The sequence below is a fragment of the Pseudomonas sp. LBUM1660 genome (genome assembly GCF_059695935.1).
In genome coordinates this window covers 1835395-2066080 of sequence record NZ_CP166795.1, presented here as the reverse complement: position 1 = coordinate 2066080, position 230686 = coordinate 1835395, and the positions used below count along the sequence as shown (strand labels likewise).

The window sequence follows — 230686 nt, the reverse complement described above, 5'->3', positions numbered from 1 at the left end:
GAACGGTAGTCATCACCTTGCAGCAGCGGCGCGTCGACACGGCCATCGCTGTTGGTGATCGCGCTGGCGACCAATTCCAGCTGCGAACCTTCAACGCGGTACAGCTCGACCTTGATCGAGCTGCCCGGGCAACCGTGTGCAGCGTCCAAAACGTGTGTAGTCAAACGTCCCATTGATTCTGCGCGCCTGGCCGCAATGAGCAGTCAGACCTCGCGCCTCCCGAAGTCAGTTGAAAAGGAGACCGCACCGATTCGGAGCACGAAACGCTGCGGCGAGCGACTGATTAAGACACTTTTCAAAAAAATTGTACACAATAAAAACGACATTTTTAGCGCTATCCTCGTCAGTCGGAGATTTGCAGCAGATCTGCCGTTGAACCATGAGAGCAATGAACCTTCCATCCATTAGCTGACCAATTGGGCAGGTTTCTTGCACTATCACTTGAAGATGACTGCTGATGAAAAATGCGAAAAATCAGGCTTACAAAGCGAGCATAAAGTTGTATACAATCAGCCCATCGCTGTGACGCCAGCCTGTCATCTCACCGCTAGGCCGCCACACAACCTGTCAACGAACAAGAAGGAAGACTGCAGTGAGCGCTGACTACCCACGCGACCTGATCGGTTACGGCAGTAACCCTCCTCACCCCCACTGGCCGGGCAATGCCCGCATCGCCCTGTCGTTCGTGCTCAATTACGAGGAAGGTGGCGAGCGCAATGTCCTGCACGGCGATAAAGAATCCGAAGCCTTCCTCTCGGAAATGGTCTCGGCGCAACCGCTGCAAGGCGCGCGCAACATGAGCATGGAATCCCTTTACGAGTATGGCAGCCGCGCCGGCGTTTGGCGGGTGCTGAAGCTGTTCAAGGAATTCGACATTCCGCTGACCATCTTCGCCGTGGCCATGGCTGCCCAGCGTCACCCGGACGTGATCCGCGCGATGGTCGATGCCGGCCACGAGATCTGCAGTCACGGCTACCGCTGGATCGACTACCAGTACATGGACGAAGCGCAGGAACGCGAGCACATGCTCGAAGCAATCCGCATCCTCACCGAAATCACCGGCGAACGCCCACTGGGCTGGTACACCGGCCGCACCGGTCCGAACACCCGTCGCCTGGTGATGGAAGAAGGCGGTTTCCTCTACGACTGCGACACCTACGACGACGACCTGCCCTACTGGGAACCCAACAACCCGACCGGCAAGCCGCACCTGGTGATCCCGTACACGCTGGACACCAACGACATGCGCTTCACCCAGGTCCAGGGTTTCAACAAGGGCGACGATTTCTTTGAATACCTCAAAGACGCGTTCGACGTGCTGTACGCCGAAGGCGCCGAAGCACCGAAGATGCTGTCGATCGGCCTGCACTGTCGCCTGATCGGCCGTCCGGCGCGCCTGGCCTCGCTCAAGCGCTTTATCGAATACGCTAAAAGTCATGAACAGGTGTGGTTCAGCCGTCGCGTCGACATCGCTCGCCACTGGCACGAAACACACCCGTACCAAGGGGCTGCCAAATGAGCACCTTTCAAACGCTGAAACCATCGACCCTGAGCCGCGACGCGTTTGTTGCCGCTTTCGCCGACATCTACGAACATTCGCCATGGGTGGCCGAGAAGGCTTTCGACCTGGGCCAGGACACCTCGATTGACCAGATCGAAACCCTGCACCAGCGCATGAGCGACATCCTGTTGAGCGCCGATCACGCCAGTCAACTGGCCTTGATCAACGCTCACCCGGACCTGGCCGGCAAAGCCGCCGTCCAAGGCCAACTGACCGAAGCCAGCACGAATGAACAGGCTGGCGCCGGTATTCACCAATGCACGGCCGAAGAGTTTTCTCGCTTCACCGAGCTGAACGACGCCTACAAAGCCAAGTTCAAGTTTCCCTTCATCATGGCGGTAAAAGGCAGCAACCGGCATCAGATCCTCGCGGCGTTCGAAACGCGCATTCACAATTCGGCGGGTACCGAATTCAAATGCGCGCTGGCGGAGATCAACAAGATAGCGTTGTTCCGATTACTGACTCTCTAGCAAGCTTGGCCCGAGAGACCTCTAGAACGCTTGCGTTTCCCAGGGCCCTGCAAGCATCCCAAGCCAACTAATTAAAGGCAGACAAGAAGAATGAAAGCTTACGCCGTACCTTTCGAGAAGTTCGTCAACCTGGCCGATGCCCGCCTGGGCACTAAAATCATCTCGGTCACCGATGACTGGTTCGCTGATGCCAACCGCCTGTTCCAGCCAACCCCGGCTGTGTGGAAGGAGGGCGTGTTCGATGACAACGGCAAGTGGATGGACGGCTGGGAGTCGCGCCGCAAGCGCTTCGAAGGCTACGACAGCGCGGTGATCCGCCTGGGCGTACCGGGCTCGATCAAAGGCGTAGACATCGACACTTCATTCTTCACCGGTAACTTCCCGCCGTCGGCTTCACTAGAAGCGTGCTTCCTGGTCTCGGGCGAGCCGGACGATAACACCCAGTGGACCGAAGTGCTGTCCGCCGTCGAGCTGCAGGGCAACAGCCACCACTACCACGAAATCAGCAACGACCAGGCCTTCAGCCACCTGCGCTTTAACATCTACCCGGATGGCGGCGTAGCGCGTCTGCGTGTCTACGGCGTGCCGCACCGCGACTGGTCGGCCGTTGGCGACAACGAGCAGGTCGACCTGGCCGCCGCCCTCAACGGTGGCCGCGCCCTCGCCTGCTCCGACGAACACTTCGGCCGCATGAGCAACATCCTCAACCCGGGCCGTGGCATCAACATGGGCGACGGCTGGGAAACCGCCCGTCGTCGCACGCCGGGTAACGACTGGGTCATCGTCGCGCTGGGGCATGCCGGCGAAATCGAGAAAGTCATCGTCGACACCCTGCACTTCAAGGGCAACTACCCGGACACGTGCTCGATCCAGGGCGCATTCGTGAAGGGCGGCACCGACAGCCAGATCGAAACCCAGTCGCTGTTCTGGCGTGAACTGCTGCCGGCGCAGAAACTGGAAATGCACGCCGAACACACCTTCGCCGAGCAGATCAAGGCCCTGGGCCCGATCACCCACATCCGCCTGAACGTGTTTCCGGACGGTGGTGTGAGCCGCCTGCGTGTTCTCGGCAAGGTTGCTAAATAAGCGTTGAACCCTGTGGCGAGGGAGCTTGCTCCCGCTGGGCTGCGAAGCGGCCCCAAAAGCTGGGGAGCGCTGCGCACTCCAGCGGGAGCAAGCTCCCTCGCCACAAAAGCAGAACCAACAACACAGAATTCGGATAAAAACAGCATGCGCACACTGACGATTGAACCGCTGACCAAAGAAGCCTTCGCCCCTTTCGGTGACGTGATCGAAACCGACGGCAGCGATCACTTCATGATCAACAACGGTTCGACCATGCGCTTTCACAAACTGGCGACGGTGCAAACCGCCACGCCAGAGGACAACGCGATCATCAGCATTTTCCGCGCCGACGCGCAGGACATGCCGCTGACAGTCAGCATGCTGGAGCGCCACCCGCTGGGCAGCCAGGCGTTCATTCCGCTGCTCGGCAACCCCTTTCTGATCGTGGTCGCGCCACTTGGCGATGAACCTGTATCAGGCTTGGTCCGCGCCTTCGTCACCAACGGCAGGCAGGGCATTAATTACCATCGCGGCGTTTGGCACCATCCGGTGCTGACGATCGAAAAGCGGGATGACTTCCTGGTGGTTGATCGCAGTGGCACAGGCAATAACTGCGATGAGCATTTTTTCAAAGAGGATGAGCGTTTGATCCTTGCCCCCCACCAATAAGAGAAGGTCTGATCACTCGATAACAGAGTGACAGGCGAGAGGTAAAGACTGTGGAAGCACATCTGTTCGAATGGCTGAACCTGAGCGTGCGCTGGGTTCACATGATTACTGGCGTGGCCTGGATCGGTGCGTCGTTCTATTTCGTCTGGCTGGAAAACAACCTCAATCGGGTCAACCCGAAAAGTGGTCTGGCGGGCGATCTGTGGGCGATCCACGGCGGCGGTATCTACCACCTGGAAAAATACAAACTGGCCCCACCGACCATGCCGGACAACCTGCACTGGTTCAAATGGGAAGCCTACTTCACCTGGCTGTCGGGGATCGCGCTGCTGTGCGTGGTGTTCTACTCCAACCCGACGCTGTACCTGCTGGCACCGGGCAGCAGCCTGACCGGCCCTGAAGGGGTCGCACTGGGCATTGCCTCGTTGTTCGTCGGCTGGTTCGTCTACTCCTTCCTCTGCGACTCGGCCCTGGGCAAGCGCCCTGCCCTGCTAGGCTTCATCCTGTTCGTGCTGATCATTGGCGCCGCTTACGGCTTCAGCAAAGTGTTCAGTGGTCGTGGTGCGTACCTGCACGTCGGCGCGATCATCGGCACCATCATGGTCGGCAACGTGTTCCGCATCATCATGCCGGCGCAGCGCGCACTGGTGGCAGCGATTGCCGAAAACCGCACGCCGGACCCGGCACTGCCGGCCAAAGGCTTGCTGCGCTCGCGGCACAACAACTACTTCACCTTGCCGGTGCTGTTCATCATGATCAGCAACCACTTCCCGAGCACCTACGGCAGCCAATACAACTGGCTGATCCTGGCCGGGATCGCGGTGCTGGCGGTGTTGGTGCGTCACTACTTCAACACCCGTCATGACAGTCACAAGTTCGCCTGGACGTTGCCTGTCGCGGCCGTTGGCATGATCTGCCTGGCTTACGTCACCGGCCCGGCGCAAATGCCGAGCGCACCTGAAGTCGCCAAGGCGCCTGGCACCATCGAGTACCAGCCGATGCCGGAAACCGCCGTCGGTGGTGGTGCCAAACCTGCCGCTGCGAAGCCTGCTGAAGCGCCGGTCCAGGCGTCCAATGCCGGCCCGAGTTTCGACAAGGTGCACAGCGTTATCCAGGAGCGTTGCTCGGTGTGCCATTCGGCCAAACCAACCAGCCCATTGTTCAGTGCGGCACCGGCCGGCGTGATGTTCGACACCCCCGAGCAGATCCGCCAGAACGCCGCGCGCATCCAGGCTCAGGCCGTCACCAGCCAGATCATGCCACTGGGCAACATCACCCAGATGACCCAGCAGGAACGTGACCTGATCGGTGCGTGGATTGTTCAGGGAGCCCCGACCAACTAACCGGTGAAAAGCTTCGCCGGCAAGGCGGATCGCCGCCCGCTCGCTCCTACAAGGCTCACGCTGAACTGTAGGAGCGAGGCTTGCCCGCGAATGGCCGCGCCGCGGTCAACCCTGATGCACAAAATCACAAGAATAAAAAAGATCCGAGGTGTTGCATGTCCGAGCTATCCGAAGCGCGCATCCCCGACGCACCCGCTATTCAGCGTTTGCCCCTTTTGCAATTGATCCTGGTCGGCCTGCAACACGTTCTGCTGATGTACGGCGGCGCCATCGCGGTGCCGCTGATCATCGGGCAAGCTGCCGGCCTGAGTCGTGAGGAAATCGCCTTCCTGATCAACGCCGACCTGCTGGTGGCCGGGATCGCGACTATCGTGCAATCGCTGGGCATCGGCCCGATGGGCATCCGCATGCCGGTGATGATGGGCGCCAGTTTCGCCGCCGTCGGCAGCATGGTCGCCATGGCCGGCATGCCCGGGATCGGCCTGCAAGGGATCTTCGGTGCAACCATCGCCGCCGGTTTCTTCGGCATGATCATCGCGCCGTTCATGTCCAAGGTCGTGCGCTTTTTCCCGCCGCTGGTGACCGGCACGGTCATCACCTCGATCGGTTTGTCGCTGTTCCCCGTGGCCGTCAATTGGGCGGGCGGCGGTGCCGGCGCCACTCAATTCGGTTCACCGATTTACCTGGCCATTGCAGCGCTGGTGTTGGCCACCATTCTGCTGGTCCACCGCTTCATGCGCGGGTTCTGGGTCAATATTTCGGTGCTGATCGGCATGTGCCTGGGCTACGTGATCTGCGGGCTGATCGGGATGGTCGACCTTAGCGGCATGGCGGATGCGCCCTGGGTGCAGATCGTCACCCCGCTGCATTTCGGCATGCCCAAATTTGAACTCGCACCGATCCTGTCCATGTGCCTGGTGGTGGTGATCATCTTCGTCGAGTCCACCGGGATGTTCCTCGCGCTCGGCAAAATCACCGGCCAGGAAGTCTGCCCACGGATGCTGCGCCGCGGCTTGCTGTGTGATGCGGGCGCCTCGTTCTTCGCCGGTTTCTTCAACACCTTCACCCACTCTTCGTTCGCACAGAACATCGGCCTGGTGCAGATGACCGGCGTGCGTTGCCGTTCGGTGACCATCGTTGCCGGTGGTCTGCTGGTGGTGCTGAGCCTGCTGCCGAAAGCGGCGTTCCTGGTGGCGTCGATTCCGCCGGCGGTACTGGGCGGCGCAGCGATTGCGATGTTCGGCATGGTGGCCGCCACCGGGATCAAGATTCTTCAGGAAGCCGACATCGGTGACCGTCGCAACCAGTTGCTGGTGGCGGTGAGCATCGGCATGGGGCTGATCCCGGTGGTGCGTCCGGAATTCTTCGCCCACCTTCCGATGTGGATGAGCCCGATCACCCACAGCGGCATTGCAATGGCGACGTTGAGTGCGCTGTCGCTGAACCTGCTGTTCAACATTCTTGGCGGCCGCGAACGCGCGGCGATCAACGACTGCCACGCTCACCCGCACTAACCCAATAACGCCCCCAAACCTGTGGGAGCGAGCTTGCTCGCGATAGCGGTATCACATTCAACATCAATGTTGATTGAACCGACGCCATCGCGAGCAGGCTCGCTCCCACAGTGGAAACTCCTGCGCCTTGAAAAATAAAAACAAGAGGGAGCAACAGATGATTCGGACTCAAACAAACCTGCTGTTGGGCAGCAGTCTCCTGGCTGCAAGTCAGGCCATGGCCGGTGATTTGCTGCTATGGCAGACCAACAGCCTGAGCTATTTGTACGGCAAGGATTTCGCGGTCAACCCGTCGATCCAGCAGACGATAACCTTTGAGCATGCCGACCGCTGGAAGTACGGCGACAACTTTCTGTTCGTCGACAGCACTTACTACAACGGTGAGAAAGACCGGAACAAAGGCGTTCACGCCTATTACGGCGAGTTCAGTCCGCGCCTCTCCTTCGGCAAAATCCTCGACCGCCGTTTCGAATTTGGCCCGATCAAGGACGTGTTGCTGGCCATGACCTACGAAAATGGCGAAGACGACACCGAGGCCTATCTGATCGGCCCCGGTTTCGACCTCGCGGTTCCCGGCTTCAACTTTTTCACCTTGAACTTCTACTATCGCCAGACCGAAGGCTCGCGTCCCGGCGACGATGTCTGGCAGATCACGCCGGCCTGGTCTTACACCCTGCCATTGGGCAACTCGAACCTGTTGATCGACGGCTACATCGACTGGGTCGTGGATAATGACCAGAACTCACAGGGCACCTACCACGCCAACCTGCACGTCAACCCGCAGATCAAGTACGACCTGGGCAAGGCCCTGAGCTGGCGGGAGAAACAGGTGTACGTCGGCGTCGAGTACAGCTACTGGAAAGACAAGTACGGCATCGAAAACAACGGCAACTTCGATACCAATGAAAACACCACCAGCCTGCTGGTGAAGGTGCACTTTTAAGATGGCCCGCAACCGTGCTCCAAACCTGTCGTCGGTGCGCTGTTGCGGGGCACTTGAGACCTGGCCAAGGAGTCAGTATTCTCCGCGGCCGCCTAAATCCGCTTTAAAAAAAAGCCCGGATTTAATTCCTGACCAGAAAGCCAACTTATCCCGGCTCTGCACGGTACCAAGGCACTCCAAAACCCCTCTCAATCGACTGCTCTTGAGCAGCCGAGCGGGAGTTTTTTGGCTTTTCGAAAGCCTTGGCTCAGCTCTTGCTAACAGCACTAAAGCTGACCGACTGGATAATTTTTTACCGCTACAGAAAAAGGCGCCACACCAGAGCGTCGACCTTAGAAAAAAAACGTGGAACCACCTACTTTTTGGGAGCAACCGAATGAAACGCACGTGCACCAGCTTGATGCTCGCGGGATCGTTACTGGCCGGGGGCCAGGCCATGGCCGGCGACTTGCTGCAATGGCAGAACAACAGCCTGACCTACCTCTATGGCAAGGACTTCCAGGTCAACCCGCGCATTCAGCAGACGGTGACCTTCGAACACGCCGACGGCTGGAAATACGGCGACAACTTCTTCTTCATCGACAAGATCTTCTACAACGGCAAGGAAGACGCCTTCGCGGGCAAGAACACCCACTACGGTGAGTTCAGCCCACGCTTGTCGTTCAACAAGATCTTCGACCAGAAATTGACGTTTGGCCCGATCAAAGATGTGCTGCTGGCCATGACTTACGAGTTCGGTGAAGACGATACCGAGTCCTACCTGATCGGCCCTGGTTTCGATCTGGCGATCCCAGGCTTCGACTACTTCCAGCTGAACTTCTACAACCGTCATACCGAAGGCGACCGCCCAGGTGACAATATCTGGCAGGTCACTCCGGTCTGGTCCTACACCATCCCGGTGGGCGACTCGAACATCCTGATCGACGGTTTCATGGACTGGGTGGTCGACAACGACGTCAACAAGAAAGGCGAATACCACGCCAACCTGCACTTCAATCCACAGGTCAAATACGACCTGGGCAAGGCGCTGAACCTTGGCGAAAAGCAGTTGTACGTCGGTGTCGAGTATGACTACTGGAAAAACAAGTACGGCATCGAAGACAGCCAGGGTTTCAAGACTGATCAGAGCGTGACCAGCTTCCTGGTCAAGGTTCACTTCTGATCCGGCGGCGTCTGTGAGGACGCCTTCGCGGGCAAGCCTCGCTCCTACAGGGCTCTGTGTCGTTCACATAATCGGCGAACGACACAAAACCCTGTAGGGGCGAGGCTGGCCCGCGAAGGCCGCACCGCCAATCTCAAGCTGGAACAACAGGCTCCGCCAACCCAAGAAACCGGCACAACTCCCCGCGCTTGGCCAACGCATCCCGCCGCCCCAAATCAATCAATTCGCTGCAATACCCCGCCTCGAACAGCAGATAACTCAGCACCCCCGCCCCACTCGTCTTGGTCGCCCCCGGCCCACGCAGAAACAGGCGCAACGCCGCCGGCAATTCCTGCCGATGCCGCGCCGCAATCTCATCGATTGGCTGACTCGGCGAAATCACCAGCACGTCCACTGGCGCCACGCCCAACGCGCGTGTCGGCGTGCCATTGGGCAACAAGTGACTGAACTGATTCAGACGCTGCAGCAACTCGATGTCACTTTCCAGGCTGTCAATGAACGTGCTGTTGAGCATGTGCCCGCCGATCTGCGCAAGGGTCGGCTGCTGACCGGTGTAGGCGCGCTGCAGCGGCTGCTCCGGGTCGACGCCGCGCGGGTTGCCGCTGACGCCCACTACCAGCACGCGGCTGGCGCCCAGGTGCAGGGCCGGGCTGATCGGTGCTGATTGGCGAACCGCGCCATCGCCGAAATACTCTTCGCCGATTTTCACCGGTGCGAACAACAAGGGAATCGCTGAACTGGCCAGCAGGTGATCGACGGTCAATTGCGTGGGCACGCCGATCCGCCGATGGCGCAACCAGGCATCGATGGTGCCGCCGCCCTGGTAGAACGTGACGGCCTGCCCGGACTCGTAACCGAATGCCGTGACCGCCACCGCCTGCAACTGCTTCTGGGCGATGGCCTCGGCGATGCCGTTCATGTGCAGTCTGTCGTCGAGCAAGCCGCGCAGCGGCGAACTGTTGAGCAAAGCCACCGGCACCTGAGCGCCAATCCCGAGCAGACTGTGACTGACAAAGCGGCTGGCCTGGTGGATCACGCCCGGCCAGTCGCTGCGCAGCACCAGATGACTGCGAAAGCCCTGCCAGAACGCAGTCAGACGCTCGATCGCGCCACGAAAGTCCATCGCCCCACTGGCCAGGCTGACAGCGTTGATTGCCCCGGCCGAGGTGCCGACGATCACGGGAAACGGATTCGCCGCGCCCACCGGCAGCAACTCGGCAATCGCCGCCAGTACGCCCACCTGATACGCCGCCCGAGCCCCGCCGCCGGAAAGAATCAACCCTGTAACCGGTTCAGCAGGACTCATCGCAACGCTCCGTGGTGCAAAGAAGGGATCAGGGGCTCAGCCGCGTTTTTTGTACAACTTCGGCTCGCCCGGTGGACGGCTCTTGAACCGCCGATGAGCCCAGAGGTATTGCTCGGGGCGCTCACGCAGGGCGCCTTCGACCCACTGATTGATACGGATGCAATCAGCCTCTTCGGATTCACCGGGGAAACCCTCGAGCGGCGCATGGATCATCAACCGATAGCCGCTGCCGTCCGCCAGACGCTCCTGAGTGAACGGCACCACCAGCGCCTTGCCCAGCCGGGCAAACTTGCTGGTGGCCGTGACGGTCGCGGCCTGAATGCCGAACAGCGGCACAAAGATGCTTTGCTTGGCGCCGTAGTCCTGATCCGGTGCGTACCAGATCGCCCGACCGGCCCGCAGCAATTTGAGCATGCCGCGCACGTCGTCACGCTCCACGGCCAGCGAGTCGACGTTGTGCCGCTCGCGCCCCAGGCGCTGGATGTAGTCGAACAAAGGATTCTTGTGCTCGCGGTACATGCCGTCGATGGTGTGCTGCTGCCCCAACAGCGCCGCGCCGATTTCCAGCGTGGTGAAATGCACTGCCATCAGGATCACGCCCTTGCCTTCGCGCTGGGCCTTTTTCAGATGCTCCAGGCCTTCGACATGGGCCAGCTTCGCCAGACGCTGACGCGACCACCACCAGCTCATGGCCATTTCAAAGAAGGCGATGCCGGTGGAGGCGAAGTTTTCCTTGAGCAAGCGCTTGCGTTCGTCGGCGGATTTTTCAGGGAAACACAGCTCCAGATTGCGTTTGGCAATGCGCCGTCGGTCGCCGGCCAGCCGATACATCAAGGCACCCAGCAGGCGGCCGATAAACAGCAACGCCGGATACGGCAACTGAACAATCAGCCACAACAGCCCCAAGCCACACCACAGCGGCCAGAAACGCGGCATAAGAAATGTTTTTCGAAAACGCGGGCGATCCATTAAAGGTTCCGGAAAGACAATGGCCGCGCATTCTACATCGTTCGACCCGGCTTGCGGCTTGCGGGCGTTCTCGTTATAAGTCTCGGCACTTTTAGTGACAAGCCGTTGTATGCCGACCATGAGCCAAACCGAACCGCAAGACCAGGATCCCGTGTTCCAGTTGAAGGGCAGCATGCTCGCCATAACCGTGCTGGAACTGGCCCGCAACGACCTCGAGAACCTCGATCGGCAACTGGCCGCCAAGGTCGCCCAGGCGCCTAACTTTTTCAGCAATGCGCCGCTGGTGCTGGCCCTGGACAAACTCCCGGCGAGCGAAGGCGCGGTCGATCTGCCGGGACTGATGCGCGTGTGCCGCCAGCATGGCCTGCGCACTCTGGCAATCCGTGCCAGCCGCATCGAAGACATCGCCGCCGCCATCGCCGTCGATTTGCCGGTGCTGCCGCCGTCCGGCGCCCGTGAGCGCCCCCTCGACCCGCTCGAAGGCCAGGTGAAGAAAAAGCCGGAAAAACCGCCCGAGCCAACCATCAAACCGACGAAAATCATCACGTCGCCAGTACGCGGAGGCCAGCAAATTTATGCCCAGGGCTGCGATCTGGTGGTGATCTCCTCGGTCAGCCCGGGTGCGGAACTTCTCGCCGATGGGAACATCCATGTATACGGCCCGATGCGCGGTCGCGTGCTGGCCGGGGTCAAAGGCGACACGAAAGCCAGGATTTTCTGTCAGCAAATGAGCGCTGAACTGGTCTCCATCGCCGGCCACTACAAGGTTTCCGAGGATTTGCGTCGCGACCCTTTATGGGGCGCGGGCGTGCAAGTCAGCCTGTCAGGCGACGTGTTGAACATCATTCGGCTTTAACGGATACTGCCGCATTTTCCAAGCATCTCTAAAACGTAGCGAAAACGGCTCAAACGAAGTAGGAAAAAGGCCAAACACAGTGTTTACCGCTGTTCTGGACCGGATTCCAGCCAAGGCTGTCCGACTGCAGTAGTTTTTCAAGAGATGTTTTTCAGGGGCTAAAAGTCCTTTTTCCTTAGGGGTGAAACACCTTGGCCAAGATTCTAGTGGTTACATCCGGCAAGGGTGGTGTGGGTAAGACCACCACCAGCGCCGCTATCGGTACCGGCCTCGCACTGCGTGGCCACAAAACAGTTATCGTCGACTTCGACGTCGGTTTGCGTAACCTTGACCTGATCATGGGTTGCGAACGCCGCGTGGTGTATGACTTCGTCAACGTGGTCAACGGCGAAGCCAACCTGCAACAAGCACTGATCAAAGACAAACGCCTGGAAAACCTCTACGTCCTGGCCGCCAGTCAGACCCGCGACAAAGACGCGCTGACCGTGGAAGGCGTGGAAAAAGTCCTGATGGCGCTGAAAGAAGACTTCGAATACGTGGTCTGCGACTCCCCTGCCGGCATCGAGAAAGGCGCGCACCTGGCCATGTACTTCGCTGATGAAGCGATTATCGTGACCAACCCGGAAGTGTCCTCGGTACGTGACTCGGACCGCATGCTGGGCCTGCTGGCCAGCAAATCCCGTCGTGCCGAGAACGGCGAAGAGCCGATCAAGGAACACCTGCTGCTGACCCGCTACAACCCTCAACGCGTCAGCGATGGCGAAATGCTCGGCGTCGAAGACGTCAAGGAAATCCTGGCGGTCGCCCTGTTGGGTGTCATTCCGGAATCCCAAGCGGTACTCAAGGCTTCCAACTCGGGCGTGCCCGTGATTCTCGACGACCAGAGTGACGCCGGTCAGGCGTACAGCGATGCGGTCGACCGTCTGCTGGGCAAAACCGTGGAACATCGTTTTCTCGATGTGACGAAGAAGGGCTTCTTCGAGCGCCTGTTTGGAGGTAGATAATGAATCTTTTTGACTTCTTTCGTGCCAGCAAAAAGGTCAGCACCGCGTCGGTAGCGAAAGAGCGTCTACAGATCATCGTGGCGCATGAACGCGGCCAGCGCAGTACGCCGGACTACTTGCCAGCCTTGCAGAAGGAACTGGTGGAAGTGATCCGCAAGTACGTCAATATCGGGTCCGACGACGTGCACGTCGCGCTGGAAAACCAGGGCAGCTGCTCGATTCTGGAACTCAATATCACCCTGCCGGATCGCTAGTCGATCCAGCGGGAGCCACGGCGGCTCAGGCTTTTACGCACTCCGTAGGAGCGAAGCTTGCTCGCGAACACAGGCAACTCGGTGTATCTGATAGACCGAGGTGACGCATTCGCGAGCAAGCTTCGCTCCTACAGAGTGCGGGGCCTGAGTCGCCGTTGGCGTTTGTTACGAGGCTGTTTTAATGCCGTTGTCCAACATCCGCATCATCCATCAGGACTCCGCCGTACTGGTGGTGGATAAACCGACCCTGCTGCTCTCTGTCCCCGGCCGGGCCGATGACAACAAGGACTGCCTGATCACACGCCTGCAAGAAAACGGCTACCCGGAAGCGCGAATCGTCCATCGCCTGGACTGGGAAACGTCCGGCATCATTCTGTTGGCCCGTGACCCGGACACTCATCGCGAGTTGTCTCGGCAATTTCACGACCGCGAAACCGAAAAAGCCTACACCGCCCTGTGCTGGGGACAACCGGAACTGGACAGCGGCAGCATCGACCTGCCCTTGCGCTACGATCCGCCGACCAAGCCACGCCATGTGGTGGACCACGAGTTCGGCAAACACGCCCTGACCTTCTGGCGAGTACTGGAACGTTGTGGCGACTGGTGCCGCGTCGAACTGACGCCGATCACCGGCCGGTCCCATCAGTTGCGCGTGCACATGCTTTCCATCGGCCACCCGCTGCTGGGCGACGGTCTCTACGCCCACGAACAGGCGCTGGCTGCCTGGCCACGCCTGTGCCTGCACGCCAGCATGCTCAGCTTCACCCATCCTCAGACGGGCGAACGCTTGCGTTTCGAATGCCCGGCGCCGTTTTAAGCACTGCCGACACTCAGTCGCCCGTTTTGAAAGGATACCCATCTGGATGCGTTGTACCGATTCCCAGGCAACACCCGTCAAGAAAACCCGACACCAACTGCTCTACCTGGTCTACGGGAACCAGGAGGTTTACCGGCGCGAAGCCAAGTTCAGTATTTTGACCGCGCTGTCACATGCGAAGAACGGTAAGCTCCCGAGCATCCGAATCCTCACGGATCGCCCTCAGGACTACGCCGGCTGGCCGGTCGAAACGGTCACGCTGACCCAGGAAACCCTGACCCTGTGGCAAGGCGAAAACGGCTATCACCATCGTCGCAAGGCCTGCGCGATTGCCGCCGGTCTAAAGTTTGCGGAAAAAACCCTGTTCGTCGACACCGACACGCTGTTCACCAGCGACCCGAACCTGGTCTTCAAACAGATCCAGCCGCAGCACTATGTGATGGATCGCTTCGAGTACAACTGGCAGGACGTGTGTGAACGCCCCGAGTATGTGAAGCTCGGCGGTTGCCTGCACGCTCACGGCGTCACTGCCGACAACGGTTTCAAGCTGTACAACAGCGGATTGTGCGGCGTCACCGACCGCGACAGCGCCCTGTTCGAGGAGTCGATCAAGCTCATCGATGAATGGACCCGGGACGGCTTCGACATCCACACCATCGAACAGATCGCCCTGTCGTTCGCGATGCGCGACAAACCGATTCAGGAGGCGAAAAAATACATCTATCACTACTTCGCGGAAAAACGCTTTTTCCATGCGATGCAGGCGTATTTCTTCTCTCAGCACGGCGAGAGGTTCAGCCAGGAGCTGGTCGAACTGTGCCGGGACGTGCCACGGGTCAAACCCTTCCCATCGGCCTGGCAGCGGCTGAAAATCAAATGGAAGCTGCGCAACCAGAGCGGCGCACTGCGCAAGGTTGGTCGCGATCTGCTCTACGGCAGCGCAGCGCCTGATCACCCGTACTACAAGGCATGCCGACACGAATGGTGGGAATGTGCCTCGCGGGAGATCCTTCGTTGGGACCCGACTCGTCAGAAACAGCTGCTGGAGACTCACCAGAACGGCTGGCCCCAACAACTGCCCAAGCCTGAAAAGCCTAAAGATGAGCGGATTATCATGCAGTACCTGAAAAAGCGGGTAGCGGCTGCCAACTGACGTGACCGGTTCACGTCATGCCCAAAGGCCCCGGCCAATACGTTAAACTCCCGCCCACTGCTGTCTGGAGCTTCTTATGCGCGAAGAGTTGAACCAAGGCCTGATCGACTTCCTCAAGGCCTCCCCTACCCCGTTCCATGCCACTGCCAGCCTTGTTCAGCGTCTGGAAGCGGCGGGTTTTGTGCGCCTTGACGAGCGCGAGCCCTGGACCACCGAAGCCAACGGTCGTTACTACGTCACTCGTAACGACTCGTCGATCGTCGCCATCAAGATGGGACGCCATTCGCCGCTGCATGGCGGCATTCGCCTGGTTGGCGCCCATACCGACAGCCCGTGCCTACGGGTCAAACCCCAGCCGGAACTGCAGCGTCAGGGCTTCTGGCAGCTGGGCGTCGAAGTTTACGGCGGTGCATTGTTGGCCCCGTGGTTCGACCGCGACTTGTCCCTGGCCGGGCGCGTGACGTTCCGCCGCGACGGCAAGGTCGAGAGCCAGTTGATCGACTTCAAGGCGCCGATCGCCACCATCCCGAACCTGGCCATTCACCTCAATCGTGAAGCCAATATGGGTTGGGCCATCAATGCCCAGACCGAACTGCCACCGATCCTCGCGCAATTTGCCGGTGATGAGCGCGTGGACTTCCGCGCCGTGCTCACCAATCAGCTGGCGCTGGAACATGGCCTGAATGCGGACGTGGTGCTCGACTACGAGCTGAGCTTCTACGACACGCAGAGCGCCGCCATTATCGGTCTGCATGGCGACTTCATCGCGGGCGCGCGCCTGGACAACTTGCTGTCGTGCTATGCCGGCCTGCAAGCCTTGCTGACCGCTGAAACCGACGAAACCTGCGTGCTGGTGTGCAACGACCACGAAGAAGTCGGTTCCTGCTCGGCGTGCGGCGCCGATGGTCCGATGCTTGAGCAAACCTTGCGTCGCCTGCTGCCTGAAGGCGACGAATTCGTGCGCACCATTCAGAAGTCCTTGCTGGTCTCGGCCGACAACGCCCACGGCGTGCACCCCAACTATGCGGAAAAGCACGACGCCAACCACGGCCCGAAACTCAACGCCGGCCCGGTAATCAAGGTCAACAGCAACCAGCGCTACGCCACCAACAGCGAAACCGCCGGGTTCTTCCGCCATCTGTGCATGGCCGAAGAAGTGCCGGTGCAAAGCTTCGTGGTGCGCAGCGACATGGGCTGCGGCTCGACCATCGGCCCGATTACCGCCAGCCATCTGGGCGTGCGCACCGTGGACATCGGCCTGCCGACGTTCGCCATGCACTCGATCCGTGAACTGTGCGGCAGCCACGACCTGGCCCACCTGGTCAAAGTGTTGAGCGCGTTCTACGCCTGCCAGGAATTGCCGTAATTACGCGCCAATGAATGGCCGGAATGCTATCTGTGGCGAGGGAGCTTGCTCCCGCTGGGCTGCGCAGCAGTCGCAAAACCAGTGAATGCGGTCTGCCTGAAGGATCGCGATTGCTCGGTTTGGGGCTGCTTCGCAGCCCAGCGGGAGCAAGCTCCCTCGCCACAAGGATCGCGCCGCATCCCTGAATCAGATGTGACTCACATCACCACCGGTCGCCCAAAAGCCACCTAGACTTCAAATATCCTCTCCGACAAGGCAGTCACCCATGATCTCGATGTCTTCATTCCACGCCATGCTGATCCCCATTCTTGCCGGGATGATCATGCTGGCCATCGGCTTCAACTTCCGCGACAAAAACGCCGGTGTGTTCGCCATGTGGATCGGCATGCTGACGATCCTCGCCACCGTGGTTTTCAAGATCCTCGCCAAACTCAACGAATAAATCCTCCCCCTGGCTCGCATTGATTTTGACGGGCTCGTACACTCGGCCGATCTGTTCATCCCGAGGTTGACCGCCTAGTGTTCGCTCGTCTTTTCGCTCTGCCGTGTTTTTTCCTTGTCTGTCTGATGACGCTGCTGCCGATGGCGCCTGCCCAGGCGGTCGGTTTGCCGGGCTTGCTCAACAGTTCGGCCAAGGCCCAGCCAGAAGCGCAAGAGCCGCTGGGCCAATCGCTGGATGAAGTCATCAAGTCGCTGGAGAATGATCAGCAGCGGACCAAACTGCTGGCGGACCTGAAGAAGCTGCGCGACGTCACCAAAAAGGCTCAGCCGGCCGCCGAAGAAGGCGTACTCGGCCTGATCGGCGGCACACTGGCCACCTTCGAAAAACAGTTTTCCGGGGCCGACAGTCCCCTTACGCGCTGGTCCGAAGAGTTTGACCTGGCCAAAGACGAACTGACGGCACTGATGCTGCCAGCCAACGAGTGGCTGCCGATCATCTTTGCCTTCGCCATGATTCTGATGGTCTGGAGCCTGCTGGCCGCAGCGCTGATCTGGGTCAGTCACCGAGTGCGCATGCGCTTCGGCCTGACCGAAGAACTGCCGCAACACCCCAAGGCCCTCGACATGTTGCGCTTCGCCCTGCGCAAACTCGGGCCGTGGCTGATTGCCTTGGTCATGACGGTCTACATGAGCTACGCCCTGCCCTCGTCACTGGGCAAAAGCCTGGCCATGGTGCTGGCCTACGCGCTGGTGGTGGGCACGTGTTTCTCGGCGATCTGCGTGATCGCGTTTTCCGTGCTCGACGGCCCGCATCGCCACCGGGCTTTGTACATCCTGCGACATCAAGCCTTTCGGCCGTTGTGGCTGATCGGCAGTTTCGCCGCGTTCGGTGAAGCGTTGAGCGATCCGCGCCTGGTCGCCGGCCTCGGCAGCCACCTGGCCCACACCGCCGCGACCATAGCCAACGTGCTGGCCGCGCTGTCCACTGGGTTGTTCATCCTGCGCTTCCGCCGGCCGATCGCGCACCTGATCCGTAACCAGCCGTTGTCCCGACGCCTGACGCGCCGCGCGCTCAGCGACACCATCGATATTCTCGGCACCTTCTGGTACGTGCCCGCATTGGTGTTGGTGGCCATCTCGCTGTTCGCCACCTTCGTCTCGGCCGGCGACACCAGCACCGCACTGCGCCAGGCGCTGATCTGCACCGTGCTGCTGGTGTTGTGCATGGTCATCAACGGCCTGGTTCGCCGTCATTCGCTGAAACCGCAACGGGGTGTGAAGCGTCATGCGCTGTATTCGGAACGCCTGAAAAGTTTCTTCTACACCCTCGCCCATCTCCTGGTCTGGCTGGTCTTCATCGAACTGGGCCTGCGGGTCTGGGGCATGTCGTTGATTGCCTTCACAGAAGGCGAAGGCCATGAAGTCAGCGTCAAACTGTTCAGCCTCGCCGGTACGCTGATTTTTGCCTGGCTGATCTGGATCCTCAGCGACACCGCCGTGCACCACGCCCTCACCCGCTCGCGCAAAGGCCTGGCCAACGCCCGCGCACAGACGATGATGCCGCTGATTCGCAACGTGCTGTTCGTGGCGATCTTCATCATTGCGTTGATCGTCGCGCTGGCGAACATGGGAATGAACGTCACGCCACTGCTGGCCGGTGCCGGCGTGATCGGCCTGGCCATCGGTTTCGGTGCGCAGTCGCTGGTTGCGGACTTGATCACCGGCCTGTTCATCATCATCGAAGACTCCCTGGCCATCGACGACTACGTGGACGTCGGCGGCCACCTCGGTACCGTCGAAGGCCTGACCATTCGTACCGTTCGCCTGCGGGACATCGACGGCATCGTGCACACCATTCCGTTCAGCGAAATCAAAAGCATCAAGAACTACTCCCGGGAATTCGGCTACGCGATCTTCCGGGTGGCGGTGCCCGCCAGCATGGACATCGACGAGGCGATCAAACTGATGCGCGAAGTTGGCCAGAAAATGCGCACCGACCCGCTGCAACGGCGCAATATCTGGTCGCCGCTGGAGATTCAGGGGGTCGAGAGTTTCGAGTCGGGTAATGCGATTCTTCGGGCGCGGTTCAAGACGGCTCCGATCAAACAGTGGGAGGTTTCACGGGCGTTCAATCTGTCGCTGAAGCGGCATCTGGATGAAGCGGGGATGGACCTGGCGACGCCGCGGATGAGTGTGCAGGTGATTACAGCCGGAGGTGGGCCGCAGAAGGATGTGTCTGCTACTTGATTCATAGGGTGGCTGTCAGGGCCCCTTCGCGAGCAAGCCCGCTCCCACATTTGAAATCCATTCCAATGTGGGAGCGGGCTTGCTCGCGAAGGGGTCGACGCGATACTCCAGTTAAACCACGCTGACTAAACCACATCAACGCCCACATGAATCGCATCATGCCGCCAAAACTCCAGGTCACAATCGATCAGCCGCTCATGCTGATCGTAGTTGACCCGGGCGATCCGCAATCCCGGGCTCCCCACCGACACCCGTAACGCTGCCGCCGCATCCACCGACAACGCGGTCGGCACGATCTCGAACCGCACCCGCCCGTAATGCAAGTCGTAATGCCTGGCGTACAGCTCGGTGATCGACTGATTCAGATCGAAATCCAGAATCCCCGGAAAGTACTGCGGATTCAGGTAGTGCTCCACGTACAGCACCAGCCGCTCATCAATGCGCCGCGCCCGGCAGATCTGAATCACGCTGGACAACGCCGGCAACTGCAACCACGCGCACACCGCGGCCGAGGCCGGTTGCAACCGCGCCGAAATCACCTCGGTCGACGGCACCCGCCCCTGCGCACTGACCATCGCGTGAAAGTGACTGCGTTGCATCAGGTTGTAAGCAAGGCGCGGTGGCGAGACAAACCAGCCACGGCGCTCCTCCCGATAAATCTGCCCTTGGGCTTCCAGTTGCAACAAGGCTTCACGCACGGTGATACGCGTGGTACCGAACAACTCACTGAGCTTGCGCTCGGCCGGCAGTTTGCTCCCGGGCGCCAACAGGCCATGGTCGAGCTGTTCTTGCAGAACCTGCCCGATGGCTGTCACCGCTTTGGTTGTCTCGATGCGCATCAACGTTACCTATCTGGACTAGACCAGCACTGTTTCGGGGCAGAACCGTGATTCAAACCGGCTCCATCAACTCCCTGCAAGCCTAGGCACTGCTTGTGACTGGCAGATGACAAAGCCGCCGAACGGTTGCACCAGACGCCTGCAAAATCACGGCCAAGTCCTTTCGTATCAGCCCTTTAGCCATGGTCTACGCTTACTCGGAAGCCTGAGCATCACCGCGTAAAAAATAGAGGCCTACCGATCGTCGACATCAAAATGTCATCAGCGGCGCCTAAATTGGCTCAGGTATTGCTGACCTAGACCAACACAACCGCAATCGCAGCGTTGAAAACGCCCAAAGGAGCTTCGGATGAAAAAGCTTTTCCTGGCATCACTGTTAGGCTCGACCATTGCCATGTGCAGCGCCGCCATGGCCGCTGATGATTTGAAAACCCTGGAAGCCGCTGCGAAAGCGGAAGGCGCGGTCAATAGCGTCGGCATGCCCGATGACTGGGCCAACTGGAAAGGCACCTGGGCAGACCTGGCCACAAAATATGGCTTGAAACACATCGACACCGACATGAGCTCGGCGCAGGAAATCGCCAAGTTTGCCGCCGAGAAAGACAATGCCAGCGCCGACATCGGCGACGTTGGTGCAGCCTTCGGCCCGATCGCGGTCAAACAAGGCGTGGTGCAACCCTACAAGCCAAGCACCTGGGACCAGGTCCCGGACTGGGCCAAAGACAAGGACGGCAACTGGGCGCTGGCGTACACCGGCACCATCGCGTTCATCATCAACAAGAAGCTGTTGCACGGCTCCGAAGCTCCGACCAAGTGGGCGGATCTGAAAACCGGTAAATACAAGGTGTCCATCGGTGACGTGAGCACCGCCGCCCAGGCCGCCAACGGTGTACTGGCTGCGGCACTGGCCAACGGTGGCGACGAGAAGAACCTGCAGCCAGCGCTGTTGCTGTTCGCAGATATCGCCAAGCAGGGCCGCCTGTCCATGGCCAACCCGACCATCGCCACGATGGAAAAGGGTGAAATCGAAGTCGGCGTGGTCTGGGACTTCAACGGCCTGAGCTACAAAGCCAAGATGGCGAACCCGGACGATTACGTGGTGCTGATCCCCTCCGACGGCTCGGTGATTTCCGGTTACACCACCATCATCAACAAATACGCGAAGAACCCGAACGCCGCCAAGCTGACCCGCGAATACATCTTCAGCGATGCCGGTCAGATCAACCTGGCGAAAGGCAATGCCCGTCCAATCCGCGCCGATCACATCAAGCTGCCGGCCGACGTCCAGGCCAAGCTGCTGCCTAACGAGCAGTACAAAAAGGTCACGCCGATCAAAGACGCGGATGCGTGGGAAAAGACTTCCAAGGCCCTGCCTCAGAAGTGGAACGAAGAAGTCCTCGTCGAGATGAAGTAATGCTGTAGCACAAACACTGGAGAACCAATGTGGGAGCGGGCTTGCTCGCGAAGGCGGTTTCACATTCAACACATGTGTTGACTGACAGGCCGCCTTCGCGAGCAAGCCCGCTCCCACACTGGACCGTGTGAAGTTTAAGTTTTTCGAATATCTGTTTCACGGAGTCCCGCCCCTATGAAGCACAACGTCATCCTTGTCGTGCTCGACGGCCTCAACTATGAAGTCGCGCGCCACGCCTTGGGGCACCTGCAGGCTTACGTCGGCGCAGGACGCGCGGCACTCTACAAACTGGAGTGCGAACTGCCGGCCCTGTCCCGACCGCTTTACGAATGTATCCTCACCGGCGTCCCGCCCATCGAAAGCGGCATCGTCCACAACAACGTTTCGCGCCTGTCCAACCAGCGCAGCATTTATCACTACGCCACGGATGCTGGCCTGACGACTGCAGCCGCGGCCTATCACTGGGTCAGCGAGTTGTATAACCGCTCGCCGTTCGTGGCCGCCCGGGATCGTCACACCGACAGCCCCGACCTGCCGATCCAGCACGGTCACTTCTACTGGAACGATCACTACCCGGATTCGCACCTGTTCGCCGACGCCGAAAACCTGCGTCTACGCCATGCGCCCAACTTTTTGTTGATCCACCCCATGAACATCGACGACGCCGGGCACAAGCACGGCCTCGACACCCCGCAATACCGCAACAGCGCCCGCTCGGTGGACATTATTCTGGCCGACTACCTGCAAACCTGGCTTGACGCCGGTTATCAGGTGCTGGTGACCGCTGACCACGGCATGAACAACGACCGCTCGCACAACGGCCTGCTGCCGGAAGAACGCGAAGTACCGCTGTTTGTTCTGGGCGATGCCTTCAGCTTCAACACCAGCGCCGCGCCAAAACAGACGGACATCTGCGGCACGGTCTGCGAACTGCTGGGCGTGGCCCACGACAAACCTGTCTGCCGGGAGCTGCTCAAGTGAACGCCATGAACCGTGGTAAATGGCTGGCCGCCTTGTGCCTGGTACCTTTCGCTTTGTTTTTTATCGTGTTCGAGATCGCGCCGCTGGTCTGGGTAATGATCAACAGCCTGCAATCGGAAGAGTTCGGTTGGGGCCTGGCCAACTTCAGCAAAATCTTCAATTCGAAATTCTATTTGCAGGCGATCCAGTACAGCCTCGAGATCAGTTTCTGGTCCAGCGTATTCGGCATCATCATCGCGGTGCTCGGCGCCTATTCCCTGCGCCGGGTTGACTCGAAAATGCGCAACTTCGTCAACGCCTTCGCCAACATGACCAGCAACTTCGCCGGCGTGCCGCTGGCCTTCGCGTTCATCATTTTGCTGGGGTTCAACGGCAGCTTCACCATCATGCTCAAGCAGGCTGGGATCATTCAGGACTTCAACCTGTATTCGAAAACCGGGCTGATCATTCTCTACACCTACTTCCAGATTCCATTGGGCGTGCTGCTGCTCTACCCGGCTTTCGACGCCTTGCGCGAAGACTGGCGTGAGTCGGCCGAGTTGCTTGGCGCCAGCGGCTGGCAATTCTGGCGCCACATCGGTTTGCCGGTGCTGACCCCTGCGTTGTTGGGCACTTTCGTGATCTTGCTGGCCAACGCTCTTGGCGCCTACGCCACGGTCTACGCGCTGACCACCGGCAACTTCAACGTGCTGCCGATCCGCATCGCGGCGATGGTGTCCGGCGACATTTCCCTGGATCCGAACCTGGCCAGCGCCCTGGCCGTGGTGCTCGTGGCGTTGATGACCCTGGTGACCATCGTGCATCAGCTGCTGTTGAAGAGGAGCTACCATGTCTCGCGCTGAACTGGGCCCCGTCGGTGTCTATCACCGGGTGGTGGTGTACGTGCTGTTTGCCATTCTGTTGTTGCCGCTGGCCGGGACGTTGATTTACTCGATCGCCAGCAGCTGGTCGGCGACCATTCTGCCCAGCGGCTTTACCTTCAAGTGGTACATCCAGCTGTGGAGCGATCCGCGCTTCCTGCATGCCTTCGGGCAGTCGCTGCTGGTCTGCGTCGGCGCGTTGATTCTGTCGGTGGTGCTGATTCTGCCGCTGCTGTTCGTGGTGCATTACCACTTCCCCAAACTCGATGCGCTGATGAACATCCTGATCCTGCTGCCCTTCGCGGTGCCGCCGGTGGTGTCCTCGGTGGGGCTGTTGCAGCTCTACGGTTCCGGGCCGTTTGCGATGGTCGGTACACCGTGGATTCTGATCGGCTGCTACTTCACCATCGCGCTGCCGTTCATGTACCGGGCGATCACCAATAACCTGCAAGCGATCAACCTGCGCGACCTGATGGACGCCGCGCAACTGCTCGGCGCCAGCACCTGGCAAGCCGCGTTCCTGGTGGTACTGCCGAACCTTCGCAAGGGTTTGATGGTGGCGTTACTGCTGTCATTCTCGTTCCTGTTCGGTGAATTCGTGTTCGCCAACATCCTGGTCGGCACCCGCTACGAAACCCTGCAGGTCTACCTCAACAACATGCGTAACAGCAGCGGCCACTTCACCAGTGCGCTGGTGATCTCCTATTTCTTCTTTGTGCTGGTTCTGACCTGGGCGGCCAATATCTTGAACAAGGACAAAAGCGAATGAGCTATGTCAGCGTCCAACACCTTCAGAAAAACTACGCGGGCACCACGGTGTTCAGCGACATCAACTGCGAAATCCAGAAAGGTGAATTCGTCACCCTCCTTGGCCCGTCCGGTTGCGGCAAGTCCACTCTTTTGCGTTGCATCGCCGGCCTGACGTCGGTGGATGGCGGCAAGATTCTGCTGGAGGGCGTCGATCTGGTTCCGATGAGCCCACAAAAACGCGGAATCGGCATGGTGTTCCAGAGTTATGCACTGTTCCCCAACATGACCGTGGAGCAGAACATCGCCTTTGGTTTGCGCATGCAAAAGGTCAATACCGACGACAGCCAGAAGCGTGTCGCCGAAGTGTTGAAACTGGTTGAGCTCAATGACTTCGCCGCCCGTTATCCGCATCAACTGTCAGGCGGCCAATGCCAGCGCGTAGCCCTCGCCCGCTCACTGGTCACCCGTCCACGGCTGCTGTTGCTGGACGAACCGCTGTCAGCCCTCGACGCGCGGATTCGCAAGCACTTGCGCGAACAGATCCGTCAGATCCAGCGCGAACTCGGCTTGACCACGATTTTCGTCACACACGATCAGGAAGAAGCGCTGACCATGTCTGACCGGATTTTCCTGATGAATCAGGGAAAGATCGTACAGAGCGGCGACGCCGAAACCCTCTACACCGCGCCCGTGGATGTGTTTGCCGCCGGCTTCATCGGCAACTACAACTTGCTGGACGCCGACAACGCCTCGAAACTGCTGCAACGGCCGATCAACCATCGCATCGCGATTCGCCCGGAAGCCATCGAGCTGAGCCTCAATGGCGAGCTTGACGCACAAGTGCGCAGCCACAGCTTGCTGGGCAACGTGATTCGTTATCGGATCGAAGCCCGGGGCGTGGAATTGGTGGTGGATGTCCTGAACCGCTCGGCGGCAGATCTGCACCCCGATGGTCAGCGCCTGGCACTTTCCATCGATCCGACTGCCCTGTGTGAGGTAGCCTGATGCCTTTGTTGATGTCGAAGAGAGAACTGCACTGATGGCCCTGGCAATTTTTGATCTGGACGAAACCCTGATCCACGGCGACTGCGCCACCCTCTGGAGCGAGCAAATGGGCCGCCTGGGCTGGGTCGATCCCGAGTCGTTCATGCGTCAGAACAACGAATTGATGGACGCTTACAGCCACGGCAAGCTGCGGATGGAGGACTACATGACCTTCAGCCTGGAGCCGATGATCGGCCGCACACCGGAAGAGGTCGACCATTTGGTCGGGCCCTGGGTGGAAGATTTCATCGAGCCGATCATTTTCAGTGACGCCACCAAAGCCATCGCCGCCCATCGCAAGGCCGGCGACCGGATTCTGGTGATCTCGGCGTCGGGCACACATTTGGTCAGGCCGATTGCCGACCGTTTGGGCATCGACGAGATTCTCGGCATCGAACTGGAAGTGGCGCACGGCGTTTACAGCGGCCACACCGTCGGCACCCTGACCTACCGCGAAGGCAAGATCACCCGGCTGCTGGAGTGGCTGGATGCGGAAGAGGAAAACCTGGAAGGCGCGAGTTTCTATTCCGACTCGCGTAACGATTTACCGCTGCTATTGAAGGTGGATTTCCCACACGTGGTAAACCCGGATCCGGTCCTGCTCGAGCACGCCGAAAAAGCCGGCTGGCCAATCCATATCTGGAAGTAACCGATCCCCCTGTAGGAGCGAGGCTCGCCCGCGAAGAACGATAACGCGGTCTCACTGGTAAACCGCGTCGCCTCATTCGCGGGCAAGTCGGATCGCCGCCCGCTCGCTCCTACAGATTCAGTGTGTCCTTCAGGTCAGACTTGGGTCGATGATCAGGACCAACTTCCCCGCCACCTTATTACTCGCCAACTCCGCAAACGCCGCTTCGGCGTCCTTGATCGGGTAGGTCTTCGCCAACTGCGGACTCAACCGCCCCTCAGCAAACAACGGCCACACATGCTGGCTCAAATCACTGAGCAAATCTGCTTTGAACTGCTCATCGCGACTGCGCAAGGTCGAGCCCAGCAGTTGCACGCGCTTGGCCAGAACCTGCGCCAGATCCAGGTTTGCCTCACGCCCCCCCATCAAACCGATCAGCACCCAGCGACCATCCAAAGCCAGCATTTTCAGATTCAGCGCAGCGTAGTTGCCACCGACCGGATCGAGAATCACGTCGAACGGCCCCAGATCCCGCAAACTGTCGAGGACGCCCGAGCGCACCACACCGCCCTGCGCACCCAACGCTTCGCAATAAGCCAGACGCTCGGCGGAGCCGACGCTGACCCAGCACGGGTTGCCAAAGGCCTTGCACAGCTGAATGGCCGCTGAACCGATTCCACTTGCTCCGGCGTGCAGTAGAACTTTCTCACCTGGTTTGAGCGCAGCCAGTTGAAACAAATTCAGCCAAACGGTCGCGTACACTTCCGGCAGCGCTGCCGCCTCAGCCAGGGACAAACCTTCGGGAACCGGCAACACATGCCGTCCGTCGACAACTACCTCCTCGGCCATCCCACCCCCGGCCAGCAAGGCGCAGACTCGATCGCCGACCTGCCAGGACGAGCCCGGGCCGACCTCGCTGATCACCCCTGAACACTCAAGACCCAGTACCTGACTGGCTCCCGGCGGTGGCGGATAAAGCCCTGCTTTCTGTAACAAATCGGCGCGATTGAGGCCTGCTGCCGCCACTCGAATCCGAACTTGTCCTACATCGCATGTAGGACTGGGCTCTTCAACCCACTCCACTTGACCTTCCACGCCTTGCAATGCTTTCACAGTGCCTCCATAGTGAGTCTGGACTGAGCCCGTAGCTGTAGCGCCGGGCTTTCTTGCATTATGTGACCGGCCCTTTGTGGAACCGGCGACTTCAAAGACGGCCTAATATGCGTGATCAATTGTCCCCGCGTCGAATCAGCATGAAGCATTTTTTCCCCAGCACCGCCCTAGCCCTATTCATTGGTATCGGCCTGTTGCCGATGTCGAGCAATACATTCGCAGCCAATAGCTGGGACAAGCTTCAGCCTGATCGTGACGAAGTGATCGCCAGCCTGAACGTCGTCGAACTGCTCAAGCGCCATCACTACAGCAAGCCGCCGCTCGATGACGCGCGCTCCGTGATCATCTATGACAGCTACCTCAAGCTGCTGGATCCGTCGCGCAGCTACTTCATGGCCAGCGACATTGCCGAATTCGACAAGTGGAAGACCCAGTTCGACGATTTCCTCAAAAGCGGCGACCTCAACGCCGGGTTCACCATCTACAAGCGCTACCTGGACCGCGTCAAAGCACGTCTGGACTTCGCCCTTGCCGAGTTGAACAAAGGCGTCGACAAAATCGACTTCAACACCAAGGAATCCTTGCTGATCGATCGCAAGGACGCCCCTTGGCTCAAGTCCACCGCCGAACTCGATGACCTGTGGCGCAAACGCGTCAAGGACGAAGTCCTGCGGCAGAAAATCGCGGGCAAGGACTCCAAGCAGATTCAGGAAACCCTGACCAAGCGCTACAAAAACCAGTTGGCGCGCCTGGACCAGACTCGTGCGGAAGACATCTTCCAGGCGTACATCAACACCTTCGCCATGTCCTACGACCCGCACACCAACTATCTGTCGCCGGATAACGCGGAAAACTTCGACATCAACATGAGCCTGTCCCTCGAGGGCATCGGCGCCGTGTTGCAGAGCGATAACGATCAGGTAAAAGTCGTGCGCCTGGTGCCTGCCGGCCCGGCCGACAAGACCAAACAGGTTGCACCGGCCGACAAGATCATCGGCGTTGCCCAAGGCAACAAAGAGATGGTCGACGTGGTTGGCTGGCGTCTGGACGAAGTGGTCAAGCTGATCCGTGGTCCGAAAGGCACCGTGGTGCGCCTGGAAGTGATTCCGGCCAGCAATGCGCCGAACGATCAGACCAGCAAAATCGTGCCGATCACCCGTGAAGCGGTGAAGCTTGAAGACCAGGCGGTGAAGAAGTCGGTCCTCAACCTGAAACAGGACGGCAAGGACTACAAGCTCGGCGTCATCGAGATCCCGGCTTTCTACCTCGACTTCAAGGCGTTCCGTGCTGGCGATCCGGATTACAAGAGCACCACTCGCGACGTCAAGAAACTGCTGACCGAGTTGCAGAAAGAGAAAGTCGACGGCGTGGTCATCGACTTGCGCAACAACGGCGGCGGCTCCCTGCAGGAAGCCACCGAGCTGACCAGTCTGTTCATCGACAAAGGTCCGACCGTACTGGTGCGTAACGCCGACGGCCGGGTCGATGTACTTGAAGATGAAAACCCGGGCGCGTTCTACAAAGGCCCGATGGCGTTGCTGGTTAACCGCTTGTCCGCCTCGGCTTCGGAGATTTTTGCCGGTGCCATGCAGGACTACCACCGCGCGCTGATCATCGGCGGACAGACCTTCGGTAAAGGCACCGTGCAGACCATTCAGCCGCTGAACCATGGCGAACTGAAACTGACACTGGCCAAGTTCTACCGGGTTTCCGGCCAGAGCACCCAGCATCAGGGCGTACTGCCGGACATCGATTACCCGTCGATCATCGACACCAAGGAAATCGGCGAAAGCGCCCTGCCGGAAGCCATGCCGTGGGACACCATCCGCGCGGCCATCAAGCCGGCGGTCGACCCGTTCAAGCCGTACATTGCGCAGCTCAAGTCCGAGCATGACGTGCGCTCGGCCAAGGATGCGGAGTTCGTGTTCATCCGCGACAAGCTGGCCTTGGCCCAGAAGCTGATGGCGGAAAAAACCGTCAGCCTCAACGAAACCGATCGTCGTGCGCAACACGCCGATATCGAAGCCAAGCAACTGGTGATGGAAAACATCCGTCGCAAGGCCAAGGGCGAAGAGCCGCTCAAAGAGCTGAAGAAAGAAGACGAAGACGCGATCGCGGCCGAGCCGGACAAGACCAAGCCAGAAGACGATGCCTACTTGAGCGAGACCGGGCGGATTCTGCTGGATTACTTGAAACTCAACACCGCGGTAGCCAAGCACTAAAAATGGTGGCAATTTAATGCTGACGCTCTCCGGAGCGTCATCATACAGTCATCATTCTGTCGTGAAATAAAGGACTGGGAGCTCTTGGCTCCCAGTCCTTTTTTTATCGCCAGAGATTGCCATGACCACGACAGAACAGCTGAGTGCCTTGAGTTCCATACTGGCTCAAAGCGGCTTGCACAGCCTGTTCCAGCCGTTCATTTCCCTCTCTGAGCGACGCATTGTCGGCTACGAAGCCCTCACCCGCGGCCCATCAAACAGCCCGCTGCACTCCCCCATCGCGTTGTTCGCGGTCGCCCGCCAGGCCGGTCGCTTGAGCGAGCTGGAAATCGCCTGCCGTGAAAGTGCCTGCCGACGCTTCAATGAACAACAACTGCCGGGCAAACTGTTTCTTAACGTCTCTCCGGAATCCTTGCTGGAAGCCGCTCATCAACCGGGACGGACCCTGCAATTGCTGCAGGACTTCGGCATACCGCCGAGCCAGGTGGTGATCGAACTCACCGAACAGACCCCAACCGACGATTTCCAGTTACTGCAAAACGCCCTGCATCACTACCGGGCGATGGGATTTTCCATTGCGCTGGATGATCTGGGCGCGGGCTACTCGAGTTTGCGCTTGTGGTCCGAGCTGCGTCCGGACTACGTGAAGATCGACCGGCATTTCATCGACGGCATTCATCAGGATGCGCTCAAGCGTGAGTTCGTCGGCTCGATCCTGCAAATCGCCAAAGCCTCGCGGGCGCAAGTGATCGCCGAAGGGATCGAACTGCCGGAAGAGCTCGCGGTGCTGACGGAGATGGGCGTCGATCTGGTGCAAGGCTACTTGCTGTGTCGGCCTCAAGAGCATCCACCTCGCGAGGCGCGATCCTTGATGCCCAAACACGACAGCACCGCCGTGGCGCTCAATGATGAAGGCAGCGACCTCAGCGCCTTGCTCAACGACCAACCGGCCGTGGCACGGGACACACCGACGGCCACAGTGCTGGAAGCCTTCCGCCGCCAGGCCAACCTGAACTCACTGGCGGTGCTCGACGAGCAAGGCCATCCTTGCGGCATCGTCCATCGGCATTCGCTCTCAGACGCGTTGCTCAAGCCCTTTGCTACCGACCTGTTTGCACGCAAGCCCATCAGCCGCTTGATGAACGACGACTTCCTCGCCGTGGAGATGAGCCAGTCGCTGCAACAAGTCAGTCGCTTGATCACCAGCCGCGCGCGGCAGCGCATCGAGGAGGACTTCATCATCACCCTCAACGGTGGCTATCTGGGCCTGGGCCGGGTGATCGATGTACTCAAGCTGATTACCGAACTGAAAATCCAGCAGGCCCGCTACGCCAACCCGCTGACCCTGTTGCCGGGCAACGTACCCATCCAGCAATGCCTGACGCGGCTGCTGCAACAGGAGCGGGAATCGGTGATCTGTTACGTCGACATCGACAGTTTCAAACCCTTCAACGACATCTATGGCTATGGCCGTGGGGACGAAGTCCTGCTGTGTCTGGCGCAATGCCTGAACGATCGCGTCGATCCGTCCCGCGACTTCGTCGGTCATATCGGCGGCGACGACTTCCTGCTGGTGCTCGGCCCGGAAGACTGGCGCAAACGGTTGAATCAGTTGCTGGACGACTTCCAGAGCCAGTGCCGGCGCTTCTACCGCAGCGAACACTTGGAAGCCGGCTGCTTTATCGCGCCGAATCGCCAGGGCGTGCGGCAGGAGTTTCCACTGTTGTCATTGTCGATCGGCGTGGTGCATTTGCATCCACAGGCCTGTGGACAACTCGATGCGAGCCAGTTGGCGGAGATGGCTTCGCAGGCCAAGCATCATGCGAAGAACGTGGCGGGGTATAGCGTGCATGTGATTGACAGTTTGGCGGTGCCGGTGGTCGAAGAAACCTTGATTGCCGGGCATCGCTAATCCTGCTTTTGTGGCGAGGGAGCTTGCTCCCTCGCCACAAATCAGCGCAAGACGCTACTCCGGCGACATTGCGCCCAACCGCCGCCCAACCACATCCAGCACATCACAGCCATCACGCAACGGAATGGCGCAGAGCAACGCGAAGTCGCTGAGAATCATCGAATCGCACTCAATCGAACCGCGCATGGACAGGTTCTCCAGTACTTGGGTTACAGCTCGGATTCGGTAGCGGGCGGCGTCGGTCAGAATATCGAGCGGCGCGTGGGTGTCGACGAACAAGGTCGGCATGTCGCTGCAGTTGCTGGTCAGCGCCATGAAGCGGTTGTCGGGATGAGGCGTTAGAGGGGTGTAAGGCGGATCTGGCGTAAGCGTTTTCATTGTTTTACTTCCTAACGTATGGATTGGAGCCGCCAGAAATCACTTCCACGCAATAGGTGGCGGCTGAACGCGGGTGTGGAAGACCGAGACGTTAGGCACTCGGCGCACTCGAAAGCGCCCCGCGCACAGCCACCATAAAACACAGGCGAAAAAACGCCGAACTGGTGGCGCTTGACGCGCCTAACGATAGAAGGGCTTCCACGCCCTGTCACTGAATTTGCAGTGACAGCCAGAAGACTATCGATGAGACACGTCGCGCACCAGTTCATGAAAGCCGCCACAACTCGAAGGAAATCTCCGATGGATTTACACAGCAATAAACGCGCAGGACTTTGCGCGGGATCAATCAGGAAAGAAGTCAGGAACGGACGATGTTGGTGTAGGGCAATTCTCTAATGCGCCGTCACTAATAAACGAAACGTCAGAAACGCAAACGTGGCGAGAGGTTTCCCTCACGCCACGTCCCGTAAACCCTCGCTCTTTCAGCCGCGCGGTGATTGCACCAAAAACTCCGCAATCAGCGACGCAACCTGCTCCTGAATCATCTCCCGCGCCCTCCCACCCTCACCATCCCCACAAATAATCCCATCCCCCGGCACTTCTTCCTCAAGAAGCGCCACCGCCCCAGGTTTGCACACCGCCATAAAACTAAAGTGGCTAGCGTCTTTAATCTCGACATAGCGCGTCGACGCTTGGGGCAGGCGTTTAGCCAAGTCAGCAGACTCCAACTTAGCCGGAAGATCCTCAGACGGCACACCCGCAGCGATCACCAGCGTCGGTACCGGCAGCGCCGCCAGGCTTTCATCAGTCATCCCGCGTGACAGTCCCAGGTCCAATGAAACAACGGCGGTGACGCGTTTATCGCTTAAATCGGCAGCCAGTCTGCCCTTCGATTCCGGGGTGCTTGCCGGGTTCATCTGTCGGTAGACGTTGCAACTGGCCAACTTCGTGTGGGTTTTGCAGTCTTGGGCGAAACGGTCGGGGACGAAACGGGCGCCAGCGGTTTCCATGACGGTCCAGCCGCCGAGGGAATGACCCACGGCGGCGATTTGATGCTTGGCGACCGCGCCAAAGTGTTCTGGCTGGGCCATGACCGCGTCGATGGCCCGGCTGAGGTCCGCGGGCCGCAGCCACAACTGCGCCGCGGCTTGAGGGCTGCGGTCTTTGCTGGTACTGCCGGGGTGGTTGACCGCTGCCACGATGTAACCCTTGTGGGCCAGTGCGCTGGCCAGCCACATCTGGTTGCTCCAATTGCCCCCGTAACCGTGGGAGAGCACCACCAATGGATGCTCGCCGGCAGCCGGTGGTGCGTCGGGTACGGCGAGGGCGCCGACAAACACGGCGTTGTCGCGGATCAACTGCGGTTTGGCAGTGGATGCGCTGGGGTACCAGACGACCATCTCCAGCGGGCGGTCGTTTTTCGCGTCTGGCAGCGTCGAGGACTGGAAGCCGATGGGGTTATCGTCAGCGAATACACTCGTGGTCAGGCAGACCAGAAACAGGGCGCCGAAAGCTGTTTTCAATGTTTTATCTTCCTTGATTAGATTCAACTCATTAACACCTGACATCCGCAGTCAGGCGCATCAATTACTGCGCAGTATCGCCACTCTCCAACCCTTTCAACTTGATCTCCGCCAACGGATGCCCGGCCTGCGCTGCTATCCGCCAGAACCGCGCCGCTTCGACTGGATCCGGCGCCTTGCTCGGCGTCCCCGCCAAACTGATTACGCCCACCTGATACGCCGCTTTGCCATCCCCCGCCAACGCCGCCAGGCGCAGCAATCGCACACCCTCCTCGCGTGCCCCAAGGCCGACGCCGCGAAAGGTCAGGATGTGGCCATAGAAGCTTTGCGCGCCGACATCACCCAGGTTGGCCATGCGCGCGAACTGGCCTTCGAGCCAGCTCCAGCCGCGCGGCTGGCGCACAAACCACGACCAATGAAACAACCGGCGGGCCAGCCAGTAACTGGCGCGCGCCTTGAGCTTCAAGAACACTCAGGCCTCCGCCGACTCTGGGTATTCGTATTCAAACACGCGCACCACTTCCGAGGCGTGCCACGAGGCGGCAGCAACACCATCGGACGGCCCGGAGAAACGCCCCAGACGCTCGACGCATTCGAAAAAACCGGTGCGTGGCAGACGGCTGGCGCCCTGGCTGATCACCAACGAGCTGCGCAGCGGCTGCTCGGCCTTGGCGTCCAGCGCGGCCAAATGCTCAAGGGCAGCGGTCAGGGTTAGCATGGCCGGCGTGGGCAACTGCAAACGTTCCAGCAAGGCTCGATAAGTCAGCAGGTGGCGCTGACGGCGGGCCTGATCCAGCTCACCCAACAACCCGTCCCAATGTTGACGACTGATGCGTACGCTCACGATTCATCCCTCCACCCTGGCACCGTCAGTTCCCAGGCCAGGCTGCGGCGAATCGCAGCGTCGGGCAGACGCTCGCCACTTTCGATCAAGGCCAGATAAGACGGGCTGATGCCTACCGTGCGGGCGAGCGCCTCAATGGCGATGCCCTTCCCTTCGCGCAAACTGCGTAGTTGATCCAGACCCGGAAGAATCTGGTCTGGTGATGGTGCGTGACGCACCGGCGTGTCGGGCGCCGGTTGTTCGTTGATGCCTGCTGCTTTCAGTAGAGCCTGATACTGAGCCCACGGCAAAACCGCGTATTCGGGCTCGCCTTCGCGTGTGATTATCTGAATATCCATGACTTCCCCGTAGGACAACGACACTTAGCGAGTCGGCACTTTTCCCTAGAAGTGTAATCCTAACAGCGGCCACGGTCGCGGGGGGTAGGAATATAAGGACGATCCTCAATCGAATCAGGTTTTTTTCGGGCCCTGAAGCTGAAGTTGCTCGGGGGTATCGGGGAGACGTTCGACCACCGCAAGCTTCTCCGGCAACTGGCGATTGCGCCAGGCACGGAAGGCATTGAGTTCGTCGTCGAGGACTTTCATCAACCAGGCCAGCACGGCAATGTCATCGAGCATGCCGAATACCGGGATGAAGTCCGGAATCGCGTCAACCGGGCTGAGGAAGTACATCAGGCCGGCCACCACCGAGAGCAGCGCCTTCGGGCTGATGGCGCGGTATTCGCCACGCCAGTAGGCCAGGCACAACGCCTGCAACAGGCGCAGATCATCTTTGAGTTTGCCCAATCGGTTGCCCTGGCTGGCCCCTTTGCTGGCGACGGCGAACAGCAGGGTTGGCAAACGTCCACGGGCAAGCAGGCGTCCGGCGAGTGGCAGGAAGCGTGCGAAATTCCAGGGTGTTTTCATCATTCCTCCCGCTGAAATGTTATCCACACAAATTGTGGATAACCTTGTGAACAGAGCTATATTTCACCGCTGAAAGCCCCGTTTCATAAGGGCTCAACTCAGATCGGGCGTTTTTTACTCACATAAAAAAACCCAAGATTTCATTGACTTGGCGCGCTGGCGCGGCTAGCACGGCGTCCTCAATGGCTATGACTGCACCGTACAGCATCCGTTCGCTTTGTTTACCCTCGCTGAACGCCAGATGCAACAACGCCCCGCATAAAGCGAGGCGTTGTTTTTAAAGCAGACGCTGATTACTTGGCGGCGTCTTCTTTTGCTGGATCCTTGATCGCCAGCAGTTCCAGGTCGAATACCAGCACCGAGTTGGCTGGAATCGCCGGGCTTGGGCTTTGGGCGCCGTAGGCCAGCTCGCTAGGAATGTACAGTTTGTACTTCTCGCCAACGTGCATCAGTTGCAGGCCTTCGACCCAACCCGGAATCACGCCGCTAACCGGCAGATCGATCGGGCTGCCACGGTCGACGGAACTATCAAAGGTAGTGCCGTCGGTCAGCTTGCCGGTGTAGTGAACAGTCACTACGTCGGTCGGCTTTGGCTGTGCGCCATCAGCTTTCTTGACCACTTCGTATTGCAGGCCCGAAGCAGTGGTGGTGACACCGGCTTTCTTGGCGTTGTCTTCGAGGAATTTCTTGCCGGCGGTTGCCGACTCTTCGCTCATTTTGGCCATACGCTCTTCAGCACGCTTCTGCAGTGCTGCGAAGGCTTCGACCAGCTCGTCATCCTTCAGCTTCTGTTCTTTCTTGCCGACGGCATCTTCGATGCCTTGGGCTACGGCTTTGGAGTCCAGGTCATCCATGCCTTCCTGAGCCAGGCTCTTGCCCATGTTCAGGCCAATCCCGTAGGAAGCTTTTTGCGCCGGGGTTTTCAGCTCTACGCTGGTCTGCGAGTCACAACCCGCAAGTACCAGGCTAACCAGGGCCACCGCCGCCGCCAACCGATGCTGTTTCATGCTATTTCCTTGTTCATGCGCCTAAAGGGCAATCGAGTAAAGCCGCGAGCTTATCAGGCGGCCACGACCAATGGCTACCGGCATGAGAGCAGGAAACTTCTGATAAGTTCAGGTGTTTTAACGCATTTCGGGATTGTAATGATGAAGCTTCTGTCATCTTGAGCCCACTGAGACGGATACCGGATCCCACAGCATCTGGCGTAATGGCCACTTGCCGCACCTCAATCACTGAGGCATAAGAGAGCTAAAAATCGACAGGGATGTTTATTTTGCGCCTCTTATTCCGCCTGCTGGTGTTGTTCGCTGTGCTGCTGGGGCTGGGCCTGGCCGTGGTTCTTTATTACGTCGCCAACCCGAAGCTGCCGACCTGGTCACCCGCGCAACAGGTGCATTACCTGGAACAGTGGAGCGCCGCCGACCGCCAGACTTACTACTTCACCCCCCAGGGTACGCAGGTCAAAGGTTTGCGCTACGACTGGTTCAACGCCCTCGAACTGCCCTTCTCGCAACAACGCTTCGCCGCGCCCGAGTACCTCGCGCGCTTTGGTTTTTTGATCGATCCCGAGCAGAAGCCCACGCCGAACAACCCCGGCAACTTGCCCGTGGGTTTTGCTCGCCATCAAAACCCCGGCAGCCAGGACGAATACCTCGACATCACCTGCGCCGCCTGCCACACCGGAGAATTGCGTTTCAACGGCCAGGCCGTGCGCATTGACGGAGGTTCGGCGCAGCATGTCCTGCCTTCCAGTGTTCCTACACTACGGGGCGGCAGTTTCGGGCAAGCATTGGTGGCAAGCCTGGCCTCGACGTACTACAACCCCTGGAAATTCGAACGTTTCGCACGCAACGTGCTAGGCGAGGACTACGACACCCGGCGCCAACAGTTGCGCCAAGACTTCAAAGCCTCCCTCAATACGTTCGTGAAAGTGGCCTGGAACGATACCCATCGCGGGCTCTATCCGACCGAGGAAGGCCCCGGCCGCACCGACGCTTTCGGGCGCATTGCCAATGCCAGCTTCGGCGATGCGATTTCACCTGATAACTACCGCGTGGCGGATGCGCCGGTGGACTACCCGCAGCTGTGGGACATGTGGACCTTTGACTGGGTGCAATGGAACGGTTCGGCGCAGCAACCGATGGCCCGCAACATCGGCGAAGCGCTGGGCGTCGGTGCCACCCTGAATTTCTTCGGCGCCAATGGCCAACCGCTCAAAGGTGACGAGCGCTATCCTTCGAGTGTCCGCTTGCGCGACTTGCACCAGATCGAACAAACCCTGCAACGGCTCAAACCACCGGCCTGGCCAGAAGCGCTGCTGGGCGCAATCGACCGGCCCCTGGCCGTCAAAGGCCGCGAATTGTTCAACGAAAACTGCGCCGGCTGCCACGTGCCTCGATCGGTCCAGACCAACGGACGCTGGGTACAACATCTGAAAATGTTGCCGGTGGACTACATCGGCACAGACCCTGGCGCGGCCAATAACATTGCCGACCATCGCTTCGACCTCAGCGCCTTGCAATGGGACCCGGCGGAGCTGGCGAAACTGGATGTGCAGTTGCAACCGCCGCCCACCGAGACGCTGGACATGAGCAAACTCTCGTCAGCCAAAGGCCTGGCCTACGTCACCGCGTTCGTAGGAAACCGCGCTTACCGCGAAGCGAAAATCCCCGAGGCCGAGCGCCCGGCCATGGATGGCTTCGGCCTGCCGATTGGCGTGCGTGAATTGCGCGCCTACAAGGCCCGCCCATTGGCCGGCGTCTGGGCGACAGCGCCATTTCTGCATAACGGTTCGGTGCCGAGTATTTATCAACTGCTCTCGCCCCAGGATGAACGGGCAACTGCCTTCTACAAAGGCACGTTCGAGTATGACCCCAGGCACTTGGGCTATCGCACCGAGGCCTTCACCAATGGCTTCAAGTTCGACACGCGCATCACCGGTAATCACAACAGCGGCCACGAATTCCGTGCTGGCAAGCGTGGTAACGGCGTGATCGGTCGGCTGCTGCAACCGCAGGAGCGCTGGGCGCTGCTGGAGTATCTGAAAGTGTTAGGCGGCCCGTTGGAGGCACAATTGCCATGAGCAGACTCTGGATGTGGTTTGGCGCCTTCCTCGGCAAAACCCTGTTGTGGCTACTGGGCCTGGGAGTGCTCGGCTGGGCGCTGGCCACGGCGTGGTTTGCCTGGCAGCACCGGGGACCGGTTTCAGCTGAAGAACTGATCCCGAACGGCGAAGCGGCGATGACTCAGGACATCATTCAGACGGCCGTGCGCATCGTCGACCAGCACCGGGAAAGCACCCGCTACCTGCGCGACGCACATGCCAAGGCGCACGGTTGCGTGAAGGCCGAGGTTCAGGTGCTGCCGAATCTGACGGATGAGCTGCGTCAGGGCGTGTTCAGCGAACCCGGCAAAACCTGGCAAGCGACCATGCGATTGTCCAACGGCAATGCCTATCCACAGTTCGACAGTATCCGCGATGCCCGGGGCATGGCAATCAAGCTGCTCGATGTGCCTGGCAAGCAACTGCTCGCCGATCAACAAAGCCGTGGTGAACAGGACTTCGTGATGTTCAGCCATCCGAATTTCTTCGTCAGCGATGTCGCCGAATACCGTCAGAATGTGGGCGCTCAGGCCGATGGCAAGAAGCTGATGGCGTTTTTCCCCGGCTGGGATCCCCGCACGTGGCAGGTTCGCCATCTGTTTATTGCCTTGGCGACACTCTCCCCGGCCCCGGAAAGTCCGACGCAGACGACGTACTTTTCGGTCTCGCCCTACAAGTTTGGTAACGCCAATGCGAAGTTTCGGGTGACGCCGGACCCTGACAGTTGCCCGGCCTACACGTTGCCGGCGCAGAACCAGAAGCTGCCGAATTTTTTGCGCAATGCGCTGAATCAGCAATTGTCGACGGATCGGGTGCCCGTGTGCTTCGTCTTGCAGATTCAACGGCAGGACGCGGACCAATACATGCCGATCGAAGACACGAGTATCGAGTGGAAGGAAAAGGACGCGCCGTTCGAAACCGTGGCGCGGATCAAACTGCCCGCCCAGGACTTCGACACGCCGGCGCTGAATGTGCAATGCGACAACCAGTCGTTCAATCCATGGTTCGGGCTTGAGGCCCATCGGCCGATGGGTGGCATCAACCGCCTGCGCAAGGCGGTATATGAAGCGGTCAGCGATTACCGCCACAGTCGTAACGCCGAGCAATAAAGCCAAATCCAAGACAGCAAAAAGCCCGCATTAAGCGGGCTTTCTGTGTGGTGACCTGGCGTTCAGCGTTCCAGGTTACCGAATATGGCGCAGCGGACGGGACTCGAACCCGCGACCCCCGGCGTGACAGGCCGGTATTCTAACCGACTGAACTACCGCTGCGCGTAGCGTTGAAAGTAAGTGGTGGGTGATGACGGGATCGAACCGCCGACATTCTGCTTGTAAGGCAGACGCTCTCCCAGCTGAGCTAATCACCCTTTACCTTCGTTGCGGGGCGCATTGTGCCACAGATTTTCGTAAAGTGTTGATTTAATTGATATTTATTCAAAAAAATCTGAAAACCGGTGAAACGACACATTCCGCAGGAACAACAGACAGAAAAAAACCCGCGTTAGCGGGCTTTTCCGTGGTGACCTGGCGTTCAGCATTCCAGGTGACCGAATATGGCGCAGCGGACGGGACTCGAACCCGCGACCCCCGGCGTGACAGGCCGGTATTCTAACCGACTGAACTACCGCTGCGCGTAACACTAAAGCGAATGGTGGGTGATGACGGGATCGAACCGCCGACATTCTGCTTGTAAGGCAGACGCTCTCCCAGCTGAGCTAATCACCCTTCACTTTCGGTGTGGCGCGCATTCTACGGAGCGACCCAACCTCTGGCAAGCACTTTTTTAAATAATTTTTGCAGGCCTTCCAAAGGCTTAGAGAAGGGTTGGCCTATGGCTTCGCTAAGAGAATAATGCCCCCCTTTGTATAAAGGAGAGACTCGCCCCATGTGGTTCAAAAACCTGCTTATCTATCGCCTGACCCAAGATCTGCCTTTTGATGCCGAGGCGTTGGAAACTGCACTGGCCACCAAACTGGCGCGTTCATGTGCAAGCCAGGAGTTGACCACCTACGGTTTCGTCGCGCCCTTCGGCAAAGGCGAAGATGCCCCCCTGGTGCACGTCAGCGGCGATTTCCTGCTGATCTCCGCCCGTAAAGAAGAACGCATCTTGCCGGGCAGCGTCGTGCGTGACGCCGTGAAGGAAAAGGTCGAGGAGATCGAAGCCGAACAAATGCGCAAGGTCTACAAAAAGGAACGCGACCAGATCAAGGATGAAATCATCCAGGCGTTCCTGCCGCGTGCCTTTATCCGTCGTTCGTCGACCTTCGCCGCCATCGCGCCGAAACAGGGCCTGATCCTGGTCAACTCGGCCAGCCCGAAACGCGCCGAAGACCTGCTGTCCACCCTGCGTGAAGTGATCGGCACACTGCCGGTACGCCCGCTGACCGTTAAAATGTCACCGACCGCGACAATGACTGAATGGGTCACCACCCAGAAAGCCGCGGACGACTTCTTTGTGCTGGACGAGTGCGAACTGCGCGACACCCACGAAGACGGCGGAATCGTGCGTTGCAAGCGTCAGGACCTGACCAGCGAAGAAATCCAGCTGCACCTGAGCACCGGCAAAGTGGTGACTCAGCTGTCGCTGGCCTGGCAAGACAAACTGTCTTTCGTCCTCGACGACAAGATGGTGGTCAAGCGCCTGAAGTTCGAAGACCTGCTGCAAGACCAGGCGGAGCAGGACGGTGGCGAAGAAGCCCTCGGCCAGCTGGACGCCAGCTTCACCTTGATGATGCTGACCTTCGGCGACTTCCTGCCGGCGCTGATTGAAGCGTTGGGCGGTGAAGAGCTTCCGCAAGGGATCTAAAGGCTGGTGATGACTACTGTGGGAGCGAGCCTGCTCGCGATGAGGGCGTGACATTCAACATTGAGTTGACTGACACCCCGCCATCGCGAGCAGGCTAACTCCCACATTTGGTTTGTGGTGGTACTTAAAATAAGGATCAGGCCATGCGCGCCCTCGCTGCATTGAGCCGTTTTGTCGGCAACACCTTCGCTTACTGGGTACTGATTTTCGCGGTCGTGGCGTTTCTGCAGCCGACGTGGTTCATCGGTCTGAAAGGCGCCATCGTGCCGCTGCTGGGCCTGGTGATGTTCGGCATGGGCCTGACCCTCAAACTCGAAGACTTCGCCGAAGTCGCTCGCCATCCTTGGCGCGTAGCGCTGGGCGTGGTTGCACATTTCGTGATCATGCCCGGCGTGGCGTGGTTGCTCTGCCAGGCGTTTCAACTGCCACCGGAAATTGCCGTCGGCGTGATCCTGGTCGGCTGTTGCCCAAGCGGCACCTCGTCGAACGTAATGACCTGGCTGGCACGCGGTGACCTGGCGCTGTCGGTGGCCATCGCCGCCGTCACCACCCTCCTCGCTCCGCTGCTGACGCCGGCGCTGATCTGGCTACTGGCTTCGGCGTGGCTGCCCGTGTCCTTCATGGAGCTGTTCTGGTCGATCCTGCAAGTGGTGCTGTTGCCGATCGTGTTGGGTGTGGTTGCCCAACGCGTGCTCGGCAGCCGGGTGCGTCATGCGGTGGAAGTATTGCCGCTGATTTCGGTGGTGAGCATCGTGATCATCGTCACCGCCGTGGTGGCCGCCAGCCAGGCGAAGATTGCCGAGTCGGGCCTGCTGATCATGGCCGTGGTGATGTTGCACAACAGCTTCGGTTATCTGCTGGGTTACTTCACCGGGCGCCTGTTCAAGTTGCCGCTGGCCCAACGCAAATCCCTGGCGCTGGAAGTCGGCATGCAGAACTCCGGCTTGGGTGCTGCGTTGGCCAGTGCGCACTTCTCGCCACTGGCGGCGGTTCCCAGCGCATTGTTCAGTGTCTGGCACAACATTTCGGGGGCGTTGCTCTCGACGTATTTCCGTCGCATGAGCGAAAAACAAGACCGGAAAACCGCGGCTCAGCAAGCAGCCGAGTAATCCGCAAACTTGATCCCCGGGTTAATGATGGGCACTCTATGGTGCAACGCGAGGACGACCTCGCGGCTCGATCGAGTCATTAATCCGGGGACGACCCCGTCAATCGATGGAGGTCTCTAATGTCCTGGATCATTCTGTTTTTCGCCGGCCTGTTCGAAGTTGGCTGGGCCGTCGGCCTGAAATACACCGACGGTTTCAGCCGCCCGCTCCCGACCGCATTGACCGTTGCCGCCATGGCCATCAGCCTTGGCTTGCTGGGCCTTGCCATGAAGGAATTGCCGCTGGGCACGGCCTATGCGATCTGGACCGGTGTGGGTGCCGTGGGCACGGTCATCGCGGGGATCATTCTGTTTGGTGAATCCATGGCGCTGTTCAGGCTGGCCAGCGTGGCGCTGATCATTGCCGGGTTGGTTGGGCTCAAGATTAGCGCCTGACCTTTAGATCGCCTTCGCGGGCAAGCCTCGCTCCTACGGGGTTTGTGGCATATCCATCATTCGGGATGCGCCACGAACCCTGTAGGAGCGAGGCTTGCCCGCGAAGAGGCCCTCACAGTCACCGCCTATCTAACGGTCCCACGCAGATCCCCAACCATCGCCTGCAACTTCGCTGGCTCCGCCGCCTCAACCGCCACCGCCGGACCAGCCACCAAGGTCACCCGCGACCACAACCGACGAAACAATCCCTTGCCCGGATCGCGGCTGAAGAAACTCCCCCACAACCCTTGTAACGCCAGCGGAATCACCGGCACCGGCGTCTCTTCGAGAATGCGCACCAGCCCGCCCTTGAACTCACTCATCTCCCCGTCAGCGGTCAACTTGCCTTCCGGGAAGATGCACACCAGCTCACCGTCCTTCAGATACTGAGCAATACGCGTGAAGGCTTTTTCGTAGATTTGAATGTCTTCCTGGCGCCCCGCAATCGGAATCGTCCCCGCCGTGCGGAAGATGAAGTTCAGCACCGGCAGGCTGTAGATCTTGTAGTACATGACAAAGCGAATCGGCCGACGCACTGCACCGCCAATCAACAACGCATCCACAAACGAAACATGGTTGCAGACCAGTAATGCCGCGCCTTCATCCGGGATCAAATCGAGATTGCGGTGCTCCACGCGGTACATGGAATGGCTGAGCAGCCAGATCATGAAACGCATGGTGAACTCAGGAACGATGCTGAAGATGTAGGCATTGACGCCGATGTTCAGCAGCGACACCACCAGAAACAGCTGCGGGATCGACAGCTCGACCATGCTCAGCAGCACGATCGAGACAATCGCCGACACCACCATGAACAGTGCGTTGAGAATGTTGTTGGCGGCAATCACCCGCGCGCGCTCGTTCTCGGGGGTGCGCGACTGAATCAGCGCATACAGCGGCACAATGTAGAAACCGCCGAAAATCCCCAGGCCAAGAATGTCGATCAACACCAGCCAGGTGTGGCCAAACCCAAGGATTTCGATCCAGCCATGGCCGTCAACGCTGTCTGGAATACCGCCGGAATGCCACCACAGCAGCAAGCCAAACACCGTCAGGCCAAACGAGCCGAACGGCACTAGGCCGATCTCGACTTTGCGTCCGGAGAGTTTCTCGCAGAGCATTGAGCCCAGCGCGATACCCACGGAGAACACCGTCAGAATCAGCGTCACCACGGTCTCGTCGCCGTGCATCCACTCCTTGGCATAGGCCGGGATCTGCGTCAGATAAATTGCCCCGACAAACCAGAACCATGAGTTGCCGACGATGGAACGCGACACCGCGGGCGTTTGCCCCAGGCCCAGTTTCAAAGTGGCCCAGGATTGGCTGAAGATGTTCCAGTTCAGGCGCATTTGCGGCGATGAGGCCGCCGCCCGGGGAATGCTGCGACTGGCCAGATAGCCGAGCACCGCGACAGCGATGATCGCGGTGGACACGATGGGCGCGTAATGACTGGACGACATCATGATCCCGGCGCCGATGGTGCCGGCGAGAATCGCCAGAAACGTGCCCATTTCCACCAGCCCGTTGCCCCCCACCAGCTCTTCTTCACGCAGGGCCTGGGGCAGGATCGAGTATTTCACTGGCCCGAACAGCGCCGAGTGCGTGCCCATGGCGAACAACGCCACCAGCATCAGCGACAGGTGATCGAACAGGAAACCCACCGCGCCGACCGCCATGATGGCGATTTCCCCGAGTTTGATCAGACGAATCAGCGCGTCCTTGGCGAACTTTTCCCCGAACTGACCGGCCAGCGCCGAGAACAGAAAGAACGGCAGGATGAACAGCAACGCGCACAGGTTGACCCAGATCGAACGGTCACCCTCGATGGTCAGCTTGTACAGAATGGCGAGGATCAACGACTGCTTGAAGATGTTGTCGTTGAACGCCCCGAGGGACTGCGTAATAAAGAATGGCAGGAAGCGCCGGGTGCGAAGCAAGGTGAACTGTGAGGGGTGGCTCATCTTCCATGTGTCCCTGAGATTGGGTAGAGAGTGGCTTGGCGATTTGTTATTGGAATGTCGAACGTCGATCCAGGCCACACATTACCTAATCTTTGCCGGTTATTTCTTTAATCCTGCAATGCACGGCGAGACAAACAACTCGCCCCGCCACGCGCCCTGCACTGTGCGTTTGGAGACGATCAGCCACATCACCGCCAGCATCGCCACCAGCACACAACCAAAGACACTGAAAAACGTCAGGTTCAAGGTGCTGCCCAGTTTCAACGTCGTCAGAGAATAGACGCCCAGCGGGAAGGTGAAGCCCCACCAGCCCAGGTTGAACGGAATACCGTCGCGCAGATAACGCACGGTGATCAGCACCGCCATCAGCATCCACCAGAAGCCGAAGCCCCACAGCGTGATCCCGGCCACCAGGCCCAACCCGGCCGCAATTTCACCGATGCCCGGCAGGCCGTTGGCCGCGAAGATGGCCGGCGCGTCGGCGCCCAGCAGCAACATGCCAAGCGCCCCGGTGCCGATCGGCCCCAGCGCCAGCCAGCTGGAGGCGGCCATGTTTTCGTGAGGCAATTTATGCAGCGCCATGCGCAGCAACAGAATCGTCAGAATGCTGAACGCCACCGGTAGGGAAAAGGCCCAAAGCACGTAGCTGGTCGTCAGCACCACCAGTTGCGAATGGGCATCGGCCAAGTGCGGCGCCAGCAGACCACCGCTGGCGGCGGCCACTTCTGCCGCGACCACAGGCAACAGCCAGACTGCTGTCATCTGGTCGATGCTGTGCTCCTGGCGGGTGAACATCATGTAGGGAATCAGCACGCCGCAGGCCAAAGACATCGCCACATCGAGCCACCACAGCACTTCGGCGACATGAATCACGCCGTCGCCCCAGCGCGGCAAGCCGAACACCAGGAAACCATTGATGATGGTCGCCAACCCCATGGGGATGGTGCCGAAAAACATTGATACCGTGGAGTGGCCGAAGATCCGTCGAGCCTCATCGAAGAACAGCACCCAGCGCGCCGTGTAGGCGGCGGTGAATAATACGAACAGGCAGATATTGAGCAGCCAGAGACCTTCGGCCACCGCGTGCAGACCGGGTATGGCGACGGGCAATTGTGCCAGCGCCAATGCCAGTACGCCCGTGCCCATGGTCGCGGCGAACCAGTTGGGCGTGAATTGGCGAATGGCCTCAAGCGGATGTTGCAAATGGCTGAACGGTTTGAAACCGGGGGTGGTGTTGGGGCATGTCATGGCGAATTCCTCTCCTCTTGTGAGGTGGAATTCAGGGTAGACCCGAATCGAATATCTATATAACGGGTAATATCTCTAACTGTTATCTGTTTTGTAGATATAGCGTCAGACGCTGCCTTCGGTCTCGATCACCAGGATCCTCGCCGCACCTTGTGGATGGGCAACGTGTTCGGTGCCCACCGAGGCGTAGAAAATGTCGCCGATGTCGAGCAGCGTGTCCTTTTCAACACCGTCTTCGCGATAGCGCATCTGCACCTGGCCATCGAGCACGACGAACACTTCCTGACCTTCGTTGACGTGCCATTTATACGGCTGATCGGTCCAGTGCAAACGGGTGGTGATGCCGTTCATGCTGGCGATATCCAAGGCGCCCCAGGCACGGTCGGCGGTGAAGGATTTGCTGCGGATGATCTTCATGGGGCGTTCCGTCGAAAGAAGTGGCGGTGCCAAGGCTAGCGGTCATCGAACATCGGCGCCACAGACTTTGACAGGCTGTTGACGCATCAACGCCAACAACGCAACGACGGCCAGGACAATCAGCACCGCGCCATAACCATCGGTCGTGGTCACCAACCCAAAGGCTCGCGTCAGATTCCCCGCCAGCAACGACGGCAGGCAGAAGGCCAGATAGCTGAGCACATAAAACGCCGACATCAACCCGGCCCGTTCGTGAGGCAAAGCCAGCGGCACGACGCTGCGCAACGAGCCGAGGAAACTGGCACCGAACCCGCATCCGGCGACCAGCGTCCCGATGAAAAACAACGGCAGGCTGGCGCTGTGTACCGCCAGTAAAATCAGCGCCACACCGACGGGCAGAATGCTCGCGCCGACCCGCAAGACTTTGTCGGCCGGGCGACTGCGCAAGGTGTAGATCATCAACGCGCCGGTGACGGTCAGCACGGCAACTGTCGCACCGCCAATCAGATTGGAAGTCGATCCGGTGGCCGTCCGCACAAGGGATGGAGCGAGGGACGCGTAAAAACCACCGAGCGCCCAAGCTGCAGTGTTGATCGGGAGCACCAGCCACAACGCACGCCGTGCCTGGATGGGCACATGCAGAGTCGGAAGCAGCGAAGCCAGCGCCCCCCGCTGTGGGCTGACACTTTCCGGCAGACGCCAGACGTACAGCGCCTGCAACCCGAACATCGCGAGCAGCACCCAGAAGGTCAATTGCAGTGGCAGCGGCGCAAACTCGGCCAACAAGCCGCAACCCATGGCGCCGGCCGCCATGCCGAGCAGCGGTGCGACGCTGTTGACCAGCGGACCTTGCTGGCGATCGGTGTCGAGCAGCGCGGCACCCAATACAGCCGTGGCCATCCCGGTAGCAAAGCCCTGAAGCACCCGGGCGCTGATCAGCCAGGCGACGCTGTCAGCATTGATAAACAGCAGCATGGCCAGCATGTTCAGCACCACAGCGGTGAAGATCACCGGCTTGCGCCCCAGGTAATCCGAGAGCGAACCGACGGTGAGCAGCGCGGCGAGCAAGCTGATGGCGTAGACGCCAAATATCAGGGTCAGGGTCGCTGCCGAGAATCGCAGGTGTTCCTGATACAAGTGGTACAGGGGCGTTGGCGCAGTGGAAGCGGCAAGAAAACTCAGTAAAGTGATCGCCAGGAACCACAGGCTGGAACGGTTTGATATCGAGCTGGACATGCGCACACTCCGCAAAAGCTAATTTGTTGCTTTTGCGGAGTGTGCTACTGGTCCACGCTTAAAGCAAATTCTTTGTGTTAAGGTCCGCCATATGGCTATTAAAGAAGGTTTACGCCCGGGCGGTCGAAGCGCCCGGGTGCAAGAGTCGATTCATTCGGCTGTCCGCCAACTCCTTGAAGAGCAGGACCGCGCCACCGTGACCGTCCCACAAATCGCTGCGCGCGCGGGAGTGACGCCGTCGACGATTTATCGGCGTTGGGGTGATTTGTCGGTGTTGCTGGCCGACGTGGCCCTCGCCCGCCTGCGCCCGGAAAGCGAACCGGCCGACACCGGCAGCTTGCGCGGTGATGTGCGGGCCTGGGCGGAGCAGTATCTGGACGAGATGAATTCCGAGCCCGGGCGAAACATGCTGCGCGACGTGCAATGCAGCACCACACCGGTCTATTGCACCACGATCATCGGCGGGCAGTTGCAGACGATTCTGGACCGTTACCCGGATCAGCCGAAACCGAGTGTTGACCGACTGATCAACCTGGTGGCGGCACCGACGGTGTTTCGCATCCTGTTTTCGGCGGCGGCGCTGGAGGTTGAGGAATTGCATCAGTTGATCGAGCTTGCGTTAAATCAGTGAGGCCGCCTTCGCGGGCAAGTCGGGTCGCGAAGAGGCCAGCACAAACACTAAAAATCCAACTGACAAACACCCTGCGACACCCCACCACGCCACGACCTTGGTCGACACTGACTAACCCCGGCCATCGTGCGAGACTGTCTGACCGGGCGGGAGTCCCGGGTGTCTTTTGTCGGGAGTTCCCATGTCGCTGTCCAGCGGGCTGATCGCCGCCGTCGCCCTGGCCTATATGGCCATCATGTTCGCCATCGCCTTTTACGGCGACCGTCGCAGCACACCGTTGCCGCCGCGAGTGCGCGCGTGGGTGTACAGCCTGTCGCTGGCGGTCTATTGCACTAGCTGGACCTTCTTTGGCGCCGTCGGCCAGGCCGCCGAGCAACTCTGGTCATTCCTGCCAATCTACCTCGGGCCGATCCTGCTGCTGGTCTGCGCGCCGTGGGTCCTGCAAAAAATGGTGATGATCAGCAAACAGGAGAACATCACCTCCATTGCCGACTTCATTGCCGCCCGCTATGGCAAATCCCAATCGCTGGCGGTGGTAGTGGCGCTGATTTGCCTGGTTGGCGTGTTGCCCTACATCGCGCTGCAACTCAAGGGAATCGTGCTCGGGGTGAACCTGCTGATCGGCGCCGGTGCCGACGCCATGGGCACCCGCGCCCAGGACACGGCGCTGATCGTGTCGCTGGTATTGGCGCTGTTCACCATTGTCTTTGGCACCCGCAACCTCGACGCCACGGAACACCACCGTGGCATGGTGCTGGCGATTGCCTTTGAATCGCTGGTCAAGCTGTTCGCGTTTCTCGCGGTCGGGGCGTTCGTGACTTACGGCCTGTACGACGGATTCGACGACCTGTTTGACCAGGCCATGCTCGCCCCGCGCCTGGAGGCGTACTGGAAGGAAACCATCAATTGGCCGTCGATGGTGGTGCAGACCGGCGTGGCCATGATGGCGATCATCTGCCTGCCCCGGCAGTTCCACGTGACGGTGGTGGAAAACATCGACCCTCAGGATTTGCGCCTGGCGAAATGGGTGTTCCCTGCCTACCTGGCGCTGGCAGCGCTGTTTGTCGTACCCATCGCCCTCGCCGGTCAGATGCTGTTGCCCAGCTCGGTACTGCCGGACTCTTTCGTCATCAGCCTGCCGCTGGCCCAAGCCCACCCGGCCTTGGCATTACTGGCCTTTATCGGTGGCGCCTCGGCGGCGACCGGCATGGTGATCGTCGCCAGCGTGGCGCTGTCGACCATGGTCTCCAACGACATGTTGCTGCCGTGGCTGCTGCGCCGGAACAACGCCGAGCGACCGTTCGAAGTGTTCCGCCAGTGGATGCTTTCTGTGCGCCGGGTCAGCATCGTGGTGATTCTGTTGCTGGCTTACGTCAGTTATCGCCTGCTCGGCTCGACCGCGAGTCTGGCGACCATCGGCCAGATCGCCTTCGCCGCCGTGACCCAACTGGCCCCGGCCATGCTCGGCGCGCTGTACTGGAAACAGGCCAATCGCCGGGGCGTGTTCGCCGGTCTCGCCGCCGGGACATTCCTCTGGTTCTACACCCTCATTCTGCCGATCGCGGCCCACAGCCTCGGTTTGTCCTTGAGCAGTTTCCCGGGGCTGGCCTGGCTGCACAGCAACCCGCTGAACCTGCCGCTCACCCCGCTGACCCAAGGCGTGGTGCTGTCGCTGGCGGCCAACTTCACGCTGTTCGCCTGGGTGTCTGTGCTGTCACGCACGAGGGTGTCGGAGCACTGGCAGGCCGGGCGTTTCATCGGTCAGGAAATCAGCGCGCGCCCCAGCGCCCGCTCGATGCTCGCGGTGCAGATCGACGACTTGCTGCAACTGGCCGCACGCTTCGTCGGTGAAGAACGGGCGCGGCAGAGCTTCATCCGTTTTGCCTACCGCCAAGGCAAAGGTTTCAACCCGAACCAGAACGCCGACGGTGAATGGATCGCCCACACCGAACGTTTGCTGGCCGGCGTACTCGGTGCTTCCTCGACGCGCGCGGTGGTCAAAGCCGCCATCGAAGGTCGGGAAATGCAACTGGAGGATGTCGTGCGGATCGCCGACGAAGCCTCGGAAGTGCTGCAGTTCAACCGCGCCCTGTTGCAAGGCGCTATCGAAAACATCACCCAAGGCATCAGCGTGGTCGACCAGTCGCTGAAACTGGTGGCCTGGAACCGGCGTTATCTGGAACTGTTCAATTACCCGGACGGGCTGATCAGGCTTGGCCGCCCGATTGCCGACATCATTCGCTACAACGCCGAGCGCGGACTGTGCGGCCCCGGTGAAGCCGAAGTGCACGTCGCCCGCCGCCTGCACTGGATGCGTCAGGGCCGCGCCCACACCTCTGAAAGACTGTTCCCCAACGGACGTGTGATCGAACTGATCGGCAACCCGATGCCCGGCGGCGGTTTCGTCATGAGTTTCACTGACATCACCGCGTTCCGCGAGGCCGAGCAGGCGCTGACCGAAGCCAACGAAGGCCTGGAGCAGCGGGTCACCGCGCGGACCCACGAACTGTCCCAACTCAACGTGGCCTTGACCGAAGCCAAGGGCACCGCCGAATCGGCCAACCAGTCGAAAACCCGCTTTCTGGCGGCGGTCAGCCATGACTTGATGCAACCGCTGAATGCCGCACGCCTGTTCTCCGCCGCCCTCTCCCATCAAGACGATGGCCTGTCCAGCGAGGCGCAGAAACTGGTGCATCACCTCGACAGCTCGTTGCGCTCGGCCGAGGACCTGATCAGCGATCTGCTGGATATTTCCCGCTTGGAGAACGGCAAGATCAACCCGGACCCCAAGCCCTTCGTGCTCAACGAGTTGTTCGATGCACTCGGTGCCGAGTTCAAGGCACTGGCCCAGGAACAAGGGCTGAAATTCCGTGTTCGGGGCAGCACTTTACGAATCGACAGCGACATCAAACTGCTGCGGCGGATCCTGCAAAATTTCCTGACCAACGCGTTCCGCTACGCCAAGGGGCCCGTGCTCCTCGGCGTCCGGCGCCGCAACGGGGAGTTGTGCCTGGAGGTCTGGGACCGTGGGCCGGGAATCCCTGAAGACAAGCAACAGGTGATTTTCGAAGAATTCAAACGCCTCGACAGCCACCAGACTCGCGCGGAGAAAGGCCTGGGACTGGGGCTGGCGATTGCCGACGGGTTGTGTCGCGTTCTGGGTCACACCTTGCGCGTAAGGTCCTGGCCGGGGCGCGGCAGTGTGTTCAGCGTCAGCGTGCCGCTGGCACAGGCACAGGCACAAGCCGTCGCGCCGACCCAAGTCAGCGAGCTCAATGGCCACGTGCTGAGCGGCGCGCAGGTGCTGTGTATCGATAACGAAGACAGCATCCTGATCGGCATGAACAGCCTGCTGACACGCTGGGGTTGCCAGGTCTGGACCGCACGCAACCGTGACGAATGCGCGGCGCTGCTGAAGGACGGTGTACGTCCGCAATTGGCGCTGGTGGATTACCACCTGGACCATGGCGAGACCGGGACCGAGTTGATGGCGTGGTTGCGCACCCAACTGGGTGAGCCAGTGCCGGGAGTGGTGATCAGTGCCGATGGCCGGCCGGAGACAGTGGCCCAGGTGCATGCGGCGGGCCTGGAGTACTTGGCCAAACCGGTGAAACCGGCGGCGTTGCGGGCGTTGTTGAGTCGGCATTTGCCGTTGTAGCGCAGGAGGGTTCAACACACATCAATGTGGCGAGGGGGCTTGCCCCTGTTGGGCTGCGCAGCGGCCCCCGAACCCTTACCGCGATTCCTTCAGGTAATAACGCGCGGCCTGATTGACGACTGCTGCGCAGCCGAACGGGGGCAAGCCCCCTCGCCACAAAGAACAGGTGCTGCCTTGTTTACTCAGGCAACTCGGCCAATCCATCGACATCGGTCATCGCCCGCTCCAACAGATCAGCCGGCAAGCTCTTGCTGGCTCGCGCACCCAGCAACTTCAACTGCTCACTGCGACTGACCAGGTTGCCGCGACCTTCTGTCAGCTTGTTGCGCGCAGAGCTGTAGGCCTTGTCCAGTTGCTGCAAGCGATTGCCGACTTCATCCAGGTCCTGGATGAACAACACGAACTTGTCGTACAGCCATCCGGCGCGCTCGGCGATTTCCCGGGCGTTCTGGCTCTGGCGCTCTTGCTTCCACAGGCTGTCGATGACCCGCAGGGTCGCCAGCAACGTGGTCGGGCTGACGATGACGATGTTGCGGTCGAAGGCTTCCTGGAACAGCGTCGGCTCAGCCTGCAACGCAGCGGAGAACGCCGCTTCGATCGGCACGAAGAGCAAGACGAAATCCAGACTGTGCAAGCCGTCGAGTCGCTTGTAATCCTTGCCTGACAGGCCTTTGACATGATTGCGCAGCGACAGCACGTGCTGCTTGATGGCGATCTGGCCGATGGCATCGTCTTCGGCCGATACGTATTGCTGATAGGCCGTCAGGCTGACTTTGGAGTCGACCACCACCTGCTTGTCGCCCGGCAGATAAATGATCACGTCCGGCTGGAAACGCTCACCGTCCGGCCCCTTGAGATTGACCTGAGTCTGGTACTCACGGCCCTTCTCCAGCCCGGCGTGTTCAAGCACGCGCTCAAGAATCAACTCACCCCAGTTGCCCTGGGTTTTCTGCCCTTTCAACGCACGGGTGAGGTTGGTGGCTTCGTCGCTTAGGCGCAGGTTCAGTTGCTGCAGGCGCTCCAGCTCTTTGGCCAGGGAAAACCGCTCTCGGGCTTCGGCCTGATAGCTTTCCTCAACGCGCTTTTCGAAAGACTGAATGCGTTCTTTCAAAGGATCGAGCAACTGGCCCAGGCGCTGCTGGCTGGTTTCGGCGAAACGCTGCTCGCGCTCGTCGAAGATCTTGCCCGCCAGTTCGGCGAATTGCGCTCGCAGCTCGTCTCGTGAGCCTTGCAGGTCGTCTAGGCGCTTTTGATGGCTGTCCTGCTGCTCACGCAGCTCGGCGGTGAGCGAGGCCGCCCGGGCGTCCAGGCGCCGCAGCTCGGCATCTTTGCCGGCGCGTTCGATGTTCCAGGCGTGAGCCGCATCGCGGGCATCGTCGCGCTCTATCTGTAGCAGTTCGATTTCACGGCGCATCGCAGCCAGCTCTGCCTGCTTGGCGGCGTTGGCCTGGCCCAGATCACCGATTTCATCGCGGCAGGCTTCGAGCTGAGCGTTCAAGCCGTCCTGCGCCAGTAGCGACATGGCCAGACGCTCTTCCAGCAACGCCGCCTCAGCTTGGCCCGCGCTCGCCCGGCGCTGGATTTGCCAGGCCAATACCAGCAAGGGCAGTGCGGCGCCCGCCAGACCCAGCAAAATGCTGGTCAAGTCCATAGCCATAGCGACTCCTGCCGATGAAATAAAGCTTGAAGGGTAACCAAGGCGTCAGGACTTGGACAGCTCAGTCTTCGACCAGGCCCAGTTCCTGTTGAGCGCGCCGGTCCCCTGCGCGCGCGGCCTGGCGCAACAGGTCCTGGCCAATCCGGCGATCGCGGGCATTGCCGCATTCACGGCACATCAACTGGCCGAGACGACTTTGCGCGGCCACCACACCTTCGCGGGCAGGCTGTTTGAGCAAGCGTCCGGCGAGATGTTTGATGTTGGTGTTTTCACCCAGGCGCGGGCTATCGAGCAACCACTCCGCCACTCGCATCGAAAAGCGTTTGGGAGGGGTAACACTGGGAGGTGTTGAGGTGGCAGAAACTGATACGGAGCGAAACTTCATAAAGCACTGTGGGGCAGATCGGAAGGCGCGCCACTCTACTCTTTTTTTCTTACAGGTAAAGTCTAAAAAAACCCGGCACGCCCGTCCTAGAGCAAGCGCTCGGGACAATCCACAGAAGCTGTGGATAACTCAGTGGACAACCGCCCTTGAACTCGCGCAAAGCCCTGTGGAATGGGGCTCGCAGTCAAACTGACGATTTTTTCACCAGTAAAAAAAAGCGATGTTTTTCATTGACTTAAATTTTCAGTACAGGCACCCACTGTGGTCGGGGCGCGGATGACAGTCCGGTTACAGTCTGCGCAACTTATGTGCACAAGTACCTTCGCGGCAGTTATATCGATGCTCTTTTTCGGAGCGTTTTGTGCAGGGTTCCTGGGGATAACCTTGGTAAAGCCTTGTCCCAGGCTTATGCCGGAGCGGCGACCAACGGTCGGAAATTGTCCCCTGACGCAGCATGTTGGCGGGGCACGGAAATTATTTTACCTTCAAGCTTCCCTTCGCCTACTCAATCCGTTAGTATCCGCGGCGTTAGTACCAAGCTGAAAGTCAATTCTGGTCGAACAAATCCTCCCGGTCAGCCTTCCCAACGGAAGCCTCCACCGAACAAGCGGGATCGACCACCTCGATGGTTTCCAGGTAAACCTTGCGCCAACACAGCCTTTGAAACGAAAGCAAAGGGTGTTGCGAAGCTCACTTACTCTGACCGAACCAGCCTGCAAATTGATCAGGATCTTCACCCCGGGCCCAGAACCTTTGCCCTTGATGTGTTGCCTGCCCTCCTAAGTACCTACCTGCCAGCCCAAGCGCGCCAATTATTAGCGCTTCAAACTGGCTGCTTTGTTCCAGTCGGGTTCTTCGTTCGACCAATGGTGGTCGTCGTCACTGGAACGTTTAAATTTTGCACGGTTCTTATCCGTGTCGCTTGTAGGAACACCATTTAATGACTACTCAAATCCACACTCAGGATGCAATCCGCACCCTAACCAACGCTTTTGCACCAATGAACTGCCTGATCATGGCCGCTCGCAAAGGCTGCTTCAGCTTCACCCTGGTCAACGAACACGGCATCGCTCGTCACAGCGAACGCCTGTACCCCGATCAATACTCCAGCGCAGAACCGCTGCAGGCAGTGATCGAGCGTACCCGTCAGGCACTGGTTGCCTGATACGCCAGAAAGACTGAAAACCTCAAAAGCCCTGCTCAAAAAGCGGGGCTTTTTATTGCCCGATATTTCTCAACAGCCAGCCTGCGGCTAAGCACTAAACGATATAACGGTTATAACTCGCAGCCGGAAATATTTTAAAAACAGGCCTTTACAGCGCGAATATGACACTACACTTCAACTCAAGCGGCTTGATCCGCTTTCCGGCGAGCCTGAGTCGATTCACCTGCTGCCAACGCTCCCTTCAGGTTTCGCCGCCCATTTCATGTTTCGAGGGCTTTATGGGTATCGCTGCCAGCGAACTGTGCCGTTATGTGATCCGTCCGACATTGATTTACCTCGGGCGCCATAGCGCAACTGCCGAATCCCTTCTCCTGGGCATCGCCGCCAGCCAGTCAGCCCTTGGTTCCGCCCTGCACGACCGCCGTGGAAACGGCCTGTACCGAATCGCCGAACCCCGCCACCAGGCTCTCTGGGATCACTACCTGGCGCTGGACCCCGAGCGCGCGAGTCTCGTCCGCGGCCTCGCCAGCCAGCATGCCTTTCTCAGCGGACCGCACCTGGAATTGACCGTCAACCTGCGTTACGCCACTGCCATCGCCTGGCTGCTGGTAGAAGAACAGAACACTCCCCTCCCCGCCGCGGATGACTTGTTGGGAATGGCGCGAATCTGGCGCCAGACTTTTCAGCCTCAAGGACGCCTGCGCGATTTCACCTACGCTTGGCAAACCTGTGTATCACCACTGAATCAGGTCGCCTGCTGACCCACCGGTTTCCAAAGATCCTGCAACGGGTCGCGAATCTGGTCGGATTGTCCTACAAAACCGCTCTAACTCAAGCCATACAGCCTATAGCGCTGGGACGAAAATGTTGGTAATTTTCGCCCCGGTGATCACCAGGAGTTCTAATAATGAAAAAAGTAATGCTCAAAACCACCATTAGCCTCGCCGTTGCCATGGCATCCACCCAGATCTTCGCAAGTGGCTTTGCCCTCAACGAACAAAGCATCAGCGGGATGGGGACAGGTTTTGCCGGGCGATCTTCTTCTGCCGACGACGCATCCACCATTGCTGGCAACCCTGCCGGCATGTCTCGCATCAAGCGCGAACAAGTGACCGGCGGTTTAGCATTCATCGACGCGCACACTGACATCAGTGACGCCAGCTCCCGTCCGAATGGCGGTACCAACAAAGGTGACATGGTCCCTTTCATGGGCGTGCCGATGGGCTACTACGTCAAGCCAATCGACGACCACTGGGCATTCGGTATCGGTGTGTACGCTCCGTTCGGCCTGGTGACCGATTACGAGAACGGCTTCGCCGGCCGTTACTTCGGCAGCAAGAGCGAAGTCAAGATCGTCACCCTGCAACCGACTGTCAGCTACGCCTTCAACGACAAGGTCTCCATCGGTTTCGGCCCGACCATCAACCGTATCGACGGCACCCTGGAATCGAATCTGTCGATTACCCAGGCCGCACCGGACGGCAAGGTCAAGATCGAAGGTGACGACACCGCACTGGGCTACAACATCGGCGTCCTGGTGCAAGCCACCGACAGCACTCGCGTCGGCCTGACCTACCACTCGAAAGTGAAGTACAAGCTCGAGGGTGACACTAAGGTCAACTACAACGTGCTCGCCGCTGTGGGCCAGAATCCAAGCCAGAAGTACGACGCCTCGCTGGACCTGACCACGCCTGAATCGGTGGATTTCTCGGTCACTCACCAGTTGGACGACCAGTGGACGCTGTACGCAGGCAGCACCTGGACTCGCTGGAGCCGCCTGAAAGAAATCACCGTCGATAACAAGGGGGTTCCGGCCATCCTGAACGGTCAGTTCGGCACCATCACCGAAGAACAGAACTGGCACGACACCTGGGCTCACGCCATCGGTGCGTCCTACCAGCTGAACAAGCAATGGGTGCTGCGTACCGGCTTGTCCATTGACCAGGCACCGACCAACAACGTCGACCGCTCCCCACGCATCCCGACGGGCGATCGCAAGATTTTCAGCGTGGGCGCCGGCTGGAGCCCGACCGACGACCTGACCATCGACGTAGCGTACTCGTACCTGCGCGAAGAGTCGGTCAAGGTCAACAACAGCAACGACCGTGGCCAGAACTACAGCGCCAAGTATGAAAACTATGCGAACGGTTTCGGTGTAGGCGCGACCTACCGCTTCTGATGATTCACGGCGTGCCTGAAACGCTCGCCACCTGAATCAAAAAAGCCCCGCTCTCTTGCACAGAGGCGGGGCTTTTTCATGGGCGTCAATCAGGGTTGCGAGGCCAGGGCTTTTTCCACCGCGGCGATGAACTCGGGATCGTCGGGCTTGGTCAGGCTGGAGAAATTGGCGATCACCTTACCTTTGCGATCGACCACGTATTTGTAGAAATTCCACTTCGGCGCGCTGGTCTGTTTGGCGAGGACCTTGAACAGGTGAGTCGCGTCTTCACCGCGTACTTTCTGCGGCTCAGTCATGGTGAACGTCACGCCATAGTTCACGTAGCAGACCTTGGCGGTCTCAGCGCCGTCCTTGGACTCCTGCTTGAAGTCATTGGACGGAACGCCGATCACCTCCAGCCCCTGATCCTTGTAACGCTGATTCAGCGCCTCAAGGCTTTTGAACTGTGGGGCAAAACCACAGAAGCTTGCGGTATTGACCACCACCAGCGGTTTACCCTCAAACCGCTGGCACAGGTCGATGGATTCCTTGGCGCGCAGCTTGGGCAACGAGCCCTGCAACAGCTCCGGGCACTCGGCTGCTTGTGCCAATCCGGTAAACGCCACCAGCAACGCGGGGACTGCAATCCAGCGCATCAGCATGTCGGTGCATCCTTGATTAATGGTCACAAACGAAGTTACTCGCCCTCGCCTGTTCCTAGCAAGCGCCCATGCCCAACTGCATCAGCGCCAACCCGCCCTGATGCCATCCCCACCAGGCCAGGGCCAGCAGCAAGGCGCCGACAGCGACTACCGCCATTCGCGGCCAGAGACGGTTCATATCGCACTCAACCGGGTTTGCAGGCGCGCTACCGGCTGCTCACGCAACGGCCAGTTGAGGGCGGCGGCCAACAAGCTCAAGAGAATCGCCACTTGCCAGATCAAGTCATAGCTCCCGGTTCGGTCATACACCACGCCACCCAACCAGCCGCCGAGGAACGAACCGAGTTGGTGGAAGAGGAAAACAATCCCACCGAGCATGGACAGGTTTCGCACGCCGAACAAGGTCGCCACTGTGCCGTTGGTCAATGGCACGGTCGACAACCACAGGAAGCCCATGGCCATGCCGAACAGGTACGCAGTGGTCGTGGTGACCGGCGCCCACAGAAACAGGGTAATCACCACCGCCCGCAACAGGTACAAACCGGTGAGCAAGCGCGGTTTGGACATGCGACCGCCGAGCCAACCTGCGGTGTACGTGCCGAAAATATTGAACAGCCCGATCAGCGCCAGCACCGTGGTGCCCACCGTGGCCGGAAGATGCTGATCCACCAGATACGCCGGCAAATGCACACCGATGAACACCACCTGGAAACCGCAGACAAAAAAACCCAACGCCAACAGCCAGAACCCCGAATGGGAGCAGGCCTCACGCAGCGCTTCGGAGAGGGTTTGCTCATGACCGAGCACGGGCAGCGGCTTGTCCTTGAGCATGCTCACCAGCGGGATGATCAGCGCCACCAGCAAACCCAGGACCAGCAATGCCGCGGACCAGCCGAGCCAGCCGATCAACCCCAGCGTACCGGGCAACATGGCGAACTGACCAAACGAGCCGGCGGCGCTGGCGATGCCCATGCCCATGCTGCGTTTCTCCGGCGGCACGGCGCGACCGACCACGCCGAGGATCACCGAGAACGATGTGCCCGACAGGCCGATGCCAATCAACAGGCCCGCACTCAGGGACAAGGTCACCGCCGAGTCGGACAAGCCCATGAACACCAGGCCCACTGCGTACAGAACACCACCGACCAGCACCACTTTCGCCGCGCCAAAGCGGTCGGCCAACGCGCCGGTGAACGGCTGCGCCAGGCCCCAGATCAGGTTCTGCAAGGCAATGGCAAAGGCAAAGGCAAACGTCTCACGCCCCCAGCCAAACTCGGCACTCATCGGTGCCAGAAACAGGCCGAAGCCGTGTCGCACGCCCAAAGACAATGCCAGGATCAGTGCACTCCCCACCAACACCCAACCGCATGTACGCCACATCGAGGTCATTCTTATTCTCCGGTAGCGGGTATATACCCGCTTAAGGTCGGAAAAACCGGCATCACGCCAGTTCGTCCAGCAGTCGCAACAAGGTTTCGCGTTTTTCGGCGCCCAGACGGTCGATCAGCCGCTGCTGCGCCGCTTCCCAGGCAGGCAAGGCCGCTGTCAGGCGATCTGCGCCCGCCTGGGTCAGCCGGACGATGCGGTTACGCATGTCCTCCCCCTCGACCAGCGCCACCAGACCTTCGCCCTCAAGCACTCGAAGATTGCGCCCCAGGGTGCTGCGGTCCAGGCCCATGGCTTCGGCCAGGGTGGAGATACTCGGTTCATTCAGACGCTGCAGATTGCATAGCAAAGAATACTGGGCAACGTTGATCCCGAAGCCGTCGAGAGCGCCGTCGTAATGCCTGCTGACGCCACGGGCGGCGCGACGCAGGTTGATGCATAAACATTGAGAGTCGAGCATGGTGCGTGTATATACCCGCGAGTGTGTTAAATCAAGTTACAGATGGGTTTGTTTAGCAAAATCAAAGGGGTCTGGCAGAGCGCATTCACGGGCCTGCTAGCGAAAAGGCCGGTACATCTTGCCCACAACCATCAAACCAGCGCCAATCCTACCAGCACCACCATCTCCAGCAATTCCAGCATGGCCCCGGCCGTATCCCCCGTCGTCCCGCCCAATCGCCGCAGCATCAGCTGTCGTAACCAGACAAACATAACCCCCGCCAGCACAAGCGCCCAAACCCCACTGAGACCTGCGATCAAAACACAGGCCAACGCACTGACCGCCAACACCCGCTTACCCGCCAAACGCGGCAGATGATCGGCCAACGCCTGCCCCAACCCGCCGGCACGCACATACGGTGTGGTCAGGAACAAACCCAGCAAGGCGCTGCGGCCAATCAGTGGAACGATGATCAGCAACATACTGTGCGGCTGCTCGATCAACGCCAGCAACGCGGCGAATTTGAGCAATAACACCAACACCAGCGTCACCACCGCAATCGGCCCGCTGCGCGGGTCCTTCATAATGGTCAGCGTGCGCTCGCGGTCGCCGAAACCACCGAGCCAGGCATCAGCGCTATCGGCCAGACCATCCAGATGCAACGCGCCGCTGAGCAATACCCAAACGGTCAGCAGCAGCGCGGCGTGAAGCAATAGCGGCGTGCCCAGCAACAGCCAGTTCAGTGCCCATAAAAGGACACCAAACAGCAGCCCGACCAGCGGATAAAACAGCAGCGACCGACCCAGTTCCTCAGGTGTGGGCATACCGGGCAGACGTATCGGCAAACTGCTGAGAAATTGCAGGGCGATCCAGAAGGGCAACATGGTCAGATCGCTTCCTTGAGGAGGACGCCTGACTCGACGCTCAACGAAAACAGCGAGCCATGGCCGACCTCGACATTCAGCAACTGCTCACGGGGCAAGCCACGTGCCTGAGCCAGCAACAAACGCATGACGCCACCATGACTGATCAGCAAGATCCGTTCACCCGCATACGCGGCGTGCAGACGCTCTATCGACGCCAGCACCCGCATCGAAAATGCTTCAACCGGCTCACCTTCCGGCGGCGTAAAGGCATACGGATCGGCCCAGAACAGCCCCAACCCCTCGGCGTCAGTCTCCATCAGCGCCGCCGCGCTCTGCCCTTCCCAGGCACCGAAGTGCAGTTCTTGCAGATCCTTGTCGAGGTGCACAGGCAGCCCCAGTTGTGCACCGAGTTCGTCAGCAAACCGCGCACAACGTTGCAACGGTGAACTGATCAACCGATCCCAGGGCCCTTGCTCGACCACCGCCGCGCGCATCTGCGCCCAGCCCTTGTCGGTCAGCGTATCGTCGAGGCTGCCGCGCAAACCGCCGCCGAGTTCGGTTTCCCCGTGGCGCAGAAGATCCAGTCGCAACGTCATTCCGGACGATCCGCCACCGCCGCTTCGGCGAAGGTTGCCATCTGCCCGTGAAGATCGCAGGCCAGACGCAGCAACGGCACGGCCAACGCGGCGCCACTGCCCTCGCCCAGACGCAGCCCCAGATCCAGCAGCGGCTCGGCATTGAGGGTTTCCAGCACATGACGATGACCCGGCTCGGCACCGCGATGGCCGAACAACAGCCACTCACGGCAGTCAGGGTTCAAGCGCACCGCCACCAACGCGGCGACGCTGCAGATAAAGCCGTCCACCAGCACCGCAACGCCTTCCTGGGCGCACGCCAGATACGCGCCGACCAGCGCCGCAATCTCAAAACCGCCGAGGTTGAACAGGGTTTGCAACGCATCACCCCGCTGAGCACCGTGTAATGCCAGGGCACGTTCGATGACCCGGGCTTTGTGGCTGACCCCCGCCGCGTTCAAACCGGTGCCCGGCCCGGCCAGATGCACCACCGGGCAGTCGAGTAAGGCACAGGCCAGCGCGCTGGCCGCCGTGGTGTTGCCGATGCCCATCTCGCCGCCGATAAACAACTGCGCACCTTTGGCGACCGCACGTTGCACGCTGTCGCGGCCAGCCTGCAAGGCGAGTTCACCCTGGGCAGCCGTCATGGCCGGGCCTTCGACGAAATTGGCGGTGCCTGCGCTGATGTTGAGGTGTCGCACCCCCGGCAGGTTCAGCGTCGGCGTCACCGTGCCGAGGTCGACCACTTCAAGGGAAGCCCCGAGCTGGCGCGCCAACACACTGATTGCCGCGCCACCGCTGACAAAGTTATGCAGCATCTGCCCGGTGACTTCCTGAGGGAACGCCGACACGCCTTCTGCAACCACACCATGGTCGCCGGCAAAAATGGCGATCCACAGCTGATCAAGACTTGGCTTGACCTGCCCTTGCAGCCCCGCCAATTGCACGGCCACCGATTCCAGTCGGCCGAGGGAGCCGGCGGGTTTGGTCAATTGCTGTTGACGTGCCTGCGCCTGTTCGACGGCTTGCGCGTCGATCGATTTGCACGGGTTCAGCCACCAGGATTGAGTCATAAAGCAGTTCCTTTCAAAGTCAGGGGCAGGCCGGCGACAGTCAGGACGACACGTTGGCAGCGCTCGGCCAGGGCTTGATGCAGCCAACCGGCTTCATCGACATAGCGGCGAGTCAATTCGCCCAGCGGCACGACACCCATTCCGGTTTCGTTGCTGACAAAAATGATTTCACCCGGCAATGACGCCAGGCAGTCCAGCAAGGCTTCGCGTTCTGCATTCAGACGTTCGGCATCGTCGAGCATCAGCAAATTGGTCATCCACAGGGTCAGGCAATCCACCAGCAGACAACGCTCGGCGCGGGCGCTTTCGCGCAATACGCGGGCGAGTTCGATCGGTTCTTCGATCAACGCCCATTCGGCCGGACGACGGGCCCGATGGTGGGCGACCCGTTCGTTCATTTCACCGTCCAGCGGTTGGCTGGTGGCGATGTAAGTCACCTGGAGTTGACTGTCTAACGCAAGTTTTTCAGCCAGTCGGCTTTTGCCGGAGCGGGCGCCGCCGAGGATCAGTTGCAGCATGGTTCATTCCTTAAATATGCGGTGTAGCTGCTGGCCTCTTCGCGGGCAAGCCTCGCTCCTACGGATCTGAGCCGCTCTTGACCTTGTAGGAGCGAGGCTTGCCCGCGAAGGCGTCCCCTCAAAAACCGCAGAGTTCACGCAGCAATCGGGTATCCAAATGCTTTTCCACCAGATCCGCCAACCGCTCGATATCCCGCTCGCGCAACCCGTGGTAATCCACTTCCTGCACATCCTGCAAACCCGCCCAGCGCAGCAGCGCACTGCACGCTGCCGGGGATTCAAACAGGCCGTGCAGGTAGGTGCCGAAAATCTGCCCGTCAGCACTTTGCGCGCCATCGCAGCGACCATCGTCTAACTGCACTGCGGCGTTTTCCAGCGCTGGCCCGGTGGTCACCCCGGCATGGATTTCATAGCCACTGACCTGCGCATCCTCCAGCCCCAGACGACCGCGCACATTGCGCAATTGCTTCTCTTCTTCGAGCTGTGTTTCGAACGCCAGCAGGCCCAGACCGGGACTGGAACCCGGCGCGCCTTCGAGGCCCAGCGGATCGTGCACCTGCTCACCGAGCATTTGCAGACCGCCGCAAATCCCCAGCAATTTGCCGCCATAGCGCAGATGACGACTGATGGCCGTGTCCCAGCCATTGGCCCGCAGGTACGCAAGATCACTGCGCACACTTTTCGAGCCGGGAAGAATGATCAGATCAGCCGGCGGGATCGCCTGGCCGGGGCCGATGAATTGCAGGTCCACTTGCGGATGCAGGCGCAGCGGATCGAAATCGGTGTGGTTGCTGATGCGCGGCAGTACCGGCACCACCACGTTGAGCACGCGCTCAGCCTTGTCGGTCTGGCGCTGATCGATGCCGTCCTCGGCTTCCAGGTGCAAATCCATGACATAGGGCAGCACGCCGATCACCGGTTTGCCGGTGCGCGCTTCGAGCCAATCGAGGCCGGGTTGCAACAAGGCGATGTCGCCGCGAAAACGGTTGATGATGAAGCCTTTGACCCGCGCCTGCTCGGTCGGCGACAGCAGTTCCAGCGTGCCCACCAGATGCGCAAAAACCCCGCCGCGATTGATGTCGGCGATTAACACCACCGGACAATCCACCGCCTCGGCAAAGCCCATGTTGGCGATGTCGCCGGCACGCAGATTGATCTCGGCCGGCGAGCCTGCACCTTCAACCATCACCACCGGATACGCCGCACTCAATCGTTCATGGGAAGCCAGCACGGCTTGCATGGCGATGGTTTTGTAGTCGTGATAGGCGACCGCGTTCATCGTCGTGACCGCGCGACCATGGATGATGACCTGGGCGCCGGTGTCGCTGTTGGGTTTGAGCAGCACCGGATTCATGTCGGTGTGCGGCTCAAGGTTGGCCGCCTGGGCCTGCACCGCTTGGGCGCGGCCGATCTCGCCACCGTCAGAGGTCACGGCACTGTTAAGCGCCATGTTCTGCGGTTTGAACGGCACGACGCGCACGCCCTGACGCGTGACCCAGCGACACAACGCCGTCACCAGCGTGCTTTTACCGGCGTCGGATGTGGTGCCTTGCACCATCAACGTAGTCATCGGGTGTCCTTGACGAAAGATTGAAGCGCCAGTTCGAGGCGCTGCCAATCGGCTTCAACCGCCGGCAAGCCGAAACGCACGCTGCTGTTGTGGGCGAACAACCGCAGCAGGATGCCGCGCCTCGCCATGAACTCGTGAAGCGCTTCGGCATGCTCGGTGATCAGCCATTGGAACAAGGCGCAGCCACCCTGCGGCGGGAAGCCATGCTGACCGAGCAAAAGCGCCAGGCGTGCGCTGGCCTCCTCGCTGCGCACGCGCTGCCTTGCGTGGCCTTCGGTGTCCAGCAAACAGGCTTGGCCCAACACGCGTGTCGGTCCACTGACAGCCCAGGGCCCCACCTGCTCGGCGAGCAGTTTGAGCAGCCTGCGCTCTGCCAGCACAAAGCCCAATCGCACACCGGCCAGGCCAAAAAACTTGCCGAAGGAACGCAGCACGATCAGGCCGACCTGATGGGCAAACGGCGCGAGGCTCAGCGTCGGCGTGTTGTCCATGAACGCTTCGTCCACCACCAGCCAGCCACCGCGCGAGGCCAGTCGGGCGTGCCAGTCGAGCAGGCGACTCGGGGGCAGGCTCAGGCCCGTCGGGTTGTTCGGGTTGACCACCACCAGCACGTCGAGGCTGTCGATATAGAAGTCGACTTCCTGCTCCAGCACCTCGCGCACGATGTAACCATTGCTGCGCCATGCGTGCGCGTGTTCGGCGTAACACGGCGACAGCACGCCGACCTTACCGGCCCGACGCAAACGCGGCAGCAACTGGATGGCCATTTGCGAACCGGCCACCGGCAGCACCTGTCCGGTGCCGTAATAATCGCAAGCGGCCTGCTCCAGACCGTCATCGGTTTCCGGCAAGCGCGCCCAGGCGCGCGACGGAATGTCCGGGATCGGGAATGGCCACGGCGCGAGGCCGCTGGACAGGTCCAGCCAGTCAGCTTCGGCAATGCCGTATTCGAGCGCTGCCTTGCGCAAGCGACCACCGTGCTCAAGCATAGAATTCAGCTCCCACGCAGAGAATCAGCAGCCATAACCATACCCCGCGCTGAACCAATTGCCAGCCACGGTCGATGGAATCGGCATCCGCCGGCACGCCTTCGCCCAGTTGCGGACGCTGATGCAGTTCACCGTGATAGATCGCCGCCCCGCCCAATTCGACGCCGAGCGCACCGGCACCGGCCGCCATCACGGGCCCGGCGTTGGGGCTGTCCCAGGTCGGGCCCTGGGTGCGCCAGCATTTCAAGGCCAGCCGGGTTTTGCCCAGCAGCGCGTAGGTCAACGCCACCAGGCGTGCAGGAATATAGTTGAGGACATCGTCGATCTTCGCCGCCGCCCAACCGAAACGTTCGAAGCGTTCGTTGCGGTAACCCCACATGGCATCGAGGGTGTTACTCAAGCGATAGAGCACCACGCCGGGCGCGCCGGCCACGGCAAACCAGAACAGCGCAGCGAATACCGCGTCACTGCCGTTCTCCAGAACAGATTCAGTGGCGGCGCGGGCGACTTCGGTTTTATCCAGTTCGCTGGTCTGACGGCTGACCAAATAACCCACGCGCTTGCGGGCTTCGTCCAAATCATCACTGCGCAAAGCCTTGGCCACCGGTTCGACGTGCTCACCGAGGCTACGCATGCCGAGGGCGCAATAGAGCGCGAGAATCTCGACAATCCAGCCCACATACGGCGCCCAGGAAAACGCCGTGGCCAGCAACGTCAGCGGCACGACCGCGATCACCCACGCGGTGACGCCATGGCTGCGCCAGCCACGCCCCTCACCGTTGAAACGTTGCTCGATGCGGTCGGCAAAACGGCCGAACGCCACCAGCGGATGCCAGCGTTTGGGCTCACCCAGCAGCGCGTCCAGCGCAACCGCGGCGACACTCAATAACGCCACACTCATTGACTCACTCCCCAATAATTTTCATACAGCAACTCACTGAGCGGACGCGCCTGCGCCCACCCTTCGAGTACCAGCATCGGCGCCGGATAGAATTCCTTGACCGGGCCGAGGCAAAGAACCGCCAACGGCTTGGCCCCGGGTGGCAAACCCAGCAGGTCCGCCAGCGCTTGCGGCTCGAACAGCGACACCCAGCCCATGCCCAGACCTTCAGCGCGGGAGGCCAGCCAGAGGTTCTGGATCGCGCAGGACAACGAGGCCATGTCCATTTCCGGCAAGGTGCGACGACCGAAGATGTGGCGCTCGCGATCGTCCATCAGCGCGGCGACCAGCACCTCGGCGCAGTCGTTGATGCCTTCGACCTTGAGCTTCATGAATTCGTCGGTGCGCTCGCCGAGTGCTTCGGCGGTGCGGATGCGTTCTTCTTCCACCAGCTGCTGGATCTTGCTGCGCAGGGCCTGGTCGCTGATGCGGATGAAGCGCCAGGGCTGCATCAGGCCGACGCTCGGCGCTTGGTGGGCGGCTTCGAGCAGGCGTCGTAGCAACTCAGGCTCGACAGTGCCGCCGCTGAAGTGGCGCATGTCGCGACGTTCGGCGATGGCCCGGTAGACCGCTTCGCGTTCGGCTTCGGAGAATGCGTTGTCGGTCATGGCCTGCTCGCGAAGACTGCATCAAAGTCCGGCGCAAAAAGAGCGGCAACCGCCGAAGGATTGGACGGAAAATAAAAATGCACATAAGAGGCCGTCATCCGCCCCGCACGATAAACCGCCTCCGCCCCCCGTCCGCCGTTCGGACTGAGTCCACGGGCAATCGGCTCAAGTTCGGTGCTGGTCAACGAATGGTGATAGGTGTGGCCACGCAACGCACCTTCCGGCAACTCAACCGCTTGCAAAGCCAACGCGGCCAGACGCTTTTGCATCACCGCATCACCTTTGAGCAAGCCAACCAATTCAGCGCGAGTACCTTCGACATCGGTCAGCGAATCGAGCAGGTACAACATCCCGCCACACTCGGCCAGCAACGGTTTGCCAGCGGCATGATGGGCGCGGATCGCGTCGAGCATCGAGGTGTTCTGTGACAGCGCCACATGGTGCAGTTCCGGATAACCGCCCGGCAGATAAAGGCTGTCCGCCTCTGGCAAATCAGCATCGCGGATCGGCGAGAAGAACAGCAACTCGGCGCCCATGGCCCGCAGCAAATCGAGGCTCGCGCCGTAGGTGAAGGCGAACGCTTCATCACGGGCCACGGCAATTCGGATGCCTTTAAGCAAAGGCTCGGCGGCGATCACATCGGGCCCGGCGAATTCCACCGCGGGCGGCAGCGCCACATCGCAACTGCTGGCCAGCGATTCGGCCGCCGCATCAAGGCGCACGTCGAGATCGTTCAACTCGCTGGCCTGAACCAGACCGAGATGCCGACTCGGCAATTCGATCCCGGTTTCCCGCGACAAGGCGCCGTACCAGCGCAAGCCTTCAGTCAGGCTGCCTTCGAGCAATTGCGCATGACGCAGCGTGCCCACGCGGTTGGCCAATACACCGGCAAACGGCAAGTCCGGCTGATACTTCGCCAGCCCCAGCGCCAGCGCACCGAAGGTCTGCGCCATCGCCGTGCCGTCAATCACCCCGAGCACCGGCACACCGAAATGCCGCGCCAGGTCGGCGCTGGACGGCGTGCCGTCGAACAGCCCCATGACGCCTTCAATGAGGATCAGGTCGGCGTCCCCGGCCGCCTCCCACAACAGCCGACGGCTTTCCTGCTCGCCGACCATCCACATGTCCAGTTGATACACCGGCGCACCGCTGGCGCGCTCGAGAATCATCGGATCGAGAAAGTCCGGGCCGCATTTGAACACGCGCACCTTGCGCCCCTGATTGCGGTGCAAACGGGCCAGCGCGGCGGTGACAGTGGTCTTGCCCTGACCGGAGGCCGGCGCGGCAATCAATACCGCCGGGCATTGACGATGGCTACTCATAAAGTGCAGCTCACAACTCGACGCCTTTTTGCGCTTTGATCCCGGCCTGGAACGCGTGCTTGATCACGCCCATTTCGGTGACCGTGTCGGCCAGTTCGATCATCTCTGGCTTGGCGCCGCGACCGGTGACCACCACGTGTTGCATCGGTGGACGCGCCTGCAAGTCGGTGAGCACCTGATCGAGGTCGAGGTAACCGTGCTTGAGGGCAATATTCAACTCATCCAGCACCACCAGACCAATCGACGGGTCACGCAACAACTCACGCGACACAGCCCACGCGGCTTCAGCGGCGGCGATGTCACGCTGGCGGTCCTGGGTTTCCCAGGTGAAGCCCTCGCCCATCACATGAAAACGCACCTGCTCCGGGAAGCGGCGGAAGAACAGCTCTTCGCCGGTGCTGTTACGGCCCTTGATGAACTGCACCACGCCGCACTGCATGCCGTGGCCCATGGACCGGGCGAGCATGCCGAAGGCCGAGCTGCTCTTGCCTTTGCCGTTGCCGGTCAGCACCAGCAGCAGGCCGCACTCATTCGGCGAGTTGGCGATGCGTTCGTCGATCACGGCTTTTTTGCGCTGCATGCGCGCCAAGTGGCGTTCGTCACGATCAGGGGAATCAGTCATGGGGAGCTCTCCGTTGAGGCTGGATAACGGCGGGCAGGCACAAGAATAGACGGCAAGAAGCCTGGCATCGCCCACCGTGATGCCGTTGAATGAATCAGGCCGGTCTCCGGGCTCATGAGCGGCTCGCGCCGGACTGCGCGCCTTCCCATGTCGACAGTCGACACAGTGGCTCAAGACGCAGTCTTTACTCATTTACCGTTGCGGGGGCAGCGCCGGGATCGTGACGTTTCGTCGCTTGGTGATAGTCACTCACCGGCTTCCCTGTTTCACTCTGTCGGCCACCGCCACAGAGCACCTGAAACAAGCCGCGAAGGTTAGAGGGTTGGGGGTGGAGCGTCAATTGAAGACAAAGCGCGAGCGCTCGATATACTGCTGCCCATCAATTACGTGACGTCAATCTTGCACCACACCGTCAGCAGTGATATCAAAGCGCCATAAAACCCAACAACACAATTACAAGGGTGAGCAACATGCAAGGCATGATCATCAGCAATCCGAAGCTGGAATTCCTGCGACCGGTGCTGGAACGCTGGTTTGACTGTATCGACCGCTTTAACGCTGTGCGCGGCGATAACGACACACCTTATTGGTACGACGAAAAAGCCAACCTCGGCCTGCTCTCTGCAGCAGCCTGGATGGCGGAAATGGTCACACTGCAACAAACACCGACGCGCAAACAGAATGAAGAAGGGGAACGCAACGGCCGCGCCGATCTGTATATCGCCACCCCCGAACAACGCGCCTACCTTCAGACTACTCAACGCTGGCCGCGGGTCAATAGCCTGAACCTGACTCAAGCGCTGCAGGACATCACCAGCAACGCCAAGCGCATCAGCTACGCCAGCGACCTGAGACTCGGCTGCCTGTTCGTTGCGCCTCAAAAGGCACAGCAGAGCGCGACACCGGAAGAACTCCAGGACATGGTCGACGACCTGCAAAAGGAACACAGCTGCGCCGTGGCCTGGTATTTCCCATACGCCTACCGCAAGTTGCGCAACGAAGCGGGCAACTATCACCCCGGCATCGCCGTGCTGCTCAAGGAAGCCCGCGGCTGACTGGTTGAACCATCGCGTGCTTAAGCTTCTCTATGATTAAGACAATGCACTCATAGGGAAGTCCAGCATGCACAAGCCCCAGCTCGTTCTCGTCATCGCGCTCGCCGGAGGGCTCGCCGCTTGTGGTGAAACCTCCAGCCTGCAAGTCTCCGACGGCACCGGCCCGTCACCCAAACTGCCCGAACCGAACAAGACCCTGATCCCGACGGTGAACATCGCCCCGGCGATCGGCTGGCCGGATGGCGCGAAACCCACCGCTGCGGCGGGCACTCAAGTGGCGGCATTTGCCGAAGGGCTCGATCACCCGCGCTGGCTCTACGTGCTGCCCAACGGCGATGTGCTGGTAGCCGAAACCAACGCGCCACCGAAACCCGATGACGGCAAAGGCGTTAAAGGCTGGGTCATGAAGAAAGTCATGGGCCGTGCCGGCGCCGCCGTTCCCAGCCCGAATCGCATCACGCTGCTGCGGGACAAGGACCACGACGGCATCGCCGAAACCCGCACGGTGTTCCTGGAAAACCTCAATTCGCCCTTCGGCATGACCCTGGTCGGCAATGACCTGTACGTCGCCGACACCGACCGCTTGCTGCGCTTTCACTATGAAAATGGCGACACCGCGATCAAGTCGCAGCCGATCAAGGTGGTCGACCTGCCGGGTGGCACGCTGAATCACCACTGGACCAAAAACGTCATCGCCAGCAAGGACGGCAGCAAGCTGTACGTCACAGTCGGCTCCAACAGCAATGTCGGAGAAAACGGCCTTGATCAGGAGGAAGGTCGCGCGGCGATCTGGGAAGTGGATCGCGCCACCGGCAATCACCGGATCTTCGCTTCGGGGATTCGTAATCCAAACGGCATGGCCTGGGAACCTCAGACCGGCGCCCTGTGGACGGCGGTCAATGAGCGGGACGAAATCGGTAGCGATCTGGTGCCGGACTACATCACTTCAGTGAAGGACGGCGGGTTCTACGGCTGGCCCTTCAGCTACTATGGCCAGCACGTCGATATTCGCGTCGAGCCGCAGAACCCTGACTTGGTGGCCAAGGCCATTGCGCCGGATTATGCGGTCGGCCCACATACCGCATCGCTGGGCCTGTCGTTTGCCGAGGGCAACACACTTCCAGCGCAATTCAAGGAAGGCGCCTTCATCGGCCAGCACGGCTCATGGAACCGCAAGCCGCACAGTGGTTATAAAGTGATTTTTGTTCCGTTCGCCGGAGGCAAACCGACCGGGCAGCCGGTGGATGTGCTGACAGGCTTCCTCAACGAGGATGAGAAAGCCATGGGCCGGCCTGTGGGCGTGGTGATTGATCAGCAGGGCGGCTTGCTGGTGGCCGATGATGTGGGGAACAAGGTGTGGCGCGTTTCGACCGCTAAATAGCAGCCCTGTAGGAGCGAGGCTTGCCCGCGAAGGCTGCAGGTCAGGCAACACTAATGCTGGATCTGCCAACGCCTTCGCGGACAAGCTTCGCTCCTACAAGAATCCGCGTTTAGCGTTTACGACAGAGCGTGAGCCCATCGCCCAACGGCAACAACGACAGATCCACACGCGAGTCATCCTTCAAGGCACGATTGAGCGCCTGGATGGCTCGGGTGTCTGCGCTCTCGGCGTTCTCCTCAAGCACCCGCCCACTCCACAGCGTGTTATCGAACACCGCCAGTCCGCCGACGCGCTGCAGACGCAGGGCATGCTCCAGATAGTGGGGATAGTTGGACTTGTCGGCATCAATGAAGATCAGGTCGAACGCCTCCGGCTGATCCAACAGGGCGAGTGTTTCCAGCGCAGGTGCCAGACGCAGGTCAATTCGCTCGGCCAGCCCCGCCTCCTGCCAATAACCGCGTGCGATAGCGTTGTAGTCGCCGGGGATATCACAGCAGATCAGCGAACCGCCCTCCGGCAACGCAGCGGCCATGCACAAAGCGCTGTAACCAGTAAACGTACCGACTTCCAGCAAGCGCTTGGCGCCAATGAGTTTGACCAGTAACGCGAGGAACTGCCCCTGCTCCGGCGCCACCTGCCAGCGCGCCATGGGCAGCGCCTGGGTTTCGTCACGCAAGCGCTTGAGCAGCGGCGTTTCCCTCAGGGAAACGTCGAGTAGGTATTGGTACAGGGCATCATCGAGATTGAGGGTGCGAGCGGTCATGACAACCTCTTCGAACAGGACGCTACGGGTTACGCGCCAGGTGTTCAGGCTGCAGAACGCGCTTGGCGCTCAGATAAGCCTTCTGCCAGTAAGCCTTTGACAGGCTGTCCAGCTTCACCGTGCCGCCGGTGGCCGGCGCATGAACGAAGCGACCTTCGCCGACGTAGATCCCGGCATGACTGACCTGGGAGCCGCCATTGGTGGCGAAGAAGATCAAGTCACCGGTTTGCAGGCCTTCCTTGCCGACGCTGGCCGCCTGCATGCTGATCATTTCGCGGGTGGTACGCGGCAGGGAAATACCGGTGACGTCACGGTAGACGTAACCGATCAGGCCGCTGCAATCGAAGCCCGAATCCGGCGTATTACCGCCCCAACGATACGGCGTGCCCACCAGGCCAAGCGCGCGGAACAGCACGTCTTCTGCCTCGGCGGAAAAGGGTTGTGGATTACCGAAAACAATGGGAGCGCGAACCACCGGCGCAGGCGGCGGTGTGCGACTGGCGCAGGCGCTGAGCAGCGCTGCGAATAACATGATTGCGAGGCGGGCCGACATCGTCATAAGCAGAACATCCTGATCTGGCTGCGGCTTTTTCTATCGGGAAGACAGAAAAGAAAACCGCCTGCGCAGGACGCAGGCGGTTTGCCATCAATAATAGATCTGGATTCTAGCGGCTATGGGCCAAACTTCAAGTAAGACTTTAAGTTCGCCTTACAAACTGTCCGCCTACTTCCTTGCGAAGAGGCTTTTGTCGCCACTGGCGTGGCGACGGGCTGAAGATTTACTTGCGTGCGGTGACCACGGTCGGGGCCATCGCGAGGGCGCGCTTGGCTTCGATGAAGGTCTTGCTCCAGTAACTGTCGCCCAGGCTATCGACCCGGACACCACCGCTTTTGCGGCTGCTGGAGTGGATGAACTGGTTGTCACCCAGGTAGATCCCGGCGTGACTGACACGACCGCGACGACCATTGGTGGCGAAGAACAGCAGATCACCCGGCTTCAGCGCGCTGCGCGCTACCAACGGAGCGTCGACGTTGATCATTTCGCGAGTGGAGCGCGGCAGGTTCATGCCGGCTTCTTCACGAAACAGATAACCGATGAAACCGCTGCAATCGAAGCCGGCCTCGGAGGTGCCGCCGAAACGGTAACGGGTACCGATCAGGGACATGCCACGCTCGAGGATGCTGTCGGCCAGAACCGGAAGCTGGTACGACTTGCCATCGGCGAAGTCTGCCAGTTCTTTATCGGTGGCCAGCTCTTCCTGGAAAAGAACGGAAGAAGACTGTGCAGTAACTGAATTCTTGACCTGCTGTTGTTGCTCTTGCTGAGTCACTGGGGAGTGGGCAGCGCAACCGAACAACAGGGTAACGAGTGCGAGAGGCACGAGGGGTGCGAAGCGCTTTAGCATGGGCACGACCGTGGCTGATAGTTGTAAAGAAGCCGAGACTATGCCCGCTATCATCCTCATTTGCAAATTCAATCGAACTTTATGTGACTTATCGGTTTCTCGTTTACATCTAAGCGCTTAAGCCCCATTTAGACACTCGCGCAGCCTGCAACCCTGTAGGAAAGCGGATTTTCTGGCGCCTGAAATATGCCGAACCCCCCGCCAGGCTTAGGTTTTACCAGCCTAGAGTTTCTTTCAGGAACGGGATCGTCAGCTTGCGCTGAGCTTGAAGGGAGGCCTGATCGAGACGTTCAAGCAGCTCGAAAAGCGCGCTCATGCTGCGGGTACCGCGAGTCAAAATAAAATGCCCGACTTCATCGGTCAGGTGCAAGCCACGACGGGATGCGCGTAGTTGCAAGGCGCGCAATTTGTCTTCGTCAGAGAGCGGACGCATCTGGAAGATCAGTGCCAGGGTCAGGCGCGATTTCAGGTCAGCCAGTTTCACCGGCAATTCGCGCGGCGAGGTTGATGCGGCAATCAGCAGACGCCGACCGCTGTCGCGCAGACGATTGAACAGATGGAACAGTGCCTCTTCCCAATCCGCCCGGCCGGCTACCGCCTGCAAATCATCAAGGCAGACCAGTTCGTATTGTTCGAGGTTGTCGAGAATCGAGATGCCGCGATCCAGCAGCTCGGCCAGCGGCAGATACACCGCCGGCTCACCCAGTTGCTCAAAGCGCAGGCAGGCTGCCTGCAACAAGTGCGTGCGCCCTACCCCGTCCTTGCCCCAGAGATAGATCAGGCTTTCGGTCCAGCCGGCGTCGGCTTCGCATAGCCGCTCGACATAGCCGAGTGCAGCGGCATTGGCGCCTGGGTAGTAATTGATAAAGGTGGCGTCATCACGCAGACGCACACCTAGGGGCAGCTGAATCGGTTTCATGCTGACTGAACAGTTCCAAAGGAACCGTTAGTGGCCTCTGTGTAAAGTTTGCGAAGTTTATACCCGTGAGGCGGGTCGCACAATGCGACAGACCACAAGCAAAATCAAAGGTTTGCGTTAACGCCCTGGTTTCATGACAGTTTCTTTGGCGGCGCATGTGACAGCAACGCGAGGGATACGGGCCAACCTGGCATGAAACCAGGCCGCCCGCCATGAGACTTCAACTACCCTTAACGTTCAGGCTCGTCGACACGCCCGTAGATATCCGAATCTTTATATAAATCATGCACATGGCGCACCAGCACCATGATCACCGCCGCCACTGGCAACGCCAGCAACACGCCGGTAAAGCCAAACATTTCGCCTCCCGCCAGAATGGCGAAGATCACTGCCACCGGGTGCAGACCGATACGATCACCCACTAGCAACGGCGTCAGCACCATCCCTTCCAGTGCCTGCCCGACCATGAACACCGCGACGATACCGACCATGGGATACAGATCGCCGCCGAACTGGAACAGGCCGGCGATCAACGCCGCACCGATCCCGATGACAAACCCCATGTACGGCACAATGGCCGCCAGACCTGCGATCAGACCGATCAACAACCCCAGCTCCAGACCCACCAGCATCAAGCCCGCGGCATAGATCACGCCCAGCGCCAGCATCACCAGCAACTGCCCGCGCACGAATGCCCCCAGCACTTCATGGCATTCACCCGCGAGGGTCATGACGCGTTCTTCACGATCACGGGGCAGCAGGCTGCGGATCTTGGCCATCATCAGGTCCCAGTCCCGCAGCAGGTAGAAACTCACAACGGGGATCAGCACCAGATTCGCCAACCAGCCAATCAGCGCGAGCCCGGAAGCCGTCGCCTGACTCAGCACCACCCCGACAATGTCGGTGGTCTGGCCCATGTGTTCGCTGATCGCTGCCTTGAGCTTGTCGAACTTCCAGAAGTTATCCGACAGTCCGAATTTCGATTGCGCCCACGGCAGTGCGGTGTGCTGCAGCCAGTCGAGCATCTGCGGTGCCAGTTCATACAAGCGAAACAACTGCTTGGCGAGCATCGGCACCAGCACCAACAGCAATGCGGTGAAGATCAAGGTAAACAGCGCAAACACCGCCACCACGCCCCAGGTGCGTGACAGACCAGCCCTTTCCAGCCGATCCACCAGCGGATCGAACAGATAGGCCAGCAGCAACGCGACCAGAAAGGGCGTCAGGATCGGATGCAACAACCAGACAAACACGCAGAGCAGAACCACTCCACCCAACCAGAACCAACGCCGCGTATCGGCCATGTACCACTCCATATGCATCTATATAAAGAAAGAAAACCTTACCAACGGAATCTCAGCTGCGGCACCGGTGCCGGGGTTGGCGCAACCACAGGCGCCGCCCCCTCAGGCACCGGTTGCACAGGCGCTGCCGGAGCGGGTACCTCACCGGCCGGAACCTCCTGCAACTTCGCCAGGGACAACTGCGCCTTCAACTGCTCGGCGCTGCCATTGACTCGATAAAGAATGCGCTCACCCTCGACACTTTGCAGACGAGCACCAAACGGCTCCAGCAAACGCCCCAGCGCAGCATAGCGCTCCAGATTCATCCCTTGGACTTCCAACAGTTGTTGGCCCGAAGCCCCCGGCTTGACGACAAACCGCGGCGCCAGACGCTCACTGACTGCCAGCATTACCGCATCCGCCACAGCGGCCTGATCCGCGCCCTGCACGCTACCCGCCTCCTTCTTGTCGCCCAGCCACAAATTCCACTTGGCCTGCCACTGGCCGCCCTCTTCACGGGCATGCACCGCGAGCAAGGCGTCAGCGTTGTAACGGTCCGACGCACCGCGCAATGGCGCTGCATCAGTACCCTCAAGATTCGGCGCTGTAGCGACCAGTTGCTCACTCAGGTCCGCCAATGGGAGACGCAACGGCAGACCACGGTGTTGTGCCGCGCGACGCAACGGCGCGGCGCTGGCCTGACCATCACCCACCAGGCTCGAACCCTCGACGGAATCGTTCAACCACCAACTCAGGATCGACGGCCGATTCGCCCCCCACAGAGACAACCCGGCGCGGCGCAAGGCTTGTTCAGTGGTGGCCGGGTCGAAATCGACTTTCAGCACTTCCGGCGGGCCGGCGTCGAAACCGTATTGACTGATAATTTGCTGCGGGTCTTTGCGCAGCGCCGCCAACCCCGGGCTTTGCGCAGCCTTGGGGTCGCCGGTCAGGCGCAGCACCAGCGTGTCCAGCGCGCGCTGGGTCGCCTGATCGCGCTCCTCAGTCGACTGACTGCTGACAGGCTCGCGCACCTGATACAGGCCTTTGACGGTTTCGGCATGACTCGCCAGGCTGACCAGTGACAAACAGCCTGCAAATAAAAATCTGGAAAAAAAACGCATGGAAGATTCCTGACGACAAGAGCGGCTGGAACAGACCGCATGAAGATGATCGAGCAAGGCTGTGACCACATCCCTGCGCAAAACATTCACCACGGTCTAACGAAGTTTTCGCACTGTCATAACGATAGACGGTTAATCGCGATACCTTATACAGCCATCGAGGCGGCGACCAACACGGGCAATAACGGTTTTTTTCAGCCGATATGCCCCTGCCGTCGGCGTGAGGATGGCCGCTGCCCTTCAAGCCTGATAAAATCGCGCGCCTTCGCAGACCGGCAACAGCCGGGCACCCTGAAATTCGTGCAAGGCGCTCGCCTTCGTTTATTTCGGCGGTCCCACTGGACTCGGTCGTTACCCCTGAATCCCCCCTAAAGGCCTGGATCATGAGCAAGCAACCCTCCCTGAGCTACAAGGACGCCGGTGTAGACATCGACGCCGGTGAAGCATTGGTCGAACGCATCAAGAGCGTCGCCAAGCGCACTGCGCGCCCGGAAGTCATGGGCGGCCTGGGCGGTTTCGGCGCCCTCTGCGAAATCCCGGCCGGCTACAAGCAGCCCGTACTGGTTTCCGGCACGGACGGCGTGGGCACCAAGCTGCGCCTGGCTTTGAACCTGAACAAGCACGACAGCATCGGCATCGACCTGGTGGCCATGTGCGTGAACGACCTGGTGGTTTGCGGCGCCGAGCCGCTGTTCTTCCTCGACTACTACGCCACCGGCAAACTGAACGTCGAAACCGCGACCCAGGTCGTGACCGGCATCGGCGCTGGCTGTGAACTGTCCGGCTGCTCCCTGGTCGGCGGCGAAACCGCTGAAATGCCGGGCATGTACGAAGGAGAAGACTACGACCTGGCCGGCTTCTGCGTCGGCGTCGTGGAAAAATCCGAAATCATCGACGGTTCCAAAGTTGCTGCCGGCGATGCCCTGCTCGCCCTGCCGTCTTCCGGCCCGCACTCCAACGGCTACTCGCTGATCCGCAAGATCATCGAAGTGTCCGGTGCCGATATCGAAAACATCCAGCTCGACGGCAAACCGCTGACCGACCTGCTGATGGCCCCGACCCGTATCTACGTGAAGCCGCTGCTCAAGCTGATCAAGGACACCGGCGCGGTCAAAGCCATGGCCCACATCACCGGTGGCGGCCTGCTGGACAACATCCCGCGCGTGCTGCCAAAAGGCGCCCAAGCCGTGGTTGACGTCGCGAGCTGGACCCGTCCTGCCGTGTTCGACTGGCTGCAAGAGAAAGGCAACGTTGACGAAAACGAAATGCACCGCGTGCTGAACTGCGGCGTGGGCATGGTCATCTGCGTTGCTCAAGAGCACGTTGAAACCGCCCTGAACGTCCTGCGCGAAGCCGGCGAGCAGCCTTGGGTCATCGGTCAGATCGCCACCGCTGCCGAAGGCGCGGCTCAGGTTGAACTGAAGAACCTCAAGGCTCATTGATGTCCCAGACCTGTGATGTGGTGGTGCTGTTGTCCGGCACCGGCAGTAACTTGCAGGCCTTGATCGACAGCACGCGGACCGGCGACAGCCCGGCCCGCATCGCTGCGGTGATTTCCAACCGCAGCGATGCTTACGGCCTGCAACGCGCCAGGGATGCGGGTATCGACACCCGCTCCCTGGATCACAAGGCTTTCGAAGGCCGCGAAGCCTTCGATGCCGCACTGATCGAACTGATCGACGCCTTCAACCCCAAACTCGTAGTACTGGCCGGTTTCATGCGCATTCTCAGCGCTGACTTCGTGCGCCATTACGCGGGTCGCCTGCTCAACATCCACCCCTCGCTGCTACCCAAATACAAAGGGTTACACACTCATCAGCGCGCGCTGGAAGCCGGCGACACGGAACATGGCTGCTCCGTGCACTTCGTCACCGAGGAACTCGATGGCGGACCACTGGTCGTACAGGCAGTAATACCGGTAGAGTTGCACGATTCGCCGCAGAGTCTGGCGCAGCGGGTCCATGTTCAGGAACACCTGATCTACCCGATGGCTGTACGCTGGTTTGCCGAAGGCCGTTTATCGCTCGGTGAACAAGGTGCTTTACTGGATGGAAAGTTACTCGCGGCCAGCGGCCACTTGATTCGAAACTAGGAGATTTTATGCGTCGCGCCCTGCTCTTCGCTTGCGCTCTGTTTGCCCTGCCTTTTGCGCAGGCTGCAGAACTTCAACCGTTCTCCGCCAGCTACACCGCCGACTGGAAGCAGCTGCCCATGAGTGGCACGGCTGAACGCAGCCTGACCCAAGGTGCCAACGGTGTCTGGAAGCTCAGCTTCAAGGCCTCGATGATGATCGCCAGCCTGACTGAAGAAAGCACCCTGACCCTGGACAAGGACACGTTGCTGCCCCAGTCCTACCACTTCGAACGCGGTGGTCTGGGTAAAGCCAAGAAAGCCGACCTGGATTTCGACTGGACCAACAAAATGGTCACCGGCACCGATCGCGGTGATGCGGTCAAGATCCCGCTCAATCGCGGCATGGTCGACAAATCCACGTATCAACTGGCCCTGCAGCACGACGTAGCCGCTGGCAAGAAAAGCATGAGCTATCAGGTCGTTGACGACGGCGAAGTCGATACGTATGACTTCCGCGTGCTGGGTTCGGAGAAAGTCGACACCAAGGCCGGCCAGATCGATGCGATCAAGGTCGAGCGCGTGCGCGACCCGACGCAAAGCAAGCGCATCACCGTCCTGTGGTTCGCCAAGGATTGGGATTACCTGCTGGTTCGCCTGCAACAGGTCGAAACCGACGGCAAGGAGTACAACATCATGCTCCTCGACGGTACGGTCAACGGCAAGACTGTCAAAGGCAGCTGATCCAGCTCGACACAAGAATCCGGAATCCGACAAGGATTCCGGATTTTTTTATGCCTGCTGAACGTCAAATCCGCGCCAGCGCCTGGGCCAGGTCGGCGCGCAGGTCTTCGACATCCTCGACGCCCACGGACAAACGCACCAGCGCATCGCCGATCCCGAGTTCCGCGCGGGTGTCTGCCGGAATGGTGGCATGCGTCATGATTGCCGGGTGCTCGATCAGGCTTTCCACCCCGCCCAGGCTCTCGGCCAGGGCAAAGATCTGCACATTTTCGAGGAAGCGTCTGGCCCCAGCCAGATCGCTATTCAGATCGAGGGAAATCATCCCGCCGAATCCACGCATCTGCTGTCGTGCCAATTCGTGCTGCGGGTGCGACGGTAAGCCCGGATAGTAAACGCGCGCCACCTGCGGCTGACGCTCCAGCCATTGCGCCAGCTCCAGCGCGTTGCTGCAATGGCGCTCCATGCGCAGCGCCAGCGTCTTCACCCCGCGCAAGGTGAGGAACGCGTCAAACGGCCCGGCGATAGCGCCCACCGCGTTTTGCAAAAAGCCCAGGCGCTCGGCCAGTTCGGCGTTCTGCCCAACCACCGCGATGCCGCCGATCACGTCGGAGTGGCCGTTCAGGTACTTGGTCGTCGAATGCACCACGATATCGAAACCCAACTCCAGCGGGCGTTGAATCCACGGACTGGCGAAGGTGTTGTCGGCGACACAGAGGATGTCGCGCTCGCGGCAGATGCGCGCAATGGCGGCGAGATCAGAAAGGCGCAGCAAGGGATTGCTCGGCGTCTCGACACAAACCATCCGCGTGTCGTCCTGCAATGCCGCTTCGAAGGCCGTCAGGTCGGTCAGGTCGACGTAACTGAAGCGATGCCCGGCACTGCGCTGACGGACTTTGTCGAACAGCCGGAACGTCCCGCCGTACAAGTCGTTGCCGGAGACGATGTGCGCGTTTGCATCGAGCAGTTCCAGCACCGTGGAAATCGCCGCCAGCCCGGAGGCGAAGGCGAACGCCCGGGTCCCGCCCTCGAGGTCGGCCACGCAACGCTCCAGCGCGAAACGCGTCGGGTTGTGCGAGCGCCCATAGTCGAAGCCCTTGTGCACGCCGGGGCTTTGCTGCAAGTACGTGGAGTTGGCGTAGATCGGCGGCATCAGCGCCCCGGTGGAAGGATCCGGTGTTTGGCCGGCATGGATTACACGGGTGCCGAAGGCGCGTGACGAGCCGGATTCATCGTGCTGACTCATGTAAGGGATCTCCGCAGGTGATTGAGCAGGTCGACTCGCGTAATCAAGCCATGGAAGGCCGAGGCGTCGGCGATGATCGCCACCAGCCCGCGATCAAGCTCCGCCTGCAGTTCGGCCAGACTGGCGCTCGCCGGCAGGGTTTGCAACTTGTCAGTCATGGCGCTGGCCACGGGCATGCGCAAGTGCGAAGCGTCTGCCTGAACGCCCAGTAGAATATCGGACTCATCGATCACACCGACCAGTCGCTTCCCATCCGCCAGCACCGGCAGTTGCGATACATCCGCCAGGCGCATGCGCTGGAAGGCAGTGAGCAGCGTGTCGTCGGGCCCGACGCTGATCACCCGGCCATCCTCGAAACGCCGCGCGATCAGGTCACGCAGATCACCGTAACGCTTGTATTGCAGCAGGCCCTGATCGTTCATCCACTGGTCGTTGTAGACCTTCGACAGGTAGCGGGTGCCGGTGTCGCAGACGAAGCTGACCACGCGCTTCGGCTCGGTTTGCTCACGGCAGTAACGCAGGGCCGCCGCCAGTAAGGTGCCGGTCGAGGAACCGCCGAGAATGCCTTCGGCGCGCAGTAGTTGGCGGGCATGATCGAAACTTTCCTCGTCGCTGATCGAATAGGCGTGGCGCACGCTGGAGAGGTCGGCAATCGAAGGAATGAAATCCTCACCGATGCCCTCCACCGCCCATGAACCAGCCTTGCCGAGGGTGCCGCTGCGGCTGTACTCGGCCATCACCGAGCCGACCGGATCGGCCAGCACCATTTCGAGGTTCGGTTGCACGCGCTGGAAGAAACGGGTCAACCCGGTCAGCGTGCCGGCCGAACCGACGCCGACGACGATGGCATCCAGATCATGCTGGGTCTGTGCCCAGATCTCCGGCGCGGTGCTGCATTCGTGGGCCAGCGGATTGGCCGGGTTGTTGAATTGATCGGCGAAGAAGGCATCGGGAATCTCCTGCGCCAGCCGCGCCGCGACGTCCTGATAGTAATCGGGATGGCCTTTGCCGACGTCGGAGCGGGTGATGTGCACCTCGGCCCCCATGGCCTTGAGGTGCAAGACCTTCTCGGTGGACATTTTGTCCGGCACCACCAGCACCACTCGATAGCCTTTGGCACGGCCGACCAGGGCCAGGCCGAGGCCGGTGTTGCCAGCGGTGGCTTCGACGATGGTGCCACCGGGTTGCAGACGGCCATCGCGCTCGGCGGCGTCGATCATCGCCAGACCGATGCGATCCTTGATCGAACCGCCCGGGTTCTGTGATTCAAGTTTGAGAAACAGCGTACACGGGCCGGTATCGAAGCGGCTGACGCGCACCAGCGGCGTATTGCCGATCAGCTCAAGCACGGCAGGGCGGGAGTCGTTTGGCATGTCGTAACCTCGCTGCGAGAATCCGCACTGGATGGACAGCGACTTGCGGCGAGTCATCGCGCCAGTCGCCAGTAATGCCTCGCATGGAACATAGGCAGGGATTGCGCTATCCGCAACCGTGCGCAGCCAACCGGTAACCTGGCTATCGAAACGCAACGCTCCCTCTGCGTTTTTTTTCGTCTGATGATTTTTAACGGAGCGTCAGACCGAGAACCGTGCCACCAGGTTGTTCAGGTCGACCGCCAACCGGGACAACTCCTGACTCGCGGCACTGGTCTGATTCGCGCCTGCCGATGTCTGCAAGGCCAGATCGCGAATGTTCATCAGGTTGCGATCCACCTCGCGCGCCACCGCGGCCTGTTCTTCCGAAGCGCTGGCAATCACCGTGTTGCGCTCATTGATCAAGGTGAACGCCGAGGTGATTTCTTCCAGCGCCGTACCGGCAGCTTTCGCCACTTCCAGCGTCGAGCGCGCTCGCGTGTTGCTCTGCTGCATTGAGCTGACAGCAGCATCCGTACCTTGCTGGATGCCCGTGATCATCTGCTCAATATCTCGGGTCGATTGCTGAGTTCGATACGCCAGCGCCCGCACCTCGTCGGCCACCACGGCAAATCCTCGCCCGGCATCCCCGGCCCGTGCCGCTTCGATCGCGGCATTGAGGGCCAGCAAGTTGGTCTGCTCGGCAATTGAGCGAATCACGTCCAGCACCTTGCTGATGCCATGAACCTTCTGTGCCAGATCCTCGACCTGGGAAGCGTTAGCAGTGACATCGTCGGCCAGGGATTCAATGGACACCACGGTTTGATGCACCTGCTCGCGGCCAAGCTGGGCGATCCGGTCTGACTCTCGAGATGCTTCGGACGTAGCCACCGCATTGCTCGCGACCTCTTCTACTGCGACGGTCATCTGGTTGACGGCCGTCGCGGCTTGTTCGATTTCCAGGCTCTGCTGGTGCAGACCACGGGTCGCATCCTCGGTAACGCAACTGAGTTCTTCCGAAGCCGAGGCCAGTTGACTGGACGAATCGGAGATGTGCCGAATGGTTTCCCGCAGATTCTGCTGCATGCTTTTGAGCGCATGCAGCAGACGCGCCGGCTCATCCTTGCCGGTAATGTGGATATCACCGGTCAGATCACCGCTCGCGACGACTTCAGCCACTTTCAGTGACTGGGATAGCGGCATCACAATGCTGTGGGTCAGCAGCAGTGCGAGGCCAATCGTGATCAGCACCGTTACGGCGACCATCACGGCTACCCAGAATCTGGAACTGCTGAACACCAGACGCCCCGCCTCGGTGGCCATGTTGGCGTTGAGCTTGTTGAGCTCCACCAGTGACTTGAGCGTAACGGCGATCTCATCGGCCAGTGGACTCATTTCCCCGTTGAGAATCGCCGCTGCGTCTTCCACCCTTCCATGAGCGGAAAGAGTCATCACCTGATTCTGAAATTGCAGGTATTTCTGTTCGCTTGCCTTGAAGCGGTCGAACAGCACACGCTCCTCAGGCAGCACGATCAATCTGTCGTAACGCTGCTGCGCTTCGTCGAGGACGCCTTTGAGTTCGTCGAGTTTGCCAACGTTCTGAGTCAATGCCTGTGGATCGCGGTTGATCAACAGGCGCATGGTCAACGCCCGCAGCCGCAACATGTCCTGACTCATTTCACCAACTGCCATCACACTGGGAAGCCAGTTTTCATCGACCTGATCGGACTGCGCACGCATGTTTGCCATTTGCAGCAGGGCAAACGCCCCCACCCCAAATACCATCAGTGCCAACAGGCCAAAACCCAGGCCTGCGCGCGGTGCGATGTTGAGACTTCGAATACTCATTACACGGGTTCCTTCCGATAACGCTGCATCAATCCTGCAGCTGGTTGCTTTAGAAGATATCGTTCCTGCGAAAATTTGCGTAAGACGAAAAGGTGATATCAAAACGCCTCAACCGTTTCGGCATCAGGGCGGTATCGATTCAGCACACGAGAACGGGCGGTCACAAAAGTGGAACCCGTAACAGGACGAATGCTCTATAACTTAGTCTTTTCCTGCTGCCTGCGAGGTTTCCCATGACCGTTACCGTCAATACCGTTTCCGCTGAAGGTTTTCGCCACAGCGTCCAGATCGACGACCACGAGCTCTTTGCCGATGTGCCGACCACATCTGGCGGCGAAGGCACCGCCCCTGAGCCACACGACTACTTCGACGCGGCCCTGGGCGCCTGCAAGGCCCTGACACTGAAGATGTACGCGAAGAAGAAAGACATTCCGCTGACCGGCGTGACGGTCGAAGTCAAACGTGACAACAGCGAAGAGCAGAAAGGCAAATATGCCCTGCACGTCAAACTGACCCTCAAGGGTGTGCTCACCGATGCCCAGCGTGATGAGTTGCATCGCGTAGCGGATCGCTGCCCGGTGCACAAACTGATGACCAGCACGCAAGTGAGCATCGAAACCCATCTGTCCGAGGGTGCCTTCAGCCAATAGCGGCAAGGGCTGCGCAAGCGGGTTATGCTCCACGCGTCACCCGCTCAGCCTGGAATGCACCATGAACACGCCACTCGTGATCCGCCCTCGCGCCGAAGATGTAGAAGGCCAGCCGATTTTGCGCCCGCTGCCGTCGGCCAAATGCCGCAGCGTCGGGCCTTTCGTATTTTTTGACCACATGCTCGAAACCCGCTATCCACCGGGTAAAGGCATGAACATCCGTCAGCACCCGCATATTGGCCTGTCCACCCTCACCTACTTGTTCGAAGGAAAAATCCAGCACAAGGACAGCCTCGGTTCCGACCAGGTGGTCGACGCCGGCGATGTCAGCTGGATGACGGCGGGCAGCGCGATTGCCCATGTCGAGCGCACGCCTGAGGCGTTGAAAGACAGTGGCTTCACAATGCACGGTTTGCAGGTTTGGCTCGCCTCTCCCAAGGCGCATGAACAGGGGCCGGGCCACTACAGCCATCACCCGGCAGCGACGTTGCCGGTCAGCGATAACCTTGGCGTGAAGATCCGGATGATTGCCGGGGCAGGCTTTTGCCTGGAATCGCCGGTGCCGGTGCTTTCTCCGACGTTGTACGCGGAGTTAAACCTGCAAACGGCGACCACCTTGCTGATCCCGACCGAGCATGAAGAGCGGGCGCTGTATGTGCTGAGTGGCGAAGCACAGCTTGATGGCGAACTGCTGGAGCCGCATGCGCTGGTGGTGCTGCCTGCCGAAGAGGAAATGACATTGTTCGCCGAGAGCGACTGTCATGCGGTGCTGTTTGGTGGGGCGCCGCTGGACGGGCCGCGGCGAATCAACTGGAATTTCGTGGCGAGCGATCCGGCGGCGATCGATGAAGCGCGGCGACGCTGGGCGGCCGGGGATTGGCCGACGGTGCCGGGGGAAGTTGAGCGGATCGAACTGCCTTAGGATCTTCGGCATCAGTTACATCGCCATCGCGAGCAGGCTCGCTCCCACAGGGGAATGCATTTCCAATGTGGGAGCGAGCCTGCTCGCGATGAGGCCAGCCCTGACACCAACAATGTCAGGGAACGACATCAGCCGCTAAACACTTCATCCAGCAGATTGTGCATCGAAGTAAACGCCCGCCCCGCCGTCTTCGCGTCATACATCATCTTGCCCGGCACGTTCGCATGCGGATCAGTAAACGAATGCACCGCGCCGCCGTAGCTCAGCAGTTGCCAATCCACGCCCGCCGCATTCATTTCCTCTTCAAACGCCGGCAATTGCTCTTTCGGCACCAGCGGGTCTGATGCACCGTGCAACACCAGCACCGAGCCCTTGATGTTTTTCGCATCGTTGACGTTCGGCGTATCGAGGGTGCCATGGAACGAAACCGCTGCTTTTACCGGCGCGCCCGTGCGGGCCAGTTCCAGTGCGCAGCAACCGCCAAAACAGAAACCAAAAGTCGCCAGCTTCGCCGTATCAACCACCGCCTCGCCCTGCCCTTGCAGCTGCTCGAACGCCGCCTGCATGCGCTTGCGCAGCAAGGCGCGATCGTTCTTCAGCGGCATCATGGCTGCACCCGCCTCGTCGCCATTCTGCGGACGCACCGACTGGCCGTACAGGTCCGCAATCAGCACCACATAACCCTTGGCCGCCACCGACTTGGCGATTTCCTCGGCACCGACGCTGACGCCCATCCAGTTCGGCGCCATCAACAGACCGGGGCGCGGGCCTTTGTGGTCGGCATCGAACGCCAGACGGCTTTCATATGACTGGCCATCAATCTGATAAGCGACGGAACGAACAGTGATTTGACTCATGACGAACTCCCAGTAAAAGACACCAGAATGAAAAAACCCGCCGAAGCGGGTTTTTGTACAACTTCAGTTAAACCGACAGTTCAACCAACAGCTTGTTGAGGCGGCGCACATAAGCGGCCGGGTCTTTCAAGCTGTCGCCGGCCGCCAGGGCCGCCTGATCGAAGAGAATGTGCGACAGGTCGCCGAAACGCTCGTCACTCTGCTCAGCGTCGAGTTTCTCGATCAGCGGGTGAGCCGGGTTGAATTCGAAGATCGGCTTCGAATCCGGAACCTTCTGCCCGCTGGCTTCGAGGATCTGGCGCATCTGCATGCCCAGGTCCTGCTCGCCGATGGCCAGAATCGCCGGGGAATCGGTCAGACGGTGGGAAACCCGTACTTCAGCAACAGAGTCGCCTAGTGCGGTTTTCAGACGATCAACCAGGCCTTCTTTGGACTTGGCGACTTCTTCCGCAGCTTTCTTGTCCTCTTCCGAGTCCAGGTTGCCCAGGTCCAGGTCACCACGCGCCACGTCGACAAAGCTCTTGCCGTCGAAGTCGCTGAGGTAGCTCATCAGCCACTCGTCGATGCGGTCGGTCAGCAGCAGCACTTCGATGCCTTTCTTGCGGAAGACTTCCAGGTGCGGGCTGTTCTTGACTTGCGCGTAGGTTTCGCCGGTCAGGTAGTAGATCTTGTCCTGACCTTCCTTGGCGCGAGCCAGGTACTCGGCCAGACCCACAACCTGCTCGCCTTCTTCGCCCTGAGTGGAGGCGAAACGCAGCAAGCCAGCGATTTTCTCTTTGTTGGCGAAGTCTTCTGCCGGGCCTTCTTTCATGACCTGACCAAAGTTCTTCCAGAAGCCTTTGTATTGCTCAGGTTCGTTCTTCGCCAGTTTTTCCAGCATGTCCAGGACGCGCTTGGTCAGGGCCGACTTCATGGAGTCGATGATCGGGTCTTTCTGCAGGATTTCCCGCGACACGTTCAGCGACAGGTCGTTGGAATCGACTACGCCCTTGATGAAACGCAGGTACAGCGGCAGGAACGACTCGGCCTGGTCCATGACGAATACGCGCTGTACGTACAACTTCAGGCCTTTCGGCGCTTCACGCTGGTACAGATCGAACGGAGCACGGGTCGGCACGTACAGCAGCGAGCTGTATTCGAGCTTGCCTTCGACCTTGTTGTGGCTCCAGCTCAGCGGATTTTCGAAGTCATGAGCGATGTGTTTGTAGAACTCCTGATATTCCTCGTCCTTGATCTCGGTGCGAGGACGGGTCCACAGGGCGCTGGCGCGGTTGACGGTTTCCCATTCAACGGCCGGCTTCTCTTCACCTTCAGCGGCGGCCACTTCTTTCGGCAACTCGATCGGCAAAGCGATGTGGTCGGAGTACTTCTTGATGACGTTGCGCAGGCGCCAGCCATCGGCGAATTCGTCTTCACCGGACTTCAAGTGCAGAACGATACGGGTGCCGCGCTCGGCTTTCTCGACGGTGGCCACTTCAAAGTCGCCTTCACCCTTGGACGACCAGTGCACGCCTTCGCTGGCGGCAGCACCGGCACGACGGCTGAACACGTCAACTTTATCGGCAACGATGAACGCCGAGTAGAAACCGACACCAAACTGACCGATCAGGTGCGAGTCTTTCTTCTGATCGCCAGACAGATGCTTCATGAAGTCGGCAGTGCCGGATTTGGCGATCGTGCCCAAATGGGTGATCGCGTCTTCACGGCTCATGCCGATGCCGTTGTCTTCGAGGGTGACGGTTTTGGCGTCCTTGTCGAAGCTCACACGGATTTTCAGTTCGGCGCCACCTTCCAGCAGTTCAGGCTTGGACAGGGCTTCGAAACGTAATTTGTCGACAGCGTCAGAGGCGTTCGAGATCAATTCGCGAAGGAAAATTTCCTTGTTGGAATACAGCGAATGGATCATGAGGTGCAGCAGTTGCTTCACCTCGGTCTGGAAGCCCAGGGTTTCCTTTTGAGTTTCCACACTCATGGTCATCAAACTCCAATCAGATGGCAGTGGCCGCGACCTGAAGGGTCGGCGGCGGGTTGTCATCAGAGTTTGGGGCTGAGTTCAGGATTTCAAGGGCTCTTCAATTTTGAAATGACCGCGGGCCGTGGCAATCGGTTCGGCTTCGGTGGTTTGCCAGGCGGTAATCGCTACGTTTGCGACACGCCGGCCCTGGCGACAGACCTGACATTTGGCCCAGGTGTCGCGAAACTGCCCGGCTCGCAGGTAGTCGAGGGAGAAGTCGATGATCTTCGGCACACCCGGCGAACCGGTGAAAATCAGCAGGTGCAGCGCTGCGGACAGCTCCATGAACCCGGCGATCACCCCACCATGGATGGCCGGCAGTAAAGGGTTACCAATGTTGTCCTTATTGGCCGGCAGGCGGAACAGCAACTCATCCCCGACACGGGAACACTCGACGCCGATCAGTTTGGCGTAAGGGAGCAGGTGCAGCAGCGAGGCGTAGTCTCCCTGCTCGTGGGCCTGCTGAAGTTGTTCTTTGAAAGTGTCAGTCATTTCGCACCTCCGGCGATCGCACCGCCAAAACCCTTGGCGCCTTTGACGGCTTTGCCCATGCGCATGAATGTGCCGACGACATGGGCGATGGGTTGCTCGGGATCGTCCTGGTAGGCAAAGCCTCGGGCGAAGATTACGTCGGTGGTCACCCGGTAGCATTGGGCGAAACCGTAGACATCCTTGTGAGGCGCGGCGGCGTGCATGTAGTCGATGCGTAAATCGAGGGTCGGACAGACTTCAAACTCGGGCAGGACGCAGAGCGTCGACATGCCGCACGCGGTGTCCATCAACGAGGTCAAAGCCCCGCCATGGATCACACCGGTCTGCGGGTTGCCGACGATTTGCGGACTGTATGGCAGGATGACTGTCAGGCCTTCGCTGCTGGCGCTGTGAACGCGCAAACCCAGTACCTGACAATGCCTGAGCGCCGACAGAAATCGCGTCGCGCGCTCAAAAACGGGGTTTTCGGTCATGTGAAAAATACTCTTCTTAATATTCGGCGATCGTATTCAGCGTATTCGTAAAAGTTCCCGTGGGAATAATCTTATATATCTGAACGAATTGAGGAACTTAACCCTAGTGGCTGTGCTCGAAAGGCCAGTAGATATTTTCCATAAGGAGATACACCCCATGCGTAAGACTTTAGCTATTGCCTTGATGTTGACCGCTTCCCTCGGTCTCGCTGCTTGCGATAAAAAATCCGAGGACAAAGCTCAAGATGCTAACCAACATGCTGAGCAAGCTCAGCAAGACATGAACAAAGCTCAGGATAAAGTGAACGACGCTGCGAAAGAAAACGCCGAAGCCGCCAAAGCTCAGGCTGAATCGGATGCAGCGGCAGCAAAAGAAGCACCTAAAAACTAAATCAGTTTTTAGCGTGATAAAGAAAACCCGCCAAGTGCGGGTTTTCTTTTGTCTGTGATTTACCCCGCTAGAGCAAAATAGTTCTAAAAGTCGGACTAATCATCAGCAGCAACGAACACACTAGTCCGATGAACCACACCAGACTCCGCTGCCAGGCAAGATCAGCCCAATAGCACAGTAAATAAATGACTCGGGTAATCACAAAGATGATTGCCAGCGAATCGATCAGCCACCCCGCCGTTTGCGTGGTGTGCGCCATCAACACCCCCACCGCAAACAATATGAAGGCCTCGAAGCAGTTTTGATGCGCTGCCACGGCACGGGCGCCGAAGCCTGTGAGTTGCGCTTGTTGCTGACGCGGCAAGTGATTGTTGTAACCGCCCTGCTCTTTCATGGCCTTGGCCACTGGCATGCGGGCCACGTAGATCAGCAAGGCGCTGATGAACACGCACCAGAACGGAATACTCATCAAGCGGCCTCTTTATTGGCTTCGGGCAATGGCGCCTCTGTAGGGGTATAGACCATCACATCGAGAACGTCGGAATGAAACTCCCGGCGATACAACACCAGCACCACGCCGGCACTCATCAACATGAACAGCCATGGGCTGACGAACCAGGCCAGCATGGTCATGCCGAAGTAGTAAGCGCGCAGGCCAAAGTTGAACTGGTTTGCCGCCATGGAGATCACCCGGGCGGCTCGCGCAGCGAAGGCTTTGCGCTCTTGTTCGGACACGTGACGTTCGCCAATCATTGGCGCCGACCCGATCAAAATGGCGGCGAAGTTGTACTGGCGCATGCACCAACTGAAGGTGAAAAACGCATAGACAAACACCAGCGCCAAGCAGAGCAACTTGATCTCCGACATACCCTGCGATGCCTGTTGCACCATCGGAATATCCGCCAGCAACGACACGGCCCGCTCAGAGGCGCCGAGTACAGTGAGAATGCCGGCCAGGATAATCAGCGTGCTGGAAGCGAAGAACGAGGCGTTGCGCTCCAGGTTGCCAATCACGCTGGCGTCGGCGATGCGGTTATCGCGCAACAGCATGCGGCGCATCCAGTCTTCACGGTACAAGTGCAGCACACTGGCCAGGCACGCGGTGTCGCGGCCTTTCCACGAAGCATAACGGGTGTAACCGCCCCAGCAGATGACAAACCAGAGCGCGGCGAGGATGTGGATGATGTTGGCGTGGATGAACGACATGCAGGTCCTTGTGATGTGAGATCGGTACACCGAAACCCTGTGGGATTTGCAGTGCTTCGACGTTAGCTGACAAAAAAAGACACCGCATCTCGCGCATAAAAAATGCCCCGTATCGATTGATACGGGGCATTTCTGTTTTCTGCTTGATTGGCCCGCTTGTGGCGGGCCATGAAGCAGCTTAAGCCAGCGCTTCCTCGCGCTTGCCCAGCAGACGGTCGCAAACCACCGCAACCACCAAGGTCATCACCGACGGCACCAGCCAGGCCAGGCCCTGCTCGCTCAGCGGCAGATGGGACAGCTGTGTTGGCATCCAGTCCGCCAGACCTGCGCCCTTGAGCGCATCGATCATGCCGAAAATGAACGAGACCAACATCACCGGGCCGACGATGCGGCCCTGTTCATGCCAGAAGTCTTTGCAGAAGCTCAGCGCTACCAGGGCGATGCACGGCGGGTAGATCGCTGTCAGCACCGGGATCGAGAACGCAATCAGCTTGGTGAGGCCCAGGTTGGACACAAACAGGGAGAACACGGCCAGGATAATGACCAATGTCTTGTAGGACAGTGGCAGCACACGGCTGAAGTACTCAGCGCAAGCGCAGGTCAGGCCGACTGCTGTCACCAGACAGGCCAGAGAGATCAGCACCGCCAGGAAACCGCTGCCCAACGAACCGAAGGTGTGTTGAACATAGGCGTGCAACACCGCCGCACCGTTGGCTGCACCGGCCGCCACTTCATGGCTGCCCGAACCAAGACGGAACAGGCTGACGTACACCAGCGCCAGGCCCACGCCGGCAATCAGCCCGGCAATGATCGCGTAACGGGTGATCAACGCCGGCGACTCGACGCCACGGGAGCGGATCGCGTTGACGATGACGATGCCGAATACCAGCGCGCCCAGGGTATCCATGGTCAGGTAACCGTTGATGAACCCTTGGGAGAACGGCGCCGCGACATACTCAGGCGTGGCCACACCAATATCGCCGGCCGGCAACGCGAACGCGGCGATGCCGAGTGCGGCCAGGGCGATGATCTTCAGCGGCGCGAGGAAACGTCCCACGGTATCCAGCAAACGGCCTGGATACAGCGAAATGAAGAACACCAGCAGGAAGTACACCGAACTGTAGAGGAACAGCGCCAGCGGGCTCTCGCCGGTCAGCGGCGCAAGACCCACTTCGAACGATACGGTCGCGGTGCGCGGCGTGGCGAACAGCGGGCCAACAGCGAGGTAGCACGCAGCGGCCAGCAAGCCACCGGCGATTTTGCCGATCGGGCTGCTCAACGCATCCATCGCCCCACCGACCTTGGCCAGGGCAACTACGGTAATCACTGGCAAACCGACCGCGGTGATCAGAAAGCCCAGCGCCGCCATCCAGACATTAGGCCCGGACTGCAAACCGACGATAGGCGGGAAGATGATGTTGCCGGCCCCGACGAACAGGGCAAACGTCATAAAACCAAGTGCCAGGATGTCCTGACCTTTCAAAACTTTCATTAAGGAAATACCACACTACTGAATCGGAATTTAGAGAGGGATTTCCCTGAGGGGTGAGGGAAATGCTGTCGGTCCGTATAGGACTGACCCGTTTAGCGCGACGCTTCCTTGTGGGACGCAAACGCAAAAATGGCGGCTAGCCTAGGGTCTGTTCCCGTTTCCATCTAAGTCATTGATATATAAGAGCAAGCTCGTATCGTTGTAGCTCTCACACAAAACCAATACGAGCTTGCAATGCCCCGATTACTGCTCAGTGATGAGCACTGGTCGAAGCTGCGGGAAATTCTGCTGCACAAGGCCATCTACAACAAGCGCGATCTACGGATGACCGTCGAAGGCATGCTGTATCGCATGCGCACAGGATGTCCCTGGAGAGACTTGCCCGAGGCCTTTGGAAGCTGGAGCAAAGTCTACAAGCGTTTCAATGCCTGGTCCGCGTCAGGTAAGTGGCTCAAGGTTTTTCAGGCGCTGGTAGCTGAACCGGACATGGAATGGGTTTTCATCGATGGCAGCTATGCCAAGGCCCACCAGCACAGTGCCGGTGCTGCCAGTGGCAAGGATGAGGCAATAGGGAAAAGTCGAGCAGGCAACACCAGCAAGATCCACTTGGCTGTAGATGCCTACGGGCTACCCGTCGTATTTGAAATCACGGGTGGCCAGATCAACGACTGCACACAGGCGCCTGCGTTGATTGCCAAGGTTCCCACTGCCGAAACAATCATTGCGGACAAAGGCTATGACAGTGAGGCCATACGTGAACAGGTTGAACAACAGGGCGCCAAAGCCGTGATTCCGAGAAAACGCAACTCGGTGAAAGGCAATGCGGATCTGGATAAAGAGCTTTACCGCAACCGGCACCTGGTAGAAAACGCCTTTGCCCGGCTGAAGCACTATCGAGCGGTCGCATCGCGATTCGACAAACTCAAGAGAAATTACGAAAGCGTGGTGGCTATGGCTTGTGCCTTCCTCTGGCTACCCATGTGAAACGGGAACAGCCCCTAACGAATTTGCCCGACAAACGCACTGTTAAGGGGCGATCTATCCGATACGCGACATTTCCGTGTCGCGTTTACATATCAAATGTTCACAACTAAACCCTGTGGCGAGGGAGCTTGCTCCCGCTCGGCTGCGCAGCAGTCGCCAAATGGGGGCCGCTTCGCAGCCCAGCGGGAGCAAGCTCCCTCGCCGCAGAAGCCTGCGAATTTCTCAAACCCCGGAAACGACAAAGGCCACCCGAAGGTGGCCTTTGTTTGGTAGAGCGTCAGCTAAGCGCGAGGCTTACTTGACAGCCCAACCGGTCAGCTCGGACAAAGCCTTGCCGATGTCTGCCAGCGAACGCACGGTTTTAACGCCTGCGTCTTCCAGGGCAGCAAACTTCTCGTCTGCAGTGCCTTTGCCGCCAGAGATGATTGCGCCAGCATGGCCCATGCGCTTGCCTGCAGGGGCAGTCACACCAGCGATGTAGGAAACAACCGGCTTGGTCACGTGTGCCTTGATGTAGGCAGCCGCTTCTTCTTCAGCCGAACCGCCGATCTCACCGATCATAACGATCGCTTCGGTCTTCGGGTCTTCCTGGAACAGCTTCAGGATGTCGATGAAGTTCGAACCCGGGATCGGGTCACCACCGATGCCGACGCAAGTCGACTGACCGAAACCGGCGTCAGTCGTCTGCTTGACAGCTTCGTAGGTCAGGGTGCCGGAACGGGAAACGATACCGACCTTGCCTGGCAAGTGAATGTGACCTGGCATGATGCCGATCTTGCATTCGCCTGGAGTGATCACGCCTGGGCAGTTAGGACCGATCAGGACTACGCCCAGCTCGTCGCACTTAACTTTAGCGTCCAGCATATCCAGGGTAGGAATGCCTTCAGTGATGCAAACGATCAGCTTGATGCCGCCGAAAGCAGCTTCCAGGATCGAATCTTTGCAGAAAGGAGCCGGAACGTAGATCACGCTGGCGGTGGCGCCAGTGGCAGCTACAGCATCTTTCACGGTGTTGAACACTGGCAGACCCAGGTGCTCGGTGCCGCCTTTGCCTGGAGTTACGCCGCCAACCATCTTGGTGCCGTATTCGATGGCTTGCTGGGTGTGGAAACTACCTTGCGAACCGGTAATACCCTGGCAGATAACTTTGGTGTCTTTATTGATCAGGACGCTCATTATTTGCCCTCCGCAGCTTTGACAACTTGTTGAGCAGCGTCGGTCAGGCTGGTTGCAGCGATGATGTTCAAACCGCTTTCTGCCAGTACTTTAGCGCCCAGCTCAGCGTTGTTGCCTTCAAGGCGAACAACAACCGGGATTTTCACGCCGACTTCTTTCACAGCGCCGATGATGCCTTCGGCAATCATGTCGCAGCGAACGATGCCGCCGAAGATGTTGACCAATACTGCAGCGACGTTAGTGTCGGACAGGATGATCTTGAACGCTTCGGTAACGCGTTCTTTGGTAGCACCGCCGCCCACGTCGAGGAAGTTGGCTGGTTTGCCGCCATGCAGGTTGACGATGTCCATGGTACCCATGGCCAGGCCAGCACCGTTGACCATGCAACCGATGTTGCCTTCCAGCGCTACGTAGTTCAGTTCGAACTTGGCAGCGTGCGCTTCGCGCGGATCGTCTTGCGACGGATCGTGGAAAGTCTTCAGCTTAGGCTGACGGTACATGGCGTTGGCGTCGATGTTGATCTTGGCGTCGAGGCAATGCAGATCGCCGTCAGCCTTGATCACCAGCGGGTTCACTTCCAGCAGAGCCAGGTCGTGATCCTTGAACAGCTTGGCCAGACCTACGAAGATCTTGGCGAACTGAGCAACTTGCTTGCCTTCCAGACCCAACTGGAATGCCAACTCGCGACCCTGGAATGGCTGAGCGCCAACCAGTGGATCGATAGTGGCTTTCAGAATTTTTTCTGGAGTGTCGTGAGCGATCTTCTCGATGTCCACGCCACCTTCGGTGGAAGCCATGAACACGATGCGACGGCTCGAACGGTCAACGACAGCGCCCAGGTACAGCTCTTTAGCGATATCAGTGCACGATTCAACCAGGATCTTGGTGACTGGCTGGCCATTGGCGTCAGTCTGGTAAGTCACCAGACGCTTGCCCAGCCACTGCTGTGCGAAGGCCTTGGCGTCTTCTTTGCTGCGAACCAGCTTTACGCCGCCCGCTTTACCGCGACCACCAGCGTGGACCTGGGCTTTGACAACCCACTCGGTGCCGCCGATTTTGTCGCAAGCTTCTGCTGCTGCTTCCGGGGTGTCTACAGCGAAACCCTGGGATACTGGCAGGCCGTACTCAGCGAACAGCTGCTTACCCTGATACTCGTGAAGATTCATGCTTATTACCGTCTTCGTTAGGTACTGCGCATTCGGTGCTGCACTTGTTCAAGTGCCGCACCACCTGTGACTGCTGCTTGCGTAGCCTTTCCGGACAACCGGTGCAGCTACGCAAGACTGCGTCCAGCGGATATTCCGCGGTGAGTCTTGCATGCAAGGCTCACGACGGGCCATACCGCCGTGGTTTCTTATTGTCTTAACGCTTCTTGCGGTTGGCGATGTGGATGGCGCCGCCATTCACAGCCAAAGCTGCTTCGTGCAAGGCTTCAGACAGGGTCGGATGGGAGAAAACCATCATGCCCAGGTCTTCAGCGCTGGTGCCGAATTCCATGCCGATCGCGCCCTGCTGAACCAGTTCTGCAGCGCTCGGACCAATCACGTGGACGCCCAATACGCGGTCAGTCTTGGCATCAGCAATGACTTTCACGAAACCGCCGGTGTCGTTGGCTGCCATGGCACGGCCACTGGCTGCGAACGGGAAGGTGCCAACGTTAACTTCAACGCCTTCGGCCTTCAAGACCTGCTCGGTTTTGCCGACCCACGCGATTTCCGGGTGAGTATAAATAACAGACGGGATCAGGTCATAGTTGATTTGGGCTTTGTGGCCCTTGATGCGCTCAACCACCATGATGCCTTCTTCGGACGCCTTGTGCGCCAGCATCATGCCGCGAACCACGTCACCGATTGCGTAAACGCCCGGTACGCTGGTGGCGCACTGGTCGTCAACGAATACGAAACCGCGCTCGTCGATGTTCACACCGCTGTCGGCAGCCAACAGTTCGGTGGTCACTGGACGGCGACCAACGGCAACGATCAGCTTGTCGAAGGTGATGTTCTGTTCGCCGTTGGCATCGGTGTAGTTCACGACAACTTCGTTGCCGTTCACTTTGGAACCGGTGACGCGAGCACCCAGCTTGATGTCCAGACCTTGTTTGGTCAGGGTCTTGAAGGCTTCTTTGGAAACGGCGTCGTCAGCGGCTGGCAGGAACTTCTCCAGCGCTTCCAGGACAACCACTTCCGAGCCCAGACGCGACCAGACCGAACCCAGTTCCAGACCGATCACGCCAGCACCGATCACGCCCAGACGTTTTGGAACCGATTGGAATTCCAGCGCGCCGGTCGAATCAACGATCACGTTCTGGTCAACCGGAGCGGGTGGAATGTCGATCGGACGCGAGCCCGAAGCCAGAATCACGTTCTCGGCTTCGATGATTTCGACGGTGCCGTCTGGCTTGGTCAGTTCGACTTTCTTGCCGGCCAGCAGTTTGCCGTGGCCTTGCAGGGAAGTGACGCCGTTCGCCTTGAACAGAGTGGCTACGCCAGAGGTCAGGCCTTTGACGATGTTGGCTTTACGGCCAACCATTGCCGCCACGTTCATGGTCACGCCAGCGTGATTGATACCGTGGATCGCGAAGCCTTCTTTGGCTTCCTTGTATTTCCAGGAGCTGTCCAGCAGCGCCTTGGATGGAATGCAGCCGACGTTCAGGCAAGTACCGCCGAGGGCCAGTTTGCCTTCCTTGTCGGTGTATTTCTCGATGCAGGCAGTGGAGAGGCCCAGTTGCGCTGCTTTAATGGCAGCCACGTAACCGCCAGGGCCCGCGCCAATCACTACCACGTCGAATTTCTGAGTCATGTGTCATTCCTTCTCGAATCAAACCGGACAATCCCTTTTGGGGACTGTCGTGGGACGAAGCTGGTCATTACAGGAGGGCCGCCATTACCGAACGACCCGTGCAACGAAATCAGATATCCAGCAGCAAACGAGCCGGGTCTTCCAGCAGGTTCTTGATGGTAACCAGGAAGGTCACAGCTTCTTTGCCATCGATCAGACGGTGATCGTAGGACAGAGCGAGGTACATCATCGGACGGATAACAACCTGACCGTTGATCGCCATAGGACGCTGCAGAATGTTGTGCATGCCCAAGATGGCCGCTTGCGGCGGGTTGACGATCGGAGTCGACATCATCGAACCGAAGGTACCACCGTTGGTGATGGTGAACGTACCGCCGGTCATTTCGTCCATCGACAGTTTACCGTCGCGAGCCTTCTTGCCGAAGGTGGCGATGCCGCCTTCGATTTCAGCCAGGCTCATCAGTTCGGCGTTACGCAGAACCGGTACAACCAGGCCGCGGTCGCTGGAAACAGCCACACCGACGTCGGCATAACCGTGGTAAACGATGTCGGCACCGTCGATCGACGCGTTGACGGCCGGGAAGCGTTTCAGCGCTTCGGTGGCAGCCTTGACGAAGAACGACATGAAGCCCAGGCGCACGCCGTTGTGGGACTTCTCGAACAAGTCCTTGTACTTCGAACGCAGGGCCATGACTTCAGTCATGTCGACTTCGTTGAACGTGGTCAGCATCGCCATGTTCGACTGGGCTTCTACCAGGCGCTTGGCCACGGTAGCGCGAACGCGGGTCATCGGAACGCGCTTCTCGATGCGGTCGCCAGCGGCGAACACAGGAGCAGCGGCAGCCGGAGCGGCAGCCTTGGCAGGCGCGGCAGCCGGAGCGGCTTTCTTGGCAGCAACGGCTGCAACCACGTCTTCCTTGGTCACACGACCGCCTTTGCCAGTGCCGGCAACGGAAGCGATGTTGATACCGTTTTCTTCAGCCAGCTTGCGAGCAGCCGGTGCAGCAACAGGATCGTCTTCGCCTTCAGCGGCTGGCGCAGCAGCTTGTGCAGCAGCCGGAGCAGCGGCAGCAGCTGGAGCGGCAGCAGCGCCGCCCGCTTCGATGGAGCCCAGCACTTCGTCGGACAGAACGGTGTCGCCTTCGTTCTTGACGATAGCGCCCAGCACGCCGTCAGCGGTAGCCAACACTTCCAGCACAACCTTGTCGGTTTCGATGTCGACGATCAGGTCGTCACGCTTTACAGCGTCGCCCGGTTTTTTGTGCCAGGTGGCAACGGTGCCATCGGCAACCGATTCCGGAAAAGTGGGGGCTTTGATTTCGATAGCCATTATCTGTGGGTCCTTAAATTCGGTTTCAGGTGCGCGAAGGCGTTAAACAGTAAAGGCGTCTTGCAACAGTTTTTCCTGCTGCTCAGCGTGCATCGATGCATAACCACAAGCCGGTGCAGCAGAAGCATCACGACCGGCGTACTCGAGAACGAGTGCCTTGTTGTGATTGCCTACGATGCGGCGCATGTGGTGTTGGCTGCAGTACCAGGCACCCTGGTTCATCGGCTCTTCCTGACACCAAACGATATGTTTGAGGTTGGTGTACGGAGCCAGGACTTCATTCAAGTCGTCCTCAGGGAATGGGTACAGCTGCTCGATACGCACGATGGCGATGTCATCACGACCTTCGGCACGGCGTTTTTCCAGCAGGTCGTAGTAGACCTTGCCGCTACACAGAACAATGCGCTCGACCTTTTTCGGGTCTTGAACATCGATTTCCGGGATAACGGTCTGGAACGAACCTTCGGCCAGATCTTCCAGGGTCGATATGGCCAGTTTGTGACGCAGCAGCGACTTCGGAGTCAGAACGATCAATGGCTTGCGCAGCGGGCGAATCACCTGACGACGCAGCAAGTGGTAGATCTGGGCCGGCGTAGTCGGTACGGCTACCTGAATGTTGTGCTCGGCGCACAGCTGCAGGTAACGCTCCAGACGCGCCGAAGAGTGCTCCGGACCCTGACCTTCATAACCGTGCGGCAGCAGCATGGTCAGACCGCATAGACGGCCCCACTTGTGCTCGCCACTGGTGATGAACTGGTCGATAACCACCTGGGCACCGTTGGCGAAGTCGCCGAACTGAGCTTCCCAGATCACCAGCGCCTCAGGCGTGGTGGTCGAGTAACCGTATTCGAACGCCAGCACGGCTTCTTCGGACAGGAACGAATCGTACAGGTCGAAACGTGGCTGGCCCTTGTACAGGTTTTGCAGCGGGATGTAGGTCCCCGCGTCTTTCTGGTTGTGCAAGACAGCGTGACGGTGCGAGAACGTACCGCGACCGATGTCCTGACCCGTCATGCGAATCGGGTGACCTTCAAACGCCAGGGTCGCGTACGCCATGGTTTCGGCGTAACCCCAGTTGATCGGCAGGCCGCCGGCTTGCATTTTCTGACGGTCTTCGTAGATTTTCGAGACCTGGCGCTGAACCACGAAGCCTTCCGGGATTTCCAGCAGCTTGGCGGACAGTTCCTGCAAGGTTTTCAGATCGAAGCGTGTGTCGTGACGCGCAGTCCAGGCGTGGCCCAGATACGGACGCCAGTCCACGAACAACTCTTTGTTCGGCTCTTTGACCAGGCTTTTTACAACATGCAGGCCGTTGTCCAGCGCGTTGCGGTATTCGTCGACTTTCGCCTGAACACGCTCTGCGTCGAGTACACCGCCCTGGGTCAGACGATCGGCATACAGCTCACGGGTGGTGCGCTGTTTGGTGATCTGCTGGTACATGATCGGCTGGGTGCCGCTTGGCTCGTCGGCCTCGTTGTGGCCGCGACGACGGTAGCAGACCAGGTCGATCACCACGTCACGCTTGAACTGCATGCGGTAGTCGATGGCCAGCTGGGTCACGAACAACACGGCTTCCGGATCATCGCCATTCACATGGAGGATCGGCGCCTGGATCATTTTCGCAACGTCGGTCGCGTACTCGGTGGAGCGCGAGTCCAGCGGGTTGCTGATGGTGAAACCAACCTGGTTGTTGATCACGATGTGCACGGTGCCGCCGGTCTTGAAACCGCGGGTCTGCGACATCTGGAAGGTTTCCATCACCACGCCCTGACCGGCGAATGCCGCGTCACCGTGGATGGAGATCGGCAGAACCTTCTCGCCGGTAGGGTCGTTACGACGATCCTGACGGGCGCGAACCGAACCCTCGACCACTGGAGATACGATTTCCAGGTGGGACGGGTTGAAGGCCATGGCGAGGTGAACTTCACCGCCGGTGGTCATTACGTTGGACGAGAAGCCCTGGTGATATTTGACGTCACCGGAACCCAGCTCGACCTTCTTCTTGCCTTCGAACTCGTCGAACAGCTCGCGCGGGTTCTTGCCGAAGGTGTTGACCAGCACGTTCAGACGGCCACGGTGGGCCATGCCGATAACGATTTCCTTGGTGCCATAGGAACCGGAACGCTGGATCAACTCGTCGAGCATCGGAATCAGGCTCTCGCCGCCTTCCAGGCCGAAACGCTTGGTACCCGGGTATTTGGTGCCCAGGTATTTTTCCAGGCCTTCGCCCGCGGTGACGCGCTCGAGCAGGTGGCTCTTGATGTCGGCGGAGTACGTCGGACGACCACGCACGCTTTCCAGACGCTGCTGGAACCACTGGCGCTGCTCGGAATCGGTGATATGCGTAAATTCAGCGCCGATGGTGCGGCAATATGTCTGCTGCAACGCTTCGTGAATTTCGCGTAGGCTCGCCTCCTCTTTGCCGATGAACAGGTCGCCGGCACGGAAGGTCGTATCAAGATCGGCATTGGTCAAGCCGTAATGATTGATCGACAGGTCTGCAGGTGCAGGACGCTGCCACAGCCCCAGCGGGTCAAGCTGGGCTGCCTGGTGGCCACGCATACGGTAGGCCTGGATCAATCGCAGCACTTCAACTTGCTTCTTCTCGTGCTCACTGCTCACGCTGCCGGCGGAAACCGGTTGGGCGCGGCGCTGGTTCTTTGCCAGCAAGACGAAATGATCGCGAATTGTGGAGTGCGATACATCGGTGGCAGTGTTGCCGTCAGCAGGCAACTTCTGGAAGTAGGTGCGCCACTCTTCTGGCACAGCGTTAGGGTCGTGCAGGTAGAGCTCATAGAGCTCTTCCACATAGGCAGCGTTACTACCGGATAGGTAGGCGCTGTTCCACATGCGCTGCATCACGCTTTCTTGCATGCTTGGTCACCCTCGGTTAGGGGAACACCACCGGCGTAGACACCGAGCAAACTTGCAGAAGTCCGAATGCAGCGACCAAAACAAGCCACTTAGGATCACGCTGATAGTCCGGGTACCAGCCCGGATGCCCCTGCTTGTCTCATTTCTTCAAAATAAGAGCCGCAGCTTTATGGGCTGCTGCCCAGGTTAAAACTACGGCGCCGGTTGAAGCCTGCGCCGTAGCATCTACGGGTACAACGGTCCTGCGATTACAGCCTGTATCACACGCCGCTTTGCAGCAGCATGTTACGCACGTGACCGATGGCCTTAGTCGGGTTCAGGCCTTTCGGACAGACGTTGACGCAGTTCATGATCCCGCGGCAGCGGAATACGCTGAACGGGTCATCCAGCGAAGCCAGACGCTCGGCAGTCTTGGTGTCGCGGCTGTCTGCCAGGAAGCGGTACGCTTGCAGCAGAGCAGCTGGACCCAGGAACTTGTCCGGGTTCCACCAGAAGGACGGGCAAGAGGTCGAGCAGCAAGCGCACAGGATGCACTCGTACAGACCGTCGAGCTTTTCACGCTCTTCCGGGGTCTGCAGACGTTCGATGGCCGGAGCCGGCGTGTCGTTCTGCAGGAATGGCTTAACCTTTTCGTATTGCTTGTAGAAGATGCTCATATCGACGACCAGGTCACGGATAACCGGCAAACCTGGCAGAGGACGAACGATCAGCTTGTTACCTTTTACGACAGCGGACAGCGGCGTGACGCACGCCAGACCGTTTTTGCCGTTGATGTTCATGCCGTCGGAACCGCAAACACCTTCACGGCAAGAGCGACGATAGGAGAAACCCTCGTCCTGCTCTTTGATCAGGGCCAGCACGTCCAGCACCATCAAGTCTTTACCGTTGGTATTGACCTGGAATTCCTGCATGAACGGCGCGGCGTCCTGATCAGGGTTGTAGCGATAAACACTGACTTGCAACATGGCGGCCACCCTTAATAAGTCCGAATCATTGGTTCAAAGGTCGGGACTGTTTTTGGCGAGAAGTTCACGGCACGCTTGGCGACGCGCTTCTCACCCGGGAAATACAGGGTGTGGCACAGCCAGTTAACGTCATCGCGCTCTTCGAAGTCTTCACGGGCGTGCGCACCGCGGGACTCTTTACGGATCTCTGCGGCGATGGCGGTAGCTTCGGCCACTTCCAGCAGGTTCTGCAGCTCCAGGGCTTCGATACGGGCGGTGTTGAACGCCTGGCTCTTGTCATTGATCTTGACGTTGGCGATACGGCTACGCAGATCAGCCAGCTGGGCAATACCCTTCTGCATGTATTCACCGGTACGGAATACACCGAAGTAGTTCTGCATGCAGCTTTGCAGTTCTTTACGCAGAGTGGCGACGTCTTCGCCTTCGGTACGCGAGTTCAGGCCATCGAGACGAGCCAGGGCTGCGTCGATGTCGGACTGGCGAGGACGGGCGTAATCAACGCCTTCTTTCAGGGTCTGCTCCAGGAACAGACCGGCCGCACGGCCGAACACCACCAGGTCGAGCAGCGAGTTGCCGCCCAGACGGTTGGCACCGTGAACCGATACGCAAGCCACTTCGCCCACTGCGAACAGACCAGGAATGATCTGGTCAACGCCTTCGGCGTCCTGGGTGATTGCCTGGCCATGAATGTTGGTGGCAACGCCGCCCATCATATAGTGGCAGGTTGGAACGACCGGAATCGGCGCCACGGCTGGATCGACGTGGGCGAAGGTCTTGGACAGTTCCATGATGCCTGGCAGACGGCTGTGCAGAACTTCTTCACCGAGGTGATCGAGTTTCAGCATTACGTGGTCGCCATCCGGACCGCAACCGTTGCCGGCGATGATTTCTTTAACCATCGAACGGGCAACAACGTCACGACCTGCAAGGTCTTTGGCGTTCGGAGCATAACGCTCCATAAAACGCTCGCCGTGCTTGTTGATCAGGTAACCGCCTTCACCGCGGCAACCTTCAGTAACCAGTACACCGGCGCCGGCGATGCCGGTCGGGTGGAACTGCCACATTTCAATGTCTTGTACCGGCACGCCAGCACGCAGAGCCATGCCGACGCCGTCACCGGTGTTGATCAGCGCATTGGTGGTGGACGAGTAGATACGGCCTGCACCGCCGGTCGCCAATACGGTGGCGTTAGCGCGGACGTAGGAAGTTTCGCCGGTTTCGATGCAGATGACGATCATGCCGACAAAGGCACCGTCTTCGTTCTTCACCAGATCGACGCCGTAGTATTCGTTGAGGAATACGGTGCCGGCCTTCAGGTTGGCCTGGTACAGGGTGTGCAGCAGCGCGTGACCGGTACGGTCGGCAGCGGCGCATGTACGTGCAGCCTGCCCACCTTTACCGAAGTCTTTCGACTGACCGCCGAACGGACGCTGATAGATGCGGCCCTGTTCGGTGCGGGAGAACGGCAAGCCCATGTGCTCGAGTTCGAAAACTGCTTCCGGGCCTACGGAACACATGTATTCGATAGCGTCCTGGTCACCGATGTAGTCGGAACCCTTGACGGTATCGTACATGTGCCAGCGCCAGTCATCGTTCGGATCTGCCGAGGCGATGGCGCAGGTGATGCCACCCTGGGCGGATACAGTGTGCGAACGAGTCGGGAAAACCTTGGTAACTACGGCAGTCTTGTGACCACCTTGTGCCAGTTGCAGCGCAGCGCGCATGCCAGCACCGCCGCCGCCAATAATAATGGCGTCGAACGAAAGCGTATTAACTGTAGTAGACATGAATCAGATACCCCAAAGAATCTGCACACCCCAGACGAAGTAGGCGAACATCGCAACGCCGCATACTGCCTGGAAGAGGAAACGTATTGCAGTCGCGGACTTGCCGAACGCCATTGGCGTCAGGTAGTCGGTCGCGATGGTCCACATGCCGACCCAGGCGTGAGCGCCGAGGGCAACGAGGGCCAGGAGACTGAAAATACGCATCCAGTTGCTTGCGAACAGTTCATGCCATTGGGCGTAGCCGATGCCAGGGTTGGCGACGACGTATCCGATCAGGAAAATGAAGTAAGCCGCGAGAACGACCGCAGACACACGTTGTGCCATCCAGTCATAGAGGCCCGAACGGGACAGGTTCGTGACGTTAGTTACCATATCCAAACTCCTGCCAGAACGATCACCACCACGGAAACGGCGATAACGATTTTCGAGCCCAGTTTGCCGCCTTCAAGCGACTCGCCGATGCCCATGTCCATGATCAAATGGCGCACACCGGCAACCAGGTGATACAGCAAGGCGGACAGGATGCCCCAAATCACTAGCTTGGCTAGCGGACTGGTCAGACACGCTTTCACCTGACCGAAGCCTTCTTCCGAGTCGAGCGACTTGTCCAATGCATAAAGCATGATGGCCAGGCTGACAAAGAGGATGATTCCGGAGATTCGGTGAAGAATGGACGTGTAAGCAGTGACTGGGAGTTTGATGGTCCTTAGGTCTAGGTTTACAGGTCGTTGGCTATTCACGGCTTTTTTTCACACTGAAGAGCCCCTAACAATCAGGGCAAAGTTGTTGGGGAGTGCACTGGTCAGGTACCCACCACCCAGGGAGTGCGACCCCCAATAAAGCAGGCCCAAAAGCCCCTGGCGGTCGGAGGCCGAGTATAGACAGTTAGGCTACTAATGACAACGCGTTCACCTTCCCCTAATAGCGCATTGCACAAGTTGGATAAAAGGCGTAAATGGCAGTCAATTTCGAGGAAAAAGTCCGGTTAAAGCCTTCTGGAGCAAGACTTTAGGCAAATTGACATTCGAATTTATCTCACTATAGTGGTGCGGGCCCTGCGTGGGGGGTCTGTCTGATGATTTCAAGCATAAATAGGAGGCCACATGGCTGACAAAAAAGCGCAGTTGATCATCGAGGGCGCAGCCCCCGTCGAGCTGCCCATTTTAACCGGCACCGTTGGTCCCGATGTTATCGATGTTCGGGGCCTGACGGCCACGGGCCGTTTCACCTTTGACCCTGGTTTCATGTCGACAGCTTCCTGCGAGTCGAAGATCACCTATATCGACGGCGACAACGGCATTCTGCTGCACCGCGGTTACCCGATCGAACAGCTGGCTGAAAAATCGGACTACCTGGAAACCTGCTATCTGCTGCTCAACGGCGAATTGCCGACCGCAGAACAGAAGGCCCAGTTCGTCAGCACCGTGAAGAACCACACCATGGTTCACGAGCAGCTGAAGACCTTCTTCAACGGCTTCCGTCGCGACGCTCACCCAATGGCCGTCATGTGCGGCGTAGTCGGCGCCCTCTCGGCCTTCTACCACGACTCCCTCGACATCAATAACCCACAGCATCGCGAAATTTCCGCGATCCGCCTGGTTGCCAAGATGCCGACCCTGGCAGCGATGGTTTACAAGTACTCCATGGGCCAACCCATGATGTACCCGCGCAACGACCTGACGTACGCGGAAAACTTCCTGCACATGATGTTCAACACCCCGTGCGAGATCAAACCGATCAGCCCGGTGCTCGCCAAGGCCATGGACAAGATCTTCATCCTCCATGCCGACCACGAGCAGAACGCATCGACTTCCACCGTACGCCTGGCCGGCTCTTCGGGTGCCAACCCGTTCGCCTGTATCGCCGCCGGCATCGCTGCACTGTGGGGCCCTGCCCACGGCGGCGCGAACGAAGCTGTTCTGACCATGCTGGATGAAATTGGCGATGTGTCGAACATCGACAAGTACATCGCCAAGGCCAAGGACAAGAACGATCCGTTCAAACTGATGGGCTTCGGTCACCGGGTTTACAAAAACCGCGACCCACGCGCTACCGTCATGAAGCAGACTTGCGACGAAGTACTGAAGGAACTGGGGATCAAGCACGACAAGCAACTCGAACTGGCCATGCGCCTGGAAGAGATCGCGCTGACCGACCCGTACTTCATCGAACGCTCGCTGTACCCGAACGTCGACTTCTACTCGGGGATCATCCTCAAGGCGATCGGCATTCCAACCAGCATGTTCACCGTGATCTTCGCTTTGGCGCGGACCGTCGGCTGGATCTCCCACTGGAAAGAAATGCTCTCCAGCCCGTACAAGATTGGCCGTCCGCGCCAGCTGTACACCGGCTACGAGTCGCGTGACATTACCAAGCTGGAAGACCGCAAATAAGACCTGTCTTGCGATAACGTCTTAAAGTTGTACCGGGAACGGCCTCTATTTACATAGAGGCCGTTTTTGTTTGTGCGGTCTCAGATGTCTCAGCGGCCTGAGGGCCGACTGGTTTTTTGGTTGGGTACATATCCATTTCTGCGGTAACGGCGACTTATGGTTTCGCTCTTACAGCGAGCCCCTTTTTCAAACGCCGGAGTGCCGGCCCAGCAAAAAGGAACCAAAAGGCTTCGCCCCGGCGTTCGGCCTGCCGAAGGGGCGAGAGGTCAAGATCAAGATCAAGATCAACGTCAAAAGCCAAAGCCAAAGCCAAAGCCAAAGCCAAAGCCAAAGAAACCTACCACCTGTAGGAGCGAGCCTGCTCGCGATGGCGGTGTGCCAGACAAAGCAATGTTGATTGAACCACCCCATCGCGAGCAGGCTCACTCCCACATAAAGCAAATCAGCGTACGGCTTTTGCTTTTCACCACTCATCAGGCCGAGCGTTAGCTCGCCTGCAGCTTTTGATTTTGATCTGCCCGCCCCTTCGGGAGGCTGAGTGGAGGTGTTATCTGGGGGGGAGGCGCGTAGCGCCGTGCGGCGAAGCCGCACACATCGAGAGGAGGTCGAAGCGAAGCCGACCGGAGGCGATGCCCCCAGATGAATGCCGGAGCGAAGGAACGCCGAGCCCAGGCGAGGGGCCGGACGTTGGGGCGAAGCGTTTTGGTTCCTTTTGGGCGTTTGCAAAAGGGACTCGCTGTAAGAGCGAAACCGCCAGCAGCCGTTACCGCAGAAATGGATATGTACACCTGAGAGAGACAGGTCGGCTACCAGGCCGCCTTCGCGAGCAAGCCCGCTCCCACAGGGTCAGCGCAACACCCAACAAAAAAAAATGCCCCGATCTCTCGACCGGGGCATTTTTCGTTTAACGCAACTTACACAGACAAACTCGAAGCCTTAGTGAGAAACCGCCCCACTCGCCCCCAAACCAGTCTGCGAACGAACAAACTGCGGGAAAAACAGCGCTCGCTCATTAACGCCAGCCGCGGACTTGTCAGTGATCGAGAAGAACCAGATCCCGATAAACGCAATGGCCATGGAGAACAGCGCCGGGTACTCATACGGGAAGATAGCCTTCTCGTGATGCAGGATCTGCACCCAAATGGTTGGCCCAAGCACCATCAAACCAACGGCACTGATTAGCCCCAACCAGCCGCCAATCATCGCACCACGTGTGGTCAGCTTCTTCCAGTACATGGAAAGCAGCAGCACCGGGAAGTTACAGCTCGCCGCGATGGAGAACGCCAGGCCCACCATGAACGCGATGTTCTGGCTTTCGAACAGAATGCCCAGGCCGATCGCCAGCACCGCCAAAGCGATGGTGGTGATTTTCGAGACACGGATCTCGTCCTTCTCGTTGGCCTTGCCTTTCTTGATCACGCTGGCATACAGGTCGTGAGACACCGCCGAAGCACCAGCCAGGGTCAAACCGGCAACCACTGCCAGAATGGTCGCGAACGCTACCGCCGAAATGAATCCCAGGAAAATACTGCCACCCACCGCGTTGGCCAGGTGCACCGCCGCCATGTTGTTGCCGCCCAACAGCGCGCCAGCCGCATCTTTAAAGGCCGGGTTGGTGCTGACCAGCAGGATCGCGCCAAAGCCGATGATGAAGGTCAGGATATAGAAGTAGCCAATGAAGCCGGTTGCATACAGCACGCTCTTGCGAGCTTCTTTTGCGTCACTCACGGTGAAGAAGCGCATCAGGATGTGCGGCAGGCCAGCGGTACCGAACATCAGTGCCAGCCCCAGGGAGAACGCGGAGACCGGATCTTTCACCAGACCACCCGGGCTCATGATCGCTTCGCCTTTGGCGTGAACCTTGATCGCCTCGGAGAACAGCGTGTTGAAGTCAAAGTTGACGTGCTTCATCACCATCAGCGCCATAAACGAGGCACCGGACAGCAACAGCACTGCCTTGATGATCTGCACCCAAGTAGTCGCCAGCATGCCGCCGAACAGCACGTACATGCACATCAGGACGCCGACCAGGATCACTGCCACGTGGTAATCCAGACCGAACAGCAACTGGATCAGCTTGCCGGCCCCGACCATTTGCGCGATCAGGTAGAACGCCACCACCACCAGCGAACCGCAAGCGGACAGCGAGCGAATCTGGGTTTGCCCAAGGCGGTAGGACGCCACATCGGCAAAGGTGTACTTGCCCAGGTTACGCAGGCGCTCGGCGATCAGGAACAGAATGATCGGCCAGCCCACCAGGAAGCCGATCGAGTAGATCAGGCCATCGTAGCCGGAAGTGAACACCAGGGCGGAAATACCCAGGAAGGACGCCGCGGACATGTAGTCACCGGCAATCGCCAGACCATTCTGGAAACCAGTGATCTTGCCGCCGGCCGCATAGTAGTCGGCCGCCGAGTTATTTTTCTTGGAGGCCCAGTAGGTGATATACAAAGTCGCGCCGACGAACGCCACGAACATCAGAATCGCGGCGACGTTCAGCGGTTGTTTCTGAACCGCGCCGGTCAGGGCTTCAGCCGCCCAGGCACCCGGTGCGAATGCTGCAACGCTCAATAGAGCCAATAGACGCCGGATCATTGCTGAGCCTCCTTGAGAATCAGATTGTTCAGGTCGTCGAATTCGCCATTGGCGCGTCGCACATAGATTGCAGTCAGGATAAAGGCCGAGAGAATCAGCCCGACACCAATCGGTATCCCCCAGGTAATCGAAGACTCGGGGCTGATTTTCGCCCCCAGAATATGCGGCCCGTAAGCAATCAAAAGGATGAATCCGGAGTAAAGCCCAAGCATGATCGCCGAAAGAATCCAGGCGAACCTTTCTCGCTTACTAACCAGCTCCTTGAAGCGCGGGCTGTTTTGAATCGAGAGGTAAATGCTGTCGTTCATTGTTTTTATCCTCGCAGCACAGATGAAGTTGGAACGTTATCCACTCTATGCGGCTGCGGGGCAGGTTCCAGACGACCTTAGTATTAGAACGACATGACAGAATCGCCATTTTCTGGTGTGACGCAACTTTTGTAGGAGCCAGGCTTGCCGGCGAAGGCGTCCTCACGATCGCTTTCGCCGGCAAGCCTGGCTCCTACAAAAAAACAAAAGGCCCCTTGGCAATATGCCAAGGGGCCTTGATAGTGGCTGACTAGAGCCGTCAGCTCAAATCACTTGATCCAGTCTGCAACGCGCTCAGGGTGTTTGGCCACCCAATCTTTCGCCGCGGCTTCAGGCTTGGCGCCGTCTTGAATCGCCAACATGACTTCGCCGATTTCGTCTTTCGAGGCCCACTGGAAGTTCTTCAGGAACTTGGCAACTTCCGGTGCCTTGGTCGCCAGTTCTTTGCTGCCAATGCTGTTCACGGTTTCAGCCGCGCCATAAACGCCTTTCGGGTCGTCCAGGAAGCGCAGTTTCCACTTGGCGAACATCCAGTGCGGCACCCAACCGGTGACGGCAATGGATTCGTTTTTCTTCTCGGCACGGGTCAGCTCGGCGATCATGCCGGCGCCGGAACTGGCCTTGAGTTGATACCCGGTCAGATCGTAATCCTTGATCGCCTGCTCGGTTTTAAGCATCACGCCCGAACCGGCGTCAATGCCGACGATGCGTTTTTTGAAGCTGTCGTCCGTTTTCAGATCGTCAATGGTTTTGGCCTTGACGTATTCCGGCACGATCAAGCCGATTTTTGCATCTTTGAAGTTCGGACCGTAATCGACGACTTGATCCTTGTTCTTGGTCCAGTATTCGCCGTGAGTCACCGGCAGCCAGGCGGACAACATGGCGTCGAGTTTGCCGGTGGCCACACCCTGCCACATGATCCCGGTGGCGACGGCTTGCAGTTTCACGTCATAACCCAGCTTTTGCTTGATCACTTCGGCGGCCACATGTGTGGTCGCGACGCTATCGGACCAACCGTCAACGTAACCGATGCTCAGGGTTTTGCTCTCGGCATTGGCAAATGTGGAGCCAATCGCAAGCACCAGAGCGGCACCTGCGCCTAAAAGTCGTCGCATCTTCATCGTTACTTCCCCGAAAGTGCTGCGCTCGACGGGTGCCGAGTCGCGTCAACGTATTGTTATGGTGCACAGCGCCCCCATCACGCCCACCGCAAACTCGTTCGAACATCAGCGTGATTTTCTAAGAGAGCACTGATGCCTCGATAATCAACCTGACGACAACCGCGACCTGTGCTGTCAGCGACCTCAAGGCATCGAGAAACGACATCAGAACGCCATTAATCACGACCGCCTCGAATGCGCCGGCCAATCCGCCCGAACTTTGCATGTCAAAATTATGCAAGCCCCCTAGGGCGGGGCAAATGAAGGTAACATGCGCGGCTTTGCTCCCAGACGGCCTGACCATGCCCGCGACATCCCGCTTTCCTTTTCCGGCTTATCTTTTCGCTTGCTTGCTGGGGCTGTTTGCCCTCGGCGGCTTCTGGTACGGCCTCGGCAAACCGGTGATCCTGCCGGACGTGGCCAGCGCGACGCACAAGCTGCAATGCGCCTCCTATACCCCGTTCGACAAGGACCAGTCGCCGTTCGACGTGCCGTTCAAGTTGCGCCCCGAGCGCATGGACGCCGACCTCGCGCTGCTGGCCAAAAGCTTCGAGTGCATCCGCACCTATTCCATGACTGGCCTCGAGGCGTTGCCCGATCTGGCGCGCAAGCATGGTCTGAAACTGATGATCGGCGCCTGGGTCAACAGCAACCCGGTGGACACCGAGAAAGAAGTCGACCTGCTGATCGCCTCGGCCAACGCCAACGCAGACGTGGTGTCCTCGGTGATCGTCGGCAACGAAACCCTGCTGCGCAAGGAAGTCACGGGTACACAGCTGGCGAAGCTGATCAATAAGGTCAAAAGCCAGGTCAAGCAGCCGGTCACTTACGCCGATGTCTGGGAGTTTTGGCTCAAGCACCCGGAAATCGCCCCGGCGGTGGATTTCCTGACCATCCATTTGCTGCCGTACTGGGAAGATGATCCCTCGAATATCGACGCCGCGCTGCAGCATGTGGCCGAAGTGCGTCAGGTGTTCGGCAACAAATTCGCGCCCAAGGACGTGGTGATTGGCGAAACCGGTTGGCCGAGCGAAGGCCGTCAGCGCGAAACCGCCCTGCCGAGCCGGGTTAACGAAGCCAAGTTCATTCGCGGTTTTGTCATCATGGCCGAGCAGCAAGGCTGGCATTACAACCTTATCGAAGCCTTCGACCAGCCGTGGAAACGCGCCAGCGAAGGTGCGGTCGGTGGTTACTGGGGGCTGTTCGATGCCGATCGCCAGGACAAAGGCGTGCTGGCCGGTCCCGTGTCGAACGTGCCGTACTGGTCGCAGTGGCTGGCCGTTGGCGGCTTGATCTTTGTCGGCACGCTGATCCTTGGCGGGCGTGTACGCACCACTCGTGCTGCCTTGGTGCTGCCGCTGCTCGGCGCACTGGCGGCTTGCTCGATTGGCGCTTGGGGCGATCTGGCGCGTGTCACGACGCGCTTCGCCAGTGAATGGTTGTGGGTGGCGTTGCTGACGGGGTTGAATCTGCTGGTGCTGGCGCATGCCGCATTGACGCTGAGCGCTCGCACCGGTTGGCGTGAGCGTGCATTCAGTGCACTGGAGCGTCGAGCGGGCTGGCTGGTCGCCGCGGCAGGGTTTGCGGCGGCGGTGATGATGCTGGAGCTGGTGTTCGATCCGCGCTATCGCAGTTTCCCGAGTGTCGCCTTCATACTGCCGGCACTGGTTTACCTGTGCCGCCCGGTGAGCGTGCCGCGCCGTGAAATCGCCCTGCTGGCCTTCATCATCGGCGCCGGCATTGCACCGCAGCTGTTCCGTGAAGGGTTGCAAAACCAGCAAGCCTGGGGTTGGGCGCTTGTGAGTGTTTTGATGGTTGCCGCATTGTGGCGCAGTTTGCGGGTTCGCAAGGCCTGATCTTCAGCGCCGCTGCCGGCCTCATCGCGGGCAAGCCACGCTCCCACAGGGTTCTTCAGCGTATACAGATTTTGTGTACGACGAGGATCCTGTGGGAGCGTGGCTTGCCCGCGAAGACGGACTGTCAGGCGCTACGAGACGCCCGAACCAGACGCAACCCCGCAATCACCACCGCAAAAACGGCCAACGTCGTGTTGTACAACGCCAGCGCCGGAAACCCGAACACCAGCGCCAGCACCGCCAGCCACCACCCGCCCCGGCCCTGCACGACAAAACCGATAATCGCGGCGCCCAAAGCAGCGTAGCCCAATACCTTGAAGTGAATCATCCAGCCCAGGTTCGAACGGACCTGGCATTCCCAACGGCTTGCCTCGTCCACGCAGATGCCAACCCACTGCGCATCCTCCATGAAGCCATAACGCGCGCCATAACTGGCAACGAGCCATAACGGCAGCAAAACGAGTAACAAAATCACGGGCAGACGGCGGGACATGAAGCACTCCAATAAACGAAAACGGCGGCCAGCTTAATCCCCCGACAGCGTCAAGCAAACGCGCGCAACAGATAATTGCTCACCAAATAGCTGCAAAGTGTATCGTCCAACTACTATTGATCCGAAATTCGCCCTGATTGGTGCCGCAGCATGGCACTTTGGCGCAAACCCCGTGGTCATAGCCTGCGAACTTCATTCGGCACCTTCCTCTAAGGGATCTAGTCATGCTCCGTTCCTTGCGCTTCGCCGCCCTGTTTGGCGGCCTTATTTTGAGTGCGTCCGCGCTGGCGGTCGATATCGACGCCGCCAGTTATGGCTACCCCTTGACCAACCCTTTCGAGGCGACCATCGCCACAACTCCGCCGGAACTGCGTCCGGAGTTGCCACTGGATGACGACATCAATCAACAGACACGCAGCGTGACTCTGCGCCCGGAGCGTGAATTCCAGTTGCCGGACAACTTCTGGCCGGTAAAGAAGCTGACCTACCGCATCGCCACGCAAGACAAGGCCGCGCCGCTGATCTTCCTGATCGCCGGCACCGGCGCGCGTTATGACAGCAGCCTCAATGAATACCTGAAAAAGCTCTACTACAAGGCCGGCTATCACGTGGTGCAACTGTCGTCGCCCACCAGTTTCGACTTTATGAGCGCGGCTTCACGCTTTGCCACACCCGGTATCACCAAGGAAGACGCCGAAGACATGTACCGGGTGATGCAGGCCGTGCGGGCGCAAAATCCGAAAGTGCCCGTCACCGATTACTACCTGACCGGCTACAGCCTGGGCGCACTGGATGCGGCATTTGTCGCGCACCTGGACGAAACCCGCCGCAGCTTCAACTTCAAGAAAGTCTTGCTGCTCAACCCGCCGGTCAACCTCTACACCTCGATCTCCAACCTGGACAAGCTGGTCCAGACCGAGGTCAAGGGCATCAACAACAGCACCACTTTCTATGAACTGGTGCTGAACAAGCTGACCCGCTACTTCCAGCAAAAAGGCTACATCGACCTCAACGATGCGCTGCTCTACGACTTCCAGCAGTCCAAACAACACCTGACCAACGAACAAATGGCCATGCTGATCGGCACCTCGTTCCGCTTTTCGGCGGCCGACATTGCCTTCACTTCGGACCTGATCAACCGTCGCGGCCTGATCACGCCCCCGAAATACCCGATCACAGAAGGCACCACCCTCACGCCATTCCTCAAACGTGCGCTGCAGTGCGACTTCGACTGCTACCTCACCGAGCAAGTCATACCGATGTGGCGCGCCCGCACCGACGGCGGCAGCCTGCTGCAACTAATCGACCAGGTCAGCCTGTACGCACTCAAGGATTACCTGCAAGACAGCCCGAAAATCGCCGTCATGCATAACGCCGACGACGTGATCCTCGGCCCTGGTGACCTGGGCTTCCTGCGCAAGACCTTCGGCGACCGTTTGACCGTTTATCCACTGGGCGGCCATTGCGGCAACCTTAACTACCGCGTCAACAGCGACGCCATGCTGGAGTTTTTCCGTGGCTAAATACCTCCTGCTTATCGCTGCGTTACTCTGTGCAGGCGTCGCCAATGCCGACAACAGCGAAGCCAACGCACCTGTCGTGGTCGACAGTGACGGTTTCAAGGAACCGCTGAGCAAACTCAAGTTCAACCCGGGGCTGGATCAGCGCGAATTCGAACGTTCCACGCTCAATGCGCTGAACGTCTACGACCCGCTGGAAGAGTGGAACCGCCGGGTTTATCACTTCAACTACCGCTTCGACCAATGGGTGTTCCTGCCGGTGGTCGACGGTTATCGCTACATCACGCCGAGCTTCCTGCGCACCGGGGTGAGCAACTTTTTCAATAACGTCGGCGATGTGCCGAACCTGATGAACAGCCTGCTGCAGTTCAAAGGCAAGCGGTCGATGGAAACCACCGCGCGCCTTCTGCTCAACACCACCATCGGCATCGCCGGCCTGTGGGACCCGGCCACCGCCATGGGCCTGCCGCGCCAGAGCGAAGACTTCGGTCAGACCCTGGGCTTCTACGGTGTACCGGGTGGCGCCTACTTCGTGCTGCCGATCCTTGGCCCTTCAAACATCCGCGACACGGGCGGCCTGGTGGTGGACTTCAGCGCCGAATCGGCGATCAACTTCCTGAACGTCTCGGAAGTCAGCTCCAACCATCCTGAGGTCTGGGTCCTGCGCGGTGTCGACAAGCGCTACCAGAACAGCTTCCGCTACGGCCAACTGAACTCGCCGTTCGAGTACGAGAAAGTGCGCTACGTGTACACCGAGTCACGCAAGTTGCAGATTGCCGAGTAAATACGGCGGCAACAAAAAAGGCCATTCGATGCGAGTCGAATGGCCTTTTTATTGAAATCTAAAACAGTACATATCACCTGTGGGAGCGAGCCTGCTCGCGATGAGGCCAACACAGTCAACATCTACGCTGACTGACACACCGCTATCGTCGGAACGCCGTCCGGAGCCGGCTCGCTCCCAAATTTGGGTAGTGCCAGGCGCTAGCCCTTCAGTGCTTTCCAGATTTTGCTGACGACCATCACGCCCGCCAACACAACAGCACCGGCCACAATCCCCGCCACCGCATTCAACAACGTCGGCACGATAAACCCGGCACCGCCCGCCCCTGCGCTGACGCTTTCAATCCAGTGATGAACAACCGGCACGCCATGGGTCAGAATCCCGCCGCCCACCAGGAACATCGCCGCCGTGCCGATCACCGACAGGCTTTTCATCATGTACGGCGCTGCGCGCAGAATCCCGCCGCCGATACTTTTGGCCATCTGCCCAGGCTTCTGGGTCAGCCACAGACCGAGGTCATCGAGCTTGACGATGCCCGCCACCAGACCATAGACACCGATGGTCATGACGATGGCGATACCCGACAGCACGATGACCTGCTGGGTCAACGATGCATCCGCCACGGTGCCGAGGGTGATGGCGATGATTTCCGCCGAGAGGATGAAGTCAGTGCGGATGGCGCCCTTGATCTTGTCCTGCTCGAATGCCACCAGATCGACCGCCGGATCAGCCACCGCCTCGACCAGTTGCGCGTGCTCGGCCTGGTCTTCAGCCTTGCTGTGCAGGAATTTGTGGGCGAGTTTCTCGAAACCCTCGAAACACAGGTAGGCGCCACCGACCATCAACAACGGCGTAACCAGCCACGGAACGAATGCGCTGATGGCCAAGGCCGACGGCACCAGGATCAACTTGTTGAGAAATGACCCCTTGGCCACCGCCCAAACGACCGGAATTTCCCGCTCGGCACGAACGCCACTGACCTGCTGGGCATTGAGCGCGAGATCGTCGCCGAGTACGCCCGCGGTCTTCTTGGCGGCCATCTTGGTCATCAACGCCACATCGTCCAGAACGGCGGCGATGTCGTCGATCAGCAACAGCAAACTGCTTCCTGCCATGAATCAGGTTTCCTTCTTGAATGGATGCCGCGCAGCATAGCGCGACCGAGCGCCACACGGGGCATTCTTGAGCGCCGCGCGAGGCCGGTGCTACCATGCGCAACCGCCAGAACAGGCAAGGAACCCCCTGGTTTATGAGCACTATCCGCGAGCGCAACAAAGAACTGATCCTGCGTGCCGCCAGTGAAGAATTTGCCGACAAGGGCTTCGCTGCGACCAAAACCAGTGACATCGCAGCCAAGGCGGGATTGCCCAAGCCCAACGTCTATTACTACTTCAAATCCAAGGAAAACCTCTACCGCGAGGTCCTTGAAAGCATCATCGAACCGATTCTGCAGGCTTCGACGCCGTTCAACGCCGACGGCGTGCCCAGCGAAGTGCTGAGTGGCTACATTCGCTCAAAAATCCGCATCTCCCGCGACCTGCCCTTCGCCTCTAAAGTGTTCGCCAGCGAAATCATGCACGGCGCACCGCACCTGAGCGCCGACCTGGTGGAACAGCTCAACGGCCAGGCCAAGCACAACATCGACTGCATCCAGACCTGGATCGACCGCGGCCAGATCGCCCCGATCGACCCTAACCACCTGATGTTCAGCATCTGGGCCGCGACCCAGACCTATGCCGACTTTGACTGGCAGATTTCTGCGGTGACCGGAAAGGCCAAGCTCGATGAGGCTGATTATGAGGCGGCGGCGCAGACGATCATCCGGTTGGTGCTCAAGGGGTGTGAGCCGGATCATTAAGATTACGGTGACTTTATCGCTAGCAGGCTAGCTCCCACATCGGATCTATGGTGTTCACAAATCCCCTGTGGGAGCTAGCCTGCTAGCGATGAAGACGACCTGGATTCAGCTCAAACCCAAATAGCATCCCACAGTGGATAGTCGCCCAGTTTCTCAACCAATCCGGCGCGCAATGGGTTGGCCACGACATACCGCGCCACCTTCACCAAATCCTCTTCCCGCCGCAGAGCACGGTCATGAAAGCCTTTCTGCCAGAGATTGACCTTGCGGCCAGTGAACTGATTCACCGCTTTGGTGCTCAGTGATTTGGTCTTTTGCATCAGGTCACCCAACGATCCCTGCTGTAACTCGACCAGCCAATGGAAATGATCGGGCATGACAACCCAGGCCAGTGAATTCGCGATGCCTTGATCCTGAGCGCAGCGAAATTGATTAACCACCACTCTACCCAAGGTGAGGTCTTTGAATATTGGCTTTCGATCGTGTGTATTGGTAGTCAGCAAGTAAATCCGATTGGATTCGGTATAGCGGCCAATGCGCAAGCGATTTGAAGCGGGTAGATCAGGCATTCCTTTGCCCCTTGCATGATTAATTCATCTGGAAGGCTAGACCTGATATCACCCAAGGGCGGGGCATACATTTAGCTGGATGTGTCTGGTAGTCCGTCATCGCTAGCAGGCTAGCTCCCACACTGGATCTCTGTGAACACGAAATTCGTGTGCGACAAACATCCCCTGTGGGAGCCAGTCCTGCTGGCGATGGCGATAGATCAATCAATCAATCAATCAATCAATCAATCAATACAGAATCAGGCCGTCACCCCCGCATCCGCCCGCAACCCCACCGCCTCGATCGCACTGATCGCACACTGCTCGTCAACATCCGACAGATCCCCGCTGATGCCCACCGCCCCCAGCAAATTCCCGTCTTGATCCCGAATCAAAACGCCGCCCGGTGCCGGCACGACGCTGCCCTGCCCCAGGCTGTTCAGCGCGGCGAAGAATGCCGGGCGTTGTTGGGCGTCCAGTGCCAGCAGACGTGAGCCTTTGCCGAGGGCGATGGCGCCCCAGGCTTTGCCGATGGCGACTTGCGGGCGCAGCAGGCTGGCGCCGTCTTCGCGCTGCAATGTCATCAAGTGCCCGCCGGCATCCAGGACCGCGATGGTCAGTGGCGCCGCAGAGATAGCACGCCCTGCAGTGATGGCCTGATTGATCAGGTTGACTGCAACTTTCAAGGTTAAAGCGCTCATGGTGCCGTCCTCATTTTGTTTTAGGGAAAGCGATGGACTGCGCGGTTGTGCCGCAGTCCGATGCAACAAATAGAACACAATGAGTTATTTTTTTGTATACAATAATTCTCGAAAAGCGCCACATGCGACGAAAAGCCACAGCAGGCTGGGCTTCCGACGAATGAAACAGTTGCTTGAGAAAATGGATTGACCTGCGCCGTCCGCCGTGAATAAACTCTGCGCAAAGCCACTTGTATACAATTATAAAACGTACGAGGCACAAAACCATGAGCAAAATGAGAGCAATCGAAGCCGCCGTTCTGGTGATGCGCCGTGAAGGGGTTGATACCGCTTTTGGCATCCCGGGCGCCGCGATCAACCCGCTGTACTCCGCCTTGCAGAAGGTCGGTGGCATCGATCACGTCCTCGCGCGCCACGTTGAAGGCGCCTCGCACATGGCCGAGGGCTACACCCGCACCAAGGCCGGCAACATCGGCGTGTGCATCGGCACCTCCGGCCCGGCCGGCACCGACATGGTCACCGGGCTCTACAGCGCCTCGGCCGACTCGATCCCGATTCTTTGCATTACCGGCCAGGCCCCCCGCGCCCGTATGCACAAGGAAGACTTCCAGGCTGTCGACATCACCGCGATCGTCAAACCAGTGACCAAGTGGGCAACCACCGTCATGGAACCGGGCCAGGTGCCTTACGCGTTCCAGAAAGCCTTCTATGAAATGCGCTCCGGCCGTCCAGGCCCGGTGCTGATCGACCTGCCGTTCGACGTGCAGATGGCTGAAATCGAATTCGACATCGATGCCTACCAACCACTGCCGCTGGCCAAGCCAACCGCTAACCGTGTGCAAATCGAGAAGGCCCTGGCCATGCTCGATCAGGCCGAGCGTCCATTGCTGGTCGCCGGTGGCGGCATCATCAATGCCGACGCCAGCGAGTTGCTGGTGGAGTTCGCCGAGCTGACCGGTATCCCGGTGATCCCGACCCTGATGGGCTGGGGCACCATCCCGGACGATCACCCATTGATGGTCGGGATGGTCGGTCTGCAGACATCGCACCGCTACGGCAACGCCACCCTGCTGAAGTCCGACGTGGTGTTGGGCGTCGGTAACCGTTGGGCCAACCGCCACACCGGTTCGATCGATGTGTACACCGAAGGCCGCAAGTTCATTCACGTCGACATCGAGCCGACGCAAATCGGCCGCGTGTTCAACCCGGACCTGGGCATCGTCTCCGACGCCGCAGCCGCGCTGACCGTGTTCATCGAAGTCGCTCGCGAATGGCAAGCCGCCGGCAAGCTGAAGAACCGCAGCGCCTGGCTGCAAGACTGCCAGCAGCGCAAAGCCAGCCTGCAGCGCAAGACTCACTTCGACAACGTGCCGGTCAAGCCGCAACGGGTTTACGAAGAGATGAACCAGGTGTTTGGCAAAGACACTTGCTACGTCAGCACCATCGGCCTGTCGCAGATTGCCGGCGCGCAGTTCCTGCACGTCTACAAGCCGCGTCACTGGATCAACTGCGGTCAGGCCGGCCCATTGGGCTGGACCATTCCGGCCGCGCTGGGCGTGGTCAAGGCCGATCCGACCCGCAAAGTCGTGGCACTGTCGGGCGACTATGATTTCCAGTTCATGATCGAAGAATTAGCGGTGGGCGCGCAGTTCAAGCTGCCGTACATCCACGTTGTGGTAAACAATTCGTACCTGGGGCTGATTCGTCAGGCTCAGCGTGGTTTCGACATGGACTACTGCGTGCAGCTGTCTTTCGACAACCTGAACGCTCCGGAACTCAACGGTTACGGTGTCGATCACGTCGCGGTCGCCGAAGGCCTCGGCTGCAAGGCGCTGCGTGTGTTCGAACCGGGTCAGATCCAGCCTGCTCTGCGCAAGGCTCAGGAGCTGATCGAAGAGTTCAAGGTGCCGGTGATCGTCGAGATTATTCTGGAGCGCGTGACCAACATTTCCATGGGCACCGAGATCAACGCCGTCAACGAATTCGAAGACCTGGCGCTGGTCGGCAACGATGCGCCGACCGCGATTTCGTTGCTGGATTAACAGCTGAACGCTCCTTGTGTAGGAGCGAGGCTTGCCCGCGAAGGGGTCGTACCATTCAACATTGATGTCGACTGACACGACGCCTTCGCGGGCAAGCCTCGCTCCTACAGGGGGACCACACACATACGGGAGACCACCATGCCGCGTTTCGCAGCCAACCTGTCCATGCTGTTCACTGAGCAGGATTTTCTTGCCCGTTTCGAAGCGGCCGCCAAGGCCGGCTTCAGTGGTGTCGAATACCTGTTCCCCTACGACTTCAGCTCTGCCGAGATCAAGGCCAAGCTCGACGCCAACGGTCTGACCCAGGTGCTGTTCAACCTGCCGGCCGGTGACTGGGCCAAGGGCGAACGCGGTATCGCGTGCCTGCCGGACCGGGTTGAAGAGTTCCGCGCCGGTGTCGACCTGGCGATTGCCTACGCGAAAGTGCTGGGCAACACCCAGGTCAACTGCCTGGCCGGTGTTCGTCCACAAGGCGTCGACGATGCCACCGTGGAAAAAACCTTCGTCGCCAACCTCAAATACGCCGCCGACAAGCTGCAAGCGGCGGGCATCAAACTGGTGATGGAAGCGATCAACACCCGCGACATCCCGGGTTTCTACCTGAACAACACGGCGCAAGCCCTGTCGATTCGCGAGCAGGTCGGCAGCGCCAACCTGTTCCTGCAATACGACATCTATCACATGCAAATCATGGAGGGCGACCTGGCCCGCACCATGGCTGCGCACCTGGGCGAGATCAACCACATCCAGTTGGCCGACAACCCGGGGCGCAACGAACCTGGCACCGGTGAAATCAACTACCGCTTCCTGTTCGAACACCTGGACCGGATTGGTTATCAGGGGTGGGTCGGCTGTGAATACAAGCCGCTGACCACCACTGAAGCGGGCCTGAGCTGGCTCAAAACCCATAACGCGATCTGACCTGTCGCCGCGTCATCGTTCTTCGCGGGCAAGCCTCGCTCCTACAGGATCAGGTTGATACGCAATAGGGTGACAGACACGCACCCGTAGGAGCGAGGCTTGCCCGCGAAGGCGTCCTCGCTGACACCCACGAATTTTGCGAACAGAGCAATAAAAACAAGAGGAATTTCTCATGGCTAAAATCGGATTTATCGGCACCGGCATCATGGGCCACCCAATGGCGTTGAACCTGCAGAAAGCCGGTCACAGCCTGTTCCTGTCGGCGCATCACGACCCCGCACCTGCTGACCTGATTGCCGGTGGTGCCGTCGCCCTGGCGAACCCGAAAGAAGTCGCGCAAGAAGCCGAATTCATCATCGTCATGGTGCCGGATACCCCGCAGGTCGACGACGTGCTGTTCCGCGCCGACGGTGTTGCGGCCGGCGTGGGCAAAGGCAAAGTCGTGATCGACATGAGTTCGATCTCGCCGACGGCCACCAAAGCCTTCGCTGCCAAAATCAACGAAAAAGGCGCTCAGTACCTCGACGCGCCCGTGTCTGGCGGTGAAGTCGGCGCCAAGGCCGCGACCTTGAGCATCATGGTCGGCGGTGATGCCGATGCCTTCGAACGCGCGCTGCCGCTGTTCCAGGCCATGGGCAAGAACATCACCCTGGTGGGCGGTAACGGCGACGGTCAAACCGCCAAAGTGGCGAACCAGATCATCGTCGCGCTGAACATTCAGGCCGTGGCCGAAGCGCTGCTGTTCGCCTCGAAAAACGGTGCCGATCCCGCCAAGGTGCGTGAAGCGCTGATGGGCGGTTTTGCTTCGTCGAAGATCCTCGAAGTTCATGGCGAGCGCATGATCAAAGGTACCTTCGATCCGGGCTTCCGCATCAGCCTGCACCAGAAGGACCTGAACCTGGCCCTGCAAGGCGCTAAAGAGCTGAACATCAACCTGCCGAACACCGCCAACACCCAGCAAGTATTCAGCACCTGCGCAGCGATCGGTGGCAGCAACTGGGACCACTCGGCGCTGATCAAGGGCCTGGAACACATGGCGAATTTCTCGATTCGCGATAAGTAACAAAGCCCTGCACAAAACCTGTGGGAGCGGGCTTGCTCGCGAAAGCGGCGTGTCAGTCAACATCTCTGTTGAATGTGAAGCCGCCTTCGCGAGCAAGCCCGCTCCCACAGGGAACCGAGTCGTTCTCCAATAACAAGAAATTCCCGGGAGCCCGCCATGTCGGTCGATCCGCAACAATTCCTGCGCGAGCTGTTTGCCACAGCCATCGACGCGGCCCATCCGCAGCAAGTCCTCGAAGCCCATTTACCCAAAGATCGCAGCGGTCGGGTGATCGTCATCGGCGCCGGCAAAGCCGCAGCAGCCATGGCCCAAGTGGTGGAGCGTTGCTGGCGGGGTGAAGTCTCCGGTCTGGTGGTCACCCGTTACGGTCACGGCGCCCCGTGCGAAAAAATCGAAGTCGTCGAAGCGGCTCACCCGGTGCCTGACGCCGCCGGTCAAGCCGTCGCCAAGCGGGTGTTTGAACTGGTCAGCAACCTGAGCGAAGACGACCGCGTGATCTTCCTGCTTTCGGGCGGCGGCTCTGCCCTGCTGGCATTACCGGCGGCCGGCATCACCCTCGCTGACAAGCAATCGATCAACAAAGCGCTGCTCAAATCCGGCGCCACCATCGGCGAGATGAATTGCGTGCGCAAACACCTCTCGGCGATCAAGGGCGGCCGCCTCGGTAAAGCCTGCTGGCCGGCCACTGTTTATACCTACGCGATTTCCGATGTGCCGGGCGACCTCGCCACGGTCATCGCCTCCGGCCCTACCGTGGCCGATCCAAGCACTTCAGCCGAAGCCCTGGCAATCCTCAAACGCTACGGCATCGACGTACCGGCTTCGGTGCGCACCTGGCTGCAGAGCCCGGAATCGGAGACGGTCAAACCTGGCGATCCGAGCCTGGCGCGCAGTCACTTCCAGCTGATCGCCCGCCCCCAGCAATCGCTTGAAGCGGCCGCCGTGAAAGCGCGTCAGGCCGGTTTCAGCCCGCTGATCCTCGGCGACCTGGAAGGCGAATCCCGCGAAGTGGCCAAGGTTCATGCCGGCATTGCTCGGCAAGTGGTCTTGCATGGCCAGCCACTGGCGACGCCTTGCGTGATTCTCTCGGGCGGTGAAACCACTGTCACCGTGCGCGGCAATGGCCGTGGCGGGCGCAACGCCGAATTCCTGCTGAGCCTGACCGACAGCCTCAAAGGCCTGCCCGGCGTCTATGCACTGGCCGGTGACACCGACGGCATCGACGGCTCCGAAGACAACGCCGGCGCCATCATGACCCCGGACAGTTACGCCCGCGCCGCCGCCCTCGGCTTGAGCGCCAGCGACGAGCTGGACAACAACAATGGCTACGGCTATTTCGAGGCGCTGGACGCCCTGATCGTCACCGAACCGACCCGCACCAACGTCAACGACTTCCGCGCCATCCTGATCCTCGAGAGCCCTAAAAATGACGCCTGATAAAAAGGTCAAAATCCTCGCCACCCTCGGCCCTGCCACCGACGGGATCGACGATATCCGTGAGCTGGTGCAGGCTGGGGTCAACATCTTTCGCCTGAACTTCAGCCACGGCGATCACGCCGACCACGCGCAGCGATATCAGTGGATTCGTGAAGTCGAGCGCCAGCTCAATTACCCGTTGGGCATTCTGATGGACTTGCAAGGCCCGAAACTGCGGGTCGGCAAGTTCGCTGAAGGCAAAGTGCAACTGCATCGTGGCCAGGCCCTGCGCCTGGACCTCGACCCGACGCCGGGCGATCAGCGCCGGGTCAACCTGCCACACCCGGAAATCATCGCCGCACTCGAGCCTGGCATGGACCTGCTGCTGGACGACGGCAAGCTGCGACTGCGCGTGGTCACCAAGTACGCCGACGCCATCGACACCACGGTGCTCAACGGCGGTGAGCTCTCGGATCGCAAAGGCGTGAACGTGCCGCAAGCGGTGCTGGAACTGAGCCCGCTGACCGCCAAGGATCGCCGCGACTTAAGCTTTGGTCTGGAGCTGGGTGTGGACTGGGTTGCGCTGTCGTTCGTGCAGCGGCCGGAAGACATCCGCGAAGCCCGCGAACTGATCGGCGACAAAGCGTTCTTGATGGCCAAGATCGAGAAGCCATCGGCGGTGACTCAGTTGCGGGAAATCGCCGAGTTGAGCGACGCGATCATGGTCGCGCGCGGTGACCTGGGCGTGGAAGTGCCGGCGGAAAGCGTGCCGCAGATTCAGAAAAACATCATCAGCTTGTGCCGCGAACTCGGCAAACCGGTGGTGGTGGCGACGCAGATGCTCGAATCGATGCGCTTCTCCCCGGCCCCGACCCGCGCCGAAGTCACTGATGTGGCTAACGCCGTGGCTGAAGGTGCGGATGCGGTGATGCTGTCGGCGGAAACCGCCTCCGGCGAGTACCCGCTGGAAGCCGTGCAGATGATGAGCAAAATCATTCGCCAGGTGGAAAACGGCCCGGATTACCAGGCGCAACTGGACGTGAGCCGGCCGAAGGCCGAGGCGACTGTTTCAGACGCAATCAGCTGCGCGATCCGCCGCATCAGCAATGTGTTGCCGGTGGCGGTGCTGGTGAATTACAGCGAGTCCGGCACGTCGAGTTTACGTGCAGCGCGGGAACGGCCGACGGTGCCAATCCTCAACCTGACGCCGAACCTGCAGACGGCGCGCCGCTTGACGGTGGCGTGGGGCGTGCATTCGGTGGTCAATGATCGGCTGCGGCAAGTGGATGAAGTGTGCTCGACGGCGCTGGAGATTGCGCAGGCCCAAGGCATGGCCAAGCGGGGTGACACGCTGTTGATCACGGCGGGTGTGCCGTTTGGGCAGCCGGGGTCGACTAACTCGTTGCGAATAGAAACCCTGATCTAACAAATCACCCTGTGGCGAGGGAGCTTGCTCCCGCTCGACTGCGCAGCAGTCGTCTGGCATGACGGTTCCAATAGAAAAACCGCATTTGCCCAATTGGGGCCGCTCCGCAGCCCAGCGGGAGCAAGCTCCCTCGCCACAGGTTTTGTGCAAGACCTTTTGATTATCCTCTGCCCCCAGACTCCATCATGCCTGCCAACCACTTCAACACCCACTGCCCCGACTGGGCGACTGCCCTGCTCAACGGTTTCAGCCAGATCTTCCTTCAGCGCCATCCGCTGTTTGGTCTGCTGTGCCTGTTGGCGATTCTTTTCACCGCGCCTACCCTGCTCGGCGGTGCGCTGCTGGGCGGCGTCGCCGGGTTGCTCACCGCGCAACGACGCGGTTATGCCAAGGCCGATCGTCAGGCCGGGCTGTTCAGTTACAACGGTGTCTTGCTCGGCCTTTTGCTGAGCCTGTATTTCCCTTGGTCAGCACTGTTGCCGCCGCTGATCATTGCTGCGGGCGGACTGAGCGCGATGCTGACTCAGCAATGGCTCAAACGCGTCCGGGTCAGCCACTACCTGCCTGCCTATACGGCGCCCTTCGTTGGGTTGGGCTGGTTGCTGCTGTGCTTCGCCACCCCCTCGACAAAAGCGCATCTAATCGAAATCAACACGCTGAACATGCTCGCCGCACCGCTGAAAGGCTTCGGCCAGGTGATGTTCCTCGGTCATCCGCTGGCCGGTGCGATGATTGCCGTGGGTTTGCTGATCGCTGATCGCCGCGCATTCTGCTGGGCGTTGTTGGCGTCTGTCGCGGGCATGGGCTGGAGCCTGCTGCATCACGACGTTTACAGCGCATTGATCGGCCTCGGTGGCTATAACGCCGTACTCGCCGCCCTCGCCTTGAACTCGCTGCGCCAGCATCCGTGGCTGCCGCTGGTCGGCATTGCATCAGCGCTGTTGCTGACCTCGGTGTTTGCCGCCATCGGTCTGCCAACGCTGACCGCGCCGTTCATCCTCTCCTGCTGGCTGATCCGCACGGTTATTCAGATGCTCGGCATGATCGCTGTCGCCCGTGCGCCTTGCACTCTGGAGGAGAATCAACCTAGGCTTCGCTGATTATTGGTTCAGGCGGTATCCATGGACAGCAGCAAAAACTGGCGTGAAGAGCTTTACGTCATGGTTTTCCAAAGCGACACCAAGGCGGGGCGGCGCTTCGACGGCATCCTGCTGTTGATCATCCTCGCGAGCATCGTGATTGTGATGCTCGACAGCATCGACTCCATCCACCAGAACTACGCCAACGTGCTGGCGAACATCGAGTGGGGCTTCACCGTCATCTTCGTCATCGAATATGGCCTGCGCCTGTACTGCTCGCCCAAGCCGTTGCGCTATGCATTCAGCTTTTACGGGCTGGTGGATTTGCTGGCGATCGTGCCCGGCATCCTGGCGTTGTATTACGCCGATGCGCAGTATTTGCTGATTATTCGGATCATTCGGATGCTGCGGATTTTCCGCGTGCTCAAGCTCAGCCCGTACCTCAAGCAAGCCAACTATCTGATGTCGGCGTTGCGCGGCAGCAAGCAGAAAATCGTGGTGTTTCTGGTCAGCGTCTGCACGCTGGTGACGGTGTTCGGCACGTTGATGTACGTGATCGAAGGCCCGGAACACGGCTTCACCAGCATTCCCAAAGGCATCTACTGGGCGATCGTCACGTTGACCACGGTGGGCTTCGGCGACATCGTGCCCAAGACACCGTTGGGCCAGGTTATTTCGTCCCTGGTGATGATCACCGGTTACTCGATCATCGCCGTGCCGACCGGGATTTTCACCGCCGAACTGGCCAACGCCATGCGCGGTGAACAGCTGCAACACGACTGCCCGGTGTGCAAGAAAAACAATCACGAACACGGGGCGGCGTTTTGCTCCCGTTGCGGGAATGCTTTGTTTAAGAAAATGGAATAAGCAAAGTGCTTTTTAATCTTTAAAGGCCTATGCGAGCCCGGCTATAGTCGCTGGCAAATTGCCTCACTTTTTACAAAAAACTTTACAGAACACTCTTTATAAAACAAGGAATGCGCAGTGAAAAAACTCTTTGGCGCCTCACTTCTCGCTGCTGGCCTGGCCCTGACCAGCGTGGCTCAGGCCGCACCGACCCTGCTCAACGTTTCCTACGACGTGATGCGAGATTTCTACAAGGACTACAACACAGCGTTCCAGAAACACTGGCAAGCCGAGCACAACGAAAACATCACCTTGCAGATGTCCTTCGGCGGCTCCAGCAAACAGGCGCGTTCGGTGATCGATGGCCTGCCGGCTGACGTCATCACCATGAACATGGCCACCGACATCAACGCCCTGGCAGACAACGGCAAACTGGTCCCGGACAACTGGGTCACCCGCTTGCCGAACAACAGCGCACCGTTCACCTCGGCCACCGTGTTCATCGTCCGCAAAGGCAATCCGAAAGCCCTGAAAGACTGGCCGGATCTGCTCAAGGACGGCGTGCAAGTGATCGTGCCGAACCCGAAAACCTCGGGTAACGGTCGCTACACTTATCTGTCCGCCTGGGGTTACGTGCTGAAAAACGGCGGTGACGAGAACAAGGCCAAAGACTTCGTCGGCAAGCTGTTCAAGCAAGCGCCAGTACTGGATACCGGTGGCCGTGCAGCCACCACCACGTTCATGACCAACCAGATTGGCGACGTGCTGGTGACCTTCGAAAACGAAGCGGAAATGATTGCCCGTGAGTTTGGTCGTGACCAGTTTGAAGTGATCTACCCAAGCGTCTCCGCTGAAGCCGAGCCGCCGGTGTCGGTGGTCGACAAAACCGTCGACAAGAAAGGCACCCGCGCCGCAGCCGAGGAATACCTGAAGTACCTGTGGTCGCCGGAAGGCCAGGAAATTGCGGCGGCCAACTACCTGCGTCCGCGTGATCCGGCGGTGCTGGCCAAGTACACCGATCGCTTCCCGAAAGTGGATTTCCTGTCGGTGGAGAAGACCTTTGGTGACTGGCGCACGGTACAGAAGACCCACTTCAATGATGGTGGGGTCTTTGATCAGATTTACAGCGGTCAGTAATCGCTGAGCCCAACGAAAAAGGCGACCCGATGAGGTCGCCTTTTTTGTGGCACAAGATTTGTGTTCACTGATAATCCCCTGTGGGAGCGGGCTTGCTCGCGAAGAGGCCGTGTCAGTCGACATCAATGTTGAATGACACACCGCTTTCGCGAGCAAGCCCGCTCCCACAGGGATTTCGATTCGCCGTTACATTGGCGGTGTAACGCCATCCTTGCCCGCCGAGATGGACTGCGCGGTCAGTGTCCCGTCTGCACTTTGGGTGACGAACGTTACGATCTTCACACCCACCTTCAGCAAACTCCTATCCCCCGGCATCAGATTCACGATCGGCACATCGTCCGGCACCAGAATCTTCTGCTGGCCGCCCTTGTAGTTGACGGTCAACACCCGGCCATTGCTCACCACCAGATCGCCGACGCTGCCGTTGGTCATGCTGCTGCCCTTGACCAGATCGAACGGCCGATGCCCGTCGCCGCTGCCCGCCAGTTCCGGTGGGAACACATGGACCTCCAGCGCCTTCAAGGTGCCATCGTCTTGCGGTATGGCCGCTGAGCCAATGTAGCTGCCGGGCTTGATGTCTTCGATATTGGCGAGGGTAACGGCGCGGACTTTGGTGTCGTTGGTCAGTTTAATGACCACGTTTTCACCCGTGTTGACGTGGACTTTCAAGACATCCGGGCTCACCCCGCTGATCTCGCCGCGAACGCCAATGCGCATGCCCGGCGCATCGGCAGCCTGGGCGATCCCTACTGTGAACAAGCCGATCAAGCCAAGAACTGAAGCGCCGCGAATAAGGTGACGAAACATCGCATTCATGGAAGTGCCTTCCGGTCAGGAATCGTGAAGATAGAACATAAGCACGCTATCGAACAGGATGTAAGTGAATGTATCATCGAGCCTCGATATTTTGACGCAAGATTCATCGATGGACAGCCCATACGTCCGTCACTCATTCCGCAAAGGAATGATTGCTATCACTCCGATCTCTCTTCTGCCGAGTCCGATTCCTCTTTAGCCTGCGCGCATTCCCTTCTGTTCAGCGAGACACGTTATGAACCCAGCGACCCAGGTGCCCCACGGCACCGCAACAATGACCAAAGGCATGGTGCTGCTGTTCGCCTTTTGCTGCGGCGCTATTGTGGCCAACATCTACTACGCCCAGCCGATCATCAGCCTCATCGCGCCGGACATCGGCCTGACCAGCACCATGGCCAGCCTGATTGTTTCGTTGACCCAGATTGGTTACGCGCTTGGCTTGTTCTTTCTGGTGCCGCTAGGCGATCTGCTGGAAAACCGCCGACTGATGATCATCACCACCGTGGTGGCGATTGCCAGCCTGTTGGGCGCAGCGTTTACCGATCAGCCGAATGTGTTTTTGCTGATCTCGTTACTGGTGGGTTTCAGTTCGGTGTCGGTGCAGATCCTGATTCCGCTGGCCGCACACCTTGCGCCGGAAGAATCACGGGGTCGGGTCGTCGGCGGGATCATGGGCGGTTTGCTGCTGGGGATTCTGTTGGCGCGGCCTGTATCCAGCTTGGTGGCTGACCACTTCGGCTGGCGTGCGATGTTTGTGATCGCGGCGGTGTTGATGGCGGCGATCAGCCTCGTGCTGGCGCTGACGATTCCCAAGCGCCAGCCTGATCACAGCGCCTCTTATGGCCAGTTGCTGGGGTCCCTGTGGACGCTGTTGCGCCAGCAACCAGTGCTGCGTCAGCGCGCGTTTTACCAGGGTTGCATGTTCGCCACGTTCAGCCTGTTCTGGACCGCCGTGCCGCTGGAACTGGCGCGAAATCACGGCCTGTCGCAAACCCAGATCGCGATCTTCGCCCTGGTCGGCGCCATCGGTGCGATCGCCGCCCCTATCGCCGGTCGACTGGCCGATGCCGGCCACACTCGCATCGCTTCATTACTGGCCCTGCTGTTCGCCAGCCTGAGCTTCCTGCCAGCGTTCATCCATCCGGTCTACAGCGTCATCGGCCTCGCAGTCACCGGCGTGGTCCTCGACTTCTGCGTGCAGATGAACATGGTCCTCGGTCAACGCGCGGTCTACGCCCTCGACGCCAAAAGCCGCAGCCGCCTGAATGCGCTGTACATGACCAGCATTTTCATCGGCGGCGCGTTCGGATCCTCGGTGGCCAGTGCGGTGTATGAGCACGGTGGCTGGTTGTGGATCGTGATTGTGGGCAGTGCGTTTCCGCTGTTGGCGTTGTTGCGGTTTTTGAGTGTTTCCGAAAAGAGCTCGTTGGCGACCGCGTGAACCTTCAAAAGCTTCGCGGGCAAGCCCCGCTCCCACAGGAAGGCTTGCTCGTGATTGATGTGCGACTGATGTTCCGCACTTCAAATCTTCAACATCCCCCAACCTCTGCCTGAAAATTCCGGATTACCTCGATGCTCGCTCACCAATGTGGGCACCGGAATATCCAGCCCCTGCGCCTCCATTTGTTGCAGAAGTATCTGCGCGATTTCGACGGCGGCGTCATATGCCTCCTCGAACGTATCCCCGGCAGTCACAGCACCCGGGATATCTGGTATTTGAATACCTGTCGCAGTCCTCTCATCTCCCCACTCGATAATGATTGGATAGTGCACAACGGTTCCTCCAGCAAAAACCACCTTAATGGAGCGCCACTGCACCATAGAAACCAGGCAGGGTCTGTTCACGTTGTTTTTCAGGATGTGAATCCTTCATGCCCCCAAGCATGAATCCCAAAACTTCACCTGACCGCCATTCGCCCCTGCGGTCAGGATTGATCTCACCTGATTCGTTACCGCCAAGGCCAACCCGGATTACACTCAGCGTCCAAAGCCTGAAGCGATGCTGGATGCGATTCGCGGCTGACCCGTTCAACGGCCGCCTGCCCCGGCGGCATGTGCTTTCAAGGAGTGTGCAATGACCCGACGTACCTTTCTCATTACCGGTGCCAGCAAAGGCATCGGCCGGGCAGTGGCCGAACATCTGGACCGTGCGGGGCATCGGGTGGTCGGGATTGCCCGGACGCCGGACCTGTCCTTCCCCGGCATTCTGTTTCCGCTGGATCTGAGCGACAGGGCACTGACTCAGGAAGTACTGGCGGATCTGGCCAGGACGTATGAATTTGATGGACTGGTGAACAACGTCGGCCTGGTTCGCCCGCAAGTGCTGGGCGAAATCGACCTCGATACGTTTGATGACGTGATGCGGGTCAACCTGCATTCGGCGTTGCAGGCCACTCAGGCGTTGCTGCCAAATATGCGCGCCAAGGGCTGGGGTCGGGTGGTGAATATTTCCAGTCTGACCGTACTCGGCATCACCCAGCGCACGGCCTACGCGGCGGCCAAGGCGGCGATGATCAGCTTCACGCGCTCTTGGGCGCTGGAATTGGCGCAAACCGGTGTGACCGTGAACGCCGTGGCGCCGGGGCCGACTGAAACAGAGCTGTTTCGCGCCAACAACCCGCCGGGCAGCGAAGGTGAAGCGCGGTATCTAGCGGGTGTGCCGATGGGACGACTGGGGCAGCCACAAGAGATCGCGGCGGCCATTGCGTTTTTGTTGTCCGAGCAAAGCGGGTTTATCACCGGGCAGACCTTGTTTGTCGACGGCGGCTCCTCCATAGGCAAAGCCGCGTTCTGACCACCGGCAAAATCCCCCTTGATCTTCACAAGGACCTGAGATGGACCGCCTCGGCGCAATGGAAACCTTCGTCTACGTGGTGGAAACCGGTTCGTTTTCCGCCGCCGCCCGGCGCTTGAATATCGGCCAGCCCGCCGTCTCGAAAGTCATCGCGCAATTGGAGGCGCGCCTTGCCGTTCGGCTGCTGCTGCGATCAACCCGTGGCCTGACACCCACCGAGGCTGGCCTGGCCTTTTTCGAACGCTCCAAGCGTGCCATCGAAGAAGCCAATGAAGCCGACAACGCAGCACGCGGCGCCGCCAGCGGTCTGAGCGGTAACCTGCGCATCTGCGCTGCCGTGACCTTCGGCCGGCTGCATATCGTTCCGCATCTGGGGCCATTTCTCGATCAGAACCCGGACCTGAACATCGATTTGATGCTGGACGATCGCAACGTCAATCTGGTGGAAGAAGGCGTCGACATCGCCCTGCGCATGGGCGCCCTGAGTGACTCCGGCCTGACCGCCCGCAAGATCGCCGAGTGTCGGCGCATGGTGCTGGGCACGCCAGCCTATTTCGAAAAACACCGCGAGCCCACCTGCCCTGCCGATCTGAGCAAACACCAAGCAGTCATCTACACCTTGGGCGGTGGTGCCAATTGGCAGTTCCGCAAGGCCTCGGAAGAACAGGCAGTGATCATCAACGGCCGAATCCGCGTCAACGTCGCCGAAGGTCTGCGTGCAGCCGTGCTCGCCCATCAAGGGCTGACGATAGCGTCCGAATGGATGTTTGCACCGGAACTGGCGAACGGCGCGGTCAGGGAAGTGATGAAGGATTGGACGTTGCCGAATCAGGACCTTTGGGCGGTGTTTCCCACAGGCAGAATGGCCAGCGCAAAGGCTCGGGCGTTTGTGAAGTATGTGCAAGGGGTGCTGATAAAAGAGGTCTGAGAAACGCTCAGAAAGCAAAACGGCGATCCTGGGATCGCCGTTTCTGTTTACTCCCCGAACTGCCGCCCCAACCCACCCGGCACACCATGGATATTGGTCTCTTCCCATGGCCCGTTCGGGCTGATCGACCGGCTCCAGCCGTTGTTCCAGCGGTAGTAGGTGCGCTGGCGGTAGAAGGTGTTGGGTTGGTCATCAAGCACATAGACGCCAAGCTTGGCATCCCAATGGCTGTTGCCCCCCGGTGGCGGCGCGAAGCTGGCGGAAGTGCGTGGCAGCGGCTTGGCGGGTTTGGCCGGGGTGGTCGGTTTACTCGGCGCTGTCGAGGGCGCCGGTTTGGTACTTGGCTGCGACGGCGGGATCGGTGGCGGGGTTGGCTGCTCAGGGGGCCGTTGGACCACACAAGCGCTTAACCCCAAAACCATACTGAGCAGGGTGATACGAGCGATGGTGGTCATAGTGGCGTTTCCTGTCATTTGTCCGGGCTGTCGATGGTCAGTGTTTGCTGCGTCGTGCTGCTGCTGGCCAGAGGCTGGCTGCGACCGATCCATTCGCCGGCCGTTGGTTGGCCGGCGCGAGAGATGCGCGCAACCAGTTGGACTTCAGGGAAGTTCGACAGTTTCAACTGCGGCATCATTGCGTCGGCATCGCCCAGTTCGACGGTGGCCGGCAGATCAGCCACGGTCAGACGCTTGGCGGCCAGCGGTGCCGGTGGACCCGAGGTCGCGCGGGCGAAAATGAACACGCTGTCGCCGGGCAGAACCTTGGCTTTGAGCTCGGGCGCCAGATCGACGGTGACTGTAAGCTTCGCTGCCGCTTTGGCCGCTGGAGCCTGGGCGACTTTGCCACCGCTGGCTTCGAGTTTCTCGGTGGCTCGCGTGATCCCGCCTTGCAGCGCGGCACGGGAACTGTCCTCCGGCGGCAGTTGCGCCAACAGGCGATTCCAGTAGTCGATGGCGTCCTGATACCGCTGGCTTTCAAACGCCGCGATGCCCAGCAGGCCAAGGCTGGTGACTTCTTTCGGATCGGCTTTCAGCGCTTCGTCAGTCAACGCCTGAATCTTGTCCGACCACTTTTTGCCATCGGCGAAGTACTGGGCCTGGGCCCATTGGCCGAGCAGCTCCGGCTGACGACCGGCCAGGTTCACCGTGCGCTCGAAGATCTTCGCCGCGTCGCCAGGACGGTCCTGAGCCATGTAGGTGCGACCGAGGAAGTACAAGCCTTCAGCCGAATCCGGCTGCGCCGCGACCGCGCGCTCCAGACGCTGGGTCATCTCTTCCATCGACTGCGGCGCCTGGGCGAATTCGCGGGTCAGTTCAACCTTGTCGCTGGCACCGTAATGCAGGTACAAGCCCAGCCCCAGGACCGGCACCAGAATCGCCGCCAGCAAGGGCCACGGTTTGCCAAGGCGGGACACGCGCGGTGCCTCGACGCCTTCGGTGTCGGCGAGCAACTCACGGGCAGCTTCGGCGCGACCGGTTTCCAGTTGAGCAGCGTTGAGCACGCCCTCTTCCTGCTCGGTTTGCAACTCAGCCACGCGCTCCTGATACAGCGCGACGTTCAGGGCAGTACGATCCTCTTCAAGTTGAGCGCGACGGCCACGCAAAACAGGGATCAGCAGAAAACTCAGGGCAACCAGAAGTAGCAGACCTGCAGCGAGCCAGAAATCAATCATTCTTGGTTTTATCCAACAGGTGGTCGAGGCGCTCACGCTCCTCGGCAGAGAGCTCATCCTTGGTGTCAGCGCGTTGCACGCGACGACGGCGGACGATCACGGCGATGATCACAAAACCGCCCAGCAGCAGGCCGGCCGGGCCGAACCAGAGCAAAGCGGTCTTGGCGTTCAGAGCGGGTTTGTAGCGGACGAAATCACCGTAGCGATCAACCATGAAGTCGATGATCTGCTGATTGTCCTTGCCCTCGCCCAACATGCGGAAAATCTCTTTGCGCAGGTCGGCGGCGATGGGTGCGTTGGAATCGGCGATGTCCTGATTCTGGCACTTGGGGCAACGCAGCTCTTTGGTCAACTCGCGAAAACGCTCGCGATCACCTTCTTTGGCGAACTCGTAGGTGTCGATGGCGCCGTGTGCAACACCGGCCATGCTCAAACCTAATACAGCGGCGGCTATCCAGCGCTTCATGGCTTGGCCTCATCGACCAGTGCCTGATACTTGGCCGCCAGTTTTTCGCGCCAGACCTGTTCGTCGATCACTCCGACGAACTTGTCGCGGATGATGCCTTTGGCGTCGATGAAAAAGGTTTCCGGGGCGCCGTACACACCGAGATTCAGGCCCAGCGAGCCCTCCGCGTCACTGATGCCCAACTGGTAAGGGTTGTGGAATTCCACCAGCCACTTCTTCGCGTCGGCGTTGACGTCCTTATAGTTGATGCCATAAATCGTCACGCCCTGCTGGGCCAGCTTGTTCAATACCGGATGCTCGACCTTGCAGGCGATGCACCAAGTGGCCCAGACGTTGACCAGTGCCGGTTTACCGAGAATGTCGGCTTTGGTCAGGGTCTTGTCGCCCTCCACGGTCGGCAGGGAAAACGCCGGGAACGGCTTGCCGATCATCGCCGAAGGCAACTCGGCCGGATCCAGGTACAACCCGCGATACAGGAAAACAGCCACCACCAGAAAAATCGCCAGTGGCAACAGCATTAACCAACGTCTCATGCCGTGGCTCCCGTCATGCCCAGCGCTTCACGCACGCGGCTTTTCACCTTGACCCGATAACGGCGATCCAGCGCCGCCAGCAACCCGCCGAAACCTGTCAGCAGCCCGCCGAACCAGATCCAGCGCACGAACGGTTTGACGTGGACACGCACGGCCCAGGCGCCATCGCCCAGCGGTTCGCCGAGTGCGACGTAGATGTCACGGGTGAAACCGGCGTCGATCCCGGCTTCGGTCATCACCGAGTTCTGCACGGTGTAGAGGCGTTTTTCCGGGTGCAACACGCTGACTTCCTTGCCATCGCGGATCACCCGAACGGTGCCCTTGTCGGAGGTGAAGTTCGGACCTTCGTAGTGCTTGGCGCCTTCGAACACGAAGTGATAACCGGCCAGGTCCATGGACTCGCCCGGCGCCAGGCGCAAGTCGCGCTCGGCACTGTTCTGGCTCGACAGCACGACGCCAAGGGCACACACGGCGATGCCCAAGTGCGCGATCTGCATGCCCCAGTAGCTGCGGGTCAGAGTCGGCAGACCTTTGATCAGGCCTTTGTGGCGGGTCTTGTCGAGGATGTCGCGCACACCGGCCAACAGCACCCACGCCGCGAGCATGAACGTGGCGATCACCGCCCAGTTGAAATCGCCATAAGCGACGCCGGCCACCACGGCCAACGCGGCACTGCCGAGCAACACTGGGGTCAGCATGCTCATCAGCCATTTGACCGGGGTGTCTTTCCAGCGCACCAGCATGCCGACGGCCATCACCATCATCAGCAACGCCATCAACGGAATGAACAGCGCGTTGAAGTACGGCGGGCCGACCGACAGCTTGGCACCGGTCATCGCATCGAGAATCAGCGGATACAAGGTGCCCAGCAGAATCATCGACGCCGCCACCACCAGCACCAGGTTGTTGCCCAGCAGCAGGGTTTCCCGGGACCACAGATTGAAGCCGACGTGACTCTTAACTACCGGGGCGCGCAGGGCGAACAGCGTCAGCGAACCGCCGACCACGAACAGCAGGAAAATCAGGATGAACACGCCGCGCTCAGGGTCGGAGGCAAAGGCGTGAACCGAGGTCAGCACGCCGGAACGCACCAGGAACGTACCGAGCAAGCTCAACGAGAACGCGGCAATGGCCAGCAACACGGTCCAGCTCTTGAACACGCCACGTTTTTCCGTGACCGCCAACGAGTGAATCAGCGCCGTACCGACGAGCCATGGCATGAACGAGGCGTTTTCCACCGGGTCCCAGAACCACCAGCCGCCCCAGCCGAGTTCGTAGTACGCCCACCACGAACCCAGGGTGATGCCGATCCCGAGGAAGGCCCAGGCAACGATGGTCCATGGACGCGACCAGCGCGCCCACGCCGCATCAAGACGACCGCCCAGCAAGGCAGCGATGGCGAACGCGAACGCTACGGAGAAACCGACATAACCCATGTACAGCATCGGTGGGTGAACGATCAGGCCGATGTCTTGCAGCAAGGGATTGAGGTCGCGACCGTCCGCCGGAATCTGCGGCAGGATCCGTGCGAACGGGTTCGAGGTGAGGATCAGGAACAGCAGGAAACCGGTGCTGATCATGCCCATCACCGCCAGCACGCGGGCCAGCATCACTTGCGGCAACTGCCGGGAGAACACCGACACCGCAAAGGTCCAGCCGCCGAGGATCAAGGCCCAGAGCAGCAGCGAGCCTTCGTGAGCGCCCCACACCGCGCTGAACTTGTAGTACCACGGCAAGGCGCTGTTGGAGTTGCTGGCCACGTAGGCGACGGAGAAGTCGTCGGCCATGAACGCGTACGTCAGGCAGCCAAAGGCGAACAGCAAAAAGGCGAACTGGCCCCAGGCCGCTGGCTGAGCGAGGCTCATCCACAAACGGTCACCGCGCCAGGCGCCGAGCAATGGCACGATGGCCTGGACCAGCGCAAAACACAGCGCCAGGATCATGGCCAAGTGGCCGAGTTCAGGAATAAACAGTGCGGATGTCATCGATCAACCCTCCTTCGCGGGCGTTGGAGCAGATTGACCGCTGTCTTTCAAAGCCTTGGTCACTTCCGGCGGCATGTACTTTTCATCGTGCTTGGCCAGCACTTCGTCGGCAACCACCACGCCGTCAGCGTTGAGTTTGCCCAAGGCCACGATGCCCTGCCCTTCACGGAACAGGTCCGGGAGGATGCCGCGGTAGCTGATGGTCACGGATTTGCTGAAGTCGGTGACGATAAATTTCACGTCCAGCGAATCGCCGGAACGTTGCAGCGAGCCCTTCTCGACCATGCCGCCGGCGCGAATGCGCGTGTCTTGCGGGGCTTCGCCGTTGGCGATCTGGGTCGGGGTGTAAAACAGATTGATGTTCTGCTGCAGGGCGCTCAGGGCCAGGCCGACGGCAGCGCCGACACCCACCAGGATCGCGAGAATGATGATAAGACGCTTTTTGCGCAGCGGATTCACTTGCCGTTCTCCCGGCGCAAACGACGCGCCTCTTGTTGCAGATACCGCTTGCGGGCCAGGATCGGCGCCGCCACGTTGAGGGCCAGCACCGCCAGGCAGATGCCATAGGCTGACCAGACATACAGGGCGTGATGGCCCATGGCGAGGAAGTCGCCGAATGAAGCAAAACTCATCGAACGGCCTCCAGACTGTTCTGCACTTCAGCTTTCACCCAACTGGCCCGGGCTTCGCGCTTGAGCACTTCAAGGCGCATGCGCAGCAACAACACCGCGCCGAAGAAACAGTAGAAACCCAGCACCGTCAGCAACAATGGCAGCCACATCTCGGCGGGCATTGCCGGTTTTTCGGTGAGGGTGAAGGTCGCGCCCTGGTGCAGGGTGTTCCACCACTCCACCGAGTATTTGATGATCGGGATGTTGATCACGCCGACAATCGCCAATACCGCGCAGGCCTTGGCCGCGCTGTCACGATTACTGATCGCGTTGCCCAGCGCAATAAGACCGAAGTACAGAAACAGCAGAATAAGCATGGACGTCAGTCGCGCATCCCAGACCCACCACGAGCCCCAGGTCGGTTTGCCCCAGATCGCGCCGGTGACCAGCGCCACGGCGGTCATCCAGGCACCGATGGGCGCCGCGCATTGCAGGGCGACGTCGGCCAGTTTCATTTTCCAGACCAGCCCGACGATGCCGCACACCGCCAGCATGACGTAGACGGACTGCGCCAGCATGGCGGCCGGAACGTGGATATAGATGATGCGAAAGCTGTTGCCTTGCTGGTAGTCAGGCGGCGCGAAGGCCAGGCCCCAGACCACGCCGACGCCGATCAGCAGCACTGCGGCGATGCTCAGCCACGGCAGCAGTTTGCCACTGATGCCGTAAAACCATTTGGGCGAGCCGAGCTTATGAAACCAGGTCCAGTTCATTACTGTTTCCATCACGGTTGCTCTTCGCTATGAAGAGCACAGGGTCTTTACTGATCAATTTTTGACCAGACCTCATTATTCGCCGACGCTGATCTTCAGGCCAGCAGCTATTGCAAACGGTGTCAGCGTTATCGCCAGGGCGGTCAGGCTACCAAGCCACAAGAGATAACCGGTCGCCGGCATGCCCTGCAACGCGGCCTGCAAGGCGCCACTGCCGAGAATCAACACCGGGATGTACAGCGGCAGAATCAGCAGCGCCAGCAACAGGCCGCCACGCTTCAATCCCACCGTCAGGGCTGCGCCCACCGCACCGAGCAGGCTCAGCACCGGTGTACCCAGCAATAAAGAAAGCAGCAACACCGGCAGACAGGCGGTTGGCAAACCGAGCATCAACGCCAGCAGTGGAGCGAGCAAAACCAGTGCCAGGCCAGAGAAGGCCCAGTGTGCCAGTACCTTGGCCAAAACCAGAAGAGGCAGGGGGTGCGACGAAAGGACCCACTGTTCAAGCGATCCGTCTTCGAAATCACTGCGGAAGAGCCCGTCCAGCGAGAGCAGGACCGATAAAAGGGCCGCGACCCAGACCAGTCCCGGAGACAAGGTTTGCAACAATTGAGACTCGGGACCGACCGCCAACGGGAACAGGGAAACGACGATCGCGAAAAATACCAACGGATTGGCCAGTTCAGCCGGACGGCGGAACAGCAGGCGGGCCTCACGGGCGACCAACAGGCCGAAAACACTCATACGGCCCACTTCCCCAGATCGATATCGCGATAGCCGGCCGGCATTCGGCTCAGCGTGTGGTGGGTGGTCAGCACCACCATGCCGCCGCGCTCACAGTGGGCGGCAAGGTGTTCTTCGAGTTGCGCCACGCCTTGTTTATCGAGCGCAGTGAACGGCTCGTCGAGGATCCACAGCGGCGGGCTGTCCAGATACAGCCGAGCCAACGCTACACGGCGCTTCTGGCCGGCGGACAACGTGTGGCAGGGAACATCCTCGAAACCGCGCAGTCCGACATCGGCCAGCGCTTGCCAGATCGCCTCGTGGGAAGCGGGTTGATGCAGGGCGCAGAGCCAGATCAGGTTTTCTTCCGGCGTCAGCAAGTCCTTGATCCCGGCGGCATGCCCGATCCACAGCAGGTTGCGCGCCAGTTCAAGGCGCTGGTCGTTCAGCGGCCGGCCGTTGAGCAACACTTGACCGGCGGTCGGCTGCATCAATCCGGACAGCAGACGTAAAAGGCTGGTTTTGCCACTGCCGTTGGGGCCACTGATTTGCACCATTTCGCCACTGGCCAGTCTCAATTCGAGATTTTCGAAAAGCAGCCGAAGGTCTCGCTCACAAGCGAGGGCAACGGTTTGCAGGACAGGACTGGTCAAGAGATCACGGGCCTTTTGCGGTTCAAGTCGGCGGCGGAGCGGCCGCTAAAGAGATGCAGCATAGATGCATTGGCGGCCTGTTCTAGAGAGCTGCGTCAAACAAATGCAATGTTTTCGCCACTCCCCGAAAGACGGGCGGCATTATACATGCCATGCCCTACTCTAAAGAGTGCATTTTCCTCAGGTTGTGACCGCGTATGACAGGCGAAATGAACATCCTCCCGCTACCACAGACCACGCCCGCGACTTCGCGGCCGTTGGTGGTGAGTGGCGATCTGCTCAAGCTGCTGACGCCGATGGAGGGCCTGATCACACCCGGTCAGACCGCCAAGGCCGAAGTGCTGTCGCTCAAGCAAGCGGATCAGACCTTTCAACTGTTGCTCAAAGTCACCCTCGACAGCGGTCGCCAGACCACGGTCCAGGCCACCAGCACCCAGCCGCTGCCCCAGGGCACCAGCCTGGCGATCACCCAGCCGTCAGCCAGCAATCTGGCGATCACGGTGCAACAGGCCATTGCTTCCAGCGTCGCCACCCTCACCCGCATCGACACGGCGCAATTGCCTGTCGGGACGTTGTTGCAGGGTAAAGTGCTGACTTCGCAGGTGTTGCCGCAGGTGCCGGGCCAGCCGACGGTGTTTCGTTCGATGGTGAGCCTGCTCAACACCGCGTTGAGCGGCAGCACGCTGAGCATCGACAGCCCTACGCCGCTGCGCATCGGTACGTTGTTGAGCGCCTTGGTGCAGGACACGCAAACCTTGAAGTTCGTGCCGCTGAGCAATCGTCAGGAGCAGTTGGCGGTCACCCAGCAATTGGTCAGTCAGCAGAGCCGCCAAGGTTCGCTGGATGGCTTGATAAAGGTGCTGCAAAACCTGCCACCGTCGGACCAGACCTCCAGCGACCTACGTGTTGCCGTGGAAAAACTGCTGGCCGGTTTGCCGGACGTTCAGCAACTGAGTACGCCAAAAGGCCTCGCCCAGGCGCTGGCCAATAGCGGGCTGTTCCTCGAAGCGAAATTGCTGAGTGGACAAAACCCGACATTGGCGCCGGACATGAAAGGCGATCTGCTCAAGCTGATCGCGCAACTGACGCCGGGGCTGCCGGCCAACACCAATCTCAACGCGATCATCGCGGCCAACACCTTGGTCCAGTCCATGCCGAGTTTCGTGCGCAGCGCCCTCGGCATGCTCGGCCAGGTCAGCGCAAAGCCGCTGCCCGCCAGTTTCCCGCTGCCCGAACGGCTGCTGCAAAGCCACGACGGCGAAGACGATCTGGAACAGTTGCTGCGTCTGGCTGCGGCGGCCGTCTCGCGCCTGCAAAGCCATCAATTATCGAGTCTTGAGCAAACCGGCGTCACTGACGATGGACGACTGCTCAGCACCTGGCAGCTGGAAATCCCGATGCGCAATTTGCAGGACATCGTGCCGCTGCAGGTCAAATTCCAGCGCGAAGAAGCACCCGAGAAAGAACCACCCCACGAACGCCGAGACGAACGCGAGCCGAAACAGCCCCTGTGGCGCGTGGACCTGGCGTTCGACATGGAACCGCTGGGCCCGTTGCAGATTCAGGCGCAGTTGATCAAGGGCAGCCTGTCCAGCCAGCTCTGGGCCGAACGCCCTTACACCGCCAGCCTGATCGAAAGCAATCTGGCCGCGCTGCGCCAGCGCTTGCTGGATTCCGGGCTGAACGTCGGCGATCTCGACTGCCACCTCGGCACACCACCACAAGGCCCTCAAACCCGCCTCGAACAACGCTGGGTTGACGAAACCGCATGAGAAACCCCAACACCCCTCGCCAGGCCATCGCCCTCAAATACGACGGCACCCATGCCCCTACCCTCACGGCCAAAGGTGACGAAGAACTGGCGGAAGCGATTTTGAAAATTGCTCGCGAATGCGAAGTGCCGATCTATGAGAACCCGGAGCTGGTAAGGCTGCTGGCGAAGATGGAGTTGGGGGACAGCATTCCGGAGGAGTTGTACCGCACGATTGCCGAGATTATTGCGTTTGCGTGGAGTTTGAAGGGCAAGTTTCCGGCGGGGCATGATCCAGAGGCGGTCGTGCTGGAGAAGGACATTACCGAACGCGGGGATGACTACTGAGGTTTCGAGGACGCCATCGCGAGCAGGCTCACTCCTACATTGGATCTTTGGCGTGCACAGAATGTGTGTTCACTGAAGATCTACTGTGGGAGTGAGCCTGCTCGCGATTGGCTATCTCAGTTCCGGTGAAGCTTGCGCATCAACTCCGCTTCAGCCTGGGTCAAACCACACGACTGAGTCAGTTCATCAACGGTAGCCCCCATCCCGACCAATCGTGCCGCCTGTGCAAACGACAGGCTCGACGGATCGCGCTGTTCCAGCTGAGCCAGTTTGTCCGGCAAGGGACCGACGACGGCGCGCAGTTCGTGCAGGTCTTCACCCATGCGCACGTTGCCGCGCTGATAATCGTCGACGCGCTTGGCCAGGTCCTTGATGCGCTGATCGCGCAGCGCATCACCCTCGGCCTGTTGCGCCGCGATCACGCGCTGGCTGCGGATGTACGCCAGGAACATTGCCAGCGTGCCTGCCCAGAAAAGGAACAGGACAATGACCGCTACCTCAAGAATCAATCAGATGTTCTCCAGGTCCGACCATTCTTCTTCGCTCATCATCTTGTCCAGTTCGACCAGGATCAGCAGTTCGTTGTTCTTGTTGCACACGCCTTGGATGAACTTGGCGGACTCTTCGTTACCGACGTTCGGCGCGGTCTCGATTTCCGACTGACGCAGGTAAACCACCTCGGCCACGCTATCGACCATGATCCCGACCACTTGCTTGTCGGCTTCGATGATCACGATACGGGTGTTGTCGCTGATCTCGGCATTCATCAGGCCGAAGCGCTGACGGGTGTCGATGACGGTGACCACGTTACCGCGCAGGTTGATGATGCCCAGCACGTAGCTCGGGGCACCCGGGACCGGGGCGATTTCGGTGTAACGCAGGACTTCCTGAACGCGCATCACGTTGATGCCGTAGGTTTCATTGTCCAGCTTGAAGGTTACCCATTGCAGGATCGGATCTTCGGAACCTTTTGCATTCGTCGCTTGACTACTCATACCCTGACCCCTCGAAAAACCGCTTCTGGCGGTGTGTGTTCTGTGTGGCGGCATTCAACAATGCCGTCGCATACTTGTTATGTCGGCAGCTATGTCGGTTTGTGTAGCGGCTTGCTGCCGCCCATGTGCTTTGCCCCACCGCTGGCGATCAACTCGGCCAGGGCAGAAACGTCCAGCAGCGCACACATGTGCTCAATCACCGTGCCGGCGAGCCATGGCCGCTGACCTCGATGACTTCTCCATTTGATTTCGTTCGGGTCCAGGCGCAATGAGCGACTGACCTGATGCACCGCCAGCCCCCACTCGTAGCCCTGAACCGAAATGACGTATTGCAGGCCCTGGCGGAAATCATCGCGGTAGCGGTCGGGCATGACCCAGCGCGCGGTGTCCAGGACTTTCAGGTTGCCGGCCTGACTCGGCAGGATCCCGAGGAACCACTCCGGCTGACCGAACAGCGGCGTCAGCTCGTGACCGGCCAGCGAATAAATCGAGCCCAGGCACACCAGCGGCACCGCCAGGGTCAACCCGGCGACATCGAACAGCAGGCATTCGAACGGCTCGGCGGCCCACGCCGGGCGACCGTCAGTTTCTACCGGTGGCGGCGTGTTGCTCGGCGGCAGATGGACTTCGACCAGCGGCGGCACCAGGGTTTGCAGCAACGGTGCGAGGGTCGATACCGACGCCAGAACCGGTGCCGGCGCTTCTTCGAGTACCGCCGGTGCTTTTGCGACCGGTGCAGCGACCGGAGCCGCCACGGGCGCTACGACAGGTGCAGCGGTCACGACGGACTTCTGCGCATCACGCGCCTGCTCTTCAAGCACGGCTGCCTGGAACTCGTCCAGCGCAGCCTCAACCTCTACCGCTTCGACAACCTCAATGACTTCAGCCACCGCTTCCACTTCCAGCGGCAACTCTTCAGTCGCCTCCATCAGCAGGCTGTCCAGATACGACTGGAGCGCCAGTTGCGGACGCGAGGTGATTTTCACCGGCCGATTCATCTCAGGCCACCTGCGGGACAAGTTGTGCTGCCAGCAAATGCTTGAGCAAGGCGCGATAAGCGAGAACCCCACGGCTCTTGCCGTCGAATTGCGAAGGTGTCAGCCCGGCCCGGCTCGCATCCCGCAGGCGCGTATCGATCGGGATGTAGCCTTGCCAGATCTCTTCCGGGTATTTGTCGCGCAGCACGCGAAGGGTCCCGAGGGACGCCTGGGTGCGGCGGTCGAACAGAGTCGGAATGATGGTGAACGGCAACGCCACTTTGCGTGAGCGGTTGATCATTGCCAGGGTGTTGACCATGCGTTCCAGGCCTTTGACGGCCAGGTGTTCAGTCTGCACCGGAATGACCAACTGCTGGCTCGCCGCCAAGGCATTGACCATCAGTACGCCGAGCAACGGCGGGCTGTCGATCACGGCGTAATCGAAGTCCTGCCACAGCTGCGCCAGGCTCTTGGCAATCACCAGGCCCAAACCACTCTGGCCCGGCGACTGACGTTCAAGCGTGGCCAGAGCGGTGCTCGACGGCAACAGCGAAATGCGTTCGTCACTGGTCGGCAGCAGCAACTGACCGGGCAAACCTTGCGGCACGCTGCCCTTGTGCAGGAACAAGTCGTAGCTGCTGTGTTCCAGGCTGTCGGGGTCGTAGCCGAAGTAGCTGGTCATGGAGCCGTGGGGGTCGAGATCGACCACGACCACGCGCTTGCCCGCCTCGGCCAGCAAACCGGCTAAAGCGATAGAGGAAGTGGTTTTACCAACACCACCCTTTTGATTGGCAACGGCCCAGACTCTCATTCGAAATGTTCCTCCCGGTCGATACGCTCGACCGAGAAATAGCTCAACGTGTTGATGCAGGCGACGGAGAATTGACGGCGCTCTCTCGTACCGGCGACTTGACCGGGGTCGGTGCAGTTTGTGTGCCAGCACGCTTCAACGCGGCATCCGGTTGCGTATGGGCGGTTCCGGTACCGGTGAGGCTGCGACGTACATCGAGATTGCGTGACACGACCAGCACGACACGACGGTTGCGTGCACGGCCCTCGGCGGTGGCGTTATTGGCCACCGGCTGGAATTCGCCGTAACCCACCGACGCCAGGCGACCCGGGTTCACGCCCTGCATCGCTAGCATGCGCACGATGCTCGCCGAACGGGCCGAGGACAGCTCCCAGTTGGTCGGGTATTGCGCGGTGCGGATCGGTTGATCGTCGGTAAAGCCTTCGACGTGGATCGGGTTGTCGAACGGTTTCAGAATGCCGGCGACCTTGTCGATGATGTTGAACGCCATGTCGCTGGGCATGGCGTCGCCGCTGCCGAACAACAGGCTGGAGTTGAGCTCGATCTCGACCCACAGCTCGTTGCCGCGCACGGTCATCTGGTTGGACTTGATCAAGTCGCCAAACGCCGCGCTGATGTCATCGGCGATGCTTTTCAGCGGATCGCTGGCGCCGGCTACACCGGCGTCGACCTGCTCGCTGTCCTTGACCAGCGGCTTGGCCGGGGTCACGGTCATTGGCCGCTCTTCGCCAACCGGAATGGGCTTGAGGGAGCGATCGGCGTCGGCGAAGACCCCAATCAACGCTTGCGAAATGACTTTGTACTTGCCTTCGTTGATCGAAGAGATCGAGTACATGACCACGAAAAACGCGAACAGCAACGTGATGAAGTCGGCGTAGGAAACGAGCCAGCGTTCATGGTTTACATGTTCTTCAGGTTGCCTGCGACGTGCCATGGTCCATATCCCCCATCAATCCATGAAGCCCTGAAGCTTCAACTCAATAGAGCGAGGGTTTTCACCTTCGGCGATCGACAGGATCCCTTCCAGCAACATTTCGCGATAACGCGACTGGCGTAACGCGACGGACTTGAGCTTGGCGGCAATCGGCAGCAACACCAGGTTGGCACTGGCCACGCCGTAGATGGTCGCGACGAAGGCGACGGCAATGCCGCTGCCCAGTTGCGTCGGATCGGCCAGGTTGCCCATGACATGGATCAGGCCCATCACCGCGCCGATGATGCCGATGGTCGGCGCGTAGCCGCCCATGCTTTCGAAGACTTTTGCGGCTTCGATGTCACGGCTTTCCTGGGTGTAGAAATCCACTTCCAGAATGCTGCGAATCGCTTCCGGCTCGGCGCCGTCGACCAGCAGTTGCAGGCCTTTGCGCGAGTAGCTGTCAGGTTCGGCATCGGCCACCCCTTCCAGACCGAGCAAACCTTCCTTGCGCGCGGTCAGGCTCCAGTTGACGACGCGGTCGATGCCGCCGGCCAGGTCAACGCGAGGCGGAAACAGAATCCAGCCAATGATTTGCATGGCACGCTTGAAGGCGCTCATCGGCGATTGCAGCAACGCCGCGCCGATGGTCCCACCGAGTACGATCAGCGCAGCCGGGCCGTTGGCCAATGCGCCGAGGTGACCGCCTTCAAGGTAGTTGCCGCCAATGATGGCGACAAACGCCATGATGATCCCGATAAGGCTTAAAACATCCATCAGATACACGCCTCGACCAAGTGCCTGCCAATATCGTCCAGACCGTAGATCGCGTCGGCGAGATCGGCTTTGACGATAGCCATCGGCATGCCGTAGATCACGCAGCTGGCTTCATCCTGAGCCCAGATCGCGCTGCCGCCCTGCTTGAGCAGACGTGCGCCTTCACGACCGTCGGCGCCCATGCCGGTCAGTACGACCGCCAGAACTTTGTCGCCGTAGGACTTGGCTGCGGAACCGAAAGTGATGTCCACGCACGGTTTGTAGTTCAGACGCTCGTCGCCCGGCAGGATTTTCACCGCCCCACGGCCGTCGATCATCATTTGCTTGCCACCCGGTGCCAGCAGCGCCAGGCCCGGACGCAGGATGTCGCCATCCTCGGCTTCCTTGACGCTGATGCGGCAGAGCTTGTCCAGACGTTCGGCGAAGGCCTTGGTGAAGGCGGCCGGCATGTGCTGGATCAGTACGATCGGGGCTGGGAAGTTGGCCGGTAACTGGGTCAACACCCGTTGCAGGGCAACCGGACCGCCCGTGGACGTGCCAATGGCCACCAGTTTGTAGGCTTTGCGTTTTGGCGCGGGCGACGACGGGCCGGACGATGCCGGGGCCGGTGTCGGTGCGTAGCTACGCGCCGGAATCGGTGCCGGAGCCGCGCGCACAGGCGTGCTGCTGCCGTAACTGCTGACGCTCGAAGGCGCAGGCGTGGGGGCTGGCGCGGCGACCGGGGCCGGTGCGCTGTAGGTATTGGCGCGACGGTTACTGCGCGAAATGCTGAGAATCTTCTCGCACAGCAGTTGTTTGACCTTCTCCGGGTTGCGGGAGATGTCTTCGAAATTCTTCGGCAGGAAATCCACCGCACCGGCGTCCAGCGCATCGAGGGTGACCCGGGCGCCTTCATGGGTCAGCGAGGAGAACATCAATACCGGGGTCGGGCAGCGTTGCATGATGTGCCGCACCGCCGTGATGCCATCCATCATCGGCATCTCGTAGTCCATGGTGATCACGTCTGGCTTGAGGGCCAGCGCCTGATCGATCGCCTCTTTTCCGTTGGTCGCCGTACCGACGACCTGGATATTCGGATCCGCTGAAAGAATTTCCGAGACGCGGCGGCGGAAAAACCCCGAATCGTCCACCACCAGGACTTTGACTGCCATAAACACTCCGTTAGGACGGAGCGAGGCTTAGTCGCCCCGCTCCACCAGAATCAAATACGCCGTGCGGCGTAACGCTTGAGCATGCTCGGAACATCGAGAATCAGCGCAATGCGACCGTCACCGGTAATGGTGGCGCCCGACATGCCCGGGGTTCCCTGGAGCATTTTGCCCAATGGCTTGATGACCACTTCTTCCTGGCCCACCAGCTGGTCGACGACGAAGCCGATCCGCTGAGTGCCCACCGAAAGGATCACCACATGGCCCTCGCGCTGCTCTTCGTGAGCGGCGGAGCTGACCAGCCAGCGCTTGAGGTAGAACAATGGCAGTGCCTTGTCCCGCACGATCACCACTTCCTGACCGTCCACCACGTTGGTGCGCGACAGGTCGAGGTGGAAGATCTCGTTGACGTTCACCAGCGGGAACGCGAACGCCTGGTTGCCGAGCATGACCATCAGCGTCGGCATGATCGCCAGGGTCAACGGGACCTTGATGACGATCTTCGAGCCCTTGCCCTTGGTCGAATAAATATTGATGGTGCCGTTGAGCTGGGCGATTTTGGTTTTCACCACGTCCATGCCCACGCCGCGTCCGGAGACATCGGAAATTTCGGTCTTGGTCGAGAAACCCGGCGCGAAGATCAGGTTGAAGCAGTCGGACTCGCTGAGGCGATCCGCGGCATCCTTGTCCATCAAGCCTTTCTTCACGGCAATACCGCGCAGAACATCAGCGTCCATGCCCTTGCCGTCATCGGAGATGGACAGCAGGATGTGGTCGCCTTCCTGTTCAGCGGACAGGATCACCTTGCCGCTGCGAGGCTTGCCCATCGCTTCGCGCTCGGCCGGCTCTTCAATGCCGTGGTCGACCGAGTTGCGCACCAAGTGGACCAGCGGGTCGGCCAGGGCCTCGACGAGGTTCTTGTCGAGGTCGGTTTCTTCGCCGACCAGCTCCAGGTTGATCTCTTTCTTGAGCTGGCGAGCCAGGTCGCGAACCAGACGCGGGAAGCGCCCGAAGACTTTCTTGATCGGTTGCATCCGGGTCTTCATGACCGCGGTTTGCAGGTCGGCCGTGACCACGTCGAGGTTCGACACGGCCTTGGACATGGCTTCGTCGCCGCTGTTGAGGCCCAGACGGACCAAGCGGTTACGCACCAATACCAGTTCGCCGACCATGTTCATGATTTCGTCGAGACGCGCGGTATCAACCCGCACGGTGGTCTCGGCTTCGCTGGCCGGTTTTTCCGGTGGCGGCGCGGACGGTGCGCGGGCTGGAGCCGGTGCAGCGGCAGCCGCCGGTTTCGGCGCTTCGGCTTTCGGCTCGGGTGCCTTGGCAACCGGTTTGGGCGCAGCAGCCTTGGCGACTGGAGCAGCCACCGCAGCACCTGTGCCGACTTCGGTGAACTTGCCTTTGCCATGCAATTCGTCGAGCAGCGATTCGAACTCGTGATCGGAGATCAGATCACCGCCGGCCGCTTTAGCGGTTGGCGCAGCCGAGGCAGGTACGGCGGCAATGGCCGATTCCAGCGCATCCACCGCAAAGTTGCCCTTGCCGTGCAACTGGTCGAGCAGTGCTTCGAATTCGTCGTCGGTAATATCAGAGCTGTCGCCGGCCGCTTTCGGTGCCGCCGGTGCAGCGGGCGCTGCCACCGCATCAACCGCGAACTGGCCTTTGCCGTGCAGTTGATCGAGCAACGACTCGAACTCGGCATCGGTAATTTCGTCGCTGGCCGCGGACTCGGCAGCCGCCACTGGAGCAACCGCCGGCGCTTCGGCTTGAGCCTTGACGGCGTTCAGCGAGTCCAGCAGTTGTTCAAATTCGTTATCAGTGATGTCGCCCGATTCTTCAGCGGCAGGTGCTTCGACCACTTCAGCCACCGGTGCAGATTCATCAGCTGTTTGCGGCTCGGCCAGACGGGCCAGTGCCGCGAGCAATTCAGGCGTGGCAGCCGTAATCGGGCTGCGTTCGCGAACTTCGGTGAACATGCTGTTCACTGCGTCCAGCGCTTCGAGAACCACGTCCATCAGTTCCGAGTCGACGCGACGTTCACCCTTGCGCAGGATGTCGAACACGTTCTCGGCGATGTGACAGCACTCCACCAGCTCGTTGAGCTGGAGGAAGCCGGCGCCCCCTTTTACAGTGTGAAAACCGCGAAAAATTGCATTGAGCAAATCCGCATCATCCGGTCGGCTTTCAAGCTCGACCAGCTGTTCGGACAGTTGCTCTAGAATCTCGCCGGCCTCAACCAGGAAATCCTGAAGGATCTCTTCATCGGCGCCGAAGCTCATTAAGGGGGTGCTCCTACAGGTCTAAAAACCTAAAAAACCTAAAATGCTAAAACTCTAAAATCCTAGGCTGGATAACAAATCGTCCACATCGTCCTGACCGGACACAACGTCTTCTCTTTTATCGGCATGAATCTGCGGACCTTCACCCTGAGAGAGATGTTTTTGCGGATCTTTTTCAGCAAGCATCGCATCACGGTCATGTTCGATACCCGCAAAGCGGTCTACCTGACTGGCCATGAGCACGAGCTTGAGCAGGTTGCTTTCAACTTCGGTGACCAATTGGGTCACGCGCTTGATCACCTGACCGGTGAGGTCCTGGTAATCCTGGGCCAACAGAATGTCGTTGAGGTTGCTCGACACCGTGCGATTGTCATCGCTGCTGCGCGTCAGGAAACCGTCGACGCGCCGGGCCAGTTCGCGGAACTCTTCAGCCCCGACTTCGCGACGCATGAACCGCCCCCAATCCGTGCTCAACGCCTGGGCTTCTTCGCTCAGGCGGTTGACCAGCGGCGTGGCGTTTTCCACCAAGTCCATTGTGCGGTTGGCGGCGGCCTCGGTCAGCTTGACCACATACCCCAGACGCTCGGTGGCGTCCGTGATCTGCGACACTTCCTCGGCTTGCGGCATGTTTGGGTCAATCTGGAAATTGACGATCGCGCTATGCAGCTCGCGAGTGAGCTTGCCCACTTCCTGATACAGGCCGCGGTCACGGGTCTGATTGAGCTCATGGATAAGTTGCACAGCGTCGCCGAACCTGCCTTTTTCAAGGCTTTCGACCAGTTCGACCGCGTGTTTTTTCAGGGTCGATTCAAAATCGCCCAGTGAAGATTCTTTATGCTCCATAGCTCCCCCGTGGCGCAGTGGATCAACCGATGCGTTCGAAAATCTTCTCGATTTTTTCTTTCAACGCCTGGGCCGTGAAGGGTTTGACCACATAGCCGTTAACACCGGCCTGGGCCGCTTCGATAATCTGCTCGCGCTTGGCTTCGGCAGTCACCATCAGCACCGGCAGGTGCTTGAGCTTTTCATCGGCGCGCACGTGACGCAGCAGATCGATACCGGTCATGCCAGGCATGTTCCAGTCCGTTACCAGAAAGTCGATGCTCCCGCTGTTGAGAACCGGAATGGCAGTAGTGCCATCGTCGGCCTCGACCGTGTTGGTGAACCCAAGGTCACGCAACAGGTTTTTTATGATCCGCCGCATCGTTGAGAAGTCATCAACGATGAGGATTTTCATGTTCTTGTCCAATTCGACCTCCAAGCAGTCTTAAACGCGCCCAGCACCTGGACGCGCCATTTCAATCAATCCGGCAATCCACTCGATGACTGTCTGGAGCACAACAGATCGCGACCGGTGCAGTTCAACACTCCACCGGCCTCGTTCGCAGTGTCCCCACACTGCCTTCAGCGCGCTCGCCACTCCCCCAAACGCCCCCGCAAACGGGCCGCGCACTGGCTATGTAACTGGCTGACCCGCGATTCGCTGACCCCCAGGACCTCACCGATTTCCTTGAGGTTCAGCTCTTCGTCGTAGTACAGCGCCAACACCAGTCGCTCACGCTCCGGCAAATTGGCAATCGCGTCCGCCAGCGCGGCCTGGAAGCGTTCATCTTCCAGATCGCGTGACGGCTCAAGATGTGCACTCGCGCCATCCTCGTGCAGCCCTTCGTGTTCGCCGTCCTGCAACAGATCGTCGAAACTGAATAACCGGCTGCCCAGGGTGTCGTTCAAAATCCCGTAATAATCGTCGAGACTCAATTGGAGTTCGGCCGCAACCTCATGATCTTTAGCGTCACGACCGGTTTTAGCTTCAATCGAGCGAATTGCGTCGCTGACCATGCGGGTATTGCGGTGAACCGAACGTGGCGCCCAGTCCCCCTTGCGTACTTCATCGAGCATCGCGCCGCGGATTCGAATGCCCGCGTAGGTCTCGAAACTCGCGCCTTTGCTGGCGTCATATTTGGTCGACACTTCAAGCAGGCCGATCATCCCGGCCTGGATCAGGTCTTCAACCTGAACACTGGCCGGCAGACGGGCCAGCAAGTGGTAAGCAATGCGTTTGACCAGTGGCGCGTAACGCTCGATCAGCTCGTACTGCGCGTCACGTGCCGACTTCTTGTAGAGGTTGTAGCCACTGGCTGTCATAGGACGGGTCCTGCGGTCTGTTGCACGAGGCGCTCGACGAAAAACTCCAGGTGCCCACGCGGGTTGGCAGGCAGCGGCCAGGTGTCGACCTTCTGCGCGATCGCCTTGAACGCCAGGGCGCACTTGGAACGAGGGAAGGCTTCGTAGACGGCGCGCTGCTTCTGCACGGCCTTGCGCACGCTTTCGTCGTATGGCACTGCGCCGACGTATTGTAGGGCGACGTCGAGGAAGCGATCTGTGACCTTGGTCAACTTGGCGAACAGGTTGCGACCTTCCTGCGGGCTCTGAGCCATGTTGGCCAGGACGCGGAAGCGGTTCATGCCGTAATCGCGGTTCAGCAGTTTGATCAGCGCGTAGGCATCGGTGATCGAGGTCGGCTCGTCGCACACCACCAGCAAGACTTCTTGTGCTGCGCGAACGAAACTGACTACCGAGTCACCAATACCCGCAGCGGTGTCGATCACCAATACGTCGAGGTTGTCGCCGATATCGCTGAAGGCCTGGATCAGGCCGGCGTGCTGGGCCGGGCTCAGATGAACCATGCTCTGCGTGCCGGACGCGGCCGGAACGATGCGAATACCGCCAGGGCCCTGCAACAGAACGTCGCGCAGCTCACAGCGGCCTTCGATCACGTCGGCCAGGGTACGTTTGGGTGTCAGCCCCAACAGGACGTCGACGTTCGCCAGCCCCAGATCGGCGTCCAGCAGCATGACGCGCCGGCCGAGTTCAGCTAGAGCCAGGGACAAGTTCACTGACACGTTAGTCTTCCCGACGCCACCTTTGCCGCCGGTCACCGCGATCACCTGTACGGGATGCATGCTGCCCATGTTATTTCTTTACCTTGTCTTGCATAGACGGAGGCCACATTACTGGCTGCGCGCTCATAAAATGAACAATGCATGGCAGACCATCGATGTAGGTACAAAAACTGTTCATTAGTACCTCAGCCAACCTGCTTGGTCGGGCTGTGGTAAATATCAGCGAACATGTCAGCCATGGCTTCTTCGCTGGGTTCTTCTTGCATTTGCACGCTTACGGCGCGACTGACCAACTGATGACGACGCGGCAGATGCAAATCATCCGGAATACGCGGGCCATCGGTCAGGTAAGCCACCGGCAATTCATGACTGATCGCCAGGCTCAACACCTCGCCCAGACTTGCCGTTTCATCCAGTTTAGTCAGGATGCAGCCAGCGAGCCCGCAGCGCTTGTAACTGTGATAAGCGGCCGTTAGAACCTGTTTCTGGCTGGTGGTTGCCAAAACCAAATAATTTTTTGACTTGATGCCACGTCCGGCCAGGCTTTCGAGCTGCATACGCAGGGCTGGATCGCTGGCCTGAAGCCCGGCGGTATCGATCAGCACCACGCGTTTGCGCAACAACGGATCCAGCGCCTGCACCAGCGATTGGCCCGGATCGACATGGGTTACCGACACGTTGAGAATCCGGCCCAGCGTCTTCAATTGTTCCTGAGCACCGATACGGTAGCTGTCCATGCTCACCAGCGCGATGTTTTGCGCGCCGTATTTGAGCACGTAGCGGGCCGCGAGCTTGGCCAGGGTGGTGGTCTTGCCCATGCCGGCAGGGCCGACCATGGCAATCACGCCGCCCTCTTCCAGTGGCTCGACTTCCGGAGTGGCAATCATCCGCGCCAGGTGTGCCAGCAACATGCGCCAGGCCTGACGGGGCTCGTCAATGTCGGCAATCATCGCCAGCAAGTCGCGAGACAACGGGCCGGACAGGCCGATGCGTTGCAGGCGACGCCAAAGATTGGCCTGGGCCGGACGGCTGCCTTGCAGCTGATTCCAGGCCAGGGAGCCGAGTTGTACTTCCATCAGTTCGCGCAGGCTGTTGAGTTCGAAACGCATCGAATCGAACGCCCGTGGATCGACGCCCCCAGCGGCAGGTGCCGGGGCTGGCGCCGAGCGACGAGGTTCGGCATACGTCGGCTCGATCAGCGGCTCGGCGGCGGTCAACGGCAGGCCGGCGAACAACTGGCGATTGGTGGTCTTGTCGCCTTCGGTTTCGCCTTCGCCACGCAGGCTCAATTCGGCCTGGGCGGTGACGATCCGCGACTGGGTCTTGCGCAGCTCATCCTCGAGTTCCATGTTCGGAACACGCGGGGCCAGCGCCGACAATTTGTAATCCAGGGCAGCCGTCAGCTCGACACCACCGGCGATCCGGCGATTGCCAATAATGGCGGCATCAGCGCCCAGCTCATCACGAACCAGTTTCATGGCCTGACGCATATCGGCGGCGAAAAAACGCTTAACTTGCATAAACCACTACCTCAGCCGTTGGGCCCTACTGTCGCAACGATGGTCACTTGCTTGTTGTCAGGAATTTCCTGGTAAGCCAACACATGCAAACCCGGGACTGCCAGTCGGCCGAATCGCGAAAGCATCGCGCGAACCGGACCGGCCACCAGCAAAATCACCGGTTGACCTTGCATTTCCTGACGCTGCGCCGCATCGATCAACGAGCGTTGCAATTTCTCAGCCATGCTTGGCTCCAGCAGAACGCCCTCTTCCGAGCCTTGTCCTGCCTTCTGAAGACTATTGAGCAATATTTGTTCCAACCTTGGCTCCAGAGTGATAACTGGTAGCTCGGAGTCAGTCCCTACAATGCTTTGGACGATTGCGCGGGATACGCCGACGCGCACCGCGGCCACCAAAGCGGCAGTATCTTGACTCTTGGCAGCATTGTTGGCGATGGCCTCGGCAATGCTGCGAATGTCCCGCACCGGCACCTGTTCGGCCAGCAACGCTTGAAGCACTTTGAGCAGCTGCGACAGCGAGACCACGCCCGGCACCAGCTCCTCGGCCAGCTTCGGCGAGCTTTTGGCCAGCAATTGCATGAGTTGCTGGACTTCTTCGTGACCGATCAGTTCGCTGGAGTGCTTGTACAGAATCTGGTTCAAGTGCGTCGCCACGACCGTACTGGCGTCGACCACGGTGTAACCCAGCGATTGTGCCTGGGCACGCTGGCTGATTTCGATCCAGACCGCTTCCAGGCCAAAAGCCGGATCTTTGGCGGTTATGCCATTGAGCGTGCCGTAGACCTGCCCCGGGTTGATCGCCAGTTCGCGATCCGGGTATATCTCGGCTTCTGCCAGGATCACGCCCATCAGGGTCAGGCGGTAAGCACTCGGCGCCAGGTCGAGGTTGTCACGAATGTGCACAGTCGGCATCAGGAAGCCCAGGTCCTGGGACAGCTTCTTGCGCACACCCTTGATCCGCGCCAACAACTGACCACCCTGGTTGCGATCCACCAGCGGAATCAGGCGATAGCCGACTTCCAGGCCAATCATGTCGATCGGTGTCACGTCGTCCCAGCCCAGCTCCTTGGTTTCCATTGCGCGGGCTGGCGATGGCAGCAGCTCCTGTTGACGCTTGACCTCTTGCAGGGCCTGTACCTTGACCACGTTCTGCTTCTTCCAGAACAGGTATGCGCCGCCAGCAGCCAAGGCCGCCATGCTGAGAAAGGAGAAGTGCGGCATGCCGGGCACCAGGCCCATCACCGACATCAAACCCGCCGCCACGGCCAACGCTTTCGGCGAGGCGAACATCTGGCGATTGATCTGCTTGCCCATGTCTTCCGAACCGGAAGCACGGGTCACCATGATCGCCGCCGCTGTCGATAACAGCAGTGATGGCAATTGCGCCACCAAACCGTCACCGATGGTCAACAAGGCGTAAACCCGGCCGGCATCACCAAAGGTCATGCCGTGCTGGAAGATGCCGACTGCCATGCCGCCGATCAGGTTGATGAACAGAATCAGCAGGCCGGCGATGGCGTCACCGCGCACGAATTTGCTGGCACCGTCCATGGAACCGTAGAACTCGGCTTCCTGGGCGACTTCCATGCGGCGCAGTTTGGCCTGATTCTGGTCGATCAGGCCGGCGTTCAAGTCGGCGTCGATCGCCATTTGTTTGCCGGGCATCGCATCGAGGGTGAAACGTGCGCTCACCTCGGAAATCCGCCCGGCACCCTTGGTCACCACGACGAAGTTGATGATCATTAAAATCGCGAAGACCACGATACCAACTACGTAGTTACCGCCGATCACCACCTCACCGAAGGCCTGGATCACCTTACCGGCGGAAGCGTGACCGTCCTGTCCGTGGAGCATCACCACCCGGGTGGAGGCCACGTTCAGCGCCAGTCGCAACAGCGTCGCCACCAGCAGAATGGTCGGAAACACTGCGAAATCCAGCGGCCGCAAGGCGTAGACGCAAACCAGCAAGACGACGATCGACAACGCGATGTTGAACGTGAAAAACACGTCCAGCAGGAACGGCGGGATCGGCAACATCATCATTGCCAGCATGACCAGCAGCAACAACGGCACACCCAGGTTGCCCCGACTTAAGTCGGCAACGTTTGTGCGGGCAGTGTTGAGTAACTGAGAGCGATCCACCGGTTTTCCCCGTTTCTTTAAAGCAAACTTTTGACGCCTGAAGCAGGCGCAGAGCGGCTATTGCAAGAAGCCTTCCAACTTTTGCAGAGGTGGGACATAGAGGGTTGTTTTGAGGATTTGCGTCGTCTGTGCCGACCTCTTCGCGGGCAAGCCTCGCTCCTACAATCCCGTGTCGTTCACATATGCCGCGACCGACTCAAAAACGGTAGGAGCGAGGCTTGCCAGCGAAGAGGCCGGCACTACCCGCACAAAACTCAGGAATCACGCCGCAAATCCGGCGGGATCGGCAAATCATCCTTCAGCGGATCCGGACGCTTGCCCTTGCCCGCCCGGTACTGGCGGATCTGGTAGACGTAGGCCAGTACCTGAGCAACCGCCAGATACAACCCACCAGGAATTTCCTGCTCCAGCTCGGTGGAGTAATAGATCGAACGCGCCAGGGCCGGCGATTCGAGCAGCAGCACATTATTGGCCACGGCGATTTCACGAATTTTCAAGGCCAGGAAGTCACTGCCCTTGGCCAGCAGCACTGGCGCACTGCCCTTGTCGGGATCGTACTTGAGGGCGACGGCGTAGTGCGTCGGGTTGGTAATGACCACGTCGGCCTCGGGGATGGCCGCCATCATCCGGCGCTGAGACATCTCGCGCTGCAACTGGCGAATGCGCTGTTTGACCTCCGGCCGCCCCTCCTGATCCTTGTGCTCGTCGCGCACTTCCTGCTTGGTCATCAGCAGTTTTTTGTGGCTTTCCCACAGCTGCACCGGCACGTCAACGGCGGCGATGATGATCAATCCGCAGGCCATCCACAAGGTGCTCCAGCCCACCACTTGCAGGCTGTGAATGATCGCCATGTCCAACGGTTCATGGGCAATGCGCATCAGGTCGTCGATGTCGGAAGACAACACCGCCAGCGCCACGAACAGCACGATGAAAAACTTCGCCAGGGCCTTGAGCAGCTCGACCAGCGCCTTGGCCGAGAACATCCGCTTGAGCCCCGCGCCGGGGTTCATGCGACTGAATTTCGGCGCCATCGAGCCCGCGGCAAACAACCAGCCACCGAGGGAAATCGGGCCGATCAGCGCAGCCAGTAACAAAGTGATCATTACCGGTTGAATCGACAGCAGGGCGATCAGCCCCGAGTTCAGCAGGAAGGTGCCCATGTTGCGCTGATCCAGAATCACTTCCCGCGACAGCGTGAAGTTCATGCGCATCAGTTCCATCATGTCCTGCGCCAGGGCTCCACCGAAAATCAGCAGCCCGCCAGCGCCGGCGAGCATGACCGCCAGGGTATTGAGCTCCTTGGAGCGCGCAATCTCGCCCTTGTCCCGGGCGTCCTTTTTACGCTTCTCCGTGGGGTCTTCTGTTTTGTCCTGACCGCTTTCGCTCTCAGCCATGACTCAGCGCGCCCGTGCCAGTTCGCGTAACAACTGCAAGGCCTCGGTGGCCAGCGGTTGATACTGATTGATGATGTCCGCCAGCCCGACCCAGACGATGAACAGCCCGAGCACCAGGGTCAGCGGGAAACCGATGGAAAAGATGTTCAGTTGCGGCGCGGCCCGGGTCATCACGCCAAAGGCGATGTTGACCACCAGCAACGCGGTGATCGCCGGCAGTACCAGCAACAGTGCAGCACCCAGAACCCAGCCCAGCTTGCCGGCCAGTTCCCAGAAATGATTGACCATCAAGCCGCTGCCCACCGGCATCGTGGTGAAGCTTTCGGTCAGGACTTCGAAGACCACCAGATGGCCATTCATGGACAGGAACAACAGCGTCACCAGCATGGTGAAGAACTGCCCGATTACCGCCACCGAGACGCCGTTGGTGGGGTCGACCATCGACGCGAAGCCCATGCCCATCTGAATAGAGACGATCTGCCCCGCCACCACGAACGCCTGGAAGAACAGTTGCAAGGAGAAACCCAGCAACGCGCCGATGAGGATCTGCTCGGCGATCAGCAGCAGGGCACTCAGATCCAGCGCATTGATCGGCGGCATCGGCGGCAGGCCCGGCGCAATCACCACCGTGATCGCCAAGGCGAAGTACAGGCGCACGCGCGTGGGCACCAGGGACGTGCCAAAGACCGGCATGACCATCAGCAAGGCGCCGATGCGAAACAGCGGCAACATGAACGTCGCCACCCAGGTACTGATCTGGGTATCGGTCAGCTGCAGCAGCGACGGCATGGTTTAGCCGATGACCTGAGGAATACTGCCGTACAGCTGCAGGATGTATTCCATGAACGTCTGCACCATCCACGGGCCGGCGACGATCAGCGTCACCAGCATGACCAGCAAGCGCGGCAGGAAGCTCAGGGTCTGTTCGTTGATCTGCGTGGCGGCCTGGAACATCGCCACCAGCAGGCCCACCAGCAGACTCGGAATCACCAGCACAGCAACCATCATGGTGGTCAGCCATAGCGCTTCGCGGAAGATGTCTACCGCCACTTCCGGCGTCATGGCGACACACCGCCGAAGCTGCTCGCCAGGGTGCCAATGATCAACGCCCAGCCATCCACCAGCACGAACAGCATGATCTTGAACGGCAGCGAAATGATCAGCGGCGAGAGCATCATCATACCCATGGCCATCAGCACACTGGCCACGACCAGGTCGATGATCAGAAACGGAATGAAGATCATGAAGCCGATCTGGAACGCGGTTTTAAGCTCGGAGGTCACGAAGGCCGGCACCAGAATGGTCAGCGGTGCCTGATCCGGCGAAGCGATGTCGGTGCGCTTGGACAGACGCATGAACAACTCGAGATCGCTGCTGCGCGTCTGCGCCAGCATGAAGTCCTTGATCGGCACCTGGGCCTTGGCCACGGCATCCTGGGCGGTGAGTTTCTCCGCCAGATACGGTTGCAAGGCATCCTGGTTCACCCGGTCAAACACCGGCGCCATGATGAACAGGGTCAGGAACAGCGCCATGCCGGTGAGGATCTGGTTCGACGGCGTCTGCTGCAGGCCCAGGGCCTGACGCAGAATCGAAAACACAATGATGATCCGGGTGAAACTGGTCATCAGCATGACGAACGCCGGGATGAAACTCAGCGCGGTCATGATCAGCAGAATTTGCAGGCTGACCGAGTATTCCTGAGCGCCATTGGCGTTGGTGCCCAGGGTGATCGCCGGGATCGACAACGGATCGGCGGCGAAGGCCAGCGGCGCGACCAGCATCAGGGCCAGCGTCAAGACGATGCGTAACGCACCCATTACTTCTTATCCTTCTGATCCTTGCCGAGCATCTTCAACAGATGCTGGGCAAACTCCGGAGTCGCTTTCTCGGTGGTGGTCGACACTTCAATCGGCTCTTTAAGCACATGCAGTGCAGTGATCGTGCCGGGGCTCAGTCCAAGCAGGATCTGCTCGTTGCCGACTTGCACCAGCATCAAACGGTCGCGGGGACCCAAGGCACGGGAACCGACAATCTCGATCACCTGCCCCTTGCCGGCCGGCCCGGCCTGCTGGACCCGGCGCAACAGCCAGGCGAGGAAAAAGATCAACCCCAACACCAACAGCAAGCCGAACACCAACTGCGTCAATTGCCCGGCCACACCGCTACTGACTGCGGGCGCGGCGGCTGCAGTCGCCGTCGCGACCGGCTCGGCCGCCAGAACGCTGAACGGCAACGCCGATACGATCCCCAGAACCCTTTTCACTTAGCGCAGCTTCTTGATACGTTCGCTTGGGCTGATCACGTCAGTCAGGCGGATGCCGAACTTCTCGTTGACCACGACCACTTCGCCGTGGGCGATCAGGGTGCCGTTGACCAGCACGTCCAGCGGCTCACCGGCCAGACGGTCCAGCTCGATCACCGAACCCTGGTTGAGTTGCAGCAGGTTGCGGATGTTGATGTCGGTGCTGCCCACTTCCATGGAAATCGACACCGGGATGTCGAGGATCACGTCGAGGTTCGGACCGTCCAGGGTGACCTGATCGTGGTTCTTCGGCACGCTGCCGAACTCTTCCATCGGCAGACGATTGGACGGCGAGCTGGCGGCGTCGGCAGCCAGCAAGGCGTCGATGTCGTCCTGGCCGGCATCACCGGTTTCTTCCAGGGCGGCAGCCCATTCATCAGCCAGTGCCTGGTCGTCCTGGGCGTTCATATCGTCGTTCATCATTTGTCCTCGGCGGGCAACTGCTCAATCAAGAGCAGCCAATTAATAGGGGGTTGGAGCGCCGGTCAGCGGCGCTCGATCGGCTCGATCACCTGCAACGCGAGGTTGCCTTTGTGCGAGCCCATCTTGACCTTGAAGGCCGGCACGCCGTTGGCGCGCATGATCATTTCTTCCGGCATCTCGACCGGGATCACATCCCCCGGCTGCATGTGCAGGATGTCGCGCAAGCGCAACTGGCGACGGGCAACTGTGGCACCGATCGGCACGTCGACGTCCAGCACGTCCTGGCGCAGGGCGTTGACCCAACGCTCGTCCTGATCGTCCAGATCCGACTGGAAGCCGGCGTCGAGCATTTCGCGCACCGGTTCGATCATCGAGTACGGCATGGTCACGTGCAGGTCGCCGCCACCACCATCGAGTTCGATGTGGAAGGTGGACACGACAACCGCTTCGCTCGGGCCGACGATGTTAGCCATGGCCGGGTTCACTTCCGAGTTGATGTACTCGAAGTTCACTTCCATGATCGCCTGCCAGGCTTCCTTCAAATCGATGAAGGCCTGCTCCAGCACCATGCGCACCACACGCAGCTCGGTGGGAGTGAATTCACGCCCTTCGATCTTGGCGTGACGGCCATCGCCGCCGAAGAAGTTGTCCACCAGCTTGAACACCAGTTTGGCGTCGAGGATGAACAGCGCGGTGCCGCGCAACGGCTTGATCTTGACCAGGTTGAGACTGGTCGGCACGTACAGCGAGTGCACGTATTCGCCGAACTTCATCACCTGCACGCCACCGACGGCAACGTCCGCCGAGCGGCGCAGCATGTTGAACATGCTGATGCGGGTGTAGCGGGCGAAACGCTCGTTGATCATTTCCAGGGTCGGCATGCGTCCGCGGACGATGCGATCCTGGCTGGTCAGGTCGTAGCTTTTGACGCTGCCGGGTTCGGCAGCGTTATCGGTCTGTACCAGACCATCGTCGACGCCATGCAACAGCGCATCGATCTCATCCTGGGACAGCAGGTCCTGCACGGCCATGTCGTGTTCCTACTGCAGTACGAAATTAGTGAAAAGCAGCTGTTCGATAACCACTTTGCCGAGTTCTTTCTGCGCCACTTCCTGGACGCTGGCCGTGGCCTTCTGACGCAACATCTCCTGGCCGACCGGGGTCGCCAGCGTGGCGAAGTCCTGGCCGGAGAACAGCATGACCAGGTTGTTACGGATCACCGGCATGTGCACTTTAAGCGCTTCCAGATCAGCCTGATTGCGCCCTTGCAGGGTGATGCTCACCTGCATGTAGCGCTGGCGACCGTTCACGTTGTAGTTGGCCACGAAAGCCGGGGCCATGGGCTCGAAAATCGCTGGCTGCTTGCCGACCACAGCGGTTTCGGCGGCGGCAGGCTTGCTCTGGGCGCTGTGCATGAAGAACCACGTCGCCCCCACGGACATGCCGACCGCCAACAACAGGGCAACCACGATCACAATGATCAGCTTGACCTTGCCTTTGGTTGCGGGGTCTTTTACTACTGCGTCGCTCTTCGCCATGCCAATAATCCGTCACTATTCGGGTTTTCACAGTCGCACGGCAAGGCAAGAGCAAGTGTTATGCCAGAAGTGTCGGGAGGGTATGGGAGACAGCGAATGGCAATCAATTGTAGGAGCGAGGCTTGCCCGCGAAACAGGCGTCGCGGCTTATCAGCCAGACCGCGTCATCGTTCTTCGCGGGCAAGCCTCGCTCCTACAGGAGATGTGATCAGGCGTAGTAGTCGACGGCGCTGGAGCCGATCACGCTGGCAGTGGTTGCCGCCACTTCTGCGGCGGTCGGTGCGATCTCTTCATCCATGCCGTCGAGACGACCACCATTGGCGCTGGTGCGACCGCCCTGCCCCTGCTGAGCCTGATCCTGGCCCTGACCTTGCCAGCCACGAGACTGGTCGGACACATTGACGTCGACCTGGCCCATGCCCTGCTGCGAAAACATGTCACGCAGGCGATGCATCTGACTGTCCAGCGCTTCGCGAACGCTTGGATGGGCGCTCATGAAGGTGACTTGGGTCTGCTGATCAGGAACCATGTTCACCCGGATATCGAGACGCCCCAGTTCAGCCGGTTGCAACTGGATATCGGCCGCCTTGAGGTTGGCGCTGGAAAGGTACATGACGCGGTTGACCACTTCCTCGGTCCAGCCGCTCTGATGCATGGCGATCGGCTGGTTGACCGGCAAGGCATTGGCGGTTTTCGGGGTGGCCGCCTGGGTCAGTGCCGCCAGACGGTTGGCGAAGTCATCGACACGGGTATCGCTGCTGGCGGACGTCAAATCCTTGAGCCCACCATCAATCAGACCGCTGAAGGCTTTCTCGCCGCCCTGACTGGTGCTGTCCTTGTCGGTTTGTACGTCAAGCATGCTGGCCATGCCGGCGGCAAAGTTCTGCGCCGACGTCAGTTCACCGTCAGCCTGGGTCTGGGCTGGCGCGGCTTTTGGCTGGGCCTGGCTGCTGGCGGATACGTGGCCGCTCTGCTCCATGGCCATGCGCACGGCGGGCAATGCGTCGAGCGGATCAGCCTCGGGATCGAAATCGCTATCGATGGCAGTCGCCGCTGGCGCAGACGCGGCCACAACGGCTGTGGCAACCGGCGTTTCAGCCTGTGGCTGTGCGGTCGTGACAACTGGCACTGCGGTTTGCACGACCGGCACGGTTACCAAAGGCTGTACTGCCTGCATCAACGCAGGATCAAGCGCCGGGTCGAGGCTCGGATCAACAGGCGCTGTATCGGCCACCGGCGTTTCAACGGTCTCGGGCGGGTTGTCGCTTGCAGTTGTGTCATCGGTCGGCGCCGGTTTATCGGCGGGCAAGGAATTGCCGCTATCGGCAACCGCCGGTTCCGGGGCGGCAGGCTTCTCACCGCTGACATCCGGTTTGCCGGGGGTTTGCGAGGCATTTTCGGTAGCCGGTTTAGCCGCTTTATCGGCGACCACAGAAGGCTTGTTCTGGGTTTGATTGGCGTAAACATCAGCGAAGCTGGACGCCTTGTCCCCTGGCTCAGCGGCCGGCGCCGGGGTATTGGCGGAGGCGACTTGAGTCTTGGCCGTCGCGGCGGCCTGCAGAAGCGAATTGGGGGTAACGGGCATAAAACGGTCTCCGCTGCACTGGGATCGTAGGTACAGTTGAGTGAGTTGTTTGCAAAGGTCGAGCCAGGTTGGCTCGACAGAGGTTAAAAGCGCCGGACGGTCGCGTCAGCCTGCCAAAGAGCGCTGTCGCTCCGCTTCATACAAAGGGCGAACAATGGCGAATTCGCCGTCGATTTCCGAGACCAGTTTTTCAATGCCGGCCAGGTCTTTCTGCTTGGCGCGCTGCTCAAGTTCACCGCACAGCTCGGTCAGCCGGGTAGCGCCCATATTGCTGCTGCTGCTCTTGAAGCTATGGGCGGTGTTCATGAGTTGCGCGGCATCTTCAGCCTTTCGCAACACGCGCAGGCGCTCTTCGGAATCGGCGATGAAGGTATCCAGCAACGTCGGATACTCACCCTCCATGACTTCCTGCAACGCGCTAAGCACGTCGCGGTCCAGATGTGTGTCAGCCACTTGCTCACTCCTTGATCAAGAATGGGTGAATTATGCCAGAGCCTCCCAGAAAAACTCCACGCGAGCACTACGACCATCGTTAGACCAGCACGCGCTACGGCTCAATTGGCGAATCAGACTGACACCGCGCCCCGACAGACGGCCGCCATCGACGGGACGCTCCATCACCCGCGCCACATCGAAACCCTTGCCACTGTCTTCGACCCGCACAATCAGGCTGCCGCCCTTGCCCGTCGGCACGACCTGCAAATGCACTCGCACATAGCCGTCGCACAACGCCTCAAGCCGCTCATTGCGCGCTTGATAATAGCGCGCAAAACCCGAAGCATCGCGCTTGAGGCTTGAATCCAGCCCCAGCACGCCGTGCTCAAGGGCATTGGAATAAAGCTCTGCCAACACACTGTAGAGCGCGCCACTCTGAGCACGCAGGCCGTGGACCTCAAGCAGCAATTGCAATAGATACGGCAGCGGATTGAAACGTTTGAGGGTATCGGCGCGAAACTCGAAACTCACCGACCAGTCAAGCGGACAGGACTGGCCACTGTCGGAATACACCGGCGCCGGCGGGATCAGTTGCGCGGCCTCCAGCAGACTGACCTCGACCATGCTCACGTCATCGCGGGCCTCGCCACGAAAATCCCGCAGCGCCTGCTCGATTTCTTCAAACAGCGCGTCTGGCTGGCGATTGGCCGCAAACACCCGCTGCAACCGCTCCACACCAAACAACTGTTCGTTGGCATCGCAGGTATCGATGACCCCGTCGGACAGCAGAAACACCCGATCACCAACGGCCATCGGAAACACTTCGGTGCGGTCACTGAAGATTTGCGGGCTGAGCACGCCCAGTGGCAAGTGCCGCGCCTTCAGCGGTGTGCGCTCACCGCTGGCGATGCTGTGCAAGTAACCGTCCGGCATTCCGCCGTTCCAGACTTCCACCGAGCGTCGCTGAAAGCTCAGGCACAGCAAGGTGGCGCAGCAGAACATGTCCACCGGCAGGATGCGCTTGAGCTTGGCATTCATCTCACGCAGGGTTTCAGCCAGGCCGTAACCCTTGGCGGTCATGCCGTAAAAGACTTCAGCCAGGGGCATGGCACCCACCGCGGCCGGCAGACCGTGGCCGGTGAAATCACCCAGCAGCACATTCATGTCGCCGGCCGGGGTGAACGCCGCGAGCAGCAGGTCGCCGTTGAACAGCGCATAAGGCGATTGCAGGTAGCGGATGTTTGGCGCACTCAGGCAGCCCGAATGCGCCACCTTGTCGAATACGGCCTTGGCCACCCGCTGCTCGTTGAGCAAGTAGTCATGATGTTTGGCGATCAGGTCGCGCTGCTGCAGCACCGTGGCTTGCAACCGACGCAAGCGATCCATGGCCTTGATCTTGGCGGCGAGGATCACCTGGTTGTAGGGCTTTGCCAGAAAGTCGTCGCCACCGGCCTCCAGGCACCGGGCCAGCGCCTCGCTTTCGGTCAGCGAGGTCAGGAAGATGATCGGCACCAGGGTTTCCCCGGCCAGCGCCTTGATCTGTCGTGCGGCCTCGAAACCGTCCATCACCGGCATCATGGCGTCCATCAACACCAGGTGTGGCCGCTGGTCGCGAAACGCCTCGACCGCTTCGGCACCATTGGCGGCCGTCAATACCTGGTGGCCCTGACGACGGACGATACTGGACAGGAGCATGCGATCGGCCGCGCTGTCTTCGGCGATGAGGATGGTCAGCGGATCAAGCGACGGCTGCATGACGGTCATGCAACGTCGAAGATTTGTTCAAAGTTGGAGATGGCGAGAATCTTGCGCACATCGGCGTTGGCGTTGGTCAACGTGATTTCGGCATTCTCGCCGCCGGCGTGATCACGCAACAGCAAAAGCATGCCGAGTGCGGAACTGTCGAGGTAGGTGGCGGCTTTAAGATCCACCTCGAACGATTCGGGCTTTTGCTCAAGCTTCTCGTAGGATTCACGGAATTCCTGATGCTTGGCGAAATCGAATCGTCCCTCGACCGAAATCGTCAGCTTTTTCCCATCCTGGGAGACTTTTGTAACAACTGGCATTTAACGGCTTCCTTGTCATGGGTGAACGTGCGTGTACAAGGTTTAGCACTTGGCGGAGATGGGAGCAAGGCGGGAAGTTATGGTGTCTGTCAGACCGCCTTCGCGGGCAAGCCTCGCTCCTACAGGTTTTGTGTCGTACACAGCAATTACGAACGACACGGATCCTGTAGGAGCGAGGCTTGCCCGCGAAGAACGATAACGCGGTCCGACTGACTCAATACGGATCATGCCTCGGCAACCGCTGGGACAATTCGTCCAGCAGCTTCTGCTCGCGCTTGTCTTCGAGCTTGCGCGCCTCGTCCATGTAGCGTTGTACAAGTTTGCGCAAGCCTTCAACCCGGGCAAACGCTTGCTGCCAGGACTCGCGCGCCTTGTTCAGGTTGTTCTGGTGCCAGTTCAGGCTTTGGCGCTGCTGATCGATGGCCGTGCCCAGTTGCGCCAGAAAGCCCTGATAGCCGAGCAGCCATTGGCCGGAAACGCCGGTGCTGCCGCGCACGATCCATTGTTCCTGGTATTCAAGGCGGAAGTTTTCGAGATCGGCGAGTTTGCTTTCCGCCACACGAACCTGACCCTGGAAGTGCCCGAGGCGCATGACCGCGGTTTTTTCGGTCTTTTCGGCCATTTCCACCACGGGTGCCAGGCGTGCCGCGCGGCTCAGGGCCATGGCCGGTTAGCCGCCCGCTGCCGGAGCGAAGATCGAGGCGAGATGGTTTTCGCTGGCGCCCATGCCGATGTTGTCGTTCAAGCCCTGACGCAGATAAGTGGTCATGGCGGGCTGCAGGGAAATCGCGACGTCGGTTTCGCGATCACCACCCGGCACGTAGGCACCGACGCTGATCAAGTCGCGGCTTTGCTGATAGCGCGACCAATACTGCTTGAACATCTGCGCCCGCGCCATGTGCTCGGGGCTGACCACCGACGGCATGACCCGGCTGATGGAGGCTTCGATATCGATGGCCGGGTAATGACCTTCTTCCGCCAGGCGCCGGGACAGCACGATGTGCCCGTCGAGCACACCTCGCGCCGAGTCGGCAATCGGGTCCTGCTGGTCATCGCCTTCGGACAATACGGTGTAGAACGCGGTGATCGAACCGCCGCCCTTCTCGGCGTTACCGGCCCGCTCCACCAGTTTCGGCAACTTGGCGAACACCGACGGCGGATAGCCTTTGGTCGCGGGTGGCTCGCCAATGGCCAGGGCGATTTCCCGCTGGGCCTGGGCGAAACGGGTCAGCGAATCCATGAGCAACAAGACGTTCTTGCCCTTGTCGCGGAAATACTCGGCGATGCGCGTGCAGTACATCGCCGCGCGCAGACGCATCAGCGGCGCATCGTCCGCAGGCGAGGCGACGACCACCGAACGCTTGAGCCCTTCTTCACCGAGGATGTGCTCGATAAATTCTTTAACTTCACGACCCCGTTCACCGATCAGCCCGACCACGATAATGTCGGCCTCGGTGAAGCGGGTCATCATGCCCAGCAGCACGGATTTACCGACGCCGGTACCGGCGAACAACCCGAGACGCTGACCGCGACCGACCGTCAACAAACCGTTGATGGTGCGAATCCCCACATCGAGTGGCTCACTGATCGGTTCGCGTTTGAGCGGGTTGATGGTCGGGCCGTCCATCGGCACCCAGTCTTCGGCCTTCATGCCGCCCTTGCCGTCCAGCGCACGGCCGGCACCGTCCAGCACCCGCCCGAGCATGCTCATGCCCATCGGCAAGCGGCCAGTGTCTGCCATAGGAACCACTCGGGCACCGGGCGCAATGCCGGCGACGCTGCCGACCGGCATCAGGAACACCTTGCTGCCGGAGAAACCCATGACTTCGGCTTCGACCTGCACCGGTTGATAACTGTCGTCGTTGATGACCATGCAGCGGCTGCCCATGGCGGCACGCAAACCTTCGGCTTCGAGGGTCAGACCGACCATGCGCAGCAGACGGCCTTCAAGGATCGGAGCCCCCGCCAGCGTAGTGACCTCGGCGTAGCTGCCGAGGCGCTTGGCGAAGCTGGTGCGATCAAGGCGCATCGGGGTCGTCCAGCTTCGGATCGACCGCAGCGACTGCAGGCTTTTCGTCGACCGGCAGTTCCAGGCTCAGATCCGGCGCGGCCGGGTGCAAGGCCTGGTCATGCAACTGATCGAACAGCTTGGCCATGACTTGGGCGACGCGGGTTTCAACGGTGGCGTCGATGCGACTGTGTTCGGTCTCGACCCGGCAACCGCCGGGTAGCAGGGATTCGTCTTCGACGATGCGCCAGGTTTCTTCATGGCGCTCGCGCAGGGCTTTGACCTGTTCGAAATCCTGCGGATTGATGTACAGCCGCACGTTACCCACGCCCAGCGGCAAGAGCTTGAGGGCTTCGCGCATGACGTGTTCGATTTGCGTCGAGTCGATGGCCAGTTCGCGCTGAATCACCTGTTTGGTGATGTGCTGCACGAGATCAACCAACGACTTTTCGATCTGGGTGTCTTGCTCGGCAATCGGCTCGAACAGGTTGGCCATCAGCTGTTCCAGGCCCGCGACTTTCGGCGCCAGGACGGCTTCGGCTTCCTGACGGACTTTGAGCGTGGTGCTGTGGAAGCCCTCTTTCTCGCCAATGGCGAAGCCTTCGTTGTAAGCCTCCTGACGGATGCTTTCGAGTTCTTCGAGGGTCAGTGGCTGGACTTCATCCAGCGGCACTTCTTCCATTTCCGGCGGTTCGGGCTCAGGTTCCGGCTCGGGCTCCGGCACAAAAGGATCGAAACTGGGCAACGCCCAGACGTCGAAACCGGCGACGGCCTTGCCTCGGATCAGGTCGGTCTGGGACTCATCATGTTTGGACGACATAGTGACCTTAGATCATCTCTTCGCCGCCCTTCCCGCCGAGAACGATTTCTCCGGCTTCGGCCATACGGCGGGCAATGGTGAGGATTTCTTTCTGCGCGGTTTCCACGTCGCTGACGCGCACCGGGCCTTTGGCCTCGAGGTCGTCGCGCAACAGTTCGGCCGCTCGTTTGGACATGTTCTTGAAGATCTTTTCCTTGACGCCTTCGTCCGAACCCTTGAGGGCCAGCACCAGCACGTCGGAGGACACTTCGCGCAGCAACGCCTGAATCCCGCGGTCGTCGACATCGGACAGGTTGTTGAACACGAACATGAGGTCTTCGATCTGACCGGACAGGTCTTCGTCGACTTCGCGAATCGAATCCATCAACTGGCCTTCGATCGAGCTGTCGAGGAAGTTCATGATGTCGGCCGCACGCTTGATGCCACCCAAGGTGGTGCGCGAGGCATTCGAGTTGCCGGAGAACTGCTTCTCGAGAATCTGGTTGAGTTCTTTCAGGGCGGCTGGCTGCACGGTGTTCAGCGAGGAGACCCGCAGGATGATGTCCAGTCGCACCTTGTGGTCGAAGTTGCCCAGCACTTCACCGGCCTGATCCGGATCGAGATACGCCACGACGATCGCCTGGATCTGTGGGTGCTCGTAACGGATCACGTCGGCGACGGCACGCGGTTCCATCCACTTCAGGCTGTCGAGGCCGCTGGTGTTGCCACCCAACAGGATGCGATCGATCAGGCCGTTGGCCTTGTCTTCGCCCAGCGCCTGGGTGAGCATTTTGCGCACGTAGTCGTCGGAGCCGACGCCCAGGCTGGTCTGGTCGCCGACGATGTCGACGAACTCGCTCATGACCTGTTCGACCTGCTCGCGGTGCACGTTGCCCATCTGGGCCATCGCCACACCCACACGCTGGACCTCTTTGGGCCCCATGTGGCGCAACACTTGCGCAGCATCGGTCGAACCCAGGGACAGCAGCAGAATCGCGGCTTTGTCGACCTTGGTCAGTTTGGCGGCAACGGCTCGGTTATCACTCATCTGCGTTAATCCACTCTTTCACGACCTGGGCCACGCGACCCGGATCTTCTGCCACCAGACTCTTGATTGCATTCAACTGTGCGTCATAGCCTTCGCTCGGGCTCGGCAGCAGGATGCTTTGCGGACCACCGAGGCTGACGCGGTCGTTGGCCAGTTCGCCGTCCAGGCCGCCCATGCCACCGAGTTCCATGTCGTTGCCGATGCCGGCCAGCTGCTTGCCTTTGCCGCCACCGGTGATGTTGTTAAGCACCGGACGCAGCACACCGAACACCAGCACCAGGATGAACAAGACACCCAGCACTTGCTTGACGATGTCCCAGAACCACGGCTGGGAGTAGAACGGAATATCGGCAATCACTTCACCGCGCTCGGCGGAGAACGGCATGTTGATCACGCTGACGCTGTCACCACGGCTGGCGTCGAAACCGACGGCGTCCTGCACCAGGCGAGTGAAGCGCGCCAATTCATCGGCGCTCCACGGCGCACGTGTGGTCTCGCCGTTGGCGGCGTTGACCTTGACCTGATCGTCCACCACCACCGACACCGACAGGCGATTCAAACGACCCTGCTGTTGTTTGGTATGGCTGATCGAACGGTCGAGCTCGAAGTTCTTGGTGGATTGTTGACGCTTGTCCGCCGGGTACGGCGCCAGCATCGGCTGACCGGTGGCCGGGTCCATGATTTGCTGACCGTTGGCATCGATCAACGGCTGGCCTGGCTGAACCATGCCGGCTGCCGCGGTGCTGCCACCGGTGGTCTGCGGCGCGGAGGCAGGCGATGGCGGCTGGTTGCTCAGGGCACCCGGCACACCTTGCGGGCCATTACTGGCGGTGCGTTGTTCGTTGACCGACTGCTCGCTGCGCAACGCCGGTTGATCCGGGTTGAACTGCTCGGAGGTCGACTCGACGGCACTGAAGTCCACGTCAGCGGAGACTTCGGCTTTATAGCGGTCGTTGCCCAGTACCGGTTGCAGAATGTTATGCACGCGCTGGGTCAGCATGGTTTCCATGCGACGGCTGTAGTCGAATTGCTTGCCGGCCATGGTCAGTTCGGAGTTTTCCGCCTGATCCGACAGCAGGTTGCCCTTCTGGTCGACCACGGTGATCTGGGATTTGCTGAGCTCGGGAACGCTGGTCGCGACCAGGTTGATGATCGCCACCACCTGACCCGGCTCCAGCGAGCGGCCGGAATACAGTTCAACCAGCACCGAAGCGCTTGGCTTGCGTTCGTCACGCACGAACACCGAGCTTTTCGGAATCGCCAAGTGCACGCGAGCGCCCTTGACATTGTTCAGGCTGGAAATGGTCCTGGCCAGTTCACCTTCGAGGCCGCGACGATAACGGGTCGCTTCCATGAACTGGCTGGTCCCCAGGCCCTGATCCTTGTCGAGGATTTCAAAACCGATGTTGCCATCGCTGGGAGTGACACCAGCGCCCGCGAGCTTGAGCCGCGCACGGGACAGGTCATCGGCCTTGACCAGCAAGGCACCGGAGTTGGGTTCAACGGTGTAGGGAATATCGGCGGCGGCCAGGGTATCCATGACCTGCTTGGCGTCCATACCGGCGAGGCTGCCGTACAGAGGCCGGTAGTCCGGCTGCTGCGACCACAACACCACGGCAAAACCAATCGCCACGCTCGCAGCCAGGCCGACCAACAGGCCCACCTGACGCAACATGGTCATCTCGGAGAGGTTTTCCAGGAAGGACAAGCCGAACAGCGGCGGTTTGCCGTCTATCGGGGTGGCCTTGGCCGGAACGTTATCAGCGACTGCTTCTGCCATGACTCAATTCGTCCTTAAACCGGCATCTGCATGATGTCTTGGTATGCCTGAACCAGCTTGTTGCGCACTTGGGTCAACGCTTGAAAAGACACGCTGGCCTTCTGCGAGGAAATCATTACATCCGTCAGGTCGACGCCACTTTTGCCAATCTCGAAGGCACTGGCCAACTGACTGGACGCCTGCTGGGTGTCGTTCACTTTATTGACAGCCTGACCGAGCATGTCGGAAAAGCTGCTGCCACCCAGTTCAGGGACTGCGGCAGTCGATTTAGGCGCAGACATGGCATCCATTTGCATGGAACGCATGTCCAGCATCAACCGATTAAATTCAATACCTTGGCTCATGGTCTACTCTCGTTGGCGACCCGCAATTTTTTGACACTCACTCGGCGGGTAGTGAGGTGTTAGCAACAAGGGTGCCAGCTCCGTGGCTGCTCTGAACAAAAGCTCTTCCTGAGCTTCGCTGACAAACGAATCAGGTCGCGAACAAGTACGCTTCCACATCCATTCCGGCGTCGCGCATCTGCGCCAGCTTGTAGCGCAAGGTGCGCGGGCTGATGCCCAATCGCTCGGCAGCCTCTTTGCGACGGCCGCGCTCGGAGCGCAAGGTGTCGATGATCATCTGGAATTCACGGCGGCGCAGGTCATCACCCAACGCCCCGGCCGATTCAGCCTCGACCTCCACCACCCGCACCGGCGCCAATGCCGGCAACGGCGCACAAGCCACCGGCCCGGACAGGCAGAAATCCTGAGGCTGGATCAAACCACCCTGTTGCAGAATCAAGGCTCGCTGTATCGCGTTATCCAGCTCACGCACGTTGCCCGGCCACGGATAACCGACCAGGCACGCCTGCGCCTCGGGCGACAGTTTCGCCGCGGCATGCTTCATTTTATTGACGTGCTTGGCCAGCAGACGCTCGGTTAGCGGCAGGATGTCGGCGGTACGCTCGCGCAGCGGACGCCAGGCGAGCGGAAATACCGACAACCGATAGAAAAGGTCCTCACGGAACCGCCCCGCCGCCACTTCACCGGACAGGTCACGGTTGGTGGTCGCCACGACCCGTATGTCCAGGGTGATCGGCTTGCGCGCGCCGACCCGCTCGACTTCGCGCTCCTGCAACACCCGCAGCAGCTTGGCCTGGAGCCCGAGGGGCATTTCAGAAATCTCGTCGAGCAGGATCGTTCCGCCATCGGCCTGCTCGAACTTGCCTGCCTGCGCCGCAATGGCGCCGGTGAACGAACCTTTTTCGTGGCCGAACAAGGTGGCTTCGAGCATGTTGTCGGGGATCGCCGCGCAGTTGATCGCAATGAACGGCTGACTGGCGCGATGGGAATGCTGATGAATGTAGCGCGCCAACACTTCTTTACCGGTCCCGGATTCGCCGGAAATCAATACCGTCGAATCGCTGCGCGCGACTCGCGCGGCCAGTTCCAGCAATTGCACACTGGCCGGCTCGAAGGCGATCGGCCCTTCGCTCTCGGTCGCGCCGAGCGCGCCCAATGCGTGCCGCGCCACCAGGTCGAGCAAGGCTTTGGGCTCGAACGGCTTGACCAGATAATCCGCCGCGCCCTGGCGCATCGCATCGACCGCCCGCTCGACGGCACCGTGAGCAGTCATCAGCAACACCGGCAGCTGCGGCTGACGCGCTCGCAGCAAACCGAGCAGCTGATGACCGTCCATGCCCGGCATATTGACGTCACTGATCACCAGGCTGAACGCCTCGTTGCCGACCGTCGCGAGCGCCTCTTCCGCCGAACCGACGGCCGTGTAATCGTGCCCCGCGAGCAGCAGCGTATCGGCCAATGCTTCGCGTAGCGCGCGGTCGTCCTCGACCAGCAAAACCTTGATTGCCATGTCCTTCACTCCGCTCCCTGAGCGTTGGGCTGTTCACCGGAAAAAAGCGGCAGGATGACCTGCGCGCAGGTGCCGCGACCCGGCCGCGAGCGCAACTGCAATTCTCCCTGATGTGCACGGGCCACCGCCTTGACCACGGTCAGGCCCAGGCCGGTCCCGGTGGTTTTAGTGGTGAAAAACGGCTCGCCCAGGCGTGCCAGCACTGTACCGTCGATGCCGCTGCCGCTGTCACTGACGCACACGCGCAGGTTGTTTCCCCTGGCATAGAAATGCACTTTCAAGCGGACATCACCGGCACTGGCCTGGATAGCGTTCTCGATCAGATTGAGGATTGCGCCGACCAGGGTGTCGCGGTTGCACAGTAATTCGCCGGCATGACTGTCGCACTGCCAGCGAATCGGCAGGTCCTGAACATGAGTCAGCGCTGCCGATTGCAGCGATTGCATCAGTTGCTTGGGCGTGACACGGTCGGTCAACGGCAGCTCTCCGCGCGCGAACACCAACATGTCGCGAACCTGATGCTCCAGCTCATGCAAACGCTCTTTCAGGCGCCCGGCAAAACGTTGCTGCGTGGCGACCGGCAATTCCTGCTCAGTCAAATGACTGGCGTAGAGCAAGGCGGCGGACAGCGGCGTACGAATTTGATGAGCCAGCGAGGCGACCATTCGACCGAGGGACGACAGGCGTTCGTGGCGGGCCAGCTGATCTTGCAGATGTCGGGTTTCAGTCAGGTCGTTGAGCAATACCAACTGCCCGGGCTCGGCATCCAGCGAGCGAGTGGCGATCGACAGACGCCGACCGTCCTTGAGGGAGATTTCGTGACCGTCGTCTTCGCGGGGGGCAAAGCAGCGAGCAATGACATGGCGCCAGAGCTCGCCTTCAAGGGGCAGACCGAGCAACTCGCAGGCCGCTGGGTTGGCTTCACGCACAATGCCCTGAGCATCGATGACGATGACGCCGCCAGGCAACAGATCGAGGAGGTTTTGCAGACGGTTGGCCAGGCGCTCCTTTTCCGCCAGCTCTTGCATGCGCTGAGCGCTGACTACCGCCAGTTCACCCTTGAGCTCGGTGACACGGGCTTCCAGCAAGCTGTAGGAATCAGTCAACTGGCTCGACATCTGGTTGAACAGCGAGAACGCCTGCTCAAGGCCAAGCCGGCTTGCCTGCTCTACGGACGACGGTTGCCCCGAAGCGTCTGGGACAGGAGACATCTGGGCGGCTTGGGGCATCGTGCACTCTCGCTAGGCTGACCGTCAGTTAAACGGAACGTTGCGAGGGATGTAGCAATACCCGTGCCTAAAAAAAACCGCCTACAAATGAACGACTTGAAAAACAGGCGTCAATCATCCGCCTGTTCATCACCGTCGCGACGGCTCATGCCGTACTTGCGCATCTTCTCCACCAGGGTGGTGCGACGAATACGCAGGCGTTCTGCAGCACGCGCCACGATGCCATTGGCATCGTCCAGCGCCTGCTGAATCAAGCCCTGCTCCAGACCACCGAGGTAGTCTTTGAGGTCCAGGCCTTCGGGCGGCAGCATGGCGTTGGCGGTGAAGTCCGGCGTATGACCGTTGATGGCCACTCGCTCTTCAAGATCGCTGCGCAGGCTGTCGACCAGTTGCTCGTCTTCGTCATCGACGTAGCGGAATTTTTTCGGCAGCTCGACCACGCCGATCACCCCGTATGGGTGCATGATCGCCATGCGCTCCACCAGGTTGGCGAGTTCGCGAACGTTGCCCGGCCAGCCGTGACGGCACAGCGACATGATCGCCGCCGAGTTGAAGCGGATCGAACCGCGCTTCTCGTGCTCCATTCGCGAGATCAACTCGTTCATCAGCAACGGGATGTCTTCGACACGCTCGCGCAGCGGCGCCATCTCGATCGGGAACACGTTCAGGCGGTAGTACAAGTCTTCGCGGAAGGTGCCGATCTCGATCATGCTTTCGAGATTCTTGTGAGTCGCGGCAATGATGCGCACGTCGACGCTCTGGGTCTTGTTGCTGCCCACGCGTTCGAAGGTGCGTTCCTGCAGCACGCGCAGCAACTTGACCTGCATCGGCAGCGGCATGTCGCCGATTTCGTCGAGGAACAAGGTGCCGCCGTTGACCAACTCAAAACGCCCGGCGCGACTGGTGATCGCCCCGGTGAAAGCGCCCTTCTCGTGGCCGAACAATTCGCTTTCCAGCAACTCGGCCGGGATCGCCCCGCAGTTGACCGGAACGAACGGCGCGTCACGGCGCTTGGAGTGGTAGTGCAGGTTGCGCGCGACCACTTCCTTGCCGGTGCCAGACTCGCCAAGGATCAGCACGCTGGCGTCGGTGTCGGCCACTTGCTGCATCATCTGGCGGACGTGCTGAATCGCCCGGCTGGTGCCGACAAGGCTGCGAAAAAGATTGGGTTCGCGATGACGACCGCGCTCGCGGGCCTGGTCATACATCTCGCGATAGACCTGGGCACGGTGCAGCGAGTCGAGCAATTTGCTGTAGCTGGGTGGCATTTCCAGGGTCGAAAGCACTCGGCGACGCTGGTCTTCGGGCAAGTCAACGGAAGAATTATCACCCATTAACAAAACCGGAAGGAACTCATCCCAGGTTGCGAGTGTCTTTAACAAGCCCGGAAGTGCGCCAGGAGCATTGACCGTCCCGATAAGGACACAGATCACTTCACGACTTGATGACAAAGAGCCGACAGCCTGCTGCCAGTCATGGCTACCGCAGGGTAAATTTTCTTCGCCGAGAAAATTCAAGATCACCGCCAAATCGCGGCGGCGGACGCTATCGTCATCAATCAGCAGAATTTTGGTTTCACGCCACATGCAATAGCAACTTCCCTAGTCAACTCAATGCCCAAAATGATGGGGCAAGCTAGACGCTTGCAGACACGTTATGCCTGTAGACGCCTGAAATCTGGAACCAGCCACTAGTTAAGTCAAAAAACCGTGCACAGTCAAATTTATGGCGCACTATGTTTGGATTAACTGAGGATTAATTAACCAAACAGATGGTAAACCTTTGCCGCGCTCTGTGCTTGATGGATCTGCGACATCTCATCGACTATCGCCTGCCTTTCCCCCGTCGCCGCCTCCAGAAGCTGCTTGTACACCCCCAGCAACTCCTCAAGGTTATCGCGCAGAGCAGTCTCGTCCACCGACGCTTCACTCAAGACGTCTTCCATGCAGGAACGACACGCCAGGTCCAACTCACCGATGGCCTCCCAGTTTCGCTCGGCCAATGCACCGACCAGGGCTTCGCGGGTGTGCTCGATTCGCTGCAATACAAGACTCATGGTGATCTCCTTAAAACTGCGGACCCGGCGCGGCAATAGCATCCCAACCGTCTTTGACTGTTCGAAGCAAATCAGAGACTTCGTCGAGAATCGCCGGATCGGTTTTGATATTGGCCTCGGCCAGACGCTTCATCATGTAGGTGTACAGGTTGTCCAGTTCACCCACGGTTTCGACGGAGTTCTCAAGGTCCAGACCTTCACGCAAACCACCAATGATGCCGATGGCCTTGCCGATCAGAACACCCTTGTTCGGAATGTCTTTGCGCTCAATCGCGCCCTTGGCCTGGGCGATACGGTCCAGCCCGCCTTCCATCAACATCTGCACGAGACGATGCGGGCTGGCTTCGGAAGTCTGCGCCTGAGCGCCAATCTTCTGGTATTGGCGAAGGGCTAACATTGGATTCATGTTGTACCTCATCAAAATGCTGTAGTTCGTATAACCAGTGTATCGACGACGCGTCAAAAAACTTTAGATTCAAATGCAAAAAGCCCGGAGCGCTTGAAAACGCTGCCGGGCTTTTGGCGTTGTGCGCGTTACGAGTTCTTCTGCTGCGCGCTCATCGCTTCAAACATCGAGGTGATGTTGTTGCCTGTGGCTCTCAACTTGCCAACGAGTGTATCCATGTCGTTGTACTTTTTGGTCAATACCGCGGTCAGTGTTTCGACCCGACGATCCAAATTAGCCTGATCAGCGGTCAGCCTGGTTTTGGTCACATTCAGGTTGGTGGTGCGAGTATCGAGAATACCGCCCGTATCGGTGTACGGCTTGATCACATTGTTCATGCGCTCGAGCAAACCGTTGGTACCGGTAAACAGGGTCTGAACCTCGCCACCGAGCTTCTTGTCATTCATCGCCGCGGTGAACTTGACAGAGTCGAAGTTCAGCGCACCGGTTTTCTGGTCAGTGGTGATCCCCAACTGCGAGAGCACGGTCAGCTTGTCGCCAGCACCGGACTGGGACAACGGACCACGAATGGCGGCCAGCAGCGACCGTGGTAACGGGTCACCGGTCAGCGCAGCAGCGACAGTCGGCTTGCCATCGTCATCCAGGGACGGCTTGGTCAAGGACGTCACAGCATTAGCGATGGCGTTATAGGCGTCAACGAACTTCTGGATCGATGCCTTCAGACCATCGTTGTTGGAAGCGACGTTAACAGTCGATGTACCTGCGCCGGTCAGGGTCAGACTCAGGCCGGAGATCGTGTTGGCGACGGTATTGGACTTGCTGGTCATCGCCAGACCATCAACCGTGAACACCGCATCCGCGGCCAGGCCGCCGATGGCACCCGAAGAGGTCGCGGTCGGTGCGCCCATTGGGGCCGTCCCGTCGATTGTCAGGCCGGCGATACCGCTGGCGGAGATATCGGAACCCGCACCGGTCGCGGTAGAACCCAACACCAGGCGCGAACCGAAACTGTCGGTCACGATGTTAGCGCTCAGGCCACTGGCCTGGTACTGAGTGTTGATCGAGTCACGCACCGATTGCAGCGTGGCGCCCGCACCTACGGTGACAGGGTAGCTGGTGCCGTTCTGGGTGATGGTCAGCGTGCCCGCCGGGATAGCACTGGTCGCTCCGCCGGCAAATGCCTCAGAGGCTACTTTCGACGAAGTGGCAAGACTGGTTACTTTGACGACGTAATTGCCAGAAACAGCCGTGTTACTGGACGTGGCGGTCAGTACTTTGGCATCGGAAGACGTCGCAGAAAAACCCGTGAACTGGGGGGTTGTCGTACTGCCCAGATCGGTGAGTGCTTTCTGGAACGTGGCCAGCAGCGACTTCAGCGTACCGATCCCGGAGATGCTCGCCGTGTTGGTCGTGGTCCCACGGTCGATCTGACCTTGCTTGGCCGCTTTGTCAGCGTTCACCAAGGCTTTGACGATAGCACCGGTATCAAGGCCAGAGCCTAAACCCGTGCCCGGTAAAATTGGACTTGCCATGTGGAACTCCCTTCAGTGTGTCGCCGGCCTTTTGACCACTACAACGCCCAAAAGAACATAGCAACAAAATTCATGCCAACTGTCAGGCTTTAGCGCTGAACAACAGGCTGCTTGCATCATTCAAACTATTGGCCAGTTTCAGGACTTCTTCGTTGGGGATCTGACGGACCACCTCACCGGATTCACTGGCAATGACTTTCACAACAACCTGGCCTGAAGGCTCATCAATCGAGAACTCCAGATTACGCTTGACCGACTGAACGAACTTTTCAATTTCTTGAACAGCCATCTTCAGCTTGTCCTGCTCAGTCTGTGCGCTCTTGCGCACCTCCTTGACGTCGACCACTTTCGCGGGCTCCGCTCGAGGCTTTTCCGCAGGCTTGTCGGCAACCGTGGTTGCGTGCTTCGCTGTCGGATAAGACAAGTTCAGCTTCACGCTCATATCCATGTCCATCACCTCTAAAAGTAAAAAAGCGAGAGGGTACGACCAGCGCACACCCCTCGCCAAAACTCAATCAGCTATTACTGAAGCAGTTTCAGTACAGCGGATGGCAGTTGGTTGGCCTGAGCCAGAACTGCGGTAGAAGCTTGTTGCAGAGTTTGTTGCTTGGTCAGTTCTGCAGTTTCAGAAGCGAAGTCGGTATCTTGTACGCGACCACGAGCAGCACTGGCGTTTTCGTTGATGTTCTGCAGGTTGGAGATGGTGCTGGTCAGACGGTTTTGTGCAGCACCGAGGTCAGCACGCGCGCTGTTGATGGTCTGCAGAGCGGCGTCGATACGGGTCAGGGCAGCGGAGAACGAAGCTTGAGCGGTAGCCGAGCTGTTACCAGTGATCTGAGTGGTAGCCGAGTCAACCGACAGGGTTGCAGCGCCGAAACCGGAGGCCAGGGTCAGAGAGATCTGGTTAGCCGAACCAGTGTTGGAACCAACCTGGAAGGTCATGGTGCCAGCAGTACCGTCCAGCAGGTTCTTGCCGTTCAGGTTGGTGGAGTTGGCGATACGAGTGATCTCGTCCGACATTGCCGCGAATTCTTTGTTCAGAGCCACACGGTCTTGAGTACCGTTCGAGTCGTTTCGAGCTTGTACGGCCAGTTCACGCATACGCTGCAGAATGTTGGTGGTTTCCTGCATCGCGCCTTCAGCGGTCTGAGCGATCGAGATACCGTCGTTGGCGTTTTTGATCGCCATGGTCTGACCACGGATTTGCGCGGTCATACGAGTGGTGATTTGCAGGCCGGCGGCGTCGTCTTTGGCGCTGTTGATTTTCAGGCCGGAAGACAGGCGAGTCATCGAAGTCGACAGAGCGTCGGAGGAGCGGTTCAGGTTCTTCTGAACGCTCAACGATGTGACGTTGGTGTTTACTGTTAAAGCCATGACGAATTCCTCGTTGGTTGGGTACTGCGGCTTCCGGCCCTGGCAACCGCCGGGTATGGCCTAGAGAACCTTCGTAATAGTTATCGTCGCCAACGCAACTTGCTTTAGGGGATTTTCAAAAATATTTGCCATCACGTTGCCACCCCCCGTAAATCAAGGGGTTGGCGACGTCCGACAGCGAAAAAATGACGTCAGGGAAATGTCGGCGGCAGGTTGGCGAGGATTCGCCGGCACCGACTGAAGATAAATTGATTAAACGGACAGCGTGTTATTCAGCAACTGGACCAGTTCATATTCCAGGTAATCGGCCAGTGCGAGCCAGTTCTGCGCTTCCTGACACGCGAACATCTGGCCGAGCACAAACGCCCACTGCTGCTGAGCCTCCTGCGGCTTCGAATCGAACGCCGGATGGACCGCACCGGCCAACTCGATCATCGCCAGCCCGGCTTCGACATCACGCCCCAGACGGAACAGGATTGCGCATTGCTGCGCATCGGCAACGAAGGTTTCAAGCGCGCTCACGATGCAAACTCCGGATGAAAAGCCGTGCCGGCGATCATTGCCCCTGCCCGGCTGCTGTTATAGAAGCGCACCTTTGGATGGCCCGCGATAAAACGCTCCAGTTCACACAGGTAACTGCGGAAGTTGAGCTGAGTCTTGATGCGCTGGCCGTGACCGTCCAGCACCCAGTGCTTGGCGGCGCCCAATTGCGGCCCCAGATCGCCATCGCTCCATCCCGCGTGGGTCTTGTCACCCGGGAAGGCAAAATCGGCGCCGAACAGCGTGATTTGCGCCGCGCCCATCTTCACCGCCAGGTCCGCCGCCGGATGAATAACGCTGCCACCGACATACAACTCGCCCCGGGGCAGTTGCCGACGCAACTGCTGATAGATCGGGCTCGCGGAGTAACCGGCATAACGCGCCCCCTGCCAGGCCTCGATCACCGCCGGATCAAGCATGGGCATGTACACCAGCGTGATGTCGGACGTGCCTTCAGCCGGCAGGTGCCGGTCCGAGATGCGCTGATCGATGCTGACGACCATGTCGGGACGAATGCCGTGCTTGAGCAACGGACGATAGGCCGTATCGACGCAGATGAACAACGGTCGCTCGGCTTCATTGCGAATCGCGCGCAAGGTCGCAAAGTGCTGTTCCAGGCTTGGCCCGGTGGCGATGACAAAGACCTCCTGCCCCGGCTGTGAACCGAACAACTCGGCCACGTCGTGATCAGCCTGCACCCACTTGAGGCTGACCTGCAAGCGCTCGACAATCTCAGGAGTCTGCGGGTCGAACTCACGATTATTGAACGTCAGGTGGGTTTCGCTGATCAGGCGGTCGCGGATCTTCGCGCTGAAATCGTCGGCCAGCACCAGCTCGGAGGGCAGGGCAAAAAACGGCAGCTGGATTTCGCCCAGATCACCGGCATATAGCAGCTCGACCCGCGGATCGCTGAGCCACGGCTGTTGATCGAGCAGTTGCAGCACCAGGGCAAACACGGCGCCGTTGAGAATATGCACGTACAACCGTTCAAGACCGGCACGTTGCAGCAACTCCATTTGCAGATCGCCCAGCCCGGTGCCGTAGATATGCATCACAGGACTGTCGGCCGGCAAGCTGTCGGCCTGAAGCACGGCCTCGCGACTGCGGTCATGACGGCTGGTCAGCTGAATGCCGTTGATGCTCAACGTCGAACCCAGGCCTTCCACCAGGTCAGCCTGCAACAGGCTCGTGTCTTCAACCAGCAAGCGCACAGCCAGCGCCGGCCAGCGTTGCTGGATGACGTCGACGTTGCGCTCAAAGAACTCGCTCATGGTGCCTCGCAGTTTGTTCGGGCAAAAAAATAGCGCTCAAGATTACACCTTGAGCGCTATTGTTGTGTCTGGCTTTCTTTGACTAAGGCACCGGGCTCAAGGGCGGTAGAGGATCGCCGAGCCCCAGGACAGGCCAACGCCGAAACCGCTCAGTGCAACGCGCTTCCAGTTGGAGTTCAGCACGTGTTTTTCCAACAGCAACGGAATGCTCGACGACACGGTGTTGCCGGTCTCGACCATGTCCTTGATGAACTTCTCCGGCTCGCCTTCGAAGCGACGCGCCACGGCGTCGACAATCGCGGCGCTGCCCTGGTGAATGCAGAAGGCATCGATATCGGCCGCCGTCAGCTGCGAGTCCTCCAGCAGTTCATGCAAGTGCGCCGGGACTTTGAGCAGCGCAAAGTTGAACACCTGACGACCGTTCATGTAGAACACGCCATCGGTGACTTTCAAATGCGGCGCACCGGAACCGTCGGTGCCGAACTTGGCCTTGCCCAGCTGCCAGGGCGCGTTTTCGCCCATCCAGGTCGCGGTGGCGGCGTCGCCGAAGAGCATGGTGGTGTTACGGTCTTCGGGGTCGACAATCTTCGAATACGGATCGGCGGTGACCAGCAAGCCATTCTTCAGGCCGGCGGCTTCCATGAAGCCCTTGATCGCGTAGATGCCATAGACGTAGCCGGAGCAGCCCAGGGAAATATCGAACGCCGCCACGGTGGTCGGCAGGCCCAGTTTGTCCTGAACGATGGCGGCCGTGTGTGGCAAGCCTTCTTCGTCGCCGTTCTGGGTGACGACGATCAGCACGTCGATGGATTCACGTTTCAGATCGGGATTGTTGGCGAACAGCGCATTGACTGCTTCGACACACAGGTCCGAAGTTTCCTGCCCGGCATCTTTGCGCGGCAGGAAGGCCGAACCGATTTTGCCCAGGATGAACTCTTCATCCTTTTCGAATTTTGCACCTTGTGCGTAATTGTCCACGCCGGCTACAGGAACGTAGCTCGCAATGCTTTTTATGCCAATCATTACGGCTTCCCAATAATAAACAGCCCAATACCACCGCTCGTAATGATTCGAGGGGCGCCGACAAACAGAGAAAAACGTCGCCCTGTGGAGGCGACTACGGGAAGAATAAAAGGCTATCACTGGGCCAAACAGAGACCAGGCGCCACCTCCCCGATTAATACAATACAGTGAAGATGCGCGTTATGACTCGCAGGTCACGCTATTTTGCCGAAACAGACCGACAAGGCGTTATTCGACCAACGACCAGTCCAGCGGGGTTCCACGCTTGATGACGTGGCGGGCGCGGCGGCCCAGAAGGGTTTCAGCGTGTTTGGGGGCAAGCCCCAAGCCCGGACGGATGGCCCGCAGATTGACTGCGGTAAACGGCTCGCCGGCCGCCATGTCTTGCGTGACATAGAGCGAGCGTCGGTACACCAGCGACTTGCGCTCGGCTTCGGTCACGCCGTAATGCACTTGGCCCATGGCCTGCCAGGCACGCTCGGTTTCGATCACCAGGCTTTCGAGTTCGGCCGGCTCCAGGGAGAAACTGGCGTCCACACCACCGGCCGAACGGTCGAGGGTGAAGTGCTTTTCCACCACCGTCGCTCCCAGCGCCACGGCCGCCACGGACACGCCGACACCCATAGAGTGATCGGACAGGCCGACTTCGCAGCCAAACAATTCACGCAAATGCGGAATGGTCCGCACGTTGCTGTTGGCGGGCGTCGCCGGATAAGTGCTGGTGCACTTGAGCAGCACCAGGTCCTTGCACCCCGCCTCACGGGCAGCGCGCACGGTTTCATCGAGCTCGGCGATGCTGGCCATGCCGGTGGAGATGATCAATGGCTTGCCGGTGGCCGCGACCCGGCGAATCAGCGGCAGGTCGGTGTTTTCGAAACTGGCGATCTTGTAGGCCGGCACATCGAGGCTTTCGAGGAAGTCCACCGCGCTGTCATCAAACGGCGTGGAGAAGGCCAGCATGCCCAGTTCCTTGGCCCGGGCGAAAATCGGCGCGTGCCATTCCCACGGCGTATGCGCTTTCTCGTACAAGGCGTACAACGATGATCCGGCCCACAGACTGTTGGGGTCCTTGATGAAGAACTCGCCTTCGGACAGGTCCAGAGTCATGGTGTCTGCGGTGTAGGTTTGCAGCTTCAAGGCATGCGCACCGGCCTTGGCCGCGGCTTCGACGATTTGCAGCGCCATGTCCAGCGACTGGTTATGGTTGCCGCTCATCTCGGCAATGATGAACGGCGGCGCGTCGGCACCGATGGAGCGGTTGCCGATCTTGAAGCTAGTCATTGCAGCGTTCCTTTAATACGCGCGTGAACGCGCAAGCACTCTGAGTAAAACCGGCTTCGCGAAAGACCTTCAGCGAAGGCTGGTTGTCCGGCAACACCTGGGCGGTGATGGCGGTCAGTTGCGGCCAGCGGGCCGTCACGAACGCCTCGCCACGGGCCAGCAGCGCCCTGCCCCACCCCAGGCCAATGCGATCTTCAAACAGATAGATCGAGACTTCGGCTGTAAAGCCGCGCACGTCATAACGCAACACACCCACCGGACCATCATCGGCTTCGGCGATCAACAGCAAGCGCTGCGCATTATTCAAACTGGCGGCCAGCCAGTGTTGATGCGACGGCCATTCAATCACCCTGGTGTCCAGCGACCAGCGCCGTACCGCCTCGGCGTTGCGCCCGTAGAACAGCAACTGAGCATCGTCGACAGTCGCGGGACGGATCTGCAACACCGCACCGGCCAACGCTGCCGCCACTCGCTGCGCCCCCCGGCCATCCACCAATTGCCGCGAATGCTCGGCCAGGCTCTGGCGTATCCCCTGATTACCCGCGACAAAACCGATGGCCTGGCGCAGTTGTTCGACGCTCACCTGCTCACGAGCGCCCAGGTAAACATGGGCGCCCGAAGCCGCCATGACTTCGCCGTTGGCCTGCTGATTGTTCGAGACCGCGATGCAAATCGTCGGTAGCCCCATGGCCGCGCGCTCCCAACTGGTGCCGCCACCGGCGCCGACAAACAGATCGGCCTCGGTCATCAGTCGGTAGAAGTCGCTGACAAAACTATGCAACCGCCAGTTCGGCCGAGTCGCCGCCATGGCCTGCATCGTGTTCCAGGCCGGATTGTCGGCACCGGCAACAAAATCGACTTCCAGCGCATCGAAATCGGCCATCGCCAGCATTGCGTGATGAGTCTGCATCGCCGCATCGAAGCCGCCGAAATTGACCAGCACCCGTTTGGCCTGAGGCCTGATGGGGATCGCCGGGCAGCGGAACTCATCGCGCAGCATCGCGAAACGCGGGCCTAATAACGTCTGGCAGCCGGGCGCGAGCAGCGAGGCATAAGCCGTTGGCGTGCCCGACAGGTTCTGGTTGAGCAGCAGATCGACGGCGTACTCGCGGGTGGCAAGATCATCCACCGCGGCGATCCGTGGCGCCCAGCGCCGGGCAGCGGTTTGCCAGTGATGGTCGAGGCCATAGTGGTCGACGATGATCCAGTCGAACGCCGGATGGTTTTCCAATGCCTGCGCCAACGCATCGATGTCCGCCTGCCACGGCAACATGGATTCGATGGCTTGCTGCGGGTCTTCATCGGGATAACGCTCTGGCAGCGCAAAGGTTTCATAACCTTCCGCGGCCAGCATGTCCAGTCGATGCCCCGGCAGCAGGCGACACGCGAAGGCCACGTGCGAGCCCTGCTTACGCAAGGTTCTGGCCAGGGGCAACAAGCGAGCGATATGTCCACTGCCAATGGTCGGCGACGCGTCGGAGCGAATCAGCACCCTCATTGCAGTTCACCACCAGCCTTGAGCGCGGCGTAAAGGTATTCGGCGCGCGTCCAGTCTTCGGCAGTGTCGATGTCCTGCACCAGATGCCGCGGCAGCATCACCGGCAGGCTCGCTGGGGAGAACAACACATCACCGCGCAACCAGGCCTCGCGGCGCCCCCAGTAGAACTGACCGGCGTCTTGAAAGGCTTCGGCCAGATCCTGCGAGCGAGTGTTGCGAAACTCCGGGTACAACGACGTCAACGCGCCGTGCTCGTCGAGTGTCAAGGCACGCTGCACGGGAAAGCCGAAACCGGCCACGGAAAACGCGAAGGATTTATCCGGGTGCTGTTCCAGCAATTCAAAGCCCTGACGCAGAAACCGCGCCTGCAACAGCGGCGCGGTGGCGTAGAGGCAACAGGCATAGTCGAATGCCGGAAGCTCATTCAAGGCATGCACCATCACCGCCGCCGTGCCGGTGAAATCGTCAGCCAACGACGCCGGACGCATGAACGGCACCTGAGCGCCGTGCGCCCGAGCGACTCCGGCGATTTCTTCATCGTCGGTGCTGACGATTACCTGATCGAACAGCTGCGAATCCAGCGCGGTGCGGATCGAACGGACGATCATCGGCACGCCGTCGAACGACTTGAGGTTCTTGCGCGGGATTCGCTTGCTGCCGCCCCGGGCCGGGATGATGGCTACGCAGCTCAAGATTCACTCCTGTTCAAGGCACTACTCTTCAAGAAGAAGTCGCCGCAGTTGCTCGATCACATAGTCCTGCTGTTCGTCGCTCAGCAAGGGAAACATCGGCAGGCTGATCGCCTCGGCGTAATAACGCTCGGCTTGCGGAAAATCACCTTCGGCAAAACCCAGGTCGCGATAGTACGGCTGCAAGTGCACCGGAATATAGTGCAGGTTCACACCGACACCCGCCGCTCGCAAGCCTTCGAACACTTGTCGATGGCTGAGATTGATGCGATCAGTCTGCAAACGCACCACGTACAAATGCCAGGCCGACTCGGCCTCGGGCTGCGCACTGGGCAAGGTCAGCGGCAAGTAGGCCAACAACCGGTCATAACGCACCGCCAACTCACGGCGGCGTTCGATGAAGTCGTCGAGCTTGTCCAGCTGTGACAACCCGAGGGCCGCTTGCAGGTCGGTTATCCGGTAATTGAAACCCAGCTCCACTTGCTGGTAGTACCAGGGACCGTGGCTCGGCTCTGTCATCTGCTGCGGATCGCGGGTCATGCCGTGGCTGCGCAAGCGCTGCATGCGTTCGGCCAGGTCTGCACGATGGGTCAGGACCATGCCCCCTTCGGCGCTGGTGATGATCTTCACCGGATGAAAACTGAACACCGTCATTGCCGCGAATTCGCAGCACCCCACCGGACGCCCGGCATAGGAGGCACCCACCGCGTGGGAGGCGTCTTCAATGACCGTGAAGCCATAACGCTCGGCCAGTTCGGCAATCTTGCGCATGTCGCAGCTTTGACCAGAGAACGCCACGGCCACCAACACCTTTGGCAGCGTCCCGTCACGTTCGGCGGCTTGAAGTTTCGATTCCAGCGCGAAGACATCGAGGTTCCAGGTCAGCGGATCGATGTCGACGAAATCCACCTCCGCGCCGCAGTAGCGACCGCAATTGGCGGAGGCCAGAAAGGTGTTCGGCGTGGTCCACAAACGGTCGCCCGCCGCGAGCCCCGCCGCCAGGCAAGCGATGTGCAGCGCGGCAGTGGCGTTACACACCGCCACGGCGAAATCGGCCTGGCAGCGCTCGGCCATGGCCTGTTCGAAACGCTCGATGGTCGGCCCTTGGGTCAGCCAGTCAGACTGCAGCACAGCCACCACCGCATCGATGTCTGCCTGATCGAGACTTTGCCGACCGTAGGGAATCATGCTGGCAACCCGGCGTGCAGGTCGGCGATCTGCCCCACCGACAGGAAGTGCGGGTTGGTGTCGGAGCGGTACTCGAAGTGTTCACCGACAGGCCGCCCCTGCTCGCCCAGGTTATCGACGGCAAAATCTACGTCGACGCTGGTGAAACGAATCGACGGCTGGATGGTGTAGTGATCGGCGAACTCCAGGGTCATTCGCGCGTCGTCCAGCGGCACCATCAACTCGTGCAGTTTTTCGCCCGGGCGAATGCCGACGTTCTTGTGCGGCAAGTGTTCAGCCATGCCCAACGCCAGATCAACGATGCGGATCGATGGAATCTTCGGCACAAACACTTCACCACCGTGCATGCGGGCGAAGCTGTCGAGCACAAATTGCACACCGTGATCGAGCGTGATCCAGAAGCGTGTCATGCGCTCATCGGTGATGGGCAATTCGGTTGCGCCTTCGGTAATAAGCTTACTGAAGAATGGCACTACCGAACCTCGCGAACCCGCCACGTTGCCGTAGCGGACCACGGCAAATCGGGTCTGCTGTTCGCCGGCAATGTTGTTGGCGGCCACGAACAGTTTGTCTGACAGCAGCTTGGTTGCACCGTACAGGTTGATCGGGCTGGCCGCCTTGTCGGTAGACAGCGCGACGACTTTCTTCACGCCGTTATCGATGGCCGCGGCAATGATGTTTTCCGCGCCATTGACGTTGGTACGAATGCATTCGGTGGGGTTGTATTCCGCCGCCGGCACTTGCTTCAGGGCGGCGGCATGCACCACGTAATCGATACCGCGCATGGCCTGACGCAAACGCTCGCCATCCCGTACATCGCCGAGGAAGTAGCGCATGCACGGCGCATTGAACGTCTGCTGCATCTCGTACTGCTTGAGTTCGTCTCGCGAGAACACCACTACCCGTTTAGGTTGGTATTGCTCCAACAGGCGGCGGATGAAATTGCGCCCGAAAGAACCGGTACCGCCCGAGATGAAAATCGATTTACCGTTGAACATGCCTTGAGTCCTTTTACCTGTCAGCAGGCTTAAGCGAGCAACTGCGCCCAGTTCACACTGGAAGCATCGCCGAGGGTAAAGCCCTTGCCGGTCAAGGCCAGGTTCTGGTTGTAAGCCGAATCTTGGGTGAAACGCGCTTGCCACTTGTCTTGCAGGGCCGCGGCGGTCTGCAGCGCGTCAGGCAGCAGGCCTGGGTGCAGCATTTGCGCCTGAGGGCACCAGACAATCAGGTAGCCAGCGTCGGCGGCTTTAAGGCACAGGTCGATGTCAGAGAAGGCTTCGTCGAAATGCTCTTCGTCCAGACCGCCGGCGGCTTCGTAGAGCTCTTTGCGCACCATCATGCAAGCCCCGGACACCGCCGAGTAGTTCTGCTCCACCTGGTGGCCGTTCATGTAGCCTTTGGCATCTTTGCGCTCATCGATAAACACCGAGCCCAGCACGCCATTGAGGCCCAGCACCAGGCCGGCTTGCGTGGTGACGCCACGAATGTCCATCAGCTTGGCGCCGACAATCCCGACTTCCGGACGCTGGGCCTGGTTCAACAGACTGTCGAGCCAGTTGGCGTTGACCACGACGGAGTCAGCAGACATCAGCACCACGTAGGCACCCTTGGCCTCACGCACGGCAAAGTTATGCAACGCCGAGGCGCTCAGACGCTCGCCGGTACGCAGGACGCGCAGGCGTTCGTCCTTACCTTCCAGGCTGGCCAGCCAGGTCAGCAATTCTTCGGACTGGCTGTGGTTATCGGCGATCAGAATTTCGTGCTGCTGATAGCGGGTGCGTTGCAGCACGCTGACCACGGCTTGTTGCAGCGACTCGAAATTGTCCTGGCTGTGCAGAATGATCGACACCTTCGGCCGTTCGGCGTGCTGGTAGTTGATCTGCCAGGTCTGCGGCAATTCGGAGCTGATCTGAGCGCGATAACCGCGCTCCTTGAGGGAACGTGTCAGAGCCTGACGTTCGTGAGGGTTTTCCTCGGTCGACGGCGCGTTGCAGATCAGCAGTGGTTCGGCCAGATGAGCCAGCCCACCCAGGCCGCCGTCTTCGATCAGGCGCAGCACCCGATCGAATTCCAGCGCCGACGCGTATTCAGTCGAGTAACCACCGGCCTCGGCCAAGACATCACGCTGGATCAACCAGTGACGAGCCATCAGCGACGGCACGGTTTGCAGCAGATCAAGGTTGACGCCCGGACGGAACACATCGCTCAGGGAACCGTTTTCCTGACGATGGATTTCGTCCATGGCGACGGCCCGCACGCCTTCGGCACCGAGCAACTCGAGGCTGGCACGCAGCAGGCCGCTGGCGGTGAATTGATCACCGGCCTCGGCCAGCACCAGCCAGTCAACGGTGGACTGGGCCACGCTCTGGTTGATGCGTTCAACGTAATTGGTGGCGGTGACTTTGACAAAGTGCACGGTGTCTCGCGGCGTGGTGGTTGCCGGCAAATCACCGGTGGTGAACACCACCACTTTGAACGCCTTGCAGTGACCACTGACCAGGCTGTCAAAGGTGGTCTGCAACTTGACCATGTCGGCGTCCAGGTCCAGCAGCAGGATGCCGAATTGTGGACCGCCGTTGTGTTTGGCCAGGTGCGCAGCAATCGACTTGAGTTGTTTGGCATCCGGGTTGCGCGCTTCGATCCAGTTCAGCAGGCGACCGGACGGCATGTTCTCGAGCAACGACTGTTCGTCCTGTTTCGGCACCGACGCCAGGCGCTTGGCCCAGACTTGCAGCTTGACGCCCTCTTCCTCATCTTCGGTGCCCTGCAACGACTCGGCCAGACGTGCAACCACGGTGCGGTTGAACGCATAGAGGCTCAGCGCTTCCCACAAACGGGCACGCAGGGTGCGGTCGTTATCGTTGGGATGAATGCGCATCAGCTCATGTTGCTTGAGCAAGATGCCTTCCAGCTCCTGCAACTGCAATTTACCGGCGGGCATGGTGTGCAGGAGGAATTCAAATTCAGTCAGCAGATCGAACACCGGCTGGTTGTAGAACGGCATTTCGACGAACTGCTCGGTATTGAACGTGCGCACTGGCTCTTTGCCGGATTCCAGCCAGGCCGAGGTGAAAATCAGCGTGCCCTTCAGCGAGCGCATGTTGTTGAGGCAGTCGGCCATGGTGGCGAAACTGTCCAGCGCCACCTGCTTGCCCTCGGCCAGCGTCTTGTGGCTCATGCCGGTGGGCAACGAAGCCAGAAACTCGGCGAAGCGCTCGCGGTCGGCCACGGTTTTGGCGTCCTTGAGCGTCAATACCGTCAGGACGTTGGTGTTGTGCTCCGAGGAGCCGTAGGGGATCTCCCGCACCGCGAACGGGATCGGCAAGATCCGCGCTTTGGCCCGTGCGAGCATGTAATAGGCATGCCCGATTTCCTGCCACTCGAAGCTGGTGCCCGGCAGCAGCGCGTTGTGCCAGTCTTGCAGCAACTCGGTACGGCTGACCGCATAGAACGGCGGCAGGAAGTGCCCCATGAATTGCATCAGGCGATCTTCGGCCCGATCCGAGCAGTAATCTTCCGGCCCCTTGCGATCACGACGGAAGTAATTCACTTCCGTGGCTCGGGCCAGGTACATGATCCCGTAGCCGTGGGCCATGCCGTAGTCGGCGTTGTCTTCGAGGAATTCGAGCGACTCGGTGATCGCATCGTGTAGCAGGAAGTCGTCATCGGCCGCCAGCACCATGTACGGCGTGGTGACCTGATTCACGCCATAGGCGAGTTTTTCCTGCAACCCGGTGTAGGTGAACTGCGGCAGGTGCCGGTAATCGACCATCGGGTAATCCCGGGTGATGTCGTCGTCGCTTTTGAGCGAAGAGTCCAGAACCAGGATCGTGCAGGGATAGCTGCTGTAATACTGCAAGGTACGCCGCAGGTAGGCGTTGCGGTTGTGGGAAATCACCACCACCGTCAACCGTTCATTCAGCGGTGCCACATCGTTACGAGCAGTGTTTTGAACGTGCATATCTCTATCCCCACAACCGGCCAAGCGCCGAGAACCCAGATTCAATAATGATTAACGAACGCGACGCAGATAGCCGTCCGGCGCCACGGTGATCAGCAGCTTGTTCTGCAACTGACGGTCGATTTCGAAGTCAGCGTTTTCTTCCAGGTATTTCCACACGGCAGTCTTCGGGTTGTCGCCCGGGCCCCATGGACGATCAGGGAAGAAGTCGGCCGGCATGTCTTCAACCACGGTGTCCATCACCACGCAGTAGCTGTCCACCGAGACCAGTGGTGCGTACAGGCGCAGTTCTTCCAGTACGTGGTCGTGGGTGTGGTTCGAATCCAGCACCAGAATGACTTTCTTGCCTTCGGCCGCGGCGCGCACTTGCTCGGCGATGGCCGCGTCGATGCTCGAACCTTCGATCATTTTGATGCGCTTGCTCATCGGGTGGCTTTCGATGGCTTCGCGGTTGTGCGGGCGAATGTCGAGGTCGATGCCCAGCACTTCACCGTGGCCTTGCAGTTCCAGCAAGGAGGCGTAGTAGATGATCGAACCGCCGTGGGCGATGCCGCATTCGATCACCAGGTCGGGTTTGACCTGCCAGATGATTTCCTGCATCGCCATCATGTCTTGCGGCAACTGAATGATCGGACGGCCCATCCACGAGAAGTGGTAGCTGTACTTGTGCTTGGCCGACTGGTTGAAGAAATCCTGGGCCAGACCGGTGAGTTTCTGGTCGTCGCCCTGGGCGGCGATTTCTGCCTGGCATTCGGCTTCGAAGGCTGTATTGATGGTGTTGTCGGTCATTTTTCTAATCTCAATAGTCACTGGAACGAAGCGCTGTCGACGGCGTGATAGACGTAGCGTCCATCGGTCATCCGCTTGATTTCTTCGAGGTAGTTGGAGTTCATCACAAACAGGTTGGCGCCTTCGGGCAGAGCGTCCATGGCCTCTTGCGGCGAGGACACCCGCACGCCGCTCAGGGGCAGATACCGGCCTTGTTTGGCCGGGTTGATATCCACCACGCGATCCACCGCCACGCCGGCCCGTTGCAGGAACAGCGAATAGATCACGCCTTTGGACGACGCGCCCCAGATTGCCGAACCTTGCTCGGGCGCGGCCTGGATAATCTGCACCGCACGCTCGAGGCTGCTGGTGAAACCCTGTGGCAGCTCAAGGCGTGGCACCGGTTGTTCCGGGGTCAGGCGCAAGGTCGCCAGGTCCGCCACGATGTACAGGTATTGGCCACCGAACAGGTGACCGGCCTCGTGCACCGTGCCGAACATCCGGCGCAGGTCATCGAGGCGGAAATAATTGACGTGCTCGTAGAACAGGTCGAACCAGGCACGGTGCTCAAGGATCCAGTCGAAGCACGGCACTTCGATGTAGATCTGCCCGCCCTGATTGGCATCGGCCATCTCGGCGAGGAAACTCACCGGGTCTTGAATGTGTTCCAGCACATGGCGCAGCACAATGGCGTCCGCCGCCAGGCCCAGGCCACGGGTGAACGGCGCCTTGATCACGTCAGCGTTGTTGCCCTCGTAGGCCGGGTCGATGCCGGTGATGGCGTAGCCCAGGCTTTTCAGCAGCTCGAGGAAGTAGCCTTTGCCGCAGCCGACTTCGATCAGTTCCTGACCCTTGAAGTGACGGGCAATGATGCCTTCGACATCGCTCAGGTGCTTCTGGAACTGGCCCGAGTGCGCCTGTTCGTTCTGGTAGTCAGCGTCGTAGCTGAGCTTGTCGGCATCGAAGGCCTGGTTGAAGATCAACCCGCTCTTTTCGTCCTGCACCAAGACCATGTCGGCGCACGCCGACGCTTTCGCCGACGCAGGGTCGGCAAAGGTACGGTTCTGCAACACCGGCAGGTCGGCGACCCGATACAACTCATGCCTCATGCTCTGCTCCCAGTAGCTGTTGCAAACGGTCCGCCACGCCCCAGAACGCCATTGGCTCGTGGGTCGGATATGGGTAGTGACCGAGGTTCAGGCGGATCGCTGCGCCACGTTCGCGCAGTCGCTGCTCGACCAGCGCTCGGACCGAAACCGGTTGGCCGCTGGAACAATTGATCACGCCGTCGAATTCACACTGTTGCACGATGGCGGCGAGGTAACCCGCGGCCGTGTCGATGGCCAGGTAATCGCGCAGTTGTTCGCCGGCCGACATGTTGAAACTGGCGTCGCCGGCATCGATTGCCCGGTCCAGCGCCGCCAGCAAACTGTTCGGGTTTTGCCCCTCGCCGTGCAGGTAGAACAACCGTGCCCATTGCAGGGTGAACGGTTGAACCCGCTGCAGACTTTCCAGGAACAGGCGCAGGGTATTTTTTGCCAAGCCGTAAGGGTTGCCCGGCTGCGGCGCGGTCTGCTCGCTGAGCGGCCCGCTCTGCAAGCCGTATTCGAAACAGGTGCCGGTGACCAGCACTTGCGAGACGCCCGCCTCGACCGCGCCCTTGATGAACCGGTAGTCGGCCATCAGGTTGTGCTCGAAGTGAAACAGCGCCTGATAGTTCGGCAACCCTGGCCAGGCCAGGTGCGCCAAGGCATCGATGCCATCGGTCAGCGCGGCGATATCGAGGTCGGCGGCGTGAATATCCGCCGCAACGAATTCCACGGCATTGATCCACGGCAAGTTCGCGGCGGTCTCGGCGTTACGCGCCACGGCGCGGACTTCGCAGCCACGGGCGAGCAAGGCCTTGACCAGATGCCGGCCGACGAACCCGGTCGCCCCGGTGACCAGGACCTTCACAGGACGGTCAACTCAGGCACGGCGATGACAAAGCGGCCATCCCACTGGCGTACCTGGGCCAGTTGCTGACTGACTTCGTGCAGCAGGTTCCACGGCAGCACCAACACGTAATCCGGCTTCTCGATATCGATCTGTGCCGGCGACACAATCGGAATGCGACTGCCCGGCAAGTACTTGCCCTGCTTGTGCGGGTTGGCATCGGCCACCCACGCCAGCAAGTCTGGTTTGACCCCAGCGTAGTTGAGCAAGGTGTTGCCCTTGGCTGCGGCGCCGTAACCAACCACACGTTTGCCATCGGCTTTTGCCTGCAACAGGAAACGCAGCAGTTCGTGCTTGATGCGTTCGGCAGCGGGCGCGAGGGTCGCGTAGTACTCGGGAGTTTTCACCCCGGCGGCGAGTTCGGCCTGCAGCTGCTGAGCAACTGCTGACTGCACGTCGCGGCGCACACCGTCGGCGCGCTGGACAAAGACCCGCAGCGATCCGCCATGGGTCGACAGCTGACTGACGTCGAACACTTCCAGACCGTTGCGCGCGCACAGGGTCTGGACAGCGGTCAACGACAGATACGAATAGTGCTCGTGATACAGCGTGTCGAACTGCTGCCCGGCCATCAGCGTCAGCAATTGCGGAAACTCAAACGTCGCCACACCGGTCGGCTTGAGCAATGTCGCGAAACCGCCGAGGAAATCGTTGATGTCCGGCACATGGGCCAGCACGTTATTGGCCGCCATCAGGTCGGCAGACCAACCGTCGACGATCAATTGCGATGCCGTATCGCGGCCGAAGAACAGCTCGCGAATCTCCAGGCCTTTTTCCCGCGCCGCTTGTGCGGTGCTGCGGGTCGGCTCGACACCCAGGCATGGAATGCCGCGCCCGGCGACGTACTGCAACAGGTAACCGTCGTTGGCCGCAATTTCCACCACGCGGCTGTCGGCGGTCAGGCCGAAACGCTCGACCATCTCGGCGACGTATTTGTCGGCATGGGCCAGCCAGGTGCTGGAGAACGAACTGAAATACGCATACTCGGCGTCGAACAAGCTGTCGGCGCTGGTGTAATCCTCGGTCTGCACCAGCCAGCATTGCTGACACACCGCCACTTTCAGCGGCACCCATTGCTCGGTTTGTTCCAGCTGATCGGCGCGCACATAAGCGTTGGACGGCGGCGAGGTGCCAAGATCGATCAGCGGCAAGGCCAGAGAAGTCCCGCAACCACGGCAGTTCATACACGTACTCCAGCGAAGTGATCATCGAGCAAGGGATGGCTGGAATCCCGTACCGACAGATTATTGACAGGCAACGGCCAGGCAATCGCCAGCCGTGGATCATTCACACTCAAACCACCCTCGTGCACCGGCGTGTAATCAGCGCTGTGCAGGTAGAGCAATTCCGCGTCGTCGGTCAGGGTCTGGAAGCCATGAGCAAAACCGGCCGGAATCAACAGGCTGCGACCGTCACCGGCGCGCAGGTGTTCGGCGTGCCAGCACAGGAAGGTCTCGGAGTCGGGGCGCAAGTCCACTGCCACGTCCCAGACTTCACCGCGCAGGCAGGTGATCAGCTTGGCTTCCGGCGCGCTGGCGTTCTGGTAATGCAGACCGCGCACACTGCCGCGTAAACGTGTGCAGGAATGGTTGATCTGACGGATATGAAACGGTTGGCCGAAGGCACTGAGGCTGCCTTCACAGAACAGCCTCGCAAAGTGTCCGCGATCATCTTCGAAGCGTTTGTGCTGCACGCTGAACAGCCCGGCGAGCGGCAATGGTTTCAACAGAAACTCGCTCACAGCGCGCCTCGGTACAGGTTCAACTGGCCTAGGGTAATGGCGCGCATGTCGTCGCCGTTTTGCCACGCCAGGTGCCAGTCGAGAGTCTGGGTCAGGCACTGCTGCAACGACCAGCGCGGCTGCCAGGCCAACAGTTGACGAGCGCGGCTGCTGTCCAGGCGCAACAGACCTGCTTCATGCAAATCACTCGGTTCGATGCGCAAGCCAGGCGATTGCGGCCAACGGCTGGCGAGCAATTCGACCACTTCGCCAACGCTGCACATGTCCGCTTCGCTCGGGCCGAAGTTCCAGGCACCGGCAAACTCCGGGCCTTGCTCGTAGAGGCCGGCGGCCAGTTGCAGGTAACCGGCCAGCGGCTCCAGCGCGTGCTGCCACGGGCGCACCGCTTGCGGGTAGCGCAAGGTCACCGGTTCGTCGGCGGACCAGGCCTTGAGCACATCGGGAATCAAACGCTCCGGGGCAAAATCACCGCCGCCCAAGACGTTGCCGGCACGCGCGGTGGCCAGGGCCAGACCGTGCTCGGCATGCTTTTCCGCCGGGAAGAACGAAGCGGCGTAAGACTGTGCCAACAACTCGCAACAGGCTTTGCTGCTGCTGTAGGGATCGTGCCCGCCGAGGGCTTCGTTTTCACGGTACGGCCACAGCCACTCCTGGTTGGCGTAGACCTTGTCGGTGGTCACCAGCACGCAGGCGCGCACGCCGCCGACCTGGCGAATCGCTTCGAGCAGATTGAGGGTGCCCATCACGTTGCTGGAGTAAGTCCCCAGCGGGTCGCGATAACCTTCGCGCACCAGCGGCTGGGCTGCCAGGTGCAGGACGATTTCCGGCTGGGTCTCGGCGATCAGTTCCAGCAGTGCGCCGAGGTCACGCAGGTCGCCGCGTTGATCGTTGATGCCTTCGTGCACTCGCGCCAGCTCGAACAGGCTCGGCTCGGTCGACGGGTCCAGCGAAAAACCGCTGACCTCGGCACCCAGGCTTTGCAGCCACAACGTCAGCCAGCTGCCTTTGAAACCGGTATGACCGGTCAGCAAAACCCGCTTGCCGCGCCAGAACTCCGGGCTCAATCCCATTGTTTCCATGGGGCCTCCCCGCTCAGCCACAACTGCTCAAGGTGGTTTTTGTCGCGCAAGGTGTCCATCGGATGCCAGAAACCGTCGTGCTGGAAGGCTTGCAGTTGCTGTTCGTTGGCCAACGCAGCCAGCGGCTCGGCTTCCCATGAGGTTTGATCGTCGGCGATGTAGGGCAGCACTTTGGGCGACAGCACGAAGAAACCGCCATTGATCCAGCCGCCGTCACCGCGTGGCTTCTCAATGAAGCCTTTGACGCTGTCACCGTCGCGCTCCAGGGCGCCGTAACGACCCGGGGGCTGCACGGCGGTCACGGTCGCGAGCTTGCCGTGAGTCAGGTGGAAGTCCACCAACGCGCCAATGTTGAGGTCCGAGACGCCGTCGCCGTAGGTGAAGCAGAACGCTTCTTCGCCTTCCAGGTAACGGGCGGCGCGGCGCAGGCGGCCACCGGTCATGGTGTCTTCGCCGGTATCGATCAGGGTCACGCGCCACGGCTCGCTGTAGTTCTGGTGAACGTCCATGCGGTTGTTGCACATGTCGAAGGTGACGTCGGAGGTGTGCAGGAAGTAGTTGGCGAAGAAATCCTTGATCGCGTAGCCCTTGTAGCCAAGGCAGATCACGAAGTCATGAATCCCGTGGGCGGAGTACTGTTTCATAATGTGCCAAAGAATTGGCTTGCCGCCGATTTCGATCATTGGCTTGGGCTTGAGGTGCGACTCTTCGCTGATCCGCGTACCGAGACCACCTGCCAGAATTACTGCCTTCATCGCTGTCCTCTTGCTCTTCGCGCGGCCCTGCCACCCCCCGCAAGGGTCGGCGAACCGTCAGATGCACATCATTTACCCGCAGCCACTGGGGCCTTCACGCGTTTTGGGGTGAAGGTTTTATGGCGATATACGGGGGACTTGCAGGAAGTGAGCCAATTGTCTGGGGTCGGCGACTGGTGGGGTTTGGAGGGTTTTAGGGGCGGGAGGTGAACTTGGGATTTTGGATTTTGGATTTTGGATTTTGGATTTTGGATTTTGGATTTGGGTACATATCCGTTTCTGCGGTAACGGCTACTTATGGTTTCGCTCTTACAGCGAGTCCCTTTTTCAAACGCCGGAGTGCCGGCCCAGCAAAAAGGAACCAAAAGGCTTCGCCCCGGCTTACGGCGCCTCGCTGAGGCTCCGCGTTCCCTCGCTGCGGTGTCCATCAGGGGGCATCGCCTACGGCCTGCTTCGCGACGACCTCCTCTCGATGTGTGCGGCTTCGCCGCACGGCGCTGCGCGCCTACCCCCCTGATGAACACCTACGCTCGGCCTGCCGAAGGGGCGAGAGATCAAGATCAAGATCAACGTCAAAAGCCAAAGCCAAAGCCGAAGCCGAAGCCGAAGCCGAAGCCGAAGCCGAAGCCGAAGCCGAAGCCGAAGCCGAAGCCGAAGCCGAAGCCGAAGCCGAAAGGATCGCAGCCTTTGGGAAGCTTGCGTACGTCCCAAGAACAGGTCGGCTACAAAGCCGCCTTCGCGGGCAAGCCTCGCTCCTACAAGGGGTTCGGTGTACACGCTTCGCTCCTCACCACTCAACAGGCCGAGCGTTAGCTCGCCTGCTTTTGATTTTGATCTGCCCGCCCCTTCGGGAGGCTGAGTGGAGGTGTTTATCTGGGGGGTAGGCGCGTAGCGCAGTGCGGCGAAGCCGCACACATCGAGAGGAGGTCGAAGCGAAGCCGACCGGAGGCGATGCCCCCAGATGAATGCCGGAGCGAAGGAACGCCGAGCCTAGGCGAGGGGCCGGACGCTCGGGGCGAGCCTTTTTTTGCTTACTGTTTTTTTGGCGTTTGAAAAAAAAAGTGAGTCGCCGTAAGGGCGAAACCATAAGCCGCCGTTACCGCAGGAACGGATATGTCCCCCGGTGTCAGGATAGTTGTCGCCTCTCCGATTTTTCCTTAAAAAGCATATCGGGGGCGGAAAGAGACTGGTCGTGCCGTACTATTCACCTGAACGCAGAGCCGCATTACTCAAGATGCTGCTTCCCCCGCAGAACCTGTCGATGGCCGAGGTTTCCCGGCGCGAAGGGGTCAGCGAAATGTCTTTGTCCAACTGGCGCAAGCAGCTCAGTTCTGAAGGAAGTGCAGTGTCCGAAAACAAGTCGTTGGCCGAAAACTGGTCAGCCGAAACCAAGTTTGCTGTCGTGCTCGAAGCCGCCGGTTTATCCGAGATCGACCTGGGTGAATACTGCCGCCGCAAAGGCCTTTACCCTGAGCAAATTACGGCCTGGCGGCAGGCCTGCATCAACGGTCAGAAGGCAGATAAAGCCCAGCAAAAAGAAGATCGCGAGCAAGCTCGCAAAGACAAGAAACGCATCCAGGAACTTGAGCGCGAACTGCGCCGCAAAGACAAGGCGCTCGCTGAAACAGCCGCGTTGTTGGTGCTGCGAAAAAAGCTCAACGACTACTGGGGGACGAACGACAACGAGGACAACTAACGTCTTTGCCAGAGCGCCAGTTGCTCGTTGCCTGGCTGGGTAGCGCGGTCGCGGCAGGCGCCAGAAAAATCAGGGCCTGCCGGGAAGTCGGTCTATCGCTGCGAACCTTGCAGCGGTGGACTGAAACAGACGTTATCCCGGCAGATGCCCGAACGACTGTCACACGGCCAACACCGCGAAATGCACTGAGCGAAGTCGAGCGTCAGACCATCGTGACGCTGTGTAACAGCCCGGAGTACGTCCACTTGCCGCCGAGCCAGATCGTGCCACGACTGGCCGATCAAGCGTGTTATCTGGCGTCGGAGTCGACGTTTTATCGCGTTCTACGTGCGGCAGGCCAACAGCAACATCGAGGCCGCAGCCAGCGACCCAGAAGGCACGCAGCACCGACGACGCATGCGGCCAAAGCGCCCAATCAGGTGTGGTCATGGGACATCACGTATCTGCCCTCGCCGATACGCGGCAAGTATTACTACCTCTATCTGATCGAGGATATTTACAGCCGCAAGGCCGTGGGCTGGGAGGTCTACGACGCAGAAAGCGGGGAGAAAGCCGCCGCACTGCTGCAACGCAGCGTGATCGCAGAGCAGTGTTTGCACGAACCGCTGGTGCTGCACTCGGACAACGGCGCGCCGATGAAGTCGGTGACGCTGCTGAGCAAGATGTACGAACTGGGCATCACGCCCTCGCGGGGCCGGCCGCGTGTGAGCAACGACAATCCCTACTCGGAGTCGCTGTTTAGAACGCTGAAATACTGCCCGCAATGGCCGCAGGATGGCTTTGTCAGTTTGGACGCTTCACGCGCTTGGGTGAGGGACTTTATGCGCTGGTACAACAACGAGCACCGGCATAGTCGTATCCGGTTCGTCACACCGGCTGAGCGGCATCGGGGGCTGGATCATCAGGTCTTGGCCCGGCGACATGAGCTGTACGAACGAGCCAAGGAGAAAAAACCGGAACGATGGTCAGGCCAGACGCGTAACTGGGAGCCGATCGGCACCGTGCTGCTGAACCCGGATCGAGAGCAACAGATCGAGAAAATAGCGGCATAGTTAGACGGTTGACGCGACAACTACCTTGAAAAACGCCGATGTACACCGAACAATCAATCAATCAATCCGGCAACCACCCCCAAAGCCAGTGCTGAAGATTATCCCCCCGCAACATAAAGTCCCGATGCACCGCCTCCCGCAATTGATCCCCCATGCGATAACTGGCATCCGGATCAGCCAAGTGCATACGAATCGCCTGCAACCACTCCTCAGTGCTGTTACTCGACACCTTGGTGCACGGCAAGAACCCGTCATAGGCCCGGGTATCAGTGCAAATCACCGGATACCCGCACGCGCCGTACTCCAGCAACCGCAGATTGCTTTTGCAGTCATTGAAGATATGAAACTCCAACGGTGCCAATGCAAGGTCAAGATTCAGGCTCGCCAACTTGTACGGATAACTCTGCAAATCGATGGTGCCATGGAACTCATGGATGTAAGGGCGCAACGCATCCGGACACATGCCAAAGAACACCCATTCCACCTCATTGGCCAACTCACGAACCACGTCGGCAATGATTTCCAGATCGCCGGTGTGACTCGTACCGCCACCCCAGCCAACCCGCGGCTTCTTCGAGGTACGGCGCTGACTGGTCAGCGTCGCCCACGGCTCGGGCGGCAGCATGTTGGGCACCACGCGAATCTCGCTGTGCATGCTCGACAACACATCGGCCAGCGCCTGAGTGGTCACCACCACCCGATCACACAAGGCAATACCGTCACGCAGCATCTGTTCGGTGTTGGTCGGCTTGTTCCGGGCATGGCTGTTCTTTTTCGGCGTGCTGACAATGTAGTCGTCCAACTCGAAAATCCGCAGAGCGCTGGAGTATTTCTTCATGCGCAGAATGTCGGCCGCCGAGCCTTCGCTATAACGACCCTGCAAGATAATGGTGTCAGGCGACAGACGCTCGATTTCCACGGACGACGGCGACTCGTAGGCCACCCGAGAGATGACTCGCCCGGCAGCCTCAAGCTCTGCCAGCGGCGCCGTCACACGGTAATGCCCGATCGCTGATTCATTGACCGGCAAACCGAGAATCAGCGGCAGGTCGCGATGGCAGAACGGATTCCAGTTATTACGCAGCGAAGGCTCCAGACTGAAACTCGCCACGCCGAGCGTCAGCGCAGGGTTGTAGGCCGGATCACGAGAGATCGTCGGCAACCACTTTTTGTAGAAGGTTTCCTGCTCAAGCACCTGCGCCTGCACAGTGGCCTGCGTGGCTGCCGGTGACGGGTCTTCGCCCATCATCACGGTCGAAAATGGCGTCCAGACGACCAGGTAACCGTTTTGACCCGCCTTGAGGCACAGATCAACGCCGCTGAGCCCGAGGTTGAACTCAGCATCATCGCGCTGACCCAGGCTGTCGAACACGTCTTTGCGCACCATCAGGCAATCACTGCTGACCGCGCTCCAGTTCTGCACCACTTGCAGACGCTGCATGTAACCCCGGGCACTGGCGTGCTCACCGAGAAACGGAGAAGTGGCAGGTCCGGCGAGCCCCAGGATCAAACCCGCGGAGACGATCGCATTGTTGGGACCGAGCAGCCGCGCACCGACCACGCCGACTTCCGGGCGTTGAGCGTGATTGAGCAGTTCGGCTAGCCAGTCGCCCGCGCAAATCACACTGCGCGGGCTGAGCGTCAACAGGTATTCGCCCCGGGCGTGCTCGGCAGCAAAGTTGACCAGGGTCGCTTCACCGCCACTGCCGGCATAACGCAGCACTCGCAGCATGGCCGCGCCCATCTGAGCCATGGCGTCCAGCCAATCGGCCATCGCCGGATCGCCGCGACCTTCATCAACAATCAGGATTTCGTATTCGGTGTACGCGGTGGTTTCAATCAGGCTTTCGGTGCAGCGCTGCAACGCGCCCAGCGACGTGCCCGCGGCAATGATGATTGACACCAGAGGCCGCTGACCGTGCAGGTAATCGATGCGATTGAGCAGCGGCAATTCTTCGTGGCGAATCCGGTGTTCCAGACCGATGCGGGTCAGGTGCGCACTGACCAGTGCCTCACTGCCCTCGATCACCTCAGGCAACGACATCCAGTCGGGGAATGTCTGGGTCGACTCCACCTGAATCTCGGCGATGTGCTCAATGGTGTGCAACCCGGCCTCTTCCACCAGGCGCCAGAGCAAATCCTGCGGCGCCAGTTCGCCGTGCGCCGAATCAAAACCGCCCGCCGTGAGAAAGCGCTGACGCTCGAACGCCAGGGTTCGGCCGACGTAAGGGTAGGAACGCATCAGGTCGAGGTTGAAGTCAGGCTTGAACACCGGGTCGACGGACTCACCCTCGACCAGCGCGCCTTCATCGCTATAGGCACACAGCATGCCCGGCGTGTTGGCGATGCGCTCGGCCAGGACCAGCAGCGCCGACTCGCGCAGCGTGTCACCCGCCCGCAGCAGATAGAACCAATGCGCACCTTCCAGTTGCGGCACTACGGCATTGAGCTGTTGCGCCCAGTTTTCCTCAAGCGGCAGCTGCAGCACTTTATCGTCGCCATCGCAGTCAGCGTTGGAAAGCACCACGACCGCGTGCGGTGCGTACAGTTGACGGGCGAGGCTGGCCAGCGTGGCTTTCAACCCAGCACTGTCGGATTCGGTGTCGATGACGATCGGTACCAGGTTCGGACGCACCGCCCAGCGGCTGATACGCTCCGGCATGTGCCGCGCTTCCGCCGGATTGAAGGTGCGCACCGACAACCACTCGCGGTAGAAATCGGCATAGCTGTCACTGTTCCCGCCGACTCGGCCGTTGACCACGGTGTTGCGGTTGCCGAGTACACGAACCACGCACAACTCTTCCCACTTGCGCGGTTCTTCTGAAGCCTTGCTCAGTTCGACGCTGCGCACCCAACCCGAGGCCGGTGCCGATTCGCCACCGCGCGCAGTCAGCATTTGCGTCAGCCATTCCCATTCCTGCACGGCGGCCCGCGTCATTTCCAGGGTCTTGCTCAGGCGCTCCGGGTACTGACGCTCGGTGCTCAGCACGGTGTTCAGCGCCGCCAGGTTTCCGCGACGCAACAGGCACACGAACAAGGCAAAATCGAGCATCGCGACAAAGCCAGAGCCTTCCTGGGTTAGCGCCGGCAACAGCTCCAATACATCGGCACGGCGCATCAGCGTCGAGCTGAAATTACCGATGAAATTCTTCGGCGTACCCTCGAAAATCGCCAGCATGTCATCGCCCTTGAGCAACGAGTCAATGGGCGAAAAACGGCAGTTATCAATCCGGGGCGGCAAGATGAAGTTGTTGGCATCGCTCATCATGCGCAGGGCGCAAACGAGGGTGGCCTCGGGATGATCGATCAATACCTGGGCCTGCATTGCGATGCTCGGCGCGAACAGACGGTCGTCGTCGCACAGCACTTTGATGAACTCGCCACGCGCTGATTCAACGCAGCGCAGCAGGTTCTTTTGCAGGCCAAGACGCTTCGGGTTTCGCAAGTAACGAACGGTGTGTACGGGGTCGGCAAACGACTCGACGATTTCGCGGATCTCGTCTGAGGACGAATCGTCACAGATGACGATCTCGATGTTCGAGTACGTTTGGGCGAGCGAACTTTCCAGCGCCTGACTGAAAAAGCGCGGGTTGAAGGCGGGGATGACGATGCTGACTAGAGGGTGTTGATTCACGGCGAAACTCTCGAGCGGCGAGCCCCTGCCCTTTCAGGCAGAGGCTTCGTAACCGCTTAGGAAAAGACGGTTGGCAGCTCGACAGGCACAGGCTCAGATCTTGTTGAACAAGCCCAGCTGAGCAATCTTGCTGAAAGCCAGTTGCGATGCTTGCAGCATGGTTTGTTGCAAGGTCAGGCGAGTCATCACGGTGGCCGGATCGGAATCGCGGATCGCCGATTGGGTCTGGGTGTTGGCCAGGACCAGACTCTGGTTGGTGTCGCTCTGGGTATCCAGGGCCGAACCGCGACCGCCCACTGAACTCAGCGAGCTAGACAACTGATCGTTGCCGCTTTTCAGGTTGCCAAGGCCCGAATCCAGCGAGGCCTGAAGCTTCTGGGTCAGGATCTTGTCGCCATTGGTAGGCGTGTTCAATGCGGTTTTCAACTGGTTCACGGTGTCCAGAATGTTCTGGGTTTCGTGAGTGTTGACGGACACGCTGAACTGATCGCCTGCCGCCGGTGCACCGGAGAGGTTGAAGCTCACGCCCGAGGCGGTAGCAACGCCAGCCGCAACCGTGCCGGCAGACACCGGCTGACTGCTGGCAGTCAAGGGGGCCGCATACAAGTCGAACGTAGTGGCACTGGTGAACTTCATGACCGCCGAACCGGTCGGGAAACTGGCGTGGTAAGCCACTGGGTTAGTGATGCTGCTGCCGGTCACTTGAGTTGGCGACGGGTTGCCCGGGCTGCGAGTTGCGGTGAAGGTGTCAGGCTTGGCCGCCAGGGTGAAACTGTGGCCCGGCAACACGGCGGCTGCGGTATCGCCAGCCGACAAGTTGATGTTGAGGGTCAACTCGACACCGCGGAACGACACGCCCTGGCCGCCTTTGGCAGCCGGGTCGAACGCACCGCCCTGGCTGGCTTCGGCGGTCACGTCGTTACCGCCCGAATCGGTGATTTTCAACTGGGTGCCGCTGATGAAATCGACGGTATACGGTTCGCCCGCACGGAATGCGTTGTTGTAGGTGACGCTCGACGAAACCTGACCATTGGACAGGACTACGCGACCGTCATCCACGGCCGGTGCGGTCATGGTGACCAGGCTGCGGCTGGTATTGATCGCCTGCTGGAATACTTCCCAACCAGTGCTGTTGGTTGCCATCGACATGGTGTCGCCAATCGCCAGGTCGAGGGTCACCTGGTCGCCATTGTAACTGTAGGTGCCATCGTCATTGCGCGAGAACGGCGCGGTATCGCCCTTGGAACCGGCGAAAATGTACTTGCCGTTCTCGTCCTTACTGTTCATCAGGCTCAGCAACTGCTCTTCGATCTGACCCAGCTCTTTGGCGTTGGCCTGACGGTCGGCGTCGGTGTAACCGGCGTTGCCAGCACCAATGGCCAGCTCCTGAGCGCGCTGCAGCACGTTATTGATGCTGGTCATCACCGCTTCGGTCTGACCCAGGGTCGCCTTGAGGGTGTTGGTGTTGGCCTTGTACTGATCGAGCATCGAAGCCTGTTGACCCAATTGCAGCAGGCGCGAAGCGCCAACCGGATCATCGGCGGCGGTGTTGACGCGAACCAGGCTGCTGGCCTCTTCGCTGCTTTTGACCACGTTGGCGAAGTTCTTCTGGTAGTTCGCAGCAGAGGACTCGTAAAACTGGGCGGTAGAAATGCGCATGGGCTACGACTCCTTAAAGACTGTTGATCAGTGTGCTGAAGATTTCCTGCGCAGCCTTGATGATCTGCGAAGAGGCGGTGTAGTACTGCTGATATTTGACCAGGTTGCCGGTTTCCTCATCGAGGTCGACACCGGACAACGAGTCGCGAGCACCTTTGGCGTTGGCCAGGATGGCCCCGGTTGCGGCACTGTCGAGCTTGCCCTGAGCGGCTTTGGCGCCCACGCCTTCGACTAGTTTGCCGTAGGCGTCAGTCAGGGAAATGCCTTTGCTGGCGCTCCCGGTATCGACGACCTGCTTGGTTTGCAAACCGGCCAGTGCGGTGCCGTTGCGGTTGTCCATGGTGCCTGGCTGCGCGACGTTGATGTCAATCGCGCTGCCATTACCTGGCGAACCGGCCACGGTCATGTCGAAGGTCGCGGTACGCTGCACGGCGGGCGGGCCCGGATCCATGATCGGCGCACCCAACGCATCCTTGAGCGGCACGCTCAGGCTCAGGGTGTTGTTCTGGTTTGGTTTGATAGTGCCACTGCTGATCATGACGCCCTTGGCATCCAGCAATTGGTAAGTCTGGCTGGTACCACCGGCACTGGTTGCACCGAACACCACCTTGACTGGCATCGAAGTCTTGATGCCGTTCTGGATCACCGTGGTGGTGGCGGCATCGTAAATATCAAACTTAGTGGTCAGGGTCGGTTGACCGCTGGCCGGAATCGTCAAGGTGCCGCTGCCGCCCGGCACAATAGCCGCGCTCAACGGAGCCGCGATGGCCAGGCGCTTGCTATCGGTCATCTCGGTCTTGATGTTCGCCGCCGCGTTGCGGGTCGGAGTGATCTTGAACGTGTCGCCAGCCGCGGCGGTGCCGCCGGAAAGCGTCAGCGAGAAACCATCGATCACTGGCGGCGGCGTGGTCAGGGTGCTGAAGGCGCCCATGGACGTGCCCTCCGGCAGACGCTGCACGGTGTAGTTGGTGCCGCTGGTGAAAGTGACCTTGTAATCGTTGATGGTCAGCTTGCCGCTGTCTTCGATGCTCACATCGAAGTTACCCGAACCGACGCTGTTGCCGACCGTAGCGACGCTGCGCTGGGCCATCTGCGCGGCACTGTTGATGCTGTTGAACAGGTTCGAGCCGAACGCACCGTTCTTGTCGATGCCCTGGGCCTGGAGGCTGTTCATCTGATCGGCGACAACCAGGGCCACGCGGCCCAGTTCGTTCATCGCCGGGTCTAGCACGGTGTTGCGATAACGCAGCAGGCCACCCATTTCACCACCGGTCATCACCGAGGTGATGTCGATGGTACTGCCGTTGCGATCGAGCTGAATGCCCATGCGCGAAGGATCGTTCTGGCTCGGCACCACGGACAGGGTGCTGGCGGTGCCGCCAATGACCAGCGGCTGGCCGCTGCCCAGATAAACGTCGAGGTTACCGTCGCGCTCGATGACCTGCGCACCGGTGAAGGTGGAGAGCTGACGCACGGTTTCGTTACGCGCATCGAGCAGCTCGTTCGGCATGCCGCCGGACTTGGAAACCTCGGAGATTTTCTGGTTCAACTGCGCCACGGTAGCAGCGAGTTTGTTGACCTGATCGGCCATGTTCGTCAGGTTGCCGTTGATGCTCGCGTTTTGCTGGGTCAACTGGCTGGACACTGAGTTGAAACGATTGCTCAAGGCCTGGGCGTCGCTGAGCAGCAGTTGACGCGACGCGTCGTCACCCGGCTTGGCGTTGACGTTCTGCACCGAGGCGAAGAACTTGGTCAGGGCGCCATTGAGGCCGGTGCCGCTGTCCGAGAGCAAGGCGTCGAGCGGGCTGACCTGCCCGGCATAAGCGGCCGCATCGCTGTTGAGCGATGTGGTGGTCTGCAATTGCGCATCGAGGTAGCTGTTGTAGACGCGGCGTACATCGGCAAGGGTCGTACCGGTGCCGATGTAAACATTGCCGAACTGATTCGAGGCCTTGGTGCCCTGCACGGTTTGCTGGCGTGAATAACCGGCGGTGTCGGCGTTGGCAATGTTATTGCCGGTAGTCATCAACGAGGATTGGCCAGCGGCCAGACCCGACATCCCGATATTGAGCAAACTCATGGTTCAGACCTTATGCCTTGTGCCTATAGAGGCGTAGTGGAAGCGCCCGCCGCAGCGTAGTTTTGGTAACTCGTCATCTGCTTGGCTATCTGCGAAATTTTGCTTGCGTAGGCCGGGTCGGTTGCATACCCGGCTTTCTGCAGTTCGCGTACAAACTGTTCTGGGTTATCGGCAGACTTCACAACATCTTGATAGCGATTATTGGTTTGCAGCAAAGTCACCAGGTCATGGAAGCTGTCTTTGTATGAATCGTAGGAACGGAACTCGGCCGTCTCCTTGACCATCTCGCCATTCCTGAATTCGCTGGTGATCGCTCGCGCCGATTCACCCTTCCAACTGCTGCTGGCCTTGATGCCGAACAGGTTGTGACTGCTGCTGCCATCCTGGGCACGCATGACCGATTTGCCCCAGCCTGTTTCGAGGGCAGCCTGGGCCACCAGGTAACGCGGATCGACGCCGATACGGTCGGCGGCTTCCTTGGCCATCGGCAACATGGTGTTGACGAATTCGTCGGCGGAGCTGAAGGCTTTCTTCGGTGGCGCCAGCGGAATCTGCGCCATCGCACGGCCGTAAACCTGCAGGCGTCCGCTCGATTTGTTATCGGTTGGCGAGGGCAGCCAGTCGCCATTGAACAGCGGGCCGGCACCGGTCACAACCGGCGTCGCGGCACGTTCGGGCAGCAAGGTTTTGTTCGGAGTAGTCGCGGCGGTCGTCGCTGCCGAAGGCACCAGACCGGCGAGCAAACGATCGGCCAGTTTCGGCGGCAAGGCCAGACGGCGCTGATTGATCAGCTCCATGTCGTTGTGATGGGTGCCCTCGCCTGTCGGCGCTTTTACCGAACGCGAGGCCCATAGCGGACGCTGACCATTGAGGCGAGACAGCGGACCGTCGGTGGCCACAGTGCCCGCGGCAACCGGTGTCGGCACGGCCGCTTTCGCCGCCTCCTGCTTGGCGGCGGACAAGGCCGCAGCCTCGCCTGGCGCCAGCGGTTTGTTCTTCGACATCTGGCGCATCAGCACGTCCGCCAGACCAATACCGCCGCCCTCGCGGGACATGGAAACGGCCAGCTGCTGGTCGTACATTTCCTGGTATTGCTTGGCCGCCGGAGTATTGAGCGGGTTGTCCTTGCCCAGCGCTTCGGTGGCCGAGCGCATGGACTTGAGCATTTCACCGAGGAACAGCGACTCGAATTCCTGCGCCACCTTGCGCATGTTCGCGTCGCTGTCCTTGTCGCCGACCTTGAGCTGGTTCAAACGATTCAAGTCCGAATAAGACCCCGAATCGTTGCTGCTGACACCCAGACCGCCCTTGCGCATATCCATGGTCGCTGTCCTCAGATCACGATCAGGTCGGCTTGCAACGCGCCGGCCTGCTTCAGTGCTTCAAGGATCGCCATCAAGTCACCCGGCGCTGCGCCGACCTGGTTCACCGCCCGCACGATTTCGTCGAGGGTGGTGCCCGGGCCGAACTTGAACATCGGCTTGGCTTCTTGCTGAGCGTTGACTCGCGAGCGCGGCACGACGGCGGTCTGGCCATTGGACAGAGGGCCGGGCTGGCTGACGATCGGGTCTTCGGTAATGGTCACCGTCAGGCTGCCGTGAGTCACGGCGGCCGGTGAAACCTTGACGTTCTGGCCGATCACGATGGTGCCGGTGCGCGAGTTGATGATGACTTTCGCCACCGCCTGGCCCGGGTCGACTTCAAGGTTCTCGAGGATCGACAGATAGTCGACGCGCTGACTTGGATCGAGCGGCGCGCTGACCCGAATCGAACCGCCGTCGATGGCCTGGGCAACGCCAGGGCCGAGCATGTCATTGATCTTGTCGACGATGCGCTTGGCGGTGGTGAAGTCCGAACGGTTGAGGTTCAGGGTCAGGCTATTGCCCTGGTTGAAACCGCTCGGCACCGAACGCTCGACCGAGGCACCGCCAGGGATGCGACCAGCCGACGGAACGTTGACGGTGATCTTCGAACCGTCGCGACCTTCCGCATCAAAACCACCGACCACCAGGTTGCCTTGGGCGATCGCGTAGACGTTGCCGTCGATACCCTTGAGCGGCGTCAGCAGCAAGGTCCCGCCGCGCAGGCTCTTGGAGTTACCGATAGAAGCAACGGTGATGTCGACCTGTTGACCCGGTTTGGCAAACGCCGGCAAATCAGCACTGATCGACACGGCGGCGACGTTCTTCAACTGCACGTTGCCCGAACCCGGCGGCACCTTGATGCCGAACTGCGAGAGCATGTTGTTGAAGGTCTGCAGGGTGAACGGGGTTTGCGTCGTCTGGTCGCCGGTGCCGTTAAGCCCGACCACCAGGCCGTAGCCGATCAATTGGTTGGAACGCACGCCGGAAATGCTGGCGATATCCTTCAGCCGCTCGGCTTGCGCGTTGAACGCAGCCGAGAGCATCAAGGCGGCCATCATCAAATGCTTGAAATTCAACGTAGCCACCTAGAAAGGGAACAGCGGGCTGAGGAAGAAACGGTCGAACCAGCCTGGCTGACTCGCATCGGCAAACGCACCGGTGCCCGAGTAGGTAATGCGTGCATCGGCGACACGGGTCGACGACACGGTGTTGTCGGTGGCGATGTCATCGGCGCGCACCATGCCGGCAATCCGCACCAGCTCATCGCCGGTGTTGAGCGTCAGCCACTTCTCGCCGCGCACGGCGATGATGCCGTTGGGCAGCACGTCAGCGACGGTCACGGTGATCGAGCCGGTCAGGCTGTTGCTCTGCCCGGATTTGCTGTCGCCCTTGGTCGCACGGTCGCCGCTGTAGCCGACGTCCAGGCTCAAGTCGCCACTGCCAATCGGGTCATTGGTGTTCAGACCGCCGCCAAAGAACGAGCTCAGGCCGATGTCGGTCTTGCTGTTCTTGCCGATTTGCGAGTTGGCGTTCTTGCTGGCCTGAGTGCGTTCGTTCAGGGTGATGGTGATGATGTCACCGACCCGGAACGCCTTGCGGTCGCTGTACAGGTTCTGTTCAAAACCGGCCTGATAGATCGAGCCGTTGTTGGCGGCAGCCGGCAACGGCGTGCGCGGCAACACCGGAGCGTAGTAAGGGTCATTGGGCTTGGGCGGCGGAGCGACGCAGCCCGCGAGCACGACAACCCCACTCAGTGCCAGAACAGATACAAAGCGATTCATGACCCTACCTCACGGTGTTGCAGGCGACCTCATGGTCGCCTCATAGACTGATTACAGATTCTGCGTTACGAACGAGAGCATCTGGTCGGCGGTGGAGATCACCTTGGAGTTCATCTCGTAAGCGCGCTGAGTGGTGATCATGTTGACCATCTCTTCAACGGTGCTGACGTTGGACGTTTCCAGGGTGTTCTGCAGCGTGGTACCGAAACCGTTCAGGCCCGGGGTGCCGATTTGCGGCGCGCCGCTGGCGGCGGTTTCCAGGAACAGGTTGTTACCCACGGCTTGCAGGCCGGCCGGGTTGATGAAGTCGGCGGTTTGCAGGTTGCCGATCACCTGGTTGGCCGGGTTACCCGGAACGGTGATGGACACGGTGCCGTCGCGACCGACCGTGAAGGTCTGCGCGTCGTTCGGAATGACGATGGCCGGTTCCAGGGCGAAGCCACTGGCGTTGACGATCTGGCCGTTGGAATCGAGGTGGAACGTGCCGTCACGGGTGTAGGACGTGGTGCCGTCCGGCTGCAGGATCTGGAAGAAACCGCGACCGTCGACGGCCAGGTCTAGCGGTTGCTCGGTGGTTTGCAGGCTGCCGGCGGTGAAGTTTTTCTGAGTGCCGACGATGCGCACACCGGTACCCACTTGCAGACCCGACGGCAGTTCGCTGTCCTGGGTCGACTGAGCGCCTGGCTGGCGTTTGATCTGATAGAGCAAGTCCTGGAACTCGGCGCGGTCACGTTTGAAACCCGTGGTCGACACGTTCGCCAGGTTGTTGGAAATGGTCGTCAGGTTGGTGTCCTGGGCGGACAGACCTGTTTTGGCAACCCATAGAGCCGGAAGCATTCGATTCTCCTCGTGCGCCTGTTTTACGGCGCGACGTTCTGATAATTAGCTGATCTGCAAGACCCGAGCCATGGCCTGGTCATCGTCTTTGGCGGTGTTCATCATCTTGATGTGCAGCTCGAACTGCTTCGACAAAGCCAGCACCGAGGTCATCTCTTCCACGGCATTGACGTTGCTCGACTCAAGGAACCCGGACACCAGTTTGACGCCTGCATCGGCTTGCGCCGGCTTGCCGTCCTTGGTGTGGATCGAACCGTCCAGGCCTTTGGTCATGTTCTTCAGGTCAGGGTTGACCAGTTTGATGCGGTCGACTTCAGCCATCACGCGCGGGCCTTCGCCCATGGCGCGGATGCTGATGGTGCCGTCTTCGCCCACTTCGATTTTCTGCTCGGGCGGCACGGCGATCGGTCCGCCATTGCCCATCACCGGCATACCGTTGCCGGCACGCAGCACGCCCAGGGCGTCCACGTTCAGGCTGCCGGTGCGCACGTAGCTTTCAGCGCCATCGGGGGTCTGCACGGCGATCCAGCCATTGCCTTGCACCGCGACGTCGAGGTCGCGACCGGTTTCAACCAGCGAACCTGGAGAGAAGTCGGTGGCCGGACGCTCGGTCATGGCAAACGCACGCGCCGGAAAGCTGTCACCAAACACCGGCATCGAACGGGCCTGTTCCAGGTCCTTCTGAAAACCGTTGGTGGAGATGTTTGCCAGGTTGTTGGCATGAGCCTTCTGCGCCAGTGCATTCTGGCTGGCGCCGGTCATTGCCACATAAAGGTACTTATCCACACTCTTTCCTCTGCATGCCGGACGTTTGCCGCCCACCGCTGTACTGCTGAGCGATAAGCAATTTACAGACCAACTTTTTTCTGGCGGCGCGAGGCCCGGCAAACAAAGGACTTGAGGGGTTTTGCAGGGATTGGGGAAATGTATCGGAGACGAAAAACCGGCGGTGTTATGCCGTTTGGTGGCAAGTGCCGGCCATTGCAGCCAACAGAGTCCCCTGTGGCGAAGGAGCTTGCTCCCGCTGGGCTGCGAAGCAGCCCCAAAAAGATTGGTCGAGGCCTGACAGGGAGGTCGCGCCGGATGGTTTTGCGGCCGCTTCGCGCCCGAGCGGGAGCAAGCTCCCTCGCCACAATAAAGTTATTGCAGGTGCTTATGCGCCGGGGTCTTTACCGACTTCATACTCCCGCAACTTATTGGCGATCGTCGTATGGGAAACCCCCAACCGCTTGCCCAGCTGCCGACTGCTCGGATGCTCGGAATACAACCGCTCAAGCACCGCTTTCTCAAAGCGCCCGACAATCGCATCCAGCCCCCCCTCGAGGGAGAAATCGCCAAGCGGCTGACGCACGCCGTAATCCGGCAAGCGAATGTGCTCAGCCTTCACGGTCCCGCCCTCGCAGAGGGAAACCGCCTGGAACAACACGTTCTCCAACTGCCGGACATTGCCCGGCCAATGGTAATGACTCAGCCGCTCCATGGCCGCGGGCGCCAGTTTCGGCAGCGGGCAACCGATCTGCCGGCTGGCCTGATCAAGGAAGTGCTCCACCAGCGGCGTCAAACCGTCGAGGCATTCACGCAGGGGCGGGATGTGCAGCGACAGCACGTTCAAGCGGTGATACAGATCCTGTCGAAACTCACCGCGCGCGCACAACTCGGACAAATCCACCTGCGTCGCGCAGATCACCCGCACATCCAGATAGACCTCTTCATCACTGCCCACACGACGGAAGCATCCGTCCTGCAGGAATCGCAGCAATTTCACCTGCAAGCGCGGGCTCATTTCGCCGACGCCATCGAGAAACAGCGTACCGCCTGCCGTCAGTTCCAGCAGCCCGAGCTTGCCTTCGGCCCGCGCCCCTTCAAAAGCACCGGGGCCGTAACCGAACAGCTCGGTCTCGGCCATCGATTCCGGCAGACCGGCGCAGTTGAGTGCCATCAACGGCGATTGACCGCGAGGGCTCGCCAAGTGGCAGGCACGCGCCAACAACTCTTTACCGGTACCGGTTTCGCCTTCTATTAAGAGCGGCGCATCCAGCGGTGCCATGCGTCGGGCCTCGCGCACTACCGCCGCCATGACCTTGGAGCTTTGGAAAATGCTGTCGAACCCGCGCAACTCCTGTTTGCGCACGTTATAGATGCGCTCACCGACCCGATCCGCCCGGTGCAACGTCAACACCGCGCCGGCCATGGCTTCGCTGTCGTCATGCTCCGATTGCAGCGGTGCGATGTCGGCGAGAAACACATCGCCCTTGACCTTGACCCGCAAACCGTTGATTCGCGACTTGTTGGCGCGCACCAGTTCCGGCAGGTCGAAATCCTCGGCGTACCGCGACAGCGGAATCCCCGGCACCTCATCGACCCGCACCCCCAGCAACTGCGCCGCCGCACGGTTGGCCGCGACGATGGAGCCGCCCATGTCGATCGACAACACCGGAAACTCCAGGGCGCCGAGCAAGGCATTGAGTTCCATGTGCCGACGCTCGCTGGGCATCAGCCCTACACGCTTGACGCCAAATACCCCGGCGATCGACTCGAATTTCGGACGCAGCGCCTGGAACTGAATGTTGATCAGGTTCGGGCAATGCAGGTAGATCGCATTGCCATGCTCACCGCCGACCTCGCCGCGAGCGACGTTGATTCCGTACTCGACCAGCAAGTTGAGAATGTCGCGCAGGATGCCGATACGGTTCTGGCAGTGGACTTTGATACGCATATAAAGGCCCGAAAAAACGGTGAATGGGTTGTTGCCAAGCAAAGACCCTGTGGGAGCGGGCTTGCTCGCGAAAGCGTCGGCATATTGGACATTGATGTATCAGGCAGGCCGCCTTCGCGAGCAAGCCCGCTCCCACAGGAAATTACGGTGCGTCCAGAGGTTTTTTGCCAACGCGCTCAGATAGTCGTCAAGATTATGTGACACCTGTGCGCCGTTTCAAACCCGTAAATCTCAATAGCTGCGCCACAGGCGTCAATCCGTAACGAAAACTTTACGAAAAACACCGAATTCTCCTACACACACAACTGATCACCTGCTGCAACGCGGCACGCCTTGGGGTATTTCTAGGTCCATAGCAGCACATAACAAGAACGAAATCCCCTAGCAGGAGAGCAGCATGAAGCAGACGCAGTACGTGGCTCGCGAGCCCGATGCGCAAGGTTTTATCGACTACCCCGCTGAAGAACACGCGGTGTGGAACACGCTGATTACTCGTCAACTGAAAGTGATCGAGGGTCGTGCGTGCCAGGAGTATCTGGACGGTATCGAAAAACTCGGTCTGCCCCACGACCGCATTCCGCAATTGGGCGAGATCAACAAAGTCCTCGGTGAAACCACGGGCTGGCAAGTGGCCCGGGTTCCGGCGCTGATCCCTTTCCAGACCTTTTTCGAATTGCTGGCCAACAAGCAGTTTCCGGTGGCGACCTTTATTCGTACCCGCGAAGAGCTGGACTATCTGCAAGAGCCGGACATTTTCCACGAGATCTTTGGCCACTGTCCGCTGCTGACCAACCCCTGGTTCGCGGAATTTACCCACACCTACGGCAAACTCGGCCTACAAGCCACCAAGGAAGAACGCGTGTACCTGGCGCGCCTGTACTGGATGACCATCGAGTTCGGCCTGGTCGATACACCAGAAGGCCTGCGCATTTACGGCGGCGGTATTCTCTCCTCGCCGAAAGAAACCGTTTACTGCCTGTCGGACGAACCTGAGCATCAGGCCTTCGATCCGCTGGAATGCATGCGCACGCCCTACCGCATCGACATCCTGCAGCCGCTGTACTTTGTCCTGCCGAACCTCAAGCGCCTGTTCGATGTGGCTCATGAAGACATCATGGCCATGGTCAAGCAAGGCATGCAGTTGGGTTTGCACGCGCCTAAATTTCCACCTAAAAAAGCCGCGTGATCCGCAGCTTTTAGAATCAAGTGAGCCTGTCAGGAGCCGACGCTTTGGTTTAGCGTGGTGAAACCGCGCGGTTCCGCTGGCGGCCAACCTTTAATAATTCGATTTCAGGAACCCATCATGTCCACATTGAACCAAGCCCACTGCGAAGCCTGCCAAGCCGGTGCCCCGCAAGTCAGCGACGAAGAATTACCGGGACTGATCAAGCAGATCCCGGACTGGAACATCGAAGTGCGCGACAGCGTGATGCAGCTGGAAAAAGTGTTCCTGTTCAAGAATTTCAAGCACGCGTTGGCGTTCACCAACGCGGTCGGCGAAATCTCCGAGGCCGAAGGTCACCACCCTGGCCTGCTGACCGAGTGGGGCAAAGTCACCGTGACCTGGTGGAGCCACTCCATCAAGGGTCTGCACCGCAATGATTTCATCATGGCCGCTCGCACTGACGAAGTGGCCAAGGACGCCGAGGGCCGCAAATAATGCATTTCGACGCCATAGGTCGAGTTCCCGGAGACCCGATTCTCGGCCTGATGGAGGCCTATGCGCAGGACCCGAACCCGCGCAAATTCGACCTTGGCGTGGGCGTCTATAAAGATGCCCAGGGCCTGACGCCGATTCCCCAGTCCGTGAAGCTCGCCGAGCAGCGGCTGGTGGATCGTCAGACCACCAAGACCTACATCGGTGGTCACGGCGAACCGGCGTTCGGCAAGGCAATCAGTGAGCTGGTGCTCGGCGCCGACTCCCCGCTGATCGCCGAACAACGGGCCGGCGCCACCCAAACCCCGGGCGGCACCGGCGCGCTGCGTCTGAGCGCGGATTTCATTGCCCAGTGCCTGCCGGGCCGTGGCGTGTGGTTGAGCAACCCGACCTGGCCGATCCACGAGACCATCTTCGCGGCGGCCGGGGTCAAGGTCAGTCATTACCCCTACGTCGGCAGCGACAACCGCCTCGACGTTGAAGCCATGCTGGCAGTGCTCAAAGACGCGCCGAAGGGCGATGTGGTGTTGCTGCACGCCTGCTGCCACAACCCGACCGGTTTCGATCTGTCCCATGACGATTGGCGCCGCGTGCTGGACGTGGTGCGCAGCCGCGATCTGGTGCCACTGATTGACTTCGCGTACCAGGGTTTCGGCGATGGCCTGGAACAGGATGCGTGGTCGACGCGACTGTTCGCGGCCGAGTTGCCGGAGGTGCTGATCACCAGTTCCTGCTCGAAGAATTTCGGTTTGTACCGGGACCGCACCGGCGCATTGATTGTCTGTGCGAAAACCGCTGAGAAGCTGGTGGATATCCGCAGCCAACTGGCAAACATCGCTCGCAACCTGTGGTCGACGCCACCGGATCATGGTGCTGCCGTGGTCGCGACGATTCTTGGCGATCCCGAGCTGAAAAGCCTCTGGGCCGACGAGGTGGAAGCCATGCGTTTGCGCATCGCGCAATTGCGCAGCGGTCTGGTGGAAGCGCTTGAACCCCATGGTTTGCGCGAGCGTTTTGCGCATATCGGTGTGCAACGCGGGATGTTTTCCTACACCGGCCTGTCGCCGGAGCAAGTGAAACAACTGCGTGATCATCACAGCGTATACATGGTCGGCACCGGCCGGGCGAACGTGGCCGGGATCGATGCAACCCGCCTTGATCTGCTGGCCGAGGCCATCGCCGAAGTCTGCAAGTAACCTCAAGCCCTGCAAAGCGCCCCCTGTGGGAGCGAGCCTGCTCGCGATAGCGGTTAATCAGCCACATTGATGTTGAATGTGGCCGCCGCTATCGCGAGCAGGCTCGCTCCCACATTTGTTTTGTGGCGCTGCTACAGACCTGTCTAGACAACTCCATCCGTCGAAACAAATGGATATAAAAGTCTGTTTGTCATTTCTCCTGCTGTATCCTGCCCAAGCTTTTTAAAAGCGCGGATCTACCAGATCTATCAACAGACTTTGCGAGGAGCGCGAAACATGCACGAGATCCCTAATCTCCCCTTCCCAAGCCTGCACGAAACTGAGCAGACAACCACGCAACAAGCCGGTGCCCAACAGCCCGAGCCGAAAGAAGCCACTGAACGCCGCCAGGCCGACAGCGAAGACTGATACACCTGCAATGCCAGACCGTGTGGAAAGCGCTAACATGCGCTTTCCACACCGCCTGAACCCCCGAGCTCCACACCATGACCGACGAATTCAGCCCTACTTTTAATGAAGAGCAGCAAGCCAGCGTCCTGATCGGCACCGCCGAGAAGATGATCGAGATCTGGAATCGCCTGCCTCCCGAGAAACAAGCCGCGTTGCTCGCCCGTTTCGGCACCGAAGAAAACGCCCTGGCCGCTCTGGTCACGACCCAACTGGTTGCCCCGCAAAACCCTGAGTAACCCCCGCTCGGCAAATAGTTTTACTTTTCCACGCCCCACGGCCGTTCGCGCCGCTATCATAAGCAGCCTATCTATCCTGCTTTCCCGTGGACCTTTACCCATGTCTGAAAACCAGCGCCCCCTGGCGGTCACGCTGCAAGTCGTTTCCATCGTTCTCTTTACCTTCATCGGCTACCTGAACATCGGCATTCCCCTCGCCGTATTGCCCGGCTACGTCCACAGCGACCTCGGCTTCGGCGCCGTGATCGCCGGGCTGGTGATCAGCGTGCAATACCTGGCCACCCTGCTCAGCCGGCCGTACGCCGGCAAAATTATCGACAACAAGGGCAGCAAACTCGCGGTGATGTACGGTCTCGCCGGTTGCGGTTTGAGCGGCGTGTTCATGCTGGTTTCGGCCTGGACCCAGAGCCTGCCGATGCTGAGCCTGATCAGCCTGCTGATCGGCCGCCTGGTGCTTGGCAGCGCGGAAAGCCTGGTGGGTTCGGGCTCGATTGGTTGGGGCATCGGCCGGGTCGGCGCTGCGAACACCGCCAAAGTCATCTCCTGGAACGGCATTGCCAGTTATGGCGCGATCGCCATCGGCGCCCCGCTGGGGGTGTGGCTGGTCGGTGAGTTGGGGTTGTGGAGCATGGGCGTGAGCATCGTGCTGCTGGCCGTGCTGGGCCTGGCGCTCGCCTGGCCGAAAACCGCCGCGCCGATTGTCGTCGGTGAGCGGTTGCCCTTCATGCATGTGCTGGGTCGGGTACTGCCCCACGGCTGTGGCCTGGCGCTGGGCTCGATCGGATTCGGCACCATCGCTACTTTCATCACGCTGTATTACGCCACGCAACACTGGGACAACGCGGTGCTGTGCCTGAGCCTGTTCGGCGCCAGCTTCATCGGCGCACGACTGTTGTTCGGCAACCTGATCAACCGCCTCGGCGGCTTTCGCGTGGCGATTGCCTGCCTGTCGGTGGAAACCCTGGGGCTGTTGCTGCTGTGGCTGGCACCGGATGCTCATTGGGCCCTGGCCGGTGCGGCATTAAGCGGTTTCGGGTTTTCGCTGGTGTTTCCGGCGTTGGGCGTGGAAGCCGTCAACCTGGTGCCCGCCTCCAGTCGCGGTGCGGCGGTAGGGGCTTATTCGCTGTTCATTGATTTGTCGCTGGGAGTTACCGGGCCACTGGCGGGTGCGATTGCTGCCGGGTTTGGCTTTGCCTCGATCTTCCTGTTTGCCGCCATTGCCGCATTGAGCGGTTTGGCACTGAGCATTTATCTGTACCGACAAGCGCCTAAGTATCGCGAAGAGCGCGACGCCCGCTAGAAGTCGATCTTGCCGCGCCCGGCCTTGATGCTGCCCCGCTTGGTCTTGGATTCCAGCCGACGCTTCTTCGAACCGAGGGTCGGCTTGGTCGGGCGGCGTTTCTTCTCGACTTTGGTGGCACTGAGGATCAACTCGACCAGCCGCTCCAGCGCATCGGCGCGATTGGCTTCCTGCGTGCGGTATTGCTGGGCCTTGATGATCAACACGCCTTCGCTGGTGATGCGACTGTCACGCAGCGCCAACAGCCGCTCCTTGTAGAACTCGGGCAAGGACGAGGCCGGAATGTCGAAGCGCAAGTGCATCGCGCTGGAGACCTTGTTGACGTTCTGCCCACCGGCGCCTTGCGCGCGGATGGCCGTCAACTCGATCTCGGTATCCGGTAGATGCACATTGTTGGAAATCACCAGCATGGAAAAAGCGCCCGTATTCAGAACGCGCAGGATACCGCGAATCAGATCCCCGGCACCGAAGATCCACTGTGGGAGCGGGCTTGCTCGCTCCCACAAGGATCAGCGCAATTCCAAAGGGTTTGCGGCACGCACAAAAAACCCGGCACATTGGCCGGGTTTGTTGTATCTGCGTACGGCGCTTACTTCGCGTTTGCCGCCTGCAATGCATGCTGAGCACTGCGCTTGTTCTTGATGCCGTAGCACACCCACATGAACGCGACCCACACCGGAATCGCATACACCGAGATCTGGATGCCCGGGATCAACAGCATCACGCCGAGAATGAACACGACGAACGCCAGGCAGATGTAGTTCCCATAAGGGTACCAAAAGGCCTTGAACAGCGGCGTCTGATGGGTCTTGTTCATGTGCTGGCGGAACTTGAAGTGCGAGAAGCTGATCATCGCCCAGTTGATCACGAGGGTGGCAACCACCAGCGACATCAGCAGTTCCAGCGCGTTTTGCGGGATCAGGTAGTTCAGCAACACCGCGATCAACGTCACCGCTGCCGAAGCGAGGATCGAGCGCACCGGTACACCGCGCTTGTCGATCTTGGCCAAGGCTTTCGGCGCATCGCCCTGCTCGGCCATGCCCAGCAGCATGCGGCTGTTGCAGTAGGTGCCACTGTTGTACACCGACAGCGCCGCTGTCAGGACCACGAAGTTGAGGATGTGCGCGGCGGTGTCGCTGCCGAGCATCGAGAACACTTGCACGAACGGGCTGCCGCTGTACGAATCACCCGACGCATTCAGGGTCGCCAACAGGCTGTCCCACGGCGTCAGCGACAACAGGATGACCAGCGCACCGATGTAGAAAATCAGGATCCGGTAGATCACCTGGTTGATGGCTTTCGGGATCACGGTTTTCGGCTTGTCGGCTTCGGCTGCGGTGAAACCGAGCATTTCCAGGCCGCCGAAGGAGAACATGATGATCGCCATGGCCATCACCAGACCGCTAACCCCGTTCGGGAAGAAGCCGCCGTGGGCCCACAGGTTGGTCACCGAGGCTTGCGGGCCGCCGTGGCCGCTGACCAGCAGATAGCTGCCGAGCGCGATCATGCCGACAATCGCCACGACCTTGATGATCGCGAACCAGAACTCGGCCTCGCCAAAGACTTTGACGTTGGCCAGGTTGATCAGGTTGATCAGGACGAAGAAGCCGGCGGCCGAGACCCAGGTCGGAATGTCCGGCGCCCAGTAGTGGATGTATTTGCCGACAGCGGTCAGCTCCGACATGCCCACCAGAATGTACAGGATCCAGCAGTTCCAGCCCGACAGGAAGCCGGCAAAACCGCCCCAGTATTTGTGGGCGAAGTGGCTGAAGGAACCGGCCACCGGCTCTTCGACAATCATTTCGCCAAGCTGGCGCATGATCATGAACGCAATGAAGCCGCAGATGGCGTAGCCGAGGATCATCGACGGGCCGGCAGATTTCAGTACGCCGGCCGAGCCGAGGAACAGCCCGGTACCGATCGCGCCACCGAGGGCGATCAGTTGAATATGGCGATTTTTCAGGCCGCGTTTCAGCTCGCCTGAATGCGAGTTTTGTCCACTCATGAAAAGGGTCTCACGCAAGGTTTGATGATGTTCGTTAGACGTTGCTGCTCGGTTGCGATTTCAAGCAGCGCCGATCAAACCCCAGCGAAGGCAAAAGGAGTTCAGCGTTTTTACAACGGTCATGCGTCACCTGTTTGTTTTTATCTGTGACGAAATCGAACCCGACACGCTTGTGGCGCGGCGGAGTGAACAAGGCGGATAGCCTTGAGGTTTGCGCAGATGCGCAGGAGGTCACAGTTAAAACGCGGCGCATTGTACACCTGTAACCCCCTGCTGCCAGACACCGCTGGATCAGCGTGTCGTTTGCCGGGATTGCCTGTGTCCGCCCCGAGGGTCTCGGGCGGCTGCAAAAACTGGGTCAGACCTTTGCAGGTCTTCGGCGGGGACGACGAACAAGTCGTCCTCGAGGGAGATGTGGAGATGAGTCACGGCGTTCATTGCGCCTCCTTCTTGTTATGCACCTGCACGACAGGCATGGAGCGCATCTCACCCGTCCCGCGCCTCTGAAACAAGCGGGCCAGAGCCCTTCATGACCGCGAACCAGCCAGTTGGCGGCAGGTTTTCCTTACACCCCTTCCGCAAGCGTCAATCCAAGGGCTTTGGGGCGTGATTCCGTCAACTTTTCTTTACATGCTGTAACGAACAATTTCCAAATCAGATCAATCTGTAGGACGACTGCAAATTGACGATAGGAAGCTTCCTAAGGAAAAGGTCGAGTTAGTTTTTTGTTTTTAATCGATAAAACTGCGCCTACAAAACAGAATAAAAAGTTTACGCCAAACTAATTTGATTATTTTTTTGCAATTTAAAACCCTCTGGACTAGGTTTTCAGCGACTTGCCGAAACGCATCGACCGGCAAGTTGGCACGATATTCAATGATTGAAAAACGCGCCGCTGCACTTACCGAAAAAGTCATCTAGGAGATTCACAATGCAAGCACTTGAAAAAGACTTGGACACTGAACTGCAACTGGACGATTGGTTTGAAGCGCCGACCCATGAAGCCGCCGTTGAAATGATGCAAGCCGACGCGGTTGTTCCGTTCGGCACGGCGATGTGGCCTCTGTAAGGCACCCAGGCAGGCACGATCCGGCCGGTTGTGCCTGCCACTTTTTCTCGGTTTGTCAGGGAGGACTACATGGATAAGCAACGCGCCATTTCGCATTTCCTTTACTACCTCGAACACCACCCTGCCGTTGCCGGCATCAACCCGGCAAAGGTCTTGCTCGGCCACACCGCTGATTACGAGGCACTGACCGGCGCCATCGCCGAACAGGCCGGTGACAGCCAGCCCTTCCGTTTCAGCGCGATGCGCCTGGACCTCGAACCGACCGAACGGCTGGCCCAGGCGATAGCCGAAAGCGATTTGTACATTTTCTTCTACGACTCTTCCACCCTGCCCAATCCTCGCCCCGACGGCCCGGAGTTTGTCCGCGCGCTGCAAGGTGTGATGGCCGAGAACTGGAAGAAGTCGCTGCTGTTCAAGGATTACGGCGATTACTTCTACGACACTTTCAGTGTCACCCCGCAGCGGATTGCCGGGTTGAACAGCCACTTGATCCAGCGCATGTCTCACGCGACAACGTTGAGTTTCAAAGATGATCATGGCTCGTGGTTTGAAACTCCGATGCATAGCATCAAGAGGTGGACGGATATCAACGGTGTCGGCAACTTTGATTTGGCGCCCGGTGAAATTGCCACGCACAGCGAAGCGATTAACGGCCAGGTGAAGTTCATGGGGACGTTCCTCAGCACCATTCCGTTTGCCCGCAAGTACGGGGTGCTCGATTCGCCGCTGGAGTTATGGATCGAGAACTCGACCATCCACAAGATCGCCACGGATGTGCCGGGGCTGGAACATGATTTCAACAAGTACCTGGAGGCCAATCCGTCGAACCGGCGCATTGAGGAGTTGGGGATCGGCACCAATGAAGGCGTGAAGGCGCTGTATGCGCGCAATGCCGGGTTCGAGGAGCGCCATTGCGGGCTGCATCTGGGGTTGGGTGGTGGGGCCAAGGGCAGCCATCATCTGGACCTGATCTTCTCCAGCGGGGTGTTGGCGCTGGATGATGAGCCGGTGTTTGATGGGCGGTTTGTGTTCTAGCGGCTGACGCCTTCGCGGGCAAGCCTCGCTCCTACAAGGGCGCCGCCGAACCAAGGAGCGAGGCTTGCCCGCGAAGGCGTCGGCAACAACACAACCTTACTTAAAGTCAGACGAAAAAAAACGCCAACCCGAAGGTTGGCGTTTTTTATGCGGCGCTTACCGATTATTCAGGCTTGCGACGGCCAAACCCCGGACGCTGGCCCGAACCCGCTGGCGCACCACGGCGTTTGCCCGATGGCGCATCCTTATCGACCAGAACAATGCCTGGGCGCTTCTTCGCCGGTGCCTTGGCCGGGCGCTTGGTGTCGGCCGGACGGTCTGCCACTGGCGTACCGCGACCGGCTGGAGCACCGCGATCACTGCGACCACCGCTTGGCGCACCACGGCCTTCGCCACGTTCAGTGCGACCATTGGCCGGACGCGGTGTGCGTGGACCGCGCTCGCCATCAGCACGAGGCGCTGCTGGTTTGCGGGCTGGACGCTCGCCTTCGATATGCGGTTCACGAGTATCACGTGGCGTAGCCGCTGTCTGGTTGCCGATGGCTGGACGCAACGAACGCACGCGCTCGGTCTTGCCCATTGGACGCGACGATTTACGCTGCATGCGGTCGAGCTTATCTTTGCTCTTGGCGTTCATCTGCGGCATGGCCACTGGGGTCAGGCCGACTTCAGCACTCAGAATGTCGACTTCGTACTGGCTCATTTCGCGCCAGCGACCCATCGGCAGGTCGGAGTTAAGGAACACCGGACCGAAACGCACGCGCTTCAGACGGCTGACCACCAGGCCCTGGGATTCCCACAGACGACGAACTTCGCGGTTGCGACCTTCCATCACCACGCAGTGGTACCAGTGGTTGAAACCTTCGCCACCTGGCGCTTGCTTGATGTCGGTGAACTTGGCCGGGCCGTCTTCGAGGACGACGCCTGCTTTCAGACGCTCGATCATCTCGTCATCGACTTCGCCACGAACACGTACCGCGTATTCACGGTCCATTTCGTAGGAAGGGTGCATCAGGCGGTTGGCCAGCTCACCGTCGGTGGTGAACATCAGCAGGCCGGTGGTGTTGATGTCCAGACGACCAATGTTGATCCAGCGACCTTCTTTCGGGCGCGGCATCTTGTCGAAAACGGTCGGACGGCCTTCCGGATCAAGGCGGGTGCAGATTTCACCGTCGGGCTTGTTGTACATGATCACGCGGCGTACCGACTCGGCGGCTTCTTCGCGCTTGATCACCTTGCCATCAATGGTGATGGCGTCGTGCATGTCGACGCGCTGTCCAAGGGTGGCGTCTTTGCCATTGACCTTGATGCGGCCGTGGCTGATCCAGGCTTCTACGTCACGGCGCGAGCCGACGCCGATACGGGCGAGGACTTTCTGCAGTTTTTCGCCTGCTGGGCCGATTTCCTGGTCGTCTTTCTGGTCGTTGATACTCATCTGGGCACCTCCCGGTGTGGTCTGTTCAGGCGGCCCTGAATTGAGCGTCCTGAAGCGATGTAAAACTGGGTACTTGGGCAAAGGGATCGCCAAAGGGTCGCGAATCATACGCTCATAGGAGCGTTCGCGCATCAGAGACTAGCTGATGATTGCCAGGTTATTTGTTTTTACGCCGAACGGCGCCGCCGAGTTTGATCAACCTGAGCGCCGACTCCGCGAGCACCGTGCGCTTGTCAGCCTTGTCGAGTTTCTTCCAGGCCCTGATCTCGCGTTTGCTGCGGCCGCAGCCGAGGCAGATGTCGTCGGTGAATGTGCAGACGCTGATGCACGGGTCTTTGGTAGAACTCATCAAATACTCCAGACAACACCACAAAACCATTGTGGGAGCGGGCTTGCTCGCGAAGAGGGAGTGTCAATCGACATCATGGTTGCCTGACCCACCGCTATCGCGAGCAGGCTCACCCCCACAAGGGGAATCGGCGTCCACAAGATCCGGGTCAGTCTTCGAATTCGCGGCGTTCGGCTTCGATCGCTTCGGCCAGGGCGCGGGCTTCGGCTTCTTCGTCGCTCAATTCGGGCTCGGGTTTCGGCTGTTCGAGAGCGGCGACAGCAGCCAGGAGTTTCTCGCGCGCCTCGGCGACACCGAGCACGTCGTCTTCCAGTTCTTCTTCCGGCTCTTCTTCGACTGTGGCTTCTGGCTCGACGTGAAGTTCAACTTCGATTTCCGGCTCCGGCAGCTCCAGAACCTCATTGGAGCCAGTCGCCTCGCCGTCGCGCAGGATGTCATCAAAGTCGGTCTTGATCCCCTCCTCCATGGTGTCCAGCTCCAGCAACAGCGTATGAAAACTGGTCTCCTCTTTGGGCTCCTCCGGCTCGGCGCTGGCATCTGCCAGCTCCTGCAACCCAGCCGGCACCGGCGCATCGTCGAAATCGAGCACGGGATCTGGCTCCAGCTCACGCAAATCAGCCAGCGGCGGCAAATCGTCGAGGTTCTTCAGGTTGAAGTGATCGAGAAAAGCCTTGGTGGTGGCAAACATCGCCGGTTTGCCAGGCACGTCGCGGTACCCGACGATGCGAATCCACTCGCGCTCCAGCAGGGTCTTGACGATGTGACTGTTAACCGCCACGCCACGCACGTCTTCGATCTCGCCCCGGGTTATCGGCTGGCGATAAGCGATCAGAGCGATGGTTTCGAGCATGGCGCGGGAATAACGCTGCGGGCGCTCTTCCCACAAGCGGCCGACCCACGGCGAGAACTTTTCGCGGATCTGCAGGCGATACCCGGAAGCCACTTCCTTCAGCTCGAAGGCGCGACCGTCGCAGGACTTGGCCAGAATCGTCAGCGCTTTCTTGAAGACCGGCGGCTCCGGGCGTTCGCCCTCTTCGAAGAGTTCGAACAGGCGTTCAAGCGATTGCGGTTTTCCCGAGGCCAACAGAAAGGCTTCAAGCAATGGCGCCAGCTCGCGGGGTTCAGTCAGGTTCATGATTCAACTCGTTATTCGGCTCGGGCTCGCACGTGGATCGCCGCGAACGGCTCATTCTGCACCAGCTCAACCAAAGATTCCTTGACCAGTTCGAGGATCGCCATAAAGGTCACCACGACCCCCAGACGTCCTTCTTCAGCGGTGAACAGCTCGACAAAGGGCACGAAACCGCCGCCCTTGAGCCGCTCCAGCACATCGCTCATGCGTTCGCGGGTGGACAGCGCCTCGCGGCTGACCTGATGGCTTTCGAACATGTCGCCACGGCGCAGGACCTCGGCCATGGACAGCAGCAGCTCTGACAAGCGCACGTCCGGCAACAACTTGCGCGCCCTGGCTTCCGGGGCATCCAGTTTGGGCACCACCACGTCACGCCCGACGCGAGTCAAACCATCGATGCCTTCGGCTGCGGCCTTGAAGCGTTCGTATTCCTGCAAGCGGCGGATCAGTTCGGCGCGCGGGTCATCTTCTTCGTCTTCGATGGTTTCGGCCCGCGGCAACAGCATCCGCGACTTGATCTCGGCCAGCATCGCGGCCATCACCAGGTACTCGGCTGCCAGTTCCAGGCGCACCGACTGCATCAACTCGACATAGCCCATGTACTGGCGAGTGATTTCCGCCACGGGAATGTCGAGGATGTTGATGTTCTGTTTGCGGATCAGGTACAGCAACAGGTCGAGGGGGCCTTCGAAGGCTTCGAGAAACACCTCGAGCGCATCCGGCGGGATGTACAAGTCCAGCGGCATTTCCATGACCGCCTGGCCATAGACCATGGCGAAGGGCAGCTCTTGCTGGGCTCCGGCCTGACTGTCGACAACGGGTTCTACTGCAGACATCTACGCCTCGGCCATGAACGGCGCAGGGTCGCCGCAACCGACGCGGATCACTTCCGGCTCGCCGTCGGCGAGGTTGATCACGGTGGACGCCTTTATCCCACCGAATCCGCCATCGATGATCAGGTCGACCTGATGCTCAAGCAATTGGCGCATTTCGTGCGGATCGCTCATCGGGTCGGTGTCGCCGGGCATGATCAGCGTCACGCTCATCAAGGGCTCGCCGAGTTCTTCCAGCAGCGCCAAGGCAATCGGATGGCTTGGCACCCGCAGGCCGATGGTGCGTTTTTTCGGGTGCAACAACAGCCGCGGGACTTCGCGGGTGGCGTTGAGAATGAAGGTGTAAGGCCCCGGCAGGTGCGCCTTGAGCAAGCGGAAGGTGCCAGTGTCGATTTTGGCGAACACCCCCAGTTGCGACAAGTCGCTGCAGATCAGCGCGAAGTTGTGCTTTTCGTCCAGCCCACGCAAACGGCGCACGCGATCCACGGCATTCTTGTCGCCGATCTGGCAACCAATGGCGTAGGACGAGTCTGTGGGATAAATCACCACCCCGCCTTTACGGATGATCTCGACAGCCTGTTTGATCAGGCGCGCTTGCGGGTTTTCCGGATGAATCTGGAAAAATTGACTCACATTCTCTACCTGTTCAGACGGCGGCAATAATTGGGTCATGTTTGAATCGACACCACAGTGGTGGCAGATCCTCCGGGAGCGGGCGGTATTCGCCGATCTCGGACCAGCCTCCAGGGCCATGAAAATCACTGCCGGCGCTGACCAGCAGACCGAACTCACGGGCAAGAATCGCCAGGCTGCCCACTTGCTCGGCGGGCTGATGGCCATTGACCACTTCAATGGCGTGGCCCCCGGCTTGAATATAGTCAGAAATCAGGCGGCGACGCTTGCTTCGAGTGAAATCGTAGTGCCACGGATGCGCCAGGCTGACCCAGGCTTTCGCGGCTCGCAGGGTTTCGACCGTGTCTTCCAGGGTCGGCCAGTGCTGCTTGACGTCGCCCAGCTTGCCGGCGCCCAGCCATTTACGAAACGCTTCGGCGCGATCCTTGACGAAACCTTCACGCACCATCCAGTCGGCGAAGTGCGGACGGGCCGGCGCATTGCCGCTGTCGCCCAGTTCCTGCTGGATGGCCCGGGCACCTTCCAGCGCGCCGGGCATGCCTTTCAATGCCAGCTTGCGGCTTATTTCTTCGGACCGTAGCCAGCGGCCATCGTGCAATTTGGCGATCGCCTCGACCAACGGTACGGCAGTCACATCAAATCCGTAGCCGAGCACATGAATGGTCGCGCCGCCCCAGGTGCAGGACAATTCGACGCCGTTGACCAGTTGCATCCCTAGCGCCGTGGCCGCACTGCGGGCCTCGTCGAGCCCCTCGAGGGTGTCGTGATCGGTCAAGGCCAGCACTCGCACGCCTTTCTCGAACGCACGCGCCACCAGGACAGCAGGCGCGAGAGCGCCATCGGAGGCGGTGCTATGGCAGTGCAAGTCAACATTCACGGGGATGTGTTACCTCAAATCAGCTGGCGCTATCGCGCGCCCATATGTTTGTTATTATGCCGCCACATCCTGCTTCTGGCTGCCACTGTGAAACAATTCATCGATTTCATCCCGCTCCTGCTGTTTTTCATCGTTTTCAAAATCGATCCACGGGTCGTCGACATTGGCGGTCATCAACTGACTGTAGGCGGTATTTACAGTGCCACTGCGATGCTGATCATCAGCTCCCTGGTGGTTTACGGTGCGCTGTTCATCAAGCAGCGCAAGCTGGAGAAGAGCCAGTGGCTGACCCTCATCGCCTGCCTGGTCTTCGGTAGCCTGACCCTGGCGTTCCACAGCGAAACCTTCCTGAAGTGGAAAGCGCCGGTGGTCAACTGGCTGTTCGCCCTGGCGTTCATTGGCAGCCACTTCATCGGTGACCAACTGCTGATCAAGCGCATCATGGGCCACGCACTGACCCTGCCGGACCTGGTCTGGACGCGCCTGAACATCGCCTGGATCGGCTTTTTCCTGTTTTGCGGTGCCGCCAACCTGTTCGTCGCGTTCACGTTCCAGAGCTACTGGGTCGACTTCAAGGTCTTCGGCAGCCTGGGCATGACGTTGCTGTTCCTGGTCGCCCAGGGCATTTATCTGTCCCGTCACCTGCACGACGCCGATACCACCACGCCAAAAACCGAGGACTGACATGCTTTACGCAATCATTGCCACAGACGTCGCCAACTCCCTGGAAGCCCGCCTGGCCGCACGGCCTGCCCACCTTGAGCGTCTGCAAGTGCTCAAGGGTGAAGGTCGTATCGTATTGGCCGGCCCGCACCCGGCGGTCGACAGCAATGATCCGGGCGCGGCGGGCTTCACCGGCAGCCTGATCGTCGCCGAGTTCGATTCCCTGAGCGCCGCCCAGTCCTGGGCCGATGCGGATCCGTACATCGCCGCCGGCGTCTACGCCAACGTTTCGGTCAAGCCGTTCAAGCAAGTCCTGCCGTAAATTGCGCCCGCGCGATGAACCTTGCCGGTTCATCGCGCGCTCAACGCTCATTATTCTCGTTTGCCGGCCGACAACCTGCCCAATACTCGTATTGGAATCAGGAGTGGCGATGCGCAAAGGTCCGTTGTGTCTGATGTTGGTGACGTTGTCGATGGTGGCCCCTGCCCACGGCGAAGAAAGCGCCGAAGGCGGCAGTTCGACGCCGCTGTCGCTGAGCGCCGGCAGCCAAATCACTGAGTTGCAGCAGCGCTTGAAGGCAAGTGAGCAGCAACGAGAAGAACTGAGCAAACAACTGCAAAATACCGACAGTGAACGTGAAAGCGCTCAGTTGGGCCGGTTGCGCCAGGAGAACCAGCGCCTCAAGCTGCAACTCAAGGAAGCCCAGGCCAGCAACCCGCTGCCACGTCTGCTGACTGATCAGCAGCAATGGTTTGTAATCGGTGGTGGAGTGGCGCTATTGGCCCTTCTCTGCGGTATCTTCGCCAGTGGCGCCACCAGAAAACGTCGGCAATGGCTAAATTGAGTGAGTAATGAGCGAGCTGTTATTAATTGATGATGACCAGGAGCTGTGCGAGCTCCTGAGCAGTTGGCTGAGCCAGGAAGGCTTTCAGGTCCGTGCCTGTCACGACGGCCAGAGTGCTCGCCGTGCGCTGGCCG

The 230686-nt window shown here is 59.8% G+C and carries 222 protein-coding genes, 4 tRNA genes, 2 pseudogenes and 1 riboswitch (2 of these 229 running past the window's edge); of the genes and pseudogenes, 74 read left to right on the top strand and 154 right to left on the bottom strand.

Features of this window, described 5'->3' with window-relative positions:
- A protein-coding gene (gene uraH / locus ACA068_RS09740) for a hydroxyisourate hydrolase (protein ID WP_010456673.1) crosses the window boundary here: on the bottom strand, positions 1-173 show its beginning. 181 nt of this gene lie to the left of the window's left edge; 173 of the gene's 354 nt are visible here — the first part of the coding sequence; it begins with the start codon at positions 171-173; its stop codon lies beyond the left edge, outside the window.
- A gap of 419 nt (positions 174-592) precedes the next feature.
- Between uraH and puuE the strand changes: the two genes are divergently transcribed.
- From puuE to ACA068_RS09700, 8 genes are all read left to right on the top strand, one after another.
- Positions 593-1519 (top strand): allantoinase PuuE, encoded by a 927-nt coding sequence (gene puuE, locus ACA068_RS09735; protein WP_497309407.1) that lies wholly within the window; start codon positions 593-595, stop codon positions 1517-1519.
- Positions 1516-2031: a 2-oxo-4-hydroxy-4-carboxy-5-ureidoimidazoline decarboxylase gene (gene uraD, locus ACA068_RS09730; RefSeq protein ID WP_497309405.1), complete on the top strand. Its 516-nt coding sequence runs from the start codon at positions 1516-1518 to the stop codon at positions 2029-2031. The genes puuE and uraD overlap by 4 nt, the downstream gene beginning before the upstream one ends.
- Positions 2032-2121: 90 nt before the next feature.
- Entirely contained in the window at positions 2122-3117 is a 996-nt protein-coding gene (gene alc, locus ACA068_RS09725) for an allantoicase (protein ID WP_497309403.1), read from the top strand.
- Between the two features lie 144 nt (positions 3118-3261).
- Entirely contained in the window at positions 3262-3765 is a 504-nt protein-coding gene (locus ACA068_RS09720; RefSeq protein WP_010456681.1) for an ureidoglycolate lyase, read from the top strand.
- Between the two features lie 50 nt (positions 3766-3815).
- Positions 3816-5108, top strand: a complete 1293-nt coding sequence (locus ACA068_RS09715; protein WP_497309401.1) for a urate hydroxylase PuuD — start codon at positions 3816-3818, stop codon at positions 5106-5108.
- A 155-nt stretch (positions 5109-5263) separates the two neighbouring features.
- Positions 5264-6622: a nucleobase:cation symporter-2 family protein gene (locus tag ACA068_RS09710; RefSeq protein ID WP_497309399.1), complete on the top strand. Its 1359-nt coding sequence runs from the start codon at positions 5264-5266 to the stop codon at positions 6620-6622.
- A gap of 157 nt (positions 6623-6779) precedes the next feature.
- A complete protein-coding gene (locus ACA068_RS09705; RefSeq protein ID WP_497309397.1) occupies positions 6780-7565 on the top strand; it encodes an outer membrane protein OmpK in 786 nt (261 codons plus the stop codon).
- A gap of 376 nt (positions 7566-7941) precedes the next feature.
- Positions 7942-8727 carry an outer membrane protein OmpK gene (locus ACA068_RS09700; protein ID WP_497309395.1) on the top strand — a complete coding sequence of 262 codons (786 nt, stop codon included), beginning with the start codon at positions 7942-7944 and terminating at the stop codon, positions 8725-8727.
- Between the two features lie 133 nt (positions 8728-8860).
- Here ACA068_RS09700 and ACA068_RS09695 read toward each other — a convergent pair whose 3' ends face one another.
- Both ACA068_RS09695 and ACA068_RS09690 read right to left on the bottom strand, forming a co-directional pair.
- Positions 8861-10033, bottom strand: coding sequence for a patatin-like phospholipase family protein (locus ACA068_RS09695; protein WP_497309393.1), 1173 nt, complete (start codon positions 10031-10033; stop codon positions 8861-8863).
- Between the two features lie 36 nt (positions 10034-10069).
- On the bottom strand, positions 10070-11002 hold the full coding sequence (locus ACA068_RS09690; protein ID WP_497309391.1) for a lipid A biosynthesis lauroyl acyltransferase: 933 nt from the start codon (positions 11000-11002) through the stop codon (positions 10070-10072).
- Between the two features lie 118 nt (positions 11003-11120).
- On the opposite strand from ACA068_RS09690, the gene minC reads away from it, so the two are divergent.
- The 8 genes from minC to ACA068_RS09650 all read left to right on the top strand — a co-directional run bounded on the left by minC (position 11121) and on the right by ACA068_RS09650 (position 19140).
- A complete protein-coding gene (gene minC / locus ACA068_RS09685) occupies positions 11121-11858 on the top strand; it encodes a septum site-determining protein MinC (RefSeq protein ID WP_010456696.1) in 738 nt (245 codons plus the stop codon).
- A gap of 191 nt (positions 11859-12049) precedes the next feature.
- Positions 12050-12862 (top strand): septum site-determining protein MinD, encoded by an 813-nt coding sequence (minD, locus tag ACA068_RS09680; protein ID WP_090181772.1) that lies wholly within the window; start codon positions 12050-12052, stop codon positions 12860-12862.
- Positions 12862-13116, top strand: coding sequence for a cell division topological specificity factor MinE (gene minE / locus ACA068_RS09675; protein ID WP_007898843.1), 255 nt, complete (start codon positions 12862-12864; stop codon positions 13114-13116). Before minD ends, minE begins: the two co-directional genes overlap by 1 nt.
- A gap of 181 nt (positions 13117-13297) precedes the next feature.
- Positions 13298-13933, top strand: coding sequence for an RluA family pseudouridine synthase (locus tag ACA068_RS09670; RefSeq protein WP_497309389.1), 636 nt, complete (start codon positions 13298-13300; stop codon positions 13931-13933).
- A gap of 46 nt (positions 13934-13979) precedes the next feature.
- Positions 13980-15086, top strand: a complete 1107-nt coding sequence (locus ACA068_RS09665) for a hypothetical protein (protein ID WP_497309387.1) — start codon at positions 13980-13982, stop codon at positions 15084-15086.
- Positions 15087-15162: 76 nt separating this feature from the next.
- Entirely contained in the window at positions 15163-16452 is a 1290-nt protein-coding gene (locus tag ACA068_RS09660) for a M18 family aminopeptidase (protein ID WP_027922480.1), read from the top strand.
- A 265-nt stretch (positions 16453-16717) separates the two neighbouring features.
- Entirely contained in the window at positions 16718-16894 is a 177-nt protein-coding gene (locus ACA068_RS09655; protein ID WP_178082289.1) for a hypothetical protein, read from the top strand.
- Positions 16895-16971: 77 nt separating this feature from the next.
- The gene (locus ACA068_RS09650) at positions 16972-19140 is read left to right on the top strand and encodes a mechanosensitive ion channel family protein (protein WP_497309385.1); all 2169 of its coding nucleotides are present in this window, start codon (positions 16972-16974) and stop codon (positions 19138-19140) included.
- A 125-nt stretch (positions 19141-19265) separates the two neighbouring features.
- On the opposite strand, the gene ACA068_RS09645 is transcribed toward ACA068_RS09650, so the two are convergent.
- Entirely contained in the window at positions 19266-19979 is a 714-nt protein-coding gene (locus ACA068_RS09645) for a UTRA domain-containing protein (RefSeq protein ID WP_010456716.1), read from the bottom strand.
- A 349-nt stretch (positions 19980-20328) separates the two neighbouring features.
- On the opposite strand from ACA068_RS09645, the gene ACA068_RS09640 reads away from it, so the two are divergent.
- The 6 genes from ACA068_RS09640 (at position 20329) to ACA068_RS09615 (ending at position 25677) form a co-directional block, all read left to right on the top strand.
- Positions 20329-21393 (top strand): ABC transporter substrate-binding protein, encoded by a 1065-nt coding sequence (locus ACA068_RS09640; RefSeq protein ID WP_497309383.1) that lies wholly within the window; start codon positions 20329-20331, stop codon positions 21391-21393.
- A 174-nt stretch (positions 21394-21567) separates the two neighbouring features.
- Complete coding sequence (locus tag ACA068_RS09635; RefSeq protein ID WP_497309381.1) at positions 21568-22374, top strand: alkaline phosphatase family protein; 807 nt, start codon at positions 21568-21570, stop codon at positions 22372-22374.
- A gap of 5 nt (positions 22375-22379) precedes the next feature.
- On the top strand, positions 22380-23216 hold the full coding sequence (locus tag ACA068_RS09630; RefSeq protein WP_497309379.1) for an ABC transporter permease: 837 nt from the start codon (positions 22380-22382) through the stop codon (positions 23214-23216).
- On the top strand, positions 23203-24003 hold the full coding sequence (locus tag ACA068_RS09625; protein ID WP_403100910.1) for an ABC transporter permease: 801 nt from the start codon (positions 23203-23205) through the stop codon (positions 24001-24003). Before ACA068_RS09630 ends, ACA068_RS09625 begins: the two co-directional genes overlap by 14 nt.
- The gene (locus ACA068_RS09620; protein ID WP_497309378.1) at positions 24000-24989 is read left to right on the top strand and encodes an ABC transporter ATP-binding protein; all 990 of its coding nucleotides are present in this window, start codon (positions 24000-24002) and stop codon (positions 24987-24989) included. The genes ACA068_RS09625 and ACA068_RS09620 overlap by 4 nt, the downstream gene beginning before the upstream one ends.
- Positions 24990-25023: 34 nt before the next feature.
- Positions 25024-25677: an HAD family hydrolase gene (locus ACA068_RS09615; protein ID WP_497309376.1), complete on the top strand. Its 654-nt coding sequence runs from the start codon at positions 25024-25026 to the stop codon at positions 25675-25677.
- Between the two features lie 129 nt (positions 25678-25806).
- On the opposite strand, the gene ACA068_RS09610 is transcribed toward ACA068_RS09615, so the two are convergent.
- Positions 25807-26769: a zinc-binding dehydrogenase gene (locus ACA068_RS09610; RefSeq protein WP_497309374.1), complete on the bottom strand. Its 963-nt coding sequence runs from the start codon at positions 26767-26769 to the stop codon at positions 25807-25809.
- A 140-nt stretch (positions 26770-26909) separates the two neighbouring features.
- Here ACA068_RS09610 and ACA068_RS09605 point away from each other — a divergent pair, with 140 nt between their 5' ends.
- Both ACA068_RS09605 and ACA068_RS09600 read left to right on the top strand, forming a co-directional pair.
- A complete protein-coding gene (locus tag ACA068_RS09605) occupies positions 26910-28991 on the top strand; it encodes a carboxy terminal-processing peptidase (RefSeq protein WP_497310560.1) in 2082 nt (693 codons plus the stop codon).
- A gap of 121 nt (positions 28992-29112) precedes the next feature.
- Positions 29113-30903, top strand: coding sequence for a bifunctional diguanylate cyclase/phosphodiesterase (locus ACA068_RS09600; protein WP_497309372.1), 1791 nt, complete (start codon positions 29113-29115; stop codon positions 30901-30903).
- A 54-nt stretch (positions 30904-30957) separates the two neighbouring features.
- Here ACA068_RS09600 and ACA068_RS09595 read toward each other — a convergent pair whose 3' ends face one another.
- The 7 genes from ACA068_RS09595 to bamJ form a co-directional block, all read right to left on the bottom strand.
- Positions 30958-31281, bottom strand: coding sequence for a hypothetical protein (locus ACA068_RS09595; protein WP_497309370.1), 324 nt, complete (start codon positions 31279-31281; stop codon positions 30958-30960).
- Between the two features lie 482 nt (positions 31282-31763).
- The gene (locus ACA068_RS09590; RefSeq protein ID WP_497309368.1) at positions 31764-32804 is read right to left on the bottom strand and encodes an alpha/beta hydrolase family protein; all 1041 of its coding nucleotides are present in this window, start codon (positions 32802-32804) and stop codon (positions 31764-31766) included.
- 64 nt (positions 32805-32868) lie between these two features.
- Entirely contained in the window at positions 32869-33276 is a 408-nt protein-coding gene (locus ACA068_RS09585; RefSeq protein ID WP_497309366.1) for an SEL1-like repeat protein, read from the bottom strand.
- Positions 33277-33648 carry a hypothetical protein gene (locus tag ACA068_RS09580; RefSeq protein ID WP_046049139.1) on the bottom strand — a complete coding sequence of 124 codons (372 nt, stop codon included), beginning with the start codon at positions 33646-33648 and terminating at the stop codon, positions 33277-33279. It lies immediately after the preceding gene.
- On the bottom strand, positions 33645-33986 hold the full coding sequence (locus tag ACA068_RS09575) for a helix-turn-helix domain-containing protein (protein WP_497309364.1): 342 nt from the start codon (positions 33984-33986) through the stop codon (positions 33645-33647). Before ACA068_RS09575 ends, ACA068_RS09580 begins: the two co-directional genes overlap by 4 nt.
- Before the next feature lie 114 nt (positions 33987-34100).
- Entirely contained in the window at positions 34101-34556 is a 456-nt protein-coding gene (locus tag ACA068_RS09570) for a YkvA family protein (RefSeq protein ID WP_497309363.1), read from the bottom strand.
- Positions 34557-34849: 293 nt separating this feature from the next.
- On the bottom strand, positions 34850-35563 hold the full coding sequence (gene bamJ, locus ACA068_RS09565; RefSeq protein WP_497309361.1) for a BamJ family beta-barrel-assembly machinery protein: 714 nt from the start codon (positions 35561-35563) through the stop codon (positions 34850-34852).
- Between the two features lie 269 nt (positions 35564-35832).
- On the opposite strand from bamJ, the gene ACA068_RS09560 reads away from it, so the two are divergent.
- Positions 35833-37641: a di-heme-cytochrome C peroxidase gene (locus ACA068_RS09560; protein WP_497309359.1), complete on the top strand. Its 1809-nt coding sequence runs from the start codon at positions 35833-35835 to the stop codon at positions 37639-37641.
- Positions 37638-38771 (top strand): catalase family protein, encoded by a 1134-nt coding sequence (locus ACA068_RS09555; RefSeq protein WP_497309357.1) that lies wholly within the window; start codon positions 37638-37640, stop codon positions 38769-38771. The genes ACA068_RS09560 and ACA068_RS09555 overlap by 4 nt, the downstream gene beginning before the upstream one ends.
- Positions 38772-38856: 85 nt before the next feature.
- On the opposite strand, the gene ACA068_RS09550 is transcribed toward ACA068_RS09555, so the two are convergent.
- The 4 genes from ACA068_RS09550 to ACA068_RS09535 form a co-directional block, all read right to left on the bottom strand.
- Positions 38857-38933, bottom strand: a tRNA-Asp gene (locus ACA068_RS09550).
- 19 nt (positions 38934-38952) lie between these two features.
- Positions 38953-39028, bottom strand: a tRNA-Val gene (locus ACA068_RS09545).
- 187 nt (positions 39029-39215) lie between these two features.
- Positions 39216-39292 (bottom strand) — tRNA-Asp (locus ACA068_RS09540).
- 18 nt (positions 39293-39310) lie between these two features.
- Positions 39311-39386 (bottom strand) — tRNA-Val (locus ACA068_RS09535).
- Positions 39387-39546: 160 nt separating this feature from the next.
- On the opposite strand from ACA068_RS09535, the gene rdgC reads away from it, so the two are divergent.
- The 3 genes from rdgC to sugE all read left to right on the top strand — a co-directional run bounded on the left by rdgC (position 39547) and on the right by sugE (position 42010).
- On the top strand, positions 39547-40467 hold the full coding sequence (gene rdgC / locus ACA068_RS09530) for a recombination-associated protein RdgC (protein WP_219095593.1): 921 nt from the start codon (positions 39547-39549) through the stop codon (positions 40465-40467).
- Positions 40468-40610: 143 nt separating this feature from the next.
- Entirely contained in the window at positions 40611-41576 is a 966-nt protein-coding gene (locus tag ACA068_RS09525; RefSeq protein ID WP_497309355.1) for a bile acid:sodium symporter family protein, read from the top strand.
- 119 nt (positions 41577-41695) lie between these two features.
- Entirely contained in the window at positions 41696-42010 is a 315-nt protein-coding gene (gene sugE, locus ACA068_RS09520) for a quaternary ammonium compound efflux SMR transporter SugE (RefSeq protein WP_123599434.1), read from the top strand.
- A gap of 125 nt (positions 42011-42135) precedes the next feature.
- On the opposite strand, the gene ACA068_RS09515 is transcribed toward sugE, so the two are convergent.
- The 4 genes from ACA068_RS09515 to ACA068_RS09500 form a co-directional block, all read right to left on the bottom strand.
- A complete protein-coding gene (locus tag ACA068_RS09515) occupies positions 42136-44010 on the bottom strand; it encodes an MFS transporter (RefSeq protein ID WP_497309353.1) in 1875 nt (624 codons plus the stop codon).
- Between the two features lie 99 nt (positions 44011-44109).
- On the bottom strand, positions 44110-45258 hold the full coding sequence (locus tag ACA068_RS09510; RefSeq protein ID WP_497309352.1) for a TDT family transporter: 1149 nt from the start codon (positions 45256-45258) through the stop codon (positions 44110-44112).
- Positions 45259-45363: 105 nt separating this feature from the next.
- Positions 45364-45675, bottom strand: a complete 312-nt coding sequence (locus ACA068_RS09505) for a cupin domain-containing protein (protein WP_497309350.1) — start codon at positions 45673-45675, stop codon at positions 45364-45366.
- 42 nt (positions 45676-45717) lie between these two features.
- The gene (locus ACA068_RS09500; protein WP_497309348.1) at positions 45718-46911 is read right to left on the bottom strand and encodes an MFS transporter; all 1194 of its coding nucleotides are present in this window, start codon (positions 46909-46911) and stop codon (positions 45718-45720) included.
- Positions 46912-47002: 91 nt separating this feature from the next.
- On the opposite strand from ACA068_RS09500, the gene ACA068_RS09495 reads away from it, so the two are divergent.
- Both ACA068_RS09495 and ACA068_RS09490 read left to right on the top strand, forming a co-directional pair.
- Positions 47003-47542, top strand: coding sequence for a TetR/AcrR family transcriptional regulator (locus tag ACA068_RS09495; RefSeq protein ID WP_497309346.1), 540 nt, complete (start codon positions 47003-47005; stop codon positions 47540-47542).
- 181 nt (positions 47543-47723) lie between these two features.
- Entirely contained in the window at positions 47724-51200 is a 3477-nt protein-coding gene (locus ACA068_RS09490) for a hybrid sensor histidine kinase/response regulator (protein WP_497309344.1), read from the top strand.
- 178 nt (positions 51201-51378) lie between these two features.
- Here ACA068_RS09490 and ACA068_RS09485 read toward each other — a convergent pair whose 3' ends face one another.
- Both ACA068_RS09485 and ACA068_RS09480 read right to left on the bottom strand, forming a co-directional pair.
- Positions 51379-52743: a DNA recombination protein RmuC gene (locus tag ACA068_RS09485; RefSeq protein WP_497310559.1), complete on the bottom strand. Its 1365-nt coding sequence runs from the start codon at positions 52741-52743 to the stop codon at positions 51379-51381.
- A 175-nt stretch (positions 52744-52918) separates the two neighbouring features.
- A complete protein-coding gene (locus tag ACA068_RS09480) occupies positions 52919-53242 on the bottom strand; it encodes a sel1 repeat family protein (RefSeq protein ID WP_497309342.1) in 324 nt (107 codons plus the stop codon).
- A gap of 940 nt (positions 53243-54182) precedes the next feature.
- On the opposite strand from ACA068_RS09480, the gene ACA068_RS09475 reads away from it, so the two are divergent.
- The 3 genes from ACA068_RS09475 to ACA068_RS09465 all read left to right on the top strand — a co-directional run bounded on the left by ACA068_RS09475 (position 54183) and on the right by ACA068_RS09465 (position 56586).
- Entirely contained in the window at positions 54183-54407 is a 225-nt protein-coding gene (locus tag ACA068_RS09475) for a hypothetical protein (protein WP_008031832.1), read from the top strand.
- Positions 54408-54685: 278 nt separating this feature from the next.
- Positions 54686-55168: a hypothetical protein gene (locus tag ACA068_RS09470; RefSeq protein WP_497309341.1), complete on the top strand. Its 483-nt coding sequence runs from the start codon at positions 54686-54688 to the stop codon at positions 55166-55168.
- A 146-nt stretch (positions 55169-55314) separates the two neighbouring features.
- Positions 55315-56586 carry an OmpP1/FadL family transporter gene (locus ACA068_RS09465; protein ID WP_497309340.1) on the top strand — a complete coding sequence of 424 codons (1272 nt, stop codon included), beginning with the start codon at positions 55315-55317 and terminating at the stop codon, positions 56584-56586.
- A gap of 89 nt (positions 56587-56675) precedes the next feature.
- Here ACA068_RS09465 and ACA068_RS09460 read toward each other — a convergent pair whose 3' ends face one another.
- The 14 genes from ACA068_RS09460 to cobO all read right to left on the bottom strand — a co-directional run bounded on the left by ACA068_RS09460 (position 56676) and on the right by cobO (position 68135).
- Positions 56676-57227, bottom strand: coding sequence for a glutathione peroxidase (locus tag ACA068_RS09460; protein WP_497309338.1), 552 nt, complete (start codon positions 57225-57227; stop codon positions 56676-56678).
- A 55-nt stretch (positions 57228-57282) separates the two neighbouring features.
- Positions 57283-57405 (bottom strand): hypothetical protein, encoded by a 123-nt coding sequence (locus ACA068_RS09455; protein ID WP_497309336.1) that lies wholly within the window; start codon positions 57403-57405, stop codon positions 57283-57285.
- A complete protein-coding gene (locus ACA068_RS09450) occupies positions 57402-58616 on the bottom strand; it encodes an MFS transporter (protein ID WP_497309335.1) in 1215 nt (404 codons plus the stop codon). Before ACA068_RS09450 ends, ACA068_RS09455 begins: the two co-directional genes overlap by 4 nt.
- A 52-nt stretch (positions 58617-58668) precedes the next feature.
- A complete protein-coding gene (locus ACA068_RS09445) occupies positions 58669-59073 on the bottom strand; it encodes a MarR family winged helix-turn-helix transcriptional regulator (protein ID WP_497309334.1) in 405 nt (134 codons plus the stop codon).
- 131 nt (positions 59074-59204) lie between these two features.
- Complete coding sequence (locus tag ACA068_RS09440) at positions 59205-59936, bottom strand: adenosylcobinamide-GDP ribazoletransferase (RefSeq protein WP_497309332.1); 732 nt, start codon at positions 59934-59936, stop codon at positions 59205-59207.
- A gap of 2 nt (positions 59937-59938) precedes the next feature.
- Positions 59939-60514, bottom strand: a complete 576-nt coding sequence (gene cobC, locus ACA068_RS09435) for an alpha-ribazole phosphatase family protein (RefSeq protein ID WP_497309330.1) — start codon at positions 60512-60514, stop codon at positions 59939-59941.
- Entirely contained in the window at positions 60511-61566 is a 1056-nt protein-coding gene (cobT, locus tag ACA068_RS09430; RefSeq protein WP_497309328.1) for a nicotinate-nucleotide--dimethylbenzimidazole phosphoribosyltransferase, read from the bottom strand. The genes cobC and cobT overlap by 4 nt, the downstream gene beginning before the upstream one ends.
- The gene (cobU, locus tag ACA068_RS09425; RefSeq protein ID WP_497309327.1) at positions 61563-62084 is read right to left on the bottom strand and encodes a bifunctional adenosylcobinamide kinase/adenosylcobinamide-phosphate guanylyltransferase; all 522 of its coding nucleotides are present in this window, start codon (positions 62082-62084) and stop codon (positions 61563-61565) included. The genes cobT and cobU overlap by 4 nt, the downstream gene beginning before the upstream one ends.
- A 118-nt stretch (positions 62085-62202) precedes the next feature.
- A complete protein-coding gene (locus ACA068_RS09420) occupies positions 62203-63654 on the bottom strand; it encodes a cobyric acid synthase (protein ID WP_497309325.1) in 1452 nt (483 codons plus the stop codon).
- On the bottom strand, positions 63651-64643 hold the full coding sequence (cobD, locus tag ACA068_RS09415; protein WP_497309323.1) for a threonine-phosphate decarboxylase CobD: 993 nt from the start codon (positions 64641-64643) through the stop codon (positions 63651-63653). Before cobD ends, ACA068_RS09420 begins: the two co-directional genes overlap by 4 nt.
- The gene (cbiB, locus tag ACA068_RS09410; protein WP_497309321.1) at positions 64636-65544 is read right to left on the bottom strand and encodes an adenosylcobinamide-phosphate synthase CbiB; all 909 of its coding nucleotides are present in this window, start codon (positions 65542-65544) and stop codon (positions 64636-64638) included. Before cbiB ends, cobD begins: the two co-directional genes overlap by 8 nt.
- Positions 65541-66191, bottom strand: coding sequence for a 5,6-dimethylbenzimidazole synthase (bluB, locus tag ACA068_RS09405; protein ID WP_497309319.1), 651 nt, complete (start codon positions 66189-66191; stop codon positions 65541-65543). Before bluB ends, cbiB begins: the two co-directional genes overlap by 4 nt.
- Positions 66188-67513 (bottom strand): cobyrinic acid a,c-diamide synthase CobB, encoded by a 1326-nt coding sequence (locus ACA068_RS09400; RefSeq protein ID WP_497309318.1) that lies wholly within the window; start codon positions 67511-67513, stop codon positions 66188-66190. The genes bluB and ACA068_RS09400 overlap by 4 nt, the downstream gene beginning before the upstream one ends.
- A 10-nt stretch (positions 67514-67523) precedes the next feature.
- Positions 67524-68135 (bottom strand): cob(I)yrinic acid a,c-diamide adenosyltransferase, encoded by a 612-nt coding sequence (cobO, locus tag ACA068_RS09395; protein WP_090181682.1) that lies wholly within the window; start codon positions 68133-68135, stop codon positions 67524-67526.
- An 80-nt stretch (positions 68136-68215) separates the two neighbouring features.
- Positions 68216-68449: riboswitch (cobalamin riboswitch) on the bottom strand.
- 156 nt (positions 68450-68605) lie between these two features.
- On the opposite strand from cobO, the gene ACA068_RS09390 reads away from it, so the two are divergent.
- The gene (locus ACA068_RS09390; protein ID WP_497309316.1) at positions 68606-69190 is read left to right on the top strand and encodes a hypothetical protein; all 585 of its coding nucleotides are present in this window, start codon (positions 68606-68608) and stop codon (positions 69188-69190) included.
- 67 nt (positions 69191-69257) lie between these two features.
- Complete coding sequence (locus ACA068_RS09385) at positions 69258-70571, top strand: PQQ-dependent sugar dehydrogenase (protein ID WP_497309315.1); 1314 nt, start codon at positions 69258-69260, stop codon at positions 70569-70571.
- A 109-nt stretch (positions 70572-70680) separates the two neighbouring features.
- Here ACA068_RS09385 and ACA068_RS09380 read toward each other — a convergent pair whose 3' ends face one another.
- The 6 genes from ACA068_RS09380 to ACA068_RS09355 all read right to left on the bottom strand — a co-directional run bounded on the left by ACA068_RS09380 (position 70681) and on the right by ACA068_RS09355 (position 76063).
- Entirely contained in the window at positions 70681-71334 is a 654-nt protein-coding gene (locus ACA068_RS09380; RefSeq protein ID WP_497309313.1) for an O-methyltransferase, read from the bottom strand.
- Positions 71335-71356: 22 nt separating this feature from the next.
- Positions 71357-71893, bottom strand: a complete 537-nt coding sequence (locus ACA068_RS09375) for a C40 family peptidase (RefSeq protein WP_497309312.1) — start codon at positions 71891-71893, stop codon at positions 71357-71359.
- A gap of 220 nt (positions 71894-72113) precedes the next feature.
- Positions 72114-72740 (bottom strand): C40 family peptidase, encoded by a 627-nt coding sequence (locus tag ACA068_RS09370; RefSeq protein ID WP_219095611.1) that lies wholly within the window; start codon positions 72738-72740, stop codon positions 72114-72116.
- Positions 72741-72954: 214 nt separating this feature from the next.
- Entirely contained in the window at positions 72955-73659 is a 705-nt protein-coding gene (hda, locus tag ACA068_RS09365) for a DnaA regulatory inactivator Hda (RefSeq protein ID WP_010456804.1), read from the bottom strand.
- A gap of 230 nt (positions 73660-73889) precedes the next feature.
- Positions 73890-74963, bottom strand: coding sequence for an AI-2E family transporter (locus ACA068_RS09360; protein WP_497309310.1), 1074 nt, complete (start codon positions 74961-74963; stop codon positions 73890-73892).
- Between the two features lie 38 nt (positions 74964-75001).
- Positions 75002-76063, bottom strand: a complete 1062-nt coding sequence (locus tag ACA068_RS09355) for a DUF2066 domain-containing protein (RefSeq protein ID WP_497309308.1) — start codon at positions 76061-76063, stop codon at positions 75002-75004.
- A 383-nt stretch (positions 76064-76446) separates the two neighbouring features.
- On the opposite strand from ACA068_RS09355, the gene purM reads away from it, so the two are divergent.
- Genes purM through ACA068_RS09340 form a run of 3 tightly spaced genes read left to right on the top strand, consistent with a single transcriptional unit; the run spans position 76447 to position 78877 of the window.
- Positions 76447-77505: a phosphoribosylformylglycinamidine cyclo-ligase gene (purM, locus tag ACA068_RS09350; protein WP_010456810.1), complete on the top strand. Its 1059-nt coding sequence runs from the start codon at positions 76447-76449 to the stop codon at positions 77503-77505.
- The gene (gene purN / locus ACA068_RS09345) at positions 77505-78155 is read left to right on the top strand and encodes a phosphoribosylglycinamide formyltransferase (protein WP_497309306.1); all 651 of its coding nucleotides are present in this window, start codon (positions 77505-77507) and stop codon (positions 78153-78155) included. Before purM ends, purN begins: the two co-directional genes overlap by 1 nt.
- An 8-nt stretch (positions 78156-78163) precedes the next feature.
- Positions 78164-78877 carry a DUF3108 domain-containing protein gene (locus ACA068_RS09340; RefSeq protein WP_497309305.1) on the top strand — a complete coding sequence of 238 codons (714 nt, stop codon included), beginning with the start codon at positions 78164-78166 and terminating at the stop codon, positions 78875-78877.
- A gap of 64 nt (positions 78878-78941) precedes the next feature.
- Here the strand turns inward: ACA068_RS09340 and ACA068_RS09335 are convergent, their stop codons facing one another.
- From ACA068_RS09335 to ACA068_RS09320, 4 genes and pseudogenes are all read right to left on the bottom strand, one after another.
- Positions 78942-80120, bottom strand: coding sequence for a trans-sulfuration enzyme family protein (locus ACA068_RS09335; RefSeq protein ID WP_497309303.1), 1179 nt, complete (start codon positions 80118-80120; stop codon positions 78942-78944).
- Positions 80117-81493, bottom strand: coding sequence for a pyridoxal-phosphate dependent enzyme (locus tag ACA068_RS09330; RefSeq protein ID WP_497309301.1), 1377 nt, complete (start codon positions 81491-81493; stop codon positions 80117-80119). The genes ACA068_RS09335 and ACA068_RS09330 overlap by 4 nt, the downstream gene beginning before the upstream one ends.
- Before the next feature lie 201 nt (positions 81494-81694).
- Complete coding sequence (locus ACA068_RS09325; protein WP_497310558.1) at positions 81695-82558, bottom strand: methyl-accepting chemotaxis protein; 864 nt, start codon at positions 82556-82558, stop codon at positions 81695-81697.
- Positions 82550-83320 (bottom strand): annotated as a pseudogene (locus ACA068_RS09320) (MCP four helix bundle domain-containing protein); the annotation flags it as partial. The pseudogene ACA068_RS09320 and the gene ACA068_RS09325, both read right to left, overlap by 9 nt.
- A gap of 233 nt (positions 83321-83553) precedes the next feature.
- Here ACA068_RS09320 and ACA068_RS09315 point away from each other — a divergent pair.
- Both ACA068_RS09315 and ACA068_RS09310 read left to right on the top strand, forming a co-directional pair.
- A complete protein-coding gene (locus ACA068_RS09315; protein ID WP_497309299.1) occupies positions 83554-83970 on the top strand; it encodes an OsmC family protein in 417 nt (138 codons plus the stop codon).
- Positions 83971-84031: 61 nt separating this feature from the next.
- Positions 84032-84892: a pirin family protein gene (locus ACA068_RS09310; protein ID WP_497309297.1), complete on the top strand. Its 861-nt coding sequence runs from the start codon at positions 84032-84034 to the stop codon at positions 84890-84892.
- A 128-nt stretch (positions 84893-85020) separates the two neighbouring features.
- Here the strand turns inward: ACA068_RS09310 and ACA068_RS09305 are convergent, their stop codons facing one another.
- The 4 genes from ACA068_RS09305 to ACA068_RS09290 all read right to left on the bottom strand — a co-directional run bounded on the left by ACA068_RS09305 (position 85021) and on the right by ACA068_RS09290 (position 88728).
- A complete protein-coding gene (locus ACA068_RS09305) occupies positions 85021-85749 on the bottom strand; it encodes a dienelactone hydrolase family protein (RefSeq protein WP_497309295.1) in 729 nt (242 codons plus the stop codon).
- Between the two features lie 67 nt (positions 85750-85816).
- Positions 85817-87721 carry a molecular chaperone HtpG gene (htpG, locus tag ACA068_RS09300; RefSeq protein WP_497309293.1) on the bottom strand — a complete coding sequence of 635 codons (1905 nt, stop codon included), beginning with the start codon at positions 87719-87721 and terminating at the stop codon, positions 85817-85819.
- Between the two features lie 81 nt (positions 87722-87802).
- A complete protein-coding gene (locus ACA068_RS09295) occupies positions 87803-88255 on the bottom strand; it encodes a PaaI family thioesterase (RefSeq protein WP_403101016.1) in 453 nt (150 codons plus the stop codon).
- Entirely contained in the window at positions 88252-88728 is a 477-nt protein-coding gene (locus ACA068_RS09290; RefSeq protein WP_497309291.1) for a PaaI family thioesterase, read from the bottom strand. The genes ACA068_RS09295 and ACA068_RS09290 overlap by 4 nt, the downstream gene beginning before the upstream one ends.
- A 157-nt stretch (positions 88729-88885) precedes the next feature.
- Between ACA068_RS09290 and ACA068_RS09285 the strand changes: the two genes are divergently transcribed.
- Positions 88886-89119 (top strand): hypothetical protein, encoded by a 234-nt coding sequence (locus tag ACA068_RS09285; RefSeq protein WP_109635983.1) that lies wholly within the window; start codon positions 88886-88888, stop codon positions 89117-89119.
- Between the two features lie 67 nt (positions 89120-89186).
- On the opposite strand, the gene ACA068_RS09280 is transcribed toward ACA068_RS09285, so the two are convergent.
- The 3 genes from ACA068_RS09280 to brnQ all read right to left on the bottom strand — a co-directional run bounded on the left by ACA068_RS09280 (position 89187) and on the right by brnQ (position 91817).
- Positions 89187-89588 (bottom strand): MAPEG family protein, encoded by a 402-nt coding sequence (locus ACA068_RS09280; RefSeq protein ID WP_497309289.1) that lies wholly within the window; start codon positions 89586-89588, stop codon positions 89187-89189.
- A complete protein-coding gene (locus ACA068_RS09275; RefSeq protein WP_497309288.1) occupies positions 89588-90325 on the bottom strand; it encodes a DUF599 domain-containing protein in 738 nt (245 codons plus the stop codon). Before ACA068_RS09275 ends, ACA068_RS09280 begins: the two co-directional genes overlap by 1 nt.
- 178 nt (positions 90326-90503) lie before the next feature.
- Positions 90504-91817 (bottom strand): branched-chain amino acid transport system II carrier protein, encoded by a 1314-nt coding sequence (brnQ, locus tag ACA068_RS09270; protein WP_219095625.1) that lies wholly within the window; start codon positions 91815-91817, stop codon positions 90504-90506.
- Between the two features lie 234 nt (positions 91818-92051).
- Between brnQ and ACA068_RS09265 the strand changes: the two genes are divergently transcribed.
- Positions 92052-92801: an IS5 family transposase gene (locus ACA068_RS09265; RefSeq protein WP_497309286.1), complete on the top strand. Its 750-nt coding sequence runs from the start codon at positions 92052-92054 to the stop codon at positions 92799-92801.
- A 294-nt stretch (positions 92802-93095) separates the two neighbouring features.
- Here the strand turns inward: ACA068_RS09265 and sucD are convergent, their stop codons facing one another.
- From sucD to sdhC, 9 genes are all read right to left on the bottom strand, one after another.
- Positions 93096-93977, bottom strand: a complete 882-nt coding sequence (gene sucD, locus ACA068_RS09260; protein ID WP_003210566.1) for a succinate--CoA ligase subunit alpha — start codon at positions 93975-93977, stop codon at positions 93096-93098.
- A complete protein-coding gene (sucC, locus tag ACA068_RS09255) occupies positions 93977-95143 on the bottom strand; it encodes an ADP-forming succinate--CoA ligase subunit beta (protein WP_008148602.1) in 1167 nt (388 codons plus the stop codon). The genes sucD and sucC overlap by 1 nt, the downstream gene beginning before the upstream one ends.
- A 196-nt stretch (positions 95144-95339) precedes the next feature.
- On the bottom strand, positions 95340-96776 hold the full coding sequence (gene lpdA, locus ACA068_RS09250) for a dihydrolipoyl dehydrogenase (protein WP_497309284.1): 1437 nt from the start codon (positions 96774-96776) through the stop codon (positions 95340-95342).
- 109 nt (positions 96777-96885) lie between these two features.
- Entirely contained in the window at positions 96886-98106 is a 1221-nt protein-coding gene (gene odhB, locus ACA068_RS09245) for a 2-oxoglutarate dehydrogenase complex dihydrolipoyllysine-residue succinyltransferase (RefSeq protein ID WP_010456848.1), read from the bottom strand.
- 42 nt (positions 98107-98148) lie between these two features.
- On the bottom strand, positions 98149-100980 hold the full coding sequence (locus ACA068_RS09240) for a 2-oxoglutarate dehydrogenase E1 component (protein WP_497309282.1): 2832 nt from the start codon (positions 100978-100980) through the stop codon (positions 98149-98151).
- A gap of 260 nt (positions 100981-101240) precedes the next feature.
- Positions 101241-101945 (bottom strand): succinate dehydrogenase iron-sulfur subunit, encoded by a 705-nt coding sequence (locus ACA068_RS09235; RefSeq protein ID WP_497298066.1) that lies wholly within the window; start codon positions 101943-101945, stop codon positions 101241-101243.
- An 11-nt stretch (positions 101946-101956) separates the two neighbouring features.
- Positions 101957-103732, bottom strand: coding sequence for a succinate dehydrogenase flavoprotein subunit (gene sdhA / locus ACA068_RS09230; RefSeq protein WP_497309280.1), 1776 nt, complete (start codon positions 103730-103732; stop codon positions 101957-101959).
- A 3-nt stretch (positions 103733-103735) separates the two neighbouring features.
- Positions 103736-104104: a succinate dehydrogenase, hydrophobic membrane anchor protein gene (sdhD, locus tag ACA068_RS09225; protein ID WP_007945134.1), complete on the bottom strand. Its 369-nt coding sequence runs from the start codon at positions 104102-104104 to the stop codon at positions 103736-103738.
- A complete protein-coding gene (gene sdhC, locus ACA068_RS09220) occupies positions 104098-104472 on the bottom strand; it encodes a succinate dehydrogenase, cytochrome b556 subunit (RefSeq protein WP_010456855.1) in 375 nt (124 codons plus the stop codon). Before sdhC ends, sdhD begins: the two co-directional genes overlap by 7 nt.
- A 363-nt stretch (positions 104473-104835) precedes the next feature.
- On the opposite strand from sdhC, the gene gltA reads away from it, so the two are divergent.
- Complete coding sequence (gene gltA / locus ACA068_RS09215; RefSeq protein WP_131062225.1) at positions 104836-106125, top strand: citrate synthase; 1290 nt, start codon at positions 104836-104838, stop codon at positions 106123-106125.
- Between the two features lie 936 nt (positions 106126-107061).
- On the opposite strand, the gene ACA068_RS09210 is transcribed toward gltA, so the two are convergent.
- From ACA068_RS09210 to ACA068_RS09200, 3 genes are all read right to left on the bottom strand, one after another.
- Complete coding sequence (locus tag ACA068_RS09210) at positions 107062-108720, bottom strand: cation acetate symporter (RefSeq protein WP_497309278.1); 1659 nt, start codon at positions 108718-108720, stop codon at positions 107062-107064.
- Entirely contained in the window at positions 108717-109028 is a 312-nt protein-coding gene (locus tag ACA068_RS09205; RefSeq protein WP_154912287.1) for a DUF485 domain-containing protein, read from the bottom strand. Before ACA068_RS09205 ends, ACA068_RS09210 begins: the two co-directional genes overlap by 4 nt.
- A gap of 269 nt (positions 109029-109297) precedes the next feature.
- Positions 109298-110149 (bottom strand): glycine betaine ABC transporter substrate-binding protein, encoded by an 852-nt coding sequence (locus ACA068_RS09200; RefSeq protein WP_497309276.1) that lies wholly within the window; start codon positions 110147-110149, stop codon positions 109298-109300.
- Between the two features lie 299 nt (positions 110150-110448).
- Between ACA068_RS09200 and ACA068_RS09195 the strand changes: the two genes are divergently transcribed.
- The gene (locus ACA068_RS09195; protein WP_497309274.1) at positions 110449-112044 is read left to right on the top strand and encodes a glycoside hydrolase family 17 protein; all 1596 of its coding nucleotides are present in this window, start codon (positions 110449-110451) and stop codon (positions 112042-112044) included.
- Positions 112045-112168: 124 nt separating this feature from the next.
- Here the strand turns inward: ACA068_RS09195 and ACA068_RS09190 are convergent, their stop codons facing one another.
- Positions 112169-112537 carry a hypothetical protein gene (locus ACA068_RS09190; protein ID WP_497309273.1) on the bottom strand — a complete coding sequence of 123 codons (369 nt, stop codon included), beginning with the start codon at positions 112535-112537 and terminating at the stop codon, positions 112169-112171.
- Between the two features lie 224 nt (positions 112538-112761).
- Between ACA068_RS09190 and ACA068_RS09185 the strand changes: the two genes are divergently transcribed.
- Positions 112762-114060 carry a serine/threonine protein kinase gene (locus tag ACA068_RS09185; protein WP_497309271.1) on the top strand — a complete coding sequence of 433 codons (1299 nt, stop codon included), beginning with the start codon at positions 112762-112764 and terminating at the stop codon, positions 114058-114060.
- Entirely contained in the window at positions 114053-114841 is a 789-nt protein-coding gene (locus tag ACA068_RS09180; protein ID WP_497309269.1) for an MlaA family lipoprotein, read from the top strand. Before ACA068_RS09185 ends, ACA068_RS09180 begins: the two co-directional genes overlap by 8 nt.
- Positions 114842-115041: 200 nt before the next feature.
- Here ACA068_RS09180 and ACA068_RS09175 read toward each other — a convergent pair whose 3' ends face one another.
- Entirely contained in the window at positions 115042-115956 is a 915-nt protein-coding gene (locus ACA068_RS09175; RefSeq protein WP_497309267.1) for a DUF808 domain-containing protein, read from the bottom strand.
- 134 nt (positions 115957-116090) lie between these two features.
- On the opposite strand from ACA068_RS09175, the gene ACA068_RS09170 reads away from it, so the two are divergent.
- A complete protein-coding gene (locus tag ACA068_RS09170; RefSeq protein WP_497309265.1) occupies positions 116091-116699 on the top strand; it encodes a TetR/AcrR family transcriptional regulator in 609 nt (202 codons plus the stop codon).
- A gap of 110 nt (positions 116700-116809) precedes the next feature.
- Here the strand turns inward: ACA068_RS09170 and ACA068_RS09165 are convergent, their stop codons facing one another.
- Positions 116810-117268 carry an REP-associated tyrosine transposase gene (locus ACA068_RS09165; RefSeq protein ID WP_497309263.1) on the bottom strand — a complete coding sequence of 153 codons (459 nt, stop codon included), beginning with the start codon at positions 117266-117268 and terminating at the stop codon, positions 116810-116812.
- Between the two features lie 239 nt (positions 117269-117507).
- Positions 117508-117948 (bottom strand): GlcG/HbpS family heme-binding protein, encoded by a 441-nt coding sequence (locus ACA068_RS09160; protein ID WP_497309261.1) that lies wholly within the window; start codon positions 117946-117948, stop codon positions 117508-117510.
- Between the two features lie 266 nt (positions 117949-118214).
- Here ACA068_RS09160 and gcl point away from each other — a divergent pair, with 266 nt between their 5' ends.
- From gcl to ACA068_RS09120, 8 genes are all read left to right on the top strand, one after another.
- Complete coding sequence (gcl, locus tag ACA068_RS09155; protein WP_010456878.1) at positions 118215-119990, top strand: glyoxylate carboligase; 1776 nt, start codon at positions 118215-118217, stop codon at positions 119988-119990.
- Between the two features lie 138 nt (positions 119991-120128).
- Entirely contained in the window at positions 120129-120911 is a 783-nt protein-coding gene (gene hyi / locus ACA068_RS09150) for a hydroxypyruvate isomerase (protein WP_497309260.1), read from the top strand.
- Between the two features lie 172 nt (positions 120912-121083).
- Positions 121084-121974 carry a 2-hydroxy-3-oxopropionate reductase gene (locus ACA068_RS09145; protein WP_497309258.1) on the top strand — a complete coding sequence of 297 codons (891 nt, stop codon included), beginning with the start codon at positions 121084-121086 and terminating at the stop codon, positions 121972-121974.
- A 156-nt stretch (positions 121975-122130) separates the two neighbouring features.
- A complete protein-coding gene (locus ACA068_RS09140; protein ID WP_497309256.1) occupies positions 122131-123411 on the top strand; it encodes a glycerate kinase type-2 family protein in 1281 nt (426 codons plus the stop codon).
- Entirely contained in the window at positions 123401-124816 is a 1416-nt protein-coding gene (gene pyk, locus ACA068_RS09135) for a pyruvate kinase (RefSeq protein WP_497309254.1), read from the top strand. Before ACA068_RS09140 ends, pyk begins: the two co-directional genes overlap by 11 nt.
- A 185-nt stretch (positions 124817-125001) precedes the next feature.
- Positions 125002-125916 carry an urea transporter gene (locus ACA068_RS09130; protein WP_497309252.1) on the top strand — a complete coding sequence of 305 codons (915 nt, stop codon included), beginning with the start codon at positions 125002-125004 and terminating at the stop codon, positions 125914-125916.
- A 21-nt stretch (positions 125917-125937) separates the two neighbouring features.
- On the top strand, positions 125938-126762 hold the full coding sequence (locus ACA068_RS09125; RefSeq protein ID WP_497309250.1) for an ion transporter: 825 nt from the start codon (positions 125938-125940) through the stop codon (positions 126760-126762).
- Between the two features lie 117 nt (positions 126763-126879).
- Entirely contained in the window at positions 126880-127878 is a 999-nt protein-coding gene (locus ACA068_RS09120) for a sulfate ABC transporter substrate-binding protein (RefSeq protein ID WP_150702741.1), read from the top strand.
- 186 nt (positions 127879-128064) lie between these two features.
- Here ACA068_RS09120 and ACA068_RS09115 read toward each other — a convergent pair whose 3' ends face one another.
- Complete coding sequence (locus tag ACA068_RS09115; protein WP_497309248.1) at positions 128065-128694, bottom strand: hypothetical protein; 630 nt, start codon at positions 128692-128694, stop codon at positions 128065-128067.
- A 235-nt stretch (positions 128695-128929) separates the two neighbouring features.
- Between ACA068_RS09115 and ACA068_RS09110 the strand changes: the two genes are divergently transcribed.
- The gene (locus ACA068_RS09110) at positions 128930-130135 is read left to right on the top strand and encodes an MFS transporter (RefSeq protein WP_497309247.1); all 1206 of its coding nucleotides are present in this window, start codon (positions 128930-128932) and stop codon (positions 130133-130135) included.
- An 83-nt stretch (positions 130136-130218) separates the two neighbouring features.
- On the opposite strand, the pseudogene ACA068_RS09105 reads toward ACA068_RS09110, so the two are convergent.
- A pseudogene (locus ACA068_RS09105) lies at positions 130219-130467 on the bottom strand (type II toxin-antitoxin system HicB family antitoxin); the annotation flags it as partial.
- 301 nt (positions 130468-130768) lie between these two features.
- Here ACA068_RS09105 and ACA068_RS09100 point away from each other — a divergent pair.
- The gene (locus tag ACA068_RS09100; protein ID WP_497309245.1) at positions 130769-131488 is read left to right on the top strand and encodes an SDR family oxidoreductase; all 720 of its coding nucleotides are present in this window, start codon (positions 130769-130771) and stop codon (positions 131486-131488) included.
- A 40-nt stretch (positions 131489-131528) separates the two neighbouring features.
- Positions 131529-132416, top strand: coding sequence for a LysR family transcriptional regulator (locus tag ACA068_RS09095; protein ID WP_497309244.1), 888 nt, complete (start codon positions 131529-131531; stop codon positions 132414-132416).
- Positions 132417-132463: 47 nt separating this feature from the next.
- Here the strand turns inward: ACA068_RS09095 and ACA068_RS09090 are convergent, their stop codons facing one another.
- From ACA068_RS09090 to ccmA, 10 genes are all read right to left on the bottom strand, one after another.
- Entirely contained in the window at positions 132464-132871 is a 408-nt protein-coding gene (locus tag ACA068_RS09090) for a hypothetical protein (protein ID WP_497309242.1), read from the bottom strand.
- Positions 132872-132885: 14 nt separating this feature from the next.
- Complete coding sequence (ccmI, locus tag ACA068_RS09085; RefSeq protein ID WP_497309241.1) at positions 132886-134088, bottom strand: c-type cytochrome biogenesis protein CcmI; 1203 nt, start codon at positions 134086-134088, stop codon at positions 132886-132888.
- Positions 134081-134554 (bottom strand): cytochrome c-type biogenesis protein, encoded by a 474-nt coding sequence (locus ACA068_RS09080; protein WP_497309239.1) that lies wholly within the window; start codon positions 134552-134554, stop codon positions 134081-134083. The genes ccmI and ACA068_RS09080 overlap by 8 nt, the downstream gene beginning before the upstream one ends.
- Complete coding sequence (locus ACA068_RS09075; RefSeq protein ID WP_497309238.1) at positions 134551-135087, bottom strand: DsbE family thiol:disulfide interchange protein; 537 nt, start codon at positions 135085-135087, stop codon at positions 134551-134553. The genes ACA068_RS09080 and ACA068_RS09075 overlap by 4 nt, the downstream gene beginning before the upstream one ends.
- The gene (locus tag ACA068_RS09070; protein ID WP_497309236.1) at positions 135084-137072 is read right to left on the bottom strand and encodes a heme lyase CcmF/NrfE family subunit; all 1989 of its coding nucleotides are present in this window, start codon (positions 137070-137072) and stop codon (positions 135084-135086) included. Before ACA068_RS09070 ends, ACA068_RS09075 begins: the two co-directional genes overlap by 4 nt.
- Before the next feature lie 3 nt (positions 137073-137075).
- Positions 137076-137531 carry a cytochrome c maturation protein CcmE gene (gene ccmE / locus ACA068_RS09065; protein WP_283183583.1) on the bottom strand — a complete coding sequence of 152 codons (456 nt, stop codon included), beginning with the start codon at positions 137529-137531 and terminating at the stop codon, positions 137076-137078.
- Positions 137528-137704, bottom strand: coding sequence for a heme exporter protein CcmD (gene ccmD / locus ACA068_RS09060; protein ID WP_008145547.1), 177 nt, complete (start codon positions 137702-137704; stop codon positions 137528-137530). Before ccmD ends, ccmE begins: the two co-directional genes overlap by 4 nt.
- Positions 137701-138456 carry a heme ABC transporter permease gene (locus ACA068_RS09055; protein WP_010456917.1) on the bottom strand — a complete coding sequence of 252 codons (756 nt, stop codon included), beginning with the start codon at positions 138454-138456 and terminating at the stop codon, positions 137701-137703. Before ACA068_RS09055 ends, ccmD begins: the two co-directional genes overlap by 4 nt.
- Positions 138457-138531: 75 nt before the next feature.
- The gene (gene ccmB / locus ACA068_RS09050; RefSeq protein ID WP_090188533.1) at positions 138532-139200 is read right to left on the bottom strand and encodes a heme exporter protein CcmB; all 669 of its coding nucleotides are present in this window, start codon (positions 139198-139200) and stop codon (positions 138532-138534) included.
- A complete protein-coding gene (gene ccmA / locus ACA068_RS09045) occupies positions 139197-139832 on the bottom strand; it encodes a cytochrome c biogenesis heme-transporting ATPase CcmA (protein WP_497309233.1) in 636 nt (211 codons plus the stop codon). Before ccmA ends, ccmB begins: the two co-directional genes overlap by 4 nt.
- Before the next feature lie 197 nt (positions 139833-140029).
- Between ccmA and fliK the strand changes: the two genes are divergently transcribed.
- Both fliK and ACA068_RS09035 read left to right on the top strand, forming a co-directional pair.
- The gene (gene fliK / locus ACA068_RS09040; protein ID WP_497309231.1) at positions 140030-141604 is read left to right on the top strand and encodes a flagellar hook-length control protein FliK; all 1575 of its coding nucleotides are present in this window, start codon (positions 140030-140032) and stop codon (positions 141602-141604) included.
- On the top strand, positions 141601-141930 hold the full coding sequence (locus ACA068_RS09035; protein ID WP_497309230.1) for an EscU/YscU/HrcU family type III secretion system export apparatus switch protein: 330 nt from the start codon (positions 141601-141603) through the stop codon (positions 141928-141930). The genes fliK and ACA068_RS09035 overlap by 4 nt, the downstream gene beginning before the upstream one ends.
- A gap of 116 nt (positions 141931-142046) precedes the next feature.
- Here the strand turns inward: ACA068_RS09035 and ACA068_RS09030 are convergent, their stop codons facing one another.
- The 56 genes from ACA068_RS09030 to rfbF all read right to left on the bottom strand — a co-directional run bounded on the left by ACA068_RS09030 (position 142047) and on the right by rfbF (position 198018).
- Positions 142047-142439 (bottom strand): DUF2802 domain-containing protein, encoded by a 393-nt coding sequence (locus ACA068_RS09030; protein WP_497309228.1) that lies wholly within the window; start codon positions 142437-142439, stop codon positions 142047-142049.
- Positions 142440-142925, bottom strand: coding sequence for a chemotaxis protein CheW (locus ACA068_RS09025; RefSeq protein WP_010456928.1), 486 nt, complete (start codon positions 142923-142925; stop codon positions 142440-142442).
- A gap of 89 nt (positions 142926-143014) precedes the next feature.
- Entirely contained in the window at positions 143015-143923 is a 909-nt protein-coding gene (locus ACA068_RS09020; protein ID WP_497309226.1) for a CheW domain-containing protein, read from the bottom strand.
- 1 nt (position 143924) lies between these two features.
- Positions 143925-144713, bottom strand: a complete 789-nt coding sequence (locus ACA068_RS09015; protein WP_109628602.1) for a ParA family protein — start codon at positions 144711-144713, stop codon at positions 143925-143927.
- 43 nt (positions 144714-144756) lie between these two features.
- On the bottom strand, positions 144757-145647 hold the full coding sequence (gene motD / locus ACA068_RS09010) for a flagellar motor protein MotD (RefSeq protein WP_497309224.1): 891 nt from the start codon (positions 145645-145647) through the stop codon (positions 144757-144759).
- Positions 145648-145662: 15 nt separating this feature from the next.
- Entirely contained in the window at positions 145663-146403 is a 741-nt protein-coding gene (locus ACA068_RS09005; protein WP_131061601.1) for a flagellar motor protein, read from the bottom strand.
- Positions 146403-147554, bottom strand: a complete 1152-nt coding sequence (locus tag ACA068_RS09000; RefSeq protein ID WP_497309222.1) for a protein-glutamate methylesterase/protein-glutamine glutaminase — start codon at positions 147552-147554, stop codon at positions 146403-146405. The genes ACA068_RS09005 and ACA068_RS09000 overlap by 1 nt, the downstream gene beginning before the upstream one ends.
- Before the next feature lie 50 nt (positions 147555-147604).
- Entirely contained in the window at positions 147605-149836 is a 2232-nt protein-coding gene (locus ACA068_RS08995) for a chemotaxis protein CheA (protein ID WP_497309221.1), read from the bottom strand.
- A gap of 54 nt (positions 149837-149890) precedes the next feature.
- Entirely contained in the window at positions 149891-150679 is a 789-nt protein-coding gene (locus tag ACA068_RS08990) for a protein phosphatase CheZ (RefSeq protein WP_497309219.1), read from the bottom strand.
- A gap of 22 nt (positions 150680-150701) precedes the next feature.
- Complete coding sequence (locus ACA068_RS08985) at positions 150702-151073, bottom strand: chemotaxis response regulator CheY (RefSeq protein ID WP_003183998.1); 372 nt, start codon at positions 151071-151073, stop codon at positions 150702-150704.
- Between the two features lie 167 nt (positions 151074-151240).
- Positions 151241-151981: an RNA polymerase sigma factor FliA gene (gene fliA, locus ACA068_RS08980; RefSeq protein WP_007894214.1), complete on the bottom strand. Its 741-nt coding sequence runs from the start codon at positions 151979-151981 to the stop codon at positions 151241-151243.
- Entirely contained in the window at positions 151978-152808 is an 831-nt protein-coding gene (gene fleN, locus ACA068_RS08975; RefSeq protein WP_003222917.1) for a flagellar synthesis regulator FleN, read from the bottom strand. Before fleN ends, fliA begins: the two co-directional genes overlap by 4 nt.
- A 116-nt stretch (positions 152809-152924) precedes the next feature.
- On the bottom strand, positions 152925-154259 hold the full coding sequence (gene flhF, locus ACA068_RS08970) for a flagellar biosynthesis GTPase FlhF (RefSeq protein ID WP_497309217.1): 1335 nt from the start codon (positions 154257-154259) through the stop codon (positions 152925-152927).
- Between the two features lie 11 nt (positions 154260-154270).
- A complete protein-coding gene (gene flhA / locus ACA068_RS08965) occupies positions 154271-156400 on the bottom strand; it encodes a flagellar biosynthesis protein FlhA (RefSeq protein ID WP_497309215.1) in 2130 nt (709 codons plus the stop codon).
- Between the two features lie 254 nt (positions 156401-156654).
- Complete coding sequence (gene flhB, locus ACA068_RS08960; RefSeq protein ID WP_497309214.1) at positions 156655-157794, bottom strand: flagellar biosynthesis protein FlhB; 1140 nt, start codon at positions 157792-157794, stop codon at positions 156655-156657.
- 3 nt (positions 157795-157797) lie between these two features.
- Positions 157798-158583 carry a flagellar biosynthetic protein FliR gene (gene fliR / locus ACA068_RS08955; protein ID WP_497309212.1) on the bottom strand — a complete coding sequence of 262 codons (786 nt, stop codon included), beginning with the start codon at positions 158581-158583 and terminating at the stop codon, positions 157798-157800.
- A gap of 3 nt (positions 158584-158586) precedes the next feature.
- Positions 158587-158856, bottom strand: a complete 270-nt coding sequence (gene fliQ / locus ACA068_RS08950; RefSeq protein ID WP_219095676.1) for a flagellar biosynthesis protein FliQ — start codon at positions 158854-158856, stop codon at positions 158587-158589.
- The gene (fliP, locus tag ACA068_RS08945) at positions 158853-159611 is read right to left on the bottom strand and encodes a flagellar type III secretion system pore protein FliP (RefSeq protein WP_010456947.1); all 759 of its coding nucleotides are present in this window, start codon (positions 159609-159611) and stop codon (positions 158853-158855) included. The genes fliQ and fliP overlap by 4 nt, the downstream gene beginning before the upstream one ends.
- Positions 159611-160057 carry a flagellar biosynthetic protein FliO gene (fliO, locus tag ACA068_RS08940; RefSeq protein WP_497309210.1) on the bottom strand — a complete coding sequence of 149 codons (447 nt, stop codon included), beginning with the start codon at positions 160055-160057 and terminating at the stop codon, positions 159611-159613. Before fliO ends, fliP begins: the two co-directional genes overlap by 1 nt.
- Entirely contained in the window at positions 160058-160516 is a 459-nt protein-coding gene (fliN, locus tag ACA068_RS08935) for a flagellar motor switch protein FliN (RefSeq protein WP_497309209.1), read from the bottom strand.
- A 65-nt stretch (positions 160517-160581) separates the two neighbouring features.
- The gene (fliM, locus tag ACA068_RS08930) at positions 160582-161550 is read right to left on the bottom strand and encodes a flagellar motor switch protein FliM (protein ID WP_497309207.1); all 969 of its coding nucleotides are present in this window, start codon (positions 161548-161550) and stop codon (positions 160582-160584) included.
- Positions 161551-161559: 9 nt separating this feature from the next.
- On the bottom strand, positions 161560-162057 hold the full coding sequence (fliL, locus tag ACA068_RS08925) for a flagellar basal body-associated protein FliL (RefSeq protein WP_497309205.1): 498 nt from the start codon (positions 162055-162057) through the stop codon (positions 161560-161562).
- Positions 162058-162265: 208 nt separating this feature from the next.
- On the bottom strand, positions 162266-163642 hold the full coding sequence (locus ACA068_RS08920; protein WP_497309203.1) for a flagellar hook-length control protein FliK: 1377 nt from the start codon (positions 163640-163642) through the stop codon (positions 162266-162268).
- Positions 163643-163747: 105 nt separating this feature from the next.
- A complete protein-coding gene (locus ACA068_RS08915) occupies positions 163748-164095 on the bottom strand; it encodes an Hpt domain-containing protein (RefSeq protein WP_497309201.1) in 348 nt (115 codons plus the stop codon).
- Positions 164096-164125: 30 nt separating this feature from the next.
- A complete protein-coding gene (locus ACA068_RS08910) occupies positions 164126-165832 on the bottom strand; it encodes an ATP-binding SpoIIE family protein phosphatase (RefSeq protein WP_497310557.1) in 1707 nt (568 codons plus the stop codon).
- Between the two features lie 5 nt (positions 165833-165837).
- Positions 165838-166143: an STAS domain-containing protein gene (locus ACA068_RS08905; RefSeq protein ID WP_497309199.1), complete on the bottom strand. Its 306-nt coding sequence runs from the start codon at positions 166141-166143 to the stop codon at positions 165838-165840.
- 214 nt (positions 166144-166357) lie between these two features.
- Complete coding sequence (fliJ, locus tag ACA068_RS08900; RefSeq protein WP_497309197.1) at positions 166358-166807, bottom strand: flagellar export protein FliJ; 450 nt, start codon at positions 166805-166807, stop codon at positions 166358-166360.
- 6 nt (positions 166808-166813) lie between these two features.
- Positions 166814-168172: a flagellar protein export ATPase FliI gene (gene fliI / locus ACA068_RS08895; protein ID WP_077748627.1), complete on the bottom strand. Its 1359-nt coding sequence runs from the start codon at positions 168170-168172 to the stop codon at positions 166814-166816.
- On the bottom strand, positions 168162-168971 hold the full coding sequence (fliH, locus tag ACA068_RS08890; RefSeq protein ID WP_497309196.1) for a flagellar assembly protein FliH: 810 nt from the start codon (positions 168969-168971) through the stop codon (positions 168162-168164). The genes fliI and fliH overlap by 11 nt, the downstream gene beginning before the upstream one ends.
- 7 nt (positions 168972-168978) lie before the next feature.
- The gene (gene fliG, locus ACA068_RS08885; protein ID WP_007894195.1) at positions 168979-169998 is read right to left on the bottom strand and encodes a flagellar motor switch protein FliG; all 1020 of its coding nucleotides are present in this window, start codon (positions 169996-169998) and stop codon (positions 168979-168981) included.
- Positions 169991-171778, bottom strand: coding sequence for a flagellar basal-body MS-ring/collar protein FliF (gene fliF / locus ACA068_RS08880; protein ID WP_497309194.1), 1788 nt, complete (start codon positions 171776-171778; stop codon positions 169991-169993). The genes fliG and fliF overlap by 8 nt, the downstream gene beginning before the upstream one ends.
- Before the next feature lie 14 nt (positions 171779-171792).
- Positions 171793-172122 carry a flagellar hook-basal body complex protein FliE gene (fliE, locus tag ACA068_RS08875; RefSeq protein ID WP_010456962.1) on the bottom strand — a complete coding sequence of 110 codons (330 nt, stop codon included), beginning with the start codon at positions 172120-172122 and terminating at the stop codon, positions 171793-171795.
- Positions 172123-172252: 130 nt separating this feature from the next.
- The gene (locus ACA068_RS08870) at positions 172253-173632 is read right to left on the bottom strand and encodes a sigma-54-dependent transcriptional regulator (RefSeq protein WP_497309192.1); all 1380 of its coding nucleotides are present in this window, start codon (positions 173630-173632) and stop codon (positions 172253-172255) included.
- A 5-nt stretch (positions 173633-173637) separates the two neighbouring features.
- On the bottom strand, positions 173638-174843 hold the full coding sequence (locus ACA068_RS08865) for a sensor histidine kinase (protein ID WP_497310556.1): 1206 nt from the start codon (positions 174841-174843) through the stop codon (positions 173638-173640).
- A 128-nt stretch (positions 174844-174971) separates the two neighbouring features.
- Complete coding sequence (locus tag ACA068_RS08860) at positions 174972-176447, bottom strand: sigma-54 dependent transcriptional regulator (protein ID WP_497309190.1); 1476 nt, start codon at positions 176445-176447, stop codon at positions 174972-174974.
- Between the two features lie 173 nt (positions 176448-176620).
- Entirely contained in the window at positions 176621-176917 is a 297-nt protein-coding gene (fliT, locus tag ACA068_RS08855) for a flagellar protein FliT (protein WP_403099428.1), read from the bottom strand.
- A gap of 10 nt (positions 176918-176927) precedes the next feature.
- Positions 176928-177323 (bottom strand): flagellar export chaperone FliS, encoded by a 396-nt coding sequence (fliS, locus tag ACA068_RS08850; protein WP_497309188.1) that lies wholly within the window; start codon positions 177321-177323, stop codon positions 176928-176930.
- 128 nt (positions 177324-177451) lie between these two features.
- On the bottom strand, positions 177452-178855 hold the full coding sequence (fliD, locus tag ACA068_RS08845) for a flagellar filament capping protein FliD (RefSeq protein WP_497309187.1): 1404 nt from the start codon (positions 178853-178855) through the stop codon (positions 177452-177454).
- A gap of 82 nt (positions 178856-178937) precedes the next feature.
- On the bottom strand, positions 178938-179303 hold the full coding sequence (locus tag ACA068_RS08840) for a flagellar protein FlaG (RefSeq protein ID WP_497309185.1): 366 nt from the start codon (positions 179301-179303) through the stop codon (positions 178938-178940).
- A 74-nt stretch (positions 179304-179377) separates the two neighbouring features.
- The gene (locus ACA068_RS08835; RefSeq protein ID WP_497309183.1) at positions 179378-180229 is read right to left on the bottom strand and encodes a flagellin domain-containing protein; all 852 of its coding nucleotides are present in this window, start codon (positions 180227-180229) and stop codon (positions 179378-179380) included.
- Positions 180230-180481: 252 nt separating this feature from the next.
- The gene (locus tag ACA068_RS08830) at positions 180482-180751 is read right to left on the bottom strand and encodes a hypothetical protein (protein ID WP_497309182.1); all 270 of its coding nucleotides are present in this window, start codon (positions 180749-180751) and stop codon (positions 180482-180484) included.
- Positions 180748-182040: a motility associated factor glycosyltransferase family protein gene (locus ACA068_RS08825; RefSeq protein ID WP_497309180.1), complete on the bottom strand. Its 1293-nt coding sequence runs from the start codon at positions 182038-182040 to the stop codon at positions 180748-180750. The genes ACA068_RS08830 and ACA068_RS08825 overlap by 4 nt, the downstream gene beginning before the upstream one ends.
- A 96-nt stretch (positions 182041-182136) precedes the next feature.
- Complete coding sequence (locus ACA068_RS08820) at positions 182137-183063, bottom strand: ketoacyl-ACP synthase III (protein ID WP_497309179.1); 927 nt, start codon at positions 183061-183063, stop codon at positions 182137-182139.
- A 228-nt stretch (positions 183064-183291) separates the two neighbouring features.
- Positions 183292-184344 carry a pseudaminic acid synthase gene (pseI, locus tag ACA068_RS08815; protein WP_497309177.1) on the bottom strand — a complete coding sequence of 351 codons (1053 nt, stop codon included), beginning with the start codon at positions 184342-184344 and terminating at the stop codon, positions 183292-183294.
- Entirely contained in the window at positions 184337-185842 is a 1506-nt protein-coding gene (gene pseG / locus ACA068_RS08810) for a UDP-2,4-diacetamido-2,4,6-trideoxy-beta-L-altropyranose hydrolase (RefSeq protein ID WP_497309175.1), read from the bottom strand. The genes pseI and pseG overlap by 8 nt, the downstream gene beginning before the upstream one ends.
- Positions 185839-186534: a pseudaminic acid cytidylyltransferase gene (gene pseF, locus ACA068_RS08805; RefSeq protein ID WP_497309173.1), complete on the bottom strand. Its 696-nt coding sequence runs from the start codon at positions 186532-186534 to the stop codon at positions 185839-185841. Before pseF ends, pseG begins: the two co-directional genes overlap by 4 nt.
- Before the next feature lie 21 nt (positions 186535-186555).
- Positions 186556-187719, bottom strand: coding sequence for a UDP-4-amino-4,6-dideoxy-N-acetyl-beta-L-altrosamine transaminase (pseC, locus tag ACA068_RS08800; RefSeq protein ID WP_497309171.1), 1164 nt, complete (start codon positions 187717-187719; stop codon positions 186556-186558).
- Complete coding sequence (gene pseB / locus ACA068_RS08795; RefSeq protein WP_497309169.1) at positions 187716-188717, bottom strand: UDP-N-acetylglucosamine 4,6-dehydratase (inverting); 1002 nt, start codon at positions 188715-188717, stop codon at positions 187716-187718. Before pseB ends, pseC begins: the two co-directional genes overlap by 4 nt.
- Positions 188718-188746: 29 nt before the next feature.
- Positions 188747-191680: a TIGR00180 family glycosyltransferase gene (locus ACA068_RS08790; RefSeq protein ID WP_497309168.1), complete on the bottom strand. Its 2934-nt coding sequence runs from the start codon at positions 191678-191680 to the stop codon at positions 188747-188749.
- Positions 191681-191731: 51 nt separating this feature from the next.
- Positions 191732-192469, bottom strand: a complete 738-nt coding sequence (locus tag ACA068_RS08785) for a cephalosporin hydroxylase family protein (protein ID WP_094471212.1) — start codon at positions 192467-192469, stop codon at positions 191732-191734.
- Between the two features lie 17 nt (positions 192470-192486).
- Positions 192487-193557: a class I SAM-dependent methyltransferase gene (locus ACA068_RS08780; protein WP_497309166.1), complete on the bottom strand. Its 1071-nt coding sequence runs from the start codon at positions 193555-193557 to the stop codon at positions 192487-192489.
- A complete protein-coding gene (locus ACA068_RS08775) occupies positions 193547-194404 on the bottom strand; it encodes an NAD-dependent epimerase/dehydratase family protein (protein WP_497309165.1) in 858 nt (285 codons plus the stop codon). The genes ACA068_RS08780 and ACA068_RS08775 overlap by 11 nt, the downstream gene beginning before the upstream one ends.
- Positions 194401-195627 carry a methyltransferase domain-containing protein gene (locus ACA068_RS08770; RefSeq protein ID WP_497309163.1) on the bottom strand — a complete coding sequence of 409 codons (1227 nt, stop codon included), beginning with the start codon at positions 195625-195627 and terminating at the stop codon, positions 194401-194403. The genes ACA068_RS08775 and ACA068_RS08770 overlap by 4 nt, the downstream gene beginning before the upstream one ends.
- Positions 195624-196184, bottom strand: a complete 561-nt coding sequence (locus tag ACA068_RS08765; protein ID WP_497309162.1) for a dTDP-4-dehydrorhamnose 3,5-epimerase family protein — start codon at positions 196182-196184, stop codon at positions 195624-195626. Before ACA068_RS08765 ends, ACA068_RS08770 begins: the two co-directional genes overlap by 4 nt.
- The gene (gene rfbG / locus ACA068_RS08760) at positions 196181-197263 is read right to left on the bottom strand and encodes a CDP-glucose 4,6-dehydratase (protein WP_497309161.1); all 1083 of its coding nucleotides are present in this window, start codon (positions 197261-197263) and stop codon (positions 196181-196183) included. Before rfbG ends, ACA068_RS08765 begins: the two co-directional genes overlap by 4 nt.
- Positions 197245-198018, bottom strand: coding sequence for a glucose-1-phosphate cytidylyltransferase (gene rfbF, locus ACA068_RS08755; RefSeq protein WP_094471206.1), 774 nt, complete (start codon positions 198016-198018; stop codon positions 197245-197247). Before rfbF ends, rfbG begins: the two co-directional genes overlap by 19 nt.
- A 1192-nt stretch (positions 198019-199210) precedes the next feature.
- Here rfbF and ACA068_RS08750 point away from each other — a divergent pair.
- Positions 199211-200766 (top strand): IS3 family transposase gene (locus ACA068_RS08750; protein ID WP_497303394.1). Its coding sequence is split into 2 segments (ribosomal slippage): positions 199211-199675 and positions 199678-200766, totalling 1554 coding nucleotides; the frame shifts between segments, so codons are not numbered across the junction.
- A gap of 61 nt (positions 200767-200827) precedes the next feature.
- Here ACA068_RS08750 and ACA068_RS08745 read toward each other — a convergent pair.
- From ACA068_RS08745 to ACA068_RS08705, 9 genes are all read right to left on the bottom strand, one after another.
- Positions 200828-204400 (bottom strand): glycosyltransferase, encoded by a 3573-nt coding sequence (locus ACA068_RS08745; RefSeq protein ID WP_497309159.1) that lies wholly within the window; start codon positions 204398-204400, stop codon positions 200828-200830.
- Positions 204401-204493: 93 nt separating this feature from the next.
- The gene (locus ACA068_RS08740; protein ID WP_497309158.1) at positions 204494-206059 is read right to left on the bottom strand and encodes a flagellar hook-associated protein 3; all 1566 of its coding nucleotides are present in this window, start codon (positions 206057-206059) and stop codon (positions 204494-204496) included.
- 13 nt (positions 206060-206072) lie between these two features.
- Complete coding sequence (gene flgK / locus ACA068_RS08735) at positions 206073-208139, bottom strand: flagellar hook-associated protein FlgK (protein ID WP_497309157.1); 2067 nt, start codon at positions 208137-208139, stop codon at positions 206073-206075.
- A gap of 23 nt (positions 208140-208162) precedes the next feature.
- The gene (gene flgJ / locus ACA068_RS08730) at positions 208163-209461 is read right to left on the bottom strand and encodes a flagellar assembly peptidoglycan hydrolase FlgJ (protein ID WP_497309155.1); all 1299 of its coding nucleotides are present in this window, start codon (positions 209459-209461) and stop codon (positions 208163-208165) included.
- A gap of 11 nt (positions 209462-209472) precedes the next feature.
- Positions 209473-210561 (bottom strand): flagellar basal body P-ring protein FlgI, encoded by a 1089-nt coding sequence (locus tag ACA068_RS08725; protein WP_497310555.1) that lies wholly within the window; start codon positions 210559-210561, stop codon positions 209473-209475.
- Positions 210562-210588: 27 nt separating this feature from the next.
- Positions 210589-211284 carry a flagellar basal body L-ring protein FlgH gene (flgH, locus tag ACA068_RS08720; RefSeq protein ID WP_497309154.1) on the bottom strand — a complete coding sequence of 232 codons (696 nt, stop codon included), beginning with the start codon at positions 211282-211284 and terminating at the stop codon, positions 210589-210591.
- Positions 211285-211335: 51 nt separating this feature from the next.
- On the bottom strand, positions 211336-212121 hold the full coding sequence (flgG, locus tag ACA068_RS08715) for a flagellar basal-body rod protein FlgG (RefSeq protein WP_219097700.1): 786 nt from the start codon (positions 212119-212121) through the stop codon (positions 211336-211338).
- 45 nt (positions 212122-212166) lie between these two features.
- Complete coding sequence (locus tag ACA068_RS08710) at positions 212167-212907, bottom strand: flagellar basal body rod protein FlgF (protein ID WP_497309152.1); 741 nt, start codon at positions 212905-212907, stop codon at positions 212167-212169.
- 367 nt (positions 212908-213274) lie between these two features.
- Positions 213275-214837, bottom strand: a complete 1563-nt coding sequence (locus ACA068_RS08705; RefSeq protein ID WP_497309150.1) for a sigma-54-dependent transcriptional regulator — start codon at positions 214835-214837, stop codon at positions 213275-213277.
- A 397-nt stretch (positions 214838-215234) separates the two neighbouring features.
- Here ACA068_RS08705 and phhA point away from each other — a divergent pair, with 397 nt between their 5' ends.
- The 6 genes from phhA (at position 215235) to ACA068_RS08675 (ending at position 219676) form a co-directional block, all read left to right on the top strand.
- Positions 215235-216023 (top strand): phenylalanine 4-monooxygenase, encoded by a 789-nt coding sequence (gene phhA / locus ACA068_RS08700; protein WP_010457022.1) that lies wholly within the window; start codon positions 215235-215237, stop codon positions 216021-216023.
- A gap of 117 nt (positions 216024-216140) precedes the next feature.
- Entirely contained in the window at positions 216141-216497 is a 357-nt protein-coding gene (locus ACA068_RS08695; protein WP_497309148.1) for a 4a-hydroxytetrahydrobiopterin dehydratase, read from the top strand.
- A complete protein-coding gene (locus ACA068_RS08690; RefSeq protein ID WP_497309147.1) occupies positions 216497-217690 on the top strand; it encodes an amino acid aminotransferase in 1194 nt (397 codons plus the stop codon). Before ACA068_RS08695 ends, ACA068_RS08690 begins: the two co-directional genes overlap by 1 nt.
- A 276-nt stretch (positions 217691-217966) precedes the next feature.
- Positions 217967-218098: a hypothetical protein gene (locus tag ACA068_RS08685; RefSeq protein ID WP_010461912.1), complete on the top strand. Its 132-nt coding sequence runs from the start codon at positions 217967-217969 to the stop codon at positions 218096-218098.
- Positions 218099-218175: 77 nt separating this feature from the next.
- Positions 218176-218376, top strand: coding sequence for a hypothetical protein (locus ACA068_RS08680; protein ID WP_497309146.1), 201 nt, complete (start codon positions 218176-218178; stop codon positions 218374-218376).
- Positions 218377-218476: 100 nt separating this feature from the next.
- Positions 218477-219676, top strand: coding sequence for an MFS transporter (locus tag ACA068_RS08675; protein WP_497309144.1), 1200 nt, complete (start codon positions 218477-218479; stop codon positions 219674-219676).
- Here ACA068_RS08675 and arfB read toward each other — a convergent pair.
- Positions 219673-220086: an alternative ribosome rescue aminoacyl-tRNA hydrolase ArfB gene (arfB, locus tag ACA068_RS08670; RefSeq protein WP_497309142.1), complete on the bottom strand. Its 414-nt coding sequence runs from the start codon at positions 220084-220086 to the stop codon at positions 219673-219675. The two genes, ACA068_RS08675 and arfB, sit on opposite strands and share 4 nt — an antisense overlap.
- A 179-nt stretch (positions 220087-220265) precedes the next feature.
- The gene (locus tag ACA068_RS08665; protein WP_497309140.1) at positions 220266-221681 is read right to left on the bottom strand and encodes an amino acid permease; all 1416 of its coding nucleotides are present in this window, start codon (positions 221679-221681) and stop codon (positions 220266-220268) included.
- 931 nt (positions 221682-222612) lie between these two features.
- On the opposite strand from ACA068_RS08665, the gene ACA068_RS08660 reads away from it, so the two are divergent.
- Both ACA068_RS08660 and ACA068_RS08655 read left to right on the top strand, forming a co-directional pair.
- Positions 222613-222750: a hypothetical protein gene (locus ACA068_RS08660; RefSeq protein ID WP_167360483.1), complete on the top strand. Its 138-nt coding sequence runs from the start codon at positions 222613-222615 to the stop codon at positions 222748-222750.
- A gap of 69 nt (positions 222751-222819) precedes the next feature.
- Positions 222820-223785 (top strand): M29 family metallopeptidase, encoded by a 966-nt coding sequence (locus ACA068_RS08655; RefSeq protein WP_497309138.1) that lies wholly within the window; start codon positions 222820-222822, stop codon positions 223783-223785.
- Positions 223786-223948: 163 nt separating this feature from the next.
- Here the strand turns inward: ACA068_RS08655 and rluB are convergent, their stop codons facing one another.
- The 6 genes from rluB to ACA068_RS08625 form a co-directional block, all read right to left on the bottom strand.
- Positions 223949-225220, bottom strand: coding sequence for a 23S rRNA pseudouridine(2605) synthase RluB (rluB, locus tag ACA068_RS08650; RefSeq protein ID WP_403099344.1), 1272 nt, complete (start codon positions 225218-225220; stop codon positions 223949-223951).
- Positions 225221-225377: 157 nt separating this feature from the next.
- Complete coding sequence (locus tag ACA068_RS08645; protein ID WP_497309136.1) at positions 225378-225569, bottom strand: DUF1289 domain-containing protein; 192 nt, start codon at positions 225567-225569, stop codon at positions 225378-225380.
- 148 nt (positions 225570-225717) lie between these two features.
- Positions 225718-226704 carry an SMC-Scp complex subunit ScpB gene (gene scpB / locus ACA068_RS08640; protein WP_497309134.1) on the bottom strand — a complete coding sequence of 329 codons (987 nt, stop codon included), beginning with the start codon at positions 226702-226704 and terminating at the stop codon, positions 225718-225720.
- An 11-nt stretch (positions 226705-226715) separates the two neighbouring features.
- Positions 226716-227537: a segregation and condensation protein A gene (locus ACA068_RS08635; RefSeq protein ID WP_497297987.1), complete on the bottom strand. Its 822-nt coding sequence runs from the start codon at positions 227535-227537 to the stop codon at positions 226716-226718.
- Positions 227538-228167, bottom strand: coding sequence for an L-threonylcarbamoyladenylate synthase (locus ACA068_RS08630; RefSeq protein WP_497309133.1), 630 nt, complete (start codon positions 228165-228167; stop codon positions 227538-227540).
- A gap of 13 nt (positions 228168-228180) precedes the next feature.
- Entirely contained in the window at positions 228181-229044 is an 864-nt protein-coding gene (locus ACA068_RS08625) for a PHP domain-containing protein (RefSeq protein ID WP_497309131.1), read from the bottom strand.
- Positions 229045-229131: 87 nt separating this feature from the next.
- Between ACA068_RS08625 and ACA068_RS08620 the strand changes: the two genes are divergently transcribed.
- The 4 genes from ACA068_RS08620 to ACA068_RS08605 all read left to right on the top strand — a co-directional run.
- Positions 229132-229728, top strand: coding sequence for a septation protein A (locus ACA068_RS08620; protein WP_219095129.1), 597 nt, complete (start codon positions 229132-229134; stop codon positions 229726-229728).
- 1 nt (position 229729) lies between these two features.
- Entirely contained in the window at positions 229730-230029 is a 300-nt protein-coding gene (locus ACA068_RS08615) for a YciI family protein (protein WP_497309129.1), read from the top strand.
- Between the two features lie 109 nt (positions 230030-230138).
- Complete coding sequence (locus ACA068_RS08610; RefSeq protein WP_497309128.1) at positions 230139-230552, top strand: SH3 domain-containing protein; 414 nt, start codon at positions 230139-230141, stop codon at positions 230550-230552.
- Positions 230553-230559: 7 nt separating this feature from the next.
- Positions 230560-230686, top strand: the 5' portion of a protein-coding gene (locus tag ACA068_RS08605; RefSeq protein ID WP_008010984.1) for a response regulator transcription factor. It continues 551 nt past the right edge of the window; only the first 127 of its 678 coding nucleotides appear in the window; the start codon lies at positions 230560-230562; its stop codon lies beyond the right edge, outside the window.

Excerpts from the sequence above, each read along its gene's own strand:
- uraD (WP_497309405.1), top strand. The coding sequence starts at position 1,516 with ATGAGCACCTTTCAAACGCTGAAACCATCGACCCTGAGCCGCGACGCG.
- alc (WP_497309403.1), top strand. The coding sequence starts at position 2,122 with ATGAAAGCTTACGCCGTACCTTTCGAGAAGTTCGTCAACCTGGCCGAT.
- ACA068_RS09720 (WP_010456681.1), top strand. The coding sequence starts at position 3,262 with ATGCGCACACTGACGATTGAACCGCTGACCAAAGAAGCCTTCGCCCCT.
- ACA068_RS09710 (WP_497309399.1), top strand. The coding sequence starts at position 5,264 with ATGTCCGAGCTATCCGAAGCGCGCATCCCCGACGCACCCGCTATTCAG.
- ACA068_RS09705 (WP_497309397.1), top strand. The coding sequence starts at position 6,780 with ATGATTCGGACTCAAACAAACCTGCTGTTGGGCAGCAGTCTCCTGGCT.
- ACA068_RS09700 (WP_497309395.1), top strand. The coding sequence starts at position 7,942 with ATGAAACGCACGTGCACCAGCTTGATGCTCGCGGGATCGTTACTGGCC.
- ACA068_RS09695 (WP_497309393.1), bottom strand. The coding sequence starts at position 10,033 with ATGAGTCCTGCTGAACCGGTTACAGGGTTGATTCTTTCCGGCGGCGGG.
- ACA068_RS09690 (WP_497309391.1), bottom strand. The coding sequence starts at position 11,002 with ATGGATCGCCCGCGTTTTCGAAAAACATTTCTTATGCCGCGTTTCTGG.
- minC (WP_010456696.1), top strand. The coding sequence starts at position 11,121 with ATGAGCCAAACCGAACCGCAAGACCAGGATCCCGTGTTCCAGTTGAAG.
- minE (WP_007898843.1), top strand. The coding sequence starts at position 12,862 with ATGAATCTTTTTGACTTCTTTCGTGCCAGCAAAAAGGTCAGCACCGCG.
- ACA068_RS09670 (WP_497309389.1), top strand. The coding sequence starts at position 13,298 with ATGCCGTTGTCCAACATCCGCATCATCCATCAGGACTCCGCCGTACTG.
- ACA068_RS09665 (WP_497309387.1), top strand. The coding sequence starts at position 13,980 with ATGCGTTGTACCGATTCCCAGGCAACACCCGTCAAGAAAACCCGACAC.
- ACA068_RS09660 (WP_027922480.1), top strand. The coding sequence starts at position 15,163 with ATGCGCGAAGAGTTGAACCAAGGCCTGATCGACTTCCTCAAGGCCTCC.
- ACA068_RS09655 (WP_178082289.1), top strand. The coding sequence starts at position 16,718 with ATGATCTCGATGTCTTCATTCCACGCCATGCTGATCCCCATTCTTGCC.
- ACA068_RS09645 (WP_010456716.1), bottom strand. The coding sequence starts at position 19,979 with ATGCGCATCGAGACAACCAAAGCGGTGACAGCCATCGGGCAGGTTCTG.
- ACA068_RS09640 (WP_497309383.1), top strand. The coding sequence starts at position 20,329 with ATGAAAAAGCTTTTCCTGGCATCACTGTTAGGCTCGACCATTGCCATG.
- ACA068_RS09635 (WP_497309381.1), top strand. The coding sequence starts at position 21,568 with ATGAAGCACAACGTCATCCTTGTCGTGCTCGACGGCCTCAACTATGAA.
- ACA068_RS09630 (WP_497309379.1), top strand. The coding sequence starts at position 22,380 with ATGAACCGTGGTAAATGGCTGGCCGCCTTGTGCCTGGTACCTTTCGCT.
- ACA068_RS09625 (WP_403100910.1), top strand. The coding sequence starts at position 23,203 with ATGTCTCGCGCTGAACTGGGCCCCGTCGGTGTCTATCACCGGGTGGTG.
- ACA068_RS09620 (WP_497309378.1), top strand. The coding sequence starts at position 24,000 with ATGAGCTATGTCAGCGTCCAACACCTTCAGAAAAACTACGCGGGCACC.
- ACA068_RS09615 (WP_497309376.1), top strand. The coding sequence starts at position 25,024 with ATGGCCCTGGCAATTTTTGATCTGGACGAAACCCTGATCCACGGCGAC.
- ACA068_RS09605 (WP_497310560.1), top strand. The coding sequence starts at position 26,910 with ATGAAGCATTTTTTCCCCAGCACCGCCCTAGCCCTATTCATTGGTATC.
- ACA068_RS09600 (WP_497309372.1), top strand. The coding sequence starts at position 29,113 with ATGACCACGACAGAACAGCTGAGTGCCTTGAGTTCCATACTGGCTCAA.
- ACA068_RS09595 (WP_497309370.1), bottom strand. The coding sequence starts at position 31,281 with ATGAAAACGCTTACGCCAGATCCGCCTTACACCCCTCTAACGCCTCAT.
- ACA068_RS09575 (WP_497309364.1), bottom strand. The coding sequence starts at position 33,986 with ATGGATATTCAGATAATCACACGCGAAGGCGAGCCCGAATACGCGGTT.
- ACA068_RS09570 (WP_497309363.1), bottom strand. The coding sequence starts at position 34,556 with ATGAAAACACCCTGGAATTTCGCACGCTTCCTGCCACTCGCCGGACGC.
- bamJ (WP_497309361.1), bottom strand. The coding sequence starts at position 35,563 with ATGAAACAGCATCGGTTGGCGGCGGCGGTGGCCCTGGTTAGCCTGGTA.
- ACA068_RS09555 (WP_497309357.1), top strand. The coding sequence starts at position 37,638 with ATGAGCAGACTCTGGATGTGGTTTGGCGCCTTCCTCGGCAAAACCCTG.
- rdgC (WP_219095593.1), top strand. The coding sequence starts at position 39,547 with ATGTGGTTCAAAAACCTGCTTATCTATCGCCTGACCCAAGATCTGCCT.
- ACA068_RS09525 (WP_497309355.1), top strand. The coding sequence starts at position 40,611 with ATGCGCGCCCTCGCTGCATTGAGCCGTTTTGTCGGCAACACCTTCGCT.
- sugE (WP_123599434.1), top strand. The coding sequence starts at position 41,696 with ATGTCCTGGATCATTCTGTTTTTCGCCGGCCTGTTCGAAGTTGGCTGG.
- ACA068_RS09515 (WP_497309353.1), bottom strand. The coding sequence starts at position 44,010 with ATGAGCCACCCCTCACAGTTCACCTTGCTTCGCACCCGGCGCTTCCTG.
- ACA068_RS09510 (WP_497309352.1), bottom strand. The coding sequence starts at position 45,258 with ATGACATGCCCCAACACCACCCCCGGTTTCAAACCGTTCAGCCATTTG.
- ACA068_RS09505 (WP_497309350.1), bottom strand. The coding sequence starts at position 45,675 with ATGAAGATCATCCGCAGCAAATCCTTCACCGCCGACCGTGCCTGGGGC.
- ACA068_RS09500 (WP_497309348.1), bottom strand. The coding sequence starts at position 46,911 with ATGTCCAGCTCGATATCAAACCGTTCCAGCCTGTGGTTCCTGGCGATC.
- ACA068_RS09495 (WP_497309346.1), top strand. The coding sequence starts at position 47,003 with ATGGCTATTAAAGAAGGTTTACGCCCGGGCGGTCGAAGCGCCCGGGTG.
- ACA068_RS09490 (WP_497309344.1), top strand. The coding sequence starts at position 47,724 with ATGTCGCTGTCCAGCGGGCTGATCGCCGCCGTCGCCCTGGCCTATATG.
- ACA068_RS09480 (WP_497309342.1), bottom strand. The coding sequence starts at position 53,242 with ATGAAGTTTCGCTCCGTATCAGTTTCTGCCACCTCAACACCTCCCAGT.
- ACA068_RS09475 (WP_008031832.1), top strand. The coding sequence starts at position 54,183 with ATGACTACTCAAATCCACACTCAGGATGCAATCCGCACCCTAACCAAC.
- ACA068_RS09470 (WP_497309341.1), top strand. The coding sequence starts at position 54,686 with ATGGGTATCGCTGCCAGCGAACTGTGCCGTTATGTGATCCGTCCGACA.
- ACA068_RS09465 (WP_497309340.1), top strand. The coding sequence starts at position 55,315 with ATGAAAAAAGTAATGCTCAAAACCACCATTAGCCTCGCCGTTGCCATG.
- ACA068_RS09460 (WP_497309338.1), bottom strand. The coding sequence starts at position 57,227 with ATGCTGATGCGCTGGATTGCAGTCCCCGCGTTGCTGGTGGCGTTTACC.
- ACA068_RS09455 (WP_497309336.1), bottom strand. The coding sequence starts at position 57,405 with ATGAACCGTCTCTGGCCGCGAATGGCGGTAGTCGCTGTCGGCGCCTTG.
- ACA068_RS09450 (WP_497309335.1), bottom strand. The coding sequence starts at position 58,616 with ATGACCTCGATGTGGCGTACATGCGGTTGGGTGTTGGTGGGGAGTGCA.
- ACA068_RS09445 (WP_497309334.1), bottom strand. The coding sequence starts at position 59,073 with ATGCTCGACTCTCAATGTTTATGCATCAACCTGCGTCGCGCCGCCCGT.
- ACA068_RS09440 (WP_497309332.1), bottom strand. The coding sequence starts at position 59,936 with ATGTTGCCCTTCTGGATCGCCCTGCAATTTCTCAGCAGTTTGCCGATA.
- cobC (WP_497309330.1), bottom strand. The coding sequence starts at position 60,514 with ATGACGTTGCGACTGGATCTTCTGCGCCACGGGGAAACCGAACTCGGC.
- cobT (WP_497309328.1), bottom strand. The coding sequence starts at position 61,566 with ATGACTCAATCCTGGTGGCTGAACCCGTGCAAATCGATCGACGCGCAA.
- cobU (WP_497309327.1), bottom strand. The coding sequence starts at position 62,084 with ATGCTGCAACTGATCCTCGGCGGCGCCCGCTCCGGCAAAAGCCGACTG.
- ACA068_RS09420 (WP_497309325.1), bottom strand. The coding sequence starts at position 63,654 with ATGACTACGTTGATGGTGCAAGGCACCACATCCGACGCCGGTAAAAGC.
- cobD (WP_497309323.1), bottom strand. The coding sequence starts at position 64,643 with ATGCTTGAGCACGGTGGTCGCTTGCGCAAGGCAGCGCTCGAATACGGC.
- cbiB (WP_497309321.1), bottom strand. The coding sequence starts at position 65,544 with ATGAGTGTGGCGTTATTGAGTGTCGCCGCGGTTGCGCTGGACGCGCTG.
- bluB (WP_497309319.1), bottom strand. The coding sequence starts at position 66,191 with ATGACCGACAACGCATTCTCCGAAGCCGAACGCGAAGCGGTCTACCGG.
- ACA068_RS09400 (WP_497309318.1), bottom strand. The coding sequence starts at position 67,513 with ATGAGTAGCCATCGTCAATGCCCGGCGGTATTGATTGCCGCGCCGGCC.
- cobO (WP_090181682.1), bottom strand. The coding sequence starts at position 68,135 with ATGACTGATTCCCCTGATCGTGACGAACGCCACTTGGCGCGCATGCAG.
- ACA068_RS09390 (WP_497309316.1), top strand. The coding sequence starts at position 68,606 with ATGCAAGGCATGATCATCAGCAATCCGAAGCTGGAATTCCTGCGACCG.
- ACA068_RS09385 (WP_497309315.1), top strand. The coding sequence starts at position 69,258 with ATGCACAAGCCCCAGCTCGTTCTCGTCATCGCGCTCGCCGGAGGGCTC.
- ACA068_RS09380 (WP_497309313.1), bottom strand. The coding sequence starts at position 71,334 with ATGACCGCTCGCACCCTCAATCTCGATGATGCCCTGTACCAATACCTA.
- ACA068_RS09375 (WP_497309312.1), bottom strand. The coding sequence starts at position 71,893 with ATGACGATGTCGGCCCGCCTCGCAATCATGTTATTCGCAGCGCTGCTC.
- ACA068_RS09370 (WP_219095611.1), bottom strand. The coding sequence starts at position 72,740 with ATGCTAAAGCGCTTCGCACCCCTCGTGCCTCTCGCACTCGTTACCCTG.
- hda (WP_010456804.1), bottom strand. The coding sequence starts at position 73,659 with ATGAAACCGATTCAGCTGCCCCTAGGTGTGCGTCTGCGTGATGACGCC.
- ACA068_RS09360 (WP_497309310.1), bottom strand. The coding sequence starts at position 74,963 with ATGGCCGATACGCGGCGTTGGTTCTGGTTGGGTGGAGTGGTTCTGCTC.
- ACA068_RS09355 (WP_497309308.1), bottom strand. The coding sequence starts at position 76,063 with ATGCGTTTTTTTTCCAGATTTTTATTTGCAGGCTGTTTGTCACTGGTC.
- purM (WP_010456810.1), top strand. The coding sequence starts at position 76,447 with ATGAGCAAGCAACCCTCCCTGAGCTACAAGGACGCCGGTGTAGACATC.
- purN (WP_497309306.1), top strand. The coding sequence starts at position 77,505 with ATGTCCCAGACCTGTGATGTGGTGGTGCTGTTGTCCGGCACCGGCAGT.
- ACA068_RS09340 (WP_497309305.1), top strand. The coding sequence starts at position 78,164 with ATGCGTCGCGCCCTGCTCTTCGCTTGCGCTCTGTTTGCCCTGCCTTTT.
- ACA068_RS09335 (WP_497309303.1), bottom strand. The coding sequence starts at position 80,120 with ATGAGTCAGCACGATGAATCCGGCTCGTCACGCGCCTTCGGCACCCGT.
- ACA068_RS09330 (WP_497309301.1), bottom strand. The coding sequence starts at position 81,493 with ATGCCAAACGACTCCCGCCCTGCCGTGCTTGAGCTGATCGGCAATACG.
- ACA068_RS09325 (WP_497310558.1), bottom strand. The coding sequence starts at position 82,558 with ATGCAGCAGAATCTGCGGGAAACCATTCGGCACATCTCCGATTCGTCC.
- ACA068_RS09315 (WP_497309299.1), top strand. The coding sequence starts at position 83,554 with ATGACCGTTACCGTCAATACCGTTTCCGCTGAAGGTTTTCGCCACAGC.
- ACA068_RS09310 (WP_497309297.1), top strand. The coding sequence starts at position 84,032 with ATGAACACGCCACTCGTGATCCGCCCTCGCGCCGAAGATGTAGAAGGC.
- ACA068_RS09305 (WP_497309295.1), bottom strand. The coding sequence starts at position 85,749 with ATGAGTCAAATCACTGTTCGTTCCGTCGCTTATCAGATTGATGGCCAG.
- htpG (WP_497309293.1), bottom strand. The coding sequence starts at position 87,721 with ATGAGTGTGGAAACTCAAAAGGAAACCCTGGGCTTCCAGACCGAGGTG.
- ACA068_RS09295 (WP_403101016.1), bottom strand. The coding sequence starts at position 88,255 with ATGACTGACACTTTCAAAGAACAACTTCAGCAGGCCCACGAGCAGGGA.
- ACA068_RS09290 (WP_497309291.1), bottom strand. The coding sequence starts at position 88,728 with ATGACCGAAAACCCCGTTTTTGAGCGCGCGACGCGATTTCTGTCGGCG.
- ACA068_RS09285 (WP_109635983.1), top strand. The coding sequence starts at position 88,886 with ATGCGTAAGACTTTAGCTATTGCCTTGATGTTGACCGCTTCCCTCGGT.
- ACA068_RS09280 (WP_497309289.1), bottom strand. The coding sequence starts at position 89,588 with ATGAGTATTCCGTTCTGGTGCGTGTTCATCAGCGCCTTGCTGATCTAC.
- ACA068_RS09275 (WP_497309288.1), bottom strand. The coding sequence starts at position 90,325 with ATGTCGTTCATCCACGCCAACATCATCCACATCCTCGCCGCGCTCTGG.
- brnQ (WP_219095625.1), bottom strand. The coding sequence starts at position 91,817 with ATGAAAGTTTTGAAAGGTCAGGACATCCTGGCACTTGGTTTTATGACG.
- ACA068_RS09265 (WP_497309286.1), top strand. The coding sequence starts at position 92,052 with ATGCCCCGATTACTGCTCAGTGATGAGCACTGGTCGAAGCTGCGGGAA.
- sucD (WP_003210566.1), bottom strand. The coding sequence starts at position 93,977 with ATGAGCGTCCTGATCAATAAAGACACCAAAGTTATCTGCCAGGGTATT.
- sucC (WP_008148602.1), bottom strand. The coding sequence starts at position 95,143 with ATGAATCTTCACGAGTATCAGGGTAAGCAGCTGTTCGCTGAGTACGGC.
- lpdA (WP_497309284.1), bottom strand. The coding sequence starts at position 96,776 with ATGACTCAGAAATTCGACGTGGTAGTGATTGGCGCGGGCCCTGGCGGT.
- odhB (WP_010456848.1), bottom strand. The coding sequence starts at position 98,106 with ATGGCTATCGAAATCAAAGCCCCCACTTTTCCGGAATCGGTTGCCGAT.
- ACA068_RS09240 (WP_497309282.1), bottom strand. The coding sequence starts at position 100,980 with ATGCAAGAAAGCGTGATGCAGCGCATGTGGAACAGCGCCTACCTATCC.
- ACA068_RS09235 (WP_497298066.1), bottom strand. The coding sequence starts at position 101,945 with ATGTTGCAAGTCAGTGTTTATCGCTACAACCCTGATCAGGACGCCGCG.
- sdhA (WP_497309280.1), bottom strand. The coding sequence starts at position 103,732 with ATGTCTACTACAGTTAATACGCTTTCGTTCGACGCCATTATTATTGGC.
- sdhD (WP_007945134.1), bottom strand. The coding sequence starts at position 104,104 with ATGGTAACTAACGTCACGAACCTGTCCCGTTCGGGCCTCTATGACTGG.
- gltA (WP_131062225.1), top strand. The coding sequence starts at position 104,836 with ATGGCTGACAAAAAAGCGCAGTTGATCATCGAGGGCGCAGCCCCCGTC.
- ACA068_RS09210 (WP_497309278.1), bottom strand. The coding sequence starts at position 108,720 with ATGATCCGGCGTCTATTGGCTCTATTGAGCGTTGCAGCATTCGCACCG.
- ACA068_RS09205 (WP_154912287.1), bottom strand. The coding sequence starts at position 109,028 with ATGAACGACAGCATTTACCTCTCGATTCAAAACAGCCCGCGCTTCAAG.
- ACA068_RS09200 (WP_497309276.1), bottom strand. The coding sequence starts at position 110,149 with ATGAAGATGCGACGACTTTTAGGCGCAGGTGCCGCTCTGGTGCTTGCG.
- ACA068_RS09195 (WP_497309274.1), top strand. The coding sequence starts at position 110,449 with ATGAAGGTAACATGCGCGGCTTTGCTCCCAGACGGCCTGACCATGCCC.
- ACA068_RS09190 (WP_497309273.1), bottom strand. The coding sequence starts at position 112,537 with ATGTCCCGCCGTCTGCCCGTGATTTTGTTACTCGTTTTGCTGCCGTTA.
- ACA068_RS09185 (WP_497309271.1), top strand. The coding sequence starts at position 112,762 with ATGCTCCGTTCCTTGCGCTTCGCCGCCCTGTTTGGCGGCCTTATTTTG.
- ACA068_RS09175 (WP_497309267.1), bottom strand. The coding sequence starts at position 115,956 with ATGGCAGGAAGCAGTTTGCTGTTGCTGATCGACGACATCGCCGCCGTT.
- ACA068_RS09170 (WP_497309265.1), top strand. The coding sequence starts at position 116,091 with ATGAGCACTATCCGCGAGCGCAACAAAGAACTGATCCTGCGTGCCGCC.
- ACA068_RS09165 (WP_497309263.1), bottom strand. The coding sequence starts at position 117,268 with ATGCCTGATCTACCCGCTTCAAATCGCTTGCGCATTGGCCGCTATACC.
- ACA068_RS09160 (WP_497309261.1), bottom strand. The coding sequence starts at position 117,948 with ATGAGCGCTTTAACCTTGAAAGTTGCAGTCAACCTGATCAATCAGGCC.
- gcl (WP_010456878.1), top strand. The coding sequence starts at position 118,215 with ATGAGCAAAATGAGAGCAATCGAAGCCGCCGTTCTGGTGATGCGCCGT.
- hyi (WP_497309260.1), top strand. The coding sequence starts at position 120,129 with ATGCCGCGTTTCGCAGCCAACCTGTCCATGCTGTTCACTGAGCAGGAT.
- ACA068_RS09145 (WP_497309258.1), top strand. The coding sequence starts at position 121,084 with ATGGCTAAAATCGGATTTATCGGCACCGGCATCATGGGCCACCCAATG.
- ACA068_RS09140 (WP_497309256.1), top strand. The coding sequence starts at position 122,131 with ATGTCGGTCGATCCGCAACAATTCCTGCGCGAGCTGTTTGCCACAGCC.
- pyk (WP_497309254.1), top strand. The coding sequence starts at position 123,401 with ATGACGCCTGATAAAAAGGTCAAAATCCTCGCCACCCTCGGCCCTGCC.
- ACA068_RS09130 (WP_497309252.1), top strand. The coding sequence starts at position 125,002 with ATGCCTGCCAACCACTTCAACACCCACTGCCCCGACTGGGCGACTGCC.
- ACA068_RS09125 (WP_497309250.1), top strand. The coding sequence starts at position 125,938 with ATGGACAGCAGCAAAAACTGGCGTGAAGAGCTTTACGTCATGGTTTTC.
- ACA068_RS09115 (WP_497309248.1), bottom strand. The coding sequence starts at position 128,694 with ATGAATGCGATGTTTCGTCACCTTATTCGCGGCGCTTCAGTTCTTGGC.
- ACA068_RS09110 (WP_497309247.1), top strand. The coding sequence starts at position 128,930 with ATGAACCCAGCGACCCAGGTGCCCCACGGCACCGCAACAATGACCAAA.
- ACA068_RS09100 (WP_497309245.1), top strand. The coding sequence starts at position 130,769 with ATGACCCGACGTACCTTTCTCATTACCGGTGCCAGCAAAGGCATCGGC.
- ACA068_RS09095 (WP_497309244.1), top strand. The coding sequence starts at position 131,529 with ATGGACCGCCTCGGCGCAATGGAAACCTTCGTCTACGTGGTGGAAACC.
- ACA068_RS09090 (WP_497309242.1), bottom strand. The coding sequence starts at position 132,871 with ATGACCACCATCGCTCGTATCACCCTGCTCAGTATGGTTTTGGGGTTA.
- ccmI (WP_497309241.1), bottom strand. The coding sequence starts at position 134,088 with ATGATTGATTTCTGGCTCGCTGCAGGTCTGCTACTTCTGGTTGCCCTG.
- ACA068_RS09080 (WP_497309239.1), bottom strand. The coding sequence starts at position 134,554 with ATGAAGCGCTGGATAGCCGCCGCTGTATTAGGTTTGAGCATGGCCGGT.
- ACA068_RS09075 (WP_497309238.1), bottom strand. The coding sequence starts at position 135,087 with ATGAGACGTTGGTTAATGCTGTTGCCACTGGCGATTTTTCTGGTGGTG.
- ACA068_RS09070 (WP_497309236.1), bottom strand. The coding sequence starts at position 137,072 with ATGACATCCGCACTGTTTATTCCTGAACTCGGCCACTTGGCCATGATC.
- ccmD (WP_008145547.1), bottom strand. The coding sequence starts at position 137,704 with ATGAGTTTTGCTTCATTCGGCGACTTCCTCGCCATGGGCCATCACGCC.
- ACA068_RS09055 (WP_010456917.1), bottom strand. The coding sequence starts at position 138,456 with ATGAACTGGACCTGGTTTCATAAGCTCGGCTCGCCCAAATGGTTTTAC.
- ccmB (WP_090188533.1), bottom strand. The coding sequence starts at position 139,200 with ATGAGTGTTTTCGGCCTGTTGGTCGCCCGTGAGGCCCGCCTGCTGTTC.
- fliK (WP_497309231.1), top strand. The coding sequence starts at position 140,030 with ATGACAGGCGAAATGAACATCCTCCCGCTACCACAGACCACGCCCGCG.
- ACA068_RS09035 (WP_497309230.1), top strand. The coding sequence starts at position 141,601 with ATGAGAAACCCCAACACCCCTCGCCAGGCCATCGCCCTCAAATACGAC.
- ACA068_RS09025 (WP_010456928.1), bottom strand. The coding sequence starts at position 142,925 with ATGAGTAGTCAAGCGACGAATGCAAAAGGTTCCGAAGATCCGATCCTG.
- ACA068_RS09020 (WP_497309226.1), bottom strand. The coding sequence starts at position 143,923 with ATGAATCGGCCGGTGAAAATCACCTCGCGTCCGCAACTGGCGCTCCAG.
- ACA068_RS09015 (WP_109628602.1), bottom strand. The coding sequence starts at position 144,713 with ATGAGAGTCTGGGCCGTTGCCAATCAAAAGGGTGGTGTTGGTAAAACC.
- motD (WP_497309224.1), bottom strand. The coding sequence starts at position 145,647 with ATGGCACGTCGCAGGCAACCTGAAGAACATGTAAACCATGAACGCTGG.
- ACA068_RS09005 (WP_131061601.1), bottom strand. The coding sequence starts at position 146,403 with ATGGATGTTTTAAGCCTTATCGGGATCATCATGGCGTTTGTCGCCATC.
- ACA068_RS09000 (WP_497309222.1), bottom strand. The coding sequence starts at position 147,554 with ATGGCAGTCAAAGTCCTGGTGGTGGACGATTCGGGGTTTTTCCGCCGC.
- ACA068_RS08995 (WP_497309221.1), bottom strand. The coding sequence starts at position 149,836 with ATGAGCTTCGGCGCCGATGAAGAGATCCTTCAGGATTTCCTGGTTGAG.
- ACA068_RS08990 (WP_497309219.1), bottom strand. The coding sequence starts at position 150,679 with ATGGAGCATAAAGAATCTTCACTGGGCGATTTTGAATCGACCCTGAAA.
- ACA068_RS08985 (WP_003183998.1), bottom strand. The coding sequence starts at position 151,073 with ATGAAAATCCTCATCGTTGATGACTTCTCAACGATGCGGCGGATCATA.
- fliA (WP_007894214.1), bottom strand. The coding sequence starts at position 151,981 with ATGACAGCCAGTGGCTACAACCTCTACAAGAAGTCGGCACGTGACGCG.
- fleN (WP_003222917.1), bottom strand. The coding sequence starts at position 152,808 with ATGGGCAGCATGCATCCCGTACAGGTGATCGCGGTGACCGGCGGCAAA.
- flhF (WP_497309217.1), bottom strand. The coding sequence starts at position 154,259 with ATGCAAGTTAAGCGTTTTTTCGCCGCCGATATGCGTCAGGCCATGAAA.
- flhB (WP_497309214.1), bottom strand. The coding sequence starts at position 157,794 with ATGGCTGAGAGCGAAAGCGGTCAGGACAAAACAGAAGACCCCACGGAG.
- fliR (WP_497309212.1), bottom strand. The coding sequence starts at position 158,583 with ATGCCGTCGCTGCTGCAGCTGACCGATACCCAGATCAGTACCTGGGTG.
- fliQ (WP_219095676.1), bottom strand. The coding sequence starts at position 158,856 with ATGACGCCGGAAGTGGCGGTAGACATCTTCCGCGAAGCGCTATGGCTG.
- fliP (WP_010456947.1), bottom strand. The coding sequence starts at position 159,611 with ATGGGTGCGTTACGCATCGTCTTGACGCTGGCCCTGATGCTGGTCGCG.
- fliN (WP_497309209.1), bottom strand. The coding sequence starts at position 160,516 with ATGAACGACGATATGAACGCCCAGGACGACCAGGCACTGGCTGATGAA.
- fliM (WP_497309207.1), bottom strand. The coding sequence starts at position 161,550 with ATGGCCGTGCAGGACCTGCTGTCCCAGGATGAGATCGATGCGCTGTTG.
- fliL (WP_497309205.1), bottom strand. The coding sequence starts at position 162,057 with ATGGCGAAGAGCGACGCAGTAGTAAAAGACCCCGCAACCAAAGGCAAG.
- ACA068_RS08920 (WP_497309203.1), bottom strand. The coding sequence starts at position 163,642 with ATGCCCGTTACCCCCAATTCGCTTCTGCAGGCCGCCGCGACGGCCAAG.
- ACA068_RS08910 (WP_497310557.1), bottom strand. The coding sequence starts at position 165,832 with ATGCAGCCGTCGCTTGATCCGCTGACCATCCTCATCGCCGAAGACAGC.
- ACA068_RS08905 (WP_497309199.1), bottom strand. The coding sequence starts at position 166,143 with ATGCCAGTTGTTACAAAAGTCTCCCAGGATGGGAAAAAGCTGACGATT.
- fliJ (WP_497309197.1), bottom strand. The coding sequence starts at position 166,807 with ATGGCCCTGAGCCGCGCGGCACGCCTGGCACCCGTGGTGGAAATGGCC.
- fliI (WP_077748627.1), bottom strand. The coding sequence starts at position 168,172 with ATGCGCCTTGATCGCACCAGCTTCGCCAAGCGCCTCGGCAGCTACGCC.
- fliH (WP_497309196.1), bottom strand. The coding sequence starts at position 168,971 with ATGTCGTCCAAACATGATGAGTCCCAGACCGACCTGATCCGAGGCAAG.
- fliG (WP_007894195.1), bottom strand. The coding sequence starts at position 169,998 with ATGAGTGATAACCGAGCCGTTGCCGCCAAACTGACCAAGGTCGACAAA.
- fliF (WP_497309194.1), bottom strand. The coding sequence starts at position 171,778 with ATGGCAGAAGCAGTCGCTGATAACGTTCCGGCCAAGGCCACCCCGATA.
- fliE (WP_010456962.1), bottom strand. The coding sequence starts at position 172,122 with ATGAGCCAAGGTATTGAATTTAATCGGTTGATGCTGGACATGCGTTCC.
- ACA068_RS08870 (WP_497309192.1), bottom strand. The coding sequence starts at position 173,632 with ATGGCAATCAAGGTTTTGCTGGTCGAGGACGACCGCGCGCTACGCGAA.
- ACA068_RS08865 (WP_497310556.1), bottom strand. The coding sequence starts at position 174,843 with ATGTCTCCTGTCCCAGACGCTTCGGGGCAACCGTCGTCCGTAGAGCAG.
- ACA068_RS08860 (WP_497309190.1), bottom strand. The coding sequence starts at position 176,447 with ATGTGGCGTGAAACCAAAATTCTGCTGATTGATGACGATAGCGTCCGC.
- fliT (WP_403099428.1), bottom strand. The coding sequence starts at position 176,917 with ATGAGTCTTGTATTGCAGCGAATCGAGCACACCCGCGAAGCCCTGGTC.
- fliS (WP_497309188.1), bottom strand. The coding sequence starts at position 177,323 with ATGAATCCAATGTTAGCCCTTCGCCAATACCAGAAGATTGGCGCTCAG.
- fliD (WP_497309187.1), bottom strand. The coding sequence starts at position 178,855 with ATGGCAAGTCCAATTTTACCGGGCACGGGTTTAGGCTCTGGCCTTGAT.
- ACA068_RS08840 (WP_497309185.1), bottom strand. The coding sequence starts at position 179,303 with ATGGATATGAGCGTGAAGCTGAACTTGTCTTATCCGACAGCGAAGCAC.
- ACA068_RS08835 (WP_497309183.1), bottom strand. The coding sequence starts at position 180,229 with ATGGCTTTAACAGTAAACACCAACGTCACATCGTTGAGCGTTCAGAAG.
- ACA068_RS08825 (WP_497309180.1), bottom strand. The coding sequence starts at position 182,040 with ATGAGCGAGTTCTTTGAGCGCAACGTCGACGTCATCCAGCAACGCTGG.
- ACA068_RS08820 (WP_497309179.1), bottom strand. The coding sequence starts at position 183,063 with ATGATTGGCATAAAAAGCATTGCGAGCTACGTTCCTGTAGCCGGCGTG.
- pseI (WP_497309177.1), bottom strand. The coding sequence starts at position 184,344 with ATGACTAGCTTCAAGATCGGCAACCGCTCCATCGGTGCCGACGCGCCG.
- pseG (WP_497309175.1), bottom strand. The coding sequence starts at position 185,842 with ATGAGGGTGCTGATTCGCTCCGACGCGTCGCCGACCATTGGCAGTGGA.
- pseC (WP_497309171.1), bottom strand. The coding sequence starts at position 187,719 with ATGATTCCCTACGGTCGGCAAAGTCTCGATCAGGCAGACATCGATGCG.
- pseB (WP_497309169.1), bottom strand. The coding sequence starts at position 188,717 with ATGTTCAACGGTAAATCGATTTTCATCTCGGGCGGTACCGGTTCTTTC.
- ACA068_RS08790 (WP_497309168.1), bottom strand. The coding sequence starts at position 191,680 with ATGCACGTTCAAAACACTGCTCGTAACGATGTGGCACCGCTGAATGAA.
- ACA068_RS08785 (WP_094471212.1), bottom strand. The coding sequence starts at position 192,469 with ATGACCGACAACACCATCAATACAGCCTTCGAAGCCGAATGCCAGGCA.
- ACA068_RS08780 (WP_497309166.1), bottom strand. The coding sequence starts at position 193,557 with ATGAGGCATGAGTTGTATCGGGTCGCCGACCTGCCGGTGTTGCAGAAC.
- ACA068_RS08770 (WP_497309163.1), bottom strand. The coding sequence starts at position 195,627 with ATGAACTGCCGTGGTTGCGGGACTTCTCTGGCCTTGCCGCTGATCGAT.
- rfbG (WP_497309161.1), bottom strand. The coding sequence starts at position 197,263 with ATGGAAACAATGGGATTGAGCCCGGAGTTCTGGCGCGGCAAGCGGGTT.
- rfbF (WP_094471206.1), bottom strand. The coding sequence starts at position 198,018 with ATGAAGGCAGTAATTCTGGCAGGTGGTCTCGGTACGCGGATCAGCGAA.
- ACA068_RS08740 (WP_497309158.1), bottom strand. The coding sequence starts at position 206,059 with ATGCGCATTTCTACCGCCCAGTTTTACGAGTCCTCTGCTGCGAACTAC.
- flgK (WP_497309157.1), bottom strand. The coding sequence starts at position 208,139 with ATGAGTTTGCTCAATATCGGGATGTCGGGTCTGGCCGCTGGCCAATCC.
- flgJ (WP_497309155.1), bottom strand. The coding sequence starts at position 209,461 with ATGGATATGCGCAAGGGCGGTCTGGGTGTCAGCAGCAACGATTCGGGG.
- ACA068_RS08725 (WP_497310555.1), bottom strand. The coding sequence starts at position 210,561 with ATGATGGCCGCCTTGATGCTCTCGGCTGCGTTCAACGCGCAAGCCGAG.
- flgH (WP_497309154.1), bottom strand. The coding sequence starts at position 211,284 with ATGAATCGCTTTGTATCTGTTCTGGCACTGAGTGGGGTTGTCGTGCTC.
- flgG (WP_219097700.1), bottom strand. The coding sequence starts at position 212,121 with ATGCTTCCGGCTCTATGGGTTGCCAAAACAGGTCTGTCCGCCCAGGAC.
- ACA068_RS08705 (WP_497309150.1), bottom strand. The coding sequence starts at position 214,837 with ATGCGTATCAAAGTCCACTGCCAGAACCGTATCGGCATCCTGCGCGAC.
- phhA (WP_010457022.1), top strand. The coding sequence starts at position 215,235 with ATGAAGCAGACGCAGTACGTGGCTCGCGAGCCCGATGCGCAAGGTTTT.
- ACA068_RS08695 (WP_497309148.1), top strand. The coding sequence starts at position 216,141 with ATGTCCACATTGAACCAAGCCCACTGCGAAGCCTGCCAAGCCGGTGCC.
- ACA068_RS08690 (WP_497309147.1), top strand. The coding sequence starts at position 216,497 with ATGCATTTCGACGCCATAGGTCGAGTTCCCGGAGACCCGATTCTCGGC.
- ACA068_RS08685 (WP_010461912.1), top strand. The coding sequence starts at position 217,967 with ATGCACGAGATCCCTAATCTCCCCTTCCCAAGCCTGCACGAAACTGAG.
- ACA068_RS08680 (WP_497309146.1), top strand. The coding sequence starts at position 218,176 with ATGACCGACGAATTCAGCCCTACTTTTAATGAAGAGCAGCAAGCCAGC.
- ACA068_RS08675 (WP_497309144.1), top strand. The coding sequence starts at position 218,477 with ATGTCTGAAAACCAGCGCCCCCTGGCGGTCACGCTGCAAGTCGTTTCC.
- arfB (WP_497309142.1), bottom strand. The coding sequence starts at position 220,086 with ATGCTGGTGATTTCCAACAATGTGCATCTACCGGATACCGAGATCGAG.
- ACA068_RS08665 (WP_497309140.1), bottom strand. The coding sequence starts at position 221,681 with ATGAGTGGACAAAACTCGCATTCAGGCGAGCTGAAACGCGGCCTGAAA.
- ACA068_RS08660 (WP_167360483.1), top strand. The coding sequence starts at position 222,613 with ATGCAAGCACTTGAAAAAGACTTGGACACTGAACTGCAACTGGACGAT.
- ACA068_RS08655 (WP_497309138.1), top strand. The coding sequence starts at position 222,820 with ATGGATAAGCAACGCGCCATTTCGCATTTCCTTTACTACCTCGAACAC.
- rluB (WP_403099344.1), bottom strand. The coding sequence starts at position 225,220 with ATGAGTATCAACGACCAGAAAGACGACCAGGAAATCGGCCCAGCAGGC.
- ACA068_RS08645 (WP_497309136.1), bottom strand. The coding sequence starts at position 225,569 with ATGAGTTCTACCAAAGACCCGTGCATCAGCGTCTGCACATTCACCGAC.
- scpB (WP_497309134.1), bottom strand. The coding sequence starts at position 226,704 with ATGAACCTGACTGAACCCCGCGAGCTGGCGCCATTGCTTGAAGCCTTT.
- ACA068_RS08635 (WP_497297987.1), bottom strand. The coding sequence starts at position 227,537 with ATGTCTGCAGTAGAACCCGTTGTCGACAGTCAGGCCGGAGCCCAGCAA.
- ACA068_RS08615 (WP_497309129.1), top strand. The coding sequence starts at position 229,730 with ATGCTTTACGCAATCATTGCCACAGACGTCGCCAACTCCCTGGAAGCC.
- ACA068_RS08610 (WP_497309128.1), top strand. The coding sequence starts at position 230,139 with ATGCGCAAAGGTCCGTTGTGTCTGATGTTGGTGACGTTGTCGATGGTG.